Raw genomic sequence first — 230,686 nt, forward strand, 5'->3', positions numbered from 1 at the left:
TCCTCGACGTCGTCAGCCAGGCCTGTGGGAAAGATCGAAAACCGGGGCAACCGCTTCCAATCCATCGTCCGCCCAACGAAGTGTCCGCCCCTGCCCTGCCCAATTCACAAAGTGGCTGGCACCTTACGAGTTTTACTTCACAAAGTGGCTGGCACCTTACGAGTTTGTTCTTTACGAGTTCCCTTACCCGATGACCTTGGACGTGATCCCACTGACAACACTGTGATTCGCGAGCATTTTGCTCGCTCGACCCTCGGCCTACTGTCGACTAGAGTATGGCCGGAGGACATACCATGAACGTTGACCAAGCAATTTCCGACCTTTCCACACTTCCGGTGGGGGATCGCTTGCGTGTCGTGCATGCGATCTGGGATACGCTGCCTGACGATGTTGACCTTTCGCCGTCTGCGGAGCAGCAAGCCGAAATTGACCGTCGTCTTGCTGCACACGATGCAGATCCATCGACTGCCATATCGCACGACGAAATGATGCGGCGCATCGCGAAGCGGCGGTGATGTGGCATCTTTCGTATCGTCCGGAGATCGAAGATGATGTCTGCGAGGCCGCCGCTTGGTACGACGACAAACGCGCGGGACTCGGCGATGAATTTGTTGCCGAATACGCGTCGGCGATACGCCGAATTCAGGACAACCCACTTTTGTTCGCGATCGCCGAGAGCGGACTGCGCCCGTGCCGACTAAAGCGGTTCCCCTACATCATCCATTTCAGGGTCGAAGGTAGCGATATCCTGGTCGTCGCGCTAATGGGCAGTGGCCGCGATGAATCCTCGTTCATTCACCGCAACAGATAACCATCAAATCGGGATAAGGGCCCGGTTGCCTGGACCCCCTCCCACACCACCTAGCATGCGGGACCGCACGAGGCAGGTCGGCAGGAGTCTTTCGGCATTTGGACTGTTTCGGTAAGCGTCGTTGCTCCCACGTACAACCGGGGCGAACGCCCAAACGGCTCACATGATGATGCCCGATCATTCCTGCCGACCTGCCGAGGAGGTTGAGCACGAGTTTCAAGTCAGCGCGTCGCCGCGATGCCCCAAGCCATTGGACCGACAACTTCGCCGCTAAGAGATTGCCATCCGGCAACGGCTCCTTCGCGAGATGAAGCCGAACCGTGCTTGCTCGTTCCCTTCCGGCCTTCGTCGACCACCGGGGCCGACGACGATGTCCTCTGCTGACTTCTCTCTGCACGGTCATACGTTGCCGCATTCCGCCCCGCCTTTCGGGCAAGCCCTACTCACGGGTACGCATCGAGATCTCCCCGAAAAAGGGACGTCCTTGATCGCTCAAGAACACGTGATCTGTCCCCGCCCAAGTGCTTGATCTACCTCCGCTCAGAACTCCATCAAGGCATCCGCCGGGCTTCCGGTTCGGCTTCTCGGTCAGCAGCCCACTGTGATCCAAGGGATCGCTCCGCGACGGGCCTGGAGACGTCGGCCTCGTATCAAGTTTCTGTACGTCACCTGGCGGGTCTTGGCGAGAAGATGTCCAGCGACGATTCCTTGCTGGCTTACCGATCATCTTCGCAGGCTTCCTCCCCCCGGTTTGTCACCTCCCCGCAGTTGCTCCGGGTTGCTTGGTGAATGGCCTCGGACTGCCTTTCTTCAGAGCTACATTTGGTAGACTGACTCCTCGAAAGAAACCGGAACGAAGTACAGGGGACTTGCACCCCACAAGATCACGCCCATGTCGGGCGTACTGCACACGGAGCGGGGCTTGCCGGCGGATACGAAATGGACAACTCTACTCTCCCCGCCCGGTGACGCCGGTCGTTCGCCGACAGAAGGATGCCTGATTGCCTGCTGTAATTCGAATCGCTGGTGAACGTCACTTGCTCGCCGACGCTGTTGCCGCGAGCGGACTTGCGTTCACCGAATCGGCACAGTCTCGACGCATGCGACGATTGAACGCAGACGCCCACGAGATGGACACGTCATACAACCTGACGGTCTCCGAGGCCGATGGCGATGAAGTGTCGGTGCAAGTTCGTGATGTCGACGAATTCTTGAATGCAAACGAGCAACTGTTTGCTGAACTTTTGCGTTCGATCCCTGACTGTCACTGTACGATCGATTTCTCTTGGGATTTCCCTGCAACGTCTGCCGGACAGTACAATTGCTTCCCTACGGCGTTGCTGAATCGACTTGGTGTGCTCGGTGTAGATCTGAAGGTTTCGGTATATGCGACATCAGAAAATGCGGCGAACCATCCGATGCAACCGAGCGGCGAAGTCGGGCGTATTGAAATGGATGATCAACCGTCGCCGCCGGCTGATCGGTAACGTTTTCCGAATGACAAGGCATCGACTTCGCTGGTCGAGCGGCAGAGACTTACGACACCCAAACGACTCACTCCCGGCCCCGCCATGGCATTCATTCCCTATATCCTTGTTTGGATCGGACTCGGTCTGACTGGCTCTTTCTTGCTTCTCACGAAATCGGCACGCCCGGAGCGTGCATTGTTTGTTGTAATTTTCTCGTTGCCGCATGCAGTTGTATTTGGGCCGCTCTTCTTGCTGTTGAACCTGGCCGGACGAGCTCAGAAAACCTGCCCTTCCTGCCAATCGAGCGTTGATCGTGCGGCTACTGTCTGTGCAAAATGCACAAAAGAGCTACCACAATCGTCGTAAAATCCGAAAGACACCCGTCGAAGTCCTCCAGGAGAAACGCAGGGCAAAGCGACGCAATCCGACAGGCAAACGCATTCGACGCGACGGAACCATTGGGGGCAGTGGGGCTGCTCCGAAGTTTGTGAACGAGAGTTCCCAACCAGATGCACGCCGAATGCAAAGAACGTGTCTGCCGGAGCGGCGCCGAAGCGGCTTGATCCGGCCTACTTGCTGCCTCGAAGTCGACCGTGGTGCGGCAATCGTCCGATCAACGATGAATGGCGATTGGTGGATGGCACCTTCCGGATCCTTAGTGGTCTGTCACGACTTATCCCTGGGGTAGTGGACGAGGCGACGAGTCATGAACTGGCGTGAAATCCAAGGACTCGTGGCCTCGTCCACTACGACCAACCTTATCTTTTAGCTGTGACAGACCACTCGCCTTGCAATCTCAACTCCCTGCCGGACAATGCCGAGCAGCATGGGACGTGATCTGATCTGACACAATGCAAACTCAGCCAGAACGAAGCAGACAGGCCGCGCGCAAACTCGTTTCAAGCGAGTGACATTTCTTCTAACAAACCAAGGACCTGAAGCATGGCGGCACCTCACCATTTCTTTCATGATTCGATGTGGTCAATCCTAGCGATTGCGTTGGCAATGTCGGCCTCGACCGCTTTGGCATGCACACGCATTCTATGGAATACCAATGGCGTCCTCGCCGTCGCGGGACGGACGATGGATTGGGCAGAATCAACGGAACCAAGACTGTATGTTTTTCCGAAAGGCATGCCTCGAGATGGAGGCCGGGTTGGGCCGATTGATTTCGGTGACGAAAATCCACTCACCTGGACGTCTCGCTATGGTTCGGTCGTCGTTTCCGCTTATGGCCTGGCATCGGTCGACGGTTTGAACGAAAAGGGACTTGCAATGCACTTGCTGTTCCTAACCGCCACCGACTATGGGCCGCGAAATCCAGAGAAAGCGGGGCTCCATGCGGGCCTTTGGGGGCAGTACTTGCTCGACAACGCAGCCACGGTCGAAGAAGCCCTGGAGAGAATGAAAGACGTTCAACCAATCATGGTCGAGCACGCCGGCTTCAAGACGTCGCTTCACTTAGCAATCGAAGATGCATCCGGAGATTCCGCCATCATCGAATACGTCGATGGCCAACCAAAAATCTACCATGGATCGGAACATCGAGTGGTGACCAATGATCCACCCTACGATCAACAACTCCTTGAGCTAGAGAAGTGGGATTTCACGAACGCGACACGCCAAACCCCGCTGCCCGGCAACGTCAATCCAATCGATCGCTTTGTACGAGCCAACTATTTCTTGAAGACGCTTCGCAAACCCGAGGGAGAACGAGAAGCAATTGCCACGACATTGTCTCTCGCTCGAAACGCTTCGGTGCCATTCAATGCGCCTTACAAAACGCCTGGAACGATCTACGACACCGAATACCGCACCGTCGTGAACCTGGAGGCCAGACGTTTCTTCTTTGAGCTGACAACGAGCCCCAACGTCATTTGGGTGAATCTGGAGGACTTGGAGCTTTCTCCAGGCTCCCCGGTTCTCACGCTCAACCCAGATGACATTCATCTGTCAGGCAATGTGAACAAAGAATTCACACCAGTGGCTGAACCTCCGTTCTAAGCAGGTCGGCAGGAGTCTTTCGGCATTTGGGCTGTTTCGGTAATCGCCGTTGCTCCCACGTATAACCGGGGCTAACGCCCAAACGGCTCACATGATGATGCCCGATCATTCCTGCTGACCTGCTTAAGAACCATGTGAACAACAAGTGACGTAGCGGAAGGGCGCGAGCCCTCCGGTTCCTCACCGGGCGGCTTGCGCCACGCCGCTAACATCGTCACTTGTTGTTCACGCGTTGCTTAAGCAGGCACGCGGGAAAACTTGTTCCCCAGCAAGGTCTCACAAGCAGATCAGTTCTTCTTGTCGCTGGCTCACGGGAACATCCAAGTTGCGGAGTCGTGAAATGATCTCACCGCAGAGCTCTCGATAGCGAGCGGCGAACTGCCGCCCGTACTTGGCATCGCAATTTGGATGCGGGGTGCTCAGCTCGCGTGGGTCGACAGCCCTGGCCAATTGGGCCGCGTTGGGAATGACCGACTCAAACGGGGTGGGCAACTTCGCGAAAGGATCGGAAACCATCGCGCGGTGAAGTGGCGTCTGCTGGCGATACAACGTCCACAAAGTCCCGAGTGAGTCAACACGAAAACGTTTCAGCCGATCGACCAAATTCGCTGATCCTCGCACCGACAATTGGTCCGGGATGGATGGAATCACGCAACCATCCGCGATCCGCAGAAACATTTTGACTTGCATCGCAATGCTGGGCGGACAATCCACAATCACGAAGTCATACAGTTCGTTGAGCCAGCTCTTCACTCCCGGCATCTGTTTCTTGATTTGAGTGAACAAATCTCGTTCGGTGTCGAACAAACCCGAGCGACGCTTGGAACGAAACGCATTGTTGTAAAAGTCATCGATCCGAAACGAACAAGGGATCACATCCAAGAAGTCATGCACTGTCGCGACGTTCGATGTTTCTTGAGCGATGAACGTTCGCAGGTCATCGACTTCAAAATCGGGGTCGCACATCTCCAAGAAAACGTCGTGCAGCGTGCGTTTCCGTTTCTCACACTGAAGCATCCGCTGTTCGCCCAACAACAATTCCCCCGCCATGCTCTGGTGGTCCGCATCGATCACCAAGGTCTTGTAACCTTCCTCTGCCAGTGTCTCCGCGATGGCGACCGTCGAAGCGGTTTTTCCAACTCCACCTTTGAGATTGATCATCAAGAGAACAGGCATGGGCTTTCGATCGTTTGAGGGGTTCAGAGGCATCTCACAAAACACCACCCCCGAGCGGGGATCGCGTCCACTCAAGAATTCACCACAAACTCACGAACGCTCAATCCGCGCCCTCGAAAAACAGACGAATAGGCTTTTGCTGCCGACAAAAGTCGCCCATTCACGCCAACCATGTTTCGACTCTCATTCCACACAACTGCTGCGATCCCACACTCAACCGTCGTAGACCCGCCTCAAATCTTCAGGCGAAGCTCCTTTTGAAAACTCGCGTTGAATTTGCCAGTTCAGTAGCGTCTGACGAACAACGCCCCGCCTCTGCCAACGCCGAGCATCGACCTGGACAGGCCCCGGCAACAGCGTCGCCGGGCAATGCGCTCGCAGCTTTGCCGACAGCATCACGTCTTCCATCAACGCCACTCGTTCAAATCCACCGACGCGTTCATACAAGTCGCGATGAACGAAGATCGCTTGATCGCCAAACAAATTCGATCGCACACGCCCCCGCCAAGCGTTGCCCCATTCGAGCATTCGGTAACGCCAAGCCGGATGATCGATTCGTTGATAGAAACCGCCCCAAGCTGGCCAATCCGCTTCCCGCAACTGCGCCCACCAATTCAGAGGCAGTCGATTGTCGGCGTGCAAGAAAAGCAGCATTTCCCCGGTTGCCAGTTCCGCTCCGGTGGCAAGTTGCTCGCCGCGTCCCGGAAGCGACTGGATCACTCGCACACGAACGTCCTGCATCGCTTCCACGAGCATCACGGTGCTGTCTCGGCTGCCACCATCGGCGACGATGACCTCAGCCACCCTGCCTTCGGCCTCGCCCGTCTCAGAGACGCTCCGCCCTGATTCGCCGCCCGAGAGGATGGACGCAAGACACGGTTCAATGTTGTCCGCTTCGTTCCACGTGGGGACGACGACGCTGACCTTCATCAAACCGTCTGAACGTGACGCAGTCGGGAATACGCCAGAGGCCCAATGATCAGCAGGGGAATCCAAGCGGCGATGCCGGGCGTGACCAGACTCGTGCTTCCGCCCAACGTGCTCGCGATGGTTTTGAGCGCGAAAAATCCGATGATCAGACCCACCGCCGATCCGATCAACACGAACAACTTGCGTCCTCGTCGATTGACGACCATCGGCAGCACCAACAGAATCAAAGCAAAATCCAGCGGGGCCCGCACGATCCGTTCATGAGTGGTTGTTCGCAGCGCCTTGCTGGTATGCACCGAAGGATTGCGAACTCGACCGGCAAGTTCCATCACGGATGCCAGGCGTGTCGCGGTGTCTTGGGTTTGCAACATATTCGGATGAATGCTGGTGACGACAAAGCACTCGGTCGGTTGCAGCCAAGGCTGGTCCGCGGGGGTCAAAATCACCAAGTCTTCTCGAGACTCCAGTCCGACCGACGGCACATCACGCAGGTCTTCAGGACGCCGCACGCCACGCAGCAGGTAGCCGGTGCTTTCGGGCATTCCGCTTCGTCCCGCCAAGTCCGTCCAACTGGTTCGTCTGCCTTCCGTGTCGGACACGGCGGCGTGGAGGGATGCCAATTGCGCGGAAGCGGTTTCTGCGGGCCCACTTTCTGCCAATTCGGCGTCAGGCAACCCTTGGTCGTCTCGCCATTCCGCCATCGCCTGTGGGTCCCACCAAATCGCTTCGCGTGCCAACAAGACATCACCAAACCCGGCGTATTCGCTGTACAACCGGAAGTTGGGTCGTGTGATGACACGTCCCAGCGTCCGCAGTTTATCGCCTTCGATCAGAATCCCCGACGATTGGTCATAGGTCGGCATGACAGCCTGTTCGACGTCGCCGGACAGATTTTTCGCCTTCATCGTCAGCGAATCGCGAAAACGCGGGATCACCCATTCTCGATTCATCAGCTGAACGGAGACAATTGCCAAAGAGGCGATCACCATCGGCCGAAGGATCCGCCCGTGGGAAATTCCCGCGGACAGGGTTGCGGTCAGCTCCCCGGTTCGCCGCAGCCAGCCCGCCGTGAACAAGAACGCCATCAGAGTGATGATCGTCCCGGTCATATCGAAGAGCAGCAGCAAATACGGCCCGTAGAAGCGGCCCAGCACCAATGGCAAGGGCTCGCCGGCTTTGGATTGAGCGATCAAGTCGTCCATCGCCGTGAAGGCGTGAAACACAATGAAGATGCCCGCCAACGACAAAAAACACACGCACACCGTGCGAATGAAGAGGATCAGGACGTAGCGATCAATCTGAGTCACGATGCGGCGGACGACGACTTCAAAGGAATGGATGGATACCGGACAGGGAATTTCTCCCGTCCCTGCTCACCATCGCAGCCAACCCGTCGACGCCTCAAGACCAATCGCTGGAGCCCTCAGGCGTTGATTGGCACCAGAGCAGAACAATTGTCCCGAATTGTTCCGTCACCCAGCATTCAGACGTCGGTCAGCTTCTTCCCCAGTCCACCCCTGACACCGTTTGTGTCAGGACCGGAAACGATCCGAACACGGACAGTCGAACAGTTGATTCAACGGTTCGACATCGTGAACAGCTCGGTGGGGCCTCCACCGAGACATGTTCTTTGACGACAGCTTCAACGAGGCTGACTGAGGCGACGGACTCATCAGTCGACCAGTTGAGCACCGGGTGGCAATGGATCGGCGTGAATGATCATGTCACCTTGTGAGTCCACGCGATTCGATTGGTAGGCACGAGGGGCGAACGAGTCGCCTTGGATCGAACCGTTGTAGGAATCGACGGGATAGCCGCCACCAGGAACGATCGTTTCGCCGTAACCAAGCGTGCCGCTTCCCAGGTAGGGATCAACAGCGCCTTCGTAGTAGCCGGGCATTCCGACGGCATACTCACTGCCGCATCCGTCGCCCACGTAGGTTTGGGGTGCCGGGCAAGTGTTGCAGGTACCAGCCGATGCATACGGTGCGTAGGCAGGGGCCGGTGCGTAGACAGGCTGTTGCGGAATCATTGGAGGTGCGGCCACGGCCGGACCGCGGTTGAACAAATTGCAGGATCCAGTGTTGCAACCACCCGCGGTGGCTGCAGGCGGAGGAGCCAACGGATTGACGGCACGGCCAATGGCGCCGACGCGATTGCAAAGACCACAGCTGGCGCCGCGGCCGAAAAAGAAGTTTCTCATTCCTGAGCAGCCGGTCGAAGTCACCGTGACCGTCACGAGCATCAGGAGCGTTAGAGTTCGGATTGTCATCAGAGTTTCCTTGACTGGCAAAGCAGGCGGATCGGGCAAGGTGAACCCAAAGGGAAAACCGAGCCTAAACGTTGGCCTTGGCACCAAGACCACTCAAAAGTAGGACGCTCTGAGCGTTGTGCAAACGCAACACGCTAATTTTGGGCAACAATTTGTTGACAAAACGCCACATCCCACCTTCAGAAGGGCTGTGGTAGCTTGGATGCCCCGCACGATTCATACGACCCGTTTGATTGTTCGCATGATGCAGCTCGCTCACCCACACGACCACAAGTCGCTGATGTCCACCGTCGTCATCGGCCGATCATCCGGTTTCTCGATTCGCCTCCTGGGCAAACGAGTTTTGCTTCCGGAGGCGATCGCGCCGGTGATGCTGTGCATCGCCATGTGCTCTGCGTTCGCGATCAACGCCGACTCCCTCCGCGCCGGGCAGCCGCTCGCCTTCGATTCAGCGGTTTTCTCCCAGCCGTTGTCTCTGTCCTCTGCCAGCGAGTGGACTTCCACGGAAACGATCGCTGCCGAAGAGGCCGCAGAACTCAATCGAGTCGAAGCGATCGAGATTCAAGCCGAGAACGAACTGGATCTTTCGGACTCACTGACATCCATTCATTCCGCTTCTGTCACGCGACCTCATCCCAACCTGATCCCATCGGGATCGTTCATGGTTCCGGCACCGTCCAGTCTGCAACAGGATTTGACGAGTGACCGTTACTGGTTGATCAGCACGCGGCACATCACCAGCACCGCTTGTCGCGCCAACTTGCAGAACCCGAACCTGCACATCTCGCGATTGAATCGTTGCGGTCAATCCAGCCCGTCCAGCCTCGACGAATACATCGCGACGTTTGACCCGAGCCGACCGCGTGTCATTTACGTTCACGGCAACCGCCGCTCCGCTCCCTTGGCTATTCAACGGGGGATGGACGTGGCTCGTGAGTTGGAAGCCAACCGCTGCGACCGCACCCCGATGGACTTTGTCATCTGGAGCTGGCAAAGCGATCGCGAAACGTTTGCCATCACCGACGCTCGAATCAAAGCGGAACGAACCGACGCCCAGGGTTTGTACTTGGCTTGGTTGCTGCATCGTCACGTCGAAGCCGCCCAGCCCACCGCGTTGATCGGATTCAGCTTCGGCGGCCGGATCGTGACAGGCAGCCTGCACGCGTTGGCCGGCGGCAGCATCGGACGTCGAAGCTTGAGCGAAGCGCCCGTGATGGCGGCCAACCTGGACGTTGGTTTACTCGCACCGGCAATCCAAAGCGATTGGCTGATGCCTCACGGCTACCACCGCCTCGCGACTCAGAACATGAATCGCCTGGTCCTGCTGTACAACCAACGCGACGCAATCCTCAAGAACTACTGGCTGCTGACGCGAATTCGCGGCACACGTGCATTGGGCTACACCGGTCCAACCCGATTCGCGCCTCGTTACGACGGCTCGCCGTTGCCCGTCCGTTCGCGTGACTGTTCGCCCACAGTCGGCAAGGCTCACTCGGAAGAGGAGTATTACAAGCGATCGTGTTACGCGGGCCGCGAAATGGCCAGCCTGTTGTCCAGCAGTTTGAAAAACGACTGAGCAACGCCCTACCAACGGCGGCCGTGGTGGACGAGGCAACGAGTCCGGTTCGTCGTGACAACCGTGAACCATCGTTCATCGGCTGATGGTTGAACTCACCGCAAACCGAACAGTTTGACTGAACCGGGGAGTTTGCCTGTTGGTTGCGACGCGCGAAAGTCAGAGCGTGTTGTACCGGACTGATCGATCCTGACGATCCGATGGTTGTCGCGACGGATACGCGACGCTTTGCCCGTTCGGTTTCGCAGGATGCAGTGCCGCCAGTCATATGAATCTCAAAACACTTCAAGCGTCGGTTCCCGTTTTGTTGGTTGCGATGTTGGCGAATGGGGCCAGCAACGAATGCCGAGCGGATTGGCCGTTTCCACTGCTACGTCCCGACGGAGCCCAACGGGTGGACGTGATCGGCCCGGTGGGAAGCCGTTTGCCAGAATCCTACCGGCGTCAATACAACCGTCCGACTTACGTGGGTGGTAAAACCGCGGCGATCATCGCCCCGTCCAGCCAAGAAGCTCGTGCCTGGCAACGAGCCGACGCACTCGGGCTGTACGACGACAACGGCATCAAGGGCGCAGTCCACGGCAAACACTGCCCGCCGAAACGCGTGGAACAACACTACTTCTATCCCAAACCGTGGGAAGTCCTGACCGTCGGTCCGCGCCGCTCGGTCGCCGTCGAACCGAACGACGTTGATCGCTACCAGGAACCCGTGTTGATGAAAGAAGTCGCGGAGGAACTGGAGAAAGCCGAAACGCTGCATCGCCCTTCGCCAGATGACTTGGAACCGATCGAATCAGCGATTCCTGCCCCGGTGCAAGACCCAGCAACGGATGCACTGGACCTGAATGATCAATCGTCGATCCCCAACACGATTCGCGAGCCCGTCTTTGTGGCTCCCGTCAGTGGCCTGATTCATCGCTAGGCTGGGTGGGCAGGAATGAACGGACGAAACCGCGTAAGCCGTTTGGTCGTTCGCCTGGACTGTTTTCATCCTGGTAGGGATGTCAGATGGTAGCCGTCGGCAAGCAATAGCGCCACCGACGGACATGCCAGTTCAGTCGAGATGTTGCCAACCAACCGCGGAGCGGTGACATTCGATAGCGTCGGGTTTCAACCCGACGTCTTGGGTGCCCGCACCTCAATTCAAAGCCGCCGAGCGGCGACAGATCGTTCCAAACTCGTTGCCAAATGCCGTCCCTCCGCGACTGATCGGTCGAGATGTTGGCCAACCAACTGTGTGGGACGTTCGATTGACAGCTTGCGGAACTTCCCTGTGGCGTTGGCTTCCAGCCTGTGTTCTATCCTTCACAGACTGGAAGCCGATGCTGCATTTCTGAGGAATTCTCGTGGCAGCGTTGCTTGACCGAAACGGCAGTCGCCATTATCCTTCCTTTAAGCGGGGATCACCCCCGCTCCCGCCTGCCACCCCCCACACGGCTACCGAATCGATTCATCCCCGGGATTGATTCGGATCGGCGATGATTTTTCGTCCCCATGCATTCGCTTGGAAGGAAATCGTCGTGACAGATATTTCGTTGATCATGTTGTCCATTCGGTCACCGCGATCCCCATTACCCCACCTAGCCGTTGTGGGACTTTTCTTTTTCTCTGCCCTCGGTGCCCCACCGAGTTCGGCAGAGGACGAACCCACCCCCGCCGAAGTCCCCACTTCGGCCGCGGGTTTGGGCGTTGGAACCGTCAGCTATCACCGCGACGTTCTACCGGTCCTGCGAGCGAACTGCTTCGGATGCCACCAAGCCGCGAAGCAACGCGGCGAATACGTGATGACCGACTTCGACGCGTTGCTCCGCGGCGGTGAAAGCGGCGAGGCGGCGGTCGTTCCCGGTGATGCCGACGCCAGCTCGCTGGTCTCGCTGATCACGGCACACGACGGCATTGCCGAAATGCCCAAGGCCCCACGCAAACCACTGCACGAAACAGAAGTGGCGACGATCCAGCGCTGGATCCAACAAGGGGCGATCAACGACTCGCCCCAGCCCAGTGGCCCGCGAATCGATGCCAACCATCCGCCGGTCTACGCAGGGCCACCGACGTTGCCCTCGATCGACCTCTCGCCCGATGGCCAAGTGCTCGCCGTCGCGGGCTACCACGAGATTTGCTTGCTGGATCCCCAAACCGGTGAGATGCAAACACGTTTGGTCGGCATGTCGCCGCGGATCAACTCGGTTTGCTTTTCACCCGATGGTTCACGCATCGCCGCAGCGGGCGGCACGCCCGGCGAACTGGGTGAACTGCAAATTTGGAACGCATCGACTGGCGAGCAAGAACTTTCCCAACAGATCACGTTCGACACCCTCACCGGTTTGTCTTGGTCACCAGACGGATCGAAGATCGCGATCGGAGCCAATGACAACACGGTGCGTGCACTCGATGCGACCTCGGGCGAACAAGTCCTGTTCCAAGGGGCCCACGAGGATTGGATTCGCGACACGGTGTTCAGCAGCGATGGCAAACACCTCGTTTCCGTTGCCCGCGACATGACCTGCAAATTGACGGAAGTTGAAACCGAACGCTTCATCGACAACGTCACCTCGATCACCCCCGGTGCTTTGTCGGGCGGGCTGTCCAGCGTTGCTATGCATCCGACTCGCAATGAGATCGTTGTCGGTGGTGCCGATGGCGTGGTCAAGGTCTACCGTGTCTTCCGACAAACCAAGCGTCAGATCGGTGACGACGCCAACTTGTTTCGAAACCTGCCTCGTCTGAACGGACGCATCCGGCAAGTCGTCGTGAACTCCACTGGCACGCACCTGGCCGCCGTCGCCACGATCGACGGCCATTCCGAATTGCGAGTTTGGAAGTACGACTTCACCGGTGAGTTGACTGATCTGCTGAAATCGATCCTCAGCAAACGAGTCGCCAATCGCTCCGCGAACGGGCAGAAACTCGTCGAAGAAACGATCAACGAACCCGTCACACAGACGCTCCTCTTCGAACTTCCCAACGCCGCCGCTTACGCGATGGATTTGACCGATGACGGGAGCGTGTTTGTCGCGGCCAACGATGGACTCATCCGCCACCTCGACCCGACCGGAAAACTGGTTCGCTCATTTCCGGCGGTGCCGCAAAGCGATGCGACGTCCGAAGAAGCGTCCCATGCTTCCGCCCCCGAGCTCAACTTCACAAGCGATGCAGCTTCCAACCAAGACGCGTCACCTGAATCGCCGATCACCGCCTCGGAATTGGTTGAACTGTCCGTTGTCCCGAAAACAATTTCGCTGACATCGCCCTACGACTACGTGCAACTGATCGCGATTGGAACGCTGGCCGATGGTTCCACCATCGATGTGACGCGACAAATCAAGATCACGCAATCCGAAGACTACCTCGCGTCGCCCAGCGGATTGATTCGCCCCCAACGAAATGCGATCAACGAAGTCACCATCACGCTCGGATCGCATCAACAAACACTCCCGATCGAGATCACCGGGCAAGCCAACTTCGACGTCGACTTCATTCGAGACGTCAATCCTGTGCTGTCTCGACTGGGATGCAACCAAGGCACCTGCCATGGAGCCCAGAAGGGCAAGAACGGGTTCCGTCTGTCTTTGCGAGGCTACGATCCCATCTTCGACATCCGCGCCCTGACCGACGACTTGGCCGCGCGGCGAATCAATCCGGCGGCCCCCAATGATTCGATGATGCTCCGCAAACCTCTGGGCATCACGCCTCACGAAGGCGGCACATTGATGAAAGAGGGCGATCCCTATCACGCGGTCCTGCATCGCTGGATTGCCGATGGATCCAAACTGGACCTGAAAACTCCCCGCGTCGCATCGTTGGAAGTCTTCCCGAAGAACCCGGTCGTTCAATCCACCGACGCTCGCCAGCAGGTTCGCATCGTTGCGACCTATGCCAACGGCGACTCACGCGATGTGACGCAAGAAGCATTCGTCAGCTCCGGCAACACCGAAGTCGCCACCGCCGAAGCCGGTGGGATGCTCCGTGCCGTTCGTCGCGGGGAAGCACCCGTGCTGGCTCGATTCGAAGGGGCCTACGCCGCCACCACGCTGACCGTGATGGGCGATCGCACGGGATACGAACAAGCCAACTCGGATACCTGGGGACGCATCGACGAATTGGTCGCTCAAAAGTGGGACCGAATGAAGATCGTACCCAGCGAAGTCGCCGACGACGCCACCTTCCTCCGCCGCGTGCACTTGGACCTGACCGGGCTGCCTCCCACCAGCCAAATGGTTCGCGAGTTTTTGGCCGATGAAACGCCTCGCAAATTGAAGCGTCAGGCCATCATCGATCGCTTGATCGGCAACGAAGACTTCGTCGAATACTGGACCAACAAGTGGGCCGACCTGCTGCAAGTCAATCGAAAATTCCTCGGCGTCGAGGGCACCAAACTCTATCGCGATTGGATTCGCAAAGCGGTCGAGGAAAATCGTCCCTACGACGAATTCGCCTACCAGATCTTGACCGCATCGGGTTCCAACCAAACCAACCCGGCCGCCTCGTACTACAAAGTCCTCCGGACCCCCGAGGACACGATGGAAAACACGACGCATCTGTTTCTGGGCATTCGTTTCAATTGCAACAAATGCCACGATCACCCGTTCGAACGTTGGACCCAAGACCAGTACTTCGAACTGGCCGCCTACTTCGCGAAAGTCGACCGAAAGAAAGATCCCAATTCAGGCGACAAAAAGATCGGTGGCACCGCCGTCGAAGGTGCAACACCCCTGTTTGAGATCATTGCCGACACGGCCGATTCAGAGGTCCAGCACGGCCGGACGGGCGAGAACGTTGAGCCGTCGTTCCCTTACGAATTGGCCGGCAAAGCTGCCGATCAACCCGCTCAACAACAATCACAGACCGCTGCACCCAATGGGCAAACGCTGGTCTCTCATTCCAACGATCCACTCACGCGACGCGAAGAACTTGCCAAGTGGATGACGGATCCCAGCAACCCGTACTTCGCTCGTTCCTACGTCAACCGAATCTGGGGATACATGACGGGCGTCGGCTTGATCGAACCGATTGACGACATCCGAGCTGGCAACCCACCGTCCAACCCCCAATTGCTGGACTACCTGACGAACGAATTCATCGGTTCCAACTTCGACACGCGGCATCTGATGCGGTTGATCGTTCGCTCGCGGACCTATCAGTTGTCGGTCCAGTCCAACGAATGGAATGCCGACGATCACCTGAACTACTCCCACGCGACACCGCGACGATTGCCCGCCGAAGTCATCTTCGACGCCGTGCACTCGCTGACGGGAGCGACCAGTCACATCCCTGGCATGCCTGCCGGGACCCGTGCGGCCGCCGCAACGGACTCGGGCGTCTCGCTCACCGACGGCTTCCTCGCCAACCTCGGACGTCCTGTCCGCGAAACAGCCTGTGAATGCGAACGGGGAACTGACCTGCAACTCGGCCCGGTGATGGCGTTGATCAGTGGCCCCACCATTGGCACCGCGATCAGCGACCCCAAGAACCAACTCGAAAAGATCGTCGCGGAAAACTCCACCGACGAAGCCGTGACGGAAGAGATCTTCTTGCGAGCGCTGGGCCGCCTCCCGTCTGACAAGGAACGCGCCGCTTTCGCAACGATTCACGGCCAAATCCAAAGCGACCACGAAACGCTCGTCGAACGTTTGGCCGCTGCCGAGACCGCTTGGTCCGAGCGATTCCCGCAGTTGGAGGCCGGCCGTCAAGCGATGCTGACGAAGCTCGCCGATGACATCGCCACTCGCCGCACCGAGAGTGCGGATGAACGAGCGAAGATGCAGGCCGAGCGTCAGACCAAGATCGACGCCGCCGCAAAGAAGCTCGCTGACCAAGAAGCAAAACTGCCCGAATTGGTGACAGCGTTTCTGACAGAGAAAAAGGCGGACACCGAATGGCATCCGCTGATCCCCAACTCGTTGTCCGCAACCAACCAAGCGACCTTGACCATCCAACCCGATCGCAGTGTTCTGGCCAGTGGCAAACAAGGCAATGGCTCTTACATCGTCGAGTTTGAGACCGATCTGTCCGGAATCACCGGCTTTCGAGTCGAGGCACTCACCGATCCAAGCCTCCCGCAAAACGGTCCTGGTCGCGCCGGCAACTTTGTGGTCACCGAGATCACCGTCCGAGCTGGATCGGATCTCCAAGCCAAGCCCAAAGATCTACCTGCCGTCAAAATCGCTCGTGCTTCGGCCGACTTCTTGCAGAACGGGTTCAAAATCGAAAGCACCTTCGATGGCAACGCTGGCAATCAAAACGCTTGGGCGGTCTCGGGAGCCAATGGTCACGAGCACTGGGCCACGTTCCAGTTCGCTCAACCGATCGCCTCGGAAGGCAAAACACGCCTGAGATTTGAATTGGCTCAAAACCACAACGCCAAGGAACATCAACTTGGTCGCTTCCGAATCAGTGTGACCACGGCGGAGGGCGACATTCCGCTGGGATTGTCCGAAACGTTTGCCGCCGTGGAACGAACACCCGCGGAACAACGCGGTGAGGCTCTCGCGAAGGCAATCGATCAGTACGTGTCGACGATCAATCCCGAGTTGAAAGCGGCTCGTGATGCACTCAATCAAGCCAAACGGCCGCTGCCCGAAGACAGCCGAATCGTCGAACTGCAAACACGCCGCAAACGCTTTGAACCAGAAACACCGATTGATCCGGCCTTGGTTGAATTGCGTGCGAACGTCGAACGATCCAAGACCCAACTGGCGAATTCCCGTTTGACCGCGGCAGAAGACCTGGTCTGGGCTCTCGTCAATTCGCCGGCGTTCTTGTTCAACCACTGATTCACATTGGAACCATTCGGAAACAACTTCGGGATTCAAAAGTAGCGGAAGGGCGCGAGCCCTCCGGTGACACACCGTGCGGCTCACGCCGCTCCGCTACAGCCGAACTTGATTCCGAACGATTCCTTCGCCTCTCAACAACCCAACCACGGAGTCAACGATGTTGTCTTTCAAAGGGCCTCGCGCCAAAGATCTCTGCGACCCTCACTTGGGTGAAACCCGGCGTGCGTTCTTGCGTGTCGGGAGCGCATCGTTGTTCGGATTGTCGCTGCCTCAGATTCTGAAACTGCAATCGCATCAAGCCCAAGCGGCCGAAGCCAGCGGTTCAGCGGACTCGAATCACAGCGGTGGTCCGGGCTGGGGCAAGGCCAAGTCCATCATCATGGTCTACTTGCAAGGCGGGCCGAGCCAATTGGATTTGTGGGACCCGAAAGAAAGCGTTCCCGACAACGTCAAAAGTCAATTCAAACCGATCTCAACCAAGATTCCTGGGATCCAATTCACCGAGAACCTGCCGCGACTGTCCCAGATCAACGACAAGTTCACCATGATCCGGTCGATGTCGTACACGCCCAATGGTCTGTTCAACCACACCGCGGCGATCTACCAAATGATGACGGGCTACACGACCGACAAGGTCAGCCCGTCGGGACAACTTGAGCCGCCCTCGCCGAAGGACTTCCCCAATTTTGGCAGCAACATCGTCAAGATGAAACCGATGGAAGAACCGATGCTTCCATTCGTGATGCTGCCCCGTCCATTGCAAGAATCCAACGTGGTTGGCAAAGGCGGGACCGCCGGTTTCCTGGGCAAAGCTTACGATCCGTACACGCTGTACCCGCCCGGCGACGACATGGACATGGAAAAAATGCAACGCATCCGGACCGACGACCTGTCGCTTCGCGATGAAGTGTTCGACGTGCGATTGCAACGCCGCGCCAACTTGCGTCAGGCCCTCAACGAGCAGATGCCCGTCATCAACGAAGCGGTCGAAAAGTTCCAGTTGGACCAAAACTACGACCGAGCCCTCTCGCTGATCCTCTCTGGCCGAGCACGCGACGCATTTCAATTGTCGGCCGAAGACGATGTTCTTCGAGACGCCTACGGACGTAATTCCTTCGGGCAAAGTTGCTTGTTGGCCCGTCGCTTGGTGGAAGCCGGGACACGAGTCGTGGAAGTGATTTGGCCCAAGGTCGCCAACAGCGACAATCATTCCTGGGACCATCACTCTGGCCTTTCCAAGCGAATGAAGGAGCAGTCCGCTCCGATGCTCGACAACGGCTTGTCCACTCTGCTCGAGGACCTCGACCAACGCGGTCTGCTGGAAGAAACCTTGGTCGTGGCCGTCGGCGAATTCGGGCGGAGTCCGCAGCGAGGCGTCAGCACATCGGGCAACAACAACTCCGACGATGGCCGTGATCACTGGCCGTACTGCTACACCGCCGTCGTCGCTGGTGCCGGCATGAAACGAGGCTTCGTCTACGGCAAGAGCGACAAGACCGCCTCCGCTCCCGTCGACAACCCGCTGCACCCCGCCGAGCTTCTCGCCACGATCTACCACAGCTTTGGGATCGACCCAGAAACGCTCGTCTACAACCACCTCAACCAACCCCGCGAGTTGGTCAAAGGCCACGCCGTCACCGCACTGATGAGCTGAATGAAAGCTGCGAGGTTCCGTCGCCGGATTCGCCAGCATTCGGACTCCGCCAGAGCAGAACCGTTGTCCTCAACTGCTTGGAGGTCAAGCAGTTTTCTGGTGCGGCATTTTGGCGGGTTTTCACGCGGCGCACCTCTCCTGAAACGCAGTTTGGGGAGAGGTCGAGCGACGCCGTTCAGGCGTACGCGAGGGTGAGGGCCGAGCATGGGAAGCGGCGCGGATGGCCCTCCCCCGGAAATCTCGCTGAACGCTCGCTTTCCGCCCCCTCCCGCTGCGCGGGCGGGGTTCTCAAGGCGCTGCCGGCACAGCATTGAAAGCTGCACGACCTCTTTGCGTGCGTGGTCGCCGACCTCGAAACGCTCAGCGCGAATGGGGTGCAACTTCAACTCGAGTCATCACGTCAATTCGGCTACCGACAAGGCACGACAGGGAATGACGCACGACGGAACAATTGGGGACAATTGTTCTACTCTGTCCTCCACCGTTCGCGTGCGAGGTTGTCGACGTGAAGACGCTCAGCGTGAGTTCAAAACAGTTTCGACGCGGAGGCGGAGAGACGCGGAGCACCGGACGGTTCTCAAAACGCAAGCTGAACATTCGAAGCAATCGCGTTCCGCTGATTCTCTCGCTCCGCTCGAGCGATCCCATGCGTCTCTGCGCCCTCGCGTCTCTGCGCCCTCGCGTCTCTGCGTCAACAACTCGTCGCCGATCAGCGATCGACGGAAGGCGTCGTTCCCACGCACTGCACCCTCCGAATTCTTGGCGAATCCGGCTACCTGGATGGTCTACAATCATCCAACCAACCCCGCGAGTTGGTCAAAGGCCACGCCGTCACCGCACTGATGAGCTGAATGAAAGCTGCGAGGTTCCGTCGCCGGATTCGCCAGCATTCGGACTCCGCCCAGAGCAGAACCGTTGTCCTCAACTGCTTGGAGGTCAAGCAGTTTTCTGGTGCTGCATGTTGGCGGGTTTTCATGCGGCGCACCTCTCCTGAAACGCAGTTTGGGGAGAGTTCGAGCGACGCCGTTCAGGCGTACGCGAGGGTGAGGGCCAAGCATGGGAAGTGGCGCGGATGGCCCTCCCCCGGTAATCTCGCTGAACGCTCGCTTTCCGACCCCTCCCGCTGCACGGGCGGGGTTCTCAAGGCGCTGCCGGCACAGCATTTAGAACTGCACGACCTCTTTGCGTGCGAGGTTGGCGAAGTCGAGACGCTCAGCGCGAATGGGGTGCAACTTCAACTTGAATCAACACGTCAATTCGGCTAGCAACCAGACACGACCGAGAGCGATGCCCGACGGAACAATTGGGCACAATTGTTCTACTCTCGTAGGGACCGAATTCTTGACGAATTCGGCTACGGGAGACCGGAACCATCCGAATTCTTGGCGAATCCGGCTACGGGAGAACGGTTCAAATTCTTGACGAATGGCGAATCCGGCTACTGGTTTTGGCCCCATTCTTCGTCGTACAAACGCACGAGGATTTGATCATTCAATCGGTTGGGCGGGACGTCGCGGGGCTGTTGATCGGCGGGTAAATCGAACAACCCTGCCATCGTCGAGGGAGTCAGGTATCGCAAGCCAGTCACCTCGGCCGACAACTCCGGCGGCAAACGCCAATTGGCTTCCGATTCCGGATCCTGGGCAATCCTCGCGAGCGCAAAGCCCCAGATTCCAAACGTCGGCACGGGTGCGTGGTAAGGCGTGACGTCAAACCCCGAGGCCTGCATCGTCCGCAAGATGCACCAATAAGACTTGGGCGCCACCAGCGGCGAGGTGCACTGGATCGCCAACCCGGCCTCCTCGGTCATCCGACCTCGAAGCAGGTCGTAGAAACGGGAGGAATACAGTTTGCCGATCGAGTAATTGCCTGGATCGGGAAAGTCGATCACAACCGCATCGAATTGCTCGTCCCCTTCTCCCACCCACAGAAACGCGTCTCGATGGACGACCGTGACACGGTCCATCTCCAACGATCGCCCATTGAGTTCCGCCAGCGGTTCGAACTGGGTTGCCAACCGCGTCATCGCCGGGTCCAAATCCACCAGAGTGACCGACTCAACATGGTCATAACGCAAAATTTCGCGAACCGCCAACCCATCCCCGCCGCCCAGCACCAGCACCCGACGTGCGTCCTTGCAGACCGACATCACTGGATGCACCAATGCTTCGTGGTAGCGGTATTCATCAACGCTGTTGAATTGCAGGTGCCCGTTGAGAAACAACTGGAACCCTTTGTCATTGCGGGTCACTGCGATGCGTTGAAAGGGCGACGTGTCGGCGTACACAATGCGGCCGCCAAGCGTGCTCTCTTCCGCAATGCTGGTGATCGAGTCGGCTTTGATGAATCCCGCGATCAGCAATCCGATCACCAAGAACGCTCGCCCACGAAGACCATCCAACCCCTTCTTTTCCAGCAACGGACGCAACAGATACGTCCCCCACAGCCCGACCAACGCGTTGAGCAATCCAAACACAATTGCGGTGCGATTCAGCCCCAATTTGGGCACCAAAAAGATCGGAAACAACAGCGAGGCGAACAGGGCACCGAGGTAGTCAAACGCGAGCACGCGAGAGATGAGTTCTTCAAACTCGAGGTGCTCTTTCAGAATCCGCATCAACAGCGGCAGCTCCAACCCAACCAACGTTCCGATCACGATCACGCTGCTGAAGAGCAACCACTGGAACCACTCGATCATCGGGAACGCGAGAAACAGCAGCGGCGTCGAGAACCCGCCCAACAGGGCGAGTGCCAACTCGACCTCAATGAACACGCGAGCGAGCTTGGTCGTCACGTACTGGGACAACCAAGCCCCAAACCCCAACGCGGAGAGGTAAACGCCGATGATCAGCGAGAACTGGGTGACGGAATCACCCAGCAAGTAACTCGCCAGCGTCCCCGCCAACAACTCGTAAACCAATCCGCACGTCGCGATGACGAGCACGTTGAGATACAGCAGATGCAGCGGGGCACGATGGATCATTTACGAAACGCTCAACCGCGAAGGTTTCGCAGAACCGTCGGCAGGATGCCGCCGTTTTGGTAGTACTGCAATTCAACCGGCGTGTCGATGCGGACGCGGCATTCGAACTCGGTCTTGGTGCCGTCGGCTGCGGTCGCGACCACGGTGATCAAGGAACGAGGTTCGATGTCGTTGGACAACCCATCGATGTCAAACGTTTCTTCGCCGGTCAACCCAAGCGACTGCCAAGAACCACCCTCGGCGAATTCCAATGGCAACACGCCCATGCCGACCAAGTTGCTGCGGTGAATGCGTTCGAAGCTGGTCGTGATGACAGCTTTGACGCCCAACATCATCGTGCCCTTGGCGGCCCAGTCACGGCTGCTGCCTGTTCCGTATTCTTTGCCAGCCAACACGACCAACGGCACGTTGTCGGATTGATACTTCATGGCCGCATCGTAGATGCTCATCGTTTCGCCGGTTGGCAAGTAACGAGTCACGCCGCCTTCGGTGCCTGGTGCCAGTTGGTTGCGGATGCGAATGTTGGCGAACGTTCCACGCACCATCACGCGGTCATTCCCGCGACGCGAACCGAACGAGTTGAATTCGCGAATCGGCACACCGTTTTCTTGCAGGTAACGTCCGGCAGGCCCGTCGGTGGCGATGGCCCCCGCCGGTGAAATGTGGTCGGTCGTGACCGAATCACCGAGCAATGCCAACACCTTGGCACCCTTGATCGGAGCGATGTCTGGCACGGCTTCCGCGGTGACACTGTCCAAGAACGGTGGGTGATGGATGTAGGTGCTCTTTTCGTCCCACGGGTACAACGCTCCTCCGGCCGCTTCGATCGCGTTCCACAATTCGTTGCCAGCCACGGCCGCTTCGTATTCGTCGGTGAACATCTCGGGTTGGATGCACGACGCAATGGTTTCGCGAATTTCTTCCGCCGATGGCCACACGTCCTTCAAGAACACGTCTTCGCCGTTGGTGTCTTTGCCAAGTGGTTCCGTGACCAGATCAATGTCGGTCGTACCGGCCAAAGCGTAAGCGACCACCAACGGTGGGCTGGCCAAGTAGTTGGCTTTCGTCAGCGGGTTGACCCGACCTTCAAAGTTTCGGTTGCCCGACAGAACCGCCGAAGCGATCAAGTCGCCATCTTGAATGGCCTTGGCAACAGGTTCTGGCAGAGGTCCCGAGTTGCCGATGCAGGTTGTGCAGCCATAGCCAACGGTGTTGAAACCAAGCTTGTCGAGCGACTCGGACAAACCGGCTTTGTTCAAGTAATCGGTCACGACGCGTGAACCGGGAGCCAGGGATGTCTTCACGTGTGCCGGCACTGTCAAACCGCGTTCGGCAGCCCGCTTGGCCAACAATCCGGCACCCACCATCACCGATGGGTTGGACGTGTTCGTGCAGGACGTGATGGCAGCGATGACGACCGCACCGTGAGTGATGTCCGAGCTGGCACCGTTGTTGGAAACATGTCCGGTTCGTTTCAGGTCTTCCGGAGCCAACCCGAATCCGGAGGCACCCACAGGAGCCGTCAACGATTCGTTGAACGCCTTCTTCATCGATGCCAACGGCACACGGTCTTGAGGACGTTTGGGGCCCGCCAAGCTGGGTTCCACCGTCGACAAATCGAGCGAAACCGTCTTCGTGTAATTCAGTTCGGGACCATCGTCCAAACGGAACAGACCTTGTTCTTTGCAGTAACGCTCGACCAGCTCGACGTTTTCTTTGGTGCGGCCGGTTTGACGCATGTAATGCAACGTCAAATCATCCACGGGGAAGAATCCCATCGTGGCACCGTACTCCGGAGCCATGTTGGCGATGGTGGCTCGGTCAGCAACGCTCATGGTGTTCATGCCGGTGCCGAAGAACTCGACAAACTTGCCGACCACGCCTTCAGCGCGGAGGATCTCGACGACCCGCAGCACCATGTCCGTCGCGGTCGCACCGGATGGCAACGCACCGGTCAGTTCGAAGCCAATGACTTCGGGCATTAACATGTACAGCGGCTGGCCGAGCATGTTGGCTTCGGCTTCGATGCCGCCCACGCCCCAGCCCAACACGCCCAAACCATTGATCATGGTCGTGTGTGAGTCAGTCCCGACCAGCGTGTCGGGCATCGCCACGGGGCCCTGCTCGTCTTTGCCCATCGCGACAACGCGGGCGAGGTATTCCAAGTTGACTTGGTGAACGATCCCGACGTTGGGTGGAACGACGCCGAAGTTGTCGAACGCCTGTTGGCCCCAGCGAAGGAACTCATAACGTTCTTTGTTGCGTTCGAATTCACGCTCGACGTTTTGAACAAGTGCGCCGTCGCTGCCGAAGAAATCGACTTGGACCGAGTGATCGATGACCAGGTCAACGGGAATCAGCGGGTTGATCTTGTTCGGGTCGCCCCCGATTCGCTCCATCGCCGAACGCATTGCCGCCAAATCGACGACCGCGGGCACGCCCGTGAAGTCTTGCAAGACCACGCGGTAAGGCTTGAACGGCACCTCGTGAGGAGCCACCGCTTTGGCGTCCCAACCGGCAAGGTTTTTGACGTCGTCTTCACTGATCTGAAAACCGTCGCAATTTCGCAGCACGGCTTCCAACAGCACGCGAATGGAAAACGGCAAGCGGTCAATCTGACCCAAGCCTCGTTTCTGGAGCGCCTCCAAGCGATACATCGCTGCAGAGCCGGATCCGGTTTCAAACTGTTCGCGTGCGCCGAAAATATCCGCAGTCACTGCATGGGTTCCTGTTGTCGAATTGTCGAGAAATGCTGAGTGGCCAACAGTTTAGCAATGCGTCTGGCAAAACCGTAGTGGTGGAATCATACCATCCGCATCCGTTGCCATTTGCCTTGCAAAAAGCGTCCGGCCATGACGATTGCGAGGGTGCAGATCCAACCGGTGATCACCCACCACCACCAATCCAGCGCCAACAATGCCCCAGCTTGCCCATCCGGATCCTGGAACCGTACCGCGACAGGTTGCCACACTGTTCCCACAATCACTGCCACGAACGACAACACCAATCCCGCCAACAACACAAACCAAGTGTCACCCGCCCCGCGGAGAGCGCCCGCCAAGATCAACTGCGTCGCGTCCATGATCACGTAAATCGCCACAAAACCGAGCAATTTCTCGGCGATTTCGAACGCAATCTCGCTGTCCACGCCCGTCGGCGACAGCGAATACAACGCGATCAAACCGCCCGGCGCGAAAATGTACGCGATCGCCCAAGCCACCGAATAGGCCCAGCCCACACACAGAGCCGCGATCACACAACGAATTGCCGGCCCAGGCCCAGTTCGGATCAAATGCTGGCCCACCAAAACCGACGCCGCGATCGACATCCCCACCAAAGGAATGAACGCAATCATGTTGAAATTGATCGCCATCGTTGTCGCTTGCAGTGGCACGTCCCCAAGTCGCCCGATCTGCAACACGATGACGGTGAAGCCACCTGCCTCGGTGACGTACATCAATCCAGCCGGCAAACCAAAGTAAATCAACCGCTTCATCATGCGTCGGTTCAGCCGGATCCCACGCAAAATGCCGTATTTCTCGCGTTCACTAGGCTTCATCAGCAACACCGCGTAACAGACGCCTTTGAACCAAAACGACAGCGAACTGGCAATCGCCGCTCCCACAATTCCCAGCTCCAAGAATCGCAAACCAGTCTCCGGATCGGGCGAACCGACACCAAAGATCAAAAACACGTCGAGAACCAAGTTCAACACGCCCGACGCCAACGACACCAACATGATCGTGCGAGTCCGATGCGTGCCGCTGTAGAAACCCGACAGTGCCGTCTGCAACACCTCTCCCGCACCACCCCACATCAAAATGCGAAAGTAGGCCGCCTGCATTGGAATCAAGTGCTCCGGTTGGTCCGTCAGTCGAAACAAGGACTCGCCGAGGCCTCCGACCAGCAGGAAAAACGGCAGCGTCGCCAGAGCGAACCAAGTCGCCTGCCACAGAAGTTGCCCCACACGCTTGGGTTGATCCGCTCCGATGTACTGGCTGATGATCGCACTGGTCATCGACGCGATGCCAACGAACACGCACACGCACACCCAGAACAGATTCCCTGCCGCCATCGCCGCCCCCATCTGAGACGGTTCGTGCCACAGCAGCAGCGTCCGGTCGACGAACAGAACCAGCGAAAACATGCCCGTGCTGACCATCAACGGAACTGCGACGCGGAGAACTTCCTTGAGGGCGGGAATCATGAAGGGGACGATGGAGTGAGGGTTGATTTTCGTCAGGAAGCGGCGTCAGCGTAGAACCGTTGCCTCCAACGGTCCCGCGGAATGTAGCCGGATTCGCCAAGAATTCGGAAGAGGCGGCACCCAGATCCGTTCCCAATCGCAGGCCTGTCCAAATCCAAGCGAATCAGACCTCGCTTGCTTGGAGTGAGGTGATGCGGGCTCATCGCATTCATCCGCCGGCAGGTTAAGCTGATCGGCATGAAACACTTCGCTTTGATATCGCTGGTCGCGTTCATCATCCTGATGGGGACATGTTGGGTGACGAATCGGTTCGCTCCTCATTGGGTGCCCGATTCACCGAGCTACACCGAGTACTCGTTCGAATCTGCCGAAGCGATCGCCACCCAGATCCGAACGCCGGGCTACCCGGTCCTGGTACGATTCACAAAGGCACTGGCAAATTCCGGTGCGGATCAAGCGTTTTGGGCAAACCAGACTTTGGTGATTCTTCACATTGCTCTGCAAGCCATCGCGGTTGGCCTGTTGGCAGTCGAATTGGCAGGCTGGAACTTCTCGCGGCAAACGATTGTGATCGCAGCATGCGTTTTCGCGATCGGCTGCACGTTCTGGGACCACGTCAACACGATCGCAACGGACGCCCCGGCCATGTCGCTGGCGGCGATGATCGGAATCGGCGTGCTGCGAATCTGGCGAACCGGGCTGACACCCCGCCTGTGCATCACCCTCGGCATCCTCACGACCCTGGTCATTGCTCTCCGCCCCGCGTATTTGTTTTTGATTCCCTGGTTGATGCTCAGCGTTTTCGTGCGTCCGGGCGTCACCTTTTCGCGACGCTGGGCCCCTGCGATCGCTGTCGGTGCGTTGCCCTTGATCGCGTTGATGGCGTGGTGCACGTTTCGCTTGATCACGGTCGATGACTTGGGTGTCCTGCCCTTCGGTCATCAGAACATGGCCGCCGTGACGACTCAGTTGCTCGACGCGGATGAACTCGAGGCGTTGCCAGGCCGACTGGGCGAACTCGGAAAAGAGATCGCCGATCGTCGCATTGAAATGGCAGCGGGTGCCCAAGTTGCCGCCGATGGGCTGGACCTTCGCCCGCGTGCTGACGCGGCCCCGCGAGCGGACTCGTACACAACCATCGAAAATCGCTGGGACGCGATGACGTACATGATCGTGATCCCCGCGGCGGAAGCTGTCGCCAGCCGAACGTCAACAAAACTCGCCCCGTCGCCTGGTCTGCAACGAGTCCACCAGCACCAGATGTTGGCAGAACTCGACCGCACGATCGTCCGCAGCTATCCCGTTCGGTACCTGCGTTGGATCATGCTCGCGATCCGCCGCGGCGTCTGGGGATCGGTGGCGGACATGTTGATGCACCCGATCTTTTTCGTCGTCACCATGGGGCTGGCCGTCGCCGCCTGCATTGCGTCGATCCGTTTCCGGCCAACGCAGACCGCCGAACCATTTCGCGAGCACGCATCCACCCAAACTGGGCTGGCCGCGTTGACTTGGTTGGCACTCAGCTACTGGCTGTTCAAGATCGCGTTTGTGTCGCTGACCAGCCCGCCGATCGGACGCTTCTCCGACGCCGCCGCCGTGTGGTTGCCCGTATGGATCGCAGTCGTGCTCGTCAGTCGATGCTGTCCAAAACCACACACCACCCCGTAGGCCAGGTTCCACCTGGCAAGGTGAAACGCGTGGTCACACAGGACTCGCGGAACGCTTCAAAACACCCGCGTCATGTGTCTCGACAACAGACACCACCCACGCAAACACTGGGGACAAATGTTCGACTCTGGCAAAGCAATCCCGTAGGCCAGGTTCCACCTGGCAAGGTGAAACGCGTGGTCACACAGAACTCGCGGAACGCTTCAAAACGCCCGCGTCATGTGGCTCGACAACAGACACCTCGCACGCAAACATTTGGGGAAAAAGGTTCTACTCTGGCAAAGCAATCCCGTAGGCCAGGTTCCACCTGGCGAGGTGAAACGCGTGGTCACACAGGACTCGCGGAACGCTTCAAAACGACCGCGTCACGTGCCTCGACAACAGACACCGCCCACGCAAACATTTGGGGACAAATGTTCTACTCTGGCAAAGCAATCCCGTAGGCCAGGTTCCACCTGGCGAGGTGAAACGCGTGGTCACACAGAACTCGCGGAACGCTTCAAAACGACCGCGTCATGTGGCTCGACAACAGACACGACCCACGCAAACATTTGGGGACAAATGTTCTACTCTGGCAAAGCAATCCGTAGGCCAGGTTCCACCTGGCGAGGTGAAACGCGTGGTCACACAGAACTCGCGGAACGCTTCAAAACACCCGCGTCATTTGTCTCGACAACAGACACGACCCACGCAAACATTGGAGGACAAATGTTCTACTCTGGCCAAGCACCCCGTAGGCCAGGTTCCACCTGGCAAGGTGAAACGCGTGATCACACAGGACTCGCGGAACGCTTCACAACGACCGTGTCATGTGGCTCGACAACAGACACCCCCCTCGCAAACATTGGGGGACAAATGTTCGACTCTGGCAAAGCAATCCCGTAGGCCAGGTTCCACCTTTCAAGGTGAAACGCGTGGTCACACCGGACTCGCGGAACGCTTCACAACGACCGTGTCATGTGGCTCGACAACAGACACCACCCTCGCAAACATTGGGGGACAAAGGTTCGACTCTGGCAAAGCAATCGGTAGGCCAGGTTCCACCTGGCGAGGCAAAACGCGTGGTCACACAGGACTCGCGGAACGCTTCACAACGACCGCGTCATGTGGCCTGACAACAGACACCACCCACGCAAACATTGGGGGACAAAGGTTCGACTCTGTCGAACCCTTTGCGCGACTACGAATCGTTTTCGATTTCGCTCAGCAACGCTTCCAGCTCTTCGGGCGACAAATCCGAGGCTTCGATGTCGGACTGGATGTCGCCGGCCGCGTCTTGTTCTGGACCACCGGCCAACGTCTCCGCCAAATAAGCGGCCAAGCGTGATGAAGTGGGGTAGTTGAACGCCAACACGGGAGTCAACTCGATCCCCAACCAATCTTCCAGTTCGCTGCTCAATTCGACAGCCGTCAACGAATCCATGCCGGTCTCTGCAAACGGCGTTTCTGGCGTCAGCGAAGCGTTGCGGACCGGGCGTTCGCCGTCCTCGTGGATCTGCTCACCACTGTGGGCGGACAACCAGGCCAGCAACCAAACGGTGATCTGTTCGGTGGCCTCTGGAACCTCTTCGCGAGTCACCCGGGTCGGCAACTCGGGCAAGGCCACGGATTCGGAATCGTCGATGAAACGGTTGCGATTCCATTGATAACGAGCCGCCAATTCGCCAGCTTCGATCATTGCTCGGCACTGCTGCCGCTGGACTTTTCCGCTGGTCGTCAACGGAATTCCACCGGGACGGGTGATCAAGACTTGGCGAGCATCGACCTCGTGATCGTCAATGATCGCTCGACGAATATGACGCACGATGTCCGGCAATTCTTCGGAATCGACATGTCGCGAAACTTCCGCAGCGATGGTCAGGGCATCGCCCGTTCGTCCGGTTGTGGCGACGGCGGCACACTGCAACACGTTGGCTTGCAACAAACCTTTGACCGTGGCCTCAATGTCTTGAGGGAACAGGTTTCGCCCACGCAAGATCACCAGGTCTTTGCGACGACCCGACACGTAGACTTCTCCATCGTGAACAAACCCCAGGTCACCTGTTCGCAAGAACGTTTCCGCTGGATCCCCGTCGGCGAGCGTCGCACCAAAGACTTCTGCGGTGACCTCTTCGCGTTTCCAGTAACCCGATGCAACGGAAGGCCCCGCCAACCAAATTTCGCCAATCTCGCCGTCCGGTTGCACGCGGCGTGCGTCCGGCTCGACCACCAACACCGTCATCGTGTGAGCCGCACGACCGGAACTGACCAGTCGCCGCACCGCCCCATCACCAGAAACGCTGGCTTGCGAAGCCTCTGGAACCGTTTCACCAAGCGATGATTGACGCACGATGATCCCGCGGCCGTGCGCGAGTTCGTCTTTGTCGACATCCAATAAACGAGGGGCCTGCCCTGAGCGGCAACTTGCCGCCATCAAGGTCGCTTCGGCTAACCCATAGCACGGACAGAACGTTTCGCCACGAAAACCAGCGTTGAAAAATCGATCGGTGAATTGCTGCAACGTGTCGGCATTGATCGGCTCCGCACCGCAGAAGGCCAACTCCCAACCGCTCAAATCCAGTGAATCCGCTTGGGCGGCATCAATCCGGTCAACGCACAACTGATAAGCAAAGTTGGGAGCGCCACTGATGGTGGCTTTGTAGTCCGAGATCGCTCGCAACCACCGCATCGGCCGAGCCAAGAACGATCGGGGCGACATCAAAATCGCATGCCCGCCGACGTACAACGGTTCCAAAATGCCGCCAATCAATCCCATGTCATGGAACGGAGGCAACCAGAACAAACCGCGTTCGTAATCGTCGCTGTCGTCGCCGGACCATTCGATCCCGAACGCCTGTCGAATCGATTCCAGATTGCTCAGCAAATTGGCATGCGAAACCATCACGCCTTTGGGATCACTGGTCGAACCACTGGTGTATTGCAGCAGCGCCAAATCGGTCGATTCAATCTCGCCGAGCGGCAATTCGTCGTCGAGCGAGTCAGGTCTGGCCAGATCCTCTTGAATCGATGCGTCCGTCGCGACCATCGGCAAGGCAGCCGTTTCGGCGGACAATCGATTCGAGTCGATTCCAGCAATCGTCTCTTGATCGCTGATCAAGACCGAGGGCTGGCAATCCGCGACGGAGGTGTCCAGTCGCGGCATCGCGCGACCAGGTTTGGGATAGCTGGTCGGGACCGGGATCAAACGCGCCATCTCGCAGGCCATGAACCCAATCATGAATTCCAGCCCCGGCGGGAACAACAACATCGCTCGGTCGCCTGGAACCGCACCGGTTTCTCGCACCAAACGCAACGCCACGGCACGGACTCGGCGGTGCAGCTCCGCGTAGGTCAGCGCCTGCTCGGCTTCCGCCCCATCCATCGAATCATCGGGCAAAAACGTCAGTGCCGGACGATCGGGATGCCGCGCAGCACGATCGACGAGCAAATGAGCGAGCGATTTCCATCGCGTCTCATGGGGCTCATGCGTCGTGGAATCAGCAATTTCTGATTTGCGTAACATACGGTCTCGGGCGGATGGCCGATCAGGTGGGCACTTCGAAGTTTCTGGTCTCGCCGGGGCAGGATAGTGACTCTGGGATATCTTTCGTCCTAGCATATAACTCTGCTAGGTGGATGGAAAGCGTGATGGCGTTTCTTTGACGACACGTCCAAATTCGTGGGGGGGGCCTCCTTGCGTGCCGCACAATCGTCAGGAAAGGCGACCGTTCAAAACTTCTCAAGGTCCCCTATCGTTACAGGTTGCCAAGCGAGATCGAACCCCCCTCCCACGGTTGACGCGAAAAGGAATTGCAATTGCCGGGACTCCGTTGCCGCGTTTGCCAGCAAATCGCGGCAGCAAACGCTGGGGCGACACAAAGTGAGCAGCACGAAAGATTCCTTTTGCTTGGATTTGCGCCCCACCGAGCACGCATCGTCAGCTCGACCAGCCGAATCGGCCCGCTCCAGCCGAGCCGTCAAACTGGTGATTCTCATGCTGCGATCGCGCCTCCAGCGAACCTTCTGTGGTTCGTTTCACTTAGGCTAGGCACTCGCAGCAGCCCGCCGCATCTCGATGAGCCCCCTGCTTCTAACGAGACCGACCGCGGCCCCACCTGACACTTTCCCACCCCGTCTGCCGAGAACCAGCCGTGTCAAAGATTCTTCGCCAGTCCTCGTCGCCTCGTGTTTGGTCCGGGACACTGCTTTTGTTGCTCGCCGCTTGCCACCCAGCTCACTCGCAAGATTCTGCCGCCAAGGACGCAGCTCCCAAGTTTGACCTCGCGATTTTGAACGGGCATGTCGTCGATGGCACGGGAGCCCCTTGGTACGAAGCCGACATCGGGATCGCCAATGGCAAGATCACACGGATCGGTCGGATCGACCCGACCTCGGCTCGAGACACGATCGATGCGAGTGGATTGATCGTCGCTCCGGGCTTCATCGACATGATGGGCCAAACCGCCACACCGATGCTGCGGAATCCCTCGTCGGCAATGAACTTGCTGACACAAGGCATCACAACGATCAACGCAGGCGAAGGTTCGTCGGCCGCGCCGCTGTCGCCACAGGATGCGAAATCAGCGGGCTGGCAAAACATGTCCGAGTACTTCCAGTTGCTCGACTTGAAAGGAATGCCCGTCAACTCGGTGCAAACCGTCGGGCACACCCAGGTCCGTCGCCTCGTGATGGGCGAAGACAACCGGCGTCCCAGCGACGATGAACTGGAGGCAATGAAGGAACACGTTCGCGAAGCCATGCGTGCGGGTGCGATCGGAGTCTCCACCGCGTTGATCTATCCTCCCGCCGTTTATGCAACGACCGAAGAAATCGGTGCCTTGGCCGGAGTCGCTGGCGAACACGGCGGACGCTACTACACCCACATGCGAAACGAAGGCGACCAGCTTCTGGAGGCGATCGACGAAGCCTTGGAAATTGGCCGCATCGGCAACACGCCTGTTCACATCTTTCACTTGAAAGCCGCCGGTCGTCAGAACTGGGGCAAAATGCAATTGGCAATCGCGCGGATCAAGGCCGCTCGCAGCGAAGGTCACCAGGTCACCGCGGACATCTATCCCTACATCAACAACGGGTTGGGAATCGATGCTCTGATTCACCCGCGGCACTTCGGCGAAGGACGTGCCAAGTTCCTCCATCGGCTCGCGGACGACCAAGACCTGCGTGCCGAAGTTCGCGAGGAAATCGAATCCACCAGCGGCTGGGAAAACTGGTATCGCCACGCGGGCTCGGATTGGAATCGCATCATCATCGGACAAACCACCGCTCCGCGTTACCGCGAGTACGCAGGTCAGTCCGTCGCCGCGATTGCCAAAGCAACTGGCGAAGACGCCTGGGACACGTTCTTCGGACTCTGCAATGCGTCCACGTTCGCTTTGCCCGAAACCATGAGCGACGCGAACAAGATCTTGGCGATGCAACAAGAGTTCGTTTCCTTCTGCACCGACGTCGGTCCGGCCAGCGGCAATCGAAGCGCCTCACACCCACGTTCCTACGGTGCGTTCCCACGGATGTTGTCGCGTTATGTCCGCGACTTGGGGGCGATCTCAATGGAACAAGCGATCTCACAAGCCAGTGCCGCCGCAGCCAACGCTGTGATGATTTACGACCGTGGCCGCATCGCCGAAGGCTTGGCCGCCGACGTGATCGTGTTCGATTTCGACGAACTCGCCGATCGAGCGGACTTCGAAAACCCGCACGCTGAGTCGGTTGGCATGAAGCATGTGGTCGTCAACGGAATTCCCGTGCTCGCCGACGGCAAGTTCACCGGCAAACGTCCCGGCAAAGTCCTCCGCGGCCCGGGCTTTGATCCCGCAACCGCGTCGCATGCCATCGTCACCGGAAACGACCAACCAGCGTTTCGCGAAGTCGACAAGGTGATGCAATCATTCCTTCGCGAGCACCGCATCCCAGGTGCGTCGTTGGCCATCACCGACCAAAGCAACGTCGTCTACGCGAGAGGGTTTGGCTACGCCGACGTCGGCCAGCGTGACCCCGTGACGCCCGAGAGTCTGTTTCGGATCGCCAGCATTTCCAAACCGATCACCGCGGTTGCGATCTTGCAATTGATCGATCAAGGCAAACTGTCGCTTGACGACAAAGTCTTCGAAATCCTCGACCATGAGCCTCATGTGGAAGAAGGTTCCAAAATCGACGAGCGACAAAACGAAATCACGATCCAGCACTTGTTGCAACATCGAGGTGGATGGGACCGAGACCAATCATTCGACGCGATGTTCCGCTCAACTCAATTCGCCAAGGCACTCGGTGCGGAACACCCCGCCACTCCTGACACCATCATCCGTGTCATGCGAGGCAAACCGCTCGACTTCGATCCGGGTGAGCGGTACGCGTATTCCAACTACGGATATTGCTTGCTCGGACGAGTCATCGAGAAAATCACCGACGAGGCTTACGAAGACTATGTCCAACAACATGTCCTGCAACCGATCGGCGTGACAACGATGTCTGTCGGCGCGACTCGTTTGGAAGGCCGCAAACCAAACGAGGTCCGCTACTACGATCCGCACCAAGGTGACTCCGTCTTCGCCGAGGACTTGAATTCGCGGGTGCCGCAAACCTATGGAGCTTGGCACCTGGAGGCGATGGATTCCCACGGAGCGTGGATTGCATCGGCCAGCGACCTGGCACGGTTCGCCAGTGCATTCGACGATCCCGAGAACAGCCCGCTGTTGTCGTCGGCCAGAATCACCGCCATGTTTGCTCGGCCGGAAGGATTGGCAGGACACAAAGAGAATGGTGACCTCAAGCCCAGGCACTACGGCCAAGGTTGGTCAGTGGTCACCGATGACTCTGGCGAATTGACCGCCTCCCACGGCGGTTCGCTTCCCGGCACCAACACGATTCTCGTTCGTCGTTCCGACGGAAAGAACGTCGCCTTGCTGTTCAACGCACGGGTCACCGCTCGTCTTTCACGAGTGACCGGAGCCGTCCTTCCCCAAGTCATGAAGGCGATTGACCAAATCGAAGATTGGCCGGAACCAAGCCAGGACGGAACTCGGTAACGTTCTCGACTGGGCAACGTTGTCTTCGAAACGATCCAATTTGTGTTCGCCGGGGTTGGATTTGGTAGAATCAAAAGCGGCCGTTTGAAGTAGACGGTTCCTGCCTGTGTTCCTCCCCCAACCCGCATGAGTTTTCCGATGAACGTCAATCGCCCCGATGGCCAACGCGTTGCCCGAAGAGACTTCGTCAAACTTGGAGGAGCCCTCGCCGCCGGTGTCGCGACGACCAACCTCTTCGACGCCCGTTTTGCTCATGCCGCAGGAGCCCCCACCGCTTCCGCAGAAACCTACGTGGGGGAACTGTACGCTTCCTTGTCCGACAAACAGAAAACGGCCGTCTGGCGACCGTTCGATCACGCCGACCGCCTGAAGATCAACCCCAACTGGCACGTCAGCAAAACGACCATCGGCGACGACTTGTTCTCGAAAAAGCAGAAGACGCTGGTCGATCAAATCGTTCGCAACATCACCTCCAAAGACGGATACGATCGTCTGCTCGAGCAGATGGAATACGATGACGGCGGATTGGAAAGCTACAGTTTCGCGTTGTTCGGAGAACCCGGCTCGGACCAGTTCCAATTCGAATTGACCGGTCGCCACGTGACGATGCGAGCCGACGGAAATCGACTCGACAAAATCGGCTTTGGCGGCCCGGTGGTTTACGGTCACGGCGAGGAATACCTCCCCGACAGCCCGTTCTTTCAACAGACATTGCAAGCTAACAAAGTTTTCCAGGCGCTGGATGCCGACCAAGCCAAACTGGCGTTGCAAAAGAAAGCTCCCAGTGAAACCGCGGTGCAGTTGAAAGGCGAGAGCGGTCACTTCCCTGGGATTGGCGTCGACCAACTTTCCAGCGATCAAAAGGAACTGGTCGAATCAACACTCAAGATGTTGCTGGCCCCGTATCGTGAAAACGATTCGAAGGAAGTGATGGAAATCCTGAACAGCAGCGGCGGACTCGACCAACTGCACATGGCCTTCTATCAACAAGAAGACATCGACAACGACCGCGTCTGGGACATCTGGCGAGTCGAAGGCCCATCGATGGTCTGGCACTTCCGCGGCGCCCCCCACGTTCATGCCTACCTCAACATCGGCATGAAGTCGTAAGCGGTGGCATAGGCTTCTATGCCTGTGATCGAACCTACACAGTGGCATTGGCTTCCAGCCTGTGATTTACAAAGAGCAAACGCAGTTTCAATCACAGGCTGGAAGCGATGCCACATTGCCGACAGCCCCTTCGGACAAAAACATGCCGCTTCGCCTCGACTACATCCATGCGTTCCCTCACCGGCTTTGCTCAACGTCGGTCCTACTGATCGCAACCCTGCTTTTGATTGCAGCCTCCACCAAGACATTCGCGGCCGAACCACCAACGCTGATCGTGCCCCAGTGCGACGACTTCGAGGTCACGGGGAAAGGCGACGCCAAAGCCTGGGAATCGTGCGACTGGGTTTCGCTGAACCGACGGGGCAACGGGCCACTTGATTACCAATCGCGGTTCAAGATGCTGTACTCGGACAAAGGCGTCTATGTCTTGTTCGACGGCGCCGATGAAACGTTGACTGCCACGATGCAGGAAGACTTCTTGGACTTGTGGAACGAAGATGTTTTCGAGTGTTTCTTTTGGACCAACGAAAAAGACCCTGTCTATTTCGAATACGAAATCTCGCCGCTGGGCTTTGAGCTACCAATCCTCGTCCCCAACCTGGATGGCAAGTTCCTTGGTTGGCGTCCATGGCACTACGAGGGTGCCAAGAAGATCCAGAAGAAGGTCTCCGCAACGGGCGGCGCGAACGAATCGATGGCCACCGTCACCGGCTGGCGGGCTGAAGTCTTCCTTCCCTACGCGGTCTTGGAACCGCTTCGGAACGTCCCGCCAAAAACGGGAACTCAGTGGCGAGCGAACTTCTACCGAGTCGACTACGACCAAAAGAAAACCACCGGTTGGGACTGGGCACGGGTTGGCCCGAGTTTCCACGACATCGAAAACTTCGGCACACTGGTCTTCGGCAAGGTCGTCGAAGCGGAAACGCCCCAAGAAGATATCCGCGACTTAAAACTCGCCGATTGGCAACCGAAGTCGATGCTGAAAACCAAGGTGACTCGCGTCAACACGCCGTCGTATCCAGTCATCGATGTTCACAACCATCTCGGTGGCGGTGCCAACGTGCTGACCGAAGAACGCGTCAAGCGTTACCTGCAGGTGATGGACGAAGCCAACGTTCAAACGGTTATCAACCTGGACGGAGGCTGGGATGACAAATTGAAGGAAACCGTCGCGGCCTTGGACACCGCTCACCCCGATCGGTTCCTCACCTTCGCCCTGATCAACCTGCGTGACTTTGAAACCGAGGGCTGGTCCGAGCGAGAAACCGCACGGCTGCGAAAAAGCTTTGAGGCCGGTGCGAAGGGGCTCAAGTTCCATAAATCCTTGGGACTGTCCTACCGCAACCAAGCCGGCAACCTGCTGACGATCGATGATGAACGTTTGGATCCGATCTGGGCGTTGTGCGGGGAGATGAATCGCCCGGTGATGATTCATACCGCGGATCCTGCCGCCTTCTTCACGCCGTTGGATCAGTTCAATGAACGCTGGCACGAACTCAATGCGCACCCAGGCTGGGTGTTCCATGGCGACCGCTTCCCGTCTCGCGAAGAACTGCTGGAACAGCGCAACCGAGCGATTGCAAAGCACCCCAACACGACCTTCATCGGGGCCCACTTTGGCAACAATCCGGAAGACCTGGAAACGGTCGGGCAATGGCTCGATCAATATCCAAACTTCTACATCGACATCGACGCTCGGATCTCCGAACTGGGCCGGCAACCGTACAGCAGCCGCAAGTTCTTTCTCAAGTACCAGGACCGAATCCTATTCGGCACCGACACGACTCCTGATCCCAACGCCTACCGGTTGTACTATCGCTTCCTGGAAACCGACGACGAATACTTCGACACCGCCGAATCGCACCACCGGCAAGGATTCTGGAACATCTACGGGATCTTCTTGCCCGATGCTGTGTTGGAAAAGGTCTACCGTGGCAACGCAGCCCGAATCCTGGGCTTGAAGCACGCGGTCAACTCCACCAGCAAAAACTGAAAGGCAGTGACGTGCAACGATTCGCTTGGTCACTCCTCTTGCTCGTCTCCGCCGCATCCCTTGATGCTGGCGAACCGATCCCTTCGACGACGCACGAACTTCGTGAATCGACGCCCGCGCCGCTGACCGAAGGGGGTATCGTGTTGACCTTCGACGATCGCAACTTCGATGGTTGGATGCAAGCATTGCCACTGCTGGATGAATTCGGAGCCAAAGCCACCTTCTTCATCAGTGGAAAGATCGACGCCGTGGCGATCGATGCGATTCAGAAACTGCAAGCGTATGGGCATGCGATCGGATCTCACAGCGTCAACCATCTGAAAGCGGTGGAGTACTTCGAAGAAAACTCAGCCGAAACGTTCATGAGACGTGAGATCACCCCACAGCTGAGCGAGTTCCAGGCCGCCAACGTCACCGCAGTCTCATTTGCCTACCCGATGAGTCGTAACAATGCCGCGACAGATGAGGCGTTGTCAAAGGTGTTCCGGCATTTACGGACGGGCAAAAGCATTGCGGCCAACGAACGACTCTGCGAACAAGACGCCTTCTTCGTGCCAGCGGCCAAGATCGGCGATCACGGGTGTTTGCATGGCAAAGGAATCGACTTCGCCCCCACCCGGCCCGACCGAACGTATGAACAGATTGACGGAGCATTCGATCGCGCCGCCAAAAACAACGAGATCATCGTGCTGTATGCCCATCGAATTGCCGAATCCGGGAACGGCAATTTCATCACCCCCGAAGCCCTCACCCGCATTCTCCAAAGTGCCCAGCAACGAGGCCTCCGGTTCTACACCTTCAACGACCTGCCCTAACAAGTGGCATCGGCTTCCAGCCTGTGATGGAACCTGAACGTCGCCCTTCGTATTCACAGGCTAAGCAGGTCGGCAGGAGTCTTTCGGCATTTGGGCTGTTTCGGTAATCGCCGTTGCTCCCACGTATAACCGGGGCTAACGCCCAAACGGCTCACATGATGATGCCCGATCATTCCTGCTGACCTGCTTAGTGGTCTGTCAGGACTTGTTTTTAGGGCAGTGGACGAGGCCACGAGTCCTGAACTGGCGTAAAATCCAAGGACTCGTGGCCTCGTCCACTACGATCAACCCTCACTTTTAGCTGTGACAGACCACTAGAAGCCTATGCCACCTTTTGCCACCAGACCTCCTGCTCCGACCACTGCAAGCAGGACGATTCCGGCGCAGCCAATGGATCGATTGTCGGCCATTTGTCGAGGGTGTGATTTCTCAAGCTCTTCGATGAGCGCTTCGACTTGGGTCTTGGACTCCTGAAGCGATGCGTCGGTGGCTTCGCGGTAAAGCTTGATCGCCTTGAGCTTTTTGCCTTCCAGGATATGAGCCCGGATTTGGTCCAATGCTTCTTCGGGAATCTCTTGCATGGATCTCTTTCAACGCACAATCGGTGGAGGGGGAAAAGTGCCAGTCTATCGCAAATGCACATCCACGATGGCAAGCGAGGTTGCCCTTTCTATCGCTTGAGACGCTTCCCTGGAAACCGATCAGTTCCGAAGGTCGGCAAGCTCTTTCAGCTCGGCTTCCGAGAGGGCTCGATCAAACACGCTGACGCCGCCGATCCATCCGGTGAAGCCGACAGTGCGACTGCTGTGAATCACCCGCCCAATCGTGAACGGCCCGCCTTGTTCTGCATCCGGCGGTGAATAAATGCCGTGCGGGTACCACCACGGGTTCAATCGCAAGCCGACGAGATCTCGGTCAGCCTCAACCCATTCGCCATTTTCTTCTTTCTCCAGCGTCATGACGACTTCGGTGTAGCGGTAGCGGCGGCGTTCAACACGTTGGTTCTCGTCCTCACGCAAGACTTCCGTCTTCGATGCTTCCTCTTCCGGCGGGTTGTAGTACTGGGCCTCTGGAAACTCGCCGTCTTCGCCGTCCTGCATCCCAGGCGTTCGAGCATAATGCCCCTGCATGTAGGCGTTGTGGGCATACGACAGCAAGTTGTTCGACTTGGGGTTCTTGAGCCAGCGTTCACCGGACTCTCCATTCAGCCAACCTGTGATTTCGTTTTTCTCGTCGTCAAACGTCATCGCAAAGCACTGCCAGGAGGCAGCGAGTTTTTCCGGCGGCGAATCGGCTGAAACGGCGGGCGACTGCCCCAGCGAATTGCATTTGTGAAGGGCGTACTTGTTGAGGAACGAACTGGCTCCATTCTCCGACACATGACCACACGCGCTGCCGGCTTTATTCAGCCCGGCGAACAAGGCGTATTGTCGTTGACCACGTTCGACCTTCTTGATCGAAGCAGTGGACGATTGCTTGAGGTCCGTGCCTTCGTGCCAGATTCCCGCCAGCGCGTGATTGCCACTTTCCCGAATGGCCCACACAACAACGGTCACCGATTTCCCTTCGCCTTTGATATCCAACGGTGTGTCATGCAGACGCGACCGAGGAATGAACAGAAAGGGTCGGAAGTTGGGATCAGATTCTTGACGAATCCGAATCGCTTGACCAAACGGCCCCTCGTTCAACAACGGAAAATCAGCGTAGGAGGCTTGCCTGCCTTCACCCCAGTAATCACGCACGTAGTTCGCGGCGTCCAAGGGATAATCGCTCGGTGATCCGGGCGGCACGTGCGCAGTGAATCGCTCCTTCCCAGAAGCTTCACGCTGGGCGAAATCCCAGAATGCGACCAATCCCGGTGTGTTTCGAACAACTTCCCGATTGGCCGGCGGATCAAATGCCCAGAGGGTTCCCCCGGGAACCGTCAAAGCGATGACTGTGAGGAAGACAAAGAAGGGACGCTGCATGGTCAGTTCCGGTATGTGAATCAAGCGACTACGTCGTGAGGAAGGTTGTGTGAACGAGGACTTGTGCCTGAGGTATCGGGGCACGGAAAGCTCAGGCGTTCGGAACGAAACGAACGTCCATGAATGCCCCGGTCGCGTTGGCGTTGGTGACGAACTGGGGAATGCCGTTGACAACATCAACCGACTGGCGATGCGTGTGCCCCGCAAAGACTCCCAGCAACTGGTTGGAATCCGACTGGAAGACCTCGCGATGGAAATCGAACGTGGCCTGCGTGTGCCCCGAGGCTGGCCATTTGGGCCGGCGTTCAATTTTGAAGTTTCGATCGGTCTCCGCGCCCCACTCCGGATGCCCGCAACCGAACCCCATGGGACGCCCCGGAATGTACAACGGGATATGAACCAGCAGCACCAAAGGCATCCCACTGCGAAGTTGTTCGCGAAAGAACTCCAATTGCTCGGGCAGAACTTCGTAGTTCGAGTTGTCGATGGCCAAGAAACGAATGCCGTGAATGTCGTACGCGGCCATCAAAGGATCGTTGCCTTGGTACAACTTTTTCAAACGTTGTTCGATCCAATCTGAACGCAGGTCCTGCAACGAACCCTCCATGCCTTCGTAGTGCCAGTCATGGTTGCCCGCCACGTACAACCAAGGCATCGTCACGCCGTCGAGTTGCTCGGAAACCCAATCGATCGCCGCTTCCGAGGGGAAACTGAAGATGTCACCCACCAAGGCCAACAGATCCACCTTTTGGGAGTTCGCTCGCTCGACAACGGCTTGAAAACTCTGCTCCGGCGTTGTGGGCTGGCGAGTTTTGAAATGCGTCGTCTGGTTGTATGCCTTTGCCATCCGCCCGCTGAATTCGCGATACGGTTCGCCACGTTGATCGTCTGTGAACAGATGCGTGTCAGCAACCACCATCGCATTGACCGGACGAGTCACCGCATCGGTGCGAAAGGTGACCACGTTGTCATCGATCGCGAAAGCATCGCTGAATGAGGTGGTGAAACCAGCGTTACCCTCGGCGAGCGGTGCCGCGTTCGCAAGAGACGAGTTGCCAACCGCACCCGCGGCCGATACAGCCACGGCCGACTGAAGGAAGGAGCGACGTTTCATGGCGGGTCCTAGAAGCGAGTGAATCAAAGGATGCGAAAGTATAAACAATCCGCCTCTCGCTTGCTCTCTCTCGCTGTTCGCAATCACCCCGTCGAAATCATTCGGACGTCTGCTTTTGAAAGTCCCTTCGCAGAATGATTGGTGTTGCAGGCGATTCTATTTCGTCGATTCATTCAATTGGCTGATGACGACCACGCCAGCTTTTGCACGAACATTGTCAGGGGCCAGCAACAAGGCCGTCTCGAAATGCATGGATGCTTGGCTCGTTTGATTCAGACGCAGCAACGTGTATCCAAGGTTGAGGTGAGTCTCGACGTCATCCGGGAACTCATCCAAAACTCGCTCGTACAATTCGACGGCAACCTCAGACTTTCCGATACCGGCACTGGCCTCGGCGAGTGCGAACATCACATCCAAGTCATCAGGTGCATGTTCGTGACATCGCAGCAATTCACGGTGAGCGGCTTCAAAGTCGCTGGCGCCCAAATGGGCGATCGAAAGTTGAAAGCGGGCCCCCCAATGCCGCGGGTCGGACTCCGGCCATCCAATCGTGGCGATGCTGAACATCTCACGCGCGGCATCATTGTCGCCCATTTCGAGCAAGAGCTGCCCGTAGCGTTGGACCCCCCGACAGTAAACCGGATAATCCTTGACGCCGCGTTCAAACTCGATCACCGCTTCGTCAATTTGCCCGGTCCACCGAAGGCAATCTGCGAGAATGAACTGACTTTCGGCATCCCCGTTCAACATCTTGATCGCATCCCGAGCGCGTGGCGCGGCGACCTCGAACTTGCCCGCCCAGTGCATGACCTTGGCCAAGTTGCGCATCGCAATCCCCTGCGTCCTGCGATCAATGCGGCCGAGAACCGTTTGATCCACCCTGTCAACCGACTCGCGTGACAACTCGTTCCATGCAATGGAATCAGCAGTCAACCAACCCGCGTCTCGCAATTCAGAGACCAACCATTGCGACAACCGACGATGAGCGTCAATGGTCGGGTGAACGTGGTCGAGAAAATACTCTTCGCCCAAGATGTCATGCCCGTGTTCATCCAGGCAAACGTCGCGAAGAGCAGATTCGAAATCGAGCACGCGAACATCATCGGATTCGGGAAGCTCGCGAATGAACTGAGCAAAATCACTCGGCGCACGAAGCGGGCAAATGTCACGATCGATTGCGGACTGAAACGCCGAGTGGGCAAGATCAAAATCGCCAGCGTCGAATGCTTGTCGCGCACTTTCGAACGAGTCATCTTCTGGATCCGGCTTGAAAGGACTGCAGTCCTTTTCATTGGAAGCAGGAACGACGAACAAGATTTTTGCGTTCGCTGATCGAGCGATGGTGATCATTCGCTGAATGTTGAACCGAAAGTGTTCGCCTACCTTGTCGCTCCATTCCTCATCGCGAATGTAGTCCGACGGTCCCACCGTGTGGTTGAGGCGTTCGTCGACCTCGGCGGCCAATGTGATTGACTCGGTAGCATGTTTCGGCTGGTCGTTCTTTCGAATGATGGAATCAATCGCCGCGTACATTCGCGTCTGGGACAGCAACCCCGTCAACCAAAGCTGCGTCTTTGATTGCTCAAAGAAATCGGCGTAGGTTCGCCGCTCCAAAAACTCGTTTTGCCCGGTGTAGACGATGAAGAGATCTGGATCATGATCCGCCAGTTCTTCCATCACGGCCGCGACACGGTAGCTGGCGTAACTGACCCCACCCGCGTTGAAGACCTCATGGTGCGAACTTGCATCCACGTGCCGCAACCATTCTCGCAACCACCCCGCGAAGGATGTGTTGTCGTCGTAAGGCCGCCCAAAGGTCGTGGAACCTCCCAGACAAAAGATCCGCTGCGTGTTCGCGGGTTTGGTCAGCGGAAAGCGTTGATCATTGAACCAAACCAGCTTGTTTTCCGCGGTTCGCATCCACACCTTGCCGTCTTCATCGGTGAAGCGTTCCAACAAGGGGACTTGCTTGGAGAACCCCATCATTGGGTCGCCTTGAGCATTCGACCGCCCCACACCGATCAAGGCCAGAACCAATTCGATGGCCAGCAAACCAAACACGGTCGTCACGAGACCAAAGCAAGCCTTTTTGGTTCGGCCAAGAGCCCTGGGATTTTGCAGCCGAGATGCATGGACCGAAAAAGTCGTGTCGGAGTTCGTGCTCATAGCCCTGTGGCGGATTGTTCGCACCAAGCGTGCAATTGCGGCAGGAAGGGTTTGTAAATGGGATCGGAAGCCACGTTCCGCGTCGCACCGGGATCATTGTCGAAATCGATCAAGACAATGTCTTCGAGCTCACCAGTCTTCGACGAGACATACTCCGTGTAACGGAAGCGTTCCGTCCGGATGCTGGTCCCAAGCAAGGGTCCAACGCCTGCCTTTGATTTCTTGTATTGGCTGAAGGCGGCCGGACGAACGGAAAACTCGGAATCACGAACCACGCCCGCAATGCTTTTGCCTTGGCAATGTTCCGGGATCGGCAATCCAGTCAGCTCGCACAACGTTGGAAACACATCCACCAGTTCCACCAATGATTTCGTTTTCCCCGGGCGAACGCCAGGCACGGACACGATCAAGGGGACTCGTGTTGCGATTTCATAGTTGGTGTGTTTGCACCAATCACCAAAGTCGCCGACGTACCAACCATGGTCCCCCCACAACACGACGATCGTGTTCTCGCGTTGCCCGTTGGCTTCGAGAGCGTTCAAGACCTTGCCAACTTGTGCATCCATGTAGCTGACCGCGGCTCGATACCCGTGGATCAACTCGCGGGTCTTCTCGTCGTCCAACATGTTCGTTTTCGCAGGAATGTCGGTGTAGTTTTTCAGTTCGCCCCAACTGGAACGAGCGTACGGCAAGCCATCGACGACATCTTCGCGGGATGGAATTTCAATGGCGGCGCGATCGTAGAGGTCCCAGTACTTGCCCGGTGCATTGAACGGCAGGTGGGGTTTCAAGAATCCGACTGCCAAGAAAAACGGTTTGTCTTGCGTTGAAAACCGCTCCAGCATGGCGACGGCTCGATCTGCGTTGTGGCCATCGGCGTAAGCACTGTCTGGAACATCGCCCCCATTTTCGATGGAGGGCCCGGGCTTCTCGCTCGAGTTGGCCGGGTTGCGTTTCCGAGGCAGTTCCTGAACGTAGCCTTTCCCCTTGCTGCGATCTCGCGGCGCCCATTCGTTGGCATCAACGGTCCAAGCCTCCGCGTCGTCGCTGGGACTGTGGTAGATCTTGCCCAAAAAGCCAGTGTCGTAGCCATTGCGAGAAAGATGCTGGGGGAGCGTCAACACATCGGGCATTTGCGAACGCAATAGAGTTTTGAAGTTCCAGCACTGGGTGGTCTCCGGACGGCAGCCACTCATCAGGCTCGCGCGGGAAGCACCGCACACGGCGACCTGGCAATACGCTCGATCGAATCGCATGCCCGACGCGGCCAAACGATCAATGTTGGGGGAGTGGATGTAGGATTGGCCATAGCATCTCAGTTCTGGTCGCAAGTCATCGACTGCGATCATCAACACATTGAGTGGTTTCGATGGCGGGGAGTCTTGAGCCACCGCGGACGTCGACATCGAACAGACGAAGCAGACCAAGCCGAGAAACAAATGGTGGGGTTGGAGCGCGTGCATGGTGAGAATGGGGATGGGGGATGAATCTTTGTGGGGGTTCTCGTTATAGCTGAATCGGCAGCAGGTTGTGGGGGAGTGGGTGGATGCGCAGGGTGGGGGTCGGCGTGGTGACGTGGTTTGCTCACAGGCTGGAAGCCCACACCACTTGGGTGGTCTCACCTGACGACTGCTCATGTGCTTTGCTACAAAGCGTCCCAGGCGGTGACTCCCCTGGACTGCAAACTTGACACGCTCGTTGAAATGAATGCTTGATGACGTCGAATGACGCCCTTTGTCGAATCAGTCCCCCTTCGATGTCGAAGACACACCTGTTGTGGGTGCCGCATGCTGGTGGTGCGACCGCTCCGCTGTTCAAACATTTTCGCGGTCTGTCAACGTCGCGAAACGCACCGAATTCAGTCAGCCTGTGGGCCGTTCGGATGGCCGGGCGTGAGTCTCGGTTTTCGGAGCCATTGGAAACCGACATGGACTCGTTGGTCGAATCGATCGCAACCGAGACGGAACAAACGTTTGATGCTGATGACACGTTGGTGCTGGCGGGACACAGCCTTGGTGCCTTGATCGCGTACCGTTTGACGATTCGTTTGTTAGAAAAATCGTCCGGTCCATCCCGCGTGAAAGGGCTGATCGTGATGGGAGCCTCGCCACCCAACCAATGGACGCAAAACCGCGATTGGTTGGACTGGGACGACGACGCGTTCGCAGACGAACTGGATCGTCGCTATGGCGGATTGCCAGCGGGTTTGAAACAGCATCCCGACGCGCTCGCGATGTTCTTGCCCATCGTGCGTGCGGATTTGAAACTGGCACGAGGAGTCGCGACTGTGGAGCACCCGACCATCCCCGTGCCCATTCGGGCTCTCGCCGGGGCAGAAGACCATGTTGCCAACCGAGCCAAAATGCAGGGTTGGCAAGCACTCACGTCGGCCGGGTTCTCTCTGCGAGTGTTGCCCGGCGATCATTTCTTTCCCGTGGCGAATCTCAGCAAGGTGTTGCTGACCGCGGAGACGCTGAGCGGGGACGGCGGTTGAGAACCAAGATCGACGGTCTTGGAAGACCATCTTACGTAGGTAGCGGTCTCGACGGTCTTGGAAGACCATCGTACAGAGATTGCTGCCTCGACGGTCTTGGAAAGACCATCGTACGCCGTCAGTTGAATTTCCAGCGTGGTGGTTCGTCTCGTTGCAGTGGTTCTTGTTTCAAAACCTGACGCAGCATCGCGATGGGCAACATCCCGGCTTCCATGATCGAATCGTGGAATTCACGTTCCGTCATCTCGCCCGACAAAACCATCTCGCGGTGCAATTGGCGGATCTGCAAAGCGCCGAGCATGTACGCGGCTTGGTACAGCGGCGGGTAACTTGGGCCGATACTGCGGCGAACTTCCGCGGTGGCGTTGCGTCGTTCGAACCCAACGTTGTCGACCAGAAAATCGACGCACTGATCCGGCGAAAAACGTCCCAAGTGGAAGTTCAACGAAAAGATGATTCGTGCACACCGGTGGGCTCGCCAAACCAGCATTCCCATGCGTTCCTCGGGAGTGCGAGCGAAACCGTCGTCGTACAGTTTCAGTTCCCAATAAACGGCGAGCCCTTCCAACCAAAACGGCGTGCTCATCGTCCGACGGTGAGGCTGGTGCCGTTCGTTGCTGTACATCTGCAAGTGGTGGCCGGGGATCAACTCGTGATGCACCGTCGCGCGAGCATAACCGATGTTGTTTCCTCGCAGACTCTGACGTTTGTCACTGGGCGACATTTCCGAAGTGGGGAACGAAACGCTGATCACTTCCCCCCCCGTGAAGAACGGATTCACCTTTTGTCGCTCGGGAGTCATCATGATCATCCGCCAGCAGTAATCCGCAAACGACGGGACCGTGATCCAGTCACGCTTGCGCAACCAATCGACCGATTCGTCGGCCATTTCGCCAATCAGAACGGGCTGTTGCCCCGGTGCCACGTGATGATTCTTCATCCGTTCCACGGCGGCTTTCCAGTCGTCTCCCAGCCCCATGTCTTGGGCCACCCGAACCATCTCGGATCGCACGATCGCGTACTCACGCTCGGCCAATTCGATCAACTCTTCGGGCGAATGATCGATGAACTGACGACGCAGTTCCAACTCAATTCGCGCGCGTCCAACCGGTGTTCCGGACAAATCCTTTTCAACCGATGAGGTGGCTGGAGGAAGCTTTTCGCCGGAGTCCTCGATTCGCTTGCGTTCGATTCGAGTTTGCACTTCCGCCGTTAACAAGTGCCAATCAACTTGATCGTCGAGCGACCATTCCTCGAATGGTTTGCCCTCCAATTCCAACACGGCCAGTTCTTCTTTCCACTGAGGCAACCGAGCAGCATTCTTCTCACGATCGCGACCGCGGCGTGTGAAGCGACGGACAATGGATGGCATCCAAGTCGCCTCACGCTGCGACCATTCTTGGATGGGCGGGTAGGTTTCTCCAAATGCAAACTCCGCGGCCGGTTCTGGCAGTTGGAGGGTACCACCAGCAGCCAATTCGGAGTGTTCCTGTGTCAACGTTTCGTCGACCGTCAGAGTCTCTTTCCACAACCGTAGTTTGTCGCCCGTTGCCTTTGCCAGGTCGAGCACCCACCAATTGAAATCAGGGTGATAGCCTTCGTAAAAGGTTTGCCAAGACTGATACGAGCGGATCAAGTCTTCCGCGGCGTCCAGCACCGGCTGACTGACCGCAACGGAACTCGGTTCCGTTCCTTCGATTGACAGCTGGATCGACTCGGTCAGTTGCTCCATCTCCGCCGCCATCGCTTGTCCATTCAACGTTTTCACTCGATTGGAAAGATCCGTCAGCGTGATCAATTGCGAGGTGAAGGGAGCCAACTCTCGAAGCTTTTCGGATGAGGCCACGAGTGTTTTCAAATCAGACTTTTCCTCGTCCACTGAAGCCATCAGCTCTTGAGCGATTTCCGCATCTGCGTCGGTCAGCGTGTCTTCTCCTTCGCTAGCAATCGCGACCTTCAGTTGGCTTTCCCAGGCATTCAAAAACGCAGCGGTTTGCGTGAGACGCTCTTCTGCCACACGAACTGGCAAACGACGCTTGAGCGTTTCGAGGTCGGTTTGATAGTGGTTCTGAATGTCTTTCCATGCCGTCTGCGGTTGCAGTTTTTCCACATCGATCAAGGCAGTGGCGACTTCCTCTGTGGTCCCGCCTAACTCGGAGGTTGGCTGTTCGCTGGAACTCCCGGGTTGTAGTTTCTCGATGAAGAAATCCAGCGTGCGACGTTTGCCGTACGCTCCGCCGTCACTGTGGCCAACGCCGGGCATGACCAGCAAGTCAAAGTCCTTGTCAGCTTTGATCAACGCGTCCGCGAAACGCAGAGTGGATTCCGGTGGCACGTTCGTGTCGACTTCGCCAACGATTAAAAAGAGATCTCCGGTCAGGTTCGCAGCGTTGTCGATGTTGCTGCACTCGGAATAGTGGTCGCCGACGGGATAGCCCATCCACTGTTCATTCCAAGAGGCTTTGTCCATTCGGTTGTCGTGGCAACCGCAGGCTGCGACACCCGCATCATAAAAATCGCCGTGGAACAACAACGCGGACCCCGTGTTTTGGCCACCGGCCGAGGTCCCGAAGATTCCAACCCGCTCCAGATCCATCGCGGGATGCTCCTTCGACAGAGCTTTCATCCAGGCGATACGATCAGGAAAACCAGCGTCTTTGAGGTTGTGCCAACACACATCGTGAAAAGCCTTGGATCGGTTGGCCGTTCCCATGCCATCGATCTGCACGACGATGAAGCCAGCGTTCAAGTAGTCACGGTGCCAAGGTGCGGATCGGAACGACTTCGGCACATGTGAATCATGAGGTCCAGCGTAGATGTACTCCACCACGGGATACTTTTTATCAGCGGCGGGATCATAGTCCTCAGGGAAACACGCCAGACCCCAGATGTCGGTCTCGCCGTCCCGGCCCTTGGCGGAAAAGACCTGCGGCAGATTCAACTTGGCGTCTTCAGGCGTGAGCGTCGCTTTGGCCAACGTTTGAATCAATTTTCCATCGGCGGAGCGAAGCTCGTGAACCGGCAACGAATCGACGCGAGAATGAGTGACGACGAAACGGCTTCTGTCCGGTGAGAAGGTGGCGGTGTGAGTGCCATCGCCATCGGTCATCAGCGTGAAGTTCTCTCCACTGAAATCAACGCGGGCGTAGTGTTTGAGATACGGGTCTTGACCTTCGTGCACACCACTGACGACTAAATCGAGCACGCGATTTTCTTCATCGATGTTTTCGATCGCTCGCACAACGAACTCGCCCTGCGTGATCGGCTGAATCTCGTTTTCACCCGATAGATCGACCAGATAAAGATGTTGATAGCCGTCCTTTTCGCTGACCCAAATGACTTCGTCGCTGCCTTCGAGGTAGCTCCAACGTGGCAAGTCCGTTTTATGGGTGGTCCAAATGAAGGTTTCCGATTGCTCATCGATCACCGTGGTGACTTCGCCAGAGGAAAGGTCGACATCGAACAAACGGAACCGTTGATGCCCCCGTTCAGTGACCGCCAACAGGACTCGGTGAGGCCCCACGAATCGCAGATTCCAGAACCGTTGGGACATCCATGGCAAATCCAGTTCCACGGACTCGCCAGTTTCCGTGTTGAACGCCAACAATCGAGTCTCATCAACAGGATCGCCTGGCAACAAATACGGTCGCGATTTGAGCACCGCGCGACCGCCTTCTTTAGGCGACGATTCGACCAAGTGAACCGGTTGGGTTTCGTAGGGAACCACGGCTCGCACCACCAACGCGGTCCCGTCAGGCGACCATTGTGGCGATTCCAGTTTCAAAGGCTCAGCGGATTCGCTCGCGCGATCGCCATAAGATTCCAACAACTGCGATTGTTCGATCAATGTCTTCCACTCGGTCGACTCCTCATCGGCATTTGCATCTTGCAACTGCAAGCGACCTTCTGTCAGTCGAGCGATCACCTTGTCGTTGTTCGGGGCAGGAACCCCGGCGGTCCAATCGCCGTCGCGTCGAGAATCGCGACGTCGGCGTCCACGGCGTTCCGGTTCAGCCTGAGTCGCTTGGGCAGGCTTGGCGACTTCCAATCGCGTCGGTTCGATGTCCGCGACGAAGTATCCAAATTTGGTTTTGTCTTTGCCAATGACTTCCCAGACATGACCGGCGAAGGTCGTGCGAACAAAGGTTTCGCCCGCTGGGATCGATTCGTATTGGACACGTTTGCCACCGCTGTCCACCCAGAACAATTGCAACGCTTGATCGGTTTGGTTGACAAACGTGATTTCAGTGTGGGCCTCGGACGACCCACCCGACCGCGGCGTGCGGCCGCCTTTCAGCGTCACCTCACGAACATTGGATTTGTCGCCCGGTTCGACTTCCGTCATCTCACCGGTTGAGGCATCCACACGAATGCCAGTGAACGATCCATCCGCGTTCTGACGTCGGAACCAGAACGAATCGTCATTGGTCCAATGAGGCGTCAATGTCTGTTGAATGACGCGTGGACGCTGCGTCGTTGAATCCTGTGCGTTCGCTTTCGATGCAACCGCAACGAAGACGCCCACCAGCAACAATGTGGCAATGGAAAGGGCAGCGTTCGCGGGCAGTCGCTCGACCAAAATTCCGCGCATCCAATTGTGAAACGGCAATTTCATGTTTATATGTTCTGTGGAATCGTGCGTGTCAGTGGGCGACGTCCCCGCCATTCAGGCTCTTCATTGCCCCCACCCCATTGAGCCTTTGAAATCCATTGATCTCGCAGGATTGCGATCCACTTTAGTCAAGCAGATGACGGCAATGCGGCTTGTCGATTGATTCACCGCACAATGGCGAAATCTTGCACCTACTCTCTTTGATTCGGGAACGATGATGCTGCCTTCACGTGTAAAGGTGTTGGATTCTCACACCGGTGGGGAACCGACGCGGATGGTGATTGACCTGGAAGACACGCTTGCCGGGCCGACGATGGCGGACCGTCGTCTGCACCTCCGGCAGAAATTTGCGAGGCTGGGGGCCCCAATCGTCAACGAGCCTCGCGGCAACGACATCATTGTCGGCGCGTGGATCTGCCAACCGGTCGACCCGAGTTGTTTCGCGGGGGTGGTGTTCTTCAACAATGTGGGTGTGTTGCAGATGTGCGGCCACGCAACGATTGGAGTGATCGCGACGCTGGCGTGGCAAGGCAAACTGACGCCGGGCATTCATCGGATGGAAACTCCCGTGGGCATCATCGAAGTCGAACTGCACTCGGACGGCAAAACGGTTTCGTTCGAAAACGTTCCAAGCAGACGCTATCAAGCGGCCGTTCGCGTCAAGGTTTCAAGCTCAACGTCGCTCGCCAACGACTTTGTGACGGGCGACATCGCCTACGGAGGCAACTGGTTCTACTTGGTCGATGATCACGGATTGGATCTCGAACTCTGCAACGTCGATCAATTGATGGCAGCCACGCTGAGCATCAAAGCCGCGTTGCGAGAACAAGGAATCACGGGCGAGGGCGGGGCAGAGATTGACCACGTCGAATTGGTCGGCCCCTCCGCTCATGCGGATGCGAAGAACTTTGTGCTGTGCCCTGGCAACGCATACGACCGATCGCCATGCGGCACCGGGACCAGTGCCAAGGTGGCTTGTTTAGCAGCAGCCGGCAAACTGAATGTCGGCCAAACGTTTCGCCAGGAATCGATCACGGGCAGTTGCTTTGATGCCAGCTATCGATTGGACGAGTCCGGTGACGTGATCGCTCGCCTGACCGGTTCCGCCGAAGTCATCGCCGAAACAACACTGCTGTTTGAGTTTGAATGAAGAGACTCGTTGGGCCCCGCCCAAACAACCGTACGATGGGCTTCCAAGCCCGTCGGGTAAAAACGTCAGTACGGTGGGCTTCCAAGCCCGTCGGGTAAACCAACCGCTTCGTCGGGCTTGGAAGCCCAACGTACTGGTAGCGCCCCCCCAAATCACTGATTGCCTTCGTTGCCTTTTCGGCGATCTTCCAATTGCTTGGTCGCACCTCGCAATGAGTCGAGCAAACGTGGGACTTGTCCAGCAGCCAAGAACACGCGCGCACTGACGGCAGATTGAGGGAAGAAGCTGGTCAAGAAATCCAACCCAAACTCCGTCGCGCCGTGACCGATCATGACCCCATTGGCATAGGTTCCACTGAGCACTTCGTCGGGCAGCTTCAAGTCATCATAGATTTCTTGCGGCGTTGGTCGACGTTGTTCCGCATTCGGATTGGGCGTCGGTGTTGGCATCACGGGATCGCCAAACCGGCCTTTGTACAGATCGAGGTTTTTCTGCAACGCATCAACAAACTGCGGCATCACCGCGTGCGGGATGACCACGCGAACGGCGACCCGGTGTGGACGACCGACGGTTTGCAAAAAGTCGACGATGAACTCACTGGGGCCCGTCATCACGATCGCACCCGTGCTGAAACAACCGCCCGCCACGTGATCGGGAACCCGAGCCCGTACGGCAGGGTTCTCAGCAGCTGGGTTCTCGGAAGGGTTGTTCGCCGGATTGGGAGATCCCGGTTGACCTTCCTCGGGTCGGTCACCGGCAGGTTGGCCGCCATTGGGCAGCCCATCGCCCCATTGCCCGCCGCCAGGCTGACCTTCGCCGGGTGGTTTTCCCCCGGACCCGTTTTCGTCGTCGGGAGGACCGTCAAAAGGTGGTTCGGAAGGCGTATCAGAATTCATCGGGACCGCTATTGCAGAGAAGTGAAACGAGACAACCACCCCCATTCTATCGGGCGAGGGATCTTCTGTCGTCGGGACTGGACGCATCCAATGCCCCTGCCGCGGGGGAACAGACGATTCCCGCCCAAGTTCGAAGTCCAGGGTTTGTTTGCACTTGCGATCACTTCATGCCATCTTAAGATGGACATTTCATTCCCCCTTTCCCGCATCCCCGTTTGAGGTCCCCCCGCCGTGTTAACTGAAGCCACCATCGAACGAATGTTTCGTGAACTCGTCAACGACCCCAAAAAGTGCACGGAAGACACCTTTGAGCAAGCAGAAGAACTGCTCGAACGCGAACTGCGTGACGAGAGCCCTCTGCGTCACCGCTTGACGGTCGAACTGGAAGAACTTCGCACTCTGGCTGCCAAGTAATTCGGCTGAGTCGAGCGGACGCTCCACGGATCGATGACGCTCGACTCCTTTTCTCTGACTCGCCCGAGCCTCCTGGCGAACGACCACCAACCTTCTACCCAGGTTGGCGTCTGACAATCAAAATGAAATGAATGGCGCGGTTGACAACAACCGCCCCTTTCTTCTTTCCCGGTCTCATTTCCCGGGACCCCAGGTCACCAAGTTCCGCAGCGTCGTCCCCTGAACGCAATCGCTCGGTGACAATCCCCCCCGGCTCACAACGAGTTGCTTTCTTTGGCGTGGATTCAATGCCCGCTCACACGCTTTCTCTTGCCGAGCGCCGATGCTGCCGACGTCACTGCGGCCTTGGATTCCGATTTCATCGCGTCTCGCTTGCGATCCACAGGCGAAGAACTCTCGCCCAACAATCGCAAACAGTCATGAAGCGTCATTGACATCGGATCCATTTCACGAGGATCAGCGGTTTCGAACAAGCATTCTTGAAACGCATTTTTTAACAAACGCAACATCACTCGCCTCTTTCAACGAAGTGTTTCAGAAACCGCTTTGAAACGGTCAACGCCAGCGGAATGCCAGCGTCTGAAAGAAGCATCGTGCCGTCGGGTAAGAGAGACCTGAAGCCAATCTAAACTTCAGTTCATCGAGCAGGATTCCTCGATCGACACAGGCTGCGACCTTGGCAGACGCAGTGTGAAGCAGCTTCCGCTCCCCAAAGTGCTCACACATTCCAAATTGCCACCCAGCGTCGTTGCGATTCGGCTGGCGATCGCCAAACCCAATCCGGTGCCGGCAATGCCGCGACGACGAGCCTCACTGGATCGGAAAAATGGATCAAACAACTTCGAGACTTCGTCAGCACTGATCCCGGTACCTGAATCAACCACTTGAATCAGTGTTTCGTCGTTTTCCTGCAACGCTCGAACGATGATCGGCGTTCCCGGCTGGCTGTACTTGACCGCGTTGCCTACCAGATTGTCGACCACGCGGGCCAGCAACGCCGGCGTCGCGCGAACCGAGGCATGATCCGGCAATGCGATTTCCAACTGAACGTCGTCGCCGCGTGCCTCGACCGGCCACATCGCCCGTTGAGATTCCAACCAGGGCTGAAGCTCAAAACAACGCAGCGCCGGCGTCGAGGAATCGCGATCACTGCGAGCGAGAAACAACAGCGATTCGACGATCTCTTGCAAGGTGTGCGTTTTGCTTCGCAAGATCGACAACGTGGACTGATACTCGGTGTCGCTCCGCGGCCGACGCAGGGTCACGTCGATTTGGCCCAGCAACACAGTCAGCGGAGTACGCAACTCGTGAGCGGCCTCCCCGGCGAAACGACGCTGCTGGTCGAACGCCTCTTGTTGGCGACCAAGCAATCGATTGAAAGCCGTGGCCAACTCAGCCAGCTCGTCCCCCGAGTGCGTGTGCGTCAGACGCGAATCGAAGTCGGTTCCGGAGATCGCCTGCGCCTGATCCGCCATCGCCGCCACAGGACGCAGTGCTGTTCGAACCATCCACTGCCCCAGCAAAGCGGCAATCGACCAAGCCAGCAATGGCAAGAGCGTGACCAACAACATCAACCGAAACAGGATGGCATCGCGCGGGACCGTCGACCGCCCCACCACGACCTTCAACTGATCAAATTCATCCAACTCACGCAGCAAGCGAACCGGTCGTGGTGCAGACACTTGTCGGCTCATCATCGCCCAGCCATCGGACACCGTCGCCTCCGCAGCAACGTCGGTTTCCACATCCGGACCAGGCGGAATCGACGTGAACGAGGTCAAGCCAGCGACCCGCAACATGAACTCCTGATCAATCGCTCGCGAGCGTTCGACGATCACGCCATCGTCGCCGATCACCGCCCAGTGGACTGCACCAAATTCATCGTGCACGCCAAAGTCGATCGAGTGTTCCAAAGGCTGCCACTTGACTTCTGTTTCTTCGACCTCGGCGGCGGCGATCAGTGACTTCAGCACGCCGCTCAATTCATCGTCAAAACGTGAACGAACGTGCTCGCTGGTGATCGAATAGAAAACCAGCGAATAAATCGCCAAGATGATTCCCAAGGCAGCCAGGAAGAATAGGCAAACGCGATTGGTAAGACTCATGCGTTCACGACGATGATTCCAAGATGTATCCCTGCCCGCGTCGCGTCTGGATGACTCGCGGACCGACCTTTTCCAACTTGCGACGAAGGTCCTTCACGTGCACTTCCAGCGTGTTGGACAGCCCATCAAAGTTTTCGTCCCAAACGGTCTCATAGATACGAGTGCGTGACAACACACGACCTGGATTCCGCACAAACATCGTCAGCAACGACAATTCCTTGGCTGTCAATTCCAGCGGAACCTCGCTTCGGGTAGCGCGTTGCTGAGCCAAGTCGATTCGAATGTCCTGATATTCCATGTGCAGGGAATCGGATTGGCCTTGGCGTCGAAGAAGTGATCGCACGCGAGCCAGCAATTCTTCGAAGGCGAACGGCTTGGTCAGGTAGTCATCCGCGCCCGCATCCAACCCCGTGACCCGCTCGCTAACGCCATCGCGTGCGGTCAAAAACAAGACCGGAGTCGAGCGGTTCTTCTGACGAAACCGACGCAGGATCTGCAGCCCATCCTCGCCTGGCAACCACCAGTCCAGGATGACCAAATCCCAGGTCTCGGACTGCAGTCGCAACCAAGCGTGACCGCCGTCCTCGCAATGGACAACGGAATAGCCCTCTTCGGTCAGACCTCGAACGAGAAAATCCGCTATCCCCGGCTCATCCTCGACCACCAGCACCCGCACGCTCATTCGATTGCTCGCTGCATTTCAACTTGTCGCATTTCAATTCAAAAGCCCAAACGATGCGTCCCGAGAAACACTCCCGACAGACAACCATTCCAGTCTGCGTCATCCGGATAAGCCGGTCATGAACTGAAAATGAAGATTTCTTTATCCACGCCGCCAATCAACGTACGGTCGAATGATGTCGTAGCGGATGAGGCAGCGAGTCCCGTCCTCAGCAACTCGCTACGCCATCTGGTACGACAGCCTGCCGTTGATTGATCGAACGTCGCCACGCAACGCGTGAACAACAAGTGACGTAGCGGAAGGGCGCGAGCCCTCCGGTTCCTCACCGGGCGGCTTGCGCCACACCGCTAACATCGTCACTTGTTGTTCACGCGTTGCGATGCAGCTGCCCAACTCGATCCACAACAAGTTTTTGCTCCACCTAAAGCCCAATTTAGATTCGCTTCAGCAAGAATTCTGGGTCCCCGGCGATATTGAAATGGACCTTCAATCGTCATCCATTTGCGGGAGCAACCATGACCAGCCTCATCTTCGTCGTCCAGTCCACTGCCATCCTCACTTCGATCATTTTACTGGCGGTCGGAGTGACCGGATACTTCAAATGAAAGGAAGCAAGTCAGCAGGAATGATCGGGCAAAACGATGTGGGCCGTTTGGACGTTGGCCCCGTTGAAAGTGATAGCAACAACGCTCATCAATGCAGTCCAAATGCCGAAAGACTCCGGCCGACCTGCTGATCGAATTCTGCCATCCAACGAGCCAACAGGGAGACTCGTTCCAATCCGAATCGGCACCCAACATCCCGGCATGGGTCGAATCTGGTAGATTCGATCCAAGGCACTGGGAACCGGGTCCAGCCCAACCGCAGGCACGTAGAGCAGCGACAAAATCCGACGCTCGATCGATCCGTGTCCTCACTCATCTCCGACTTGATTGGACCTCAACTTAAACGAGAGACTTCCTTTGATGTACGACATGAAAAAGATGAAACAGCTCAACAATTTCGCCGAACTCACGCCAGACGCATGGGAGGCGTTTGTTGCGTTTGACAAAGCCGCGTTGGCCGACGGAAAGGTGCCCGCCAAAACCAAGGAACTGATCGCAGTTGCAGTTGCGTTGACGACTCAATGCGCCTACTGCATCGAGATTCACACCAAACGGGCGAAACAGGCTGGCAATACAGATGAAGAAATTGCCGAGACCGTGATGGTCGCTGCCGCACTGCGTGCTGGCGGCGCGGTAACGCACGGCACTCACTGTATCGAAAAATAGATCCGGTTTGACTCAGACCATACCAACCCGCCCCAATGCGAGATCCCAATCAGCGTTGGGCTTCTCGTGGGTGGGGCAGGCTGCGGATCTGAGTTCTGCGTGGCGGGTTCCGCATGGGGCAGACGCGAATTTTAGGAAATCGAATCGGCAACGACCGCCCGCTCGTCTGACCGGCAAGTCAACTCCAGGAACGGATTGGAATCAGAGTTCTGGGCCAATGATTTTTGGCAATTGCCGGTAGAGAAATCTTGGCATCACAGCCAAGAAACCGTCTGAGACCGGATCGTGTTCGATCGCCAAACCCACACCAACCAAGCGAGCGGATTCGTGAATACGGTGCAGCACGTCGTCGCGCCGAGGCCCCAGTGGCTCACTTCGAACGACAACCGGCAGTCGGTCATACGTGGCCGAGGTTCCGACCCACCAATGCGATGAATCGACCTCTCGGATTTGCAATCCCATCGGATCCAGCGTCCGATTGAGCATCTTTCCCGCGGTGACTTCGTTGCCAGGCTCGCCCACGTAAGCCATCACCAACTGCCCCGGTGACAAACGACGCCGTTGAGCATCCGTCCAATTGATGATGCAGGTCGCACCATTGACACGAGCGGTTCGTCGCAACAAGCCCGACATCGCAATCGCGGTGTCCAACTGCGAACCTGGTTTGCCTTCGACGAGTTCCGGCCAAGCGGGCGGCAGCCCATCGTCGACCAGAGTCTCAGTCGGTTGGTGAACATAGGCCGCCGTCCAGCGAGACATCACATCGTCGTTCAGCATCGTCTCCTGTTGTCGCATTCGGCGCAGTGACTCCGTCGTCAAACAACGCAGGTGCAACGCGTCCCGAGGTTCCAGCTCCACGGCGGAGGTGAGTCGATCCAACAGAGACTCCGCCGAACCGCGTTCGTCGCCGAAGTCGTCCAGCTCGGTCAGTTGTTTCGTTTTTGCTTGCAACGCTTCGATCGGCAATGACAGGTCCAACCGATCCTCTTCCACTTCGATCTTCAAACCAGCGGACCGCACCGCATCCCCGAGCAACTGGCCCATCGTCGTCCAACCCTTCGCATTCGTCGCAACCGGTTGCCTCAGATCCGTGCCTGCCAAATCCATCGACACCCAATCCAACTGGATCGGAATCAACGTGGCCTCGCCGATGAACAGGATCAAATCCGACAACGGGTATCCCTTGGTGCTGATCGCCAACCGCATTTTCAGCGCCGTCTCGATGTCGACTTCTTCCGGCGGAGTCGCGATCAACATCGGATCGACAAATTCATTCGCGGCCGTGTCCAACACAACGTCTTCCAGCACCGGAGCCTCTGACATCGGCGGCGCGTCAGGTGCTTGCCCCGGCATCTCCAACAACAACTGAAACTGAGCAAACTCCGGCGGCAATTCCATCACCGGATCGGGTTCAGATTCTTTCTCGGACGGCTGCGCAACTGGCCCGGTCGATGGCTGGTCACGACCAAGAACTGCTGGTGGTCCGTCGAGCGGGCTGCGTGGCATCAAATCATTCGGAACACTCGTTGAGGGTTCGTTGTCCGAACCTGTTCCTCCAGACTCCGCTGGGTCACCCTTCGCCAAAGCGGTCTCGGCTGGGGAATCCAACTCGTCTTCGCCAGACATTGCGCCGGAAGGGGACGAAGCATTGCCTTCCACACCTGATTGTGAATTCACCTCCGTTCCTGGGCCGGCCATATCGTTGTCCGGGTTTTCCCGAGCAGGATCACTCGTCGGGTCCGCGAGAGCGTCTGGAATGGTCGCCCCCAAACCCGCCGTTGAATCCGGTTGACGTAGCCACAAAAACAGCCCCGCCATGAGCGTGACGCTGAGCAGCGATCCCACAATCCACACCGCAACGGACTTGGATGTGCCACGACGACGTGCCTCGTACAACTCGTTGGGATCGACGCCAATCGATGATTGACTGGCGGTCTCCCCGGTTGCAGCGGTCCCCCGACTTGGTTCATCCTCCCCGAGGGAAGGTTGACCGGCCTCGGTCCGGGGAGGGCTGGTGCGGAGCTCAGGCGATTCGCCTGGCTCGCCCCTCATCCTAGGAGGCAGCGGATTGGAAACTCGAGAGTCTCCTGTCGCATCATCAAGAAATTCGCTTGGCAAATCACCGACAGACATGCCGGCTTCCGTCATCGCTTCGCTCCCGATGGACTCATCCCCGAGAGTGACTTGCGGAACAGTCTCTCGCGGTGGCGTTGGGGCAGACGGCGTCGAAACTGGCGGTGGAGCGGGCGGTGCCTTGGCAATTCGCTCGGGATCGGGCGAATCAATTTGCACAAACGAATTGCACTTGGGGCAATTCACAATCGTGCCAATCAGCGCAGGGTTGCTGACCTTCAATCGAGATTGGCAACTGACGCACTGAACTGCGAAAGGTCGGAAATCGCCCTCGGAGGATGCCGCGTCAACCAACGATCACTTCCCACCCGCTTCCGCGATCATGCTGGACACTTCCACCGAGACCAACGAAGAAGGCAGCGCGTAGCTGACCACTCGACCGGCGCGGGCGATGTTGATTCCGATGACCTGGCCATCACTGTTGAGCAACGGTCCGCCACACTGGTCGGGGTTCAAAACCGTGTCGTGCTGCAAGACCTCTTCGAACCCAGACAACCGAATGTTGCGAGCACCATTCACGCGAGCGTCGTTTTCCGATTCCGTAACAATCGACGCTTCTCGCATCTTGGCCGACAATTCCTTCGTGTCACCATCGCGAACAATGGTCAATTGAACGATCTCACCCGGGAACATTCTTCGCAACGTCGACATCACCGCGTCTTTGTTGGTTTGCATTTGCCCATTGATCGCAATGATCCGGTCGCCCGATTCCAAACCGGCTTCTGACGCGCTGCTGTTGGGAAGGATCTGTTCCACCTGCGCACCCGCGGTGGAGGCATTGGGATTCAACTGCACCCCCAACATTCCACGGTGTTCAACACGGCGTGGTCCTGCCCCCATGACACCCAACCCGATGACTCGGTTGGTTCGGTCCGGGCTGATCAAAAAACTGCCGACGACAGGAACAGACGAAGTCAACGTCACTGGGAGAAGCATTGGCAACGTGCCCGTGTTGTCGCGTTCAATCACCAGCAACGCCAAGTCACTGCGACGCCGTACCGCGGCCACTCGCGCGGGGAACATTCGGCCGTCACGGAGCCGGACACGAATTGGATCGTTGGACAATTCACTGCGTTTGGTGATCACGTACGCATCGGAGGTTGCCACCGCCGCCCCGCCCATCAAGCTGGATTTAGCAACCACGGTTCCAAGCGAAACGGGACGTCCACCGCAGATCACGCCGACCACGCCATCCGCCGCTCGGTCAGCGATCGGACGCACCAATTGCATCATCTCGCCATTGTCACGGCGGTGCATGACTCGTTCGACCAAGCGTTCCTGCAACCAAGCTGGCACGGACGCTTCTTCTTGTCCGGACGCAGGTCCAGCGATCGACGCGGCAACAATCGCCACCGACGCCCAAGACGTGAACGTTCGCTTCCGTGACGTTCGAGCTCTCTTCTGCATGTCAATCTCCACGGCCAATCTCCACAATCACTTTGACAGGTTGGCCATCACGTCGCAGCCAAATTTTCACTCGTTCGCCGGGCATCGTGTCGGACACCGCGGACTTCAATGATTCAAAATCGGTGATGTCCACGTCACCAAACGTCACCACTTGGTCACCCTCGCGAATGCCACCCTGATCCGCGGGTGATCCCGGACCGACTCGCACCACGTTGGCGATTCCGCCTTCGCTGTTGCCCCGGATCCCCAGCACCGGACGAAAGCCCGGCAAGAATCCCCAAGCATTGCCACCCTGCATCTTGTCCCAGTGCTCATTGTAGTGGTCCACGGGAACGTGCAAGTTGTCGGCGACATCGTTTCCGATCCGACTGTGCACCGCAATCAGCTTGCCCGACAAATCGAACAGCGGCCCGCCAGAGTCTCCTCCGATCAACGCACAATCGGTCACCAACCGGTCGGGATAGACGGCCAAGATTCGGCCCACCCGAGTCACCATGCCTCGGTCGGCTTCGTACCCGCCGGGATGCCCCGTTGCGATGCACCACATCCCAGACTTTAGATTCTCGCTGGTTCCCAACGAGGCGTGCGGCCAACCGATTTCACGGCCAGCCGAATCGCGAGCATTCTGGCCGGGATCGATCTTCATCAGTCCCGCATCGACACTGCGGTTCATCCCCAATGTTTTCGCAGTGACCGTTCGGCCGTCGTTGAGCGTCAGCATGGCGGACTTGCCAGGACGCATCGCCACGTGTGCTGCCGTCAAGACATAACCCGTGGAAGTGATGATCACGCCACAACCTTGAGCGGGTCCAATTTGAACACTGACGGTGCAAGCTTCCGCCGCCGCGGCGACGCGTTGTTGTTGCCGCTGCAACAAACGCAATTGTCCCAAGGACGCCGGGACGCCCCCTGTGGCCACCAGCTGTTCCAATTCAAACGGTGGCTCAATGAAGGTGCCGCCCGATTGATCCGCCAAAGCTCCGGAACCAGAATCTTGAGCGAACGCGTTTTGCGTGACGGGACCTGACGGGACCACTCGGGGGAGGGCTTGTGCCGGCGGCACCAAAATCGCCCCAGGCGGCAGAGGCGGCGCGCCGCCAAACGTCGAGGGCACTCCCGAAACAATCTGCGCAGAACTCACCGAGTGAGGCATCGCCAGAGCGAACAAAAAGCAACTGGCAAACAGCCTCAGTCCGAGCGTGTCGTGAAATGGCATCGCGTGATTCAGCAGGGGGAAAGACGGACGGTTCTCATTGTACCCCAACAACCAGGACTTGGTTCAAGGTCTCGCCAGTCGCGACAACGTCGTTCAGTCGAGAAAGTGACGTTGCGACGCATTCCATCCGGACAACACGCAGAATCGTTGCAATGAGACTTGGGAAGAATGGCGTGACAAGGATTGTTCCTCCATCGCTTCTCCTGGCGTTCGATGACCTTGGATGCCGGGGCCAAGCGAAACGTTCACCCCCGATACCGTTTCGTTGCGGTTTTGTCCGGAACCCGCCGATTTCAAGCGGGATTTCGTACGGTGCACCTCTCTCGAAACGAAGTTTTTGGGGAGTTCGAGCGACGCCGTTCAGGCGTACGCGAGGGTGAGGGCCGAGCATGGGGAGCGGCGCGGATTGCCACTCCCCCGGAAATCTCACTGAACGCTCGCTTTCCCGCCCGCTCCCGCTGTGGAGGTCGTGCAGTTTTGAAGTACCGTGTTGCCAAGCGTTTATGATCACCCTCCCTTGGGACGTTCGAAAAATAAATGGTGGCGGGCGTCTGGGTATCGCCCCGGATGGGGCCGTCATGCTTCGCTCGGGGCGGAAGCCCCGAGAGACCGATGCCGGAAAACAAACGGTCGCCCCGGATGGGGCCGTCGTGGGAGTTGGGGGGGGGCCCTCGCTCACGCTTCGGGTTGTGATGGGTGGTTGCTGCAGAAACCCGCCAAAACCCAGCACCAAAAAACTGCACGACCTCCGCAGCGGGAGGGGTCGGGAAGCGAGCGTGCAGTGAGATTTCCGGGGGAGGGCAGGACACGCCCCTTCCCATGCTCGGGCCCAATACCGCTCCATTGGTAGCAGGCACACGGGAGTGTGCCTGCCGTCCGGTTTCAGTGAGCTGGTGGGAGTTCACTCCGCTTCGCTGAGGGGCGTTTCTTTCTTGCCGTCGCGAAGGAAGGGCTCGCGGGTTTGTTCGCCCGAGGCCGATTGAAACTCTCGCACCCACATGTTGCGGAACCGGACAGGGTTGCTGTGATCCTGCAATGAGATTGGGCCTTTGGGGCCGTGCGCTGAGTACGCCGGTGGTCGGTTGTAAGGCGTGTCACCTTTCAATTCAAAGTGATTCAGAATCAGCACGCCGTTGTGAACCGCGGTGATGTAGGCGGGGCTTTCCAGTTCACCCGATTCGGTGAAGCGAGGGGCCGTCCAGAAAATGTCGTAGGTGTTCCATTCGCCTGGCGGACGCATGGCGTTGGCAGCCGGCGGGGTTTGCTTGTAGATCGCGCCAGCCTGGCCGTCGTGGTAGGTTTGGTTCTCGTAGGAATCCAACACCTGAATCTCGTAGCGACCCATCAAGAAAATGCCGCTGTTGCCGCGACCTTGGCCGTTGCCCTTGGCTGGGACCGGAGCCGACCACTCCACGTGGAGTTGGCAATCGCCAAACTCTTCCTTGGAAGTGACCGTGCCTTTTCCGGTGACCAGAACATCGCCATCGGTTGTCCAGCCCTGGATGTTTTTCCAGTTCTGCACGTCCTCGGCACCGCCGAACAAAACCGTTGCGTCGGAGGGTGGGTCAGCGGCCGTGGCACCCGGGGTGATGATCGGTGGCGTCTGCCAAGTGATCCCGTTGAGGTACTCCTCGCCAAAGCTGGGTGAGCAAAGCGTGGGCAGGGACAAAGCGGCGAGCGAGAGAGCAAGCGTGGTGAAACGGCGGTGAAGCATGGCGTTGGGTTCAGGGGGGGGAAAGAGGAGGGAAACAGGACGCGTCCATTCTAGCTGAACGATTTCGGTTGGGGTCACGATTGGAAAGACGGGATTCAGACGCTCAGCGACGAGCTTTCTGGTGTCGCCTGGGTTATTGGGGCCGAGGAACAGGCCGGATCATTGGCATCTTCGTTTCAATGGTTTGACCGGTTGGGATCAATCGCGCCGGAGGCGGCAAAGATCGCCTGAACCCGTCTTGCGGGATCGAGGAGGCTTCGACATAATTCGCGTCTCGATGGAGCCAGGCACGTCTTCCTTGTGGAGACATCCCCCCGCGAAACTATCTTCGTGTGGTCGCCAGCGGCCTCATCGACATTTTCAGAAGAAGCCGAAGTGGCGGAATTGGCAGACGCGCTGGATTCAAAATCCAGTTGGAGCAATCCAGTGAGGGTTCGAGTCCCTCCTTCGGTACTTCTTCGAACATCGCCCGGACCAACAGGCCCGGGCTTTTTTTATGCGCCGACCCAAAGTAGGCCGGACCAAGCGGAGTGCTGTTCCGGCAGCCAGCAGACGCAGCGCGACCAGCGGGCAATAGGACGCAGCGTTTGTTCCGGCAGGGGTGAGTTGGACGTGGTGGCCGCATCGGCGTGGTTGCCGTGGCTGCGTCCCTTCGGTCCTTGATACGGCCTCCTTGGCGGGGGCACCGGTTGATTGCTCATCATTCAATCATTCTTCACTTCTCAAGGACCAAGCATGACCAGCCTCAAACAACAAACTGACGCCCAGATTGAAAGGACTCGGCAAGCGAAACCGGAATTCATGCAGTCGGTCGATGAGCTCTTGGCACAGGCCAAGGGGTTTCAGGACGGTGGCAACGCGATCGCCGTCGGTGAGCAGGCTCCCGGATTCGAATTGCCAAACGCGAAAGGCGCGACGGTGTCGCTTGCCAAGTTGCTCGATCGCGGTCCCGTGGTCGTGACGTTCTATCGTGGTGGCTGGTGCCCGTACTGCAACTTGCAACTGCGCGCGATGCAGGAACGCTTGCCTGAGATTCACAACCTCGGTGCGGAGTTGGTGGCGATCAGTCCCCAAGTGCCAGACGAGTCACTGTCGCAAACCGAACGTGACGAACTTCAATTTGTGGTCTTGTCCGACCAGGACGCGCGCGTCGCGGAGCAATACGGCGTGGCTTGGAAGGTCCCGGCTGTATTGACCGATCACATGAAGCAGGACCGCGGGCTCGAGCTGAGCAAAATCAACAACGGAAACGGAGATGTGCTGCCGATTCCGGGCACGTTTGTGCTGACCAATGACGGCGTGGTTGCGTGGCGCTACGTCAACGTCGACTATCGAACCCGAGCCGAACCGGATGACATCATCGCGGCCCTGCAAAAACTTTCGGTTCCCACACCGAAGTGAACGGGATGGCGAGAGTCGCACCGAGGTGCTTTGCCGTGTTCACCGGCGGTCGCGTGCCGGAGCAGGACAGCCGATCGCTCGGTTCAAGCGGTGGCTTCGCATTCCGTTGGCCATGGAAGCAACCTGCGTCCAGATGATTCCAACGAGCGTTCGCAAGTGTGCCGAGACAGTGTCATCGACCTTTCCCATGTCTGCGATTCTCAAAGCCCTTTGCTGAGCGTCGCCAGTAGCGTCCTCGCTCGGCTGGTTCGGCCGTTGAGCATCGTGGCCGGCAAAGAGTCAACCTGGAAGGTGGTGGCGCCTTCCATCAGCTGCGGATCCACGTCATCGAGCTTTCGAAAGGCCATCGACCAATCATCGAAACTTCGGGTTTTGATGTTTCCTTGGTACATGACGTCGACCGAGGTGTGGCGATCATCGACGGTGATGACTTGCATCAGTTGTTCGATGGTGTCTTGCTCGCCTTCGATCAACTGAATGAACTCCCGGGTTTGGTCGCTGTAGAGCAGAATGCCAGTCACGCTCAAACGAGCGTTCTTTTGGCGCGACTGGTCGAGCAAACTTTTCAGGCCCTCCGCGGACATGTCGCGCGTTGCAACACTGCAATAAACAAGTTCCGTCAACATGATGTTCCCTTGGTCAGACTCGGTGGTGCTGGAAGCTTTTCCAGGATCGAGAGTGATGGTTTGGAGCGAGCTCGCGAGCCCGTACACGAGGCTCTGCACGAGGCCCTGCTCGAGTAACCTACTCTTGGTCGGATGGATTGTCTTGCAGGTCCAGTGAAGTGGGCAGGTCACTGGGGGGGAGTTGGGAAACCGTCATCGCTTGTTCGAGTGGATCCAAACCAAGTGCGATCTGCATTTGAGCCAATGCGGCGAACCAGTTTTGCTGGGCCTCGATCAGTTTGATTTCGGTCTCGTTGGCTTTCGTTTCGAGCAGGTTCAGGTAGATCAGATCGATCTTGCCTCGTTCGAACGCGAATCGATAGCGACCCAGCGTGTCGATGCTGGCCCGCAATGACGCTTCGGATTGCTCGACGATTTGGCCGGACAACGAGAGGGCATTGTAGGCGGTTTGCAGTTCGACGCCGATCTTGTCGCGAACGAAACGCAGTTTCTGATTCGTTTGAGCGATTTTCGCCGTGGTCGATTGAACTTTGCCACGCGCCTTGCGTCGTTGGATCGGGACTTCGCTGGTGAAGCCGATTACCAATTCGAATTCACCCTTGTCGTCGGACTTGGTCGCCGGTTCACCCATGTCTTGCGAAGCTTCGGCAACGAAGTCCAAACGCGGCAGCATTTCGTTGCAGGCGAGTTGACGATCGAGTTGGATGCCGCGAATTTGGTACTGCAGAATCTGAGGCTCGGGGCGTCGGGACAGGGCGGCGGCGAGATCGGCCTGGAAGTCACCCGGTGGTGGTGGCTGGATGGCGGGGAATTTCTGCGGGATCCATTGGTCATCGGGAACGATCGGGCGGCCCCCGTCGTCTCGTAGGAACAGTCCCAGCTTGAAGGCGGTCTCGCGATACTTGCGTTCGGTTTCCAGGACCTTGGTGGCGCGTTCCGCGATCAGTTGTTGGTTGAGGATCAAATCAATCTCGGGGAACTTGCCGGCTTCGACACCCGCTTCGTATTGCTTGCCGCGTTCCTCGGCCAATTTCAGGAGCTCCTGTTGGGCCTGCAAAGCCGAGCCGGCGGCGACCCATTGCCAGTAATTCGTGGTGGCGTCCAGCGAGACACTCAGCAACGTTTGTTGAACCGTCGGCCCAACGGCTTGTCGTGCCAAAGAGGCTTGGAAGACCGCAACGCGTTGCGGGTCAATCGCCCGGCCTTGCAACAGCGGCTGGATGAGCGAGGTTTTGAATTCGCCCGCGTCATCGGTTTGGCGTTCTTTGTACCAAGGTTGGTAGTAACCGCGTCCGATCCGGTACCCGGCTTCGACGTAGCCGCCCCACCAGGTTTGCCGAGCGAGTTTCAATCCGTTGCGATAGTTTTCGTAGTACCCGGTTGGTTCCGCCAACGAGTACGCGTTGAGTTTGACGTCGTACGCCCCGCGCGCGGAAAGCAGTTCCCCGCTGGTCAAGCCGGCTTGCTGGCGAGCCTGCAGGATCTCTGGGTACGAACGATAAACGCTGGCGATGACGTCGGCCAAGACGAGAGCGTCGTCGTTGGTGGCCGCGGCGGTGGACGCGGAGCCATTGGTCGCAGGGATGGGGGCGGCAAGCGGATCCGTGGTTGGTGCGGCTGCAGGCTCCGCTTGTTCACTGTGCGCCACGCTGAGGAACTGCTGGAACGACATCGAATCGGATTCGATCATCGTCCTCGCAGTAGCAGCATCTTGGGCGCGCGCGAGGTTGGGTGTCGCGAGATGCAAGGACGCAAGGGCAGCCACAATCACGAACGTGAGCCGAGTGCGATGTCGGTTCGCGGATGAGCTGGCAGAGTTTGCGGCCCAGGTGGACTTTATGCCTTGGGCAATTTGATCTTGGATGCTTTGTCTTTTGATTCTTCCGGTTCCTCGTTGGCCACGACCGGTGGGAATCCATTGAGTTGACGCCATATCTCTTGTCCCAAGGGAACGCGTTTGAGCAGCACCCAACCATTTGCACGGACGCCTTGTCGGAGATATCGGTCATCTGGCCAACCATTCTCCCGATCAAAATGATTGTCCGGGGTCACCAGCACTCGAAAGTTACCTCGCCCATCGTCGGTCGGGAAAACTCGGTTGACTTTGCCGCCAAACGTGCCGACGGCGACGGACGGCCAACCGACAAATTGGACGGCGGGCCATCCCTCAAATTGAAGGCGGACCTGGGCCCCCTCTTGGATCAGGGGCATGTCATTGCCACTGACTTTCATTTCGACGGCCAGCTCATCGGTGTCGGGAACGATCACGAACAGTTGATCGCCTTCTTTGATCGTGTCGCTGCCTTCGACGCCAAACCAATCTTGGATGCGTCCCGAACGAGGGGCTCGGATTTCGAGTCGGTCCAGTTCGCCACGCTTGTTCCGGATATCCAAGATTTCCTTTTCGATCGTGTTGATCTTTTGCATCGCGTCGAGCACTTTTTGCTCCGCGTCTCGATTTTTGATCGCGATGTCCTGCATTTTGGCTTCGATTTCTTCTTCCTTGGAGATCAGAGCGGCGGACAATTCATGGACTGCGTTCTGAGATTTTTGAACCTTCGCGACCTGCGATTCGACCGCTTGCCGTTTGCTGAACAATTCCTCTCGCGACACCAGGCCCTTGCCCGCGACGTCTTCGGCGATCCGCAGTTGATTGCGTTTGTCTTGCAGTTCCGCCTCCATCGATGTCACCTCATTCTTGGCCTGTTCCCATTTTTGTTTGGACGCCTCGAGGTCTTGTTTCAGTGATTCGGTCAAGCTCCGTCCGCCGCTTTCCTGCAGGGTGACAGCTTGCTTGGCGACTTCGAGTCCGGACAGCGCGGCGGCCTCTTTGGATTCCATCGCGATGATTTGCGTGTCCATCTGCGAGATGCCGTCGACCGAGAAGGGAGACAATCGCAGCAGCAATTCATTTTGTTCCACGTAGCTGCCTTCCCGCAGACCCGCTTTGACGAATTCCACCACGCCCTTGGAAGGGCTGCGAACCGGTTGCGGGCGTTCTTGCGGGTCGATCGCGACGACGGTGCCAATGCCTTTCGCGGTTTGTTGCCAGGGAACAAACACCATCGCGATGATCGACAGCAGCAAGCCTGCAAACGTGAGTTTGCCGACGAAGCGGATCCAATTGCCTGTGCGGACCAGTTGCATCGACGCAAAGTCGTCGGACGAGTGATGGCCGTGAATCATGTGGTTGTATGGGGTGGATGGTTCAGCAATTCAAAACGTCAAAGCAGTCGTCCTTCGATCGCATCGCGTCGCAACGCAACGGCTTAAGCCCTCTGGTGCCGTGAGACCGGAAGGCTGGCGTCCTATCGCTAAAATTGAAATCGGGAAATGGATTCGTGACAGTTTCAAAGGGGGTGAAACGCGATGCAGGCAAAGGCAATCCGCCTCATGGACGGCGAATGAACAAGGTGTGATCGCAGCGTTCGGCGACGTCCTTGCGGTTGGTGAAGACGATCAAGGTCCAGCTGGGAGTTTCGGGTGCGAGGTGTGGCCAGAGCGCGGCACGAACGGATTCGTCCAGATCGTCCAGCAAACCATCGATGACCAGCAGTTTGGGACGCACGGCCAAGGCACGCGCGATCAGCAGGCGGAGAATTTGTTCTTCTGAGAGCGGGTAGCCACCGGTTTGCAGGGTTGTTTGCAGACCGTTTTCGAGTTGTTCGATCGTGGCGGTGAGTCCGACTTGTCCGGTCACTTCACGCACTCGGTGTTGCCCGATGCCTCGACGTCCGAGGTCAATGTTCTCGCGAACACTTCCTCGGAAAATATCGCGGGCGCCCGCGTAGCTGACCAGTTTCCCCATTCCCGAGGTGGCTGCCTGAGCGGCTTCGATGCCAGCGATTTGGATCAGACCTTCCGGGACATCGATCAGCCCGGCGATGGAACGAGCCAAGCATGAGCGTCCACTGATGTCGTCGCCGGTGATCGCAACTCGTTCCCCCGGTTGGATGGTCGCGGCGGGGATCTTCGACGACCAAGCGGTGCCACGAAACGAGAGGTTGGACCAAGTCACCTGGGCAGGTCCCTCATCGACCGGTCCGATTTCGATCCTTTGATCCGCGGGAATGTCCACCAAGTGGCCGACTTTGTCGACGCCGGCCATCAAGTCATAAAACTTCTCCAGTGATTTGCCAGCCTTGGCAAATGCACCGACAACGACGGTCACGATCAGTTCACTGGCGACCAATTGTCCCAATGTCAGGGCTCCGCCGATCACCAACCATCCGCCCAGCGCCAAGACAGCCGTTGACGCGATGATTTGCACCGTGATTGCGAAACCGACTTGCCGAATCACAACTCGGAATTGTTGTTGGCGGGCGGCGATGTAGTCGGCGGTCAGGCGGTCGGTTCGCTGAATGGCCAACCCCTCGCCACCGCTGGTTTTGAACACGGAGGGTTGCGCGATCACGTCCTGCAACCAATGCGCGACGTGGTACTTGGCAATCGACTCTTCGATCGAGGTGCGGATTCCGCCCCGTCCGAGCACCCAGATGAAGGAGACCATCGCGATGACCAGCACGATGTCAAATCCCAGCAGAAACGGATGGTAGAACGCCAGCACGACCATCCCCAAGACCGTTGTCAGGACGATGGAGACACCATCGAGCAAAAGCACCGCGGTCGCCTTTTGAATCGTCATGATGTCAAAGAAACGGTTCGCGAGTTCGCGAGGGCATTCGCCCCGGAGGTGTTCTTGATTGGCTCGAGGAAAGCGGTGGGCGAGGTCGCTGGCGATGCGAACAAATTGCCGCCGCTGGATGATTTCCACGACCACGGTTTGCAGCAAGCGGAGCACCCCGGCGATTGCCAGGCATGTCAGCAGCATCAACCCCAAGACAATCAATGGTTGGAACTGGGTGCCCCAGCTGACCACGTTGACCAACGATTCGACGGCGAGCGGCGTGGCCAAGGACAGCACGCCGGCGACAAGAGCAAACAGCACCACCATCCAAACATCACGGCGATCCAGGTTCAACAACGCGATGAACCGGCGCATCGGTGTGGGCGACGCATGATCGCCGGCATGGCCATGGGAGGTGGCGGAGACAGAGTCACATTCAAATTGCTTGCGAGCGATCAGCATCCGGGGCGCGGGCGACGTCGTGAACAGTTGCCCAAGTTTGTAACGGCTGATCACCTTGGAATTGACTTGGTCGTTCGTGGTGAACATTTCGACCGATCGCCAGTTCGCCTTTTCCAGGACTCGCAGGGACCCATCGTTGTAGGCCAGGACGATCGGGTTGCCTTCGCTGAGAAAGCCAAAGGCTTCGGCGCCCGAGTCCACATGGGTTTCGTCCAGGACGATGCCGGCCTGCATGGCGCTGGTTTGCAGCACCCACAGTGGATCTTCGTCCTCTGGCATCGATTCGTTGGACAGGACGTCGGCCAAATCGATCGGCAGCCCAAGGCTTTGCCCAATCCGAGTCAAGGATCGCAAAATGGACTGGTCGTCCGGAGCAATCGCGTCAGAAAATGAAGAGGAATCCATGCGAATCAAAAAGGTGCAAACGAATGTCGGGCCGCGAACGTCGCGTCACGCTTCATCGTGGGAGGAATCACCATCATCAATGACCAAGCAGTGAGAACCGAGAAGAAAAAAGTGGCCCACGGCAGGGGGGATCGCGAAACACAACAGGTGTGAATCTGCAACGGAAGTTCATTCAACCGACCCCACGAGCTGCCATGATTTCTCACGCTGAGAGGTGAAGGAGGCTGTGTTGGTCTGCAGTTGAACCCAAGATCCATTTGGTTGGTAGCGGTACTTTTGATCGTTTTCGATGGCGACCAAGTGCACCCAGCCGTTTTGCAACAAATTGCGTACCGTGGTGTGAGCGGCGATCACTCGATCGATTGCCTCTCGGTTGGCAACCACAACGGTTTGGAGTCGCAACGGTATGTGTTCGATGTGTTCACCATTTCGGAGGGATTGTTCCGGCAGACCGGCCTGAAGATCACCCCCATTGCCGGAGAAGATTCCAAATTGGCCGACCACGTTGTGGACGGTTTTGCATCCGCTTCCAAAATGATGCGAATCCACGGTCGAGGCGTAGTACTGCATGTTGATCCAGTGTGCGACGACCATGGGGGCGGTCATGATGGATTCCAAGACGCGACCGCTGGGGTCGGACTGTGCATGGTAGCTGTGTAGGAAGGCACGGCCGTCCAAGGCAATTTCTCGCGTCAAGCTTCGGGGGCCAATCAGCATGCTGGCGTTGCCCGCCAGTCCCCATTCGGGACGCGTTTGCGACCAGTCCGCGGCTCGGGCAGCCAGCGATTCAGACGAGCTTTCGTCCAACAATGGCAGGCGTTCGCATCGAGTCAATTCGCTGCCCTCGTTCCCAATGCTTTGCAACTGCGAGACTCGAGATTGATGCGATGGAGGAATGGATTCGGTGTCCAGCCATTCGATCTGATCGGTGGTGGTGTTGTGCCACGCCGCCAAGAAGTGAGTGTCCGCTCCAATCTCAATGCCTCGCTCGGCCAATCGCGTTTGAATCCGTCGATCATTCAATAGAGTGGCGGCCAACCGAGCGTTGGGGGCACCCGAGTGTCCGCCGCAGGCGCCGCAGTCCAGTCCAGCGGACATCGCGTTGTTGTCGGTTTGGCTGGCGTGCCCGCACAAAACAACGAGCGGGGCGAAGTGGTTGGTCAGTCCCATCGTGGTCAGCAGGCCTTCGGCCAGGTCCGTTTGTTGGTCCAGATCGATGCCTTGTTGCAACAGTCCATCCAGATCCAGTGAGAGCGTTCGCCCCTCCGCGGTCACTCCAGGTTGGTTGTCGGGACCAGACTGACGAAGGTTCTTTCCCAGCAACCGACCGACCAACTCGATGCCATCGAGCAGCCCCATGGTTTCCACGAACGAAAAGCAGCCAACGGCGGAAGTTTGGAATTGCTTCCACCGTTTTTTCCACGTGCTGATTTCTGTTCGGCGTGCCGCCTCAGTGGTCGTGGGGGTGGAACTGTGCGGGACGAGAGGATGTTGGCCGGAGCAAGCGGAGACGCAGTCGGATGCCTTTTCCTGCAGTGAAAAACTCGATTTCAGCAAGACCGGGGCGTGGACATCGCCAGAGGCTTGGCCCAGCGGAATGTACTCGAATGGCAGTCCAAAGAACCCTGCCACACCAATTGTTTCGATGTCAGCGGAGACGCTTTCCAGATGCCTCCGCAATCGCTCGGATCGAACGTCAATGCAAAACGCCATCTGGGCGATCGGACGCGACGCCGGTTGATCGAGATTGGCGGCCGATTCGGACGCATCGGGGGCAGGTGATGGCAGCGAGTCCAGCAGTTGGTCTCGATAGGCAATTTCCGACGCTCGCAGAAGGATCTTTCGAAACTCTTTGCAGGAGTCGTCGGAGGAAGCTGCGTTCAGCTTTTGAGCATTCAACCGCGATGTCCAGTCGACTTCAAACGCGAAGGCTTCGGAGATCGCGACGTCGTAGGCCAATGACATCGCCAGGAAGCCACGGAAGTCGTCGTGTTGGAATTTGCCGGATCCGAGCGGGTCGGTTTGCAAACCTTGGTACTTGGTCCAACCGCTCCAACCGGGCATCGAAAAGACATGTGCCAACAGAAACGTTTCCCAGAGCGATCGTGGAAGATTCATTCGTTGCAGCAAATGAACGATTGTCGCTTCGGCCGTGTGAGGCAGGTCGTTCACAAACTTTCGAAAGCCCGGCAATCCGAGGATTTCGATTCCGCGATCACACCGCGCGGTGTTTCGCCAGGCTTGATACAGAGGCAGGTTCTGCCAGGGGTTCCCCCACTTCGATTGGCCTTCGTCGTAGTGAGCCGAGCAATGCTTGCCGATCTCTTGGTGAACCATTTCAGTCCAGTCCACCGGTCCGTGGGCCGTCAGTCGTGAAGCAATCGTCGCGATCGGTGGAAGCGGTTTCGCCTTCGCCGAAGAGCAATCTTTCGATGCCGCAGCCGACGAAGCCTTGGTCAATGCTTCCAGCACCTCATCCACAACAGACAATGCCTGGTCAGCTCCATGATTCTGAACTGCCGTGGCGGTCTCGTTCACCGCGGCTTCAATGTGGGGCCGCTGCAGTGCTCCGGATCGAAACTGCGAGGCAAAGTGTTCCATCGTCGGCAGCAGTTCACACTGCGAGAAGACTTGCAGGTGGTCTCGGGATTCGAAGAAGGAACGTTCTGTGAAACCGGCGTACGGATTGACTGCGACCCAATCTTTGAGCGGCCAAACTGGAGAGACCGCTTCACAGACTTGATCCAGTAATTCCTCGAGCTGTCGATAGACATGTGGGTCTTCGTACGCGGCGGGCACAAACACGCTGAGTGATGGGTCATTGGATTTGTGATTGGACGTGGACGTGGACTTCGATGAGTGATGGATGGTCTTCATGGCATGTCTGTCTGGGTTGGCTGGTGTGAATTCAGGATGCGTTTGAAACTCAAAACGGTGGTCAGGGCCTCGCTCAGGAGGTGGCGAGCAACCGGAACACGCGACGAATCCCGTGTTCGATGTAAAATCCGTTGGTCGCGTGAACTTGCATCGCGTGAACCCAGGGAAGCTGAGTGGCGGAAGCGAAACGGGTTTGCAAGAAGTACAAGCCGACAAATCCGAGCACGACCAGGGTTCCCACGACGCGGCTGTTCAGAAGTGAAGCGGACGATGGAAGGCTGGTTGAAATCAAAGCGTCGGCTGCGAGAAACCCGGTGACGTAGAGAAAGCAAATCAACGCCGCCGTGGCCATCGACTGCAGCACCAAGCGTCGGGATCCTGAACGCATGGCATCGGCGATCCAGTGAGTCAAAGCCAGACACAGAACGCTGCCTAGGATCCAACCGCCGGGTTTCTCGATTGGCGAGAGACCGAACAGCATCCATGTGACGGCAAACAGTGAGCAGCTGACCGTGAATGCGAATCCCGTTTCGTACCAAGTGAGCGCTCGGTTCCATTGGCTTGCACCGGCAATCGCTTTCTGATCGCTGATGACGCTGCCCGAGCGTAAGAAGGCGTTGGATTTGTACAACGAGTGCGCCACGAGATGGATGGTCGCTGGGACGAAGGCTCCCAAACCACACTGCAGCATCATGAATCCCATCTGTGCGATGGTGGAATGGGCCAGTGACTTCTTGACGCTGGTCTGGGTCATCAGGACGATCACAGCGACCAGCGTGGTGATCAGTCCCACCATCGCCATCGTGTTCATCGACAGCGGTGACAACCCGAATACATTTGCGAACCGAATCACCAGGTACCCGCCCGCGTTGACGATTCCCGCATGCATCAGGGCGGAGACTGGGGTGGGCGAACCAAGCGTTTCAGGGAGCCAAGAGTGAAATGGGAATTGCACGGATTGGCTGGCCGCGGCAACGAACAGCAGGAAGCAGGCGGCCACTAAGATTTGCGGTGGCGATCCAGCATCCAGTTGCATCTTCTTGGCGGAGTCAAAGATGTCGGCCAGCACGAGCGAGTCAAACTCGAGAGAGAGCAGACCGAAGGCTGCGAACAAGGCCAGATCGCCAATCCGGTTGATTGCGAACTTGGTCCAGGCGGCGCGACTTGCACCGGGTTGCTCTGGTTTTAGCAACAGCAAAGAGTGCAGGCCCAAGTTCATGGCCACCCAGGCGAACGCGAATCCGATCAAGTTGCCCGAGGCGATCATCCAACTGACCGCTCCGATCGCGACCGCACTGAATCGAAAGTAGCGGGTCTGATTGAATTCCCCATCAAGATATTGAATCGAGTACTGGCACGTGGCCCAGCCGATGAAGCTGACGAGAACCAGCATCAGACCCGAGAGACCGTCGTACAGAACCCAGTTGGTCGGATGGAACACACCGAGGATTTCCGTCTCCGCGATCGGGCGAGGAACTCGCATGATCAAGTGCACCAACAGCGTGGCGACGCATACCAAGCACTGGGTTGCGACGATGAAAGTGATCCCCTGCCGCCAACGGAAGCCAGTCCGGCGACCAAGCACATTGGGAACCAACGCCGCAAACAGGAGGAACGTCGGAAGGATCACCGGCAGCAATTTCAACCAATCAGGCATCTCTCAATTCTCCTTAAAGCGGAAATGGAATACGCGAACACTAAAGCACGACAAGGATATCGTCAATTATGTTTCGTCAAATCCGTGGCGGAGGATGAGGTGGAATGGTCGAGGATCGGCGGCGGTTTTGTCCTGGAACGGTTGAAATGCAAGGGTTGGTCAGGTTTTTTAAGTCGCGAATAAATTTTCGTATTTCGATGGTACAATTCGCCTTTGCGAGGCACGCCGTGGCGTGCTTGGCTTTTCACCACCGATTTCGAAGGGAACCGCGGCCCAGGCGGAATGGATCCATGGCAGCGAAAAAAGTCACTCGTGGCAGTCGAGCAACACGGTCGCCGAAACCCGACGCCAAATCCAACGTGGCGAAGAAGGCGATCTCGCTGAAGCAGAACACAGCGGAAACACGCCCCGCCGCACGGTGGACGTTTCTGACCAATCACGCGCACGTGTTGATCGTCTTGCACGCCCAACCCGATCAGGTTCTTCGCGAGGTCGCGGTTCAGGTGGGGATCACGGAACGAGCGGTTCAGCGAATCGTTCAGGATTTAGAAGACGAGGGCTTCATTCGTCGAGAGAAGGTTGGCCGCAAGAATCACTACGAGGTGCTGACTGACCAAGCGTTGCGGCATCCGATCGAAGCCCATCGTCACATTGGTGACCTTCTCAAATTGATCACGGGATGATCGAAATGGGAGCGTTCGAAAGGCGGCGTGGTGGAGGATCACGCTGCGATGATTGACGTTGCAACGGTTTGGACCCACGCGGCGGTTGTCGTCAAGCAGCGTCGCATGAAGACGTGTCGAGCAAATCTTGTTTGTTGGCGATCAGGCAGACGACTTGGATGAACGAATCGACATGCATCTTTCGCAGAATATTGGCGCGATGAGCTTCCACTGTTTTGACTGAGATATCAAGTTGGGATGCGATTTGTTTGGACAGCTTTCCATCCATCACCAAAGTCAAGATTTCGCGTTCCCGTGGGCTCAATGAATCAACGCGTTTCAGAAGACTCTGATCGGTTTGCCATCTCAGACGCCGCTGTTGATCTTGCTTCATTGCCTCGCGAACACGAGCAATGAACAACCCACCATCCAGTGGCGTGTCAAAGAAGTCTTGGGCGCCGCTTCGCATTGCCCGAGCTAAGTCGCAGGTTCGAGGTTCGCCACCCACGATGATGTAGGGTGGGCAGTAACCTTTCTCGCTAATCTGTTCTGCGAGTGTGATGCCTGCGACCAAAGAATCGCTCAGGTCCAACACCATGCATCCGGGGATGTCAGGGTTGTAAGTCTCGTAGAACTGGCTGGGGTGGTCGAACGAAACAACTGCCATACCATTCGATCGCAACAAAGTTGAAACCGAGTCCCCACGCGAGGGAGATTCTCGAATCAGAAAAACAGTGGACTTGTTCACGTGAGTGCCCCTGATCAGTGAAGTGCGTAACGGATTTTCCGCACCGAGATGATTGTTGTCGCCGTTGCGTTTCAAGTGGGGGCATTCACTTGAAACGCATGTTCTCAAAGGACTGTTGTCGATTCGATACACGGGTCGCAGTAGTGGCCTTATCGGCACCGCCCTCGAGAGGCGAGATTAAAAATGCACCTATTGAAAGAAAAGGAAGTCGTCTGGTGGTCCCAAAGTCGCATGCGGGGGACGAGGCGGATTGGGGGGCGTGCCATTTGTGATTTTGCGCTAAGACGCATGTTGTCGGCACTCAAATGGGAGTTGGATGCTCGCTGCGACGCACTGCCGCGAACAAGAATCTCTGCGCCGATAATTCGAGGCTCAGCGAAGGAAACGCAAATGCGAAGTTCTTGTCGGAACCAACTTCGCATTTGCGGAGCGTGTTTGCGCAGGACCGCAAGTGGCTCACGGTCACATGTCGCTCCAAGCGGGAAATGGCTGCGGAGCGTTCCCCTCCTTTGTCATTCAGTGCAACCGTTATTCATGTGAGTTGACAAAGAACCGTTGGGCGGCGGACATCTTTCGAAACGCTGCAGCAGAGGGGACCGCTATCCACCCCCTTGAGGATGCGAGGATGCCGCCGTTCTCAAACGGCCCAGGCCAAGTGGCTTGAGTGACATCTCAACTTCCAAATCGTTTCCACTGGATCTTCTGTCCGTGGGAGAGGCGGCAAACTCACACGAGAGAGGGGGGCTGCGCAATGGGGTGCAGGCGTCCGTTATGAGTTGAGAATGAAGGCGTCATGCCGTGTAGGGAGAACTACCAGGGGGTTTCCCTATGGGTAAATTGAGCCGCGAAAGGCGTCGTGTGAGGGGGGAAGGTTCTAGGGTTGTTAGCCAACGAATGGAGTCGCCGGCTATCACGCCCTACCTATGAGTGATGCGATTGAAATGATTTCACCGCGTCCTGAATGAACAGTGACAACATGGAAACCTGGATCCTGCACGAATGCGATGACAAAGCGAATGCCCTTCAAAAGGGGATTCGAGACCTCGGATTGCAATGTCCACCCGAGCGATCGGTGGAACTCTGCCCAGAAAGCGATGCGACCGTTGACCCGTTCAGCGGTGAACGTCTTGTCTTCCTCGTTGTGAATCAAATTCAGACGGAACACTTCACGGTGCTGCATGCTTTGAAGCATGCCGGCGATTGCAAAGTCGTTGTAGTAGCGACGGAGGTGAATCCCGATTCGATCTTGGAGTTGTTTCGTGCCGGAGCGACCGATTTTGTTCGCTGGGGCGAATCCTTGATTGATGAGGTTGGCAAGGTCATTTCGCGATTGCGATCGGAAACGGTTCACAAGCGATGTGACGGCAAGATGCTGGCGGTCATCCCGACGGCGTCCATCAGCGATTCCAATCTTTTGTCCTGCAACTTGGCAGCCACCATTGCTGGTCAGTTGGGCGAATGTTCGCTGATTGATATGCGGGTCGGCGGGGGCGACTTGGCCGCGATGTTGAAGTTGGAACCGGAGCACACGCTGCGATCGCTTTTGAACCAAGATGATGGCGTGGATCAATCGATGGTGGAACAAGCCATGGCGTGTCATCCCTCCGGCATCAAGCTGTTGGCCAGCCCACCGATCTGCAGTCGGATGAGTGAGTTGAAGTCAGAGTGGTGCGAGACCATTCTCAACATGGTTTCGGCGGGCCACACCTGCTCGGTCGTGCATTTGGACGATCCGATTCAAGCCGAAGACCTCGGAGTGTTGGAATCGTTTGACGCCATTGTGCTGGCCACTCGACTCGACATTGTTTCGTTGCTGAGGACGAAAGAGTACCTGCGGTTTCTAAAGTCGAAGCAGAAGTCCGACGCTTCGATTCATGTGATTGCGATGGGGACGGGACACGCCGGCGAGCTCCCGGTCAAGTCCGTTGAAAAGCTTTTGAAACTCAACGCAATTCACACGATTCCGGACGATCCCGTTGCGGTGACGATGTCGTTGAACATGGGCAACCCGATCGTCTTGGAGTCATCTTCGTCACCCATTGCAAAAGCGATCCGGGAGGCGACATGGACCATTCCGACGATTCGTGATTTGGTACGACCCGACAACCTGTGCCCGCCTCCGCGACCGAAGGGGTTGCTCAACAGCATTGGACTTTCCTTGGTGTCCGGGCTGATGCCGCAGACGCACTAGATCTGTCCGAGCCAGTCTGCGGAGAAGCGGTCCGTCTGCTTTCACTGGCTCGAACAAATCGGGTGCGCAGTCACTTTCCTTTCGCCGACCACCATTTCATTTCGTTGCGACGGACCGCTTCCAACTCCAAAGGAGAACCATGATGATTCGATCAGCAACGATTGATCCCGAAGCCCGTGAGAATCGGTTTCAACAATTGAAAGCCGAGATTCACGAAAAGCTAATCAGCGGGATCGACATGGCCGTTTCACGGTCAGTCAAAGAAGACCGTCTGCGAGAAGAATTGCGGCGTGGTGCCGAGCATTTGTCTCGCATGCACTCCGATCTGCTATCGCAAGCGGAACGTCAGCGACTGATTGATGAATTGGTGGACGAAACGATGGGGTTGGGACCTCTGGAACCGTTGATGAGAGACCCCACGATCTCAGACATCCTGGTCAATGGACCGGATTGTGTTTACGTCGAACGAGGCGGCGTGTTGGAGCCAACGCCGATCAAGTTTCGCGACAACGATCACTTGGTCGACATTGTGCGGAAAATCGCGGGCCGCGTGGGACGAAGAATTGACGAGTCCAGCCCAATGGTGGACGCACGATTGTTGGACGGCAGTCGATTGAACGCGGTGATTCCACCGTTGGCGTTGGACGGTGCGTTGGTTTCGATTCGTCGATTTTCGGCCAAACCGATCACGGCCAAGTCGTTGATTGAATCGAACTCGGCCACGCCGCTGATGTTGGAGTTTCTAGCCGCCTGCGTTCAAGCCCGAATGAACATCTTGATCTCGGGAGGGACGGGCAGCGGCAAGACGACTCTCTTGAATTTGCTGTCAGCGTTTGTGCCCAAGGAAGAACGGATTGCCACGATCGAAGACGCGGCGGAATTGCGTCTGCAACAACCTCATGTTGCCCGGATGGAAACTCGCGCATCCAACTTGGAAGGCCGAGGGCAAGTGACGTCTCGGGATCTGTTGTGCAACGCACTTCGAATGCGACCCGATCGCATCATCATGGGTGAGTGCCGAGGTGCCGAGGCATTTGACATGTTGCAAGCAATGAACACGGGACACGACGGTGGAATGTCGACCATCCACTCGAACGATGCTCGGGAAGCGATTCATCGATTGGAGATGTTGGTCAGCATGGCGGCGACGGATTTGCCCATGTGGTTCATCCATCGGCAAATCGCTTCGGCGATTCACATCGTTGTCCACGTCACGCGGATGCCGGGCGGTGAACGCAAAATCGTTCAGATATCAGAAGTCACCGGTGTGAACGGAGAAACGGTCAACATGCATGACTTGTTTGTCTATCGGCAGGCGGGAGTGGATGACGAAGGTCGGACCCAGGGGCGTTTTGAGGCGAAGGGGATCATTCCCCAATGCCTGGATCGCTTGGGACGCGCCGGTCGGAAATTTGCCCCGTCCAGTTTTCGGGAAACGATCACTGCCGATGAACGAGTCAACGGTTTGCGGAGGTCACGATGATCACTTGGTTGATATTCATTGGCATCTTCTTCATCGTCGCGATCATGGTCTTCGGGGCCAGCACGGTGTTGTATCAACAGGTGCTGCGATACCAATTTGGAATTCACGAGCGATTGGCAACACTCAGCCGTGAGTTGGATGAAACTGACTCGGCATCGTTGTTCAAAGAGTGGTCGCAATCCGGTTCGAACAGCATGTTTCAGGGATTGTTCCGAGGCTCCTCGTTACCAACTCTGTTGAACCAAGCGGGGATTCCGTGGACCGTGAAGCGATGGTGGATCACCGTTTCGGTGCTGGCGTTGGTGAGTGCGATGTTGGGGGCGTACTGGGACATCCGTCTGGGAATCGCGACGGGATTGATTGGGATGATGTTGCCGTTCGTGTTTCTATTCGCCAAGCAAAACGCAAGGAACCAGCAACTCAGTCGGCAATTGCCGGAAGTCTTCCAGTTGATCAGTCGCGCCGTTCGGTCGGGGCAGACAGTGACCTCGGCGTTGCAAATGATCGCCGAAGATTGTCCCTCACCCATTCGAGAAGAGTTCGCTCTTTGTTACGAGCAGCAAGAACTGGGAATGTGGCGTGAGCTCGCGTTTCGAAAGCTTGCCGAGCGAAACCAGGTGATGGAGCTTCGGATCTTTGTTGTCGCTTTGTTGGTGCAGAATCGATCGGGAGGTGACTTGGTCGAGTTGCTCGACAACCTGTCCAAGATGGTGACCAAGCGTTTGCGACTGCGAGATCGGATCAAGGCGTTGACGGCAGAAGGCCGGATGCAGGCCTTGGTTCTGATGGTGCTGCCATTTGTTGCTTTGGGAGCCATCGTTTTGTTTTCGCCTGAATACGCGGAAACGCTTTTGGAACGTCCTCGGTTGCTTGTTGCGACCGGTGTGTCGCAAGGCATTGGTGCGTTGTTGATCCGTCGAATCGTCCACTTTGAGTATTGAATATGTTTGGTTTTTTGATGGGGACGCAGTGGATTGCGATCGGTGGCATCTTTGCGACCGTGTCGGTTCTGATCTACCTGGCATTTTTGCTGTGGGATCCGTATTGGCGGATCGTGGATGGCCGTGTCGCCGAAATGGCTCGCGAGGATGAGTTGGAAGACGTCGGTCCCGGAGACTCATCGGACTTCGGAGCCTCCAAAGAAGCGGCCAAGAGTGGGGCGTCTTGGTTCAGTGGCCAAAACAGCCTGAACCTTGAGAGTCAGCTGATCAACGCAGGGATTCATCATCGCGGTATGCATCGCAAGCTGTCGGTGCTGCGTTGGTTGTTGCTGTTGGTGCCACCGCTCGTTCTGGGATCGCTTTGGTTCCGAGGGGACCTGCCGCTGAACTGGGCGGTGCTGGCGAGTTCGCTGTTCATGTTGCTGGCGTACTCCTTGCCAGTCATGTGGCTGAACCGAGCCGTCAAAAAGTATCACCAAATGCTACGAGCGGCGTTGCCCGATTTCCTGGACCTGATGGTGGTCTGCTTGGACGCTGGGTTGAGTCTTCAAGAGAGTGTTAAACAGGTGGGAGAAGAGTTGCGTTGGATTCATCCCGGGTTCACTCACGAAATCGATTTGGTCCAACACGACATTGATCTTGGTTCACCGGTCGACAAAGCGATCCGTCGGTTCGCGGATCGATCGGGCTACGATGCACTTCGCACCCTGAGTTCTTTGATCCGTGAGGGCCAGCGTTTCGGGACGAACGTTTCTGAATCGTTGAGCGGGCACGCTGACATGTTGCGATTTCAACGTGAACAAGCCGCCGAAGAGAACGCACAGAAGGCGTCGGTGAAGATCATTTTGCCGACAATGCTGTTCATCTTTCCGGCGATCTTCATCGTGTTGGTCAGTCCGGCGGCATTCAAGATCCAGGAGGCGTTTGCGGGGCAATGAAAGTTCTGGAAATGAGGTGGATCCATCGCCGCAGGGGAAAAATCGGCGACGCACCAGGCCAACGTGCCGGCGCAACCGCGACCGAATTTGCGATCGTGTTGCCGATGTTCTTGTTGCTCGTGTTCGCCTGTTGCGATTTCGCGAGAGTCATTCAGTTTCGGCAATTGGTCGCCAACGCAGCTCGCGTCGGAGCGACGCGAGCTGCGTTGAATCGGTTCACCGAGGCAACCGAAGCCGATTGGCGAAGCGATGTGGTGGATGTGATGCGAGAAGAACTGAGCAATCTTGCCTCGGTCGATCCGGCGGATTCCGTGATCGGCGTTTCTTTTCGTGAGCTACCCAGTGGCGTCCGGGTGGTGGAAACAGAAGTGACGGTGCCGTTTCGAACCGTGGTTCAGTGGCCGGCACTTCCCAAGGAAATCCAAGTTCATCACCACGCCGAATTTCACCAGTTTCGATAGGGATGTGGCATGATTGTTTCAAAGCAACGACGGTCGATTCATGCGTTGGGAAACCGACGACGCGGAGCGAGCATGGTGGAAGCCGTGTTCACATTGCCGATCTTCTTGTGGGGATTGTTTGCGATGCTCGATCTCGGCATTGCGGCGCTGCGAATGAATGCGTTGTCGGATGCGGCTCGTCGTGCTGGCCGGAGTGCGGTCATTCATGGATCGATGGTTCCCGAACGCAGTGGAAGTTGGGGGCCAGCGGCTTACAGCGGTGCGGTCGTTGACGCGTCCGAAATGGTGGCCTCGTTGCAACACTCGATTCCAACGATGGAACCGGAAGACGTCAGCGTGCAAATGACTTGGTTGGATGGCGACAATCGGCCAGGAGACCGAGTTCGAGTTCAGCTGGAATATCGACACACGTCGATTGTTCCCGGCATTTTGCCATGGGGCCCGTTTGACTTGGAAGGCTCGTCGACCATGACGATTGTCAACTAGGTCGACCGTGCTTTCGTTTTGAATCTCCCTTGTCGAAAGTCTTGCCGATTTTCGCTACCAGCCACTCCAACTTGACCAGGTCGTTCCATGTGCCATTTGAAAGCTGCCAATCCTTGTGATCACGACGCTGTTTCATTCAACAAGTCGGCTGGGATGCGTTGCAAACGCGAGGGGAAGATCTTGGTGTCGTTGGCGATTCTGTTGCCAACTCTGTTTGCATTCACCGGTCTGGTCTTCGATGGCGGGTTGATCGCAACGGATCAGTGGGTGCAGCAGCACGCGACCGATTCGGCCGCCACCGCCGCCGCACTGAACCTGCTAGCGGGACGGGCTGATCAGATGTCGGCCGTTGCCGCCGATGTGGTTGCGAATGGTCATGCACTTGGGGCGGCCAACGTGGTGGTTCATCGGCCGCCTTCGGAAGGTGCCTACCAAGGAGATTCAAACTACGTTGAGGTCGTCACCTCGGACACGTATGGTTCGCGATTCATCAACTTGTTCGGCGGTTTGCGAGAGCATCCGATGGTAACGCGATCGGTTGCGGGAGTGGACTCGGTCAACCCCGGGGCCGCGATTGTGATTTTGGATCCCGACCCGGCACCCCTCTCGATCGCCGATTTGCCAACGTTGTTGCAGAACCTGGGGCGTCTCGAACTGCAAAGTTTGGCTGTCAATCAATTTGAATTGGGGCCGATCCTTTCGACGGTCCCGTTGCTGTCGGGCGTGGTCAATGGCCTGCTGCAGAACGAATTGCTGCAGGGCGTGATGGAGGCGACGGCGGAGATCCTCGACGAAGTTGTTTCCAATGCCTTGTCGCTGCATTTGCCAGCACTCACAGCAGGACTTGAGATTGAAGGGCTGGGATGCTTGGAGGTCGATGGATCCGTGCATGTCAACAACACTTGGGGAGGCGTCAACGAACGTGGCAAGTGCGTTGGGATTGATTTTGGTTACCCACACGGAATCGCCTGCATGCCGTTGTTGTCGACCACACGCTTGAAGGCCGAGCACATTCGGGTGGTTGGCGGAGTGGATCGCGAGTGGTGTTATTTGCCGTTCGAGACGGGTGAAAGTTCACCGCTGCAAGCCAATCGTTCCCCTGTGCCCAATCCACTGGAAGGTTTGCCGTCGCCGTTGTTGAGTGGTGGGGTGGGCGGCGTGTCAGCTCCGGACACGGACATTGTCAGCGTCACGTTGTCCGCGAGCGGCGCGGAGGTGGTGCTGGACGAAGTGTTAGGAGGATTGTCGTTCTTGTTGCAGCCTTTGTTCGACACGGTGCGGGATCCCATTGAACATGTCCTGTGCAACACAACCTTCTCGCCGGGCGTGTATCGATCGATGACCGTGATCGCTCCCACAGGTGGCGTCACGTTTGAACCCGGTGTGTATGTGATTTGTGGAAAGAACCCCGTCACGGAGATTTCGCTGTGCTTGCTAGGGCCGATCCAGGCAGAGGGCGTGATGTTCTACATCACCGATGCGGCCGCCTTCGATTCTGCGGGCAACTTTGTTGACGAGGCAAGTGGGGACGGCGACCCGCCGGCTCACGGGACCACCGACATCGTGCCGAGCGTCGTGATCGCGCCTTTGTTGCCAGGCGGAAAGTTGACGGGCGTGAATCTGCCGGGCAGTCCGTTGGACGAAATGTTGATCTTTCAACATCCAACGGATCGGAGGCCTATCGTGATGGAGTGCCAGCAGCTGATCGGCAACAACGATCTGGCGGGCACAATCTATGCGAAGTGGGGGCACGTCCTATTGGTTGGAGCCGCTGCGGAATACGACCTCAAGATTGCAGCGGGAACCGCTCGAGTGGTCACGCTGGGAACCACCCGGCTGGCTCCGAAGAACTTGTTCTCAGCGGCCCAGGATGTCTTCTTGGTTGAGTGATCCGGTGGGGCAGAAGCTCCAGTTGCAATCGTTTGGGCTGCGAATCATTGGAGGTGTCGATCGAGCCAAACACTACTCGGGTCGGCGAGAGTGTCGGTAGTAGCTTTCCAGGCACAGCGTTGCCATCGAGGTGGTGTAAACGGTGCCGCCGTAGCCGCCCCACAGGGATTGATCGGACCAGGACCCGTCGGGCAACTGCGTGGAAAGCAGACGTTGCTTGAGAGCTGCATTCCAGGTTTCCCAGGCGTCGTCCTGCAGTTGGTGCAGCGCCATCGTGGCGTAGTACCAGTAGTAATAGTTGTCGGGGCCTTGGCCGGGCAAGTTGGCCAGCAAGACCGATTCGGCTTCGCGGATCGTGGCGTCGGGAAGTTTTTGCCCGATCAACAAACGAGTTGCCAGGGCCTCCGCCGTCATCGTTGGAGATGTGGGTTCGCCCGGACGATAGCAAGCTTGCCCGCCGGCATGACCACGTCGAACGGAATCCAAGAAGCGGGCGATGCCGTCGGACATGCGACGATTGAGAGGGGCGGCACCCGAACGATCTGCCGAGTCGATCAGGAGGGCTTGCCATCCAAGTTGGCTGAGGTCGCCGGCGTCGCCACGGTTGTACCGCCATCCACCGGTGACAGGATGTTGCATCGAACGGGTGTAGGCAACCGCGCGGCGAGCGGCTTCCATGGCGGAAGGATCGGCGGTCATGGCAGCGGTTTCGGCAAGAGACAGACCTGCCATCGCGTGGCTGTAGTGTGCCGCGTAGACGGATGCATTGCTGGCCAGGGATCCATCGGCGCGTTGCCGTGACAACAGGAATGCGAGGCCACGGTAAACCGTGTCGCGATGCTCGCCTTCTTGATGGGTGTGGCCAGAGCCCAGCATGGACAGCAAGGCCAGCCCCGTGATCGCGGTCTCGGCATTGCGACCCGCGCCGCCGCGATGCAATCCCAGGGGCGCACGCTCTTGACCGGCACCGGTTGTTTTGGGGTCCCAGGCTCCGTCGCTGCGTTGCTGCGATGCCAAGTACTTCAGTGCCGCTTCAACAGCGGCCTCTGTGTCGGCGTCGCCACCATTTTGAATCAGGGCATGTGCTTTGGCCGCTCCGGATCGTGAGGCGAAGTCTTCATCGATCGTTCCGGCGGAAGGTTGCTTGGGCAGGGAGGTCGCTGGACGAACCGAGGCGATCTTGGCGATGGCATCGGTCTCGGTGGAGCGAATGGTGTTGGATTCGCCAGCCTCGGATGGCGGGGCAGCCATTTCTGGTGCAGATGGTTGAGTGGGTTCCTGATCGGGTTCCGCGATGGGATCTGCCAAGGCCGTTTGCAACCAATCGTCGATGTTGGCATCGAGAACGTCGGCCGGGACGGTTTCACTTGACTCGGTCGGCGCGGGTTGCGTGGGGATCGCGGCGGAAGCAAGGACGGCGGGCATCGATGGCAACGGGATCTCCGTGGGCGGCGGAGTGGGATCGGATTCCGGTTCGGAGGCGACCTCGTCAGCCGCGAGTGACTCGGACGATTCCGCTTCGATCTCGCGTTCCGGGATCAATGGCTCGGGCAATTTGAGCGCTGCCAGCGGCGATGGTTCGGCGGGTGCTTCCGAGGAATCCTGCAGCGTTTCCAACATCTCGGGATCGAACATCGACACGGCAATGTCAGCCGCACCAGCGTTGGCGTCGGAATCAGACGCCGGGCCGCCACCGGACCAAAACACAGACAGTTTGGGCACGTAGAGGATCAACACGCCGTGCAAGACAACGGACGAGATCAAACAAACGATCGCCGCACCCCGACCGCTGGCTTTGCGGCGGCGGAACAGAACGATCGTGATGATCAAGAAGGTCACCGCGATAAGGGCGACCACCCGCACGATGTTGGGGTCGGCCCAGAGGGTTTCCAAGTTGTCCCACGAAGCGACCGGCGGCGCTTCGGATGCGTCGGCGACCGGGATCATCGGTGTGGAGGAAACGGTTGGCATAAGCGGATCAAAAACGGGTTAGCGTCGTTCGCTGACGCCCATCTTTTGCACGCCGGCGAGTTCAATTTGACGCATGACTTTCACGACGTGGTGAAGCGAACTGTCGCTGTCGCCACGCACCGAAACTTGCAGGCCGGGATAGACCGAACGTTGTTGCTTCAAAGTTTCTGTCAATTGTTCGGACGACATCGGAGTGCCGTCCAACATTAGCGAACCGTCGTTGCGAACTTCGACAATCCGTTGATCGGGTGTGCGGGCCATCGACTGCATGTCGGCAGAAGCCACATTGACTTGCACGCCACTGTCGCTCGCGTCCATCTTGCTGCTGACCATGAAAAAGATCACCAGCAGGAACACCACATCGATCATCGGTGTCAGGTTGATCGTGGCCTCTTCGGTTCCGCGATTGCGTTTCATCAGGCGGCCCGTCGTTTACGAGGAGCCTTGGCCGTGCCTGCGTTTTCAAGTCCTTCGGCGGAAATGCAATCGATCACTCGTTGGCAGAGTTTGTCGATTTCGCCGAGGTAGCCATCCGATTTGGCCCCGAAGTACATGTAAGCCAAGTACGCAGGAATCGCGACGCTGAGTCCGCCGGCGGTGGTCATGAGCGCGGTACTGATTCCCGAGGCCAGCAAATCGCTTTCGCCCGCACTGGGGTCAGCAATGGTTTCGAAGGCTTGGATCATTCCCAGGACGGTGCCGAGCAATCCGATCAGCGGTGTCACGTTGCTGATCGCATGAAAGACTCGCAGGAAACGACGCAGTGAATCGCCCACGCGATCGCCCGCATCGATCACAGCTTGTTCGATTTCCATCATCGGTCGGCCCCATCGACGGACCGCGGCATGAAAGACTTCTGCCACCGGGCAATCGAATTCGTCACAGATCGAAGTGGCTTCTTCATAGCTGAGTTGGCCGTCTTCGACGCATTCGGTGAATCGACGAACGAATGGTTTGGGGATCACGCGACTGCGACGCAGTGCGATCATGCGTTCCATCGACAGACCCAAGACAATCAGTGAGCAGACCGCCAATGGGATCATCAGCATGCCGCCTTCAGCGATCTTGCTGATGAATGCGGGTGGTTCCCAACTGGCTTCGGATCCATCGGCAGCTTCGCCTTCTCCCGCAAGTTGATCCGTCGCGGGGGCTTCTGGGATCGACATGCCACCCGCGTTGCCGCCGGGGGTGTTCGATGCGATTTGGGCGACCGGTTGGGAGGCACCAAATTGCCCCCCGCCAAAGGAGTTTTGAGTTCCGCCGGAGTTGTACGGGGTGTTGTAGTTGTTGCCGAACCCGTTGTTGCTTCGCGGTTGGTTGAAACCTTGGTTGCCGTAGTTTTGAGCGATGACGGCGCCATGCCAGTTCGACCAAATCGACAACCCAATCGTCAGCACGACGACCGGTAAAAATCGCGACGCGACCGCGAGCGTTGGACGCACCCGGTTGGCGTTGGGACGAGTCTCGTTTCGATGTGAATTCATCGTCGAAGTGGGGATTCAGAGGAGGCGTCCGGTGACAACGCGGCCAATCGGCGGCGGGCTCCGGTCGCATGTTGGCTGTTCGCAAAGCGACGCACCAAAGTGGAATAGCAGACGGCGGCTTCGCGTGTCCGCCCCAATTGTTCAAAGGATTTGCCGGCTTGCACCAGGGCCGCGGCGGTCCATTGGCCTTCGCCACCGATGCCTTCGACCAATCGGTAGGCATCGATCGCTTCGCCAAAACGTTCTTGCATGTAGTAGGTTTCGCCAATCATCCATTGAGCTCGGCCGCGAGCGTCTTCGTCGGCTGACCCGAGTCTCACGACGCTTTCGAGCAGCGAACGCCCGCGGTCAAAATTCAATTGGCGAATTTCCACGTCAGCGGCCAGCAAGTTCACCAAGGCCGACTGAGGCGAGGTGGGGGAGATGGCTGCACGAGCGGCGGCGAGTCGCTGGGCGGCTTCGGTGATCGACCCGGATGAGGAGGCGGTTTCGGCCAGGCGAAGCAGGGTGGGGAAGTCCTCCGCCCCACCTTCGTCGACGATGCGTTGCCACCATTTCAGCGACGACTTGGCATCGCCGGTTTGCAACAGGGCTTCTGCGAAGAGACGTTCGACGTGCAAGTTGCGTCCGCGAAGTTGGGACGTTTGTTCGTTTCCATCCAAGTACGCTTCTTCGTCTTTGGCGGCCATCGCGAGAATGGACCAGTTCGAGCTTCGGCCCGCCCAGCGGCAAGCCGATTCGCGAACACCGGCCGTGATGACGGCTTCGGCGTCTTGGTCCGATTGCGGGCTGCTGGCGGCGACGGGTGAGATCCAACGCACTGCGATTCGTTGCGCGGCTGCATCTTGGTCGTTGCGAGTCAGGTGTTCGAGGATCGCGGCGGTCGTGTCGCCCGATTCGTCGCGGGTCGCGATCGCATTGGCAAACGCTTGCTCCGCATCGGCGTGCACTTGTTCGGCGGACACCAACAACCCAATGGCGGAAGGTTTCAGCATCGATGTGAATTGGGGCGAGGCAACGAGTCGATCAGCGTGCTGGATCAAATGCTCTGCCAGTGGACCGTCGCACGGTTCCAGTGGATGGTTGTTGCAGTGCGAGACAATGGCTTGCAGGCAGGCCCCCGAATCCGGATGTTGAGAGAGCAATTGCTGCAGTGTTTGATCCGCTGCGTCGGATTTTCCGGTCCGAAATTGACAGGACATCTTCATCAGCAACGCGGATGGCACATCCGCGTGGTCCGCATGGTGCTGCAAGAACTGGTCGATGGCAGTCAAGGCAGCCAGGTCGTCTTCGCCCGACATGGCGGTGCACCAAGCCAGTCCCAATCGGGCGGTGGCCAGTTGAGGGCTGTCGCCGCTTTCGATGACCATTTGATAGGTCGATTGTGCTTGGTCGAGATGGCCTTCGTCCAGCAATCCCGAGGCGACGGTCATGCAGGTCCCCGTCCATTCCGGGGTGGTCACGCCGAACTGGTGGACTTCGTTGAGCCAGCGGTGTGCGTCCATGTGCCGGCTGGAACGAGACAGGCCGTTGGCGGCGCTCAGCAACAAATTGGCGGCTTGATCCGCGGTCAGCGCATCAGGGTCGTTTTCTTTCAGACGCATCACGGCGTAGGCGGCCATGTCGTGCACGTCCGCTGCACTTTCGACTTGGTTGCCGGTGGCGTCCAAGCGGCGAGCCAATTGAACCAACGCGGCGATGGATCGAATCGAGGAACTCTCGTTGGCGGCGATGGTGCGCGCCGTGGAAAGCGCTTCTTCCCAATCGGCACCGTGCGTTTGTTGCAAAAGCAGGCCTGTGGCGGAGGCCAGTTTGGACTCATCAGCGAGGGCGAACGAGGGCACCAACAACGCGCTCAAGATCACCAACGCACCCAGCCGTTTCCAGCGAGACGCCCTTGGAAAGGGACGTGACGTGTTTCGGAGGAAGAGAAGGTTCGACTGATTGTGAGTCACAGTCATGGCTGAATCGAAAGATCGAGAGGAGGGATTCAGAGAGCCGTCTTGGATGAAGATCGGGCGAGGCTCCAGAAGTCCGGTGACTTTGGAGACTCGCCCGTTCAGAGATTCTGCTTCGTTCAAGCCGCGGCGCGGTTGGCTTGTTGGAAGTACGACGCCACCGACTCGACAACGCGAATTTGTTCCGCTTCGGTCAACGATGGGAAGATCGGCAGGTTCAGCACTTCCGCGCTGGCCGCTTCGGTGTGTTTCAATCCGTCGTGGCGGAAAGGGACGTCTTGGAAGCATTCTTGGTGATGCATCGGCACCGGATAGTAGATCTCGGATCCGATACTGCGCTCCGATAAATGAGCTCGCAAAGCATCTCGACGGCCGCCGGGAACTCGCAGGGTGTACTGGTTCCAAACGTGGCGAGCGTGGGGGTCGTGGTAGGGCGTGACCAACTGGTCATCGCTCACCAAACCGGCTTCCGTTAGCAAACGGGTGTAGCGATTGGCGTTGATTGTGCGGGCTTCCACGGCGGCATCGAGATGACGCAGTTTGACGCGAAGGACGGCGGCTTGGAACGTGTCCAAGCGGCTGTTGATGCCGACGACTTGGTGGTAATAACGCGGACGCATGCCGTGACCTGCGAACAATCGCAGACGATCGGCAAACCCGGCGTCCGTTGCGGTCAGAATTCCGCCGTCACCCATCCCGCCAAGGTTTTTGGTGGGGTAGAAGCTGAAGCAACCAACGGTCCCCCAGTTGCCGGCAGGCCGGTCCTTGTAGGCGGCACCGATGGCTTGAGCGGCATCTTCCACGACGGGAATCTTGTGCTCGGCCGCGATTTCGCAGATCCGATCGATTTGGGCACACTGACCGAACAAGTGAACCGGAATAATCGCGGCTGTTTTTTCGGTGATCAACGACGCGATTGATTCTGGATCGACGTTGTAGGTATCGGGTAGAATGTCAGCAAAGACCGGCGTCGCACCCAGTCGGGTGATGCAGCTGACCGACGCGAAAAACGTGAAGCTGGGCACGATGACTTCGTCGCCCGGTTGAATGTCCAGGGCCATCAACGCCAGCAATAAAGCGTCGCTTCCGGAGGCACATCCGACCGCGTTGGGCGTTTGAGTGTAAGCTGCCACTTCGTTTTCCAACTCGGTGACATCCGGGCCAAACAGGAAACGGCCGCTGTCGAGCACTTCGGTCAACGCTTCGAGAAACTCGTCGCGGAGCGGGGCGTTGTCGCGATTGACATCCAGCAGAGGGACGCCGGGGGTACCAGCAGTCATGGCGAGACTCTTCCGTGAAATTGATGCGGGATAGTCGAAAGTCCATTTTCGACCGTGTCGACGCACTGACGCGTTGAAACACTTCTGCTTCAATACGGTGCTCCCACATCAAACGTCAAGACCGACCCACCGACGACGCACTCCAAGAATCTCCCCACAATTTCACGAAAACCACATGGCGAAGAACAAAAAAGCCAGAATCCCACACAAATTTCTGCCCTGGATAACAATCCGGAAACAATACAGTTTGACGCACGCCGAGGTCCAAATGGCTCGGGAATTGGGGCTGGAACCACGCCGATTTCCTAGCTACTCGAATATCAAGGACCAGCCTTGGAAAAAGCCCCTGAAGGAATTCATCGCCGAGTTGTATTTGAAGCAAACCGGCCGGGAGCAACCTGAAACGGTGCATTCGATGGAGGACTTGGCCGCTCAGCATGTCGCGCGTCGATTGGCCAAAAAACAAGAGAAACAAGAGCGATTGGCCGCGGAAAAGTTCGCGGGCGACGATTCCGAATCGGTTTGGCCGAGCTCGGAACCCGAAGCAACCATTCAGGCCGCAGGCGAGCCGGGTCCGGCTCCCGTGGCCGAAACCAACCCCGATCCGGTGGGCGAACCGGTTGCCGAAGTTTCACCTTGGGAGGCGAAGCCAGAGCTTTCTGTGTTCGATCCTGAGTCGGAAGCAGTATCCGAGCCCGAGGCGCCCGTCGTGGAAGCGGCGACCCCTGAAGCTGAGCGAGAAGCTCAACCGGTCGCTGAAGTGCCGGTTGCTGAAGTGCCGGTTGCTGAAGTGCCGGTTGCTGAAGTGCCGGCAGATGTGCTTCCAGCCGCCCCGGAACCGCCGGCCGTGCCGGAACCCGCATCCGTGCCGGAACCCGCATCCGAGCCGGCACCTGCAGTCGAGCCCGAACCAGCCGCTGAGCCTGAATCCGCAATCGAGCCCGAGTCGCCCGCTGCACCCGCACCGGCGGAGGAAGTCCCTGCGGCTCCACTCAGCCCTTGGGAGGCCGCGCGAGCCCGAATGAAAGCCAAATCGGCGGCGAAACCCAGCGATCCGGATTTGACATCGGGCCCCCCCACGACTTAGCTTGAACGTTCGCAAACTGCGTCCATTCGCCGCTCGACGATTTTCGGCGGCGATCCGTTTCCTTTGATTGGAAAGAGTCAAACGATGGCTAAACGTTGGATCTCAGCTCTGGCTGTCCTGTTGGTCGCCGCCACCACCGTGGTCGCCGCCGATGTTGCCGAGAAAGCGGTGGACCTGAAAGACGTCAAATGCGTCGTCGCACCTCGCGACGCCCAGGCCAGCAAATCGGCGGAGTACAAAGAAGGCAAGGTGTTCTTCTGTTGCAACGGCTGTGCAGGCAAGTTCGCCAAGACGCCCGAGACGTTTTCAACTCAGGCCAACCGTCAACTGGTGCAAACCAAGCAGTACGAACAGAAAGCCTGCCCCTTCAGTGGCGGCGACCTGAACGCCGAAACACTCATCACGGTTGACGGTGCCAAAGTCGCTTTCTGCTGCAACAATTGCAAAGGCAAAGTCGAAAGCACCGAAGACAAGAAGCAAGCTGAGTTGGTTTTCAACGACAAAGCGTTCAGCAAAGGTTTCCAAAAGAAAGCCGAAAAGACCGACGATTGATACAACGTCGCATCAATCCAAACAACGAAACCCAGTTGGAATTCCCAACTGGGTTTTTTCGTAGCGACGGTTCTTTCCTGTCACCTGCTCCGCAAATGCGGTTTCGCCGACTGATCCGAATCGCGAGAGAGGGTGCGTGTATTGGCGGATTCAACATGTTGGAAGATTGAAGTTGAGTTCTGGACAACGGGTGAGTCTCAGCGTTCCCGCGTCTCACCGCCTCTGCGTCAAAACCAAATCGCCTCCGCGCCGTCCCTCTGGACCCGCCCGCATTCCCCGCCAACCGTTGAGGGTGCCGGGAGCATACGCCCACCTTCGAGGCTTCATGCCTTCGGCAAAGGCTGACCTTGGGGTGAAACCCCAAGGCTTTCGGCTGCCGTCGCTCCGTGACTGGTTGTGCGTGTTGGGGTGGGAGCCAACAACCGCGGAGCGGCGGCAGACGTGAATCTTCAGAAGGTGCCTGGCACCTTTCGGAGCTGTGGGAACTCCCGAGAGCCTGGACTGCGGTCGCTGCTGCGCGTTGCCGGTTGACAGCAGGACGCCCACCTTTGAAAGACGCACCCGTCGCAGATGCGCCACAAGCCCAACGGGCGGATCCTACTCTAGCCCAGGGCAACGCCTGGGCTGATAAAAATGTTGGCAGGATGGTAAGTGTGCGAACCGAATGCAACTCATTGAAAAAGTTAAATTGACAATTGAAAAATGCAAATTGATGCGATTTTATCCACGCATTCCGGCATTTTACAATTGTCAATTTGCACTTTAACTTTTTCAATAGCGACAAACGCCGTATGAATACCATTCGTCGGAAACCGCCCAAACCGCCTGGTTGATTTCATCTTCATCAGCCCAGGGCAACGCCCTGGTTTTATGCCGCCTTCTGCAAGCTGCAGGGAAGTCGCGATCAAGGCGTGGATTCGGCAGGGATGCCGGTTCGGTTAGCGCGTGGGCTTCACGGCATCCTTCGGCAACCATTTCGCCAGCTCGTCCTTGACGATTTGGAGCTCCGGTTTGCCAGCCAAATTCTCGTACTCGTACGGGTCGTTTTGGCTGTCGTACAGTTCCTCGTCCCCGTTGGCGTATCGGATGTAGCGATACCGTTCGCTTCGCACCGCGTGATTCTCGTACCCGTGCGTCGTGATCGCGGGAACATTCCACTCGGAGGTCGGGTTCTCCAGCAACGATGTGATCTCACGACCTTCCACGTGATCCGGGATGGGAAGGCCTGCCAATTGGCACAGCGTTGGATAGACCGACATCAAATCGACGGTTCGTTCGCAAAGCGTTCCGGGAGACGTCATTCCAGGCACGACCCAGATCATCGGGGTTCGCGTTGGTTCTTCCCACAGAGCGAACTTGCGCCAGTGTTGTTTTTCGCCGAGCGACCAACCGTGGTCGGTCCACAGGACCAGGATCGTGTTGTCCTTTTGCGGGCTGCTTTCATACGCATCAAGCAACCGGCCTAGGTTCATGTCGGTGTAGGCACAGGTCGCAAGGTAGGACTGGATCGCAGCCTTCCAGCGGCCAGATTCCAAGAATTTCTTATGGTCTTTGTCGGCACCAGCCATCCGCAGACCGGCTGGGGGCAAATCATCCAGGTCGTTTTCGCGGTGGGGCGGCAGCTGAATCGAATCCAGAGGAAACGCGTCGTAGTACTTTCTGGGAGCAACAAAGGGTAAATGGGGTTTGTACAAACCGCAGGCGATGAAGAATGGTTGGTCGGATCCCTCATTCAATCGATCAATGCAATAGTTCGTGGTGTGCCAATCGATCAGGTCCTCATCCTGCAGGTCGGGATGGACTTTGTCATTGTGAAATCCATCCATCTTTTGAACACCGGGACCGTTCGAAGACAAACCTTTTTTGGACATGTAAGCGGTCCATTCGGAGGGATGGTAGTCCATCGAATGATAAATCTTACCCGCACCAAAAACGTTGTATCCCGCTTTCAGGAATTGAGCGGACAGGCCATCGCCCGCGGGTTGGTACGTCTTCCACTGGTCGCCATTCTTGTAGCAACCGGTTGTCCAAGGGCGACGCCCACCCATCAACGCACATCGAGATGGTTCACAAGCGGGAACGGCACAGTAGGCGTTGGTGAACGCCACGCCCATCTTGGCCAGTCGATCAAAGTTGGGCGTTTGAGCTTGAGGATTCCGCCCCATGAACGTCAACCAATGATTGAGGTCATCGACGGCGACCATCAAGACATTGGGGGGCTTCTTCGTCTCGTTCTGGGCAGAGACGGCGCTGCTTGCTTGCCAAACAAGCAGAAAAACCAGAGTTGGAAGGACACGAGACATTGGAAGACCTCTCCTCGGATGGGGATTTTGACGGGTGGAATGTGATCCCGGAAGTCGTCGGTTTGATGAGTGACTCATATGAGCGTGCTCGTCTACGTAGGCCGGATGAAGGAGGCTTTGCGACGCCCATCCGGCAATGACTTGCCTGGCAACGCCCGCTCATCTGCCGGAGCAGCGCCGAAGCGGCTTGATCCGGCCTACTTGGGAAATCGATCCCTCGTGAAATCGATTTCCTAAGGAAAGCCTCGCAAATACGACGTCTGTTGACTCTCTGTTTTCAGCGGCTCAGCAAAAGCCGCCCTGGGAGGAACCGAAAGGCTCGCGCCCTTCCGCGACCTCATTCGTTGTTCAAGCGACGCTAAACCAACACTTCGGCGCGAATCTTGGTGAGCAGTTCGATTGCGTCTCCGATCTCTGCCTTTTGACGCGTGGGGTCCTCCGGAATTTCGCGTTCGATCGTCAGGGGGCCGGCGTATCCAATTTCTCGAAGCGTCTGCAGGTAGGTTTCCATGCCGACGTCGCCTTGTCCCAGGGGGACTTCGCGTCCAAACGTGACGCCAGGCTGATCGCTCCACAGGCCGTCTTTGCAGTGAACGCTGCGGACATGGGAGCCCACTTTTCGAAGGGCTTCGATGGGGTCGCCGGATCCGTACAGAATCATGTTGGCGGGATCGAAGTTGATTTTCAGGTTGTCGCGTTCGACCGAGTCGATGAACGTCAGCAGTCCGTCCGCGGTTTCCTGACCGGTTTCCAGGTGCAGAAACTGTTCGTTGGATCGGCAGTGGTCGCACAGTTGCTGGGTGACTTCGACGATGCCTTCGTAGTCTTCATCGGATGGATCATGCGGAACAAATCCCACATGCAACGCCACGCAGTCAACGCCCAGCAAGCGAGCGAAGTCGCTGATTTCCATCATCTCTTTCAAGCGTGATTGGCGTGTCGCGGGTGGAACCAGACCGACGGTTTTGATCACGGTTGGAATGTCGGCGTAGCTTTCGCCCTCGAACCCACCGAAGACGGCGGTGCACTGGACGCCGTATTCATCCAACTGGGCTTTGAATTGTTGAGCGGCTTCGGCGGTTCGGTTGCCAGCGTGTGGGGCGTGCAGCTGAATCGTTGGCACTCCCAGTTCACGAATGACTGGCCAAGCGACTCCCAGTCCCGCGTCGATGGAAGCAAATACACCAAGGGGCCATGAAGACATAAAACGGTCCTTTCAGAGAGTAGGTCGAAGAAGTGTGAGGCGGGACGCGGAAGGGACTGCGTCTGCCGAGCCGTTCTCAGCCGAGCAGCACGCGAGCGACGTTGATGTAGATCACGATGCCTAAGATATCAACTATTCCGGCCACAAAGGGGTTGCTCATCAGAGCGGGGTCCAAACCCATTCGTTTGAATAAGATTGGCAGCGTGACACCGCACATGCAGCCGCAGAAGATGACTGACAACAGCGTGCAGGGAATCACGAGGGCTGCCCAGGCGGTCGGGGCAATTGCCAGAGCAACCAAAAAGCCGATCAGCGAGAGGAAGCTGCCCAGGAGCAACGAAACAACGAATTCCCGCGAAAGCACTCGCGGTAGATCGCTGTTCTTGACTTCGCCACCGGTCATCGCGGTGATGACCAAGGTTGCCGATTGGCTGCCCGAGTTGCCACCGGCGCTGATGATCAGCGGGATGAACCAAACCAGCCACGCGAAGGAATTCAGTTCATCCTCGTAGGCCCGCAGGGCAAATGCGGTCAGCAACGCGGCGAAGAATAGGATCGTCAACCAAATGCCGCGTTTGTACGACAGCTTGATCAACCCGATTCGCAGGAAGTCATCTTCCAGCGGTGCGACAGCGGCGATGCGCTGGGCATCTTCGGTCAATTCTTCTCGCACAACATCGATGACATCGTCGTGAGTGATGATGCCCAGCAACTGACGTCCCGAATCAACCACGGGAATGGCCAGCAAGTTGAACCGTTCGACTTTATTCGCCACGGACTCTTGGTCTTCGCCGACGAGCGCGACGACGACGTCGGTTTCCATCAAATCGCCCAGCGTTTTGGTGGTGTTGCTGATCGCGGAAACCAGTTGCCGAGCCGACACGATGCCGCGCAGCAAGTTGTTGTCGTCGACGACGTACAGGTAGTAAATCGTTTCCAAGTCGCTGGCTTGGCGACTGAGTTCTTCGAGCGCTTCGCGAGCGGTGAAGCGTTCGGCCAACTTGGCCACGTCGGTCGTCATCAACGAGCCAGCGGTGCCCTCGACATACGAACGCAATCGTTCGATGTCACGGCGATCGATCACCGGCAACAGCGGCAGGATCTTTTCGACCGTTGCCGTTGGCAAAGCGTGAATCAGGTCGACGCGGTCATCGGGTGGAATTTCCTCGATCAACTCGGCGGCTTGATCGGCCGGCTCCCGAGTCAACATGTTCAGCTTTCGGTCCTCTTCGAAGTAACCGAAAATCTCGGCTCGCCGGTAGGGTTCGGCGTGTTGCAACACCGCCCAGACCTCGGCGTCTTCCAGCCCTTCCATGAACTCGGCCGTGCGGCCAGGGTTCAGAGTCACGCAGAACTCCCGCAGGTCAGTCTCCTGACCGAGTTGCAGCATTTCGCGAAGTTCGGGCAGGAAGAGCGTGTTGACCATCTGGACCTCGAGAGACTGAATTCATCGAATCCGGTTGCGTCGGAACTGTTCCGAGCGTTGATTCCTCCCAGCAACCACGTTGCCGAATGAGGGGTCGTCAGTTGTTGACGCGTTCGACGTATTCGTTGTTGATGGTGTTGATCTTGATCACGTTGCCTTCTTTGATAAATCCAGGCACGTTGAACTCAGCACCGGTTTCGACGAGCGCGGGCTTGGTGACGTTGGTGGCCGTGTCGCCCTTGGTTCCGGGGCCACACTCAGTGACTTCCAGGTGCACGTGCTGAGGAGGCTCGACCACGATCGCGGCGCCGTTGTAAAGCGTCATCGAGCACTCGGTGCCGTCCTTGAGGTACTTCCAAATGTCGCCGGCGACGTCGTTGGGGACTTCGTATTGCTCAAAGGTGGTGCCGTCCATGAACACGTAGTCTTGGCCTTGGCGATACAAAAATTGCACCGTGGTTGTTTCCACGTCGGCGGCTTCGAGCGAGTCGCCGCCTTTGTACGTCCGGTCCAGCGAGGTGCCGCGAATCAAGTTTTTCATCTTGCACTTGTACATCGCGTTGCCCTTGCCGGGTTTGACGAAGTTCATTTCGGTTATCAAATAAGGTTCGCCGTCGATTTGAACCTTCAGTCCTTTGCGAAAATCGCTGGTGTTGTACGTTGCCACGGTGGGCTCCACTATCAATCGGAAAAGCCAAACGGAAAATAATCAGTGAACCGAGTCCTGGGAGGAAACGTTCGTGGGGGCAGTTTAGCGGCCAAAACCGAATTTGTCCCGGTGGGGGAACCGCCTCAAAACCAAGGTTCCGACGATGTTTCTGTGCAAAAAAGCGATGAGTTGAAACGAGAGTCCTTGCAAACCAAAGCACAACCCGAAACCGCGAATTGGCGTGGCTCGATGAAGCGGGCCCTTCGCTCGGTGGGGGAATTGCGCCAACACCTGAATTTGGACCCTCCAGCGGGTGTTCTCGACAACTCGCAGGTCGCCGAAGACCACGGTTTTCCCGTGTTTGTGCCGCTGGAATTTGCTTCGCGAATGAAGCCCGGCGACCCCAACGACCCGCTGTTGCGGCAAGTGTTGCCTGTGCCCAAGGAAGCCGTCTCGCCCGAGGGTTTCAGCAGTGATCCGGTGGGCGATTTGCACGCCGCCGTTGCACCGGGGTTGCTGCACAAATACCACGGTCGTGCACTCGCGATCACAACGGGCGCCTGCGGCATTCACTGTCGATATTGCTTTCGTCGCGAATTTCCGTACAGCGAAAACAGCAGTCGCGGCGACCACCTCGAGTTGGCCCTGAAATACCTGCGGGAGCAGGATTCGATCGAAGAGGTTCTGCTCAGCGGGGGCGATCCGCTAACGCTGACCGATGATTCGGTGGCCGATTTGATGCAGCAAATCGAGGCGATTCCGCACGTCCGCCGGTTGCGCTGGCACACGCGGATGCCGATTGTGATCCCGTCCCGAGTGACGAATGCATGGATCGAACGAATGCGATCCTCTCGATTGACTTCGTGGGTGGTCGTTCATTGCAATCATCCGGCCGAACTGGATGCCGAAACAGGCGCGGCGCTGATGCGATTGGTCGACGCGGGGGTTCCGGTTTTGAACCAAGCCGTCTTGTTGCGAGGCGTCAACGACGACGCGGAGGTGCTGGAATCGTTGTGCCGGAGGCTGATTGATTTGCGAGTGATGCCGTATTACTTGCACCAACTGGACAAAGTTCGTGGGGCGGCTCACTTCGAAGTCGACCAGGATCGTGGTCGCGCGCTGATCCGTGAGTTAGAATCGCGTCTGCCCGGTTTCGCCGTTCCCCGATTTGTGTGCGAGCAAGCCGGTCAAGCATCCAAGACACGGCTTTGATGGGAGTTCGTTCCGGTGAGGCAAAGCCAGGACGTGCCATTCGTGTTTCTGGGTTGATCGCCACTCATCGAGAATTGCATTGAACAAGCCGATCGCTGATTCGCCGATTTCCTCTGCCGCGACCTCCGGCAGTGTTTCCAATCCGGTGTCAGCATGGCTGCAAGCGTCGTTTGCGTCGGTCGTCAACGCCTTGCATTTCAATCCCGTCGCAGCGTTCCGTAACAACCCGGTCCTGCAACGAGAGTTGCTGGTCAATTTGCGAACGAACCGATCGTTCCTGCTGTTGCTGGTTTACCAAGTGGTGTTGGCCGCGGTCACCTTGGTGGCTTGGCCTGACGACGAGCGATTGGATCTCAGCCAGGACCCGCCCTCGGCGCGTCGTTTGGTCGATTTGTTTTTCCTTGGCCAATACGTGATTGCATCGTTGATGGCCCCCAGTTTCGCGGCGGGGACCATTTCCGGTGAGAAGGAACGGCAAACCTATGAGATGTTGCTGGCCAGCCCATTGAAGCCGAGTGCGATCGTGCTGGGCAAATTGGTCGCCGCACTGACCCATTTGGCGCTGCTGATTGTCGCGTCGCTGCCCATCATCGTGCTGTTCTTGCCGCTCGGTGGAGTCAGCGTCTACGAGGTCGCGGCGGCCTATCTGGGGCTGTTCATCTCGGTGGTGCTGTTTGGCGCGATCGGGGTGTTTTGCAGCAGCTACTTTTCACGGACCAGCAATTCGTTGGTGGTCAGCTACTTGCTGATTCTGCCGTTGGTGATCGGTGGCGTGTTGATGTGGCAGATGCTGGCCGGGGATGGTTTGTTGCGGCTCAAAGTGGTCGTGTTGGTGGTGCCCGCGTTTGCCCTGGCGGCCGTTACGCTGATGTGTGCCGCGGCGGCTTCCCGGATGCTGTATCCGCCGGACGTGGGCAGCGAAGGCAAGGAGGTCGTGGACCTGGAACAAGAAGCGGCGGAAGCCGTTGGGTTGGTGATTCAGCCCGATCAATTCCCCGATCGGTTGTTCGCACCGCCACGACGAGAAACGTTGATGGCCGATGGTGCCAACCCGGTTTATGACAAAGAGATTCACGGTGAGATCTTCAGCCAGGGCACGTTGATGCTGCGGTTGGTGATTCAGATCAGCATCTTGCTCGCGATCCCGTTGATGGGAGCACTGTTGTTTTGGCAAACCCCGCACGCCCCATGGTTCGCGGTCTATGTGATCGTGTTCAACATGTTGGTTGGTCCGGTGTTTCTGGCCGGGACGATGACCAGCGAACGTGAGCGGCAGACGTTGGATCTGTTGATCACAACCACGTTGTCGCCTTGGAAGATCTTTTGGGGCAAGTTCATCGTCGGCTTTCGGGTCGCGTTTGTACTGACCAGTTTCCTGGTTTGGCCGATGCTGCTGGGCGTGGGGCTGAACACGGATTTTTATTCCAGTTGGCCGTTGATCGTTGGTATGTTTGCGATCCCCGTTGTGGTCAGCATCGTCAACGCAGTGATCGCGATGACCGCCTCGCTGTATCAAGAACGCACGTCGATGGCCTTGATGACCACCTACCTGGCCTTGATCGTGTTGTACGTGGTTCCGCCGGGCGCTCGGGTGTTGGCGTCGACGCTGGGGCTGTCATCAACTGTTCAGCAGTGGATTGAATGGACGGGGGTGGCCAGTCCCTTCTCCGCTTTGTTTTCGCTGCCGATCGGACCGCTCTTGATGCGTGGAGATTCGTCTTACGCGGGGCAACCGGTGTTGGTGATCGGGTACTTCGTCTGCAGTTTGCTGATCATTGCGTTGGCGGCCTGCCTGATCGCCTGGAAGCTGCGCCCGAAGCATTAAGCAGGTCGGCTGGAATGATCGGGCACAACCATGTGAGCCATTTGGGCGTTGGCCCCGGTTGCGAAATGTTTGCTATTAACGATCTGATAGCGAATGCAATTTTTCTTCCGGCTTCTATCTTTCTTCATCCCGGTAGGAATTTCAGATGGTAGCCGGGGGTCGCTGCGTGGGACGTTCGAAAAACAAATGGTGGCTGGCGTCTGGGTTTCGCCCCGGATGGGGCCGTCGTGGGAGTTGGGGGCGTCCCTCGCTCACGCTTCGGGTTGTGATGGGTGGTCTTGGCCGACTCGGACGGCAAGAGTGCCCGTCCTACATTCGTTGAAACGTCGTTGGCGACTGAGTCGACAAGCCGTCAACATTTGACGCTCTGATAGCGGATGCAAATTTTCTTCCGGCTACCATCTGTCATCCCGGTAGGGATGAAAACTTGCGCAAACGAACACGCTCCACAACACCGAATATTTAGCAGTCCAGCGTTAGCCCCGGTTGCGCGTGAAAACCGTGGCTAACGCCAACGGCTCACATACCCGACGACACCTGCGTACCTGTTTAGGAAGGGGACAGAGCCACAGGGAAGCGGGGACGCGGGTGAGGTTCGAAAACGCTTGTCTCGGATCGGTGTCGGACCTTGCGGCCAGCCCGCGAAAATGACAGTCTACCGGGCCCGCGATTTGCGATTGAAATCCGTCTCCCTTCACCTGTTGCAGCGATTTATGAGCCTCGTCACGACTCCATTCGGCCAAACCAAGGACGGGAAACCAGTCCAGAAAATCACGCTGACCAATTCACACGGCCATCGTGTCTCGGTGATGAACTGGGGAGCATCGTTGCTCGAAGTGGAAGTGCCCGATCGCGATGGCAAGTTGGCGAACGTCAACATGGTGTTTGACTCGCTCGACCGATACCTGGATTCACATCCCGGTTTCGGAAGTTCGATCGGTCGGTTTTGCAATCGCATAGGCTTCGGCAAATTTGACATCGACGGCGAGGCTTACCAGGTCACCGTCAATCACGGCCAGCACTGCTTGCATGGCGGCGAAGTCAATTTTTCACACAAGTGGTGGGATGCTGATCTGGTTTCCGGAAAAGACGCCCATGGCAATCCGGAGGTTGGTGTTCGGTACAGCTTGGTCAGCCCCGATGGCGACGAAGGTTTTCCTGGGGAGGTGACCGTGACGGCGGAGTATCGCTGGAACGACGCCAGCGAACTGACGATCGAGTTCACCGCGACGACGACCAAGCCAACGCATGTGAATTTGACCAACCACAGCTACTGGAATTTGGCTGGGATCTCACCTGGCGACGGTGGAGCCAGCTCCGTGCGTGACTACCTGATGTTGTTGCACTGCAACGAGACATTGGATGTCGATGACGATTTGATCCCGACCGGATCGACGTCCCCGGTCGAGGGCACACCCTTTGATTTCTTGCATCCCGAAACGATCGGCAAACGAATCGAGCAGTTGCCTGCGACGAAGGGTTATGACCATTGCTATGTTGTCGCGGGAGAGCCTGGCACGCTACGACCGGCAGCTCGCGTGGTTGATCCCAAGAGCGGACGAACGTTTGAGATTGAAACAACTCAACCAGGCATGCAGCTTTACACCGCCAACCACTTGGGCGGCAACGCCTCGTCGGCCGGGCACAAGTCCCACGAAGCGTTCTGCTTGGAAACCCAACACGCGCCCGACGCATGCAATCGCCCCGAATTCAAAAGCACGCTGCTGCGTCCCGGTGACACGCTGAAAGAAACGACGGTGCACCGATTTGGTGTGGAAGCTGGTTGATTGGTTTTGGGCATTGAAAAAGCTAAATTGAAAATTGTAAATTTGAAATTTGCTTTGTAGCCGGGGGTTGCTGCGTCGCAGCGCACCCCCGGAAACGAAAAGCTCACCCCGACCCTGGAAGGGTCGCAGAGTCTTCGACCCTCTCAGGGTCGGGGATTGTCGGGTGCTTGAATCCGGTGGTGTTCACTGCGTTCAAACCACCGGCTACCGTCTGCAATCCCTTCGGGATGAAACTTTCGCAAACCGACATCCTCTGAAACGCCCAAACGTTTCGCAATTCAGCATTGGCCTGGGCTGTGTTTGGGAACTGTGGCGACCGCCAAGCGGCTCACATACCCGAAGACTCCTTCGTGCGTGTTAACCGGGCCTAACGGCCGTCGGCTCACGTGGTCGGTGCGGTAGTCGAAACCTACGACGGCCATTTTTCAATTTGCAATTGTCAATTTTACTTTTGCAATGACTGCCGCAGGTATACCGACGTGGTGCTTACGCCGATCGCAATGTTCTTTTGCCACTGCATCGCCGGCTTGAACGAGTGCGTGTTAACCGGGCCTAACGGCCGTCGGCTCACATGGGCGATCTACTTCAGATGCTGCAGGATGAAATGGGTCATCATCGTCCGCAGGTGGTAGCGAGTGCCTTCGCCCTCGCTGACCGAGTGGGTTCGTCCGGGATACGCCATCATCTCGAACTGTTTGTTCTCCGCGATCAGGCGATTGATCAGGCGGGCTGACGAGGCGTAGTGCACGTTGTCATCAGCGGTCCCGTGAATCAGTAACAACGGGTCGGACAAACCGCTGGCATGTGTGATCGGTGACCCCTCCACGAACGCATCGCGGTTCTCGGTGACCAATCCCATGTAGCGTTCTTGGTAGATCGTGTCGTAATCCAGTTGGTCTGGCACGGGCGCAATCGCGATGCCCATCGAGTACAGTTCCGGGAATTGGAACAAACCGTTCAGTGTCGATGAACCACCACCACTCCATCCCCACAGACCCACGCGATCGGGATCTAGAGCTGGGAAGTGTTTCAGCATCGCTTGGGTGGCATGGGCTTGGTCTGAGATGGAAAGACGCCCGATCTTTTTGTAGATCGATTGCCGGAATGATTTCCCGCGAGGCGCGTTGGCGCCGCGGTTGTCGACACTCGCAACAGCGATTCCATGTTGTGTCAGCAGGCGATGCCACAGGTAAGTGGTGCCGCCGTATTGGTCCAAGACAGTCTGTCCCGCGGGCTCGCCGTAGACATGAACCAGCAGCGGCGTGCTCTTCGGGTCCAGGGTCTCGGTTGTTCCATCGTTGCCAACCGGCATCATGATCCACACATCCAGTTCCACCTCCTTGGAGGCCGGGTCATCGGTGAATTCACCGATGGGCAGTCGCACAAATTCCGTGTGAACCGGAGCGAGCTTCTCAAGGGCGTCTTCCAGCTTCTCGTTGTCGGAAATGGCTTTCAGTGGCTTGTAGGGATCGAGCTGAACGAGTCTTTGCACCGGGGCGGAGTTGAAGTCCGACCAAGACTCGACGGCGTATTGAGCGGTGGGGCTGAATGAATAGGAGTACGTGCCGCCTTCTTCCGGCGAGACGCGTTGCGGGGTCGTCTTGGGTTGGCCGGCCAGTCCTTGCTCGAGCGACACGCGGTACAGGGCCCGTTGAGAGGGCTGTTCAGGTGATGCGATGAAGTCGATTCGGCTGCCGTCTTTGGCCACAGCGGCGAGGGAAATCACATCCCAAGAGCCGCCGGTGACCGGCGTGATTCGCGATGGCAGGTTGGATTCTTCTTCCAGCGATTCTGGGACAGGGATTTCGATGGCTTCGATGTGTTGCCATCCCGAACGTTCCGATAGCCACAGCAGTCGCGGCGACGGATCGCTCGAGGCGCCGCTTTCAAAGACGGAACTGGGCAGCCAGTGCAGTTCTCTTAGGTGCCGCACCCAAGCGTCGCTGACTTCGGTGTGAATGTTGACGCAGTGTCCTGTTTCAACATCGCAGAGGAAGACGTGGTTTTGATTTTGTTTTCGGTTGAGTTGCTGGATCAGCAGACGCTTGTTCGCATGTTTGAATTCGCTGGGCAGCCAGTCCACCGCGGCGATGTAGTGCTCGCGAGGATCGCCGGGCAGGTCCAGCCACATCGTTTTTTGGGACGCTTTGTCCCACACTCCGACCCGGGCGGCAGAGTTGGTTTGTCCGACCTTGGGGTAGGCGAATTCAATCGCTTGGGCATAACGCTCGGACGTGTTGTCGATCATGGTTTGAATCGGAACATCGTTGCTGTCCAGTTCCCAGAATGCCAGTTTTTGAGCGTTGGGGCTGAACCGGAATCCATTTCGCAAGCCGAGTTCTTCTTCGTAGACCCAGTCAAATGTTCCGTGGATGAGTTTGGGATCGTCCGAGCCCGCAATCATTTGAACGTCACCTGACTGGCAATCTTCCAAGTACAGATCGTTGTCGCGAACGAAGGCGATGGATTTTCCATCGGGAGCGAACGTCGCAAACATGGTTTGAGCTTCGGGAGCGTCTTCGCCACCGACTTTTCGCCAGGCTGTGTCTGCCGCATCATCGCTCACGTCTCGCAGCCAGTAGTCACCACGGGTGTGCTGTCGCCAGACTCGCCGGGTGTTGTTGTAGACGAGCAAGTAACGTCCGTCGTCCGAAAGCGTCCACTGGCTGATTTCGATCGGTTTGGGTTCGCTGGGGGACGCGTCATCCTCGTTGGATTCTGGATCGGCTGGCTCGGCAGGCAGCAAAAACGTTTCGCGAGGAACGGCGGTGGTCGCTTCCAAATCGGGAATGGAGAGCTGGTTCAGTGCCGGCCCTTCTTTGCCGGGCTGGCGTTCCCACAGGATGTCTTCGGTGTTGTCCCAGGTCAGCGTGCGCGATTTGGATCGGAAGTCGGATGTCTTGAAAAGCCGACGGAGCGAAAGGACCGCTGGATCTTTCTTGGGCGGTGCTGGAGGGGCCTGAGTTTGCTCGGTCGAATCCGCCATCGCAGGCGAGATTGTGTTGGGGAGATGACCGAAGAAGCCGGCGGTCAGAGCAAGCGTGGCGGTCAGGACAATACGTCGGCGGACGAGCATGCAACACCTTTGTGGTCGGGAGAGAAGGCATTCAGTTTGCCTTGTCCCACTCGCCGTTTCCAGTGTTTGCAAAAGAAACCGAAGCAGCGGAAGAAACCAAGCCAGCAATCGCCCCCGAAGGTTGGACGCATGAAGCCTCGTATTGCTTTGCAACGCGGAAGGCCTGCAAAGAACGCCAAAGGAATCACAGAGCGCACAGAGCAACCTTCGAGCCTGCCAACATTCATCGATCAAGTTCGATGCTTGTTTTGTGAGTTCTGTGTCTCGGTGGCAAACTCCGCCGACGTTCGTGGACGACTAAGCAGGTACGCAGGTGTCATCGGGTATGTGAGCCGTTGGCGTTCGCCACGGTTTTCACTCGCAACCGGGGCGAATGCCCAATCGGCTCGCAGAGTGAACCCCAATCATTCCTGCCCACCTGCTTCAGAGCGGGGCGATTGCAAATTGGCAATTGGTGGTGACGTGTTTGGCACCACCTGTGGTCCTGTGGCCCTGTGGTCCTGAGCCACTTTCTCACTTCCGATCACTTCCGTTTTGGTTTGTAGATCTCGGTGGCGGTTCCAAAGTGGACTTCACCGGCGTTCATCAACGTTTCGCTGAGCGTTGGGTGGGGGTGAACGGTCTCGGTGATGTCAGTGACTTCGCAGCCCATTTCGATGGCCAGCACGGCTTCGGCGATCAGTTCGCCGGCTCCGGTGCCGACGATGCCGCAGCCCAGCACGCGATGGGTTTCCGGGTCGACCAACCACTTGGTCAAGCCGTTGGTCACGCCAATGGCTTGAGCACGACCGCTGGCGGCCCAAGGGTAAACCTCGACGTCGACCTTGCGGCCGGCGGCTTTGGCTTCGCCTTCGGTCAGGCCGGCCCAAGCGATTTCGGGATCGGTGAACACGACGGCTGGGATGGCCGCCTTGTCGAAGGCGACGTTCTTGCCAGCCAGCACTTCTGCGGCGACGCGGCCTTCATGGGTGGCTTTGTGGGCCAGCATGGGGTCACCGGCGACATCGCCAATGGCCATGATGTTGGGGTCAGCGGTGCGTTGTTGTTCATCGCAAACGATGAAGCCACGTTCGTTGACTTCGACTTGCGTGTTTTCCAAACCGAGCCCGCGGGTGACGGGACGACGTCCGATGCTGATCAGGACTCGGTCGTAGGATTCGGTGCCGAACTTGCTGGGACCTTCGAAGCTGACCACAACCTTGTCACCGTCTTCGGCCAGCGATCCGACCTTGGTGTTCAGGAACACGCGGCCGTCGCACATCTTGTCGATCTTCTTCGCCAGCGGTTTGACCAGGTCGCGGTCGGCACCGGGAAGCAGCGATTCGCCCAGTTCAACGACGCTGACCTTGGAACCCAGGTGAGCGTAGACGGTGCCCATTTCGAGGCCGATGTAACCGCCACCGACGACCAGCAGGTTTTCAGGGATGTCTTTGAGTGCCAGTGCACCGGTGCTGTCCATGACTCGGTCGCTGCCGATGTCAAAGGCGGGGGGCATGGCGGGAACACTGCCCGTGGCAATGATGCACTTGTCGAAGGTCAGGCGTCCGCCTTCGGGGATCGATTTGTGATCACCTTCGAGTTGCAGTTCGTTGGAGCTGACGAACGAACCGCGAGCTTGGATGACGGTGACGTTGCGGCGTTTGGCCAGCCCGCCGAGTCCGCCGGTCAGGTTGTCGATGACTTTGTCTTTGCGAGCCCGGACGACATCGACGTCGATCTTGGGTGCGCCGGAGTACTCGATGCCCCACTCGGCTTTCAGGTCTTCGACTTCACTGATGACCTTGGCCACGTGAAGCAATGCTTTGCTGGGGATGCAGCCCCGGATCAGGCAGGTGCCGCCGAGGCGAGGTTCCGCTTCGACGATTGTGACTTCCATTCCTTCGTCAGCAGCCAAGAAAGCCGCCGCGTATCCACCGGGGCCACCACCGAGAACGACAACCGGAGCGTGCATGATTGAAACCAGAGCAAAAAAGAGACGAGTGCGGGAAAGGAAACGGCCGCGTGAAGAACACGCGGCCGATGAGTAGCAATCCGTTGTTGACCCGCGTTAGCGAGACAAGAATTCGACGACGCTGTTAGCGTCGACGGGCAGGCTGATGTCAACCGCGCCTGGCAGAGACAGGACAGTCGCTCGCAGCGTTTCGCTGTCGAACGAGACCCAGTCCAGTCCGTCTGGTGGCGAGTTGGCGATCACGCCACGGTACAGATTCTTCAGGTTTTCGCGACCGCGAACTTCGATCAAGTCGCCAGCGCGAAGCATGTAGCCGGGCTTGGTGACCTTCACGCCGTTGACGCAGAAGTGACCGTGTGTGATGCCCTGACGAGCTTGGGGGCGAGTCTTGGTGAAACCGACGCGACGGACAACGTTGTCCAAGCGACGCTCGCACATGAGCAACAACAATTCCCCGGTGTTGCCCGATTTACGGCCAACGTTCTCAAAGTAACGACGGAGTTGGCGTTCGCCCAATCCGTAGTAGTGTTTGATCTTTTGCTTTTCCATCAAAGCCGCACCGTAGTTACTCGGGCGACGACCGCGAGTGTGCATGCCTGGTGGCTGCGGGCGACGGTCCATCGCACGGGCTGCGCCGGCTGTTTCGTAAAGCATCGTGCCGAGGCGGCGGTTGATGCGGGCTTTTGGTCCTGTGTAACGTGCCATCGTGACTTTCACAGTTGTGCCGGACGTCGCGACTGATCGCGACATGCAGCGGGGAATTGCGGCGTGTTCCTTCGTGATGTCCGCCTATGGACTCACGTGTTCACGCCAGAATTTTGAAAACGGGGCCGCAAGTGTCGTCGTTGGGCCTGGTTTTGACAAGAGGAATGAAAGTCAATCGATCGCAGAATCGACCGGATTTCAGCTCGCCGCGTGGGTTTCGGCTGAAAATCCTGCTCGCGACTTGCGACTCATCAGCCCGTTGGCTTGCTCGTCGTCGATAAATCGCTCGGCTTTCGGGTCCCATTTCAATTCACGGCCCAACATCAACGCAAGGTTGCACAGGTGACAGGACGTCATTGTGCGGTGGTGCGACCACACGTCTGAGATCGGCTGACCGCCGTCCTCAATGCAGGCAAAAAAGTTGGCCATGTGGCTCATTGCCTTTTTCCCTTTGCGTAGCTCTGCGATTTTTGCGTCCAGTTTCGCGTTGTCTTCCTCGGTCAGGCTGTCGACTGGAGCACCCGTCAGTTTGCCACGGTTGACGAAGATCCGTCCCTTGTCGCCTTCGAACAGGATTCCGTTGGGGAAATCGATGTTCTCCTCTTCGCGTTGGTAGTGGTTGGTAACCACCATCTTGGATCCGCTTTCAAACGTCAGTTCGATGTTGAAACTCGTGGCCGTGTTGTAGCCGTTGGGCAGCGAGGCTTCGCCGTCGAAAAACGAGTTCCAGTTGAAGTCCGCGGGAACGGTTTTGGGGAATTCACCGGTGCCGTTGATCGTGGTGGGGCCGTCCTCGCCAGGAGCCAATGCCCACTGAGCGATATCGATGTGGTGAGCGCCCCAGTCCGTCATTTTGCCGCCGGAATACTCGAAGAACCAACGGAAGTACTTGCGGCGTTCTTCGCAATAATCAGCCTTTGCCGCGGGGCCGACCCACAGGTTCCAGTCCAGGTCCTCGGGGGCCTGTGTGGTTTCAAAAGGCCCGTCACCGGGGGCGCCGCCGATGGCGATGTAGGCGTTGACGTTGTCGCCCACGTAGCCCGACTGGACCATCGCGATGGCTTTTTGGAACAAGTCGCCTGAGCTGCGCTGCTGGGTTCCGACTTGGAACACACGGCCGGTTTCTTCGACGACTTTGCGGATTTGTTTGCCTTCATCGATGGTCAAGGTCAGCGGTTTTTCGCAGTACACATCCGCGCCACTTCGCAGGCAGGCAATCGCAATCGGCACATGCCAGTGGTCCGGGGTTCCGATCGTGACGACGTCGGGTTTTTCCTTTTCCAACATCTCGCGGTAGTCGCGGTACTTGTTCAGTTTGCCGTCGAAATCTTGATTGAACTCCTCGGTGTGCAAATCGTCGACATCGCAGACCGCCACCATGGTCGCGAATTTGGCAGCTCCGCGAGCGATCGATCCACCTCGGTTGTAACGCCCGCGACTGCCCCCAACTCCGATCGCTGCCAAGCGAAGTTTCTTGGTCTCTTCCGCCGCAATCAGCTTGGAAGTGGCGGTCATGGTTGAACCAGCGACGGCGCCTGCCAAGGCGCTGGTTTTCAAGAATCCACGGCGTGAAGGTTGCATCGAATGGGGCTCCGGGGAAAGGTGGGGGCGAAGTGCGACGGGATCGTGATTGGCATTGAAGCTGCCGCTCACTGACGCTTGCAGGGGGAATGATAACCCAAGGGAGCGGGCGACGGGAATCGTCTGCAGACGTGGGAGGGTGGGATACGCCAGGGCTGATTGCAAATTGCAAGGTGAACCTTGCAGTTCGAATTTGGGTGGGTCGGCTGGATTGATTGGAGGCAACGATGTGAGCCGTTGGCGTTAGCCTCGGTTGCTAAATCTTTGCTATTGGCGCTCTGATAGCGGACGCAAATTTTCTTCCGGCTTCTGTCATCCATCCCGGTAGGGATGTCAGATGGTAGCCGGGGGGCGCTGCGTAGCAGCACACCCCCGGAAATCGTGCCTGCCAAAACACTCTCCATCCCGCCGTGGGGTTTGCATGTCCAGCGGTGGCGCTATCGCTTACCGACGGCTACCATCTTGCATCCCTACCGGGATGAAAACTTGCGCAAGCGACAATACTCTCCAACCCCAAATGTTCAGCAGTCCAGCGTTAGCCTCGGTTGCGCGCAGTAACCGTGGCTAACGCCAGCGGCTCAGGTTCGGTGCAATAACCGTGGCTCACGTTCGGTGTGACAACCGTGGCTCAGTTTCAGTGCACCGCCTCTGGCACGCCTTCGGGGTTTTGCTGTCCTGAGAACATGTCCATTTCCGGGGCCTGACGACCCCGGCAATGGCTATGTCGGCCCATCCGGGCCTGGTGCGTGACGTAACCATGGCTAACGCCAGCGGCTCAGGTTCAGTGTAATAACCGTGGCTAACGCCAGCGGCTCACATATTCGAAGGTGGCCGTGGAGGCAGGGCAGCCGATTTGCAATTTGCCATGAAGGGTCAAATCTGCAGGCCAGGTCTCAACTGAGCAACCGTATTCAATGCTTTGGGGGGAGGGGAGCATTGTGTGAGGTCCACGGGCCTCGCGAGCCCATCGTTGATCGGCCGTTGACCAACGCCAGTTGTGACCTGCCCTGCAGCGTTGTCGTGGATCGCTCCGTCGATCCAACGCTGGGGGAAAATTGAGTTGGACCGGGTGGTGGTCCAGCTCAATCAGTCCAGCTCGACCATTTCAACGGGCATGATCACGTCGTCAGCGTCGAGCAGTTGAAAGTTGCTGCAACGAGACAAGTGAAATTGGCGTGGTTCTTCGCGGCACAGGCACAGGCCGAGAAAACGGTCCGCGGCACCGAAGCGGATCGGGCTGACGGTTCGACGAGTTCGCTTGCCTTTGGAGTCAACGTAATCCAGTTGCACGACAAATCGATCGCTGTCCGCCATCGCGGTCCGCAAGACTTTCGCGGGGCTCCACTTCGTGTTGGCTCGTTGGCAGACTCGGCCGTGGGCACGGGCGAACGTTTCGCTGGCGGGGGCGAAAGATGCGGTCGATGCGGCGGGGGAAAGCGTTGCAACTGACATGGAGGGTGGTCCGATGGAACTTGGCGGCGGTGAATCAAACTTCGATGTTGGTATCATCGCCACCGCCGTGACACGTTAGGTCACGAGCGAGCACGGAGCGGGAAGACCCCAGCGTGAATCAAGAAAACAGCGTGAATCAAGCGACCAGATGGTTCCCCGTCGGCCGCCATCAAGGCTTTCGCTGCTTCACGTATTCAACGGCGGTCGTGCCGAGGTCAGGATCCAGCAATCCGATTTGCTTGCCCTCCAGCAACGCGTTTTCGACCGCTTGTCGGCCGTCCAGGACACGGTGAGCGATCCAGACGGCGCCCACGCGATTGGCGGACGCGCAGTGCAGGAGGATTTGGGCATCGTGCCGAGCGGTTTTGAGCAATTCGCGGATTCGGTCGATCTTTTGATCCGTCATTTGTTGGTGCCCACCGAATCGAATCGCATGGAATTCCAGGCCCGCTTCTTTCACGAGCGCTTCGTCGTCAAAGTCCAGTTCGCGTTCGCTGCGAAGTGTGATCACTCGAGTCACGCCCGCTTTTTTGGCGGCAGCCAGGCCTTGTGCATCGGGTTGTCCGGCCAGCCAAATTGGGCCGGCGCGGTGGACGTTTCGGGTGCCGGGGAGTTCCGCTTTTTCCAGTTTGTGATTGGCGTCCCGCTTGCCAGCGTTTTTCCATCCGCCTTGCGGCACAATCTTTTCCGCGTTGTCAGGGATCTCGACTGAGTCATCCGGTTTGGCCGTCGGTGCCAGGCGTTTGACGAAGAAATTGCGATAGCGAATTTCCATCGGCGGACCGACGTGAACCTGCACCCCAATGCGTCCCGAGAGGGATCGGCCCTTCGGGTCCATGTCAAAATGATCGGCAGTCAGCTGGCCATCGATCCAGTGTTGGTGATGGTTGCCGACCACGCGGACTTTGTAGCGGTGCCAGGTTTCAGGGGCGAACTGGGGTGGTTCCGACGATTTCACGACCCAGCCTTGTCCATTGGCATCGGTGACGACCTTTTCACCGGTGTGACACAGGATTCGTCGGCCGCGTTCCTCGTACAGCATGCCGTTGTACTTGGGGTTGGCCGCGACCACATCACACTGGTAGCCGACCATGACATTCGGGCCGAGGTCTTCGCGGACCTCGCTGCGGTACTGGATTCCGCTGTTGCCGCGGGGGCTGACCCACACGTCAACTTCCAGTTCAAAGTCTTCGGCCGGGGGGAATTTTGACGTGATGAAGCGATTGACCTTCACCGATCCATCCGTCGTGCCGGTCAAAACGCCGTCTTTCAGCGTCCAGTCGTCGAGACTGCCTTCCCAGGCATCTGCGAGCGGGCCGTCGAGCAGCGATTCGGATCCAGCCGGAGTTTCGCGAGGTGTTCCGGCAGCCGGATCGGCCGCGGATGCCGGTGAGAGTTGTGATGCCGTGAGCAAAATGGTGGCCAACAGGGCGAGCGCCATTGGCCGCGGCTTCGATGATGGGGGACCGGAGGGCTCGCGCCCAGCCGCTAAAATCGTTGGCAGAATCCGGCTAATTGATAGCGGAAGGGCGCGAGCCCTCCGGTGTATCCGTCGGCTTCGATCGAAAGGAGTCTGGCACAAGCGACTCATGCGGGGGAACTCGTCGAAAGGTGGGGAGATCGGGGTGAGGAGGACTGAACGCCAATGATAGCCCGTGATTCCGCCGATTGACCCCTTTCGCATTGACCACCGAGCGCGATAATGCCCGATTCGCCTGGCGGTCCGGGCGGGTGGTCCCTTATTTCGGGACCCTTCTGGACCGTATTTCTGAATCAACACTCATCACAACGGAAGCAATCCTCATGGCAGGAACCGAACGTCGTCGCGAAATTTCACGTCTGCGAGCCCGTCGCAAGAAAACCATCAACCTGTTGCAACGCGTGAAAGCCGGCACGATGGAAAAAACCGAAGCCGCTCGCAAGCTTCGTAAGTTGACCCCCGGTGCGGACGTCATTATCAAACGCGAAGGCCTTGCCTGATCGTTGTTTCGCCCGCGGTTTGAAGTTGCGAGCGTTCAAAAGTTGCGAACCGAACGCGACCTTGCCGCGTAGCAATCGCTCTTGAACCATTTCTTCCACGATAGAAGACGGGTACGACACTGATGGCAACAGCCACAACGGCGGACACGACGACCTCCCCCGAATCCACTGCGGGCGGTCGAAAACCCATGATCGAAGCGGTGGGGCTGAGTAAATTTTATGGCCCCTTCGCGGCCGCGCGCGATGTCACCTTCAATGTCGGTGAGGGTGAACTGGTGGCCTTTCTGGGCCCCAACGGTGCCGGGAAAAGCACGACGATGAAGATGTTGACCGGCTACATCGCTCCCAGCGAAGGCTTTGCTCGGATCGCCGGTCACAACATGATGGACGATCGCATCGCGGGCAGTCGTCGGCTGGGATACTTGCCCGAAAACGGGCCCCTGTATCCCGAGATGACGCCCAAAGGGATGCTGGAATTCTTCGCCGATGCTCGCGGTTTGTCACCTCGCATCAAACGCGATCGGATCGACGCGGTGGTCGACATCTGTGACCTGTCGTCGGTGATGTACAAACCGATCAGCAAACTGTCCAAGGGTTTCAAGCAACGGGTCGGGATGAGCCAAGCTCTGCTGCACGAACCCGATGTGTTGATCATGGACGAACCCACCGCCGGTTTGGACCCCAACCAAATTCGCGGCGTCCGGAAAACGATGCGACGACTCAGCGAGACCAAAACGATCTTGCTCAGCACGCACATTCTGCAAGAAGTCGAGGCGATGGCCGATCGAGTTGTGATGATCAACGAAGGTCGCATGGTCTACGACGGTTCGGTCGAAGGTTTGCGAACGACCGGCAAAGGCGACCTGGACGAAGCGTTCCATCACTTGACCGGACAATCCGAATCCGAGCCTGACGAAAAGGCTTGAGTCTCGCACTCCGATTTGAGTTTGAAACCGAGTTCGACCTGAATTCGGTTTTGGCTCGGAACAGTGACGGCACCGAACATTCGATTCGCAGCCTGTTCTGATGCCGAGCAACGACACATTCTGACATTGATCTTCCGCGATCGAATGAGCGGCGAAAGCGTGAGGGGCCCGTCCCATCCTGTTTTCACCCGAGGCGTTTTCTTCGCGTCTCCGCTACGTTCGTTCCTGAACCCACACTCCAACCCCTGTTTTCCAGTACCACCATGGCGCTCAACAACGTCTCGATGGCCTTGATCAGCTTGCTCACGAAAGATGCAATCTTTCTGTTGATCTTGTTGATGATCGTTTCTGCATTGGCTCGCACCAAACAAGCCGCCTTCGCGGTGATGAAGCGAAACTTCATTGGCTATTTCAGCAACCCGACCGGATACGTCTTCCTCTGTATCTTCGTGTTCCTGACCTCGGTTGCCGCGTTCTGGCCTTACGAGTTCTTCAACTCGAACTTGGCCACGTTGGATCAGCTGAACTACTGGTTCCCCGTGATCATGCTGGTCTTCATCCCCGCGATCACGATGAGCATCTGGGCCGAAGAAAAACGGCAGGGCACTGACGAGTTGTTGCTGACATTGCCCGCCGATGACTTTGACATCGTGATCGGGAAGTACATGTCGGCCGCGGCAATTTTCACCTCCTCGCTGTTGTTCAGCCAACTCAGCACGTTCACCACGCTGGCGATCCTCACCGAAGGCAGTCTCGACACGGGACTGATCTTCACGACTTACTTGGGGTATTGGTTCGTCGGATTGGCAATGATCGCGATCGGCATGATCGCCTCGTTCTTGACCGGTAACCTGACGGTGGGCTTCATCCTCGGTGCGTTGTTCAATGCTCCGCTGGCATTCGCTTCGCTAGCCGACTCGGTCAGCCCCAGCCAACGTGTGGCGGAATGGGTTCGTGACAGCGGCATCGCTCGTCCGTTTGATGACTTCGGCCGCGGCGTGATCAGTTCTTCGTCGATCATCTACTTCATTCTGGTCGCTGCGGTGGCTTTGTACGTCTGCATGGTTTTGATCGGACGTCGTCACTGGACCGGTGGCAAAGACGGCAACTCGATGGCCTGGCACTATGTCGCTCGTTCATTGGCGCTCGTGTTGTTCACCGTTGGTGCGGTGATGCTGTTCCGCAGCAAAGACGTTGTGCGGGCGGACATGACCGAGGGCAAGGTCAGCTCCTTGGCCGATGCCACCAAGACTCTGATTCGTGAGCTCGACGACGATCGGCCGATCGTGATCGACGCGTTCATCAGCAAAGAGGTCCCTGAACTGTATGCCAAGACTCGTTATGAGCTGGTCAATCTGCTGAAGGAATTTCGCAGTGAGGCGGCCAAGAACGGACGCACCATCGAAGTCAATTTGTACGACGGCATCGACTTGTTCAGTGAAGACGCGGCCCTGGCCGCAGATCGCTTTGGGATCGAACCGGTCACACGGATGTTCCGTGAGAAAGGGGCTTACACTCAAAAGCAATTGATCCTTGGTGCCGCGTTCCGTTCGGGGCTCGAGAAAGTCACCGTGCCGATCTTTGAATACGGCATCCCGGTGGAATACGAACTCGTTCGCAGTATCAACACCGTTGCTCGTGGCACTCGGAAACGACTGGGGATTGTCGCCACCGACGCTCGCTTGATGGGTGGCACGGTCATGAATGGCATGTCCATGCAGCGGATTGAAAAGCACCCGTTGATCGACGAACTTGCCAAGCAATACGACGTCGAAGAAGTCGACCTGTCCGGTCCGATCACGCCCGGCGTGTACGACGCCTTGGTGGCGGTTCAGCCTTCGTCGCTGGCACCCCAACAATTCGATCGTCTGACTGCCGCCATTCAAGCCGGTGTTCCCACAGCGATCTTCGAAGACCCGCGTCCCATTGGCGCTCAGTACGTTACTGCAACCGGTGATGCCAAACAGGCACAGGGCGGCATGTTCGGTGGCGGTGGTGCTTCGCCCAAGGGTGACATCCGTCAATTGTGGGATGTGTTGGAACTCAATGTTCCTGGCCAACCTGGCATGCAAGGTCTGTTCAGCCCCGAGTTGGTTTGGCAGCAGCACAATCCCTACCCCAACCTCGACACGGCCAACGAACTTTGGTTGTTCATCGATGAGCAAGCGCGTGGGGTTCAGCCCGGCGAAGCGCTCAGTGACGACAGCCCGATCACCAGTGGTTTGCGTCAGGTGCTGGCCATTCTCGGCGGTGCGGTCTACGCCAAGAAAGACGCGACGCTCAAGCACACCGCGTTGCTTTCAACCGGACCTCTGTCAGGAACATTGCCATCGCAAGTGGTGGGGCAAGTCATGACGGGGCAAACGACGCTCGCGCAAGAGATTCAAGGCGTCAATCCAAACGTGCCGATCGCGATGGCGATTGAAGCGAACAAGTCAGCAGAAGGCAGTGACTCCGAAGCCGCTGGCATCAAGGCCGTTTACGTGGCTGACATGGACATCATCCTGCCGGAGTTCTTGCTCATTCGGGCGGATCCCGACCAAATCTCGGACATGCGGTTCCAATTCCAAAACGTGACGTTCGCACTGAACGTGATCGATTGGTTGACCGGTGACACGAGCTTCATCGATGTTCGAAATCACGAGCCCATCTACGCCAGCTTGCGAATGATTGACTCGGTCAAAGAAGAAGCGGCCAGCCTGGTACGCAAACGAAGCCGTGAATTCCAGACGCAGTACGATGAAACGATTCGTGAGGCTCAGGAAAAGAGTGACCAAGAAGTGCAAGCGTTGCGTGAGGAGATCGAGAAGCTGCAAGAGGATCGTGAGACCGGTTCCGTTCCGCAGAGTGTTCTGCGTGAAAAGCTGACCGCGTTCCAGATCAAGCAAGCGAACCAGCAACGGATCTTGGATGTTCAGCAAGCTAAATTGCAGAACGAACGAGAGCAAAAGATCCAAGACGTTCGTCGCGAAGCGGAGCAAGAAGTCACCGCGATTCAGAATCAAGTCAAAACGGCTGCAGTGATTCTGCCCTGCATCCCGCCGTTGATCGTCGGCATCATGGTGTTCGCCTCACGTCGTTTGCGTGAACGCGAAAACATCAGCAAAAGCCGCCTGAAATAACTTCTCAATCAATCAAACAATTTCATAGAGACTGCAATCGTGAACGAAGGAAAGAAGACCGGAGCGTTTTGGGCTGCCGCGGCTGTCATGCTCGCCGTGGGATTGTTTGTGGCCTGGCCCACATCCACTCAAACGGAATCGCCTTACTCACCTGGGAAACCGCTCTTTGAAAAGTTCAAGGATCCGTTGACCGCCTCGAACTTGAAGATTGTCACGTTCGATGAGGAGCAGGGGCAATTGGGAACCTTCGAGGTTCGCCGCGATGCTGAATCAGGCGTTTGGACGATTCCCTCCCGCAAAGGCTATCCGGCCGATGCCGTGGAGCAGATGCGAGATGCTGCCAATGCTTTGGTGGGGTTGAATATCCTCGATGTTCAAACCGAGAACCAAGGCGACCATGCGGCGCTCGGCGTGGTCGAACCCAAGTTGGAAGACTTGCAAGTCGGCGACACCGGTGTGGGACGGTTGGTGACATTCAAAGACGAATCTCAGCAGACGCTTGCCTCGTTGATCATCGGGAACCCGGTCAAGAACGAAGAAGGCAAGATCTACGTTCGCAAGCCGGGGCAAGATCCGGTGTACGTCGTCAAAATGGACGACTCGGTTTTGTCGACCAAATTCCAAGACTGGATCGAAGACGACTTGCTGCAGATGAGCAGCATCGACATCAAAGAAGCGGTCGTCAAAGTTTATTCGGCTTCGATTTCCGGCCGAAGTGTGGCCTTGGAACGCAATTACACCGCGAAATTCGCGATGGACGGTGCCGAGTGGGCATTGAAAGAGTTGCTGGAATACAACTCCGACAACCCGCTGGCGGAACCCAAGTTGGTGGAGCAACCAGCGGACAAGGAGCTCAACACCACCAAGCTGAACGAAATGAAAAATGCACTCGACGATCTGAAGATCGTCGATGTCGTTCGCAAACCAGAAGGCATGAGTGCGAATCTTCGCGCTGACAAGGATTTGATTTCGGACAACGAAGCCGTTCAGTCGCTGTACACCCGCGGGTTCTTTCCTGTGGGATCCGGTGCTGAAGGTGAGTTTGAAGTCTTGTCCGCAAACGGTGAGTTGAACGTCACGGTGGATGAAGGGGTCGAATACGTGCTCCGATTCGGCGACGTCCAAGGTTTGTCTGATGACACCGAAGGCGAAGAAGAAGGAGACGCAGGCGGTGTGAATCGTTACTTGCTGGTCACCGCTCGAGTCAACGAAGACCAATTCCCCGCTCCTGACTTGCAGCCCGTTCCTCAGACGATCGAAGAGCTTGCCGCCATGTTGGGCGTCGGGGAAGAAGAAGCCGAGGAAGCCGCTGAAGAGCCTGCTGCCGCCGAAGTCGAAATGAAAGAAGAACCAGCCGAGGCTCCTGCGGAAGAAGCAGCCGAGGAGGCTGCCGTTGGGGAAGATCAGCCCGAAGCGGCCGAAGAAGAGATGAAAGAAGTCGAAACCGAATCAGCGGAAACGGAAGAGACGTCCGCTGAACCGACCGAGGAAGCGGAACCCGCCGCCGATGAGGCCGACGCGACGGAAGAAGTGGAGGTTTCGGGTGAGGGCGAAGCATCCGGCGAAGGCCAAGGTGCAATCGCACAAGACGAAGATGATTCCACCGACGAGCCTTCCGCTGAATCCGACTCGCAAACCGAACAAGCAGCCTCCGCGGAAGAAGCGACTGAGGAAGCGGGTGCCGACGAAGAAATGGCTCTCCAGCCCGCTGGTGACGATGCTGCCGAGGCACCGGTTGTTGAAGCACCGGAAGAAGAGCAAAGCGACGAGTTGACGTTTGCTGAGCTGACCGACGAAGAGAAGCAAGAACGCTTGGAAGCGGAGCAAGAGAAGATCTTGAAAGCCAACACTCGTTTGTTGGATGAACGAAAAGATCGTCTGAACGCTGCCAAACGTCGTGTCGCCGACTTGAACGCTCGTTTCGCGGATTGGTACTACATCATTCCAGAAGCGACCTATCGTCAGTTGCGAATCAACCGCGACGAATTGTTCGTCGAGCCAGGGGCGAACGAGGCGGCTCCTGCTGGACCTCCCGGGGGCTTGCCACCGGGAATGCAATTGCCAGCCGGATTTGGCAACTGAGCGAGGGTTCGCGGCATGAACTGCAGCACGGCGGTCCCCGCCGTGATTCGAGGCTGTGTCGTTTTACTTCCCCCTCCCTTTTTTGAGGGCGTGCCGTTTTTGAATGCTGTGTCAGCAGCGTCTTGAGAACCCCGCCCGACGAAGAAGGTCGTGCAGTTTTATTTCACCCTCCTTTTGGGAGGGTCGGCCCGCTTCGGGCCGGGGAGGGTGACGCGCTGGATCCAATGCTGAGCCCTCCCCTCACTCGACCCTCCCAGGAGGAGGGTGATGATAGACTTCTGGCAATACAAGACTCAAAAACTGCACGACCTCCAAAGTTGGGAGGTGTCGGAACGCGAGCGTTCAGCGAGCTTTCCGGGGAGGGTAAGTGCGAGCCGCTTCCCATGCCCGGCCCCCTCCCTCGCGTGTACCTGAACGGCGTCGCTCGACCTCCCCCAAAACGTTGTTTCGGGGGAGAGGTTCTTAAATGCAGAAGCCCGCCAAAACGCGGCACCAGAAAACTGCACGGGCTCATTCTCGGTGGGGGACCATCGAGCTACAGGATCTCGGTTGGATCGAAGATCACGTGTTTGATCTTCTTGCGTTTCCAGGTGTAGGTGATGTGCAGTTTGCCGTCTTCGGCTTGGATGATCGCGGGGTAGCTGAATTCGCCTTTGGATTCATTTTCCAAGACTGCTACCTCGCGATAGTTCTCCCCATCGGTGCTGACGGAAAGCGTGAGCTGACTGCGTCCGCCCCAGCCGTTTTCTTTGGATGGCAGTGGGTTGCTGATCAGCCAGTGCCGGCCGTCTTTTGCCGTGACCACATCGATGCCTGAGTTTGGGTTGGGCATGCCCGTTGACACAGGCTTGGTCCAAGTCCGTCCGTTGTCGTCCGAGTCCGCTTGAACGATCACGCTTTGCATCGTTCGGCAGAGAGCCCGCAAGTTGCCGTTGGGCAACCGCAGGATCGTCGGCTGAATCGCGGCGAATTCCTTGCCGTCGTGAATGGCTTCTTCACGGTCCCAGTGCGATTGCGAAACGGCCTCTGGGTTGACGTTGCCATTCAGCGTCAAGCGTTCGAAGTGGACTCGCCATCCGTCGTGTTCGGTGGAGCTGCCACACAGCAGCGTTTTGCCGTCATCGACCAATTCAGGTTTGCATCGGATGGGACCGAGCACGCCTTCCGGAAGTCGCGTGCGATCACGGAAGGTCTTGCCACCGTCATCGCTGAACAGAACTTCCCCCCACCAATCCTTTGGGCTGGGGCCAACCTTGATGAACAACCAAGTGACACCGGATGGGGCTTGGAAAAGAACCGGGTTCCAACATGGCTGACGTGAACCATCCGTCTGAACACCGTCGGCTACTTTTCGCGGGGCGGACCAAGACATGCCATCGTGATCGCTGACCCAGATCGAAACGTCCTTGGCCCCTTCTCGTTCCCCACCGAACCAAGCCGCCACCAATCCATCGGGCGTTTGGCAGATGGTCGACGCATGGCACGATGGAAACGGTGCTTCGTCGTAGATGAATTGTTGTCGCACAACGCCTGGGGGCAGGTCTTGGTTGGGCGTGGTGTCTTGGGCAGAGGCGGTCATCGTCACGCACGTTGCGAGAGCAAATGGCTGAAACCAGCGTAAGAATTTCATGGGGCGATCCGGTGGGAGAGTTGAGGTGGGAATTCGAATCGCAATTTTATAGCTGAACCAGCTTTGTCAGGTTGGCTCTTGGGCGTTGTCTTGGCACTGGAGGAGGGGGCTGTGGTAGTTTGTGAGGACCTTTGAAGACACCTGTTCAGTAATTCAGCCCTGGAACTGTCTGATGGTTCTGAATCCTTACGCCCCAACAACTGACTCGCCTGAACGCTGTGTTCCGGTTGCAACGCCGCCACGGTCCAGGTGGTTGCAAGGGTGGTCGATTTGGCATTTGACGCTGATTGCTGTGTCCGTCGCTGGAGCGGAATATGACATCGAATCGATCTTGGTCTCCGGCGGCGTTTTTGCATTGTCCGGAATTGCTTTGGCGGTGATTGCCTTTCGTCGCGGCAATCTGGTGGCCATCTTCTTCGGACTTTCATCGCTCGCGTTTGCGATTTCGGTGGTGGTGTTGATCAACGTGATGGCTTGGAATCCCGCGGACGCTGATCGCCCAGTGTGCCTGCTGATATGGGGGTATGCGTTGGGCTCGGTCGCATTGGCTTGGGCGGGCATCCGACAGGAAAACAATCAAGCCAAGGTGGTTCTTGCGAACAACGAATGACTCGAGTCGATGCCGTTTTGGGTGGCCGGTTGGCATCCCGATTGCTCGGCCCTCGGCGATGAAGTTGTGTCTCGGATGACTTGGCCCCCTGACGTTCTGTGACCTTGGTTGCAAATGAGTGAAAGGGGGCTTCATAAGGCAACCAATGTCGGTTGCAATGTTGTCTGACAATCGACGGACGTTTGGGGTGGCTGCTCGGTTGCAGTCATCTGCTTTCGTCGTCGGCAAGATTTTCCCACCTCCATTGAATGAGCTTCTGGAATGCTTTCTCACCTCCGATTCGCCCGTCCCTGTTTCGTTGCCGATTTGCCCGGTCGGGTGGTCGCAACGCTGATCTGTGTTGGGCTGATGTCCGTCTCAGCGATGGCGGAAACGAATGTCCAAACGGTGCTGCGTGGATTGGTCAATCCATCCAGCGTGAGCTTCAGTGCCGAAGGCGAGTTGACGGTTTGTGATGCTCGCGGATTGGTCGTGGTTTTGAAGGACGACCAACCTGTGAACTACGTCACTGGATTCGACACCGAACACTGGAAGTCCAACGACGAGGGCAAGAAGTGGTATGCCGTTGGACCACTGTCCGCAATCTGGTCTGGTTCGACGTTGGTCGTGACCGATGCCGGTAAAGTCGATGGCGAAGAAACATTGTTGTTCTTCGATGGAAAAGGCAAAGCCGACGATGGTGTGAAGACCAACTCGGTGCCAGCCACCACGGACGATGCGGCCGACAAAGGCGAAGGCAACTTGACCGGCATGAGTTTGAGCCCAGACGGTTCGACCGTTTACGTTTGCGGGCAAGGCTTCGACGGAAAATCGTGGGTGCTGGCGGGCGACATTGCATCGAAGCAATTGAAGCCGTTGTTGTCGGCCGACGACAATGGCATCGAAACCAATTCGCCAATGCAGACGGTGGTTGGGGATGACAACACGTTGTACGTGCTGTATTCCGGTGCTGGTGGAAAGGCGGATGGTTTGATTGTCCGTTGGGATTTGGCCACCAAGAAACCAAGCGGCCAATGGACGTTGCCCGGCGTCATCAACCCGATGGGAATGGCTCTCGTCGAAGGCGACAAGTTCGCCGTGGTCGAGAACAATTGGTCGCTCGATCAAACCAACGAAGGTCGAGTCTTAATGGCAACGTTGGGAGAACCCGGCGAAGCGGCAATCGAAGAGACGGGTGTTTCGCTCAACGGCCCCGTCGCATGTGGGTTCGGGCCAGACAACCGTTTGTACGTGTCGCAATTGGGCGAAGAGTTTGACAAACCCGTCGGTTCGGTCGTCGCGATCAGCGGTTTGAAGGACTGAGGGCTGAGTCACTCCGGCCAAGCGTCTTGAGCCTCGACGACGAGGTAACGCCGATCGACCGTTAGTTGTTCGAGCGTTTGACGTTCGCCGTTTGGCCAGGTGATCTGCACGTCCACGGGATCACTGATCCCGGCCAGTCCCAAGTGCACGACGGGTTCGTTGCGACAAGCGAACCCGTTACCCGTGTTGAGGCTCGCGACCGCTGGCTTGTCGGCACCGATGATTTCGACGCGAGTTCCGATCGCTGATCGTTCACTGCTTGTCGCCACCAATGAGAGCTGAACCCAGTGATGGTCGTTTTCGGTTTGGTTCTCAAGCAAAGCCAGTGGATCATGCAGGTCTGACAGCAACGCATCCAGGCGGCCGTCGCGGTTGTGATCGCAGCGGGTCAAGCTACGCCCGATGTGAGGCGTGTCCCAGTATCCGCCCAGCGTCGACTTCATGTCAGCTTGTTCAAAGTGGTCGCCCAAGTTGACCAGGACCTGGGTTTCCATTTGAAGGGGCAACTGTTGATGCGTCAGGTCTTCGATGTGGCCGTTGCCGATGACCAGATCGACCCAACCATTGTTGTCGTAATCGATGCCTTGTATTCCAAAGCCAACCTGGTGGTCGCTGAATCGATCCAGCCCAAACGCGATCGCCACATCACGGTACATTCCCGGACGAACTTGTTGATACAGGTTCAGCCATTCGTCGTACCAGTTCGCGACGACCATGTCTTGCGTTCCGTTGCGGTCGAAGTCCGCGGCGCCGACGCCCATGCAAGCGGTTGTTTTGCCTTGGGAACTGGTCGCCAGTCCGATTGTTTCAGCGTATTGCAACAACTTCACCTTCGACCCAGTCCGACTGATCTTCCAGAACTGGTTGGGGCGAGAATCGTTGGCAACAAAGCACTCCAGTCCCGGTTGCCCGTCCAGTTCGCCAGCGATCAGGCCGAGGCCAGGAAAGGCGTCATCGCCCAATTTGGGAAGCAGGTTCTTCGGTGTATGGGCATGGGTACCAGAAGCCTTGGGTGGGACTGGGGTGTTCGGTGAGTTCTGCTCGGGAGCCTCGCGATTCAGATCAACGATGGCGTCTCGCCGGAGGATCACCTGCCGAGCCAGACCTAGGGAATCGCTGAGCCAAAGTTGATCGTTTGCTGCATGGAAATGGTTGGGACCGGGCAGGTTGGTGGGAAGACCGAGTGAATTGACTTCGACCGGTTCAAAAACACGTGGGTCGTCGGCGTAGTTGATTTCGATCAAATCGGGCGAACCGTTGCCGTCCATGTCCGCCATCGCCAGCGACGCGGTGAATTTTTCGGAGCTCCATCCAACCCGATCCGTCGCGTCGACGAACGTTCCGTCACCTTGGTTGAGGAACAATCGGTTCTGGCCCACGTTCGCGATGGCCAGATCCTCCCATCCATCTTGGTTCCAATCGCCCGCCGTCAATCCAACGCCGTATCCACGGTCATCCGCTGCTGCCGACGACGTCACGTCGGCGTAGACCGGTGATCCGTTGTCGCGGGCCGTTCCACGAAACAAGTGATTCGGGCGAGTCCCAGAGGACAGGGGCGGGTCGCCAGAGGCCTGGTTGATGTAAAAGTCAATTTGCCCATCGCGGTCGTAGTCCAAGGCAGCGGTGCCTGGCCCCAGTGATTCGTGCAACCGCATGAGTTTCAGAACACGTTCGGGGCGATTGTAAAAGACCGCGTTGAGTCCAACCGACGCGGCCACATCGACCAAACGCGGCGGCGTGAATGGGGGATCAGTGAACGGCGTCGTTTGCGGCTTGGTGGTGGAAGAGATGGCTTTCGGTGTCGATCGCAACCAAGCCAAATCGGGTTTGGAATAGCGGTCGACAGAGATGCCAGCCAGCTGACGTTTGAGGCGATCTTCCTTGGCCAGCGATTTCCACTCGGCACAGTCCTGTTTGACTTCGTCAGCACTCCCCCACTGTCCGGGATGCCGTTTGGCAATGGCCTTTCGCCATTCGCAGGCTTGATCCATTTCGCCCAGACGAAGCAAGTCCTCCACCAGAAACTTGCCCGCCCGCAGGTCATCGGGTTGTCCGGCACCGACCGCCACATAGGCTTCGCGAGGTCCAGCCAGCAGGTACCGGCGTTCGTCGACCGCTTCCGCGGCGTTGACTCGGCCGGCTTGCAACAATGCCGCAGCCAACAGTTCGTGAGCACGATCCGATGTGGGGTCCAGACGCATCGCTTCCACGAAAGCACCGATGGCGTCGTCGGTGGATTGCTCAAACAAAGCTTGGGCACCCACCGCCATCCAAAACGACGGGAAGTCGCGGAGATTGCCTGGCAGTGAAGAATTGGAATTCGCGTCACCGATCGTCGCTCGCATTTGTGGGAACGATTGCAAATCGGCGTAGGCATAGGCGAGCAAGGCATGGGCCTGCATGCTCGGTTGTTGCTTGATCACCGACTGCAGCGTTTCGATCGCTTCTCGTGTGCGTCGTTCGATCAACGACGTCCAGGCTGAGTTGAGGTCTGAGCTGGCCGGTGCATCCGGTGAGTCGACGGCCACGCCTTGCGTTCGCAGTCGTTCGCGTTCGACCTCCGCGGCGAATTCCTCACGCGTCTTGGGAGGTCGAGTGATGTAGAGAAGTTGCCTCAATTGGTCTTCGGTGGCTGCAGACTGCTTCACCAGGATTCGCAGTTGTTCACCTGCTTCGATTCGACGACCGACGTGTTGCAAATCAGCCGCCAATTGAGAGCGGATCTGGTTGGCAAATGGATCGTTGGCCACGCTGGGTTTGGCCAACAACGCCTGCCAGACTTGGATCGCTTCTTGATTTCGCCCGACCTGACGCAAAAACTCGCCCCGTTGGCCCAAGGCCGCGATTCCAAATTTCGCGTCGTTGTCTGGGACATTGGCAAGCATCTCGATCGCGGAGTCCAGGTTGCCTGTTTCTGCCTGCACGCGTGCCATCAAAAACAAACCCGCCGGGTGATCGGGTTTGGCAACCAACAGATCTTTCAAGAATCGATTGGCGTCGGACCAATTCCTCAGCGTCACCGCCTTTTCCGCTGACACAAGCAATTCGCGTGCGTCGGGGGCCTGGGCATTGGAGGCTTCAACCGAGGTTTCCATTTTCGGCACAATGCGCGCCGGTTCCTTTTCGCGGCAGCCACACGTTCCACCGAGCAGCAAACCGGACAGGAGAATGCCGGTGTGCAAACGGCGGGCGGCAATTGCCTCTTGAAAGAATGGTTTGGATTGCAAGGTGAGTCCGCTTAGAAGTTGTTACAAGGTTCGGGCGTCCATCATAGTGAAATCAGCAGGGCAACGACTGGATGAGGCGGGCTGAAAATTGCTACGTGTTGGAGAAGGCGACGTCGACCAAGCGACGCTTAAGCAGGTCGGCAGGTGTCATCGGGTATGTGAGCCGCTTGGCGTTAGCCACGGTTCCCACGCACAACCGGGGCTAACGCCCAAACGGCTCACTGATTTAGACCCAATCATTTCTGCGTACCTGCTTAGAAGGCAAATGCGTTCTCGATCGTTCGAGACGCACGATGGCTCAGTGAAAGTCGCGTCGGGGGACCCGCAGCCCGGTGGCCTTTTCGCTGAGGTCTTCTACTCGGCCGACGATGACGTGAATGATGCCCTTTTTGTTTTCCAGTTTGCCATCGACGATCCAGGCATCGCTGGCTCGCGCGATCTTGAAGAATCGCTTCCAAACCTGAGCGAACAAGACCAAGTTCATCGATCCGGTCTCGTCTTCCAGCGTCACAAACGTGATGCCCTTGGCGGTGCCCGGTCGTTGACGCATCAAGACGAGGCCGGCGACGCGAACGTGCACGCCGTCTCGGAGTTTGGGTAAGTCCGAGGCACGCTTGCAACGCAGCGCATCCAGGTCATCCCGCCAAAATGAGACCGGGTGGGCTTTCAGGCTCAAACCCGTTGTCGCGTAGTCGTTCTTGACCTCCTCGGCCGGTGACATGGGGATCAATTCTTCTGGGACGCTGCAATCCGGATCCAGATCGGCCAGCAGCGGCATCGAGTCGCCCGAGTCATCTTGAGCGAGCGATTGCCAAACCGCGGCCCGGCGGTCTTGCGCGATCGAGGCGAGCGCATCGGCATCCGCCAGTGTCGCGATGTTTGATCGGGATAAATTGGCTCGCGTGGTCAAGTCGTGCAGGTTCTCAAACGGTCCACCCGCATCCCGGGCACCCAAGATCTTGTCCGCGACAGCTGAGGGAAGCCCACGAATCATTTGCAGGCCCAGCCGGATTTTGGGCTGAGATCGGTTGAGATCAGGAATCAGCTTTGTGCGAAGGTCGCTGTCGTTGACGTCCACGGGCAGGACTTGCACACCGTGTTGCTGGGCATCGCGAATGAGCTGAGCCGGGGCGTAAAAACCCATCGGTTGGCTGTCCAGCAACGCCGCACAAAACGCAGCCGGGTAGTGTCGCTTCAAGTAGCACGAGGCGTAAACCAACAGTGCAAACGATGCGGCGTGTGATTCAGGGAACCCGTATTCGCCAAAGCCGCGGATTTGGCGGAACACGTTCTCCGCGAATTCACCATTGAGCCCATTCGCGTTCATTCCTTCGAGCAGCTTGGTGCGGAAACGGTCGATCACACCGGGGCGTCGCCATGCCGCCATGGCTCGCCGCAATTGATCGGCTTCCCCGGGAGTGAAACCAGCGGCAACAACGGCCAACTTCATCGCTTGTTCTTGAAAGATCGGAACGCCAAGCGTTTTCTCGAGCACCTTGCGAATCGCATCGTTGGGATACTTCGCCTCCGCCGGATTTTCGCGAGCCGCCAAGAACGGATGGACCATGTTGCCTTGGATCGGGCCCGGCCGAACGATCGCGACTTCGATCACCAGGTCGTAGTAGCAACGCGGTTTGAGTCGCGGAAGCATGCTCATCTGAGCCCGGCTTTCGATTTGGAACACACCCATCGTGTCGGCGGCACAAATCATGTCGTAAGTCGGTTTGTCATCCGGTGGGATCGTCGACAGTGACAGCTCACGGTCGTGATGATCCTTGACCAGTTCAAAGCAACGCCGGATGGCGGAGAGCATCCCGAGCGCCAAAATGTCGACTTTCAAAATGCCAATGTCATCCAAATCATCTTTGTTCCACTGGATCACGCTGCGACCTGGCATCGCTGCGTTTTCGGTCACGCACAGCTCGCATAAACTGCCCGCCGTCATCACCATCCCGCCGACATGTTGGGACAGGTGTCGCGGGAATCCAATCAGAGTTTCCGTGAGATACAGAAATCGCCGACCCAGCGGTGTGTCAGGGTCCAATCCCGCGTCGCGACAGCGTTCGGGCAGTTCCGGGTTGCGTCCATAGCTGCCCGCCAACTTGGCAACCGCATCGATGATGTCGGGAGAAATGGACAGAGCCTTTCCGACTTCACGAATCGCACTTTTGGCGCGGTAACACGTGACGACGGCGGTCATCCCGGCTCGATCGCGACCGTATTTTTCGTACAGGTACTGCAACACCTCTTCGCGACGTTGGTGTTCGAAGTCCACGTCGATGTCAGGGGCCTCTCCACGTTCACGGCTGATGAAACGCTCAAACAAGAGATCCGTGTGCGTCGGATCGACCGCGGTGATCCCGAGGCAGTAACACACGACCGAATTCGCGGCTGACCCGCGGCCTTGGCAGAGGATTTCTTGGGAGCGTGCAAACCGGACCAGGTCCCAGACGGTCAAGAAGTAGGCTTCGTAGTTCAGTTCCTCGATCAGGGTGACTTCATGCCGAAGCGTCTCAATGATTTTCTCCGGCACACCGCCTGGCCATCGACCGCGGGCGCCTTCCCAGGTCAGGCGTTTGAGATGCTCGATCGGCGTCATCCCCTGCGGTGCGAGTTCCACCGGGTATTCGTATTTCAATTGGTCGAGTGTGAACGTGCATCGCCCAGCAACCTCCACGGTCCGCGTTACCGCGTCAGGGACGTCGCGGTAGAGTTCGGCGATCTCGTCGAGCGAACGCAGGTGGTGCTGGCTGTTGACGAGTCGTTCGGATTGAATTTGTTCGACCGATTTGCCTTTCGAAATGGCGACCACGCAGTCATGCAGCGCCATGCGTTCGGCGGTGTGGTAACGCACGTCACCGCAGGCCAGCAGCGGCACGTCGGTGGCCAGCGAAAGGTCTCGCAGCCAGGTGGCTTTGGCCGCGTCGTCGACTCCCCGGTGAAACGACACCAGCAGGTGACCACGGTCATCGAATACATCGCGAAACGGACCACGAAGGAATTGCCGGGAATCGTTGACGTGCGCGTGATGGTCTTCGATCGATCTTGATTCGTCGGTGCCGATGACGCCGGCAAGGATTCCCTGCGAGTGTTCCGCGATGTCGGCAAACGACAATTCGCAGCGGCCTTTTTCGCATCGCATGCGGCCCTTGGAAAGCATCCGGCACATCCGTCCGTACGCATTTCGGTCGCTTGGCCACAGCACCATTGGCGGCGCGTCGGTCGGGTGGACTTGCGTGCCGACGATGTACTGCAGCCCCAGTTCTTGGGCCGGAGAAAAGCCGCGGACGACGCCGGCGATCGATTCTCGGTCGGTGATCGCCAGCCCTTCGTAGCCCAGTTCGGCGGCACGTTGGACCAATTCGTCCGGGTGAGACGCCCCGTCCAGAAAACTGAAGTTGCTCCGGCAGTGAAGTTCGACGTAACGCATAGCGGGGCAATTGTCGCGGATGCGGCATGATTTGCCCACTGGCAAGAGTCGCGGACGAAGCCGACCGATTTCCCATCGTCGATTTTGGTTTTGGGGGCTAAACTGCTCGCATGAATTCTCCAGCCTCTGAATCGACCGTTTGCAGCGAAACGCCTGCCGAAGCCAACTCGACCGTTCCGTATGATTGGAATGAGCTGTCGCTGGGGAATGTGCGAATTGGCTTCCCCGTCGTCCAGGCGGCGCTGTCTGGGTACAGCGATTTGCCGATGCGCGTGATCGCCAGGCGGCACAGCGCCAGCTACACGATTTGCGAAGTGATGCTGGATCAGTTCCTGCTGTCGCTGACCAAACGCGAAAAGACGCGGCACTTCCTGGACATTGCGGATGAGGAACATCCGGTCGGCGGGCAATTGATGGGGGCCGAACCCGAGCAGTTTTCCGCGGGAGCGTTGAAGTTGGTCGAGGCCGGTTTTGACGTCATCGATGTGAACTTCGGATGCCCTGTCAAAAAGGTGCTGGGCCGTTGCCGTGGTGGATTCCATCTGTCGCAGCCCGCCGTCGCGATCGAGATTCTGCGTCGGACTCGGGACGTGGTGCCGGATCACATTCCTGTGACGGTCAAAATGCGACGTGGCATGGATGACACGTCGGAATCACGCGAGCAGTTTTTTGAGATTCTAGACGGAGCGATCGACGCTGGGTTGGCTGGCGTGACCGTGCATGGCCGAACGGTGGTTCAACGTTACGTTGGTCCCAGTCGCTGGGCGTTTCTGAAGGAAGTCAAGCAGCACGTGGGGGACCGCTTGAAGGTGCTCGGCAGTGGCGACCTGTTTGCTGCCAAAGATGGCTTGGAAATGATGCGTCAAACGGGGATCGACGGTGTCACGATCGCTCGTGGAGCCATTGGCAACCCGTGGATCTTTCAACAATCGCGAGCCTTGGCCGCTGGTGAGCCGTTGCCCGCGCCGCCCACCATCGCGGAACAAGCTGCTGTGATGCGAGAGCATTTCGCGTTGTGCGAGGAGACTTACACGCTCCAGCGAGCACCGTTGTTGATGCGGAAATTCTGCATCAAGTATTCGCAGAGTCATCCGAATTATCGGGACGTCCGGATGGCGTTCATCCGTTTGCGATCACGGGAAGAATTCGAAGCCGCGCTGGAACAGCACTATTCCACCGATGGCCCCGGCCAATATGTCCCTCGAGAACTGCACGGTTCGCAAGAGGAGTGCTGAATCGTCGCCAATCCGTAAGTACCACGTGAACCACAAGTGACGTAGCGGAAGGGCGCGAGCCCTCCGGTTCCTCACCGGGCGGCTTGCGCCGCACCGCTAAGCAGGTCGGCAGGAATGATCGGGCATCATCATGTGAGCCGTTTGGGCGTTAGCCCCGGTTGTACGTGGGAGCAACGACGCTTACCGAAACAGTCCAAATGCCGAAAGACTCCTGCCGACCTGCTTAACTTCCACGAATGAGCCAGCCATCCCAAACGAGGTGAACTTCCGCATCATTGCTTAACGCGTTGGAAGACCGTTGGTTTGAACCTGGAAAATGGTTCGGCAGAGAACGCTGCCTGACGGAACAATGGGGGACAATGGTTCGACTCTGGGGAAGCGGCGTTCAGCCCTGTTTGCGTTTGCGATACTGCGTCGGCGACATGTTCATGATGCGTTGAAAGCTACGGCTGAAATGCGCGTGGTCATAGAAGCCGCAACTCTGTGCGATCGCAGTCACACGCTCATCCGATTCTCGCAACTCACGCGCCGCGTTCTCAATTCGAACGCGAATCAAATACTGGCGTGGCGAGGCACCAAACGCCAATCGAAACCGCCGCTCAAAGTGACTTGCTGACAACCCCGCCATCTCGGCCAAGTGCCCGGTCGGAATGTCTTCACGGTAGTGAGCGTGGATGTACTGCATCACCTTTGCCAACGAGTCCGCGCTGCCTGATTGCATCCGCTCGACTTGTCGCGAAAAACCGGCCACACCGATCACGCGCCCACGACGATCCTTCAGTGGAATCTTGCTGGTCGTGACCAACCGGGGCGAACCAGCTTCTTCGGGCGCACTTTCGATTCGGTTGACGATCGCTTCCTTTGACTCCATCACCTGCAAATCATCTTCCCGGTACTCGTCCGCCCGCGTCTTGGGAAAGAAGTCGTGATCGGTCTTCCCGATCGCCTCCGACTCGGACAGCACCCCGCAGTATTCACAGCCACGACGATTCAGAGCCATGAACCTGCCCTCGCGATCTTTGACGAAGAACGACACGTCGGGCATCCAATCGAACAGCTTCAGAATCTCCTGACCGGGAGCCAATCGATCGAAAAACCCTTGTCTATGGAGTGTCTTTTTCATGCTGTTTTTTTACACAAGAATAATCGCTCAATGCAAGACAACCAAGTGTTTTGCAGCCAAACTGGTCTCCGAATCAAGCATCCTCCCCCACAGCTGCTCACCCACCATGTTCGTTTCTTTTCGCAACCTGATCCCTTTGCTTTTCGTTTGGCCTGCGGTGACCTGCGTCATCGTCCACGCGAACGACGACATTGATTTCAATCGCGACATCCGGCCGATTCTTTCGGACCGGTGTTACTTCTGCCACGGTCCCGATGAAGCCACCCGGGAAGCGGACCTGCGATTGGATGTTCGCGAAGATGCCGCGTACGTCTTGGAATCAGACGAGTTGCTGGACCGCATTCAAAGCGACGATCCCGATCTGCTGATGCCACCACCGCACGCGAATCTGGAGCTGACCGACGAGCAGAAAGAGATGCTCAAGCGTTGGATCGACGAAGGAGCTCCTTACGCAGCGCATTGGTCGTTTGAAAAACTGCCTCTGACGGTCGAAACGCCCTCGGTCAAACAGGCCGACTGGCCCCAACAAACCATCGATCCATTTGTTCTGGCCAAAATCGAAGCGGCCGGGCAACAGCCCAACCCTGAAGCGGATCCGTTGCGCTGGTTGCGACGAGTCACGTTGGACTTGACCGGGTTGCCACCATCAGCGGAAACCATTCAGAGCTTTGAACAAGCCGTCCAGAAAGATCGCGAACGAGCGTATGAAGCGGCGGTCGATGAGCTGCTGAAGTCCTCCGCGTTCGGCGAACACATGTCGATCGCCTGGCTCGACGTCGCTCGCTACGCCGATTCTTACGGCTACCAAAGCGACAAACTCAACACGCAGTGGCCCTACCGAGACTGGGTCGTTCGTGCTCTGAACCAGAATCTTCCTTACGACGATTTCTTGACCTGGCAAATCGCCGGTGACTTGCTGGAAGACCCCACGCCAGACCAACGGCTGGCCACCGCTTTCAATCGCATTCACCGTCTCAACAACGAAGGCGGTGCGGTCTTTGAAGAGTGGCGAATCGAAAACGCTGCTGATCGCGTCCACACCTTCAGCACTGCCGTGATGGGACTGACATTGGAGTGCGCCCGATGCCACGATCACAAGTACGACCCGATCACCGCTCGTGACTTCTATTCGCTCTCGGCGTTCTTCAACTCGATCGACGAAAGCGGCGTCTACGATCGAACCGAAAAAGTGCCCTGCCCGTCAATGCTGCTTCCAACCGAAGAAGAATCCGCGGCACTCGAACAAGCTCGCACACAACTGGCCGCTTCAGAACAACACTACCAAGCGGTTCTTGCAGATGCGAAGGAACGTTTCAAGACCAGCGAAGCGACTTCCATCACCGCCGACGACATCCCCGACCTCCGCCTCGCCTTGGCGCTGGACCAAGGATTCGACAACGCCGTCAAACCCGTTTATCACCCGTCCGAGTCCGACCGGTCTTGGGCGAGGATGTGTGATTTGGTCCCCGTCGAGAATTGCGAGATCGCTCGGCTGAATCCAACGCTGGCCGATGACGAAAAAGCTCGCTCAGCAGCCAAGGACGATTCCAAAGCACCATCAACCGATCAAGCCAACGGTCCAATCGAACGAATGGCATTGCAGCTCGATGGCGAACGCGGCGTGACTGCTCACGAGATTGAACCGCTGGATCGCTGGACGTCTTTCACCGTCGTTGTCACGCTCAACGATCCCGAACGATCACCGGAACGCAGCCTGATCGTCCACCACACTCGCGGCACCGACTGCGGCTACAACGGGTACGACCTGACGATCCAAGACGGCCACCTCGAATCTCGTTTGGCTCGGGTTTGGCCTGGCAACGCGATCAGCGTCAAAACGGTGGAATCGATCCCAGCCAAACAATGGCATCAAGTCGCGGCAACCTACGACGGGTCCTCCCAGGCGTCGGGGCTGAAACTTTTCCTCAACGGTCGGGAACTGGAAACGGTGACGCTGCGTGACGAAGTCAAAAAGTCATGCAATGTCGTCGTCGACCATGGCGGAGACTTCGTGATCGGCCAACGTTTCCGAGCTCGTGGCTTCGCCGGCGGCTTGATCGATGACGTCCGACTGTACGAACGCAACCTGACGCCACTTGAACTGCAAGTCCTCGCAACCGGCGAGGCTCAACCTGCCGACGAAGTGACGTTCGCGTCCGCCATCGATCAAGTCACTCGCGATGCGGTTGCTCAACTTCGCCAGGCTCGACATCAATATGTGATGGCCGAAGAAGTCATCCAAGAAGTCCCCATCATGCGTGAAATGGAGCAACCTCGCGAAACGCACCTGTTGCTCCGCGGGGAATACGATGCCAAGACCGACGAAACCACACGCGTGGAACGAACGGTCCTGAAAGCCATCCCGATTCCGTTCCCTGAGGACGCTCCGAAAGACCGCTTGGGCCTGGCTCAATGGATCACGCACCCAGAACACCCACTGACCGCTCGTGTAGCCGTCAACCGACTGTGGGGCAACTTCTTCGCCGATCCATTGGTCCGCACGCCCGAGAACTTTGGTTTGCAAGGCGACCTGCCAACGCATCCCGAATTGCTGGACTGGTTGGCTCGCGATTTCGTCGATCACGACTGGGACATCCAACGCATGTGCCGGAACATCGTGCTGTCAGCGACTTATCGGCAAGACTCCCGCTGCACCCAGGAAAAATTTGAGAGCGACCCGACGAACCAATTGCTCGCCCGGGGCCCGTCCTACCGACTCGCAGCCGAACAAATTCGCGATCTCGCACTGGCCGCCTCTGGGTTGCTGAACCCCGAGATGGGCGGCCCACCAGTGTCGCCGTATCAACCGGGCCAAGACCTGTGGCGAGAATCCAACGGGATGTCGCCTGCGTATCAACAATCAGTCGGCAAGTCGCTCTACCGACGTTCGCTGTATTCCGTTTGGAAACGCACCTCGCCGCTTCCCAACATGATGGTCTTCGATGCCTCGACGCGGGAAGTCTGCACCGTCAAACGCTCGCGAACCAACACGCCGTTGCAAGCACTCGTGCTGCTCAACGACGAACAGTTCATCGAAGCGACCCGGGTGTTGGCGACCCACTTGGTGAGCGACCAAGCCCCTGAACAGAGAATTGAAAATGCGTTCCTGAAGCTGGCCGGACGACGTCCCGATGCAACCGAACGGGAAGAACTTGTCACGCTTTATCAACGCGAACTGGACTTCTTTGAGGAAGACGTCGAGTCCGCCCAAAGCTACCTGTCCATCGGTGAGCGAGAACTGCCCCGCGAAGTTTCCCTTCCCGAACTCGCCGCAATGACCTCGTTGTGCCAAGTCATTCTGAACTTGGACGCCACGATTTGGAAACGCTAGCAGGCAGACGAGCCCGCGTTGGTACATCGCCGCCATTTTTAACGCATGCAGATTGGGAACTCTTGCCGGTCAGAGTTGTCGATGTCGGCCAAGAGTGGCCAACCTACATCAGAATCACAACCCGACGCATGAGTGAGGGACCACATCGAATCCCTCGCTTGCGCATTCGGGTTGTCAAAGATGCTTCGCCGCGTCGGCCCAAGTCTCGAACGAGTTCATCCGCAAACATTCCTGCCTGTTTCGAACCGTCCATCCGAAGTCTGCTTCCCACCCTTCCAAGTCCTCCCCCAACTCGCCTTCTTCCTTGCGAGGGAAACCATCATGACTCCTGACTTTTCACTGCAATCCAAACGCCGTGTCTTCCTTAAACAAGCCACCTCCACCGTCGGTGCCGCCGCACTCGCGCACTTGCTCGGGCGCGACATGGCATCGGCTGCGACACCCACGCCAGACCTCGGCGGGATGCACTTTGCTCCCAAAGCAAAACGCATCATCTACTTGTTCCAATCGGGCGGACCGGCCCAGCAAGACTTGTTTGATCACAAGCCGATGCTGGAACAAATGCACGGACGCGAATTGCCACCTGAGGTCCGCGGTGAACAACGTTTGACCGGCATGTCGGTGAACCAAAGCTCGCTGCCGGTGGCGGCCTCCAAGTTCAAGTTTGCTCAACACGGGCAATCTGGTGCCTGGCTGAGCGAACTGCTGCCCTATCACCGCGACATCGTCGACGACGTGTGCTTCATCAAATCGATGCACACCGAAGCGATCAACCACGACCCCGCGATCACGTTTTTTCAAACCGGGTCGCAGATCGCGGGCCGGCCATCGCTCGGTTCCTGGATCTCCTACGGGCTGGGCAGCGAAAACGATGACCTTCCCGCCTTTGTGGTGCTGGTCACCAAAGGCCAAGGCGGCCAACCGCTGTACTCGCGTTTGTGGGGCAACGGATTCCTCGACTCCAAGTACCAAGGTGTCCAGTTCCGTGGCGGTGAAGATCCGGTGTTGTATTTGTCCAACCCCGACGGCATCTCGCGTGATCATCGACGTCACCAACTCGATTCGATCAACCGTTTGAACTCGCATCAATTCCAACGTGAGTTTGATCCGGAGATCCAGTCACGCATCGCTCAGTACGAGATGGCGTTCAAGATGCAAACCAGTGTGCCTGACGCAACGGATTTTTCCGACGAACCGGAGTCCACGTTTGAACTGTACGGTGAAGACGCCAAGCAACCGGGGACCTTCGCCGCCAACTGTTTGTTGGCGAGGCGTTTGGCCCAACGCGACGTGCGGTTCATTCAGCTCTACCACCAAGGATGGGACCAACACTCCAATTTGCCCAAGGGAATCACCGGCCAAGCCAAGGAAACCGACCAAGCATCCGCGGCGCTCGTCAAAGACCTCAAGCGTCTGGGGATGTTGGATGACACCTTGGTCATCTGGGGCGGTGAGTTTGGACGCACGTCGTACTCACAAGGCACCCTGACGCCGGGCAACTACGGGCGAGATCACCATCCGCGTTGCTTCACGACCTGGATGGCAGGCGGCGGAACCCGGCCCGGCATGAGCTACGGAACGACGGACGAATTCAGCTACAACGTGGCTGAAAACGGGGTCCACGTGCACGATTTCAATGCCACGATCCTGAATCTGATGGGCATCGATCACGAGCGACTGACCTACAAGTACCAAGGCCGCCGGTTCCGCCTGACCGATGTGCACGGGCATGTTGTCCGCGACATTCTGGCTTGATCTTCAGGTGATCACGTTGTGCCCGATGCTTGCCTGCACATGACATTCAGGTGCATATCGATCGGGACAAATTCGCGACAGTCCACCGCGTGTGACGCTTCGCCACAGGTTTCACCACCCTCCGTGCCGCAATAATTTAGACTGACGTTTGCGTGCTGGCCTTCGTGACACCTCTCGTTTTGTCAGTCGTCATTCGCTGTGATGGATCCGCTACGGCATCAACCCCAAGATCATTCCCATGATGGACGTTGAGATACTCAGTCGGTTGCAGTTCGCGGGAACGATCATGTTCCACTACCTGTTCCCGCCATTGTCGATCGGGTTGGGTCTGCAGTTGTTCTTGTGCGAACTCGCATCCTATCGGACTCGCGATCCTGCTTGGGAAGCCGCGGCCCGGTTTTGGACTCGGGTTTTCGCAGTCAATTTCGCGATGGGCGTGTCCACCGGCATCGTGATGGAATTTGAGTTCGGCACCAACTGGGCCGCCTACTCACGCTTCGTTGGTGACGTGTTTGGATCGGCGCTCGCCGCGGAAGGCATCTTCGCCTTCTTCTTAGAAAGTGGGTTCTTGGCCGTGCTGGTGTTTGGCTGGGACCGGGTTGGTCCGACCATGCACTTGTTCAGCACGTTGATGGTGTCTCTTGGGTCGATATTCAGTGCGGTTTGGATCGTGGTCGCCAACAGTTGGCAACAAACACCAGCGGGATACCACATCGTGTGGCACGACGTGCAAGGTGAATCCATGCCGCGAGCGGAGGTCACCGATTTCTGGGCCATGGTTTTCAATCCCTCCTCGGTGGACCGACTGACTCACACCTTGATCGGTGCGTTTGTCTTGGGAGCCTTCTTTGCCGCGTCCGTTTGCGCCTACTACTTGCTCAAAGGGCGACATGAAGAGTTCGCTCGTCGCTGCTTGTCGATCGCTCTGCCCACCTCGTTGTTGTTCACGATCCTTGCGGCTGCGACCGGACATGACTCGGCTCAAAAGCTGGTCGAAACACAACCTGCCAAACTCGCTGCGATGGAGGCTCACTTCGAAACAACTGACCAACCCACCGGGCTCTACCTTTTCGGTTGGCCCGATGCAGAAGACGAGACCGTTCACTTCGGTGTCCAAATCCCCTACCTGTTGAGCCTGATGGTTCACAACGATCCCATGGAACCCGTTCTGGCAATGGATCAGATCCCGGCTGATGAACGCCCGCCGGTGTGGCTGCCCTTCCAAACCTTTCACCTGATGGTCGGCTTGGGAACGATGATGATCGGGGTGGCGGGACTGGCCTGTTGGTTCTGGTTTCGTGATTCCTTGTCGCAGCGACGTTGGTTGCTGTGGACCATTGTGTTCATGCCCGTTGCCGCGATGACCGCCAATCAAGCGGGATGGGTCACCGCCGAAGTGGGGCGGCAACCGTGGATCGTTTACCCCTCCGTTCAAGACGGTGTGGAGATGATGGGTTTGAAGACCGCCGATGGACTCAGTGAATCCGTGACCGCCGAACAAGTCCTCAGTTCGATCATTCTATTTGGCATCATCTACTCGATGCTTTTCGCGGTCTGGGTGTTTGTGCTGAATCATAAAATCCAACATGGCCCCGAGAGTGTCGAGGCTCTGCTGGAACACAAACGAACCACGCGAGCGGATTCCATGTCCGAGCAATTTGAACGCAGCGGCAAATCGCACGGCGGTGACTTTCTCGAGGAGGACTCGCAATGAGCTACGAAACCGTGACGTTTGTCTGGTTCGTGTTGCTGGGCGTGCTGTTGTGCGGCTACGCGATCCTGGATGGCTTTGATCTCGGGGTCGGAATCCTTCATCCGTTCCTCGCGAAAACCGATCAAGAACGCCGACTGGTGATGAACTCCATCGGGCCGCTCTGGGACGGCAATGAAGTCTGGCTGGTCACCTTTGGTGGAGCCTTGTTTGCTGCGTTCCCCGTCGCTTACGCCACCGTGTTCAGCAGTTTCTACCTGGCTTTCTATCTGCTCCTGACCTGCTTGATCGGACGCGCCGTCAGTCTTGAGTTCCGTTCCAAAGTCCATTCACCCACCTGGCGACGACTGTGGGACTTTGGCTTCTTTCTGTCCTCCACTTCCGCGGCGATGCTGCTGGGCGTCGCCGGGGGAAACGTCATGCAGGGAATGGAACTTGGTCCCAAGTATCACTACGAAGGCAGCCTGCTCAGCCAACTGGGGTGGTACCCGTTGATGATCGGGATGTTGACCGTGTCCCTGTTTGCACTGCACGGTGCGATCTACTTGTATCTCAAAACCGAGCATGAACTGCAGAGCCGAGTTCGATCCGCGATCACGCCGCTGTTCTACGTGTTCGCGGGAATGTACTCACTGGCAACCCTCGCGACGTGGTGGCATGTGCCTCACGCCACCGAGAACATCGCCAATTACCCTCTCCTTTGGATCGTCCCGATCCTCAATGCGTTGGCCGTGCTGAACATCCCCAGGGCCATGCACCTGGGCAAACCAGCGTACGCCTTCTTTTCATCGGCGATGGTGATCCTGGCTCTGGCATCGTTGTTCAGCGTCGCGATCTACCCGAACTTCATGCTGTCGACGATCGACCCCGCCTACAGCATCACACTGGACAACGCTCGCAGCAGTGAAGGCACCCTGAACATCATGTTGATCATTGCCGGACTGGGCATGCCCTGTGTGCTCAGCTACACCCTTGTCATCTACTGGATCTTCCGTGGGAAGGTACGTATCGACACCAACAGCTACTGAACGTGCCTGGAACACGACGGTTGCTCAAGCGTTTCGGTCGAACAGCAATCCGTTGAGTGAACGCCCCCGCGAGGTCGAGACACCCAAGAGTGATTGCAGATTGACCAGAGTCTCCTTGGTCACGTTGTAGGCATCCAGTGCGTCTGAATTTTGGCTGTCGTACTTGCCGCCGGAAGCCAATTGAAACAGATCCACCAACGCGGTTTGCGTTGCTTCCAAAGCGGTCCCCGTCAAAGAGGACACCTGAGACCCACGGTAAGACTCCGCCGCCGCTCCATTGGCCGTGATGGTGAAGTTATCAAAACTCCCGCGAAAACCTTCAGCGATTTGGAACCCGATTCGAACGCCATCCTGTTCGAATTCATACCGGCCATTGACCTTGTCCACTTCTTGACCATTGATTGCAAACTGTTCGCTCTTTGCCGAGGAGTGATAGGTGCTTGGGGTTCCTGTGCGACGCTTGGCGGTGACCTCCGAATCAATTTCAAAGGCGTCGATGGCTCCGACAAACTTGTCGACGAACTCGAGGTCGATCGAACTTTCCCCGACGGAAACCTCAAAGGTGCTGGTCGCCGAAGTGTACGTTTCACCGTTGATGGTCGCTTGCCCGTCTTGCCCATTCGCGTTGCCGTTGCCGTCACCACCTGTGACGGAAAACTCGTCCTCCTCCGAGCGCAACGTGATGGGATCGATCGCCCCCAGGAACCCTGTCTCGACGTCAAAGCTCATCACCGCGGAATCAACGGTGATCTCAAATTCATTGCCATCCGCAACGAAGGATTGGCCATTGATCGTGGCCTCGGCGTCCACCCCATAGGCAGTCCCGGTTTCGTCTCCGCCGGTGAGATCGAAATCGCCGTCCGAAGTGGTCACCTCGATGGGGTCGAACGCTCCCGTGAACCCAGACTGCACGTCAAAGGAATACGATCCCAGTGAATCGGTGTAGTCCATCTGATTCCCATCGGCGGTGACCGATTCACCATTGATGGTGAGCTGGGCGTCCGTGCCCGTGGCGTTTCCATTGCCGTCACCGCCATCCGTGCTGAAGGATCCCGATGTCACGTCCACTTCGACCTTGCCTTTGGTTCCTTCGTTTTGGCTTTCCAATGTCAGTGTGCTACCCGACAACGTCGCGACCACTCCTGTGTCACCAGTCTGATCGTTGATGTCATCCCGAAGCGAACTGAGCGATTGAAACGTCGACACATCAATTTCCACGGTTCCCAATTCACCGGTGAGATTGAAGGTGGCTCTGCTGGTGGCGGCCCCCCAAAAACCATCATAAGTCAGCTGCCCTCGGGTGGCCGTTTGGTCCACGGTACCACTGAGAATGTTGGTCGAACGAGGCTCCGAAGAGTTCACTGTGAACCCTTGAATCTGACTCGCGTTGACTCCCTCGACGTCGACATACTGCGTGATGTCGTCCAATGTCACCTGGATGCTTTCCGACGACCCAACGGTCTGCCCACGGAACTGAAGTGTGTCGCCATCGACAGTCGCAACCACTCCTGTCGATTCCGTCTCCGCATTGATTCGATCGCGAACATCCGTCAGAGCTTCCCCTTGAGCGATCGCGATTTGCTCGCTGCCTGAGTTGCCCGACAGAGTGAACACAGCCGTGTCGACGACGTTGCCACCGCTGCCTTGGTATTGCAACTTGGCGGCGTCAGCGGCGGTGGTGATGGTCCCGGACAGATTGACCTCAGCCCCGTCTGCGATGCTCTGCAAATCAAATCGGGGAATCTGTGCCGCGTTGACGCCTTCGATCGTGGGGCGGAATTGGCGAACAACATTGGACAGACGAACTTCCGCGTCGTCGCCACGCAACTGCGACACAAGTCGAAGCTCGTTGCCATTGACTTCCGCCTTGACCCCCGTGAACGCCGACACATTGTTGATCTTCTCGGCAAACGAAATCAATGATTCACCACGAGTGGTTTCCACATTGGCGCTGCCAAGGTCTCCGGTCAAATCAAAGTTGGCCGAACCCGAGACCAACCCACCGGCGCTGCCTTGATAGGTCAGTCTCGCAACCGTCGCCACCGAGTCGACTTGCCCCTGGATGGTTTGCGAGACGCCGTTCGACAACCGGCTCATGTCCACACGATCCACCTGTGACTCGTTGACTCCAAAAAGCTGGTTCTCGCCCTCGTTCCGTCCTGTTCGGATCGGACGCACCGTCGCTTCCAGGCTTTGCGAGGTCCGCGATGTCAAACGCAGTTTTCCATCCACTTCAATCGCTTTGACACCAACGTTCTTCGAGTTGATTTGTTGAGCCATCCCGGAAATCGAACGTCCCGGTTGAAACTGAATCCGTCGTTCCGAGTCGCCGACCTTCAGATCGAGGGTGCCGCCGCCCTGCAAACGCCCCGCGTCGGTGATCAGGATCTCGGCGTTGCCAGCCTGCTGGGTGATACCACCAGAGAAACGAGCCGATGCATTGGGTGGCAGCGAGAGGATTTCCAAGTCTTTGATCTGACTGGAATCGAGACCACGCACGACGGAATTCTCGGATCCGCCCAACGTCAACGATTGCCCCAAGAGTTCGCTGATTTCAGTCAGAGCCGTGTCGATACTGCCCTGAAAACTCGTGAATGAACTCCCAACTCGTGCAGCATCCAAGAGCTTTTCGCTGATCCCGGCAACCAATGAATTGATCCGGTCAGACGTGGTGTCCACGCGACGAAGAAGCGTTTCGGGTTCAGCCTGACTGGACGCACGGGCGCTCAGTTGAAAATTCTCGACAAGGAGAGACTGACTGGCGAAACTCGTTGATGTACTGGAGCTGATTGTCATCGTAGGGGGTACTTGGTTTGGAACAGCTGACTGCCCATGTCACCTAAGAAGGAACCCCCCGGCTCCCGAACTGCCCTCGGATGAGGCAGCACCTGAACTCTAGGTCACGATCGCAGCTGAAGCCTCATAAATATGCGAATTTCACCACCTGCCAAGATCAGATCACGCAATCACCCAGCAGTATTCACTGCTGTTCTGGACGCCAAGCCTTGTTTCGGTCACCGGCTCGACCTGTTGGGGCAGCGATCCTCGACAGGTTAAAGTACCGGCCTCCCACGTCGTCGTGGCTCAGACGAGCGGTTGCCACACGACCAGTCCCACCGCCAAACCACAAGATTTCGTCATGGAAAAAGTGCTGATCGTCATCGGCGATGCCACCGAGTTGCTGGACACGATGTACCCGTATTACCGGCTGCAAGAAGCCGGGTTCGAACCGATCGTGACCGCACCCGAGAAACGGCTCTACCAACTGGTGCTGCACGAAGTGAAACCAGGTTGGACGATCACCAAGGAATGGGAAGGTTACACGCTCGATTGCGACGTCCCCTTCGCCGAGGTGAAAGAAGACGACTACGCGGGCATCTTCTTCTCCGGCGGCCGAGCACCGGAGTACATTCGCTACGACAAAGACTTGGTGCGGATCACGCAACACTTCTTTGACACCAACAAACCCATCGCCAGCGTTTGTCACGGGGTCGAGATTCCCGCCTACGCCGATCGCGTTCGAGGACGCCGAATGGCCACCGTTGCCAAGTGCCAATTCGACTTAGAAGTTTGCGGCGGAATCTTCGTTGACGAACCCTGCGTCATCGACGGCAACCTCGTCAGCGGACGCACCTACCGCGACAACGGTTTCTACATCGCACCCTGGATCAACCAACTCGAAGCCGCTCGCGATTCCAAGGGCTAAGCAGGTGGAAAGCAATCATCGGAAATCATCATGTGAGCCGTTTGGGCGTTAGCCCCGGTTGTACGCGGAAGCAACAACGCTTGCCCAAACGGTTCTAATACCGAAAGACTCCTGCCGACCTGCCTGGCATCCCGGATGAGACACCATCCGAAACATGTCATGCGAAGTCAAACAAGCGTCCAACGAGGAGAGCCCAAATCCTCTTGGCAACCGCACCAACGCGAATCCCGTGTGCACCGCTTGGCTAATTGACCTCCGTCCCCTTTTTATTGGGTCGGCCGAATGGGTTCTTTCAACTCACTGGCCGATGCGGTGGAAGTACCACACCTGACTGGACCAATCCGCAGGTGGATGCAAACGAACCTCGGGGCCTGGCACATCGTCGCCGGCTGAGTTCTGACCCTGAGCCTCGCGGGTCAGAACGCCGTCCTCGGGTGCCCATCCGTTGACCAATCGGAAGCCACCGTTTCCAGCCGGAATGAAGAACCATTGCTGGCTCGTCCAAGTTTCATCGAGCGACTGCATCCCCACCGTGCTGCCCGGCAAGACATCCTCTGGATCGTCGCTGACCGCTGGCTGTCGCGTCAGGTAGTCCGCCCCATCGCCCCACAAATTGCGAATGCGATAGGCACTGGGGCCAATGCGTTCCAGTTCCCACTTCAAACTCGACCAAGACTCCGATTGCTCGTCCAAACGCTCGGCGTAGACTTCCGAGCTCGGGACAAATTGGCCTTCCGAGGCGGGTTGCCCAAAGCGTGCCAGGTACGACGTTTGCCAATCCCAACCGCTGGTCACTCGATAGGTGTCGAACGGTCGATTCAACAGCGTCGCCTGCATCTGCACATAAGCCAACTTGGGCGAGATCGGAACCACGCCATCGCCGCCTGCGATCGGCGTTGCGAACATCGATGTCCCCGGTGGCACCACCGTGTCCGAGTATCCCGGGCGACGATCGGCCAACGTCAGTGTGAAGTCCGTGTCCTGCAACCATGAGGTCTGATCGGTGTAATCCCACATCAAGAACGACTTGCACGCGGGTTGCTCGAGCGCGATCTGCAACAGGTTCGAAAACACGCGAGCTTGTCGCTGAAGTTGTTCCTGCGACGGCGGACTGCCCGTCGGATCTTGCGTGTGCACGGCCGCTACATCGCACTCGGTGATGAAGACCTGAAAACCCTCATTGGCAAACCGCTGAAAGTTTTCACGGATGCTGTCGTAGTTGGGTTCGTAGCGAAGGTCGAGCCAGTGGTTTTGGAAACCAACGCCGTCGATCGGAACCCCTTGATCGCGCAGTCGCTTGCACAACGCCAACAACCGATCTGACTTGTCGTTCACGGTTTCGGCGGAGTACTCATTGAGAATCAGCAACGCGTTTGGATCGGCTTCGTGAGCCCACTCAAACGCTTTCGCGATGTAGTCCGGCCCCATCGCCGCGTACTCTTTGTAAGGCACGAAGTTCTCGCCACTACCGAGCCCCATCCGAAGCCCATCGGCATCCATCACATCGCCGTTGTCACCGAGGACTTCGTTGACAACGTCCCACACCCAAACACCACCCGAAACACTGCCCGCCATCGTGGACGTGTACTGCTGCAACACCTGCTCAACGTCTTCATTGGGCAATTGCTGAAACCATGGCAAGCGAACATTCTCGGTCGGGTAGACCAACACGTGAGCATGCACCTGCATCCCATTCTGAACCGCCCACGCAACATTTCGCGTCAGTCCCGACGTGTCGATCGGCTGCGTCGGATCAGTCCAAGGGCCAAACGGCATGAATGCCTTTGCAGTCACCGCATTGAACTCCGAGCGAGCCAGATCCAGGACCGGTGTGTCGAGTGAATCGGTGTCGTACCCGCCCATCACCCCGCCAATCGCAAAGTTCGGCGGCACGAGCTCCCTCAGGCGATCGCCAGGGAAAGCTTCCTGTCCCGAAGCATCGGGCAGCCATCCGGACGCAAGACCAAGCAGAACCACACAAACCGTGTGAAAAGAAGCACTTCTTGAGGAAAACATGCACACGACCAGTGGAATCATCTGAAGGAACGGGGATCCCAAGAGACCCCCCTTCGCACAGATTGTAGCCCGGTCAAACCCCGAAGCTTCCGTTTTCGGAGTTGTTCAGAATTTCCAACTGGCCTCGACGAACACCGCATCGTGCAAATCGAATTCAATCGCATCCTGCTCGTACTCCAGCGATCGGTTGAAGACGTAGCCGACCTCCATTCCCCATCCCCGATTGCCCGTCACAAGCGTTTCGTAGCCACCGAAGACCCGAAGGCCATTCACGGTCAATTCATCGCTTTGGCCGTCTCTGACGCCGCCTTCGCGGGTCACCGCCCATGTATTGCCACCGATTGAACCACCGAAAAACGCCCAGCCTTCTGCCTGGCCCGGATCGACCCACAATCGGCGATTGAGTTGCGGACGGGGCATCATCAGATCAATCTTCCACTCCGGCGAAGGCGTCCATGTCAGGCCAATCGCTGGCAACACACCCAGGTCGCTGCGATCGAAGTAAACCGCCCCCAGCGAAAGGCTCAGATCATCTCGGCATTGCCAATTCACGAGCCCCAGTCCAAACAAGCGAAACGCGTTGTCACTGGTGGTGAAATCGCTGCGAACGGACGGCGTTGCAATCACGATCGTTGAGATTCGCTCATTCCACTTCTTGCGGTGAAACAACGTCACGCCGGTGCTGTACAGCGTCTCGGGAGCATCAATGCCCGATAGACCGCTGAGATGGTCCGCACGAAAGAACGGACGCACACCTAGCAGGTTGTCGAGGTTTCCCAAAGGAATGCCCGTGCTCAGCCGAACCTCCCAAAACGCCCCATCAAGCCCGCCAGTGGTCCCGGGGCCGACGGGAGAGCCACTGCCATCGGTGAGATAACCACCCAGCAGTTCGCCACCTTGGAAAACACCCCGCCGGAAATTCTCGAGTTCCATCTCCGGCGGACTCGCGACGGCCCATTGCTGGGGCGCATTGATTTGCACCGGCAGTTCGGCCGCTGAAAACTGAGCGACCGACGGTTGAGTTGGTTGCCCTTGAGCGACAGCGGTTCCAGCGGTGAACCACAAAAAGAAACCACCCAGAACGAACGAACGTGCACGATCCAATGTGCGACGTCGAAACCGTGTGCCCTCGTCCATGAGGTCTCACTCGTTCAGATGGGATAGGGCTGACAGGAATCGAACCTGCACTCCCGAAGGAACTAGATCCTAAATCTAGCGCGTCTGCCAGTTCCGCCACAGCCCCGTGGCGACCAGACTCAGGCCTGGTCGGTCAATCAAAAGCACCGAAGCGAGCATTCGACGGTGAAGTCGAACATCGTTGCATCGTCACTTTGGCTTTTCGTCGTTGCTGGTTGCAACGATGAAAAATTCGCAGTCCCGATCAGCTGGCGCCGGGTTCGCCGCCTTCGGCGGCCACCGTTGGAACGACCCAAACCTTCAGGCTGGCGTCGACTTCGCTGTGCAGGTGAATCTTCACCGTGTACAGACCCAACTCTTTCAAAGGACCTTCCAAGCGGATCTGGTCTTGAGCCAAGGTGATCCCGCTGGCCTTGAGGGCATCCACGATTTCGTGAGGGCCGACACTGCCGTACAAGTGACCTTCGTCGTTGGCGTTGGCTTCGATCGTGATCGACTGCTTGGCCAATTCGTCGGCTTGTTCGCGATAGCTTTTCAGCTTTTCCAACTCGATGGCACGCAATTTTTCGCGGTGCTTTTCGACCATTCGTTTGTGGTGATCGGTCGCGATCGTTGCCAAGCCTTGTGGCAACAAGTAGTTCAACGCGTAGCCGGATTTGACTTCGACCAAGTCACCTTGGCGTCCGAGGTGCTCCACGTTGTGGATCAACAGCAGTTCAATGCCGCCGTTCTGTCCTTTTGGAAGACGTTTGAAGTGGCTATTCGCACGCCGAGTCGCTGATTTTGACATGGTTCAGGGGTCGAAGAAAAAAGGGTTCTGATTCGGGATGAACGGAGGTGACGTGAACGTCAGGCGGCAGTTTGGAAGCTAGAACGGGATATCTGGCTCGTCGTAACCTGGGCCGTCTCCGGTCGGTTGTGAATCATGCGAGGAAGGAGTATTGGAATTGACGTAATTGGAAGGTTGCGAGTCGACTCGAGACGCTTCCGAGCTGGGTCGTGAGGCTGCGGGTCGTCCGCCTCCACCACCACCGCCACCGGATTCACCTCGGCCGCCGATCATCTGCATGCGTTCGCCGATCACTTTGACCTTGGAACGCTTCTGACCGTCTTTTTCCCACGTGTCCTGTTTCAGACGGCCTTCGACGAAGATCGGAGAACCTTTGGAAAGGTACTCACTGGCAACTTCTGCGGTGCGTCCAAAAAGCGTGATTTCGAAGAACGAAACATCTTCGACCCACTGTCCATCGGACGCTTTGCGTTTTTCGTTGACTGCGATCGAAAACTCCGCGACGGCCATCCCACTCGGCAAATAACGCAGTTCAATGTCACGGGTTAAATTCCCCATCAACATCACGCGGTTAAAACTTGCCATGGTTGAGTCCTCCCGGAATTCAAATCAGTCGTGATCAAGCATCAGCGGTTTCAGCAACCGCTTCGCCGGAGTTTTCGGTTGACTCTTCGTCGGCACCTTCCGCACCAGCGGGTCCGGTGAACTGTTCACCGCGAGCGTTGGCCAGGATGGGCTCGACCAAACGTGGGTCCAACCGGATGGTCAGCTCCCGAATGACGGGCTCTGCCAAGGCAAAACCGCGAGCCAACTTGGTCAAGTTGGGACCTTCCATGCTGAAATAGATCAGGTAGTAGGTGCCTTTTTGGTGCTTGTCGATTGGATAAGCAAGCTTTTGCTCCATCCACATCCGACTGACTTGCACTTCACCACCGTTCTCGGCGATCAGCTCTTCGAGCTGCTTCGCGACGCCACCGGGGTCGCGTGCGTAGTGGTTGCTATCGAGGATGAAAAGCGTTTCGTAAGTGTTGACTTTTGCCACGGGACAGATCGCGGGAGGTGCGGGAACGGGAAAAAAAGTGACTAAGCGCCGCTGGCGGCATTGTAACGGTTCATGGCTTCCGTCACCCCCTTGGCCACCCAACAAGCGGTGGCGTCGCAGGAATGCACGATGGCATGTTCCATTTCTTCTAATTCAGTTTTGTCAAACTTGCCCAAAACATAATCCGACACCTGCCATTTTGCTGGCGGACGTCCAATTCCGATCTTTAGTCTCGCCCATTGATCGCTGCCGAGGTGACGAATGATGTCGACCAGGCCTTTTTGACCACCTGCGGAACCCGATCGTCGCAATCGAACGCGACCGGTTTCGAGGTTCAAGTCATCACAAATGACGAGGATGTCTTCCGGGGAAAGTTTGTAATAATCAATTGCCTTGCGGACACTTTGCCCACTGGCGTTCATGTAGGTATGCGGGCAAAGCACCAAAACCTTTTCGTTTTCGATGCGACACTCGCTGATTTCTCCCTCAAATTTGGTCGTCGGGGGAGAACCGACAAACCGACGCACCAAAGCGTCAGCGACCATGAATCCAATGTTGTGGCGAGTCTGATCGTACTTACGACCAGGGTTCCCCAAGCCGACGACTAACTTCACTCGTCTGCGTCGCCAGAGCCTTTGCTGATCACCTCAGGTTCCGCCAAGGAGTCGCCTGCTTCGGCGATTTCTTCATCGCGTTGGGCTTCGATGTGAGCGATCACGACGTCGCCGTCGGTGATCAATTCCACACCCTCAGGCAAGGTCAGGTCGCTAGCCAGTTTGTGCTGGCCGACACCCAATTCGGCGATTTCCAGAACCAGGTGGTCAGGAATCGAACCTGCCGAACAACGAATTTCAACTTCGAAAACGTTTTCGAGCAACATGCCGCCTTCGCGAACACCAACGGCTTCGCCGTGATGCACGATCGGCACGCCCAACTCAACCTTTTCCTTCAGGTTGACCCGAATCAGGTCCATGTGCAGCACTTCGATTCCCAAGGGATCCCACTGCATGTCGCTGACCAAGGCGGTCTCATCGACATCGCCAGCCAGTTGAACCGTCTTGCTGTGGTGACGCAGCAAACCTTTGACTTGCGCCGAAGGGACCGCCAAGTGCTCGTTGGCTTCGCCGTGACCGTACAAGACTGCGGGAACATGACCGTCGCGACGCAAACGGCGAGTGGCGGCCGTGCCGGTGGATTCACGTTTGGTGACTTGAATGACGTCCGTCATAACGGGGACCGACCTGGGCAATAAAAGTGGAGATGGAAGGGGAAAACCGCGGTGAAATCTTGTTCGCAGCCATCATCGTTGAACCAAAACCGGCACTTTGGAAAGTGTGATTCCGAACACGGGGCGCGGGATTCCTGGCGGAGCAATTTTTCGAAGCACGGCAGTATGCCGATTTCCTGCCTGTCTGCAAGGCCAAAACTACCTGTTTTGCGTCCTCGATCCAGTTGCACTGGCAATGGCATCGTTGATCGCATCCAACATCCGGCCCAATGAAGCTTCGTCCAACCCTCGATTTCCCAGGTGTTCTCGCAACGCGGGAGTCCAAGGAATCGACGTTTTTCCCGGCAATTTCTGCAGCGCAAAGGCTCGATCACTGGGGATGGTCCAGGAGATTTCGTTTCCATCGACATGAATCGCACGATCCTCCACCGTATCAGCCGGAATGAGATGAATCGGCATCGCCGATTCGATCGCCCACTGCCTTGCCCCCGGCGGCGTGAGCTCTTCGTTGAGCAGCCAGACCGCCATCGCCGTCCGCCCCGTCTGGGGGTGCGTCCAAATCAAATGCCGCATCCGGCGATCGACATGTTGAGCGTTGATGGACATCACGGCGGTGACATCGAAGACAATCAACGAAGTGGTCTGGATCACGACGATCGGCGGATCCATCATCGCTTCGTTCTTGGCCAACACGCGACTGGCGATCATCCCCAGGTCCGCGCCCAGCGATTCCGCTTTCTCTGAATTGACAATCGTTGGTCGCTTGCCAATCAAGTAGGAATGCCCCAGCCCCACTTCGCGAAGCTGGTACTCACCGTCCTCTTGAACCACCGTCGCCATAATCGCCAACCCGAACAGACTGCTGTTCTGACGCACCAGATCGGTGACGTCGCCGACATCGCCATGGGTCAACTTGGGTGTCCCCAAAAACAACAATTGGTTGAATCGATCTCGCGGCATCGACTGGGCCACCAACCCTGGCGGCAATCGAACGACTCCGGAATTGACTCCCCAGGTGGCTTTGGCGATTGGCTGCTGGGCAAAGACCGAATGGGGTCCCCACGCCGACGACAGCACCAAAGTGGCGGAGATCCAACCAGACCAAACGGCAATCGCCAAACCAACCTGGAACAGGCGGGTTTGGCGATGCGAGTCAGATTCCATCGAATGGATTCGTTTCATCGGCGATTCAAAGTGCTCAAGCACTCTTAGTCGTTGGCATTTTGAACAAGTCTTGCTTCCCGGTCACGATCGCTTCGTCAATCGTGTAGACCTTGCCGTCTTCTTGTTCTGGTAGGTCGTACATGATGTCCAGCATCACATCTTCCATGATGCCTCGCAAACCACGAGCCCCGACGCCCTTGTCGACAGCTTTTTCAGCAATCGCATGCAAGGCTTCTTCGGTGAACTCAAGCTCGCAATTTTCCATCGCAAACAACGCTTGGTACTGCTTGACCAACGAGTTCTTCGGTTCGGTCAGGACTTGAATCAACCCTTCCAAGTCAAGTGGCTGCAGGTAGCTGATGACCGGCATCCGTCCGACGAGCTCAGGGATCAAACCGAACTTCAAAATGTCTTCGGTTTGAACTTGAGCGACCAATTCACCCGGGGTTTGTTCATTGCGAAGGTTGGCACCTTCGCCGAATCCGAGCGTGCGATGTCCCAGACGACGGCGAATGATCTCTTCGATTCCAACGAACGTTCCGCCACAGATGAACAGAATGTTGCTGGTGTCCAGCTGAATGTACTGCTGCTCGGGATGCTTGCGTCCGCCCTGAGGTGGAACGTTGGCAACGGTTCCTTCCAGCATTTTCAGCAAGCTTTGCTGAACGCCTTCGCCGGAAACGTCACGAGTGATCGAGACATTGCCGTTCGTGCTTCCGATCTTGTCGACTTCGTCGATGTACAGAATCCCACGCTGAGCGGCTTCGACGTCGAAGTCGGCTGCGTGCAGCAATTTCAGCAACAAGTTCTCGACGTCTTCGCCAACGTAACCCGCTTCGGTCAGCGTGGTCGCGTCACCGATTGCGAACGGCACGTTCAACATGCGAGCGAGTGAGCGAGCCAGCAACGTTTTCCCGCTCCCGGTTGGCCCGGCCAACAGGATGTTGCTCTTCTCGATCTCGACCTCTCCATTGCTGCCGTCGGCACCACTGCTGAGTCGTTTGTAGTGGTTGTGAACCGCCACCGCCAAAACACGTTTGGCTGAGCCTTGACCGATGACATAGTTGTCCAGGTGCTCGACGATCGACCGCGGTGACGGGATATCGCTGAACAGTGACTTGGACGGGCCACGTCGACGTTGCTCCTGGTCCAGAATGGATTGACACAGGTCAATGCACTCGGCACAGATGTAGACGTCGCCGGGGCCTTCGACGAGGGGACCGACGTCACGGTAACTCTTACGACAGAAGCTGCAAAACGCATTCTTCTTCGTCGCTGCGCTGCCGCGGCGAGAGTTCGAAGTTTCCTTGGTGGGCATACACGACTCCTTACTTTTATGAGTCCAACATTGCGGGCTCGTCCCTCGGCGTCGGCGGATGACGATCAATGAGGTTTTCGCGGGCAATCGAGCATCACACCGAAGTCGGTGCTCACGCTTTATTGTACGCAATTCCTCGCATCCACCGAACATTGAAGGCGCGTTCTCGCAAAAGAACTCGACACATCGAACGGATCGGCCACGACTCGAATGCTTTTCAACACATTGCGACCCGGATTTGCATCCGAATCAACAACCCGCGCCGAAGGAACATCCTTGTCCTCGAAGCTCGAGCCACTCGTGGTTTGGTAATGGGTTTCATCGGTTGCCAATGATTGGTATGCCCATGAATTGGGAGGGCGAATCATCGACGGCTTTCTTGGGTGACAACAAGATCGGTAGTTTTCGACAACTCACCGTTTCTCCGGTGCCTTGATCGTTCAGGTTCTCGATTCATTCTCGCCCTCCTCGTCGGAACGAGGCGAAGGAAAAGAACCGAGACCGGAATCGGCCTGGGAGGCTGTGGGAACCGGAGGATCAGTCGTCGAAGCGGAAGTTGACCGCGTTGCTGCTTGTATAGTTCGGAATTCCTCCTCGTTGATGTCACCTTTGCGTCGCATTTCTTCCAGGTTTACGAACACTTCTGGGGTGTCTAGCTGGTCGTCAGTGTTGTAGTCGCGCAACCTTGCCAACACCCAAAATGCGAGTGCAATCAAGATGGCTAGAACCACTAGAGCAATGCCAGCCTGCACGGCCGGTTTTGCTATCACATCTGTCACAACCGAGACTTCGTTCATAGGAGCTGACTTGGAAGTTCGACACCGCCTCGAACTCGCAGAGGAGTCCTTGCCGGTGCTCTTTGATCATAGGAGTGTCCTGGTGGGCCGGTCCACTTGCAATTGTCACAAAAACCAGGGCTTTCAAGTTTCACAACTTCTTTTCACAGCGGCCAGAGGTTCACTCCGCCAAGGCGAGCTCAATCCACCGTTGGCACGCTCTCGCACGCCTGACGCCACCACCGACACTGCAACAGATGCTGCATTCCTAGACGCGGAATCCGCAATCCTTGTTCGCAGTGTCCCTCGACCCGAACCACCACGGGTCCGCCGAAGTCCATTTTCCCCAGGGTTTCGGTGACCCGGCGAAGTGTCAGTTCCCCCGTTCCGATCGGGGTGTCGTCGCGACCGACGGTCCCGGGCGGCAATTCGCGAGGCGGTTGCCCCGGCCAACGGTGATCGCAGAGATACACGAGCTTCAATCGCTCGGCGTTCCGCTGCAGCCGTGGCCCCAACGGCATCTCCCCCGCCGAAACCATTTCTCCTAAGTCCGCCGCCAGCCCCAAGTCCAAGCTCGCGGGCAACCACTGGCAGATCCGCTCAAATTCCGCGACGCTTGAAATCGCGTGCCCCATCGCCGGTCGGAGTGCTATCGAGACGCCCCGACGCCCCGCATACCGTGCCAGTGACTCAAGCCGATCGGCCAATCGCTCCAGATCCAACTCGCTCAACCCGGACGAAAACTCGTCCCGCGGCCAAACTCCCGCCCCCAAGGTCAACACCGTTCCCGGACGCCGTTCAGCCATCCGAATCCAGTGCTCGCACCAACCGACTGTTGCCTGGACCAAAGACTCGTCCGGATCCGCCAACGACGGCAGCGCCGCCTTTTCGCGGTCCAGCACAAACGAGGATTCCGTGTCGATCACCACCTGACAACGATGCAAACGAGCCTCATCAAGAAAACGACCCCAGGAATCCTGCTCCGCTCCGCTCGCTGCAATCGAAGAAAACAGACCGCCGGCCAGCCCCTGTTCCCAGGCCAAAATCCCTCGCCGCGGCCGAACGGCAACGCAGCGGTATCCCATCGACGCCAACGACTCGATCACCGAGATCGGATCGTGCAACAGCAACCCACCCGCGTGGTAGCCCGGTGTCATCGACATGATGGTAACCTTGCGTCTGCAATCATCTCTCGCTTTCGGTGGCTGCCAATCGGATTCATCTGGAAGTGAACGAACAAAACTCGAAGAATGGGCAAGTGGCCCCCTTTCTCTCAGGAACCACTCCGCTCGGTCGCCCCGTCTCTGCTCCACTCGCTTTCCACTGTAGCTGAATCTCCATGTCAGATTCTCCCACCGCGTTCCCAAAAGATGGGCCGATTGATTCGCTCAGTCACCCCTCGTTCCTCGGTTTCATCGCAACCCAGTTCTTCGGTGCCTTCAACGACAACCTGTTCAAACAGTTGTTGCTGCTCCTGGCCATTCCCACGGCGGTCGTGGCGACCGTTGCCGATGGCAGCGTCAACGAGGGATCCCCCGCCATCGAAGTCGCAGGTGAGCTGACCGATGCTCCGGCGACCAAACCCGCTGGCGGAGGTGACTTGCAGGGGATCGCCACGGTGGTGTTCGGATTGCCATTCGTTGTCTTCGGCGGCTTGGCGGGATACCTGGCGGATCGCTACAGCAAACGCACGATCATCGTGACCAGCAAAGTCGCCGAAATCGCAATCATGGGACTCGGTCTGCTCGCGTTCCTGGCCACGCCCATGATTGGATTCGCGGGACTTTGGATCGTGCTGTTCTTGATGGGACTGCAAAGCACGTTCTTTGGGCCCGGCAAATACGGCATCATGCCAGAGATGTTGTCAGGCAACCAACTCAACCGCGGCAACGGCTTGGTCCTGATGACCACGTTCATCGCGATCATCATCGGCACCGCTGTCGCTGGACCACTGAAGGATTCGATCGTTCCGGCGGGAGTCCCACAGATGGAAGCCGCTTCCGGTTTATGGATCGGTTCGCTGGTGTGTGTCGGCATCGCCATCGTGGGAACCATCACCAGCCTCTTGATCATCCGCCTGCCGGCCGCCGATCCGACCCTGAAACTCAAGGCCGAGTACTTGGCCGTCCCGCGACCGATGCGAACGCTGTTGAAAACCGACACACCCTTGTTGCTCGCTCTGTTGGCGTCGTGCGTGTTTTGGTTGATCGCGGGGCTGACGATCCAAGCCGTCAATTCCCTCGGCAAAACCCAGCTTGAGATCTCTGACACAAAAACCAGCTTGATGGTGTCATTGATCAGCGTCGGAATCGCCTTTGGCGGTGCCGCCGCGGGTGCCTTGAGCCGAAAGTTATCTGACAAAGTCGTCATTCAAATCGGCATGTGGGGCGTCGTTGCCTTCTGCGCCGTGCTCGCGATTTCGCTGCCCGGCGGTCGACACTTGCTGGGCTTTGGCGGGTCGATCCCAGTCCTGATGCTGCTGGGGGCCTCCGCCGCGTTCTTCGCGATTCCAATTCAGGTGTTCCTGCAAGCCCGTCCGCCCGAGGAACTCAAAGGCCGCATGATCGCGGTCATGAACCAAGCCAACTTTTTCGCGATCGTGATGTCAGGCGTGCTGTACCAAATCCTCAACACGGTTTTGACCTCCGCTGATCTGCCGCGAAGCACCGTGTTCGGCGCGATGGCGGTGCTGTTCCTGCCCGTGGCAATCTTCTATCGCCCCTCGCTCGAACGAACCGTTTCACCGACGGCCGCTGCACCGACCACGCCCGCCAACTGAGTTGAAAGTCAGTATCGCGGTTGGTCACGTTCACCGCGGAGCAGGGACGTTCACAAGTTTCACCCGACCAGCAACGCCATCGCGGCGAGTCGCTGCAGATTGGACGTCATCTTGGCAGTCACCAAGACCCGCAAGCTCTCTTCCCCGGTGACGACTTGGTCTCCTTCGACGAGACCGCCATTGGCCATCGAGTAAGCGACCATCCTCTCAACCAAACCCGCGTGATCCGTTTCTCCATCGCAGCAACGAATCAAGTGCGCCGTCGTGTCGTCCAACCGAATGGGTTGGTGACGAAGATTCGTGACTGTATCTCCTCGCAAAACTTGCTCTCGAGCCAGAGGCAAGGCTCGTGGGTGCGACGACACTTCTCGGCGAACTTCCGTGGGGGATGCACTGACGGACACCAATCCCACGCAAACGAGGTTGAACAGGTCCGTCTGCAAGGTGGCCAACGAACGGGGCTCTTCGGTCTCTACCACCTCGCACAATTCCTGGTAACTCATCGAAGCGGGATACTCAGCGACCAAACACTCCATCGCTTGCCGTGTCGTGGGATCTTCCACCGTCCCGCTCAGCCCATTCGAACCGGTGATCTGATCACCCTGCAGACTCGATGAGGTCACAAAGTGCATCGACGCCATGTCGGCCGATTGCAGCTGCTCACTGACCGCAACGGATTCATGACACACCAACGTTTGCCGAAACGTGCGTCGTCGAAAGAAGTCCAGCGTTTGCCCGCGGCGAATCTTCGGCAGCGAAGCCAGTGCCGAGGCCACATCGGGACGGACCTGTTCGTAGGTGGAGTCCCCCCAATCCGCTTCGGCGATGACCTGCAAGCATTGGGCCCCCGCTTCCGCCGCAAACTCATGGAAGTAGCACGGCCGGTTGGTGTCTTCGAATTGCTCATGAGAGATGTACGCTTCGTTGGCTTGGTCGAGTGCTTTGAGTTCCTCCTCCAAAGCCACGCGGTACGCCGACCCTTGTGGGACATTCTGCGCGACGGAGCTCAACAGGGCTTTGCCATGCCTCAGTCGTTTGTGCGGGTCCTCGATCCCATCGGCGTGATAACGCATCATGTCACGAGCCATCTGGCGTTGGTGCCAACCCGGGTACGTGTTGTAACTGATCAGAGCGATTCCATTGGCCGACAATCGCATCTGACAAATCGCCAGGATCGATTGCCGGACCTCTTCCGGCACCCAGGAATAAACCCCATGAGCGATGATGTAATCAAATCGGTCCTGCTCGCTCTCCGGATGCGTCACCCAGTCCTCGATCTTGGCGTGATGCAACTGGATGTTGGTGAGCCCAAGTTTGCCGATCATCGCGTTGCCGGTCTTCACGTGGCCAGCGGCGAAGTCGACTCCTTCAAAGTGACTGCTGGGAAGCAACGTCGCCAGCGAAATCAAGTTGCCGCCGGGCCCACAGGCAAGTTCCAAGACGCGACACGATTCCGGCGGTGGTGCATTCACTCCATGCAGTCGAGCAATCGCGGCCATGTTGCCCGGATGCGTGGCCGGGTGAATGAAATCGGGATACGGGACTTCGTCGTAGTTGGTCATCAACGTTGCAATCGGAGAGAGTGACAGGGCGGTCTCTGAATCTTTCGCCCCTTGGACCAGCTTTCTTGATGATATGATCGGCGGCGAAGTTTATCACGGTCGACGTTGATCGCAGACCACGCTTTCTGATTCAGGGGCCACAGTTGAACGAGATCCTTCCAAGATTGGTGTGCGGTCTGGGCATCGTGGTGTTCGTGACACTGGCGTGGTCGATCAGCACCGATCGTCGGCGTTTTCCCTGGCGGATTGTGATCGGCGGCCTGCTGCTGCAATTCACGCTGGCCGTGTTGGTGTTGCAAACCCACCTGGGCCGCAAAACATTCAAACACGTCGGCGATGGCTTCCAAACACTGATGCGCACCGTCGATGCTGGTTCCGGTTTTCTGTTTGCCACCGGCCCCGACAATCCACTGGGCGATTCCTTGCTGGCAACCTTTGCGTTTGGAGTGTTGCCGACCGTGATTTTCTTTTCGTCTCTGATGAGCGTTCTGTATCACCTGGGTGTGATGCAACGAATCGTTTGGACGATGGCCTGGGTGATGAAGTTCTCTTTGAAAACGAGCGGCCCGGAAACGTTGGCTGCAGCGGCAAACGTATTCGTCGGTCATACCGAGGCTCCCTTGGTCGTCCGCCCGTACCTGGCAAAGATGAGTCGTAGCGAACTGTGTGCGATGATGACCGGCGGATTCGCAACTGTGACGGGAGGCTTGCTGGGCGCCTACGCAAAAATGGGTGTGGACATCAGCCACCTTCTGACCGCATCGATCATCAGTGCTCCCGCAGCGCTCTTGATCGCGAAAGTCATGGTGCCGGACACGCCCAATGAACTGGATGCCAAGCGATCGGCTCGCAACCGAAACCTCGCTGACGACACGATGACACTGAAAATCGAACGGACTCACGTCAACGCGATCGCAGCCGCGGTCGAAGGTGCCAGCGATGGTTTGAAGCTGGCACTCAACGTGGGCGCAATGCTGATCGCGTTCCTGGCACTGATTGCCTTGATCGATTTGCTGCTCGGCGGCATCTGCACGACCTTCGGCTGGATCGACTCGAACAATGCTCCCCAAATCACGTTGGGCGTGATCCTGGGCTACGCCTGTTGGCCGCTAGCCTGGTTGCTGGGGATCCCGGCATCGGAATGCCGAGCGGCCGGGGAACTGATTGGACTGAAGACTGTCGCCAACGAATTCATCGCCTATCAACAACTGGGGCAACTGGTTCAGTCCGACGAACCGCCCATCAGCGAGCGGACCGCCACCGTGCTGACCTACGCGTTGGCCGGTTTCAGCAATTTCGCAGCGATTGGAATCCAAGTCGGTGGGATCGGCGGATTGGTCCCGGAACGAAAATCGGACCTGGCTTCCCTGGGTCTCCGAGCGATGTTCGGTGGGCTGCTGGCCTGCTGCATGACCGGTGCCATCGCCGGCATGATGCTCTGAACAATCGACGGTTCAGACCGGACGACGCTGAAACGGACGGTGAGTTATACTGAGGGTTCCTACCTTTCGCCCCTCCCGCACGCCGAGTGAACACCTTGAACGTCCGTCGTTTGCATCTCGTCCCTGCCCTGATCCTGCTGTTCAGCGCCGCTGCGATCGCTCCCCCGACCAGCCTGGCAGAAACTCAAAAACTCGTCTTGGTCGCCGGCAAACCCTCCCACCCACCTCGAATGCACGAATTCAATGCGGGTGTGCAACTGCTAGCTGATTCCCTGAAAGACGTCGAGGACCTGGACGTGGAAGTGGTCCTGAATGGATGGCCCCAAGACGAAACCATCTTTGAAAACGCCGATGCCGTTGTCTTTTACATGGACGGTGGCGGACGCCATGAAATCGTCCAAGAAGAAGGCCGTCGACTCAAGATGATCGACGAGTGGGTCAAAAACGGCGTGGGACTCGGTTTCATGCACTACGGCGTGGAAGTCGTGACCGATCAAGCCGGCCAGGAAATGACTCGCTGGATCGGCGGTCACTACGAAAATCAGTTCTCATGCAACCCAATCTGGGAACCCACCTTCGCGGTCTTCCCCGATCACCCTGTCACCAACGGCGTTCAACCGTTCCAAGCCAACGACGAGTGGTACTTCAACATGCGATTCTTGTCCGGGATGGCTGGCAACGAGGCGAAGGAAATCGATGGCCTGCAATTCCAGCCGATCTTGTTGGCCAAACCATCCGACGATGTTCGCGATGGCCCCTACGTTTACCCCCAAGGTCCCTACGCTCACATCCAAGCATCAGGCGGTCGCGCAGAGGCCATGATGTGGGTGGTCGAACGTTCCGATGGTGGTCGAGGATTTGGATTCACCGGCGGTCACTTCCATGACAACTGGGGCATCGACGACTATCGCAAGGTCGTGCTCAACGCGTTGGTCTGGACCGCCAAAGGGCAAATTCCCGAGGACGGCATCCAATCCACCGTGAACGAAGAACAGTTGGATCAGAACTTGGATCCCAAGAAACCTCGCAAAAAGAAGTAAGCAGGCAGCCCAGGAATGATTGGGTTTCATCTCCTAGCCGCTTGGGCGCTCGCCCCGCTTCGAAGTCGTGCAGTTTTCGAGTGCTGCGTTTTGGCGGGCTTCTGCATTTGAGAATCTCTCCTGAAACGAAGTTTGGGGAGAGCGACGCCGTTCAGGCGTACGCGAGGGTGAGGGCCGGGCATGGGGAGCGGTGCGCACTCCCCTCCCCCGGAAATATCGCTGAACGCTCGCTTTCCGACCCCTCCCAACTTCGTCGGGCAGGGTTCTTAAGGCGTTCCTGACACGGCACTAAAAAATGGCACGACCGCTTCACGGGGAGCGGGGAGACTTGTTGTTTTGCCGGAGCAGCCCTCAAGCTATTCCGGCTTTCTTCGTGCCTGGATGACTTCCTGCTGTCACGTCAGAACATCCCAGCGGCCACTCAGAACAAAACCGGTTTGCCGCTTTCGCGACGAACGGGAACGATCTGACCGGCGTGCATCATCGGGTGCATCCCGATCAGGATCATCATGTCACCCACGGTCGGGCAAAACGCTCGCATCTGTTCCGGTGCCGGGTCATCGAGCTTGGACTCGTCCATCGCTTCGAGAGCCGCCAAGGTGTTGGCTCGAACCTTGGTCATCAGCTCCAAGTACTCAGCGAGCGTGTTGAACTGAGACGCGTCTTCGCAGCTCGCGTTGTCTTTCCCGTGGACTTCTTCAAAGCCTTCCGGCAGTTCGGTTGTGTAGTCGGGGAACATGCCGCCGAGCATGTTGACTTCCGCCACGACCAAGTGCCCGACTTGCCAAGCCAAGTGATTGCACCCCGGCCCCGGCCGACGCATCAGATCGGCGTCCTCCAGGTCGCCAAGGTAACCACGAAAGACCATGTCGCTCAAGTTCATCGTCGACCGAATCGCATCTTTGACCTGCACCGCAATCTCCTGCACATGAAAGGGAGTGGGCTCTCCGAACTGGACGAAGCTGAATTCAATCCGAGGAAGATCCAGCGAGCCTGCGAGGTGAGTCTAACGCATCAAGCGTGTCTCGATACCGCGGCTCAAGCCAAGCAACTCGCCCCGAACTCAACGAAGAACGAATCCACCAAAGCGGGTGCGAGAATGCTTGATGAAGTTCCCATGTACTCTTCATGATGCCTGTCATCGTGCACCGTCTCGTCGTCATGATCGTCGTCATGCGAGTGATCGTGATCAGACAACCGAACGGACACCAAGGCCGGCACAAATCCATTCAGTTCCAAGCCACCAGTAGTCTGCGAGTCAGCCTGACTGGCATTCGCTTCGCCTGAGCTCGCGTCCCCTGCTGCGAACGCGACCTCTGATGAAGTCGCCAAATCAGACTCCGCATTCGCGGTGGACGAACTCGACAAGGAGTTGATGACTCGAAGTGCGTCCAGTGACGTCACCTTCCCGTCACCGGTGACGTCGTAGTAATTCCCCTGTTCCAACACCTCGTCACCGACGTTGATTTCGGATACCCCGGCCGCATTCAAAGCATTGATCACCCGCAACGCGTCCAATGCCGAGACTTCGCCATCGCCCGTCACATCCGCTGGTTGCAAAAGATTGGTGGGGCTATCGTTGCTGATGCTCGGAAAGCCAGCGGTCGAAGCGATTTGATACTGCTCCGCGGCCGACCGCGATTCGAAGCGCAACACGTAATTCTGATTGGCAGACAGCGTCACCGACAAATCGCCGCTGCCGCTGTACTCCCCAATTGGCTGCAAGTTTTCATCGAGCACAAAGAACGCTTCCGATGATGCCGTCGATCCAACCTTGGTCACTCGCAGCGTCGTGTTCGCGGACGCGCGAAACAGGTAGGCAACCGGTTGGTTGTTTCCAGGCACCGAGATCGGCGTGCTACTGAAATCAGCCGAGTTCAATTGTGTTTGGGCGACCGGTGATCCATCGTCGTCGAGGATTGTGATCAACGCTTCAATGTCGGCGCCCAGTTTGGCGACACTCGAATCAGCCAACCGAATCGTCAACGCTTCCACGCCTTCGTTGGTGGTGTTGTCGACCACGTTCACGGTCATCGTCGCAGTGCGTTGGCCCGCTGCAAAGTTGAACGCCGCCGGACTGGCCGTGTAGTCCGAACTCGCCAATGCCGTTCCCGAGATCACCACCGGCACCGAAATGCTCTGGGATGGTGCGGCGGACAGCGTCGCAACGATCGCCACCGTGCCTGCCGATTCCGGAACGGTTTGCTCCGTTGTTGTGACCTGAACGGTTGGCCTGGTGTCGGGTGTGAGTTCCCAACCGATGTCATCCAAGATCGCGTAGTCGAGATCACTCAGCATGCCGTCGAAATGATTGGTCATCGTCGTCGGCACCACGTCGCGAACGGAACTGGCCAAGTGGCTGCTGCCATTCATAGGAATATTCGCGGAACCCGGGTAAATCGCATTCGCCTTGGGGCCCGCAAATTGGCCGCCGGAAACATAGCGATTGAAAGAAGGTGCCGTTCCAAAACCCAACACGTGAGCGAACTCATGCGCCACCACCGCACGGAAGTCCGATTGACCGGATTCGCCAGTATCAACGGCTCCAAAATTCCAATCCACTTCGCTCCGCGTGTCGATCGTGATCGCACCCACCACCGGTGCGAAGTCACTGGGCGTCGTTGCCGCCGCACCGGTCTCGCCTCGAGTGGTCAGGTTGCTGATGAACGCGTTGGCCTGATTGACGCAGGCTTGGTCGGGACAGTTGTAACCAACCCCAAAGGAGTTGTAGCCGCCCAAGCCGCGAGTCAGCCCGGTCAGGTTGTTCCCGCGAACGTAGACGACAATTTCATTGGCCGCCGCTCGAAACGATTGCGGCAAAGAGGTCAGTGCCCCCGTCCGCGGATCGAGAACCGCCGGTTGCCACTGAATCTGAGATCGACTCGGTGGATTGACCGCGGCCAACGTGTCGTTGAATCGATCGACCACTTGGTTCACAACTTCCTGCATCACCGCTTTGGCTTGCGGGTACCGAGTCGTGAAAAAGTTGCTGCTGTCCAACGAGAAATCCAATCGGACTTGGAGGACACTTTCGCCTTCCGCTTCGCGGCCTGAAATCTCTCGGGTGGAATCTCCCTCCCCTGCTATCGGATCGAGCTCCACCGATACTTCGCCCCAAGCATCGGGGTGCTGCGGACCGATCATGGAATCGGCGGCCAACAGGCGTCGATGTTCGAGGTTTTCAACGCGAAGGCGTCGGGAGGAGTTCTGCATGCATCCGGCTCGATTAGAAAAGCAGCGTGTCGGTCCTGTCTTGGTCCGTCACGCAGAAGCATTCTACGAGCCGGCAAACTCGAAGCGAGACGCGCAAAACGAATTGAGTGGAATCACGGACGCAGATCCCAGTCCTTCATCTCGCCTAGCAGATCCTCCCGCGTCAAGTTGAAACACAGGGGGGTCAGCGTCACATACCCCTCGCGAAGCTGGGTCACGTCGGTCATTTCCGCAGGCGGTTTGTTGGGCTGCGTCCACAATGCCCAATAATAGTCGCGTCCACCGGGATCCTGACGTTTTTCGTAACGACGTCCATATTGAGCCAATCCCATCGGCACCACCTTCACTTCGCTGGCCGATTCCGTCGCCGCAGTGGGCACATTCAAATTGAACAGCCCGCCTTGAGATTCTTTGTGCCGAACGATTTCGCCGATGACATTGCGAGCAATCACCGCCGCGGCGTCGAAGTCGTTGTCGTCGGAATTCTCCAGCGACACGGCGACACTGGTCACGCCAAAGAACGCACCTTCAATCGCAGCCGCAACGGTGCCGGAGTACAAAACATTGATGCCCGCATTCAACCCGTTGTTGATGCCGCTGACCACCAAATCGATGGGCTCTTCAGCAAACAATTCGGCAAGCGAAAGCTTCACACAATCGGCTGGTGAACCTTCCACCGCCCACGCCCAATGGACGCCATCGCGGTGAATGGATTTTGGAACCAACGGTGTCAGATAAGTGATTGAATGGCCGACACCGCTTTGTTCGGTTGCCGGAGCCACCGTGATGACTTCGCCCAAGTGACGCAGTTGTTGGCGAAGCGCCGCCAAACCTGGGGCATGAACGCCATCATCATTCGTTAACAGAATTCGCATGAGAAGTATTGTCCATCGATGTGCGTGGCTCGAACCAATCCAGAGACTCGGGGCAGCAAAAAGAGGAAGGCATCACCGTAGCGAAAGTCGTCAAGACTTTCGGGATGACGCCAAGCAAGTCGAAACTCTTGACGAGTTTCGCTACCCGATCAATTCGCTGTCACAGAGCACTAGGTTATGAACTGCACGACAGCATCGAACAACCCGGACGGTGTCGCGCCCACTCGGGTCGCTTCTCGGCGAAGCGTTCTTTCCCCGGTTGATCGTCGTACGGACGGCGGAGCACTTCCAACAACTCCGTCACCAACGAATCATCGCCCTTGTCACAGGCATCAATCGCCAACTGAGCCAAGTAGTTTCGCAAAACGTACTTCGGATTGACCGCGTTCATCCGCTGACGCCGCTGCGAGTCGTCCGCCGGAAAACCGCCGTCCGACAAGACTCGCTTTTGATAGGATCGAATCCAATCCATCATCGCCTGTTGATACTCATCGGTGATCTCGTCGGCAACGTAGTGAGCCTCCGAAAGATGACGGAGCACGGCAGCAAGCTCCAGTGCCCTTGGTGCCTCGGGCGTTCCCAATTCAATGTCCGCTAACCGACGATAGAAAATGGTCATGTCCGTTTCGGCCAATTGCAACAACGTCAGCAACGAGTCCACCAACTCGTCATCGGTCTCACTCTCGTACTTCGACAGCCCCAACTTGCCGGCCATCATTGAGTGCCAACTTCGCTGGAACTCTTCGACATAAACGGCGATCCCACGCTGCAGCGGTTCCGCTTCCTTGACCAACGGGACCAAGGCGTTGGCCAGAGCGACCAAGTTCCACTGGGCGATCTGAGGCTGATGCGCGTACCGATACCTTCGCCCTTGCGCGTCGGTGGTGTTCGGCGTCCAATCAGGATCGTAGTCCTCCAGCCAACCGTACGGGCCGTAGTCAATCGTCAGCCCAAGAATCGACATGTTGTCGGTGTTCATGACACCGTGGACAAAGCCGACTCGCATCCAGTGCACCACCATCTCAGCAGTCGTCCGGCAAACTTCCTCGAACATCGCCGCGATCACGTCGGGGCCAATCTCGGCATCTGGCTCGGACTTGGACAGCAAGTGAGGGAACTCCGAACGAATCGTGTGTTCCACCAACACTCGCAATGTCTCGGTGTCTTCCCGCGAGGCGAATATTTCGAAGTTGCCAAACCGAATGAACGAGGGTGCCACTCGGCACACAACCGCGCCCAGTTCATGTTCCGGATGCCCGTCGTAGAACATGTCACGAAGCACCTTCTCGCCCGTCAGCACCAAACTCAGCGCCCGAGTGGTTGGAACTCCCAAGTGATGCATCGCTTCGCTGCAAAGAAATTCGCGAACACTCGATCGCAAGACCGCCAAACCGTCCGCGGTCCGAGAATACGGCGTCAGTCCGGCCCCTTTGAGTTGCAGCGTCCAGTGCTTCTCGTCTGCGGTGACAACCTCGCCGAGATTGATCGCGCGGCCGTCGCCCAGTTGTCCGGCCCAGTTTCCGAACTGGTGCCCACCGTAGCACATCGCAAAGGGATCCATGCCCTCGGCGAGCGCGTTGCCCACCAACACTTCGGTCAGCTCGGCCGATCCCAACCACTTGGGATCCAAGCCGATCAGGTCCGCGACCTCTTTTGAACCCGCCACCCACTTCGGAGCCGAAACCGGCGTCGGCTTCAGACGCGAAAAACCCGCCTGATGGACTTGGCGAGTGAAATTTCGCGGCTCCGAATCCGCGGGCAAATCTCGCGTGAATCGATTGTCAAACGTCAGATCAAATGTCACGCGAACAACTCATGGAAGTTCTCGCCGTAGCGAAAGTCATCAAGACTTTCGGGGTCTCGTCGAGCAAGTCGAAACTCTTGACGAGTTTCGCTACCCGAACAACTCGCTGTCACAGACAACGAGCGAGATCCGGCTGAGGGAGTGATGCAGAAAAACTTACTCAGACGTGCTTACACGAGTCCGGTCAGCGATCCGTCCCCGCAGAAGTCGGGGTTCCCGAAGCTCTTCTGGGCGAAGCCCATTTGCTCGGCAATCGTCATCAGGAATCGGTTGTGGGACACCTTGCCGTAATCCTTGGCGTGTCCCGTTCGCAGTCCCAAACCGCCGCCAACACACACAAACGGAATGTCGTTCCGGGTGTGCGAGTTGCCTTTGCCAAGCTCGTTGGTCCAGATGATCGTGGTGTTGTCCAGCATCGATCCACTGCCACCGGGCTCGGGCGTGTCCTGCAAACGTTTGGCCAAGTGAGCGATTTGCTCGCAGTACCACGTGTTGATCCGAATCAGTTTCTCGTACGCGTCCTCGTTCGAATCGGGCTCGTGTGACAACCCGTGGTGCCCTTCATCAATGTCCAACCAACGCATCCGCGGCTGGCCGACACTGTTGGTGATTTGGAACGTTGCGACGCGAGCGAAGTCGGCCGCCATCGAGCTGACCAACAACTCCATTTGCATTCGAGTGATCTCGGGCATGTTGTCGTTCTGGACTTCGACGTTGGGTGTCAACTCTGGAACCGCATGCCCCACCGTTTTGGTGCTCGCTTCCAATTCGATCTTCAGGTCCTTCTCGACCTTGCGAACCAATTCCACGTGCTGCTGCAACAGGTGCCGATCTTCCATGCTGACCATCGATTCAATCTTCTTGAAATCGTCGGTCAAATCATCCAAAACACTTGCCAGCAACTCACGGTTCTTGGCTTGCCCGTACAACTTGTCGAACATCTTGTACGGGTCGTCGATCGGCGCGACCGGTTGGTTGGCTCCCGCGTAAGACATGCGAGTCCAAGTGTCAGCGCGATCGGGAACCATCACACCGAATTCCAACGAACCAAAACGAGTTCGCGTCGATGGATCGGCTTGCAGTTGGTTCTTGAGGAATTGATCGATGCTGATCCCCATCGACCAACCCGCGGGCGTGTCGCTGCCGCCTTGGATGTCACCGGGGAACAACTCGATCCCGGTCAACAAACATCCCATCCCGCGCATGTGACCGTCACCGTCGCCTTGGATTTGGTTGCACAAACCCTTGATCGTCAGCGTTTGGTCCGCGAACGGTTCCAGAGGCTTCAGAATGCGTTTGAATTCCAACTTCTCTTCGTCACCCTTCGGCCAGAAGTGATCTGGGATCACGCCGTTGGGGCTGAAGACGATGATCAACCGTTGACGTGGCGTCGCGTCAGCCGCCAAAGCCAAGCTGGGCAAGTTCATCGTGAAGTTCAACGCCGCGGCACTGATGCCAGTGCGTTGCAAGAACCGACGACGCGAAAGACGTTTCGATGGTTTGCGTGGTGCGATGGGTTCCATATTCATTTCAAGCTCCCGCCGTTTGGTTGTTCTTGGGTTGTTTCTTCTTCTGCCCTGAATCGGGCAACGCATCACTCGCCGCGATCACGGCAATTTCGACCAACAGCTTTCGAACGTTGTAGTCCGATTGCCGAAAGGACTCGGTCAATTGATCCAAGCGATCGGCACCGTACGACGCCACCGGTTGCTTGACGAAGTACTGGAACATCCGAGTCACAAAGGCTCGATGTGTGTCCGGATTCGCGACGGCCACTTCGGCCAATCCACGAGCCCCTTCGAATTCGATTCGTTTGTCATCGCGAGTCAGGTAACTGCCCGCCGCATTGACGTTTTTGTTCATATCCTTTTCGCGAAACCTGCCCACCGCATCGAATTGCTCAAGAGCAAACCCGAGCGGGTTGATTCGTGAATGGCAAATCTGGCAACTCTCAGGACTCGTTTGCAACGCCACGCGTTCACGGGTCGTCAAATCAGGATGCAAATCAGGGCTGAGTGGCGAGAACGCTTCGTTGGGTGGTCGCAGGGTTCGTCCCATCACATGCCGAATCAGAAACACGCCCCGGTGAATTGGCGACGTCGCCGCGTGGTAAGACAGACGAGCCATCACCAACGGATGCGTCAGCACACCCACATGAATGTTCGGGTCGCGAACAGATCGGGTCCATTTGTCAGATCCGTCTTTCTGATCCACGTTTTCTTCGTTTGATTCGGCTGGCTTCCAGGCGTCCCCATAAAAATCCGTCAACCGAGGATTGGTGAACGCCCAATCAGCCGCCAACAGCTGACGGAAATCACTGGTTTCACTCCACACCGTTTCATCCAGGAAGCGATCCAACGAGGTCCGCAGATCCGCGATCAACTCTTCGCTGAAACCGGGGTACTTCTCATCATCCTTGCGGAGATCGTCCTCAGGACCCAGCTCCATCCAGTGATAAAGCATTTGCTTCAGCTTCACGCGAGTCCGAGCGTCATCGACCATCCGCTCCGCAGCCTGACGAATCGCACCTTCGTCCTGCAAGTGATCCTTGTCGATTCGGACCTGCAACCAACCGTCCGCCGGGAGCGAGTCGTGCAAGACCAGAGCCAATCGATTGGCCACTTGCTGCGAAACCGTTCGATCCGCATCGAGACTCGGGTACAGGAAGCGAGGTGACTTCAGTGTCATCAACACGACGGACTTGATGATGTCGGTTTCGTCTTCAAACGCCTCGATGGCAGGCACCACGATGCGTTCGGGCTGGACTTCCTCTTCGCTTCCCCGGTGAGCAACGGTGACAAAGTTTGTCAGGAAGCTCTTCAGCTTTTCTTCCCGTGATCCTTTGTCCTTGCGGTGTTTCTGGAGATAGTCGCTCCACAACTGGTCTCGCATCGCGCCTGCGAACTCAATCGCCCCCGCGGTGACGGCGGAATCCCAAGCCACATCGACCGAGATCCCTCGCTCGAACCCATAACTGCTGTCATCGGGCGGCATCGTGGTGGACAGTTGAAATGCGGGCGGATTCCAACCGGGCACCAAAGCCGAGGCTGGAATGATCTGCTCCACTCCGCCGGGCGGGACCCAAGACAACGAAATGCTCGCTGGTGGTGTCTCGCCTTTTCGTTTACGTTGATTGAAATCGATCTTCAATGGATAGATGCGACCACCCGTCAACATCAGCGGGCGACGAAACTCATCGCGACCTTCCGACTGAACATGGTTGTCAATCAATTGTTTGGAATCGTGACCAAAGTCCATCGTGAAGGAAGTCTTGCTGCGGACAACGATCTCATAGCGACCGGTTTGCTCGACACGCAATCCACCATCCCAGTGAGCATGAAACTCGTCCCATGCCACACCATCGCCAGGTCCTTCCTTGCCAAATTCGAAATCGACGACCGGGTCCGTGCGTTCAATCTTTCGGTCTTCTTTCTTCCAACCCTTGCCCGCGTAAATCGCGACCGACAGCCCGCGTTCCGACTGGTGCCTTTTCCAAGTCGTTTCTTGCAAACCCGCGAATTGGGCGTACAAATCCGACAGGCTTTGACGGAACTGAGTCCCGGTCAAACGCTGCAACGATTGACGTGGCGGACGATTTCGAATCTGGGCTGCTTCGCTGTAGAACGCATGATGGATGTAAGCCGCCACGGCGGCAGCGTCATCGCCAACACAAAGGTCGGGATCTTCTTCCGGCATCGTGTCGACAATGATTGCGGTCAACTCACCGATCGAACCATCGCCCATCAACGGGTCCGGGTAGTAATCCTCTGTCCCGACGCCTTGTTCGCCGTGACACTGCAAACACTGTTCGGCATAGATCTTTTGCCCCGCAGACAAAATCGGATTGTCCGCGATCGCTGAATCGAACGAGGCGCTCTCAGCGGCCGAAATCGGCAACGCCATGAAAGCAACGATTGCGAACGAGGCAGCCACACCCATCCAACGTCTTCTCCCCAGTCCAGCCAAGGTGCCAGTGCAAGAGAAGCCAGAGCAGGAGAAGTCGGAGGCGCGTACCAATTTTGGAATGCGTCGCATGATTTCAGTGGGTAGGGAAAGGACGGGAACCCGGGGTGGGTGTCAGAAAACTGACGTTGGATTCACCAAGGCAGGACTTTGCATTTTAGGCGACTTAGGCGGACGAAACACCCCGAAAAGCTGCATTTTGCGGGTGTCGCCCCCCAATTCGTCTCGAAACAGCACGTTTCCGCTTCTCGCTGATGCTGAAAACACTGTTTTTCGGCCTTTCAACCGCATGGTTCATTCAGATAGGCTCGGCGAATCGGATTCCCCAGATCCAGTCGGTCCCCGTCCAATTGGACGGGCCATCCGATTGACCCGATGGTCCGCCTCCCTATTTGATACGAGCGTCAAGGATGATGCGTTTGAATTTCTCGGTGTTTTGCCGTCCGTTCTCCACACGTGCAGCGTTCCTCGCAGTTTTGATGGGCGTTGCTGGCTTCGTGGTCACAGCGGCCCCCCCAGCGATGGGACAAGGCCGAGCTGCCGCACCCGCTCAGCCACCGCAAAACGCGGCACAAGAACAGCCCAACGCGGCTCCTTTCCCACCGCTCAGCGCCGCGGAACAACAACGCCTCGATCAAATCCTGGCCGCTTGGGAACAACAAAGCAAAGGCACCAAGACACTTGAGTGTGACTTCAAACGTTGGCACTTTGATCTGTTTGCCGCACCCGCAGGCATTTACGCGAACAAAGCGGAAGGCGTCATCAAATACGCCAACCCGGACAAAGGATTGTTCCAAGTCAAAGCGGTCGTCAGCTACGACGGCAAAGACGAGAACGGGAAGCCCAAGTACTCGGCCAAACAAGGTCTGCACGGCGAACACTGGGTTTGCACCGGCACCGAACTGAAAGAGTTCGATCATGCCACCAAGCAGTGCAAGATCCAACAGTTGCCGCCTCACATGCAGGGGCAACACATCATCGAAAGCCCACTGCCGTTTGTGTTCAACGCGGACGCCAAACAAATCAAGCAACGGTACTGGGTCCAACCGATGCAGTCACCGAAACCGGAATTGATCCTGATCGCGGCGTACCCGAAACACCAAGCCGATCGCGCTCAATACAAAGTCGTTCAGATCGCTTTGGATGCGAAAACGTTTTTGCCACAAGCCTTGATCATGTACGCTCCCAACTTCAACCAAAAGACGCAACCGAAGTGGGACCACTACGAGTTCACCAACGTCAAACGCAACTCGATCAAAGCCAGCTTCGGAATGTTCTTGCAGAACTTCATTGATCAAGAACCACCGTCGGACTGGAAAGTCTTCCGGGACAACTACAACGGGCCACCTCAAATGGCCGAAGGCGAAAACGAAGCTCGCCGTCAGTAGAGCCGAGCAAGCTCGTATGCATCGTTCAGTTCAGGTAGCGAAACTCGTCAAGAGTTTCGATTTGCTTGACGAAATCCCGAAAGTCTTGACGACTTTCGCTACTAAGGAACGCGTGAACAACAAGTGACGTAGCGGAAGGGCGCGAGCCCTCCGGTGACACACGGCGTTCCTTCGCGACCGCCGTGCTCACCGAATTCTGGCGAATCCGGCTACGAATTGTTGCTAAGCGATCGGCCAATCTTGATTGGCCGCTGACAGCTCATCGTGCCATCGCTGGACCTCGTTGGCTTCTCGGCACGGACGTCCGTTGCCAAACGAATCCACGTAGCGACACGCCGCGTGTTGCCTCCGCGCTTGGTCGTATTGCTTCACCCAAGCCTGCCGCTCCGGCAATCTTCCCGGCTCGATCGGCCACACGCCCGGACGCGGCTTCAGGTGTTCGCTCATCCCAACTCGCCATGGCTTCGGCGACACTCGAGCGCGGAAGCAATTTTGGTTGAAGCACATCCGCACATAAACCGGATCGGCTTTGATCCGATCAAAGAAGTCCAGTGCTTCCGCCCCTCGTGGATCAAACGTGGCGTGGGTGACCAACACCCGAAAACCCATGGGTGTCTCGTAGAGGCGTAACTTCCACTGGGGATGCGATTTCGCAAAGGCGGCGATGCGTTTGCGTGCCATCGTGTGAGGCGTGCCGCTGATCCGGCGGCGAACCGTTTCGATCAGGCTGCCAAAGATCGCTGCCGACAACATCGACAAGAACAGCACCAAAAAAATGGGGTTGGTGATGTCCAATTGAAAAGCCACGACGGACAGCGCCACCACGCTGACGACGTACGCGACCACGTAGGTCATGCAGCCGCTCGATTCTGGCACATCCACATCGGCGAACAAAACATCGGGCGTGTTCAAACACAAGGCGCCGTAAGCGTTGCGAGTCAGGACGGCGTCACCGCGGCGATCAATGATCTCCTCGCGAATCGGCAATCCGTCGGCGCCGTTGTAGGCCACCTTGGGCTCGGTGAACGGCAACATCTCGCCGCGTTTGATTTCGGCGATGGCATCCGCAACTCGCTGATTCGCGTGCTGCTGTGCCTCTTCCACGCTGACATCCGACCAACCGAACCGCTTCACTAACCGCTTGGTTTTTGCCCCCTCAATGCGATCACTCGCTTCCGCCCAATGCTCCGGAACAATCATCGATCAGTTGAGCACCGGCAATTGAGAATCGGGCTGTCCCGCCGATGACTTCGGCGGCTGTTGATCCGGATCGCGATACTGGCTCTCTTGGTAATGTTTGCCGTACGTTCCAAAGTCGTTGAACGCGTACTTCTTTGCCCAACGATAAACGAAGCTTCGTTCAGGAATCTCGTCACCCGGTTGATACTGACTGCGTCGCGGTTCGACGTTGCGAAGTTCCTCCATCACCTTGCCGCGAGCCGTCGTGTCACGGGCCCCGTGCTTGTCAGCCAATTCAAGCAACAGATCAGGGCGTTCCATGATCACACACCCGCGAGTGTTCTGGGCCGTCAATTCGCGGAAGTCACGCAGGAAGCCCGACTCATTGAACGTTTCTTTCAGCGGTTTGCTGTCGTGAATCGATTCGGTTGCGAGCTGGATCACGGGACACGGTTCGATGTCGCCCCAAGGTCCCACGTGATGCGTGAACCCAGTGACCGCCGGACACAACGCGTTGCCCGCGTCGTCGTGGTAAGCATCGATGACGATGATCGGTTTGGTCGCTCGCGTGTCGACAACGAACTGACGCACACGACGTTGCTCTTCGCTGGACAGTGCCAGCTGCGGATTGGGTTCGGGACCGACCGGCCGGTAGATGTGGAACCAGGTGTACATCACTCCCATCTCGATCAATCGATCGACCCATTTGTCGCGGACCAGATCGTCGATGTTGGATTTACAAACGCTGGTGCAAACACCGACCAACAACTTGTTCCGAACAGCGGCTTCAATGCCGGCGATGGTTTGATTCAAAACCCCATCGCGGCCCCGCCGAGTGTCGCTGATGATCTCCGATCCTTCGACGCTGATCAGCGGCGTGACGTTGCCACACTTACGAAGACGCGCCGCGACTTCGTCGGTGATGAAGTGACCATTGGTGAAGACCTGGAAATAGACATCCGGATGAGCTTCAAACAAATCCAGAAGTTCTTTGTGCATGAAGGGCTCTCCACCCAAGATGCCGAAGAAGCTGTTGCCCATCGCCTTGGCTTGTTCGATCGTTCGATTGGCAGCATCCAATTCAATCTTGTGCTGCTTCGCCCCGACATCGACCCAGCAGCCCTGGCAACGCAAATTGCAACTGTTGATCACCGACAAATACAAAAACGGCGGGAAGAACTCGCCGCGTTTGAGTCGTTGTTTGTGCTTGTGAACACTTCTCAACCCTTTCACGCCAAGTGCCCAGACGGCTTTGGCGAGCAACCGTTTGTCGGTTTCTATCGCGAATCGTTTGGCCATTCGGAGGTACATCGGTATCTCAATCAATTGGGGCGTTGAATCTTCGGTGCCTTTCAGGCGACCAAATTCGTTGTCAAAAGTCCAGGCGTTTTGCGCGAGTCCCACTCGCAACTCGGCGATTTCAGCTAGCAGACCGTTGATTGAATCAGCCGGAACGCGATCGCGTCCGGTTCGTCGTTGGTGTCCGTGGGCGATCGCCCATCGGCTGATCGCTTAATTTTCGAAACGTATTCAATCAACAGCCTGCTAAGCAGGTACGCAGGTGTCATCGGGTATGTGAGCCGTTTGGCGTTAGCCACGGTTCCCACGCGAAACCGGGGCTAACGCCCAAACGGCTCACAAGGTGAAACCCAATTATTCCTGCGCACCTGCTAGGTGTGTCGGTGCCGTCTCATCTTAATGGCGAAGCAATCCTGGCTCACGCCGCCGACGCGAAACCAGTCCTCCAGTGGGTCCCGAGTGGGAAAATGAGCCCTTTTTGCGGCGTCCATTGCCGGTGTAGGAATTCACCTTGACTCGATTTTGGTCGACTCATTCGAGTATACTGCACGAATCGATTTCACGAAGAAGCGGCGTCTGCCGAGGCAACGATCCGCCTCATCGACCGCCAGCGGCGACCATCTCGCCTTTCTTGCCAGCCCCCTTTCCTCCTTTGAGGCTCCCCCCTTGAACCAGCATCGACCCAAACCTGAAACCGCTCCCACCAATCGTCGAACGGTTTTGAAAGCGGCCGCCGGCGCCGTGGCCATGACGCCCTACTTCGCCTGGTCACCTCGGTCGTTGGCCGACGAAATCGCCGACGACAAGATCAACATCGGCCTCATCGGTGCCGGCGGCATGGGGCGTGGCAACCTGAACTCCGCCAAACAATGGCTGAACTTGGTCGCCATCGCGGACGCTGATTCCAGCCGCGCTCAACAAGCCAACGACCAATTCAGTGGTGGCAAAGCCGCCATGCACTCGGATTACCGAAAGGTGCTGGAACGGGATGACATCAAAGTCGTTCACATCGCGACCCCAGATCACTGGCACACCAAACCCTTGATCGAAGCCCTCTACGCCGGCAAAGACGTCTACTGCGAAAAACCGCTGACGTTGACGATCGACGAAGGCAAATTGATTCGCAAGGTGCAGAAAGAGACGGGGCGAATCGTTCAAGTCGGCACGCAACAGCGCAGCACGTTCGATAAGTTCACAAAAGCCATGGCGATCGTGAACGAAGGACGCCTCGGCAAAATTCATCGCGTGCAAGCCGCCATCGGTGGAGCTCCCACCAGCGGAGCGTTGCCAGTCGCGGCGCCACCCGAAGCGTTGGATTGGGATCTCTGGCTTGGCCCAGCACCCAAGGTCGACTACCGTCGCTCAGAAAACGGCAAGCAATCCAACGGGCATTACGAATTCCGTTGGTGGTACGAATACTCCGGCGGCAAACTGACCGACTGGGGCGCTCACCACGTCGACATCTGCAACTGGGCACTGAAGCTCAACGGCCAAACCGAAGGCCCCGTGTCGATCGGTGGAACCTCCGAGCACCCCGTCGAATACAAAGACGGCAAGCCGGCTCAAATCGATCGCTACAACACCGCGACTGCGTTTCAATTCAAGGTCGCCTACCCTGGCGGCACCGAAATGATCATTCGCAATGACACTCGCAACGGCGTGTTGATCGAAGGCGAAAAGGGTCGCATCTTTGTCAGTCGTGGCAACTTGTCCGGCAAACCGGTCGAAGACTTGGCCGACAACCCGCTGCCCGAAGACGCCATCTCCAAGGTCTACAAAGGCCTCCCGATCGAGCACAACGAACGTCGTGCCCATTGGTTCAACTTCTTGCACTGCCATCGCGAAGGACTGGAGCCCATCTCCGACGTGCACACGCACATGGAAATGCTCAACGTTTGTCACTTGGCTGGCATCTCGGCTCGCTTGGACCGCGAACTGAAATGGGACAACGCGACCGAGCAAATCGTGGGCGACGAGCAAGCCAACTCAATGTTGGCTCGTCCGTATCGCGAAGGTTACGAAATCGAAATGGGCTAAGGATTGGCTGCCGCGGATTCCAAGTGGTCGCAGAGCAATCCGACGTTCTTCACGAACGTCGCTGATTGAATGACACCCTCTTTCGGCGTCACCTTGCGACCTTCGGGATCTCGCACGAACCCCGGTTCCCGCCAACCACCATCCGCATGCTGAGCCGCCAAGATTCCCGCGATTCGATTCGCGGGAATCGAGGCGGCTTTTTTCGTTTTGCCCTCACGGATTCTTTGGCAGCGACGCTCCAACGAATCCAAGCAAGAAGCCCCAACAAACGCGTAGTGATCCGGCATCTCGGAATCATCGTTGGTCAGCTCGTAGTCCGAATTGAAATACAACGGCAGGTTGGTCTTCAACTCGGAATACCGTGGCAATTTGCCATCGGGTCGCAAACAGGTTTTCAAGTACGCGATGGCAGGTTCGATCGGTTTCAAGAACCTGGCGTCCTGGGTGGCTTCATACAAATCCATCAAGACTTCGATCGCAGTCTGTGATTCAGCCCCGGCAATCGCTGGCGGTTCAAACTTGCGGTCCCAAACCGGGTGCATCTGTCGGTCATATTGCTGAGCCCACGCGGGTTGCGGTTCAGGCATCTGCGCACGCAGCAAGAACTCGCCGCCCCGGATCGCGTTGTCTCGAAAGTGATCGTCACCGGTGACTCGCCAGGCCAACAACATCGTGCGAATCATGTTCTGCGTGATGTTGTCGTTGAGCATGTAACATCCCTCGTAATCTTTGGTCCACGTTCGCGACCACTCATCGGGATAACTCGCCTGCAAGATCGGGTAGTGCGAAACGCTTGGCGACTGGCTTGGCAGACGGTCGTAGTGATGGCTCCAGGCACCGATCGGATACTGCGACAAACGAGTGGAATCCAAGGCAGCATTGATCGCCCGAGCCAACGTCGGCGAGGCGGGCTGGTTGGATTCCCGCATGATTTCCTGAAGATGCAACAGGAAAGACAGGGCTGCTGAGGTCGTGTCGTCATCGAGCACGGTTCGGTTGTGCTTCCATTTTCGGGCTCGCCAGATCTCCCACCCACCTGGTTCTGGCGTGTGAGCCATCTTTTCGGCATCGGCCCGGACACCGGTTCGATAAGGAATCTGGGCGCGTTGCTCGGCACTGTAATCGATGGAGTACCCCCATCCGCCCGAAGCCAGTTGACCGTCGAACAGTGCATTGGCGACCTCGAAGGCAGCGAGCAGATGCACCGAGTCTCCGGTTTGAACAAACGACCGCAGGAAGGCATCTCCAACCGCCGGTGTGCCAGGTGGTTGGACCCAGACACGGTCTTGGTCGCAGGGACCTTCCCCGTGACTCAGTTTTCCATCCACGCTGCTGACCCACGCGTACCCACCATGATCGGCAACGGTGGTCGACATGTACTTGGTCGCTCGGGCGAGTGAGGCTGCCACCCTTTCATGCGAAGGAGTTTCCTCGGCCACACAGCTCCGCGTCCCAAGATTTCCCAAGCCCAACCAGCCCAGGGCAACCACGACACAAACCAACGATTGACGACAGACGCATCGCATGGGGGAGTCCTTGAACGAGAGCTCAGGCAGGTGGGGTGAGAGAGTGCCCATTCTACCGGAGGCTGCCTGGCCCCGCTTTGTCAGCCAAACGTCCGTTTTGCGAGGCAAATGCAAGCCACCGGAGCCCGTGTTCTGGGCGGAACTGCACCGCCCGCTATATCCGCCGTTGGTTCAGACGTTTATCCTACGACCATGAGCGAATTCCTCCTCTATTACCGACGCCCTGACCCGACGACGTGGGTGTACTTGTCGTCGTTTTTGACGATTGGACTGTTCTTCGTCTTCCGTCGGTTCTGGAGCATCCGCAACCTCGACATCGTGCTGTTGATCTTGCTGGCTCCTGGATTGTTGATGGTCAACGAAGGCTACCGCCGGCAAACACGCCTGGCTCGATTGGCTTCGGCAGAAATCAGTGCCGCCGCCAGCTCCATTCCGGTGGAAGCGGAAGGCGAGGACGCTGCGCCCACCGAATTGTCACCGGACAACGAAGCCGTCCCCCAAGCACCGGCCGAACCCGAATCGCCGCCGGCACTGCGTGAACTGACCTCGGAAGAATTGACAACGCTGCAGGGATCCGATGCCTACCAGCGGGCTGCGCAATTGCAGCGGACCGGTTTCATCACGTTGTTTTGCATCCAGTTCCTGGTGCTGGTGCGAATGTTGCTGGATCCGTTGATGGTGCGACGACCGCTCCTGGATCCCAATCTCACGACCGGCGGATTGAACTTTCTGGGAATCTCGCTGTTCATCTTCATGATGGCCAATGTCGTTGCCAGCACCCCCGAGATCCAACAGGAACAAGGTCCCAAATTGGGGCCCGGGTACGCGCTGATCAATATGTTGCCAGCCATTCCCACGCGGCCGATCAGCGAAGCGATCGCCGGTGCGGAGCCTCCCACGATGGCCGAGTTGACCGCCGCCGAACAACGCCGAACCATGGTCGCCAAGATCATTGCCATCTTGGCCCAGTCCGCTGTTTTGATCGGAATCTTATTGATCGGAAACCGACACTTCGGGAACCTCCGCGCCGGTGCCGGGTGTGCGACGCTGTATCTGCTGATGCCCTACACCGCTCAGATGACCGGCCGAGTCGATCACGTGGTCCCCGCAGCCCTGATTCTCTGGGCTGTGCTGATGTATCGCAAACCTCTGATCGCGGGACTGTTCATTGGTGCCGCGGCAGGGTTGTTGTACTACCCGCTGTTCCTGTTGCCACTGTGGTGCAGTTTCTATTGGCAACGTGGTGTCGGGCGATTCGCGGGCGCCGTGTTGGTCGCGTTGACGGTGCTGATGGCGTTGCTTGCATTCGCCGGTGGAGAACCCTTCCTGACACATGTCCAGCGGATGTTTGGGGTGCTCAATCCCAACAAAGGCCCCAATGAACTGACCGGGATTTGGGAACTCGGTTGGAACCCGATTTGGCGTTTGCCAGTGATCGTCGGCTACGTGATCTTGAGCTTCTTTTTCGCGGTTTGGCCCGGACAAAAGAACCTCGGCATTTTGATCAGTTGCTCCGCCGCCCTGATGGTCGCGGCTCAGTTCTGGCACGGCTACGGCGGTGGACTTTACATGGCTTGGTTCTTGCCGCTGCTGTTGCTGACCATTTTTCGACCCAACCTTCAAGACCGCGTGGCGACGAAAGTCATTGATGGACGTTCCCGTCCTTCACGCCGGTCCTCCACCGCTTTGGATGCAGCCTGATACGGATGTCCGATTACGCTTCCCAGATCGAGACCATCGATCACGATTTGAAGGACCTTGAAGCTTCCGACTCACGGTTTGCCATTTGGCGAATGGTGTTCTTCGTCGGTTTGGTTTTGGGCATTGGTTTTTCACTTGCGACCCAACACGTGATCTGGATCGGTGTGGCCGCTGGCTCTTTGATCGCATTTCTCGTGACCGTCGTTCGCAACGAAACCGTTCGTGAACGAATGGAAATGCTTCGCAACCACTCGCGAACCTTGCATCGATTGCAAGCTCGTCAAAATCGCGATTGGAACTCACTGGCCCGAGACAGTGTCGGCATCCGTGCATCGGAGATTCAACTCACGCCCGAGCAACAAGCCCTGGCGGGTGACCTGGACTTGATCGGTGACGCGTCGCTGTTCCAGTTGACCTCCATGGCCGCCACCACGCCGGGCGTTCGCACGCTGGCCAATTGGTTGTGCAGTCCCGTCGACCCGCCGCTGGCGAAAGATCGACACGCCTCGGTCAAACATCTGGCAGACCAACCTGAAAACCGATTGCGGTTTTATGTGCTCGCCCGCGACATCGGCGGCAGCACCGGTGACCCGGTGTCGTTCGTCGAGTGGGCGAAGGAACCCAATTGGTTGCCACCGCATCGATGGTTGATCCCCTGGGGCAACTTCACTGCGGTTGTTGCCATCGCAATCTTTGTTGGCATGATCTTGGGTGCGATCACGGACCAAGGCGATTGGGTCCGAATGGGGATGTACGGGCTGATCGGGATCGCGGTGCTGAACCTCGCCATCGGCTCGTTCTTGCTGGGCCCTGTCGCGGCAATCTTTCAAATCGCGATGGCATCCCGGCGCAGCGTCAACGACTACGCCGAACTGTTCGACGCGGCGAGTTGGTTGCCGGAATCACCCCCGGATCCCGCCGGACCGACCGCTCACATTCGCCGGACGTTGCTCAGTGACGACGAGCATTCCCAATCGGCTTCTCAGGGCATGCGTGAGTTGGCCCAGATCGCTCGCATGGGCGGCCTGAAGCAAGCCGCGTCCACGTTCCTGCTGTATCTGCCACTGCAAGCGTTCTGGTTGTGGGACGTGCGCGTGTTGCGTCGATTGGAAGGTTGGAAGTCGCGTTACGCCAGTCAGATCCCCGAGTGGTTTGATGCGCTCGGCGAACTCGAAGCCTTGATGTCGATCGCTGCACTGCAACACGATTCTCCGGACTGGTCTTCCCCGGAATGGCTCGAAGGTGAATCCACCATCACGCTGCAAGGACTGGGACACCCGCTGTTGCCCGAAGAGGCCCGCGTCACCAACGACGTCACGATTGGCCCGACCGGAACCTTGTTGCTCGTCACCGGCAGCAACATGTCCGGCAAGAGCACGATGCTGCGGAGCGCTGGCCTGAACGTGGCCCTCGCCATGGCCGGCGGACCAGTCTGTTGTCGACACATGAGTTTGCCGCCCCTGGAAATGGGAACCAGCATCCGAGTCAGCGATGACCTCAGCCAAGGCGTCTCTTACTACATGGCGGAACTGAATCGCCTGTCTGCTGTGGTCACGCACGCTCGCAAGCTGGCTGAGCAACGCGCTAGCAACTCGACGAAGCGAATTCAGTTCTTCTTGCTCGATGAGATCCTGCAGGGAACCAACAGCCGCGAACGTCAGATCGCAGTCGCTCGCGTGTTGCGGTTCTTGGTCGACGCGGGTGCGATCGGAGCCATCACGACGCACGACTTGGAACTCGCCGATGATCCCGAACTGATGAAGCTCGCCCACACCGTTCACTTCCGCGAAACGATCACGCCGGACGCCAGCGGTGATGAACGGATGACGTTCGATTACAAGATGCGCGATGGCGTGTCCCCCACCACCAACGCCCTGCGACTGCTCGAGATCGTCGGCTTGGGCGAGAAGTGACCTGACGACCACTCGTTGGCCAACGGCCTTTTTCAACTCTTCGTGTCAGATTGATCATGGCCGTTGGCCAAACCGATGGGTGACGTCTCTTCCTTCTACAACAACAACCTCTCCCGAAACGAAGTTTGGGGAGAGGTCGAGCGACGCCGTTCAGGCGTACGCGAGGGTGAGGGCCGGGCATGAGAAGCGGTGTGCAATGCCCTCCCATCGAACAGCACGCTTGATTTCGAGTTATGATCGAGCCCCCACCAGGCTCCCTCAACACTCCCCACCTTCCGAGTGATCGATCATGCAACGACGACACTTTCTCGCCGCCACCGCAGCGGCCAGCCTCGCAACACCCGCTCTCGCCCAAGCGAACTCAGACACACTGAAAGCGGTCGCGATCGGCCACACGGGCCGCGGCGACTTTGGCCATGGACTCGACAGCATCTGGCAACGATTGCCGGAAACCCAATTGGTTGCCATCGCGGATGCCAATCCGGACGGGCTGAAGAAAGCCCAAAAACGATTGAACGTTGAGCGTGGCTTCGCGGACTATCGCGAAATGCTCGATGAGATTCGTCCCGACATCGTGGCTGTTTGCCCCCGCCATGCCGACCAACATCACGACATGGCGCTGGCGGCGATCCAGTCCGGTGCCCGTGGTGTTTACCTCGAGAAGCCATTTGTCCCCACGCCCGCAGAAGCTGACTCACTGATCGCGGCCTGCCAGCAACACAATGCAAAGATCGCGATTGCTCATCGGAACCGATACCATCCGACGTTGCCAATTGTTCGTGAGTTGATCGAGGCCGGTGAAATCGGTCGTCTTCTCGAAATTCGCGGTCGAGGCAAAAGCGATCATCGCGGTGGTGTCGAAGACCTGTGGGTGTTGGGAACCCATGTTTTGAACCTGACGCATTTCTTGGCCGGCGACCCGGTCTCATGCTCCGCATCCCTGATGCAAGACGGCCGCTTGGTCGAACCATCTGACGTCCGGGAAGGTCGCGAGGGCTTGGGTCTGATGGCTGGCAACGCCGTGCATGCTCGCTATCAGATGAACAACGGCATCGTCGCGACGTTTGATTCCATTGCCAGCGATGGCACTGAAAACGCTGGCTTTGGCTTGCGATTGATTGGAAGCAAGGGCACGATTGCGATTCACATCGACAAGAGTCCGCTGGCGTATCTGCTGCCCGGCAATCCCTTTCGAACACCCACCGAACCAGGTGCCTGGATCCCAATCACCGCCGCGGGAATCGGCCAACCCGAACCACGAGAGGATCTGCGGCAAATGGTCGAACACCATGGCTTCCCCGCTCGCGATTTAGTTGCCGCGATTCGGGAAGATCGCGAACCGCTCTGCAATGCGAGTCAGGGACGAACGACCGTCGAGATGGTTTGTGCTGCTCTCGAATCGCACCGTCAAAACGGCGCCGTGGTACAGCTGCCATTGAAGCACCGCGACAACCCGCTTTCGCGGTTTTGAAAAGCTATTCCGGAATCACCTCCCGGTTGCTTTCGTAGCGGAAGGGCGCGAGCCCTCCGGTATCGTGGCACCGGGCGGCTTGCGACGCTCCGCTAAAAAAGAAGGCTCTTTCGGGGCAGTTTCTAAGTCAAACGCTGGTCGGTGGTGACATCCACAGCACGGTCGCGTCGCCGGATTGCAATTGCACTGGGCCGCACGCGGCCGGCAGCAACACGCTCTCGCCGGTGGCCAGTTTGGTGGTGGTGTTTTCGCCGGACAGAATCGCCTCCCCCGAGATCACCGTGACCAAGTGACAACGGTCATCACCGCCGATCGTTTGATCGGTGTCGTGCACCCGTCGCAGAACGAACTTGTCGCACTCGACCAACGTTTCGGATCCACTCTGAATCGGTTTGCGAATCGGGTCGACGGGCCCACGTTCGTAGTCGGAAACCTCCAATGACGATTCGATGTGCAGCGGTCTGGATTTGCCCGAAGCATCCACACGGTTCCAATCAAACAACCGAAATGTCGTGTTGCTGGATTGTTGAATCTCCGCGACGACCAACCCGCCGCCCAAAGCGTGCACGGTTCCCGCGGGAATGAAGACGCAGTCACCCGCCTCAGGATGATACGCGTGCAGCGCACGATCGGTTTCACCGGCCAACATCATCTCTCGCAAGGATTCGCGATCGACGCCTGCTTTCAATCCTGAATAGATCACGCTGTCAGGTTCGCTGTGCAGGATCACCCAAGCCTCGGTCTTGCCCAGATCCGGCGGATGCATCGTGGCACCGTAAGCATCGTCCGGGTGAACCTGCACCGACAACACACGGTTGCAGTCCAGAAACTTCAGAAGCAACGGAAAGGTCTTTGCATCGGGGTTGGCTTCCACCCAGTCCTTGCCCATCAACCACTGGCGACGGTTGGCAAACAGTTCCCCCAAGGATTGACCGGCCAGTTCGCCATCGGTGACGACACTTTGGTCGTCACCATGATCGACGATCTCCCAGCTCTCGGCGTAGTCGTCCGCGTCACCGATCGGCTTGTGAAGCATCTCGCCCAATCGGCGTCCACCCCAAATGGTCTGCTTCAGCAGAGGACGAAATCGCAGTGGTGTGGATGTCATAGAAGTGTCCGGATTTCCAGTGAAGTGATTTTCGAGCGTGACAATGGCTCAAGTCTTAACGCCTACACCGAGCTTACCGCTCGCGTGTGATTTTCAGTTCTTTATCATCGGTTGAGGCGATCCGATCTGCGACATGCGATCATCACTGCCGATCGCAGAAAAACTTAAAATCATCACTGCAGCTCATCTCGGATGCGTTGCAAAACATCAGAGGATCAGCATCTCCAGTGGCACGCGGGACACCGTACACGTTGCTCGAATATGATCCGACAAGCATGTACGAGATGTTGGACTCGTTCAACGCGGTGACGACCTTCGCGACTGCTTCATTGCCGTCCGATACTGTCACGACGCATCCGCGACAGCAGAGTTTTGGGAAGTGTTTTGGCGATAGAAGCGTTTAGAGTCCCGATCACGCAGGACGCCACGCCGTCGTGCTATCTCAACATCAATCTCGCACATGCTCCATCCCGGGTGCAATCCACGAAGCAGGTCGCGCGTCCGCGCAAGTTGCTCGGCATGCAATCGAGCACCGGCAGCAAGACGATCGTCAAGAGACATCTGCCTCGCTCGCTCGACTTTGTCCTGTCGAATGGCTTGTTGAAGTGGTTGTTGGTCCATGCTCCTATTGTCCCAGTTCCAAACCAGTTCTGCAACGAGCCAGGGATTGGGCAATAGGCAGAACAAATTGCGTGATAGTCGCCGCGTTCACTGAGACGATGTTTTGTGGCTCACTGTCTTCGGCAAGCGATACCACTCGAGCCCAATGAAAGTTGGATGTTTGACGACCAACCAATGCACCAACAAAAGATTGCATACGATCCAGCCCGCTCCCACCAAAAAAGTGATCCAGAAATCAGGTTCCGTCCAGTTCCCAATCCAAGCAATCGCTGCCAACACCAACCATGCGAGATAAAACGCCGTCCAGACAATGCGACGGCGGAGAACGCTCCAATGACGAGCCATCGAGACCCAAGATGGCAGTAGAACCACCCACCAACCCATGAACCCCACGCTCAGGCACACTGTCAAAACCACGAAGAACGCGAAACCAGGTCCCAAGAAACCGGTATTCGGTTCGAAAATCCATTTGTGTTGCAATCGATAAACCGTGATGTGGATCGCAACGGCGGCAGTCAACAACATCAGATCGATCAACGAAACCTTCGCCGGTGTGACTGGGTCACCGGTCACACGATCGCGCAAGCGGATACGAAACAGCTTCCATCCGCCAACCAAAAACATGGTTGCTAGAAGCGAGATGGTCGTCCCAAACGAGACCCCAGAAATCACCGTCCAGTGATCCACCCAGCTCGACAAGCGTGTCGTGCGTCCCTGAAACCACAGATTCAACAAGTGCCCTGCGGTCAGGACCAAGAGAACTCCGTGGGACAAAGACCAGGCCTTTAAAAAGCTCGTCCAAATCCGACCAGAACAAAGAACACTTTGAATACTGGCCCAGGTGATGAACCAGGTGAAACCGGTCGTCATGAAACAGAGAGAAACGGTTTGCGGGACTTGATTCGGGACAACCGCTTGGACAATCGTCCCAATCGCAATCACCGCCCAGGCCAGCCACTGCAATCGCGTGATACGTTGGGTTGGTGCCATGCGGTCCTCGTCGTCTGGGACAGCTCATTGTTCGGGTAGCGGAATTCGTCAAGAGCCTTCGACTTGCTTGTCGAAATCCCGAAAGTCTTGACGACTTTCCCTACGGTGATGAACCTGAAATTAAGCTGTCAAAGACCGCGTCGGTCTCAATTGCAAATCGAGTTGACTCTGAATACGAGATCACTCGTATTCGCGGACTTGGCGTGCGATCGCGGCGGCCAGTGCGTCGCGAACGCTTTCGATCGTGATCCGGTCGAAGATCTGCTGGAAGAACCCACTGACGATCATGCGAGTGGCTTCCTTCTGAGTGAAGCCGCGGCAACGAGCGTAGAAGATTTGCTCTTCATCGACCTTGGCCGTTGTGCTGCCGTGGGTGCAACGCACGTCATCGGCTTCGATCTCCAGTCCAGGAATCGAATCGGCTCGCGAATGATGCGACAGAACCAAGTTGTCGTTGCGTTGGTAACCGTCGGTCTTCTGAGCGATCTTGTCGACCTTGATCATCCCACGCCACACCGTGCGGCTCTTGTCCTGTTGAGCGGACTTGTACAAGAAGTCGCTGTGGCAGTTCGGGGCCCGGTGATATTGTTGGGTGTGGTAGGCCAAGTGCTGGCGGCCTTCTGTGAACATCACGCCGTTGACTTGGCAATTGGCTCCCGCGCCCACCATGTCGACCGATTGGTTGACCTTGGACAACCCGGAACCCATCGCGGCGATGGTCCACTGGAGCTGCGAATCGCGATCGATCGTGGCTTGTTGGTGCGCGAAGTGATACGTCTTGTGGCCCCATTCTTGGACGTTGACGTATCGCAGATGCGAACCAGGTTTCTGAATCAACTCGACCGCACCCATGTGCAAACCGGCGGCTTCTGAATTGACGCTGTTGCACTCGTGCAGAACCGTTGCTTCGGCCCCGTCTTCCAACACGATCAATGTGTGAGCCGTGTCTGTTCCGCCGTCGCTCAACGTCGAACCGAGGTAAATCGGTTTTTCGATCACAACGCCGCGAGGCACATACAGGAACTGACCACCGGACCAGAACGCAGCGTGCAGTGCAGCGAACTTGTCGTGGTCGGGATCAACGACTGTGTATAGGAACGGGCGAACCTTCTCAGGTTGCTCCCGACAAAGACGCTCCAAACTGCCGAAGATGACGCCTTTGGCGGCCAGTTCTTCGTCGAGCGATTCGGAAATCACTTGGCTATCAAACGTTTCCAGAACGCCGCCCGGGTCCACTCCATCACGAAGTTGGTGAACCGAGGGGACTTCGCCAGCGGGAACTTCCACGGGCGGAGCGAATTTTTTGATCTGGAACGTTCGAATGTCCGTGCGGATCCATTCTTCGCTACGACGAGCGGGCCAATCCATCGCATCGGCATGCGAAAACGATTCTCGGCGCAGATCGGTCAACCATTGCGGTTCATCTTTCCGCGATGCGAGAAAGGCTTCGAAGCCTGCGGCATCGAAAGTGAGGGTCGAGGTGGTGGTCATGAAGAAAAAATGAAAAGAGTGTTTTGCGGTAGCTGAAAAACGGAATGTCGCTCGGTGAAAACGCTCTTGATAGGGCACCGCCGAGCAACAGGTTGTGTGGTGTACAACAAATCGTCTTAGCGGAGCGGCGCAAGCCGCCCGGTGCGTCACCGGAGGGCTCGCGCCCTTCCGCTATCAATGCGCCGTTTTCAAGTGCGACCAAGTAAAGTCGCGAGCGGCGAGTGTTGGCGGGTCGGCGATGAATCAGCCGACACTGCCTTCCATTTGCAGTTGAATCAATCGGTTCATCTCAACGGCGTATTCCATCGGCAGCTCTTTCACGAGCGGCTCAATGAAGCCGTTGACGATCATGGTGCTGGCTTCCGATTCGGTCAGACCACGGCTGAGCAGATAGAACATTTGCTCTTCGCCAATTCGCGAAACGCTGGCTTCGTGACCGATTTGGACATCTTGCTCCGCAACTTCGATGTACGGGTACGTGTCGCTGCGGCTTTCGGGATCCAGGATCAACGCGTCACAGACAACGCTGTTCTTGCTGTTGTGAGCCCCGGGTTCGACGCGAACCAAACCGCGGTAGCTGCTGCGCCCGCCGTTCTTGCTGATCGATTTGCTGATGATTTGGCCCGTCGTGTTCGGAGCCGCATGCACCAACTTGGCACCTGCATCTTGGTGTTGACCGGCCGATGAGAAGGCGATCGAAAGGATCTCACCACGAGCACCGGGTTCCATCATGTGAACGGCGGGGTACTTCATCGTCAGCTTGCTGCCGAGGTTCCCGTCGACCCACTCCATCGTCGCGTCCTGGTACGCATAAGCGCGTTTGGTCACGAGGTTGTAGATGTTGTTGGCCCAGTTTTGGATCGTCGTGTAGCGACAACGAGCGTCCTTTTTGACAATCACTTCCACGACCGCGCTGTGCAACGATTCGGTGGTGTACATCGGAGCGGTGCAGCCCTCGACGTAGTGAATGCTGGCGCCTTCGTCGACAATGATCAGCGTTCGTTCGAACTGGCCCATGCTTTCCGCATTGATACGGAAGTACGCTTGCAAGGGGAATTCAATGTGCACGCCGGGCGGCACATAGATGAACGATCCACCGGACCAAACCGCGCTGTTCAGGGCAGCGAATTTGTTGTCCGTCGGCGGAATGATCTTGCCGAAGTACTCTCGCAACAACTCGGGGTGTTCGCGAACCGCAGCGTCGGTGTCAGTGAACAACACGCCTTGCTTGGCCAGGTCTTCTTGCAGCGAACCATAGACCACTTCGCTTTCGAACTGAGCCTTCACACCGGCCAAGAATTTCTTCTCGGCTTCCGGGATGCCCAGCTTGTCAAACGTGTCTTTGATCTCTTGAGGAACATCGTCCCAAGACTTCTCGGACTGGCCGGTCGGTTTGAGATAGTAGTAGATGTCTTGGAAATCCAAATCGAGTGCCCCACCCCATTTGGGCATCGGGCGCGATTCAAACTCGGCCAGAGACTTCAAGCGGAATTCCCGCATCCAGTCTGGTTCGTTCTTGATGTCCGAAATTTGATTGACAACGTCCGCGTTCAGGCCCTTTTGGGCCTTGAAGACACCGGTGGTTTCGGTGCGGAAGTTGTACTTATTGATTTCGCCGATTTGGTCGTTTTCAGTGACGTCGGTCGCCATGGTAAAAGCTCAGTGGGCGTGGTGTGGAATCTGTCTTGGTAGGAATCGTCGCGGGCAATCAGACCGCGGTTTCTTCGGCCAACATTTCTTGATTGACGGCTTCGGCTTCGGGGTACGACTTGCGGATGCGGTCGTAACCATGCTCGTGCAATTCCACGGCCAATTCTTTGCCGCCAGTTTCAACCAGGCGGCCACCGAGCATCACGTGCGTGTACTCCGGTGGGTTGTGCACCAACAACTTGTCGTGGTGCGTGATGATCAACAGTCCCATCTTTTCGCGACCAATGTCCGCGATCGATTCGCTGGCCAAACGCACCGCGTCGGCATCCAAGCCTGAGTCGGTTTCGTCGAGGACTGCGAATTTGGGTTGCAGCATGGCGAGTTGAAGGATCTCAGCTCGTTTCATTTCGCCGCCAGAAAAACCATCGTTGACATAGCGGCGGGCGAACTCGACATCCATTCGCAGGTGAGCCATTTTTTCCTTCAGTTCCTTGCGGAACTCTCGCATCGGAATCAGCTCTTCGCCTTCCTTGCGGTCTGGGTTGCGAACGTTGGTCGTCGCGTGACGAAGGAAGTCGGCCATCTTCACGCCGGGAATCGCCATCGGACGCTGGAACGCCATGAAGATGCCAGCCCGAGCACGCTCGTCAGGTGCCATCGCCAAGACATCTTCGCCGTCCAACGTGATGCTGCCGTCGGTCACCGTGTAACCGGGGTGACCCATGATCGCCAAACCCAGCGTGCTTTTGCCGCTGCCGTTGGGGCCCATCAAGGCGTGTGTCTCGCCGTGATTGATCGTCAGGTTCACGCCACGCAGAATCGGTTTGTCGCCGACGGAAACGTGCAGGTTTTCGATTTTCAGGATGTGATTCATGGCAAGAGAAGCCTTCAAGAGAAAAACAGTTGGTCGTATAGCGAGATCGGTGAGATACGTGCTCTCAACCCGATTCGGAATTGGAGGTTGGATTGGTGTCGCTGTCAGATTTGGTCGAGAACTGGCAACACGAGTCGCCATCCATCCGGCAGCTGCTCAGATGAACGTCTTCGCCCAAAGCTTCAGACAACATTTGTTCTTCGAGTCGGCACATCGACCGGTCGCCCGCCGCAGCGGTCAAACTCGGATACGGACATGCCTCGATGTCCAAAACAGGGAGGACACCGTCGGGTTGAGACGTCACCTCGATCAGGGAGGCCGAAATCTCCTTCGTTTGCAGCATCGACGTCAATCGCTGCATTCGTTCCTGGAACGAATCTTCGCCCCCGCCGATTTGCTGACAGGAACACGCCGCTTTGTTTTCGTCATGAACCGCCACACCATCGACATCGCCCTGCAATGCCGCGGCAAATTGACGCCCCAATCGAGAAGCGATCGCAGAAATCAATTTTTCGCGAGTGTCCTCATCGGAAATTGCAACGATCTCCGCCCACATGGCCTCAGCCAATTCGGTCGCATCTGCACCCGCCCGGCGGTAACCAGCGGGCGTCAACACGTAGTGGTACGTCGGCCGACCACGACCAGCGACGACTTTCTCTCGGGCGATCAACCCAACCTCGAGCAACCGTTCGACACGTTGTCGAACCGCCGTCGCGGTCACGCCCAATTGCTTCGTCAAATCACCAATCGCCTTCGGTTCACCACTGCGAAGACACAGCAACAACTCCCGATCCACGCTCCGAACCGCTGCCGCATTGACCGCCGTTTGCGCCCGCGATGTCACCACCGAAACAGGACGCTCGCCCGACGGGTCGGAAGTCGAATCAGAGGTGGAAGAAGACGTTGCCATACACCCAGTATTCCAATCCTTTGATTTTTGACAACCGTTGTTGTCAAAAATAGATCGAGAACCCCCTCACAGGAAATTCGCCGTCTCGTTACGATCTGGGCGGTTTGTGGACAATTTCGTCTTCGAAACCCGATATGGGGTCGGAACCGACCTCCGATTTTTCTTCGACACCCCCAGATGAGTGGTATTTTTGATGAAAGCCGTCGCGGTCAGGCCAGGAACTCCCAACAGTGTTCACATGCAAGAGATCGCTCGCCCATCGGTCGACCAAGTCGCCGACGGCCTGGGTGTGCTGGTCAAAGTCTTGAAGGTTGGCGTCGACGCGACGGACCGAGAAATCAATGACGCGTTGTACGGCAACGCTCCCGAAGGCGACGACTACTTGGTCATCGGCCACGAGTGCTTTGGCGTCGTCGAAGCCGTTGGCGAGAACGTCAAACGAGTCAAACCGGGCGACTTCGTGACCGCCACGGTTCGCCGTCCTGGGAATTCGATCTATGACTTGATCGGCACCAACGACATGACCAGCGAAGAAACCTACTACGAACGTGGGATCAACCTGCGTCATGGTTTCTTGACCGAGTACTTCGTCGACGAAGAGGAGTACATCGTCCGCGTGCCACAGGGTCTGCAACACCTGCACGTGTTGCAAGAACCGATGAGCTGCGCGGCCAAAGCAGTTCACCAAGCGTACGAAGCTCAACGCCGAATGAAAGTCTGGAACCCGAAGGTCGCCTACGTTTTGGGCGCCGGACAAATCGGCTTGCTGACGACGTTGGTGCTGAAGCTTCGCGGACTGGAAGTCTTCACGCTCGCCCGCGGTGAGGCTCCCAACCTGAAAGCTGAAATTGTCGAAGGAATGGAATCGACCTACGTCAGCACCGCGCAAACGTCCATGTCGGAGTTGGTCGCCAAGACCGGTCGCCCCGATTTGATCGTCGATGCAACTGGCTTCAGCCCGCTGGCGTTTGAAGCGATGGAACACATCGGTCACAACGGCGTTGTGGTTTGGACAGGCATCACCGGCGGCGAACGCAAGACCGAAGTTCCCTCGGACAAGATCAACATCGAATGGGTGCTCGGCAACAAGCTTCTGCTGGGCAGCGTCAACGCCAACCGCGGCCACTTCGAAATGGGCATCCGTGACTTGGCACTCGGCGACATGATGTTCCCGGGTGTGCTGGAAAAGATCCTGACCAACCCGGTCGACGGCCTGGACAACTTCCAAGAGATGATGCGTTTGTTGGTCGAAGACAAAGATGCCTTGAAGGTGTTCGTCAATGTCGCATCCGCGTGAACGATTGCCGGCCAATGAGATTGACTCGGTTCGCCGAGTCGTCTTGTGCTACCCCGCCCTCCCGCGACACATCGAGCAACTCGAAGCAACGCTCGCGGAATTGAAGGCGGACCCGAACTGCCCACTGAACCACGACGTCGAAGTCGTGGACGCAGGCCAGGAACGCATCGACGAATTGCTTCCCACCGCGGACATTTTCATCGGGCATGCCAAGGTCCCGGTCGATTGGGATCGCGTCTTGGCAGCGGGCCGACTGGGGTGGATTCAATCCAGCGCCGCTGGACTGGATCACTGCCTCGTGCCCGGCGTGATCGCGAATCCGAACATCATGGTCAGCAGTGCCTCGGGTCTGTTTGCACCTCAAGTCGCGGAGCAAACGTTTGCGTTGTTGTTCGGCGTTTTACGTCGCATTGGGCTGTTTGAACGAGCCCGTCCGAAACGCGAATTCATTCGACTTCCCACCGAGGACCTGCGTGGCAAAACCGTCGGCATCGTTGGATTGGGCGGCAACGGGCGGGCCATCGCGGCCAAACTTGCACCCTGGGACGTTCGCCTGATCGCGACAGATTACTACCCCGAGGATTGCCCGCCCGAAGTGGAAACGCTGTGGCCCGCCGAGCGCGTCAACGATCTGTTCGCGGCCAGCGACATTGTGATCCTGACGCTGCCGCTGAACTCATCGACTCGCAAGTGGATCGGCGCCGAACAGATTGCCGCGATGAAACCAGGCGGCTACCTGATCAACGTCGCTCGCGGTCAAGTGCTCGACGAAGAAGCCTTGGTGGACGCGCTGAAAAGCGGCCACTTGGCGGGTGCGGGTGTCGATGTGACCTACACCGAACCGTTGCCTGAAAACAGCCCGTTGTGGGACCACCCCAACGTGTTGATCACACCACACGTTGGTGCACAATCCGCTCGCCGAGTGGATGACTCCAACGAACTGGCTTGCGTCAATCTGCGACGATACTTTCACGGCGAAACGATCATCAACCGAGTCGATAAAAACCTCGGCTTCCCTCATCCCCATGACTCGCACGCAGCCTGGGTTCGATCGCAATCATGAGCAGTGGACGAGAGACTCTTCCCGGCGATGCGATCCTCTACCAAGGCGACCATGCCGAGGGTCCCTTGCTGATGCCGCCAACGCATCGCGAATCGTTTGTGGAAGAGTTCAATCGCACTTACCGATCGATCAATCTTTCGATCACGATCCGTGAACGGGATCCAAGTGATCAGCCGGAAGACGCGACATCCACTCTGCAAATCCAGCAGGCCCAGTCGAGTCAGCAGTGATCAGACGGGAGCAGCCATTCGACTTCCCAGTAGCCGGATTCGGCAGAATTCGGTTGTTGTCAGGGAGAGAGACGCTTGATCGTCCATTCGCTTGAGTCCGCACGTTCACGTTGGTAGACCAAGCGATCATGCAGCCGGCTCGGCCGTCCTTGCCAGAACTCAAAGGACATCGGGGTCACCGCGTAGCCGCCCCAGTTCTCAGGCAACGGGATCTTGCTGCCCTCCGGATAGCGAGCCTTCAGTTCCGCCAATGAGGCTTCCAGTGCTTCGCGAGATTCGATGGTCGCGGACTGCTGACTCACGTGAGCGCCGAGCTGGCTGTCACGAGGACGGGAATGAAAGTACTTCTCCGACATGTCTCGCGAAACCTTGTCCACCAACCCTTGAATTCGGACCTGACGCTGGCAGTGGGGCCAGAACAGGCACAGCGAAACTCGCGGGTTGGCTCGCATTTGGGAGCCCTTGGTCGAGTCGTAATTGGTGTAGAAGAGGAACTTTTTCTCCTCCACGCCCTTCAAAAGAACGATCCGGCTGGTGATTTCGCCGCCTGAATCACTCGTCGACAAAGTCATCGCGTTGGGTTCGAACCAGCTCGGCACATCCTCCAAAGCCTCTTCGAACCAGCAATGAAACTGAACCAAGGGGTCACGTTTGGCGTCTTTTTCATGCAGCCCCCCCAAGGAATAGTTTTTTCGCATCTGGTCCATCGCGGGTGGGATGAAATCGCTCATAACTGTTTGAGACCGGAAATCAGGGGCTTTTAGAGAACTCAGGCGGCGAAGAAATCGCGTTTGGCGCGCCGCTTGCCTATTTGCTTAGCAGTCTTCACGGGTGACTGTCTTTTTGGCAACCACCCTCTTCCCTGTCCAATCGGAATTCAAATGCAAAACGTGCAAACGGGTGATTTGCTGGTCAGCTCGACATTGGTCGATGGCACCGCGCTCAACCAAGCGGTTTGCCTGTTGGTCCATGAAGATGTGGAACACGCCATCGGGTTGATGCTCAACCGCCCCATGCAAGCGATGGCGGGTGCCATCGCGGTCCAAGCCAAAGCCAGTGAAACACCGAAAATTCCGCGGTGGAAATCGGAAGAGGACGACGAGAGTCTCGACCTGGATGAGGCCGCCAGTCAGTCGTCCGATTCACCCGAAAACGCCGTTTCAGAGGCTTCCACGGTGATGATCACAGGCGACCAAAAGGACCAACTGACCCAGCAACTCATCGCGGGAAAGCTCTCCAACGGATCGCCGCTGCACTTTGGCGGCCCGCTCTCTGGGCCCATCGTCGCGGTGCACTCCACCCGTGAATTGGCAGAAGCCGAAACGGGTGAGGGGATCTTCGTTGCCGCGCAACGAGAGAACTTGGAGGCGTTGATGAAGTCCGATCAACTTCCCTACCGCTTGATCGTGGGGCACCTGGGATGGACCGCAGAACAACTCGAAAACGAGATTGAGGAAGGCATTTGGCACCGAATTCCCGCCACTTCGGACGTGCTGAATGCGGACGACGCGACAATGTGGCCCCGCATGATCCGTCGTGCCACGGCAAATTCAGTCGCTCGTTGGCTGGATACGACTGACGTTCCTGGATCGGCCGAGTTAAACTGATCTTATGAACCGACCTCGAACAGACCACTCCGACGACACTGAAAAGCCGTTTCGCATCCAGAAACGCCGCTTGGGACGAATCAAAGTCATCAAGCCTGAGGGCGAATATGGCTTCATCGATTCCGACGACTTCCGTGAAGATGTCTTCTTTCACTTCAAAGCGTGGGAAGCCTCCAACGGCGAAACCTTCGACGTCGACTCCTACGTCGAATTCGAACTGGACGATGACCAATTCGACGACACCAAACGCCTGCGAGCCAAGGTCTTCCGACCAACGGATCGTCCGGACGGCAAAAAACTGTCCGCCCGCGACGCGACGTTCGATCTGGTGTTTCACCACCCCAAGGCTCGACGGCGACGCCCCACTTGGCGTGACAACCAGTCCTGATCAGCGACGAAACAACTCGCTGGTCACGATGGATTCGATCAGCTGAGCGGCTGGATAGCCCTCGTCTTCGAGCGGCTTCAACATCGCGTCGACCGCGGCTCGGTCCGATGGTTCGATCCGCCTTCCTAAGGCGTGCATCAGCAAGCGTTCCGTCACCGTCCGGGCGATGAAGTCTTGCCGCTTGATCAGTTGCTGCTTCAAACCTTCGACCCCCTCAAACTTGGCTCCTCCGGGCAGTTCACCCGAGGTGTCGATCGGTCGCCGCGGCTTGGTGTCGTAAACCTTCCGTGACTGACCAATCGCATCGAAGCCTTCCATCGCAAATCCAAGCGGGTCGATCTTGCGGTGACACTGAAAGCACGTCGCATTCTCGCGGTGCTTCAACAGTTGATCACGGATCGTCTTGGCACCTCGCGTGTCGGGCTCGATCGTTGGCACGTCATCCGGCGGTGGTGGAGTTGGCGTTCCAAGAATGTTTTCCAGCAACCACACTCCTCGCGTCACGGGCGATGTTTCAATCCCATTGGCCGAGACCGTCAGAATGCTGGCTTGGCCCAACAAACCACCTCGCCCCAGCCGTCTTTGGCCAGGTGAGTTCTCAAAGTCAAAACGCCGAAACTCCGTCGCCCGGTCCTCAGAAAACTCTTCGGCGACACCGTACAGTTTCGCGAGATCACGGTTGAGAAACGAGTGTGACGCGGCGAGCAATTCGGTCAACGAATCGTCTCGGTCGATCAAGTCACGGAAGAACATCTGCGTCTCACGCTTCATGTCGACTTGCAGATCCCCGGCGTAGAAAAACGCGAACTCACGTGGGTCAGGCGGCATGGATCCAAGCGAGCGAAGGTCCAACCAGTTGTCCAGGAAGTCGGCGACAAACGCATCGGATTCCTCGGAGTCCAACAGCCGTCGCGTTTGTTGACGGAGCGTTTCTGGATCGTGCAGTTTGCCCTCGTCCGCCAATCGACGAAGCGTTGCATCGGGCATGCTCGACGTCAGGAAGTACGCCAACCGTTCCGCCAACGCATGCTCAGACAATTGCCCGCTCTCGGCGTCCGGTGTTTGAAAGTACAAGAACGCGGCGCTGCACAAGATCGCTTTGACGGTGTCCGCGTAAGCCAACCGAGAGGATTGTCCCAACGCCCGGCGTGAATCGTAGAACGCCACCAATTCCGCGATCTCGGTTTCCGTGACCGGACGTCGGTAGGCTCGCGTTGCAAACCGTACGATCTGATCTCGAACCGTCGCTTCATCCCATGGCTCTTCCCCGGATGCACCGCGGCCGAACAATGCCTGCTGGCTCGCCGTCGGCCAAGCGTGGGCGATCGGTCCGCGAACTTTCACCTCTTCGATGCGCAGGTGCGGGATCTTTCCCTCGCTGATCAGCGCGATGCGCTGCAGAAAGATACCGGCTGTTTTGCGAATCTTCTCTGGCAACAAATCTCGATGCATCCGGTAGATCCGAGCGTAGGACCCACGCACATCATGCATGCCATTTTCAAAGGTGAAGCGTGCCACAAACCCTCGATCGAGCGGGACTTCGAATCGGATCCACTCAAACTCATCGTCGGGCACCATCGATTCGGCTAGCAAGGGCTGAATCGGCTGGCGGTGAGGCAGGTCACCAATTCGCGTGTCGCCCGGTCGGATGCCCAGGCGAAATGGTTCCTCCAAATCAATCTTGACCGATTGTTCACTGTACGGCGTGTCGCGATGCATCGCTTTGACACGCACTAAAATCTCATAGGTGCCATCGACCGGAACGCCCTTGGAAAATGACTCGATGTGGCCGTAAGCACCCTCGGTTTTGTCGTTGAACGGATGATCGTAAAGGCACAAGAAGCGATCGTTGAAAGCGCGACGATGTGCGGTCCGCAACTCCGCTTGCTGCGGGAACTTCCCGCGAAACGACCATTCGCTCATCGCGGGACGCTCGCTGGGTCCCATCGCTTTGGTGACGCACCGGTCCGCCGCATCGAGGTACCGCTCCAACAGATGCCCCGACATCACCAACGTGTCACCCACGTTGTCAAAGTGCTGGGACAAATTGTCCGCTGGGAACTCCAAGGTCGGATCAAACATGGTCATATCGATGTTCAAAAGATCCGACATCGTCTCGCGGTACTCCCGTCGAGTGAGCCTTCGCAAGACCGTGCGGCCGTTGGTGCTGGTCGCCTCTTGCCTCATCTGAGTCAAACGCTGCGTCAGCGCATCGACCGCTGCCAAGCGATCTTCTTCCGAGGGTTGGTCCCCATCCTCAGGCGGCATCGAACGAAGCGTCAGCTCATCGATCGCTTCCTGCAACAACTGAGTGTCGAAACCTGATTCGCCAAGGTTCAACGATTCCAGGTCTCGTTCGCCGGCCGGGTCGTCCGAAGTGTGGCAATCAATGCAGTAGCTTTCCAGGAATCCAACCGGATCCATCTGCTGGGGTTCCTCCGCCTGCACCCCACACCACGCAGGAAACAGAACGCCAACAATCAACCATCGAAACCGGTGCGGCAGCAACATCACGCCCAACCTCGGAGCGTCCCCGTGCTGGTCCCGAACGAATCCGTTTCGACACCGAAATCTTGCAACAGGGAAACGTACAGATTGGTCAGCGGTGGACGATCATTCGCCTGTTCATCGAACGCGAGCCACCGCCCCTGCTTTGCACCACCGCCCGCGACGACGAGCGGCAAATTGCTGTTGGTGTGAGAGTTGGCATTGCCCATCCCGCTTCCAAACAGAACCGACGTTTGATCGAGCAACGGCCCATGTTCATCATTGGTGCTGGCAAGTTTATCGATGAAGCGAGTGAATTGCTCGACTTGATAACGTTCGATTGCAATCAGTTTGTCGATGTTCTCTTGGCGTTGACCATGATGCGACAAAGCGTGGTAGCCACCTTTGATCCCCAAGTCATTGGGATTGAAATCACCACCAATTTCAAGCGTCGCGATGCGTGTGGAATCGGTTTGCAAAGCCAACACGATCAGGTCGTACAGCAGTGGCAAATCTTCCACCAAGTTGCGATTTCGCGGTGCATCAAACGGAGCCTCTGGTTTGGGAACATCGAACCAGTTCCTTCGCAGAGCGAGTCGTTGCTCCACGTCGCGAACTGAGGTCAGGTATTCGTCGAGCTTCTGCTGATCCTGCCGGTCGAGTTGCTTCTCGAGCTCCTTGGCACTTCCGTGAACCAAGTCCAGAATCGAATTTTGAAGTCCAATGCGTTCGGCGGCAGCTTGCTTTTTCTTTGGGTCGGTCCCCACAAACAGCGTTTCGAACAATTGTTGTGGGCCGGGGATCGGCGGCACTCGCGTTCCGCTTCGGGTCCATGAAAGCTGACATCCACCGTGAATCCCTGTTTCGCTTCCAATCGTCAGCGTCGGGAATCGTGTTTGACCTGAGATGGATTGGGCCGCAAATTGATCGACCGTGATGTTGGCCAACGGCATCGTGTGCGCATCGATCTGGCGAACGCCTGACAAGAACGCGTGGATCGCGAAGTGGCCGCCTTTGAGACCGTGGTCCAACCCCGAGATCACGGTCAACTGATCTTCGATTTCGGCGAGCGACTGGCTGGATTCACCAAACCGCATTTGCCGGTGTTCGATCAAACCGTTGCTCAATCGCTCGCTGGATGAGGACGCCTTCTCAGCCGGTTGCTGGGGCCAAAATGCGTCGGGATAGAACCCCAGCATGTTGCCAATGCAGACCATCCGTCGCTTGGCCTGCGTCGAACGGGCCCCTGCCAATTCGCCCTGGACCTCTTGCCCAGAAGTCCTTGTGGCGGGCAAGGATGCAAACGCGGGCAAGCCCACTGAAACACCCGCGGCACGCAAAACATTTCGTCGAGAAAACGAACTCATCGCTCTTTCCAAGGGATACCAATCTCAAAACCAATCGCCAGTCTACCAGCGATGACGCAAGGCAATGGAAAAACGTGCGGCTCGTTCCAATGCCGCCCACCACCGAGTCCGCCCCGCCAACCGGGAAGCCAGCCTCTCCCAGTGAGTTGGCGTCAAGCAAACAAATGCGGCTGGTTTTCCCCAAGCGGATTCGCTTGCATCGCCATAGCGATTCGGACAAACTGAACACAACCCAACGGGGGGAGACGCCGCTGAGAACAAGTTCCCGTTCGCTGAGAACAAGTCTCCGTGAAGCCCAAACACTCGACTTGTTCTCACCGACAAACCGGCAAAAACACCCCCAAAATCCATATTCCAGTCGGTCCAACGACTGAGAAACAAGTTATCCGATCAAGAGAATTACTGTGTTCCGGCTGTTTCTGCTCGCTTTGATCGCTGCGTCGCCCGTAACGACGAATGGGAGTGATGGCAACGCAATTGAGATTGCGGACGAGATGGAACGCATTTTGACGCTCTCGCAGCCTGATGCTGACCGAAATGAAGCTGTTCCATTTTCAGACGTGACGGTCGAATGCCTTCCGTACGACGAGCAACTCTCGTTCGCTCGCGTGGTCGAGCCATTTGTTATTGAGCTAAAGCGGACCGCCGCGCAAAGGCGTTTTAGTATGAATGCGATTGAACTTGCATCTGCTAGGGCAGACCTCCATCGTCTCAAATTTTACATTGATGAGGGAATCGCCAAACGCGATGCAGAGCTGATTGCGGAATCAATGGCAGCCAATCCATTCGTTGATCCGAGAGTGTTGCGTTTCGAGTACAGAGATGCGGACACGGTTGTGGTAACAACCGGCGTCGTCCAAGGTCCGCTGTCGGGTGGCGGCTCTATTTACATCGCAAGACGCGAGAACGGTTCTTGGATGGTGAGGCATTCCTCACACTGGGTGTCCTGACGTAGTGCGCGCGGATAACAATTGCGTGCACACTGAGCGGTGGTGGCGACCTGCTTCGCTTTCCAATCACATTGGTTTCCACCGCCAGGTGACGCTGACCGTTATTCGAATGAGACCCATTTGCTTCACTGCCTTCAACGGTTTTTCAAGCTGACATGTCTCGCAGTTCCATATTTAAGGCTTCGCTGTGTGCACTGGCTATTTCGATTTCAGTCCTTGCATGGGTTTGGGCGATTGACCAGCGTGACCAGCCGGATTTCTCGCAGCAATTGCAAAATTCTTATTCGCGGATGATCTCTTACCAAGAACTAATGCTTGAGTGCGATCCATCAAGCCAAGACTACTCCCGTTTCCAACGAGAGGTATCGGTCGCGGCAAATGAGAAGATGCGGCTTAAAGCCAACTTGTTGTTGCGTACCCTGATCCGCCTTGTTTGTGCTACTGTGATTGTCCTCGCTGGGATGGTCGCAGTTCGATTCCGTCCGTCACCTGGTCGGATAACTAAGCTGTGAACCGGAGAACGTCTTGCAGGGTTTTACAAATGGAAAGTCCACTGTCCGTTCCCGGTTACGGCAAGCGTTCCCCGATTGAACCTAATGTGGTCATGCGAAAAGTCGAATCGACAATGATTTCACGCCTCGAAAAGGGCGTGTCTGCCGAGGAATTGGGCGAGATACTGGATCACGCTTCGTCCAATGGTTTTGCGCCAGTGCTTGAATGCGCAATCAGTTCTGGATTGCTGACTGAATCGGATGAGATCATTTACAAGTTACTCCGCAACGCCAGTAAGTTCGGACATGACCATCCCAAAACTGTTCGACTGCTCTTGGATTTGGGTGTCGACCCAAACGATGGGATTGTGATGGAATACAGCGGTGTCCAGTCACTCGCTGTGCTCGCGGAATATGGCGGTAACATCGAGGGCAACCGACACAACTCACTGCATGTCTCGATTAAAGAGAGACGCAAAGACGACAAGGCACTTGCGTTGATTGACCTTGGCGTTGATGTCAACTTTGCCGACCCCGCTGGCCGCACACCGCTAATGTATGCGTCGGCCTTCGGTCGAAAAGCGACCTTTGACGCATTGATCGCGGCTGGTGCCGATCCGCTGCGCGTCGATCATACCGGTCGCAGCGCATTGCGTTACGCCTTAGAGTCGCTCTGCCGAAACATCCCGTCCTTCGATGGCCGTCGGGCCCATCTTCTTCAGAATCAGGCAGGTGCAAAGAGCATTGCGCGTACGCTGCGCGACTATCTTCCCGCGCAACCTGAGGACTATGTCATCGTCGATGCGGTCCTCAATGACCGAAAAGCCCTGAAGCAGAAACTGGAGTCGGGGCTTGATCCAAACACATTGTTCCGGGGCGCTATCGGCGATCTCGATGTGATGTGGGATCTAGTGCTGCGTGATGCGCCTTCGTCCGACCGGAAGGCCAGGATGCAACAACTCGTTGATGACGCGAACGATTTTCGTCGCCAAGTGAAAAACGCGGAGACTCTCTCGAAGGAATTCGGCCAGTCGACGATCTTGATGTGGGCGGTCCTCGCTGAATAAATTTCGGTCATTAAACTACTGCTGGATTACAATGCGGACCCGGATCTCGAAACTGAGAATGGCTTGTCTGCATGCAAGCTCGTAGCGAAACTTCCACTCAAAGAACAGATCAGGGATCTCATCCACGGCTCCTAATTCACAACGGCGGCTAACGATGCGATAATGACGAAGCGGCGGTGGTCGCCGGTCTGAAGCGATGCTCAAAGGGGACGGAGGTCATTTAACCATCTCCATACCCCGGAGCGTTTCGATCGCATTCTCGCTACCGGATCGGTTGAGCCGGTTCCGGGCTCCATCGCTCGGCTCGACAAGGCCCGAAGGGTCGACACATCCATTGCCGGGGTCGTCAGGCCCCGGAACGATGAACCGCCCAAACAGTCGCCACGACGGCCCCGTCCGGGGCGACCTGCTGGGTTCCGTCATCGGTCTCGGGGCTTCCGCCCCGAGCTACCGACGATCGCCCCATCCGGGGCGAGCCCCATAAAGGGGACGGAGGTAGTTTAACCATCTTCCTGCCCCGGAGAACTTCGACAGCATTTTCGTTACCGGATCGGCGGAGCCGGTGCCAGGAACCATCGCTCACCTCAACAAGGCCCGAAGGGTCGACAGAGCCATTGCCGGGGTCGTCAGGCCCCGGAAGAGAATGCACAAAAAAACAAAACCCCGACGTGGTGACAGAGACGATTGCGCTCCGTCGCCCGCCGGGCTTGGGATGATCGTGGGTGTGGAAACTCAGGTCGAAAGTGCAAAGGGGATAAGCCCAAATCCAGCCAGGCTGATTCCGCCAGCGTTCCCAGGATGCGGAACCGTCTTGGACGACCAAGGTTCGTATCTGGTAGACTCAATCTCGCGACCGGGGGGCGTCCCGGTCGCTTGGTTGCTCACCTCCCATTGCTGCGACAAAATTTCAAGGCAATATCGTTCCGCCAGCCAGGCCGTCAAGCTCAACCGCAACGTTGGCTTTTCAACGCATGACCAGCGGATCGTTCGCAATTCGTTATCTGCACTAATCATTGACCGGATCAGTAGGACATCGATGCCTCATCTACAGTCAGTTCGAATTCAGCGTTTCAAACGCATCGAAGATGCGGTTTTTGATTTACAACCGTTGAACGTGCTTGTTGGCGCGAACAACTCCGGAAAGAGTTCCGTTATTCAGGCATTGCATTTCACGGTGGGCGTAATCCAAACGCTACGCCTGACGGAAAGCCGCCGATCTGCATCGACTCTCAATCCCTCCCAACTGATCTACTCCCCCACCGAGAGCGTCTACCCCCTCGGGGCGGGTGGACGCTTGTTGGAAGATCGCGATCAAGCAATCTCTGTCAAGCTCGAATTAGACACTGGTGAGTATTGTACGGTCTCTATTCGGAAAGGCCGGAATCGCAACATCAACGTTACGGTTGATCACCCAAGTGTCGCTGAATCGATTTCTGACCTGAGCAAACCATTTACAATATTTTCCCCTGGTTTGGCAGGTATTTCAAAAAACGAGCAATATGTATCCGACGGCGTTCTGTTGCGGACGCTAGCTCGTGGTGATGCAAACCTTGTGTTACGTAATATCTTGTTGAGACTGTGGGGAAAGCCGGAATGGCATACTTTCATTCACGATCTCAGGGAGGTGTTTCCTGATTGCGATATTCAAGTAAAGTGGGAAGACAACACGGATGAGTTCATTGATGTTTCGTACGTCAACGAAGGTAAATCGGTCCCAATTGAACTGGCAGGAACTGGCGCCTTGCAGGCGATGCAAATTCTGTCCTACATTCACCGGTTCGGCCCGAGTCTGATTGTGTTGGATGAGCCTGACTCGCATCTTCATCCGAACAACCAAAGACTTCTCTGCGGTCTACTGCGAACGATTGCGGAGGAACGTGACACGCAGGTAGTGCTGACGACCCATTCACGCCACGTTGTAGATGCACTTTCCGGCGCCGTTCGATTTCTATGGGTTCGGAACGGAACAGTTGAGGTTGCCAGTGAAGATGACGAGGTCGGTGTTTTGCTCGATATCGGCGCATTGGACGTTCGAGAGCGAGTGAACAGCATTGATGCAAGAGCTATTGTCCTCACAGAGGACACCAATCACCGCCTCTTGGAAATATTATTAAAAGCGAATTGTTTTGACACTGATCACACATTGGTCTTGCCCTACCACGGCGTAACCGCAATTCGCAACCTTCGCCCGTTACTTCAAGTGATCCGATCGTCAAACGCCGAAGCGACAATCGTTGTTCATCGAGATCGCGATTTCCTCGATGAGGATGAGGCCCGGGGCTGGGAAGAATCAGTTCGACGGATCCGCGTTGAGCCAATGTTGACACACGGCACGGATGTTGAATCCCATTTCTTAAATCCAGACTATCTCGCCGCCAACAATCCAGATCTTTCCAGCGACGAATTCGACGAACTCCTTTGCAATCTTCGCCGGGACAATCGTAGCGAGTTGATTCAAACCTACGTGAACGGAAAGCTAGATATCGCTCGTAGCAATGGCACATTCGGCAGAACAAACATTGGCCAATTGGCGGCAGAAGCAGCTGAAAGCATCGACCGAAATCCGAAGAAATTGGCACACGGAAAAACGTTGCTAAGACGACTACGTGAGTCGTTTCGAATCACACATGGCAAGAACCTTGTTCTGGCTGATGGGGACCAAAATCTTTTGCATGACGAGTTCCAAGTGATTGCTCGAAAGGCATTCCCAGTACGTACATAACGAAATCGTGAGAAGCATAAAAGGGGGCAAGCTTCTTAGATGCGTGAGTGCCCTAAAATGATGCCTGCCCGCGTTGTTTCTCGTAGTGTAGTTTTCACGATTGGCACGTGAAAACTGCAATGGGAAGGAGACCAGATCTAGCCCGCCTGCCTCAGTCACCGCTGCCTGAATCCTGAATTGTCCCAGACCACCGAGAGTCGTATCTGGTAGACTCGTTCTCTAGCGACCGCGCGGCGTCCCGGTCGCTTGGTTGCTCGCGTGCCAGTGCGGCGACAAAATTCAACGCACAATCGATGCGACAACCAGGCGACCAAACTCAACCGCAACGTTAGCTTCTTTCACGCCAGACCAACGCTTAGATCGCAATTCGTTGCATTTCGCTTTTGAGCTAGCTACTTTGAAACCAGTCCTCGCCTCTGATGACCGGCCGAACCACTACCAACCTTTCATAGCAGACAAATGCCATTCCCTGGAGGCTCAAAAGCCAGAGTAGACCGCGCAGGGCAAGCCGTTCGCGACGGAAACGCGAGTGACCAAGACTACCGCGCAATTGACGATTGGCGTGCCGCCCATCGAAATGTGCTGAACACGTTTCAGTCGATTCTGCGAGGTCGCACACGAACCCTTCCAATCACAGTTGCTCAACGCCACAAGCGACGAAATACCATTCTTGAGAAGTTAGAACGGTATCCGAGAATGCGTTTGTCCCAGATGGATGACGTGGCCGGGTGCCGGTTAATCTTTCAGTCAATCAAAACCCTTCACGAATTTCGCGACAATTTTTTGAATGCAAAGTTTGATCATTCCATCAGAAATAGCAAAGGGAAATACGACTATATTGCAAAACCAAAGCAGACAGGATACCGTGGAATTCACGATGTCTACTCTTATGATGTCAATTCAGCTGTTGGCCGCGAGTTGACAGGGCTGTTAGTCGAGATTCAGTATCGCACGCTCTTGCAGCACTCTTGGGCAACCGCTGTTGAGGTAATCGCATACGTATCTGAGAGCCAGCCGAAATTTGAGAAAGGTGACACCAGATATCGGGATGCAATGGCATTTGCCAGCGAACTTCTTGCCCGCCATTTTGAAGACATGACCGGCCCGCTACCAGAGCTTTCGAGTCAGCAAGTTGTTTCTGAGTTTGACAAGCTCGACCGCGAACTGAAGCTTCGTCAACGGCTTAGTAATCTTCAATCGATTGACTCGGTGATTACGACAAAAAAGAACACAATTCTCTTGATCAGCTCTGGTGGTGCCCTAGAAGTAAAGTCGTATCGTCACGCAACGACCGCAATTCAGACATTGTTTGACTTGGAGGAGGAGCGTCCTGACTCAGACGTCGTTTTGGTTCGCGGTGACAGCACTGATGATATCAGACTCGCATTTAAGAACTATTTTTCTGACGCGACAGATTTCATTTCGCTCATCAATGATGCGGTAAATGCCCTTCGCCCAAAACGTCAACGCGCAACGGGGAGATAACGTTACTCGACTAGGGGGAACACCCGCAAAGGGGACGGAGGTCATTTAACCATCTCCATACCCCGGAGCGTTTCGATCGCATTCTCGCTACCGGATCGGTTGAGCCGGTTCCGGGCTCCATCGCTCGGCTCGACAAGGCCCGAAGGGCCGGCACATCCATTGCCGGGGTCGTCAGCCCCGGGACGATGAACCGCCCAAACAGCCCCCACGACGGCCCCGTCCGGGGCGACCTGCTGGGTTCCGTCATCGGTCTCGGGGCTTCCGCCCCGAGCTAAGGACGATTGCCCCATCCGGGGCGAAAGTGGGGAAGCCCGGTGAAGATGGCCCCCTGTCCAGTGCGTCCGTTGGGTGCCATCCACCAAACTTTCCCCATCTGAACCGCGGAGCGGTGACATTCGACAGCCTCGGGTTTCAACCCGAGGCCCCAGGTGAACCCGTACCGGTTCCAAGCCGCGGAGCGGCGACAGGTGGGGACGCACTTTCTGCCAACTGCCGTCGCCCCGCGACTGGGGCCCGTGATTTGAACCGAATGGACCTTGGGTTGAAACCCAAGGCTGTTCAAATGCCGTCGCCCCGCGACTCGGAGCGGTGGGGTGCGAGTGAAGCGTTCAAAGGGGACGGAGGTAGATTAACCCTCTCGGTGCACCGGAGCGCTTCGTGAGCGTTCTTGCCACTGGATCGTCGGAGCTGGTGCCAAGCATCATCGTTCGAGCCTCCATGTGGTAACCTACCAAGCCTTGCCATCGGCCCATACGGCAACGAACCAATCCCAGCCTCAGGCAGGCGGGATGATCACGGCCGGCAGTTCGACCGGCGCCACATCCACTTTGACTGAGAGCGTGGTTTCACCGCCGCCGAGCACGATGCCCCGCATCGGACTGATGTCGTCGTAGTCGCGGCCCACGCACACCGGGATGTGATCGACGCCGATCTGGCACGCATTGGTTGGATCAAAATCAATCCACCCCAACGTTTCCCCCGCGTAAACACTGATCCAAGCATGCGATTCATCGTTGCCGATCAATCGCGGTTTCCCTGGAGGCGGCAGCGTCCGCAAGTACCCGCTGACGTACCGAGCGGGCAAACCCAAACTTCGCAGACAAGCAATCTGAACGTGCGAGAAGTCCTGGCAAACTCCCGCCTTCAACTCAAACGCCGCTTCGGTTGTGGTGGCAACGTCTGTCGCGGTCGAATCGTATCGAAAATCCTGATGGATGTGCTTGGTCAAATTCAACACGGCATCCAACACGGACGCGTCCTCATTCATGACCGCTTTCGCGTACTCGGCGAAGTGTTCCGCCAAGGGAACACGTACTGAAGCGAAGACATACTCCTTGGCGAGGAGATCCGACTGTGTTTGTCCCGTGCGAACCGCGTTGGTCAGTTGGGCAACGGTTGGAATGTTCTGCGATTCGAAGGGGTTGATCGCAGTGACCTGCACTTGGCTGTTGACCTTGACCACCAGCGATTCATGGGGCGATTCAATGGCAAACGAATCAACGACATTGCCAAAGTAGTCCGGATGCATGTCAATTTTGGCCGGCATCGGTTCGATCGTGACCGAACACTGGTTGCAGACCACCGACGGTGGCCGAGTCTGCGGGCGCATACGAAGTTGATTCAGACAAACCGCAACCGGTTCGCTGTATTTGTACTTCGTTTCATGGACAATGTCGTAAGTGACCGACCGTGGCATTGGATTCACCTTGGAGACGTTTCAGAGGGCATCAGCGAATCATCCAGCGTTTGTTCGCGATCTCCGGTCAGAGTCTGCTCGGGAGCGGTGTGAATGAGGTAACGTCCTGCGATTGCGTTGGCCAGCTGTGGGATTTTCGATTGCACTAATTCCAGCAATCGCTCCAGTTCCACCCGGGTTCCGGCTGAGTTGACCTCGGTCAGCGTCGCAACGTCCGCGATCAGCAACGGGTGCTGAAGTTCACGGGCCAAACGCTCATCTGCCCCCAGCGCCACACGCCCTGGTTCAGTCGGCAGATCACTCAGCAGTTGCTGAATGTCATTGAGCTGAAAACGCAGTGATCGCGGGTTGGTTTCATCCGTGACCATCAAATCGATTGCCGGCGCGGGACGGACCAATGACAAGTACCGCGAACGATAGGTCATCAAACTGTCGGTTGCATCCAGAATGCTCTCACAGAGCCCGACTTCATCGGCGATCGGACGCGTCATCGTTGCCAGCAACAACTCCGCCGTTTGGTCCGCCCGTTCCAAGCGTCGTCCGAGCAAAACGAACCGCCAACCATGTGTTCGGGTCAGGCTTTCCGCGGTCAAACCACTGAAGGCCATCAAGTGAGTGATCAAACGATTGAGTCGCTCCATGGCACGCGACACGTTGGGTGCCACCGATCGTTTCGTACCGGAGATATCCGAATGCATGCTTTGGAAGATGCGATAGGCGTCCAGTGAAATTCGGTCGCGCACAGCGGTCGCGTTGTGCAGAGCACTGGCCACCGAAATCTGCAGGGCTCTCGGATTGGCCGTGTCAAAGACACTGGAAGGCAGCACACTGTCCAGTTGCGGCATGGCGCCGTCGAGACCTTCGATCACGTAGTCCGGTTCGAGCTGACCAACCGCGGCCAACGCCGCGACCAACCTCGACATCTCAGGCAGGTCGCTCAGTTCATCTTCGCCAACCAAACGCGCCAAGGTTGTTCGAAGCAAACGGGCAATCGATTCACAACGTTCGACGTAACGTCCCAACCAAAATAAATGCTCGGCCACACGACTGGGCAATTCCGCCCCGCTGCGTCGCAGCACAATGGTGCTTTCGTCGTGGGACAACAACGTCGTTTCATGGTCCACCGGTTTGTCGCTGACAATCCAGCAATCTTGTGTCAACTGACCCTGCGTCGGTGAGTTGCTAAGCAAATCTTCTTTCGGACTGACGCGTGCCAACGCACCCGGCAAGACTTCGATGTTGGTCTTCGTCTGGAGAACAAACGTGCGGAGCGACACATGCCAGGGCTCGAAACGTTCTCGTTGCCACACCGGAGTGATGCTGTGTGAAAAACGATGTTGCCCGACGAATCGATTGGGTTGTGCCTTGATGCGACGAACCAAGGCTTCCTTCTCTTCCGCACTGCAACGGATCGGCATCACCGGCCGAGTGTCGCTGACCGCAAACGCATCCCGGATGACCAATTCATCCAGATGCTCCAGCACATAGCGACGTTCCTTTTCTGCCCCGCACCAGTACGTTGCGACGCTAGGAAGCTGAAGCGTTTCCCCCAACAACAACTTCGCAGCAGCTGGCAAAAACGGAATCAAGGCAGGCATCTCCGCGATCACGCTTCCGATCGAGTTGACGACCGCCAATTGCCCACCGCGTTTGCATCGCAACAATCCTGTCACCCCTTCGGTGGAATGCGGATCCAATTCCAACGGATCACATTTCCGATCCGAGACATGGCGCCATAGGACTTCGATGGGAAGCAAGCCACCCAACGTCTTCAAGTGCAGACGTTCGCCACGAACCGCCAAGTCACGACCTTGGACCAACGTGTACCCCAAGTAGCGAGCGAGGTAGGCATCTTCGAAATCGCGATAGCTGCCATGGCCCGGCGTCAGCAAGGCGACTCGTGGGTTGCCGTCTTGGCGTGGAGCCAGCGACCGAAAATGACGCCGCATCGATCCAAAAAACGATGCCAACCGACGCACATTCGCGGCGCGACTCAAATGCGGGAACACACGTCCGTGAACAATGCGATTCTCAAGCAGATACCCCAATCCACTGGGGGCCCGAGTGCGATCGCCGGTGACCCACCATCCACCATCACTGGCACGAGCCACATCGAAACCAACCAAATGCAATCGATGCCCCGCCGAAACGGGCAAGTTGTGATAAACACGCAGGAACCGAGGGTTGTCCCACAACAACTCCGGTGGCAAAACTCGCTCGCGAATCAGACGCTGAGGTCCGAGCAAGTCCGCCAAAATGGCTTCCAGAACTCGGGTCCGTTGCGTCAATCCAACGACCAACCGATTCCAATCTTGATCAGCGATGGCCATCGGCACCGTCGCCAATTGCCAAGGACGGGTCTGGGTGCCTTCACCGGTGTCAATTTGAAACGTCGAACCGTTTTCGCGAATCAGCTGTTCAATTTGCGATTCACGATCATTCAGTCCTGACGAGCCAAGTGCCAAGACTTCATCGGCAATGCTCTTCCAACACGGCCGCAAAGCACCATCAGGCAGACGGCACTCGTCAAAGCGTTCCGCGATCGAAGCGTAATTTGCCAACGACAGCCCAAGTGGGGATCCCGATGGCAAATCATTGGACGGAGCTGTCGCGGTGGGAGTCGGCACGTTCACCTGTGATTCGATCGGGGTTGGCAACAGGATCGACCCGAGGATGTTCCAACGGGGTCAAACTTCTTCGTCGCGGTTGAGCACTGAAACCATTGTAACCGAGCCCATGGATTCGACGAATGACCAGATCAGCAAATGCACTTCACCTTTTCCGCCCACCTCTCCCTCCGAGGTCGTGGCGTTTTGAAGTGCCGCTCCAGCAGTGACTTGCAGACCCCCACCCGTGAAACGGGAGGGGTCGGAAAACGAGCGTTCAGCGAGATTTCCGGGGGAGGCCATCACACGCCGTTTCCCATGCCCGGGCCCCCTCCCCGGGCTGGGTTCGCGAGGACATCCTAACTGCGTCGCAAATCCATCGTGACCGGGAACGGCTCGAACCCAGTTCGCGCTGGCAACCCAGGCATCACGATTTCGCCACCAGTCAGCGTGAAGGGACGGAACCGCGACGCGCGTCGTGATTCTGCTTCCTTCGGATTGACCGGGAACCGTTCATGACTGAGTCCGCCTGGGTGCACCGTGTGATAGGTGCAACCCCCGATAGAACGACACGCCGAACGATTCACCAAATCAAATCGCAACGGCGTGTGAACACCGATCGTGGGATGCAAACAGCGAGGCGGCTGCCACGCTCGATAGCGGATGCCAGCGACGTATTGCCCAGCGACTCCGGTGGCATGCAGCGGAACTTCACGTCCCGCCACAATCAACGCATGGCGATCTGGTTCCAAACCTTCCACCAACACCTGCAATCGTTCCAGCGACGAATCAACAAATCGAGTCGTCCCACTCGAGCCAGGTTCTTCACCCATCACGTACCACGGTTCGATGGCGCTGCGGAGCTCCACTCGCATTCCGTCCAGGACCATCTCGCCAATCAACGGGAATCGGAACTCGTGATGCACCGCGAACCAATCCGCTGACATCGGAGATCCCTTGGCATTGAGTTCTCCGATCAATTGCGTGATGTCCTGCCACGCAAAGTGCGGCAGCAAGAACTGATCGTGAAGACGCGTTCCCCAGTGTTGAATCGGACGGTCGTAGGGTTGCTGCCAAAATGCGGCGACACAGGACCGGATCAACAACAGCTGAGCCAGACTCATTTGTTCGTGCGGTGGCATTTCAAAACCACGCAGCTCAAGCAGCCCCAAACGTCCAGTCGAACTATCGGGCGAATACAGTTTGTCGACGCAGATTTCAGCGCGGTGTGTGTTGCCTGTCAAATCGACCATCAAGTCGCGGAACAGTCGATCAACCAACCACGGCGGAACATCTGTCTCCGTTGGCGGCAACTGACTCAGTGCAATGTCCATTTCGTAGGACGCGTCTTGTCTCGCCTCATCCATCCGAGGTGCTTGGCTGGTCGGGCCAATGAACCGGCTGCTGAACATGTAGGACAGCGAGGGGTGGTTGTTCCAAAAACGAATGAAACTGGCCAACAAATCCGGTCGACGCAAGAACGGGCTTTCGTTGGTGGAGCGTCCACCCAAGACAATGTGATTCCCGCCACCCGTCCCGGTGTGATAACCATCCAGGTCGAACTTCTCCGTTCCCAACCGCGACTTGCGGGCTTCGTGATACAGCGATTCGGTCAATTCAACCAAAGCGTCCCATGAGGCCGTGGGTTGCGTGTTGACTTCGATCACGCCGGGATCCGGAGTGACTTTGAACAATTCAATTCGATCATCGGATGGCGGCAAATAGCCCTCGATGATGACGGGCAATTGCGTCGACACACAGGTTTGCTCGATCGCCCTGATCAAATCCAAGTAGTCTTCGATCCGCTGCGTCGGGGGCATGAAAACATACAAACGCCCATACCTGCATTCCACACAAAGCGCCGTTTGCACCACGTCTTCGCTGGTCGGCAAATTGTCATCGTCTTCTTCATCCAAGACCTGAGGATGAATCCGTGTCCGACCTTCTTCTCGAGAATCTTCACGGTGTTGGCCGCGTGGATCCTGTTCGTTGCCCCGCGGCATGCTCGAGGTTGGCAAAGGCCCATGGGGAGCAGTGGGATCCATGGGTGTGGTGTAGAACGGGGCTTCCGATGCCGAGGAAACTGGCAATCGATCCAGTGGCAATCGCAAACCAATGGGCGAATCACCAGGGATCAAATACACCTGCTCGCTGCGAACGGGCCATCGGCCACTGATCCAACCCGGACGAGCTTGCCACCAAGCTCGTCGAACAGGCAAAACAAATCCAACCGGTGATCCTAGACCCGCGTTGAACGTCCGCATCATCATGGCACGTTCGTTGGGGTCCTCCAGTTTCGGATCCGAAGGATCCACATCGATCGGCAGCCGATTTTCTTTCCACAAGTAGTGAAAGACATCCTCGTGGACCGGGAATGCCATCCGTGCATTGACATTCAGCTCTCGAGCGAGCGATTTGACAAAGCGTTCCGCGTCCTGATGAGTGTGCCCGTAGTCCTTCCCTTCATCACCGATCCATTGATCGTCGTGCCAGATCGATTGCCCATCGCGACGCCACAAACAGGTCAACGCCCAACGTGGCAATGACTCACCGGGATACCATTTGCCTTGCCCGTAGTGCAGCAAACTGCCCGGTGCCCAGCGTTCACGAAGCCGAGTCAGCAAGACGTTGCTGAGCACACGCTTCTCTTCACCGACCGCGTCGGTGTTCCACTGCGGATCATCCATGTTGTCGATCGAGACAAACGTGGGTTCGCCGCCCATTGTCAGTCGCACATCGGCGGCTTCCAGTTGTTCATCAATCTCTCGACCGGCCTGCAGGATCTCCTTCCAAGTGGAGTCTGCATACGGTTTTGTCACACGTGGGTCTTCATGGACCCGAGTGACGGTCATCTCGTGTTCGAACTCCACCTCACACGGTTCATGCCCGCCGATAATCGGTGCAGCATCTGTGAACGAGGGGGTGCATGCCAACGGGATGTGACCTTCGCCGGCCATCAAACCACTGGTTGGATCCAATCCGACCCATCCAGCGCCAGGCAGATAGACCTCGGTCCAAGCGTGCAAATCACAGAAATCTTCGGTGGGACCATTGGGACCATCCAACGATTCTTGATCGGCGGTCAGCTGAATCAGGTAACCCGACACAAACCGCGATGCCATGCCCATGTGACGAAATGCATTGACCAACAACCATGCCGAATCGCGGCAGGATCCGCTGCACAACGTCAAGGTTTCCTCGGGCGATTGAACGCCCGGTTCCATTCGGATTTTGTAGTCGATTTTTTCTTGGGCGGCTCGATTGACATCCACCAGGAAGTCAATGATTCGCTCGGACTTCTTAGGAAGCGTCTCCAACCACTTCGCGAACTTGGGAGTCATCTCGACGGGTGCGAGATAACTGGCCAATTGCCGCTTGGCTTGCGCGTCGTATTCGAACGGCCATCCTTGGGCCGAATCGTCCACGAAGAACTCAAACGGATTGATGACCGTCATGTCGGCGACCAAGTCCACACAAACCGTCAAATGATCCGTCGGCTTTTCGAACACCAACCGCGCAACAGGGTTCGCGAACGGATCCTGCTGCCAATTGCAAAAATGGTCCTCGGGCGAGATCGCCAAATTGTACGACACGATCGGGGTCCGACCGTGATAGGCCGGACGCAATCGAACCTGCTGAGGTCCGACCATGATCGGCCGTTCGTAGTGGTACGAAGTCTTGTGATGGAGCGCGACGCGGATCGTCATGAATTTACCGAGATTTGAAAATAGTCTTGACCAAGAGCCTCACCGATGCGATTCACCTCGGTTTGCACGGAATCAATGAATTGATGCATGCCGCCCGCCAGAGCCTCTTCGACCTGAGTGTGAGCCAAGCGGTGTTGCAGAGCGTCGAGGATGGGGCCGGCTGTTCGGGGGATGTTGCTGGAGGACTCTTCTTCAATTTCCCCGAGGGACCAGTTCGCGGAGGCGATGCAGTGGTGGATCGATCTTGGAAAACTGCGATTGAACAGGAAAAAATCAACCACCTTCTCAATCTCAATCTGATGATGATCGCGACGGTACGCTTCGATTCCGCTGATCGCCTGCAACAACGCTGACCACTGCAAATCGTCCACGGCGGTGCCGACGTCCGCCAGGTTGGGTAGCAGGTTGAAGTACTTCACGTCCAAGATGCGAGAAGTCTTGTCGGCGCGTTCGAGCATTCGTCCTAAGTTTGCAAAGTGCCAACCAATGTCCTGGTCCATGGTGCTGGCAAACACGCCACTCCACAGCAGTGTCTGCTTCCGAACCGCATCAAAGAACTGACTGGTCGGGTCGGTCGCCGCGGCGGGCGAGGCTTCGCCGACGAAAAGATAAAACTGATTGAGCTGTTCAAATGCCTCGGACGACAACGTTTCGCGAACGCCCCTCGCATTTTCTCGCGCGGCACCCAGGCAAGAAACCATGCTGTTCGGATACTCGTCGTCAAAGGCGAGGAACTGAACCACATTGCGACTGTCTGGTTTGCCGTACTTCGCCTCGAACCACTCTTCGTCCCCCGTGACTTGCACCAACGGGCTCCAAGGATCAACCAAGTTCTCGGGTTGATCCAAAATCAAGTTCAGAGTGACCTCCAAGAAACGTGCGATGTTTTCTGCACGTTCGACTTGGCGACTCATCCAGTAGACGGATTCAGCAACGCGTGAAAGCATATCAGTGGGTCAGCGAAGAAAAGTAAAAGCGACGGTGGGATTGCGACGGAAGCGACGACAGAGAATACAGACGAAGGCGGCGGAGCCATCGTGCGGATGGAACCCGGCCACCAATATGCGTTACGGCCGAGCGACCGTTTCACCAGCTTGGGCCACCACCCAAGTGTCTTTGCTGCCGCCACCTTGGGATGAGTTCACAACGAGACAGCCCTTCTTGAGCGCCACACGTGTCAAGCCGCCAGGCAGAACCCACACGTCATCGGGACCATCACAAAGAATGTAAGGCCGCAAATCGACGTGGCGTCCTTCCAAATGATCGTCCACCATGGTCGGAACCCGAGACAGGCTCAGCGTTGGTTGAGCGATGTAGTTGCGTGGATTCTCGAGGATTTTCGCAGCGAATTCTTGGCGTTCTTCTGGCGTGGCGTGCGGTCCAATCAAGATGCCGTAGCCGCCCGATTCACCAGCGGCTTTGACCACCAACTCGTCCAAGTGATCCAGCACGTACGCGCGATCCTCGTCACGGTCACACAAATAGGTCGGCACGTTCGACAGGATCGGTTCTTCGCCCAAGTAATACCGAATCATCTCCGGCACATAAGCGTAGACGACCTTGTCATCGGCCACGCCGGTCCCAGGCGCGTTGGCCAGAGCCACATTGCCGGCCCGATAAGCCGACATCAACCCAGGGACGCCCAGCATCGACTTCGGATTGAACACTTCGGGGTCCAAGAAAGTGTCGTCGACGCGTCGATAGATCACGTCCACGGCTTGCAGACCATCGGTCGTTCGCATGTAAACGCGATCATCCTCGACCAACAAATCGCGTCCTTCGACCAACTCGACTCCCATTTGGTGAGCCAGATAGGAATGCTCGTAGTAAGCGCTGTTGTAGACGCCTGGTGTCAACACAACGACGTTTGGATCGGCAACATTGCTTGGCGCCATTCGGCGAAGCATCTGGTACAGCCGCGCCGGGTAATCACTGACCGGCCGAACCATCGACGCCGCGAAAGCTTGTGGGAAGTTTCGTTTCATCACCGAACGGTTTTGCAACACGTACGAAACGCCTGAAGGACACCGCAGGTTGTCTTCCAGGACAAACACGTTGCCGTCGTCGTCACGGACCAAGTCGGTCCCGGTGATATGGCACCAAACATCGTGCGGCGGACGCAAGCCCTTGCACTCAGGCAAATAGGCCGGGCAGGAATCGACGATCGATGCGGGAATGATCCCGTCGTCGATGATTTTCCGCTCGTTGTAGATGTCCGACAAGAAACGATTCAACGCGCGAATACGCTGTTTCAATCCGCTGTCGATGTGCCTCCAAACATCCGGTGCAATGATGCGTGGAACAATGTCGAACGGCATGATCTTTTCGGTGCCAGCGGAATCGCTGTAAACCGTGAACGTGATGCCCATCTGATACAGCGAACGCTCAATCGCCAACTGACGACGGTTCAGTTCGCCTGGCGGCAAGCGGTTGATCAATTCCACCAATGCGACCGAATCAGGCCGAGCACAAGCGTTTTCATCGACGACTTCGTCGAAGAACGACTCGGTCTGGTAACCGTCTAGATACGGCACCTGTCCCGACTGCGATTGCGACTGCACTGGCCCGTTTTGAGATTGACCGGCCTGAGCCTGAGCCATCTGCGACTGAGTTTGTTGCGGCTGATTTTGCATGGAGCGATCTACCAGTCCGCGTTCACGAAACCGGTTAACAGAGTAAACACGACGACACACATCCCTCTCAACCACCGTCGAAATGGTTGGGGTTCACGGTCAGCCCGCCTCTGACTGATACGCTGCAGTGTATCGCAATGGGGGACGCCAATGACACCAATTGCCGGCGGCCTTTGTCAAAGAAGGCAAGTTTTCCTCCGCGGTGCATTAGCAGTGCAGTGAATGCCATAAACCCGTCTTTCGACACTCAAACACCGCCTGAAACCGACAAAACCACGGGCTCAAATTTCACATGTTTGACCGCTGCGCCACCGTTGTAGAAGTCGATCCCAGCGACATGGACACCGCGGAGACATCGATGGGTGTGTCCAAAGACCACTCGTTGCACGTCATGGTGCAACCAAGTCGGCTGCTGCCGCGCCCAATGCAGCAAACGCAGGCACGTCGAGCGGCGTCGATGAGCAACGCCCGCGGCCGCCAAATGCAATCGCGCGGACACCGCCGCATCGTAAAAACCATTCTTTAAATTGGCAGGTGACTTGTCCGATTCGTGTGCCCAACGGTTTCGATAATGGGCCAAGCCGGCGGCATGGCCGCCTCCCTCAATCACGTCCCCATGAACCATCAACAAATCCGCCAATCGAACCGCGTCCCAGTCCACATGGACGGCACCAGGCTGCAATCGCAATCGAACACGCGCCGCGGCCTCCGTCGAATCCGATCCCAAACCGCCGGGATCGGAGACCGATGGGGGATCGCTCTCTTGCTGATACGGCAGCGCCCATTCCCGAAGTGATTGGCGAAACGAGGCTTGCGCGTCGTGATTCCCATTGAGGTAAATGAAAACCTTGTCCGGAAATTCGGCTCGCCAGGCTTCCAACCATTCAATCGCAGCATTTCGCGAGACATCCCCATCGCCGAGCCGACTCCAGCAGAAGTCGAACAGGTCGCCTCCCCAAACACAGACGTTGGAGGCCTCGATGGCCCGCCGAATCGTGGCCTCGTGGCGTTCGATGTGGCAACGCGAGCTGAACAGGTGTAAATCGGAGATGAAGGCCAGCTGAACGGGATCCGCGAGATCGGGATCGGGAACTAATTCCGCCAACCTGGGCGACGTGTTACCGTGCTCTGACAACTGTTTTTTTCTACGTTTCAACATTTCTCTCTCGCATGGGTTGGTCAACCATGACCGTTCCTCCCCCCGATCCAACGACTGACGAATCGGCCTCTCCAGGGTACGAGACCGCGAATGCCGTGCCCACCGACGCGGGCAGGGTGATCCGCCACAGTTCGAAAGCCTTGGTGGCTCTGATCGCGGGGGCGATTGTGATTGGACTGATTCAATCGCGAGCCCCCGAAACCGATTATCAAAAAGCGTTGCTGCAAAGTTTGGCAGCCGGTGGGATCACTTTGTTGGTCGTTTTTTACCAGTTGCAACGTGCCAGTTTGGCGGCGGGGAAAGCATGGTGGGTGCCGGCCGGTTGCCTAGCCCTGATCCTCTCGGCGGTCACTCTCCTTCGATTCGAAAGCTTTTCGGGCGAAATGGTCCCCCGCTTCTCTTGGCGATTCAAAAACTCGGACACTCCCGCCCTCAAAACGACACCCTTGGCCGATGCCAATCCCACTGACGCGTTGGTGGCATCCGTTCCGTCTGAATCGCAAGGATCGTGGCGAGAGTTTTTGGGCAACAACCGAACGGGTGTTCTGGAGGAGCGTGCCTTCGCCATTTCCACTTCCGCCGATCAAGTGACCCGCCGATGGGACATTGGTATCGGCGAAGGCTGGTCCTCGTTTGCGGTCGCTGATGGCATCGCGGTGACACTCGAACAACGCGGTGAGATGGAATGTGTCACGGCCTATCGTCTTTCGGATGGCCAATTGCTGTGGTTGGTTGAACACGAAGCGAATCACTTTCAAGCGCTCGGTGGAGGCGGCCCGCGATCCACCCCCACCATCACCCCTGCCACCGAATTTTCTCCGGGAAAAGTCTACGCCCAAGGTGCCACAGGAACCGTTTGGTGCTTGAACCTCTCCGACGGCAAAATCCTCTGGCAACGTGACTTGTTGGAAATCACGAGTTGGAACCAAGAGGATTCGGAAGCAGCCATCTCTTGGGGCCGGTCAGGATCGCCACTGATGGTCGACAATCTCTGCGTGCTTCCACTTGGCGGCCCCGATTCAGAATCAGATGCCGGACGGTCGCTGATTGCCCTGGATGCTGCCACGGGGGAAACACGCTGGCGAGCCGGCGAACAACAAATCAGCTACGCATCTCCGATGGTCATGACCCTTGGCGGCCAACGTCAGATCGTCGCGGTCAACGAAGCGGACATCACGGGGCACGATATTGCCTCAGGCGAAGTGCTTTGGTCGTTCCCCTGGGAAGGCAAATCGAACTCCGGTGCGAACTGTGCCGCCGCGATTCCTGCAGGCGAGGATCAGTTCCTGATCGGCAAAGGCTACGGCGGTGGCAGTTCGCTGATCGAAGTCACGCGAACCGATACCCCATCCGCATCGGACACAGCCTCTTCCGAAACGTCCGATTTCGTGGTGAATGAAATCTGGCATTCATCGCGTATCCTAAAAACCAAATTCAACCATGCGTTGGTCCAAGACGGCATCGCCTATGCCTTGAGCAACGGTGCCTTGCAAGCGGTTGAAATCGAATCCGGCAAACGACTGTGGGAACAATCCCGTCGCGATCGCTTTGGACAAGGACAAGCGATCTTGGTCGAGGACGTTCTGGTTGTGCAAGCTGAAGAGGGCGAAGTCGTGTTGGTCGCCGCTGAGCCTGATGATTATCGCGAGTTGCTTCGCATCCCCGCCCTGCAACACAAGACCTGGAACATTCCCACCGTGGTCGGCAACCTGATCCTGGTTCGAAACGCACACCAAGCCATCGCACTGGAGCTGCCTCAATGACATCCCTTTCTTCCTCCGTGTTCCCAAATTCAGACCCCTACCCCGATTTCGAGAAAATCGAACCACTCGATTTTCTCGTGGTTGCTCCTCACCCCGATGATGCGGAACTGGGCATGGGCGGGACGATCATGCGAATGATCGATGAAGGCATGCGTGTCGGCGTGTTGGACCTGACCAGCGGCGAACCCACCCCGCACGGCAGCCTCGAAATTCGCAGCCGCGAAACCGCTCGAGCGTCGGAAATCATGAAGCTGACTTGGCGGGGCAACGCTGGGTTAACCAACCGCGCGGTCGAAGCCACCCTGCCCGCTCGCGAACACATCGCCTCCTTCATTCGATGTTTGCGACCACGATGGTTGTTCGCACCCTACTTCCATGACGCACACCCCGACCACGTTGCCGCGACTCAGTTGGTTGAAGCCGCTCGCTTTCATGCGAAGCTGAGCAAAACGCCGATGCCCGGTCCGCGACACCATCCTGAACGCCTCTACTACTACTTCTGCATTCATCTTCGTTTGGCGGTGCAACCCAGCTGGATCGTGGACATTTCCGAACAATGGGACCGCAAACTGGAATCCATTCGCGCCTACGAGAGCCAATTCATCATCGGTCGAGACCCGGGACCGCCCAGCCTGACCGATCGCTTCCGGGACGATGCCGCTCACTGGGGCCGCCTGATCGATCGGCAATATGGAGAACCGTTTGCAACAAAAGAACCGCTTGCAATGGCCAGTTTGCGAGATTTGCTCTGAGCAGAAACCCAACTCACAAATTGCATTTGGCCGGGGCCGAAGTAGCCTATTTTCTCGAGCGTTTTGCTCCCTCTTCTTTGATGCATCGGTTTTCGACATGCCCGCTCAGGACGCCGCCAAGCCGCTGTTTCCATTGCCGCTGACGCCACTGGAAACGTTCTTCGTCTTGGACGAACGGCAATCGTGTCCCATCGTCAGCTACATCGAGATGCAATTTTCAACGCCTTTGCAACTGCCAGTCCTTCAGACCGCACTGGAGGAGACGGCCCAGGATCACCCACTGTTGTCCTGCAAATTGGTTCGCGAAGGTGCGCGGTTGTTCTGGAACTTCGATCCTGATCTCACACCGCGAGTGCTGACCAACGATGACCTGCCATTGACCACCGGGCCGGCCGACAATCCCAGGCCCCAACCCTTCGATCTGTTTCAGGAACCAGGTTGTCGATTCTGGTATGTCCCCGAAGAAGCAGGCAGCCGTTTGTATGTTCAGGTGCATCATGCGTGCAGTGACGGCGTCGGAGTTCGACAGGTGATATTGGGCACGTTCACTCGCTATGCGCGTGCAACGGGTGACCCTGACTGCGGGAAAACGTCTCGGAAATCATCGCGATCCGCACCCAATGCAGAGCGTCTTCGTGACAGGTACGATTTTACCGAACTGCTTTCCAAGCCACCCAAACGTCCGTTGACGACCTGGGATCGAATTCGGAATGCCTATTACTTTCACTTCCAACGCCCCGCCGTTCTCTCCAAGCCCCCCATCGCCGTCAAGGAACGGGACGGTGTCTCAAACGAGGCTTCCTCGGGCGAACCCTTGCGACACATCCTGTTCAGCAAGGACGAATCCACCACCATTGAAAAAGCTTGCAGCGACGCATCGATCCGAGTCAACGACCTCGCCATCGCGATGCTGTTCCAAACCTTTGAGCAATGGGAACAGACGCATGGCGATGGAAAAGCGGTCCGCTACCGAGTGATGATGCCAGTGGATTTGCGATCGCGAAAGGACCTGGATTTGCCAGCCACCAATCGGCTCAGTTTTGCGTTCTTGGGTCGCCGCAAGGACCAATGCGATGATGCGAATGGGTTGGTTCAAGGTGTCGCCGATGAAATCCTGGCGATCAAAGATTCCCGCGTGCACATGGATTTCCTGGACGGCATGAGCGCTGCCATCCAGCATCCTCGGTTCATGCGTTGGGTCATCGATCACAGCCGACAGATGACGACCAGTGTCGTCACCTACACCGGCGATCTTTCACGCGGGATGAGAAAGTTCTTTCCAGAGGTCGATGGGCAGCTCCAGATCGGTGACGCAACTCTTCGCAACGCGCTCGGATCGCCCCCAGCTCGGGAGGGTACGAATGTCTCGTTAGGAATTTGCATCAACTGGGGCCAAATCTGCATCTCCGCCTCCTGGAACCGCGAAGCCTGGGACGCAGCCACCACCGACCAATTCTTGGAAGCCTACACGAACAACTGGCGTCGTTGGTTGCAACAGCGAGAAGACATTTCAAGTTCTTCCCACGAAAAAACCCGCCCGAGCGAGCTGCTCGGACGGGTGACGTGAATCAGTGCCCAGGGTTGTCTGATTGGATCACTTCTTCGGCTGCGTGATGCCTGGCCAATCATCGGTTCGGAACGGCGTCACTGGCAGACCTTCCAGACTTTGCACGTTGCAGACTGGGTTGTCGGCCCACGCGTAGCGAACAGAAACCGGGGTTTCGACCGAGTCGGCTGACACTTCGATCGTGTCTTTGCCAACGATCTTGGCCTGGGCGTGAACAAACTTTTGATCTTCACCCGCGATGGTGAAACCGATCAATTCGCGAACATCGAATGTGTCCAATCCACCGCCGACGTGATCAAACTTGACGATCGCTTTGTTGCCGTCAAACTTCACTTCACGATAGGTTGGGCTGCGGTAAGGAATGTCATAGCCGTAGTCTTTGACCAGTGCCCATCGAGCCAATCGCTTGGCCACGTCTTGTTTGTTCTTGGGGTGAATGTCAGCCGATTCGCCCAAGTTCAAAATCACCGCTTCGCCCGTGTTTGGCAATCGCGACATCGTCATCGTTTGTGCTTCGCGAAGTTCGGCCCAACTGCTGTCGGTCGGCTCTTCGACTTCCGAGCGGAAGTCAGCCAATTGCACCCAGTAGAACGGGAAGTCGCCTTGGCCCCATTTGTCACGCCAGGTTTGAATCATCAACGGGAAGAGGTCCCGGTACTCGTAGGCTCGTCCGGCATTTGATTCGCCTTGGTACCAGATGGCACCTCGAATCGTGTAGCCGATCGTTGGCAACAAGACGCCGTTGTAGATGTTGGCAGGACGTTGATTGCCGGCAGAGTCATCGCGTGGTCGTCGAGGTGCGTTGCCTTGGCGGCCGTCTGCAACCCACTTGTCATTTTTCTCTTTCCACGATTTCAACAGCGCGTCGTAGTCGTAGTTTTTCATTCGCTTGTCCCAGCCTGCGAGCAAGGACTCGTACTTGTCTTCGGCTTCCAGCACATCGCGAGGAACCCAAGCCTCAGCCGCGGAACCACCCCAAGCGTTGTCGATCAATCCGACTGGCACGTCCAAGGTTTCGTGCAGTTGGCGGCCAAAGAAGTAACCGACCGCGGAAAAGCCTTTGACGGTTTCCGGTGTCGCAGCGGTCCAGCTGCCTTTGAAATCTCGCTGAGGTTCTTGCGTGCCCACGGTTGGCACGGAGATCAAACGAATTTGCGGGTAGTTGGCCGTCAGGGATTCCAGATCGCCATCGTTGGCACTTTGCACGGCCCAAGCCATGTTGGATTGCCCTGAGCAGATCCAGACTTCGCCGACCAGCACATCGGTGAAGGTCTTGGTCTCGTCGGCTTTGACAGTCAAATCATAGGGTCCACCAGCAGGAAGGGCTGGGACCGAGACATCAAATCGTCCTTCGTCGTTGGCTTTGCCTTTGGCGGCACGATCGCCCAGTTGAACGCTGACTTCTTGGCCGGGTTTGGTCCAGCCCCAGATATGAACGGGTTCGTTTCGCTGCACGACCATCGAGTCGCCAAAGATCGCTGGCATCATCAATTCCGCCTGTGCGGTCGAGCCCATCAGGCTCGTCAGACAACTCGCGATCGCGATTCCGGCGAGTAAAAACCGGTTGGGAAGGGGTGTTTTCATGGTGGAAATTTCTCCATGGGAGGGATGGGAGGTGGGATTGTCAGCAGCAGCATAATCGCTGGACCGCCCCGGTTGGGATCGCGACGATTTTCACAAATCTTCGAACATTCCGAGTAAAACGAAACGTGCTCTCAACATTACTTGGTGGAGACCCAATGGTTTGACTCGTTCGTGCAAGGCATTTGAAGACCTGCTTCAGCAGGCCCAACGTCCTGTGCTTGGTCATTTGATCAGGCTGACCGGATCGATCCACGCTGCGCAGGACGTGCTGCAATCAGCGAATGTCACGGCAATGGAAAAACAATATGCGTTTGAAGAAGGAACGAACTTCGTCGCCTGGCTGAGTCAGATCGCCTGCAACCATCATCGCAATCAGGCCCGCAAACTTGCCACGTCCTCCTCCGTGGTACTCGTCGACGATCAATTGCACGACGTCATTGAACGACGTCATCGCGAACGGGTCGAACAGAATCGCCAACGCAACAATTGGCAACGGCTGAGCCACTGCTTGGATCAACTCCCAGATCACCAACGCGAATTGGTCCAGCGGTTTTACTTGGACGGCCAGACATTGAATGAATTAGCTGAAATGAGCGGTCGCAAAGCCAATGCGATCGGGCAAGCCCTTCATCGAGCTCGTCAACGCTTGGTTCGCTGCGTCCAACAAACAGGCGATTCCACAGACGCCGAGTTTCTCTCCGATCATCCCCTTTCTCAACCAACGGCGGAAACCCCATGAGTTCCCGGGAACGAATCGATCAACTGCTGGCCGCTCACTCAGCGAACGAACTGACGGCGGAAGAAGCCAACGAACTGCGAGAGATTTTGATGTCCGACAGCAAGGCCCTGGACCATTACCTCGATCTGTGTGAACTGGACGAGGCATTGGTTTCGCAGACAGCGGCCGGCACGCCCGCATTGAACAAGCCATTCGCAGCTTCGCCGATCACGTCTCAACACTCGAGCATGCGACCCTTTCTCACCTGGTGCGCCGCCGCGTCCGCGTTGGTCGTTGGCAACATGATTTGGTTGCAGACATGGACGGCATCCAATCATTCCCCCGTGGCGATGGTCAACGAAACCGTGACCTCATCACCCGAGGTGGATCGCACGACAACACGGACCACCAACCCTGTCGACGCGAAACACTCCGCCAATCGACGTCCCCCCAATCCGTGGAAGGTCATCAACTCGTCCGGTTCGATGAACCACCCCGCTCTGACCGCCGTCTCGATTCCCGAGCTGGAATCCGCGACCGATCGCAAACTGCAGTTCAATCGTGACATTCGCCCGATCCTCTCGGAAACCTGCTTTCACTGCCACGGTCCAGACGAACAAGGTCGCCGAGCTGACTTGCGACTCGACACGTTGGAAGGCGCCACGGCGGATCTGGGCGGTTACCAACCGATCGTGCCCGGCAACCTCGACGAAAGCGAGGCCTGGAAACGCATCATCAGCGACGATCCCGACATGCTGATGCCGCCACCCGAGTCTCACTTGGCTTTGACGCAGGAGCAAACAACGTTGCTCCAACGTTGGATCGAAGAAGGCGCCGCCTACGAGGGCCACTGGGCTTTCCTTCCGCCAACCATGCCTGAGGTTCCAACCGTTGATTTCACCGAGGAAGAATCCACGCAAAGCTGGGCTCGCAATGAAATTGATTTCTTTGTGGCGGCACGATTGGCCGAATCCGGTCTGGCACCCTCGCCAGAGGCCGAAGCAAGAGCGTTGATCCGTCGACTGAGCTTTGACTTGACCGGTTTGCCGCCCACCCCCGATGAGGTCAACGCATTCGTCCGCGACTATCAACGGCACGGCGAAACCGCTTACCAAGAAACGATCACGCGGTTGCTGAGTTCACCGCATCACGGCGAGCGAATGGCCCTGCCTTGGCTCGATCAAGCTCGCTACGCCGACACCAATGGCTATTCGATCGACGGCGGTCGCCACATGTGGTTGTGGCGAGACTGGGTGATTCAGGCTTACAACGACAACATGCCTTTCGATCAGTTTTTGACCGAACAGCTTGCGGGCGATTTGCTTCCCGATCCGACCGAGTCGCAACGGATCGCAACGGGATTCAACCGCAACCACATGATCACGCACGAAGGTGGCACGATCCCGGAGGAAAACCTCACGAACTATGTCGCCGATCGAGTGAAAACAACCAGTGAGGTGTTCCTCGGTTTGACGATGGGATGTGCTCAGTGCCATGACCACAAGTACGATCCGATCTCGCAGCACGAATACTATCAGTTCTTTGCGTTTTTCAACGAACTGCAAGACCGGGGGTTGGACGGTGACGGAGGCCGCAACGCGGCTCCCAGCATCACCGCGAAAACGGTGCTGCGGACCGATGAACTTCCATCGTTGGAAGCGGAATTGAAACAGCTTCGCGAGCAACTCAACCAGTCCACCGAAGGCTTGGAGTCGTGGTTGGCATCGCAACGTCAGGCAGAAGCATCACGAGGTGACCAGTTTGCGTTGGTGCCCATGGAACTGCTCGATGTGTCCTCTCCCAATCATCGCGGGGCCATTGAATTTGACGCCGATGGCACTGTCAAACTGGGGCAACCCAGTGGTGGCCTGAATGGCATGAGCCATTCACTGCGGTTGTCGACCGGAGACATCGCGGATGGATCGCCGATCATGGGAATTCGCATTTCGTTCCTTCCCCAGCCCGGCCCGGTGAAGCCAGCCTCCGAGCAAGACAAAAACGCTAACGCCCAAACCAACAGTGATCCGCTGATGGTGCTGACCCCCTTCCCAGATGCGGTTCCCAAAGTCGCGACGGTTCTGGTCTCCGCCACCGAACAACCGGCCGACCAAGTGGATTACCACCGGCAATTGGCGTTTCAAAAAATCACTGCCAGCAGTCAAGCCGAAGGGCATGCCACGGGATCGATTCGCGACGAGAGCAACGAACGATGGTGGCAACCCGCCGAAGGTCACTCCGAACAACATCTGACCCTGACATTCGATCAGCCGGTCGATCCCAAGGCGACTCCTTTTCTCAGCGTGTTGGTGGTGTTTGGTCAGCGAAACTCAACGCCGTTCGAGTGGCAGATTCAACCTTTCACAGGCAACGACACCGACAGTCGCTGGGACGCTTCGCTCGCCCAAGTCATTCAAACCTCGCCGAGCGATTGGGATGAACCTACCCGGCACCGTGTGCTGGAGACGTTTCGCGAATTCAGCGACCCACTCCAGCCACTGCGAATTCGAATCAGCAACCTGGAGGAGCGCCGCGAGGCACTGACCGGCACGTTCTCGACCATGGTGATGGACACCGCCGCGAAACCTCGCGAGACGTTTGTGCTGGACCGCGGCCAATATGACTCGCCCACGGACCGGGTTTTCCCTACCACGCCCAAGGTGTTGCCGGAACTCTCTCTCAAGAAGGCCGACCGGTTGGACTTGGCACGTTGGTTGACCAACCCCAAGCATCCTTTGACATCACGCGTGGCGGTCAATCGCATTTGGTCCCTGTTCTTTGGAACGGGATTGGTCGCCACTTCGGCGGACTTTGGATCGCAAGGCGAATACCCCAGTCACCCTGAACTGCTGGATTATCTCGCGACAAGTTTTGTCGAGAACGATTGGAATCAACAACAATTGATGCGTGAAATTGTCAGCAGCGCGACCTATCGCCAGCAGTCCTCCGCCACACCGGAACAGATCGAATTGGATCCCAAGAATCGTTTGCTCGCACGCGGGCCCCGGTTCCGTTTGCCGGCTGAATTCATTCGCGATCAAGCTCTCGCAGTCAGCGATTTGTTGGTGCCTCGGGTTGGCGGTCCAAGTTTGCAACCGTACCAACCACCGGCCCTTTGGAAAGAAGTCAGCCACTTTGGTAGCACACCCGCGACCAAACAAGTCTTCGTGCAAGACCACGGTGAGAAGCTGTATCGACGCAGCCTTTACACGTTTGTCAAACGAACCAGCCCGCATCCGGCGATGGCTGCATTCGATGCACCCAGCCGTGAACTGTGCACGATGGACCGCGGGGTAACGAACACTCCCATCCAAGCCTTGGTGACGCTGAACGACCCCCAGTTCGCCGAAGCCGCTCGTGTGTTGGCCGCTCGTTGGTTGGTCGAGTCGGGGACAGAGGAGCCGGGACGGAGTGAGCCTACGATCACGGACGCGGAACGAATGGATCAGGCTTTCACCATGGTCGTCGGTCGAATGCCCCACGAGGAAGAACGCGAAGCCGTGCTGTCACTGTTGGAAACCGAACGCGAACGCTTCGCTCAATCACCCGAGGATGCTTTGGCGGCTGTCTCAGTGGGCGAGTCACCTCGTTCGGAAACACTGGAACCCGCCGAGCATGCGGCATGGATGCAAGTCGCGACGTTGCTGCTGAACCTCAGCGAAACACTGACTCGACTTTGACCAAGTCGTTCAGGAATTTTTCCCATTCATCGATCCAACACACACCACTTCGAAACGCATCTTCCCATGAACCAATCTTTGATTCACGAACTCGGATTGCGACAATCGCAAATGATGACTCGCCGGTCGCTGTTCGGCGGCTCCGCGGCGGGTCTCGGTGCGATGGCACTCGGAAATCTGTTGGCGTCCGAAGCCAATCCTCAGGCGGCCTCTTCTGGCGGCCAGATTCAATCGAATCTCACCTCCGGGTTGCCTCACTTTGCGCCCAAAGCCAAACGGGTCATCTACCTGTTCCAGTCTGGCGGCCCAAGCCACATTGATTTGTTCGATCACAAAGAGGAACTGGAACAACTGCACGGCACTGATTTGCCGGATTCCATTCGAGGTGGCCAACGACTGACCGGAATGACATCCCGACAGAGCCGTTTCCCAGTCGTCAAACCTTTGTGGGGTGGCAAACGATGCGGCGAGCGTGGGACGTGGGTGGGCAATTTGCTGCCTCATCTGCAAGACATCACCGATGACATCTCGATTGTTCGTTCCATATGGACCGAAGCGATCAACCATGACCCCGCCGTGACCTACATCAACACGGGTTCACAGCAAATGGGGCACGCGTCGATGGGAGCGTGGCTGAGTTATGGGCTGGGATCGGAAAACGAAGACTTCCCTGCGTACATGGTGTTGCTCAGCCAGGGCAGCGGAAAGAACCCCGGCCAACCCCTGTTTTCGAGATTGTGGGGCAGTGGGTACCTGCCCTCCAGCCATCAAGGTGTGATGCTTCGACCGGGTGCGAACCCGGTGCTGTATCTCAAGAACCCCGACGGCGTCTCGCGAGACTCACGTCGGGAACTCTTGAACACGCTCGGACGAATCAACCAACTGCACTCCGAAACCACGGGAGATCCCGAAACGCTGGCACGCATGGAGGCCTATGAAATGGCCTACCGCATGCAGACGTCGGTGCCCGAGCTGACCGACGTTTCGGACGAACCTGAATCCACGTTCGAACTGTATGGGGAAGACGCCAGACGTCCAGGTTCTTACGCCGCGAACTGCTTGCTCGCACGACGCATGGCGGAACGTGGGGTGCGTTTCATTCAACTGTTCCATCGCGGTTGGGATCAACACATCTCGATTCGCAACCAATTGCCGCGGCAATGCAAGGATGTCGATCAAGCCTCCGCGGCGTTGGTCCAGGACCTCAAACGTTTGGGAATGCTCGACGACACCCTGGTGATTTGGGGCGGCGAGTTTGGCCGCACGGTCTACAGCCAGGGCCAACTCGAGAACCCCAGTTCAGGACGCGACCATCACGGTCGCTGCTTCACGACTTGGATGGCCGGCGGCGGCGTGAAAGCTGGTTTCGACTACGGCACGACGGATGAGTTTTCGTACAACATCGTCGAGAACCCGGTCCACATCCGCGATCTCAATGCGACCGTGTTGAACTTGTTGGGAATCGACCACGAACGGTTCACATTCAAATTCCGAGGCCTCAGCCAACGACTCACCGGCGTCGAAGAAGCCCACGTCATTCGAGATCTCATTGCCTGAGATCGCCAGCCAAATGCTCCGGAGTTGCCTGTTCGAGCTGTTCTGATTGGGGCACCTCAACAGACGCCGCAAGCAGCACCAACAACCACAACAACGTCGACGCAAAGGGGAAGGTTTCAAACGCGGTGTCTTCGAACAACCCTGAAACACAAATGTAAGCTGCGATCCCGCGAAACAAGGGATCGACCACCATGAACGCGTGGTACACCGTCCACCCGACCAGCACCGCGACACAGATGCCCGAAAAAATGCCGGCCGAAAAAATCGCGTGCAGCAACAAGTTGTGCGTGTGATGCGAAAAGTCCTCCAGCAACAACGGCGCGCTATTCAGTCCCCATCCGGTCAGTGGTCGTTGTGCAATGTAGCGAATTGCTTCCGTCCAAATCTCGGTTCGTCCCGTTGCCGACGTGAGTTCGTCGACGTCGCCGGTCTTGGTGCCAACG

General features: G+C 57.2%; 155 protein-coding genes and 2 tRNA genes (1 of these 157 cut by a window edge). 69 read left to right on the forward strand and 88 right to left on the reverse strand.

Annotated features, from left to right (window positions below; all coding sequences use genetic code 11):
• From RISK_RS33040 to RISK_RS12235, 5 genes are all read left to right on the forward strand, one after another.
• A partial coding sequence (locus tag RISK_RS33040) for a hypothetical protein (protein WP_047814598.1) occupies positions 1 to 226 on the forward strand: 226 nt, incomplete at its 5' end.
• A gap of 67 nt (positions 227 to 293) precedes the next feature.
• Positions 294 to 515, forward strand: a complete 222-nt coding sequence (locus RISK_RS12220; RefSeq protein WP_047814599.1) for an addiction module protein — start codon at positions 294 to 296, stop codon at positions 513 to 515.
• Positions 515 to 811, forward strand: coding sequence for a type II toxin-antitoxin system RelE/ParE family toxin (locus tag RISK_RS12225; RefSeq protein WP_047814600.1), 297 nt, complete (start codon positions 515 to 517; stop codon positions 809 to 811). Before RISK_RS12220 ends, RISK_RS12225 begins: the two co-directional genes overlap by 1 nt.
• A 1,109-nt stretch (positions 812 to 1,920) precedes the next feature.
• Positions 1,921 to 2,298, forward strand: a complete 378-nt coding sequence (locus tag RISK_RS12230; RefSeq protein WP_150122575.1) for a hypothetical protein — start codon at positions 1,921 to 1,923, stop codon at positions 2,296 to 2,298.
• A 924-nt stretch (positions 2,299 to 3,222) separates the two neighbouring features.
• Positions 3,223 to 4,284, forward strand: a complete 1,062-nt coding sequence (locus RISK_RS12235; protein ID WP_047814601.1) for a linear amide C-N hydrolase — start codon at positions 3,223 to 3,225, stop codon at positions 4,282 to 4,284.
• A 276-nt stretch (positions 4,285 to 4,560) separates the two neighbouring features.
• On the opposite strand, the gene RISK_RS12240 is transcribed toward RISK_RS12235, so the two are convergent.
• From RISK_RS12240 to RISK_RS12260, 4 genes are all read right to left on the reverse strand, one after another.
• A complete protein-coding gene (locus RISK_RS12240; protein WP_047814739.1) occupies positions 4,561 to 5,460 on the reverse strand; it encodes a ParA family protein in 900 nt (299 codons plus the stop codon).
• Between the two features lie 213 nt (positions 5,461 to 5,673).
• A complete protein-coding gene (locus RISK_RS12245; RefSeq protein ID WP_047814602.1) occupies positions 5,674 to 6,390 on the reverse strand; it encodes a TIGR04283 family arsenosugar biosynthesis glycosyltransferase in 717 nt (238 codons plus the stop codon).
• Positions 6,390 to 7,697, reverse strand: a complete 1,308-nt coding sequence (locus RISK_RS12250; RefSeq protein ID WP_083434941.1) for an LptF/LptG family permease — start codon at positions 7,695 to 7,697, stop codon at positions 6,390 to 6,392. The genes RISK_RS12245 and RISK_RS12250 overlap by 1 nt, the downstream gene beginning before the upstream one ends.
• A 365-nt stretch (positions 7,698 to 8,062) precedes the next feature.
• The gene (locus RISK_RS12260; RefSeq protein ID WP_047814741.1) at positions 8,063 to 8,593 is read right to left on the reverse strand and encodes a hypothetical protein; all 531 of its coding nucleotides are present in this window, start codon (positions 8,591 to 8,593) and stop codon (positions 8,063 to 8,065) included.
• Between the two features lie 271 nt (positions 8,594 to 8,864).
• Between RISK_RS12260 and RISK_RS12265 the strand changes: the two genes are divergently transcribed.
• From RISK_RS12265 to RISK_RS12285, 4 genes are all read left to right on the forward strand, one after another.
• The gene (locus tag RISK_RS12265) at positions 8,865 to 10,238 is read left to right on the forward strand and encodes a hypothetical protein (protein ID WP_047814604.1); all 1,374 of its coding nucleotides are present in this window, start codon (positions 8,865 to 8,867) and stop codon (positions 10,236 to 10,238) included.
• Positions 10,239 to 10,506: 268 nt separating this feature from the next.
• Entirely contained in the window at positions 10,507 to 11,160 is a 654-nt protein-coding gene (locus RISK_RS12270; protein WP_047814605.1) for a hypothetical protein, read from the forward strand.
• 556 nt (positions 11,161 to 11,716) lie between these two features.
• Positions 11,717 to 17,011 (forward strand): DUF1549 domain-containing protein, encoded by a 5,295-nt coding sequence (locus RISK_RS12280; protein ID WP_236696243.1) that lies wholly within the window; start codon positions 11,717 to 11,719, stop codon positions 17,009 to 17,011.
• 160 nt (positions 17,012 to 17,171) lie between these two features.
• Positions 17,172 to 18,668 (forward strand): DUF1501 domain-containing protein, encoded by a 1,497-nt coding sequence (locus RISK_RS12285; RefSeq protein WP_047814607.1) that lies wholly within the window; start codon positions 17,172 to 17,174, stop codon positions 18,666 to 18,668.
• Positions 18,669 to 20,106: 1,438 nt separating this feature from the next.
• On the opposite strand, the gene RISK_RS12295 is transcribed toward RISK_RS12285, so the two are convergent.
• From RISK_RS12295 to RISK_RS12305, 3 genes are all read right to left on the reverse strand, one after another.
• A complete protein-coding gene (locus tag RISK_RS12295; protein ID WP_047814609.1) occupies positions 20,107 to 21,651 on the reverse strand; it encodes a polyamine aminopropyltransferase in 1,545 nt (514 codons plus the stop codon).
• An 11-nt stretch (positions 21,652 to 21,662) separates the two neighbouring features.
• A complete protein-coding gene (acnA, locus tag RISK_RS12300; protein ID WP_047814610.1) occupies positions 21,663 to 24,368 on the reverse strand; it encodes an aconitate hydratase AcnA in 2,706 nt (901 codons plus the stop codon).
• An 86-nt stretch (positions 24,369 to 24,454) separates the two neighbouring features.
• Entirely contained in the window at positions 24,455 to 25,858 is a 1,404-nt protein-coding gene (locus tag RISK_RS12305; protein ID WP_047814611.1) for an MATE family efflux transporter, read from the reverse strand.
• A 237-nt stretch (positions 25,859 to 26,095) separates the two neighbouring features.
• Between RISK_RS12305 and RISK_RS12310 the strand changes: the two genes are divergently transcribed.
• Entirely contained in the window at positions 26,096 to 27,526 is a 1,431-nt protein-coding gene (locus RISK_RS12310) for a hypothetical protein (protein WP_047814612.1), read from the forward strand.
• A gap of 1,180 nt (positions 27,527 to 28,706) precedes the next feature.
• Here RISK_RS12310 and RISK_RS12315 read toward each other — a convergent pair.
• A complete protein-coding gene (locus tag RISK_RS12315) occupies positions 28,707 to 31,028 on the reverse strand; it encodes an AMP-binding protein (RefSeq protein ID WP_047814613.1) in 2,322 nt (773 codons plus the stop codon).
• A gap of 685 nt (positions 31,029 to 31,713) precedes the next feature.
• On the opposite strand from RISK_RS12315, the gene RISK_RS12325 reads away from it, so the two are divergent.
• The 4 genes from RISK_RS12325 to RISK_RS12340 all read left to right on the forward strand — a co-directional run bounded on the left by RISK_RS12325 (position 31,714) and on the right by RISK_RS12340 (position 38,466).
• Positions 31,714 to 34,548, forward strand: coding sequence for a serine hydrolase (locus RISK_RS12325; RefSeq protein WP_047814615.1), 2,835 nt, complete (start codon positions 31,714 to 31,716; stop codon positions 34,546 to 34,548).
• 126 nt (positions 34,549 to 34,674) lie between these two features.
• The gene (locus tag RISK_RS12330) at positions 34,675 to 35,658 is read left to right on the forward strand and encodes a DUF3500 domain-containing protein (protein ID WP_047814616.1); all 984 of its coding nucleotides are present in this window, start codon (positions 34,675 to 34,677) and stop codon (positions 35,656 to 35,658) included.
• A 142-nt stretch (positions 35,659 to 35,800) separates the two neighbouring features.
• Positions 35,801 to 37,651, forward strand: a complete 1,851-nt coding sequence (locus RISK_RS12335; RefSeq protein WP_047814743.1) for a carbohydrate-binding family 9-like protein — start codon at positions 35,801 to 35,803, stop codon at positions 37,649 to 37,651.
• Positions 37,652 to 37,662: 11 nt separating this feature from the next.
• A complete protein-coding gene (locus tag RISK_RS12340) occupies positions 37,663 to 38,466 on the forward strand; it encodes a polysaccharide deacetylase family protein (protein WP_047814617.1) in 804 nt (267 codons plus the stop codon).
• A 314-nt stretch (positions 38,467 to 38,780) separates the two neighbouring features.
• On the opposite strand, the gene RISK_RS12345 is transcribed toward RISK_RS12340, so the two are convergent.
• From RISK_RS12345 to RISK_RS12365, 5 genes are all read right to left on the reverse strand, one after another.
• Positions 38,781 to 39,047, reverse strand: a complete 267-nt coding sequence (locus RISK_RS12345; RefSeq protein WP_047814618.1) for a hypothetical protein — start codon at positions 39,045 to 39,047, stop codon at positions 38,781 to 38,783.
• Positions 39,048 to 39,167: 120 nt separating this feature from the next.
• Positions 39,168 to 40,433, reverse strand: coding sequence for a LamG domain-containing protein (locus RISK_RS12350; protein ID WP_047814619.1), 1,266 nt, complete (start codon positions 40,431 to 40,433; stop codon positions 39,168 to 39,170).
• Positions 40,434 to 40,524: 91 nt separating this feature from the next.
• On the reverse strand, positions 40,525 to 41,547 hold the full coding sequence (locus RISK_RS12355) for a metallophosphoesterase family protein (RefSeq protein WP_047814620.1): 1,023 nt from the start codon (positions 41,545 to 41,547) through the stop codon (positions 40,525 to 40,527).
• A 156-nt stretch (positions 41,548 to 41,703) separates the two neighbouring features.
• Positions 41,704 to 43,617: a tetratricopeptide repeat protein gene (locus tag RISK_RS12360; RefSeq protein ID WP_047814744.1), complete on the reverse strand. Its 1,914-nt coding sequence runs from the start codon at positions 43,615 to 43,617 to the stop codon at positions 41,704 to 41,706.
• A gap of 92 nt (positions 43,618 to 43,709) precedes the next feature.
• Positions 43,710 to 45,119, reverse strand: a complete 1,410-nt coding sequence (locus tag RISK_RS12365; protein WP_173442654.1) for a sulfatase — start codon at positions 45,117 to 45,119, stop codon at positions 43,710 to 43,712.
• 350 nt (positions 45,120 to 45,469) lie between these two features.
• Here RISK_RS12365 and RISK_RS12370 point away from each other — a divergent pair, with 350 nt between their 5' ends.
• Positions 45,470 to 46,207, forward strand: a complete 738-nt coding sequence (locus RISK_RS12370; protein WP_236696247.1) for an alpha/beta fold hydrolase — start codon at positions 45,470 to 45,472, stop codon at positions 46,205 to 46,207.
• A gap of 118 nt (positions 46,208 to 46,325) precedes the next feature.
• Here RISK_RS12370 and RISK_RS12375 read toward each other — a convergent pair whose 3' ends face one another.
• The gene (locus RISK_RS12375) at positions 46,326 to 50,822 is read right to left on the reverse strand and encodes a DUF885 family protein (RefSeq protein WP_047814623.1); all 4,497 of its coding nucleotides are present in this window, start codon (positions 50,820 to 50,822) and stop codon (positions 46,326 to 46,328) included.
• 211 nt (positions 50,823 to 51,033) lie between these two features.
• Here RISK_RS12375 and RISK_RS12380 point away from each other — a divergent pair, with 211 nt between their 5' ends.
• Positions 51,034 to 51,969 (forward strand): proline racemase family protein, encoded by a 936-nt coding sequence (locus tag RISK_RS12380; protein ID WP_083434944.1) that lies wholly within the window; start codon positions 51,034 to 51,036, stop codon positions 51,967 to 51,969.
• Between the two features lie 152 nt (positions 51,970 to 52,121).
• Here the strand turns inward: RISK_RS12380 and RISK_RS12385 are convergent, their stop codons facing one another.
• A complete protein-coding gene (locus RISK_RS12385; RefSeq protein WP_236696248.1) occupies positions 52,122 to 52,865 on the reverse strand; it encodes a DUF3467 domain-containing protein in 744 nt (247 codons plus the stop codon).
• Positions 52,866 to 53,096: 231 nt separating this feature from the next.
• Here RISK_RS12385 and RISK_RS12390 point away from each other — a divergent pair, with 231 nt between their 5' ends.
• A complete protein-coding gene (locus tag RISK_RS12390; protein ID WP_047814625.1) occupies positions 53,097 to 53,279 on the forward strand; it encodes a hypothetical protein in 183 nt (60 codons plus the stop codon).
• Positions 53,280 to 53,563: 284 nt separating this feature from the next.
• Here RISK_RS12390 and RISK_RS32225 read toward each other — a convergent pair whose 3' ends face one another.
• The 3 genes from RISK_RS32225 to RISK_RS12405 all read right to left on the reverse strand — a co-directional run bounded on the left by RISK_RS32225 (position 53,564) and on the right by RISK_RS12405 (position 56,066).
• Entirely contained in the window at positions 53,564 to 53,710 is a 147-nt protein-coding gene (locus tag RISK_RS32225; protein WP_160311442.1) for a hypothetical protein, read from the reverse strand.
• Positions 53,711 to 53,911: 201 nt separating this feature from the next.
• Positions 53,912 to 55,384, reverse strand: coding sequence for an ATP-binding protein (locus tag RISK_RS12400; protein ID WP_083434945.1), 1,473 nt, complete (start codon positions 55,382 to 55,384; stop codon positions 53,912 to 53,914).
• 4 nt (positions 55,385 to 55,388) lie between these two features.
• Positions 55,389 to 56,066, reverse strand: coding sequence for a response regulator transcription factor (locus RISK_RS12405; protein ID WP_053061174.1), 678 nt, complete (start codon positions 56,064 to 56,066; stop codon positions 55,389 to 55,391).
• Between the two features lie 974 nt (positions 56,067 to 57,040).
• On the opposite strand from RISK_RS12405, the gene RISK_RS12420 reads away from it, so the two are divergent.
• Positions 57,041 to 57,337, forward strand: a complete 297-nt coding sequence (locus RISK_RS12420) for a carboxymuconolactone decarboxylase family protein (RefSeq protein WP_201778949.1) — start codon at positions 57,041 to 57,043, stop codon at positions 57,335 to 57,337.
• A gap of 201 nt (positions 57,338 to 57,538) precedes the next feature.
• Here RISK_RS12420 and RISK_RS12425 read toward each other — a convergent pair whose 3' ends face one another.
• The 4 genes from RISK_RS12425 to RISK_RS12450 all read right to left on the reverse strand — a co-directional run bounded on the left by RISK_RS12425 (position 57,539) and on the right by RISK_RS12450 (position 63,807).
• Entirely contained in the window at positions 57,539 to 59,764 is a 2,226-nt protein-coding gene (locus RISK_RS12425; RefSeq protein WP_047814630.1) for a hypothetical protein, read from the reverse strand.
• Between the two features lie 3 nt (positions 59,765 to 59,767).
• The gene (locus RISK_RS12430; RefSeq protein ID WP_102017578.1) at positions 59,768 to 60,877 is read right to left on the reverse strand and encodes a PDZ domain-containing protein; all 1,110 of its coding nucleotides are present in this window, start codon (positions 60,875 to 60,877) and stop codon (positions 59,768 to 59,770) included.
• A gap of 1 nt (position 60,878) precedes the next feature.
• Entirely contained in the window at positions 60,879 to 62,105 is a 1,227-nt protein-coding gene (locus RISK_RS12435; protein WP_047814748.1) for a S1C family serine protease, read from the reverse strand.
• A gap of 889 nt (positions 62,106 to 62,994) precedes the next feature.
• Positions 62,995 to 63,807, reverse strand: coding sequence for a 3-keto-disaccharide hydrolase (locus RISK_RS12450; RefSeq protein WP_047814634.1), 813 nt, complete (start codon positions 63,805 to 63,807; stop codon positions 62,995 to 62,997).
• 369 nt (positions 63,808 to 64,176) lie between these two features.
• Between RISK_RS12450 and RISK_RS12455 the strand changes: the two genes are divergently transcribed.
• Both RISK_RS12455 and RISK_RS12460 read left to right on the forward strand, forming a co-directional pair.
• Positions 64,177 to 64,260, forward strand: a tRNA-Leu gene (locus RISK_RS12455).
• Between the two features lie 282 nt (positions 64,261 to 64,542).
• The gene (locus RISK_RS12460) at positions 64,543 to 65,208 is read left to right on the forward strand and encodes a peroxiredoxin-like family protein (RefSeq protein WP_047814635.1); all 666 of its coding nucleotides are present in this window, start codon (positions 64,543 to 64,545) and stop codon (positions 65,206 to 65,208) included.
• Between the two features lie 200 nt (positions 65,209 to 65,408).
• Here RISK_RS12460 and RISK_RS12465 read toward each other — a convergent pair whose 3' ends face one another.
• The 6 genes from RISK_RS12465 to RISK_RS12490 all read right to left on the reverse strand — a co-directional run bounded on the left by RISK_RS12465 (position 65,409) and on the right by RISK_RS12490 (position 75,862).
• The gene (locus RISK_RS12465; protein WP_047814749.1) at positions 65,409 to 65,834 is read right to left on the reverse strand and encodes a BLUF domain-containing protein; all 426 of its coding nucleotides are present in this window, start codon (positions 65,832 to 65,834) and stop codon (positions 65,409 to 65,411) included.
• Between the two features lie 118 nt (positions 65,835 to 65,952).
• Positions 65,953 to 67,524, reverse strand: coding sequence for a TolC family protein (locus RISK_RS12470; RefSeq protein ID WP_083434957.1), 1,572 nt, complete (start codon positions 67,522 to 67,524; stop codon positions 65,953 to 65,955).
• 146 nt (positions 67,525 to 67,670) lie between these two features.
• Positions 67,671 to 69,020, reverse strand: coding sequence for an HlyD family secretion protein (locus tag RISK_RS12475; RefSeq protein ID WP_047814637.1), 1,350 nt, complete (start codon positions 69,018 to 69,020; stop codon positions 67,671 to 67,673).
• A 205-nt stretch (positions 69,021 to 69,225) separates the two neighbouring features.
• Positions 69,226 to 71,328, reverse strand: a complete 2,103-nt coding sequence (locus RISK_RS12480; RefSeq protein ID WP_047814638.1) for a peptidase domain-containing ABC transporter — start codon at positions 71,326 to 71,328, stop codon at positions 69,226 to 69,228.
• Between the two features lie 168 nt (positions 71,329 to 71,496).
• Positions 71,497 to 74,205 (reverse strand): YbcC family protein, encoded by a 2,709-nt coding sequence (locus RISK_RS12485; RefSeq protein ID WP_047814639.1) that lies wholly within the window; start codon positions 74,203 to 74,205, stop codon positions 71,497 to 71,499.
• 73 nt (positions 74,206 to 74,278) lie between these two features.
• Positions 74,279 to 75,862: a proton-conducting transporter transmembrane domain-containing protein gene (locus tag RISK_RS12490; RefSeq protein WP_047814640.1), complete on the reverse strand. Its 1,584-nt coding sequence runs from the start codon at positions 75,860 to 75,862 to the stop codon at positions 74,279 to 74,281.
• Between the two features lie 290 nt (positions 75,863 to 76,152).
• On the opposite strand from RISK_RS12490, the gene RISK_RS12495 reads away from it, so the two are divergent.
• Positions 76,153 to 76,545, forward strand: a complete 393-nt coding sequence (locus RISK_RS12495; protein WP_047814641.1) for a helix-turn-helix transcriptional regulator — start codon at positions 76,153 to 76,155, stop codon at positions 76,543 to 76,545.
• Between the two features lie 91 nt (positions 76,546 to 76,636).
• Here RISK_RS12495 and RISK_RS12500 read toward each other — a convergent pair whose 3' ends face one another.
• A complete protein-coding gene (locus RISK_RS12500) occupies positions 76,637 to 77,272 on the reverse strand; it encodes a response regulator transcription factor (RefSeq protein ID WP_047814750.1) in 636 nt (211 codons plus the stop codon).
• Positions 77,273 to 78,248: 976 nt separating this feature from the next.
• On the opposite strand from RISK_RS12500, the gene RISK_RS12510 reads away from it, so the two are divergent.
• The 7 genes from RISK_RS12510 to RISK_RS12540 all read left to right on the forward strand — a co-directional run bounded on the left by RISK_RS12510 (position 78,249) and on the right by RISK_RS12540 (position 85,662).
• Positions 78,249 to 79,463 (forward strand): AAA family ATPase, encoded by a 1,215-nt coding sequence (locus tag RISK_RS12510; RefSeq protein ID WP_047814751.1) that lies wholly within the window; start codon positions 78,249 to 78,251, stop codon positions 79,461 to 79,463.
• Positions 79,464 to 79,605: 142 nt separating this feature from the next.
• Positions 79,606 to 80,946, forward strand: a complete 1,341-nt coding sequence (locus RISK_RS12515) for a CpaF family protein (protein WP_102017582.1) — start codon at positions 79,606 to 79,608, stop codon at positions 80,944 to 80,946.
• On the forward strand, positions 80,943 to 81,887 hold the full coding sequence (locus RISK_RS12520) for a type II secretion system F family protein (protein ID WP_047814644.1): 945 nt from the start codon (positions 80,943 to 80,945) through the stop codon (positions 81,885 to 81,887). Before RISK_RS12515 ends, RISK_RS12520 begins: the two co-directional genes overlap by 4 nt.
• A gap of 2 nt (positions 81,888 to 81,889) precedes the next feature.
• Positions 81,890 to 82,825 carry a type II secretion system F family protein gene (locus RISK_RS12525; protein WP_047814645.1) on the forward strand — a complete coding sequence of 312 codons (936 nt, stop codon included), beginning with the start codon at positions 81,890 to 81,892 and terminating at the stop codon, positions 82,823 to 82,825.
• Complete coding sequence (locus RISK_RS12530; RefSeq protein WP_083434946.1) at positions 82,822 to 83,286, forward strand: TadE/TadG family type IV pilus assembly protein; 465 nt, start codon at positions 82,822 to 82,824, stop codon at positions 83,284 to 83,286. Before RISK_RS12525 ends, RISK_RS12530 begins: the two co-directional genes overlap by 4 nt.
• A gap of 9 nt (positions 83,287 to 83,295) precedes the next feature.
• A complete protein-coding gene (locus RISK_RS12535) occupies positions 83,296 to 83,772 on the forward strand; it encodes a TadE/TadG family type IV pilus assembly protein (RefSeq protein WP_047814646.1) in 477 nt (158 codons plus the stop codon).
• Positions 83,773 to 83,925: 153 nt separating this feature from the next.
• The gene (locus RISK_RS12540; protein ID WP_236696251.1) at positions 83,926 to 85,662 is read left to right on the forward strand and encodes a pilus assembly protein TadG-related protein; all 1,737 of its coding nucleotides are present in this window, start codon (positions 83,926 to 83,928) and stop codon (positions 85,660 to 85,662) included.
• A 72-nt stretch (positions 85,663 to 85,734) separates the two neighbouring features.
• On the opposite strand, the gene RISK_RS12545 is transcribed toward RISK_RS12540, so the two are convergent.
• The 5 genes from RISK_RS12545 to RISK_RS12565 all read right to left on the reverse strand — a co-directional run bounded on the left by RISK_RS12545 (position 85,735) and on the right by RISK_RS12565 (position 92,355).
• On the reverse strand, positions 85,735 to 87,633 hold the full coding sequence (locus RISK_RS12545) for a prenyltransferase/squalene oxidase repeat-containing protein (RefSeq protein ID WP_047814647.1): 1,899 nt from the start codon (positions 87,631 to 87,633) through the stop codon (positions 85,735 to 85,737).
• Positions 87,634 to 87,651: 18 nt separating this feature from the next.
• On the reverse strand, positions 87,652 to 88,050 hold the full coding sequence (locus tag RISK_RS12550) for an ExbD/TolR family protein (RefSeq protein ID WP_047814648.1): 399 nt from the start codon (positions 88,048 to 88,050) through the stop codon (positions 87,652 to 87,654).
• The gene (locus RISK_RS12555) at positions 88,050 to 89,117 is read right to left on the reverse strand and encodes a MotA/TolQ/ExbB proton channel family protein (RefSeq protein ID WP_047814649.1); all 1,068 of its coding nucleotides are present in this window, start codon (positions 89,115 to 89,117) and stop codon (positions 88,050 to 88,052) included. Before RISK_RS12555 ends, RISK_RS12550 begins: the two co-directional genes overlap by 1 nt.
• A complete protein-coding gene (locus RISK_RS12560) occupies positions 89,114 to 91,078 on the reverse strand; it encodes a tetratricopeptide repeat protein (protein ID WP_047814754.1) in 1,965 nt (654 codons plus the stop codon). Before RISK_RS12560 ends, RISK_RS12555 begins: the two co-directional genes overlap by 4 nt.
• A gap of 116 nt (positions 91,079 to 91,194) precedes the next feature.
• On the reverse strand, positions 91,195 to 92,355 hold the full coding sequence (locus RISK_RS12565) for a DegT/DnrJ/EryC1/StrS family aminotransferase (protein ID WP_173442655.1): 1,161 nt from the start codon (positions 92,353 to 92,355) through the stop codon (positions 91,195 to 91,197).
• A 175-nt stretch (positions 92,356 to 92,530) separates the two neighbouring features.
• Between RISK_RS12565 and RISK_RS12570 the strand changes: the two genes are divergently transcribed.
• Positions 92,531 to 93,442, forward strand: coding sequence for a hypothetical protein (locus tag RISK_RS12570; RefSeq protein ID WP_047814651.1), 912 nt, complete (start codon positions 92,531 to 92,533; stop codon positions 93,440 to 93,442).
• Between the two features lie 84 nt (positions 93,443 to 93,526).
• Entirely contained in the window at positions 93,527 to 93,994 is a 468-nt protein-coding gene (locus tag RISK_RS12575; protein WP_047814755.1) for a hypothetical protein, read from the forward strand.
• A 938-nt stretch (positions 93,995 to 94,932) separates the two neighbouring features.
• Here the strand turns inward: RISK_RS12575 and RISK_RS12580 are convergent.
• The 4 genes from RISK_RS12580 to efp all read right to left on the reverse strand — a co-directional run bounded on the left by RISK_RS12580 (position 94,933) and on the right by efp (position 99,594).
• Positions 94,933 to 96,297, reverse strand: coding sequence for a sulfatase (locus RISK_RS12580; protein ID WP_047814652.1), 1,365 nt, complete (start codon positions 96,295 to 96,297; stop codon positions 94,933 to 94,935).
• Positions 96,298 to 96,655: 358 nt separating this feature from the next.
• Positions 96,656 to 97,501 carry a sugar phosphate isomerase/epimerase family protein gene (locus tag RISK_RS12585; protein WP_047814653.1) on the reverse strand — a complete coding sequence of 282 codons (846 nt, stop codon included), beginning with the start codon at positions 97,499 to 97,501 and terminating at the stop codon, positions 96,656 to 96,658.
• 76 nt (positions 97,502 to 97,577) lie between these two features.
• Complete coding sequence (gene mgtE, locus RISK_RS12590; protein ID WP_047814654.1) at positions 97,578 to 98,927, reverse strand: magnesium transporter; 1,350 nt, start codon at positions 98,925 to 98,927, stop codon at positions 97,578 to 97,580.
• 97 nt (positions 98,928 to 99,024) lie between these two features.
• Positions 99,025 to 99,594 carry an elongation factor P gene (gene efp / locus RISK_RS12595; protein ID WP_236696252.1) on the reverse strand — a complete coding sequence of 190 codons (570 nt, stop codon included), beginning with the start codon at positions 99,592 to 99,594 and terminating at the stop codon, positions 99,025 to 99,027.
• 45 nt (positions 99,595 to 99,639) lie between these two features.
• Between efp and epmB the strand changes: the two genes are divergently transcribed.
• From epmB to RISK_RS12610, 3 genes are all read left to right on the forward strand, one after another.
• A complete protein-coding gene (gene epmB / locus RISK_RS12600) occupies positions 99,640 to 100,788 on the forward strand; it encodes an EF-P beta-lysylation protein EpmB (RefSeq protein ID WP_047814656.1) in 1,149 nt (382 codons plus the stop codon).
• A gap of 79 nt (positions 100,789 to 100,867) precedes the next feature.
• On the forward strand, positions 100,868 to 102,613 hold the full coding sequence (locus RISK_RS12605) for an ABC transporter permease (protein WP_047814657.1): 1,746 nt from the start codon (positions 100,868 to 100,870) through the stop codon (positions 102,611 to 102,613).
• Positions 102,614 to 103,326: 713 nt separating this feature from the next.
• The gene (locus tag RISK_RS12610; RefSeq protein ID WP_047814658.1) at positions 103,327 to 104,400 is read left to right on the forward strand and encodes an aldose epimerase family protein; all 1,074 of its coding nucleotides are present in this window, start codon (positions 103,327 to 103,329) and stop codon (positions 104,398 to 104,400) included.
• A gap of 580 nt (positions 104,401 to 104,980) precedes the next feature.
• Here the strand turns inward: RISK_RS12610 and RISK_RS12615 are convergent.
• From RISK_RS12615 to RISK_RS12645, 6 genes are all read right to left on the reverse strand, one after another.
• Entirely contained in the window at positions 104,981 to 107,476 is a 2,496-nt protein-coding gene (locus tag RISK_RS12615; protein ID WP_047814659.1) for a S9 family peptidase, read from the reverse strand.
• Between the two features lie 523 nt (positions 107,477 to 107,999).
• On the reverse strand, positions 108,000 to 109,427 hold the full coding sequence (lpdA, locus tag RISK_RS12625; protein ID WP_047814661.1) for a dihydrolipoyl dehydrogenase: 1,428 nt from the start codon (positions 109,425 to 109,427) through the stop codon (positions 108,000 to 108,002).
• A gap of 96 nt (positions 109,428 to 109,523) precedes the next feature.
• Positions 109,524 to 110,132 (reverse strand): 30S ribosomal protein S4, encoded by a 609-nt coding sequence (gene rpsD / locus RISK_RS12630; protein ID WP_063838440.1) that lies wholly within the window; start codon positions 110,130 to 110,132, stop codon positions 109,524 to 109,526.
• 198 nt (positions 110,133 to 110,330) lie between these two features.
• Positions 110,331 to 111,713, reverse strand: coding sequence for a Gfo/Idh/MocA family protein (locus RISK_RS12635; RefSeq protein ID WP_047814757.1), 1,383 nt, complete (start codon positions 111,711 to 111,713; stop codon positions 110,331 to 110,333).
• Between the two features lie 1,086 nt (positions 111,714 to 112,799).
• The gene (locus RISK_RS12640) at positions 112,800 to 113,165 is read right to left on the reverse strand and encodes a transcriptional regulator (protein ID WP_236696253.1); all 366 of its coding nucleotides are present in this window, start codon (positions 113,163 to 113,165) and stop codon (positions 112,800 to 112,802) included.
• A 169-nt stretch (positions 113,166 to 113,334) separates the two neighbouring features.
• A complete protein-coding gene (locus RISK_RS12645; protein WP_173442656.1) occupies positions 113,335 to 114,606 on the reverse strand; it encodes a family 16 glycoside hydrolase in 1,272 nt (423 codons plus the stop codon).
• Between the two features lie 362 nt (positions 114,607 to 114,968).
• Between RISK_RS12645 and RISK_RS32595 the strand changes: the two genes are divergently transcribed.
• The 4 genes from RISK_RS32595 to RISK_RS12665 all read left to right on the forward strand — a co-directional run bounded on the left by RISK_RS32595 (position 114,969) and on the right by RISK_RS12665 (position 121,275).
• On the forward strand, positions 114,969 to 115,145 hold the full coding sequence (locus RISK_RS32595; RefSeq protein WP_173442657.1) for a DUF6800 family protein: 177 nt from the start codon (positions 114,969 to 114,971) through the stop codon (positions 115,143 to 115,145).
• Between the two features lie 122 nt (positions 115,146 to 115,267).
• The gene (locus RISK_RS12655; RefSeq protein WP_047814663.1) at positions 115,268 to 116,071 is read left to right on the forward strand and encodes an ABC transporter ATP-binding protein; all 804 of its coding nucleotides are present in this window, start codon (positions 115,268 to 115,270) and stop codon (positions 116,069 to 116,071) included.
• A gap of 263 nt (positions 116,072 to 116,334) precedes the next feature.
• Positions 116,335 to 119,193: a Gldg family protein gene (locus tag RISK_RS12660; protein ID WP_047814664.1), complete on the forward strand. Its 2,859-nt coding sequence runs from the start codon at positions 116,335 to 116,337 to the stop codon at positions 119,191 to 119,193.
• A gap of 39 nt (positions 119,194 to 119,232) precedes the next feature.
• Positions 119,233 to 121,275, forward strand: coding sequence for a DUF4340 domain-containing protein (locus RISK_RS12665; protein WP_047814665.1), 2,043 nt, complete (start codon positions 119,233 to 119,235; stop codon positions 121,273 to 121,275).
• A gap of 535 nt (positions 121,276 to 121,810) precedes the next feature.
• On the opposite strand, the gene RISK_RS12670 is transcribed toward RISK_RS12665, so the two are convergent.
• The gene (locus RISK_RS12670; protein WP_047814666.1) at positions 121,811 to 122,905 is read right to left on the reverse strand and encodes a sialidase family protein; all 1,095 of its coding nucleotides are present in this window, start codon (positions 122,903 to 122,905) and stop codon (positions 121,811 to 121,813) included.
• A 172-nt stretch (positions 122,906 to 123,077) separates the two neighbouring features.
• Here RISK_RS12670 and RISK_RS12675 point away from each other — a divergent pair, with 172 nt between their 5' ends.
• On the forward strand, positions 123,078 to 123,515 hold the full coding sequence (locus RISK_RS12675) for a hypothetical protein (RefSeq protein ID WP_150122578.1): 438 nt from the start codon (positions 123,078 to 123,080) through the stop codon (positions 123,513 to 123,515).
• 261 nt (positions 123,516 to 123,776) lie between these two features.
• The gene (locus tag RISK_RS12680) at positions 123,777 to 124,817 is read left to right on the forward strand and encodes a hypothetical protein (protein WP_047814668.1); all 1,041 of its coding nucleotides are present in this window, start codon (positions 123,777 to 123,779) and stop codon (positions 124,815 to 124,817) included.
• A gap of 8 nt (positions 124,818 to 124,825) precedes the next feature.
• Here the strand turns inward: RISK_RS12680 and RISK_RS12685 are convergent, their stop codons facing one another.
• Positions 124,826 to 128,044 carry an FG-GAP-like repeat-containing protein gene (locus RISK_RS12685; protein ID WP_047814669.1) on the reverse strand — a complete coding sequence of 1,073 codons (3,219 nt, stop codon included), beginning with the start codon at positions 128,042 to 128,044 and terminating at the stop codon, positions 124,826 to 124,828.
• A 298-nt stretch (positions 128,045 to 128,342) separates the two neighbouring features.
• Positions 128,343 to 131,474 carry an error-prone DNA polymerase gene (locus RISK_RS12690; protein WP_390173931.1) on the reverse strand — a complete coding sequence of 1,044 codons (3,132 nt, stop codon included), beginning with the start codon at positions 131,472 to 131,474 and terminating at the stop codon, positions 128,343 to 128,345.
• A gap of 110 nt (positions 131,475 to 131,584) precedes the next feature.
• On the opposite strand from RISK_RS12690, the gene RISK_RS12695 reads away from it, so the two are divergent.
• A complete protein-coding gene (locus tag RISK_RS12695; RefSeq protein WP_047814671.1) occupies positions 131,585 to 132,709 on the forward strand; it encodes a tRNA dihydrouridine synthase in 1,125 nt (374 codons plus the stop codon).
• Between the two features lie 385 nt (positions 132,710 to 133,094).
• On the opposite strand, the gene RISK_RS12700 is transcribed toward RISK_RS12695, so the two are convergent.
• Positions 133,095 to 133,832: an AraC family transcriptional regulator gene (locus tag RISK_RS12700; protein WP_047814672.1), complete on the reverse strand. Its 738-nt coding sequence runs from the start codon at positions 133,830 to 133,832 to the stop codon at positions 133,095 to 133,097.
• A 106-nt stretch (positions 133,833 to 133,938) separates the two neighbouring features.
• On the opposite strand from RISK_RS12700, the gene RISK_RS12705 reads away from it, so the two are divergent.
• The 4 genes from RISK_RS12705 to cydB all read left to right on the forward strand — a co-directional run bounded on the left by RISK_RS12705 (position 133,939) and on the right by cydB (position 141,657).
• Positions 133,939 to 137,163: a DUF1553 domain-containing protein gene (locus RISK_RS12705; RefSeq protein WP_047814673.1), complete on the forward strand. Its 3,225-nt coding sequence runs from the start codon at positions 133,939 to 133,941 to the stop codon at positions 137,161 to 137,163.
• A gap of 321 nt (positions 137,164 to 137,484) precedes the next feature.
• Positions 137,485 to 138,918: a DUF1501 domain-containing protein gene (locus RISK_RS12710; protein WP_047814674.1), complete on the forward strand. Its 1,434-nt coding sequence runs from the start codon at positions 137,485 to 137,487 to the stop codon at positions 138,916 to 138,918.
• Between the two features lie 238 nt (positions 138,919 to 139,156).
• Positions 139,157 to 140,632, forward strand: coding sequence for a cytochrome ubiquinol oxidase subunit I (locus RISK_RS12715; RefSeq protein ID WP_047814675.1), 1,476 nt, complete (start codon positions 139,157 to 139,159; stop codon positions 140,630 to 140,632).
• Positions 140,629 to 141,657: a cytochrome d ubiquinol oxidase subunit II gene (gene cydB, locus RISK_RS12720; protein WP_047814676.1), complete on the forward strand. Its 1,029-nt coding sequence runs from the start codon at positions 140,629 to 140,631 to the stop codon at positions 141,655 to 141,657. The genes RISK_RS12715 and cydB overlap by 4 nt, the downstream gene beginning before the upstream one ends.
• A 24-nt stretch (positions 141,658 to 141,681) precedes the next feature.
• Here the strand turns inward: cydB and RISK_RS12725 are convergent, their stop codons facing one another.
• On the reverse strand, positions 141,682 to 144,336 hold the full coding sequence (locus RISK_RS12725) for a flagellin hook IN motif-containing protein (protein WP_236696254.1): 2,655 nt from the start codon (positions 144,334 to 144,336) through the stop codon (positions 141,682 to 141,684).
• Between the two features lie 400 nt (positions 144,337 to 144,736).
• Here RISK_RS12725 and RISK_RS12730 point away from each other — a divergent pair, with 400 nt between their 5' ends.
• On the forward strand, positions 144,737 to 145,363 hold the full coding sequence (locus RISK_RS12730) for a DJ-1/PfpI family protein (RefSeq protein ID WP_047814678.1): 627 nt from the start codon (positions 144,737 to 144,739) through the stop codon (positions 145,361 to 145,363).
• Positions 145,364 to 145,660: 297 nt separating this feature from the next.
• On the opposite strand, the gene RISK_RS12735 is transcribed toward RISK_RS12730, so the two are convergent.
• The 12 genes from RISK_RS12735 to RISK_RS12795 all read right to left on the reverse strand — a co-directional run bounded on the left by RISK_RS12735 (position 145,661) and on the right by RISK_RS12795 (position 155,997).
• On the reverse strand, positions 145,661 to 147,256 hold the full coding sequence (locus RISK_RS12735) for an endo-1,4-beta-xylanase (RefSeq protein WP_236696255.1): 1,596 nt from the start codon (positions 147,254 to 147,256) through the stop codon (positions 145,661 to 145,663).
• Between the two features lie 228 nt (positions 147,257 to 147,484).
• The gene (locus RISK_RS12740; protein WP_047814679.1) at positions 147,485 to 148,516 is read right to left on the reverse strand and encodes a DUF6268 family outer membrane beta-barrel protein; all 1,032 of its coding nucleotides are present in this window, start codon (positions 148,514 to 148,516) and stop codon (positions 147,485 to 147,487) included.
• A 24-nt stretch (positions 148,517 to 148,540) separates the two neighbouring features.
• Positions 148,541 to 148,622: transfer RNA gene (locus tag RISK_RS12745), tRNA-Leu, on the reverse strand.
• A gap of 138 nt (positions 148,623 to 148,760) precedes the next feature.
• Positions 148,761 to 149,306, reverse strand: a complete 546-nt coding sequence (gene rplI / locus RISK_RS12750; protein WP_047814680.1) for a 50S ribosomal protein L9 — start codon at positions 149,304 to 149,306, stop codon at positions 148,761 to 148,763.
• A 78-nt stretch (positions 149,307 to 149,384) separates the two neighbouring features.
• Positions 149,385 to 149,891 carry a single-stranded DNA-binding protein gene (locus RISK_RS12755; RefSeq protein ID WP_047814681.1) on the reverse strand — a complete coding sequence of 169 codons (507 nt, stop codon included), beginning with the start codon at positions 149,889 to 149,891 and terminating at the stop codon, positions 149,385 to 149,387.
• Positions 149,892 to 149,925: 34 nt separating this feature from the next.
• Positions 149,926 to 150,348 carry a 30S ribosomal protein S6 gene (gene rpsF, locus RISK_RS12760; protein WP_047814682.1) on the reverse strand — a complete coding sequence of 141 codons (423 nt, stop codon included), beginning with the start codon at positions 150,346 to 150,348 and terminating at the stop codon, positions 149,926 to 149,928.
• A 41-nt stretch (positions 150,349 to 150,389) separates the two neighbouring features.
• The gene (gene pth, locus RISK_RS12765) at positions 150,390 to 150,962 is read right to left on the reverse strand and encodes an aminoacyl-tRNA hydrolase (protein ID WP_047814683.1); all 573 of its coding nucleotides are present in this window, start codon (positions 150,960 to 150,962) and stop codon (positions 150,390 to 150,392) included.
• A complete protein-coding gene (locus RISK_RS12770) occupies positions 150,959 to 151,576 on the reverse strand; it encodes a 50S ribosomal protein L25 (RefSeq protein ID WP_047814684.1) in 618 nt (205 codons plus the stop codon). The genes pth and RISK_RS12770 overlap by 4 nt, the downstream gene beginning before the upstream one ends.
• Positions 151,577 to 151,774: 198 nt before the next feature.
• Complete coding sequence (locus tag RISK_RS12775) at positions 151,775 to 152,758, reverse strand: hypothetical protein (RefSeq protein ID WP_047814685.1); 984 nt, start codon at positions 152,756 to 152,758, stop codon at positions 151,775 to 151,777.
• A 16-nt stretch (positions 152,759 to 152,774) separates the two neighbouring features.
• Positions 152,775 to 154,058: an ATP-dependent Clp protease ATP-binding subunit ClpX gene (clpX, locus tag RISK_RS12780; RefSeq protein ID WP_047814686.1), complete on the reverse strand. Its 1,284-nt coding sequence runs from the start codon at positions 154,056 to 154,058 to the stop codon at positions 152,775 to 152,777.
• Between the two features lie 440 nt (positions 154,059 to 154,498).
• Positions 154,499 to 154,855, reverse strand: a complete 357-nt coding sequence (locus RISK_RS12790) for a hypothetical protein (RefSeq protein ID WP_047814688.1) — start codon at positions 154,853 to 154,855, stop codon at positions 154,499 to 154,501.
• 179 nt (positions 154,856 to 155,034) lie between these two features.
• Positions 155,035 to 155,997 (reverse strand): sugar phosphate isomerase/epimerase family protein, encoded by a 963-nt coding sequence (locus tag RISK_RS12795; protein WP_047814689.1) that lies wholly within the window; start codon positions 155,995 to 155,997, stop codon positions 155,035 to 155,037.
• 176 nt (positions 155,998 to 156,173) lie between these two features.
• On the opposite strand from RISK_RS12795, the gene RISK_RS12800 reads away from it, so the two are divergent.
• On the forward strand, positions 156,174 to 157,613 hold the full coding sequence (locus RISK_RS12800) for an MFS transporter (RefSeq protein ID WP_236696256.1): 1,440 nt from the start codon (positions 156,174 to 156,176) through the stop codon (positions 157,611 to 157,613).
• 59 nt (positions 157,614 to 157,672) lie between these two features.
• Here RISK_RS12800 and RISK_RS12805 read toward each other — a convergent pair whose 3' ends face one another.
• Positions 157,673 to 159,175: a methyltransferase regulatory domain-containing protein gene (locus tag RISK_RS12805; RefSeq protein ID WP_102017580.1), complete on the reverse strand. Its 1,503-nt coding sequence runs from the start codon at positions 159,173 to 159,175 to the stop codon at positions 157,673 to 157,675.
• Between the two features lie 143 nt (positions 159,176 to 159,318).
• Between RISK_RS12805 and RISK_RS12810 the strand changes: the two genes are divergently transcribed.
• Both RISK_RS12810 and RISK_RS12815 read left to right on the forward strand, forming a co-directional pair.
• On the forward strand, positions 159,319 to 160,617 hold the full coding sequence (locus tag RISK_RS12810) for a NupC/NupG family nucleoside CNT transporter (protein ID WP_236696257.1): 1,299 nt from the start codon (positions 159,319 to 159,321) through the stop codon (positions 160,615 to 160,617).
• Positions 160,618 to 160,703: 86 nt separating this feature from the next.
• Positions 160,704 to 161,657, forward strand: coding sequence for a ThuA domain-containing protein (locus RISK_RS12815; protein WP_047814692.1), 954 nt, complete (start codon positions 160,704 to 160,706; stop codon positions 161,655 to 161,657).
• A 421-nt stretch (positions 161,658 to 162,078) separates the two neighbouring features.
• Here the strand turns inward: RISK_RS12815 and RISK_RS12820 are convergent, their stop codons facing one another.
• From RISK_RS12820 to RISK_RS12845, 6 genes are all read right to left on the reverse strand, one after another.
• Positions 162,079 to 162,540, reverse strand: coding sequence for a DinB family protein (locus RISK_RS12820; protein ID WP_047814762.1), 462 nt, complete (start codon positions 162,538 to 162,540; stop codon positions 162,079 to 162,081).
• Between the two features lie 155 nt (positions 162,541 to 162,695).
• Positions 162,696 to 164,870 (reverse strand): dockerin type I domain-containing protein, encoded by a 2,175-nt coding sequence (locus tag RISK_RS12825; RefSeq protein WP_047814693.1) that lies wholly within the window; start codon positions 164,868 to 164,870, stop codon positions 162,696 to 162,698.
• Positions 164,871 to 164,983: 113 nt separating this feature from the next.
• Positions 164,984 to 165,745, reverse strand: a complete 762-nt coding sequence (gene surE / locus RISK_RS12830) for a 5'/3'-nucleotidase SurE (RefSeq protein WP_047814694.1) — start codon at positions 165,743 to 165,745, stop codon at positions 164,984 to 164,986.
• Between the two features lie 175 nt (positions 165,746 to 165,920).
• The gene (locus tag RISK_RS12835; protein WP_047814695.1) at positions 165,921 to 167,549 is read right to left on the reverse strand and encodes a protein adenylyltransferase SelO; all 1,629 of its coding nucleotides are present in this window, start codon (positions 167,547 to 167,549) and stop codon (positions 165,921 to 165,923) included.
• Positions 167,550 to 167,719: 170 nt separating this feature from the next.
• The gene (locus RISK_RS12840) at positions 167,720 to 169,072 is read right to left on the reverse strand and encodes a DUF1552 domain-containing protein (RefSeq protein ID WP_047814696.1); all 1,353 of its coding nucleotides are present in this window, start codon (positions 169,070 to 169,072) and stop codon (positions 167,720 to 167,722) included.
• Between the two features lie 7 nt (positions 169,073 to 169,079).
• Positions 169,080 to 171,584 carry a PA14 domain-containing protein gene (locus tag RISK_RS12845; protein WP_047814697.1) on the reverse strand — a complete coding sequence of 835 codons (2,505 nt, stop codon included), beginning with the start codon at positions 171,582 to 171,584 and terminating at the stop codon, positions 169,080 to 169,082.
• A gap of 338 nt (positions 171,585 to 171,922) precedes the next feature.
• Between RISK_RS12845 and RISK_RS12850 the strand changes: the two genes are divergently transcribed.
• Positions 171,923 to 172,900: a TIGR03009 domain-containing protein gene (locus tag RISK_RS12850; protein WP_047814698.1), complete on the forward strand. Its 978-nt coding sequence runs from the start codon at positions 171,923 to 171,925 to the stop codon at positions 172,898 to 172,900.
• A 222-nt stretch (positions 172,901 to 173,122) separates the two neighbouring features.
• On the opposite strand, the gene RISK_RS12855 is transcribed toward RISK_RS12850, so the two are convergent.
• Together RISK_RS12855 and RISK_RS12860 are read right to left on the reverse strand one after the other, a co-directional pair.
• Positions 173,123 to 174,100, reverse strand: coding sequence for a hypothetical protein (locus RISK_RS12855; RefSeq protein WP_047814699.1), 978 nt, complete (start codon positions 174,098 to 174,100; stop codon positions 173,123 to 173,125).
• Positions 174,101 to 174,103: 3 nt separating this feature from the next.
• Positions 174,104 to 175,378, reverse strand: a complete 1,275-nt coding sequence (locus tag RISK_RS12860; RefSeq protein ID WP_047814763.1) for a radical SAM protein — start codon at positions 175,376 to 175,378, stop codon at positions 174,104 to 174,106.
• Positions 175,379 to 176,044: 666 nt separating this feature from the next.
• Here RISK_RS12860 and RISK_RS12870 point away from each other — a divergent pair.
• Complete coding sequence (locus RISK_RS12870) at positions 176,045 to 177,415, forward strand: Gfo/Idh/MocA family protein (protein WP_047814701.1); 1,371 nt, start codon at positions 176,045 to 176,047, stop codon at positions 177,413 to 177,415.
• On the opposite strand, the gene RISK_RS12875 is transcribed toward RISK_RS12870, so the two are convergent.
• Positions 177,412 to 178,824, reverse strand: a complete 1,413-nt coding sequence (locus tag RISK_RS12875; protein WP_236696259.1) for a pectate lyase — start codon at positions 178,822 to 178,824, stop codon at positions 177,412 to 177,414. The genes RISK_RS12870 and RISK_RS12875 overlap by 4 nt on opposite strands.
• Positions 178,825 to 179,133: 309 nt before the next feature.
• Here RISK_RS12875 and RISK_RS12880 point away from each other — a divergent pair, with 309 nt between their 5' ends.
• From RISK_RS12880 to RISK_RS12890, 3 genes are all read left to right on the forward strand, one after another.
• Positions 179,134 to 180,642, forward strand: coding sequence for a hypothetical protein (locus RISK_RS12880; protein ID WP_047814702.1), 1,509 nt, complete (start codon positions 179,134 to 179,136; stop codon positions 180,640 to 180,642).
• Positions 180,643 to 180,647: 5 nt separating this feature from the next.
• Complete coding sequence (locus RISK_RS12885) at positions 180,648 to 182,555, forward strand: MutS family DNA mismatch repair protein (RefSeq protein ID WP_047814703.1); 1,908 nt, start codon at positions 180,648 to 180,650, stop codon at positions 182,553 to 182,555.
• Positions 182,556 to 182,844: 289 nt separating this feature from the next.
• The gene (locus tag RISK_RS12890; RefSeq protein WP_047814704.1) at positions 182,845 to 184,026 is read left to right on the forward strand and encodes a Gfo/Idh/MocA family protein; all 1,182 of its coding nucleotides are present in this window, start codon (positions 182,845 to 182,847) and stop codon (positions 184,024 to 184,026) included.
• A 127-nt stretch (positions 184,027 to 184,153) separates the two neighbouring features.
• On the opposite strand, the gene RISK_RS12895 is transcribed toward RISK_RS12890, so the two are convergent.
• The 6 genes from RISK_RS12895 to RISK_RS12930 form a co-directional block, all read right to left on the reverse strand.
• Positions 184,154 to 185,134, reverse strand: coding sequence for a type I phosphomannose isomerase catalytic subunit (locus RISK_RS12895; protein ID WP_047814705.1), 981 nt, complete (start codon positions 185,132 to 185,134; stop codon positions 184,154 to 184,156).
• Positions 185,135 to 185,842: 708 nt separating this feature from the next.
• Positions 185,843 to 186,745 carry a hypothetical protein gene (locus RISK_RS12910; RefSeq protein ID WP_047814708.1) on the reverse strand — a complete coding sequence of 301 codons (903 nt, stop codon included), beginning with the start codon at positions 186,743 to 186,745 and terminating at the stop codon, positions 185,843 to 185,845.
• 180 nt (positions 186,746 to 186,925) lie between these two features.
• A complete protein-coding gene (gene sufD / locus RISK_RS12915; RefSeq protein WP_047814709.1) occupies positions 186,926 to 188,236 on the reverse strand; it encodes a Fe-S cluster assembly protein SufD in 1,311 nt (436 codons plus the stop codon).
• Positions 188,237 to 188,479: 243 nt separating this feature from the next.
• Positions 188,480 to 189,886, reverse strand: a complete 1,407-nt coding sequence (gene sufB, locus RISK_RS12920) for a Fe-S cluster assembly protein SufB (RefSeq protein ID WP_047814710.1) — start codon at positions 189,884 to 189,886, stop codon at positions 188,480 to 188,482.
• Between the two features lie 58 nt (positions 189,887 to 189,944).
• Positions 189,945 to 190,760 (reverse strand): Fe-S cluster assembly ATPase SufC, encoded by an 816-nt coding sequence (sufC, locus tag RISK_RS12925; RefSeq protein WP_047814711.1) that lies wholly within the window; start codon positions 190,758 to 190,760, stop codon positions 189,945 to 189,947.
• A gap of 64 nt (positions 190,761 to 190,824) precedes the next feature.
• Positions 190,825 to 191,670 (reverse strand): helix-turn-helix transcriptional regulator, encoded by an 846-nt coding sequence (locus RISK_RS12930; protein ID WP_047814712.1) that lies wholly within the window; start codon positions 191,668 to 191,670, stop codon positions 190,825 to 190,827.
• Positions 191,671 to 191,851: 181 nt separating this feature from the next.
• Here RISK_RS12930 and RISK_RS12935 point away from each other — a divergent pair, with 181 nt between their 5' ends.
• The 3 genes from RISK_RS12935 to RISK_RS12945 are packed head-to-tail and all read left to right on the forward strand — an operon-like array spanning position 191,852 to position 194,260.
• Complete coding sequence (locus tag RISK_RS12935; protein ID WP_083434952.1) at positions 191,852 to 192,967, forward strand: glucose 1-dehydrogenase; 1,116 nt, start codon at positions 191,852 to 191,854, stop codon at positions 192,965 to 192,967.
• The gene (locus RISK_RS12940; RefSeq protein WP_047814714.1) at positions 192,951 to 194,030 is read left to right on the forward strand and encodes a D-2-hydroxyacid dehydrogenase; all 1,080 of its coding nucleotides are present in this window, start codon (positions 192,951 to 192,953) and stop codon (positions 194,028 to 194,030) included. Before RISK_RS12935 ends, RISK_RS12940 begins: the two co-directional genes overlap by 17 nt.
• Entirely contained in the window at positions 194,027 to 194,260 is a 234-nt protein-coding gene (locus RISK_RS12945; protein WP_047814715.1) for a hypothetical protein, read from the forward strand. The genes RISK_RS12940 and RISK_RS12945 overlap by 4 nt, the downstream gene beginning before the upstream one ends.
• 59 nt (positions 194,261 to 194,319) lie before the next feature.
• Here RISK_RS12945 and pdxH read toward each other — a convergent pair whose 3' ends face one another.
• Positions 194,320 to 194,991: a pyridoxamine 5'-phosphate oxidase gene (pdxH, locus tag RISK_RS12950; RefSeq protein ID WP_047814716.1), complete on the reverse strand. Its 672-nt coding sequence runs from the start codon at positions 194,989 to 194,991 to the stop codon at positions 194,320 to 194,322.
• Between the two features lie 150 nt (positions 194,992 to 195,141).
• On the opposite strand from pdxH, the gene RISK_RS12955 reads away from it, so the two are divergent.
• Together RISK_RS12955 and RISK_RS12960 are read left to right on the forward strand one after the other, a co-directional pair.
• The gene (locus RISK_RS12955) at positions 195,142 to 195,867 is read left to right on the forward strand and encodes a YqgE/AlgH family protein (protein WP_047814717.1); all 726 of its coding nucleotides are present in this window, start codon (positions 195,142 to 195,144) and stop codon (positions 195,865 to 195,867) included.
• A gap of 4 nt (positions 195,868 to 195,871) precedes the next feature.
• The gene (locus RISK_RS12960) at positions 195,872 to 196,255 is read left to right on the forward strand and encodes a cold shock domain-containing protein (RefSeq protein ID WP_047814718.1); all 384 of its coding nucleotides are present in this window, start codon (positions 195,872 to 195,874) and stop codon (positions 196,253 to 196,255) included.
• Here RISK_RS12960 and RISK_RS12965 read toward each other — a convergent pair whose 3' ends face one another.
• Together RISK_RS12965 and RISK_RS12970 are read right to left on the reverse strand one after the other, a co-directional pair.
• Positions 196,256 to 198,766, reverse strand: a complete 2,511-nt coding sequence (locus RISK_RS12965) for a DUF1592 domain-containing protein (RefSeq protein ID WP_047814765.1) — start codon at positions 198,764 to 198,766, stop codon at positions 196,256 to 196,258. It lies immediately after the preceding gene.
• Positions 198,766 to 200,109, reverse strand: a complete 1,344-nt coding sequence (locus RISK_RS12970; protein WP_047814719.1) for a DUF1552 domain-containing protein — start codon at positions 200,107 to 200,109, stop codon at positions 198,766 to 198,768. The genes RISK_RS12965 and RISK_RS12970 overlap by 1 nt, the downstream gene beginning before the upstream one ends.
• Before the next feature lie 404 nt (positions 200,110 to 200,513).
• On the opposite strand from RISK_RS12970, the gene RISK_RS12975 reads away from it, so the two are divergent.
• From RISK_RS12975 to RISK_RS13000, 5 genes are all read left to right on the forward strand, one after another.
• Positions 200,514 to 201,059, forward strand: coding sequence for a hypothetical protein (locus RISK_RS12975; RefSeq protein ID WP_150122580.1), 546 nt, complete (start codon positions 200,514 to 200,516; stop codon positions 201,057 to 201,059).
• A 155-nt stretch (positions 201,060 to 201,214) separates the two neighbouring features.
• Entirely contained in the window at positions 201,215 to 201,571 is a 357-nt protein-coding gene (locus RISK_RS12980; protein WP_047814721.1) for a hypothetical protein, read from the forward strand.
• Positions 201,572 to 201,663: 92 nt separating this feature from the next.
• Positions 201,664 to 202,617: an ankyrin repeat domain-containing protein gene (locus tag RISK_RS12985; RefSeq protein ID WP_236696260.1), complete on the forward strand. Its 954-nt coding sequence runs from the start codon at positions 201,664 to 201,666 to the stop codon at positions 202,615 to 202,617.
• A gap of 643 nt (positions 202,618 to 203,260) precedes the next feature.
• Positions 203,261 to 205,339, forward strand: a complete 2,079-nt coding sequence (locus RISK_RS12995; RefSeq protein WP_150122581.1) for an AAA family ATPase — start codon at positions 203,261 to 203,263, stop codon at positions 205,337 to 205,339.
• Between the two features lie 459 nt (positions 205,340 to 205,798).
• Positions 205,799 to 206,824, forward strand: coding sequence for a RelA/SpoT domain-containing protein (locus tag RISK_RS13000; protein ID WP_083434954.1), 1,026 nt, complete (start codon positions 205,799 to 205,801; stop codon positions 206,822 to 206,824).
• Positions 206,825 to 207,599: 775 nt separating this feature from the next.
• Here RISK_RS13000 and RISK_RS13010 read toward each other — a convergent pair.
• From RISK_RS13010 to RISK_RS13040, 6 genes are all read right to left on the reverse strand, one after another.
• Entirely contained in the window at positions 207,600 to 208,520 is a 921-nt protein-coding gene (locus tag RISK_RS13010) for a transglutaminase family protein (protein ID WP_047814768.1), read from the reverse strand.
• Between the two features lie 5 nt (positions 208,521 to 208,525).
• A complete protein-coding gene (locus tag RISK_RS13015) occupies positions 208,526 to 211,183 on the reverse strand; it encodes a circularly permuted type 2 ATP-grasp protein (RefSeq protein WP_047814725.1) in 2,658 nt (885 codons plus the stop codon).
• A gap of 302 nt (positions 211,184 to 211,485) precedes the next feature.
• Positions 211,486 to 214,833 (reverse strand): transglutaminase family protein, encoded by a 3,348-nt coding sequence (locus tag RISK_RS13025; RefSeq protein WP_047814727.1) that lies wholly within the window; start codon positions 214,831 to 214,833, stop codon positions 211,486 to 211,488.
• A complete protein-coding gene (locus tag RISK_RS13030; protein WP_047814728.1) occupies positions 214,830 to 215,780 on the reverse strand; it encodes an alpha-E domain-containing protein in 951 nt (316 codons plus the stop codon). Before RISK_RS13030 ends, RISK_RS13025 begins: the two co-directional genes overlap by 4 nt.
• Positions 215,781 to 215,900: 120 nt before the next feature.
• Positions 215,901 to 217,466 (reverse strand): circularly permuted type 2 ATP-grasp protein, encoded by a 1,566-nt coding sequence (locus RISK_RS13035; protein WP_047814729.1) that lies wholly within the window; start codon positions 217,464 to 217,466, stop codon positions 215,901 to 215,903.
• Between the two features lie 247 nt (positions 217,467 to 217,713).
• The gene (locus RISK_RS13040; protein WP_236696261.1) at positions 217,714 to 218,625 is read right to left on the reverse strand and encodes a metallophosphoesterase; all 912 of its coding nucleotides are present in this window, start codon (positions 218,623 to 218,625) and stop codon (positions 217,714 to 217,716) included.
• A 26-nt stretch (positions 218,626 to 218,651) separates the two neighbouring features.
• On the opposite strand from RISK_RS13040, the gene RISK_RS13045 reads away from it, so the two are divergent.
• The 3 genes from RISK_RS13045 (at position 218,652) to RISK_RS13055 (ending at position 222,707) form a co-directional block, all read left to right on the forward strand.
• Complete coding sequence (locus RISK_RS13045; protein WP_083434958.1) at positions 218,652 to 220,388, forward strand: outer membrane protein assembly factor BamB family protein; 1,737 nt, start codon at positions 218,652 to 218,654, stop codon at positions 220,386 to 220,388.
• Positions 220,385 to 221,140, forward strand: a complete 756-nt coding sequence (gene bshB1, locus RISK_RS13050; protein WP_047814730.1) for a bacillithiol biosynthesis deacetylase BshB1 — start codon at positions 220,385 to 220,387, stop codon at positions 221,138 to 221,140. The genes RISK_RS13045 and bshB1 overlap by 4 nt, the downstream gene beginning before the upstream one ends.
• 97 nt (positions 221,141 to 221,237) lie before the next feature.
• Entirely contained in the window at positions 221,238 to 222,707 is a 1,470-nt protein-coding gene (locus RISK_RS13055) for a hypothetical protein (RefSeq protein ID WP_047814731.1), read from the forward strand.
• A gap of 27 nt (positions 222,708 to 222,734) precedes the next feature.
• Here RISK_RS13055 and RISK_RS13060 read toward each other — a convergent pair whose 3' ends face one another.
• Positions 222,735 to 224,291, reverse strand: a complete 1,557-nt coding sequence (locus RISK_RS13060) for a sialate O-acetylesterase (protein WP_047814732.1) — start codon at positions 224,289 to 224,291, stop codon at positions 222,735 to 222,737.
• 160 nt (positions 224,292 to 224,451) lie between these two features.
• Here RISK_RS13060 and RISK_RS13065 point away from each other — a divergent pair, with 160 nt between their 5' ends.
• The 3 genes from RISK_RS13065 to RISK_RS13075 all read left to right on the forward strand — a co-directional run bounded on the left by RISK_RS13065 (position 224,452) and on the right by RISK_RS13075 (position 230,243).
• Positions 224,452 to 225,030: a sigma-70 family RNA polymerase sigma factor gene (locus tag RISK_RS13065; protein ID WP_047814733.1), complete on the forward strand. Its 579-nt coding sequence runs from the start codon at positions 224,452 to 224,454 to the stop codon at positions 225,028 to 225,030.
• Positions 225,027 to 228,686, forward strand: coding sequence for a PSD1 and planctomycete cytochrome C domain-containing protein (locus RISK_RS13070; protein ID WP_047814734.1), 3,660 nt, complete (start codon positions 225,027 to 225,029; stop codon positions 228,684 to 228,686). Before RISK_RS13065 ends, RISK_RS13070 begins: the two co-directional genes overlap by 4 nt.
• A gap of 66 nt (positions 228,687 to 228,752) precedes the next feature.
• A complete protein-coding gene (locus RISK_RS13075) occupies positions 228,753 to 230,243 on the forward strand; it encodes a DUF1501 domain-containing protein (protein ID WP_047814735.1) in 1,491 nt (496 codons plus the stop codon).
• On the opposite strand, the gene RISK_RS13080 is transcribed toward RISK_RS13075, so the two are convergent.
• On the reverse strand, positions 230,233 to 230,686 hold the 3' end of the coding sequence (locus tag RISK_RS13080) for an O-antigen ligase family protein (RefSeq protein WP_236696262.1). It continues 938 nt past the right edge of the window; 454 of the gene's 1,392 nt are visible here — the last part of the coding sequence; its start codon lies off the right edge, out of view — the gene reads right to left on this strand; the stop codon is at positions 230,233 to 230,235. The genes RISK_RS13075 and RISK_RS13080 overlap by 11 nt on opposite strands.

Origin of the sequence: Rhodopirellula islandica (assembly GCF_001027925.1) — a bacterium.
GTDB lineage: Bacteria > Planctomycetota > Planctomycetia > Pirellulales > Pirellulaceae > Rhodopirellula > Rhodopirellula islandica.

What these genes read in the sequence shown, in the direction of transcription:
- RISK_RS12460 (WP_047814635.1), top strand. Translation starts at nt 64,543, where the DNA reads ATGACCAGCCTCAAACAACAAACTGACGCCCAGATTGAAAGGACTCGG.
- RISK_RS12345 (WP_047814618.1), bottom strand. Translation starts at nt 39,047, where the DNA reads ATGCAAGAGATTCCCGAAGAAGCATTGGACCAAATCCGGGCTCATATC.
- RISK_RS13040 (WP_236696261.1), bottom strand. Translation starts at nt 218,625, where the DNA reads ATGTTGAAACGTAGAAAAAAACAGTTGTCAGAGCACGGTAACACGTCG.
- RISK_RS12660 (WP_047814664.1), top strand. Translation starts at nt 116,335, where the DNA reads ATGGCGCTCAACAACGTCTCGATGGCCTTGATCAGCTTGCTCACGAAA.
- RISK_RS12305 (WP_047814611.1), bottom strand. Translation starts at nt 25,858, where the DNA reads ATGATTCCCGCCCTCAAGGAAGTTCTCCGCGTCGCAGTTCCGTTGATG.
- surE (WP_047814694.1), bottom strand. Translation starts at nt 165,745, where the DNA reads ATGCGAATTCTGTTAACGAATGATGATGGCGTTCATGCCCCAGGTTTG.
- RISK_RS12430 (WP_102017578.1), bottom strand. Translation starts at nt 60,877, where the DNA reads ATGCAGAAGAGAGCTCGAACGTCACGGAAGCGAACGTTCACGTCTTGG.
- RISK_RS12270 (WP_047814605.1), top strand. Translation starts at nt 10,507, where the DNA reads ATGAATCTCAAAACACTTCAAGCGTCGGTTCCCGTTTTGTTGGTTGCG.
- RISK_RS12375 (WP_047814623.1), bottom strand. Translation starts at nt 50,822, where the DNA reads ATGAAATTGCCGTTTCACAATTGGATGCGCGGAATTTTGGTCGAGCGA.
- sufD (WP_047814709.1), bottom strand. Translation starts at nt 188,236, where the DNA reads ATGACCACCACCTCGACCCTCACTTTCGATGCCGCAGGCTTCGAAGCC.
- RISK_RS12315 (WP_047814613.1), bottom strand. Translation starts at nt 31,028, where the DNA reads ATGTTACGCAAATCAGAAATTGCTGATTCCACGACGCATGAGCCCCAT.
- sufB (WP_047814710.1), bottom strand. Translation starts at nt 189,886, where the DNA reads ATGGCGACCGACGTCACTGAAAACGACCAAATCGGCGAAATCAATAAG.
- RISK_RS12475 (WP_047814637.1), bottom strand. Translation starts at nt 69,020, where the DNA reads ATGATTCACGGCCATCACTCGTCCGACGACTTTGCGTCGATGCAACTG.
- RISK_RS12550 (WP_047814648.1), bottom strand. Translation starts at nt 88,050, where the DNA reads ATGAAACGCAATCGCGGAACCGAAGAGGCCACGATCAACCTGACACCG.
- RISK_RS12985 (WP_236696260.1), top strand. Translation starts at nt 201,664, where the DNA reads ATGCGAAAAGTCGAATCGACAATGATTTCACGCCTCGAAAAGGGCGTG.
- RISK_RS12880 (WP_047814702.1), top strand. Translation starts at nt 179,134, where the DNA reads ATGAGCGAATTCCTCCTCTATTACCGACGCCCTGACCCGACGACGTGG.
- RISK_RS12855 (WP_047814699.1), bottom strand. Translation starts at nt 174,100, where the DNA reads ATGATTGTTCCGGAGCATTGGGCGGAAGCGAGTGATCGCATTGAGGGG.
- RISK_RS12470 (WP_083434957.1), bottom strand. Translation starts at nt 67,524, where the DNA reads ATGATCGAATCCGATTCGATGTCGTTCCAGCAGTTCCTCAGCGTGGCG.
- RISK_RS12225 (WP_047814600.1), top strand. Translation starts at nt 515, where the DNA reads ATGTGGCATCTTTCGTATCGTCCGGAGATCGAAGATGATGTCTGCGAG.
- RISK_RS12695 (WP_047814671.1), top strand. Translation starts at nt 131,585, where the DNA reads ATGAATTCTCCAGCCTCTGAATCGACCGTTTGCAGCGAAACGCCTGCC.
- RISK_RS12450 (WP_047814634.1), bottom strand. Translation starts at nt 63,807, where the DNA reads ATGCTTCACCGCCGTTTCACCACGCTTGCTCTCTCGCTCGCCGCTTTG.
- RISK_RS13030 (WP_047814728.1), bottom strand. Translation starts at nt 215,780, where the DNA reads ATGCTTTCACGCGTTGCTGAATCCGTCTACTGGATGAGTCGCCAAGTC.
- RISK_RS12705 (WP_047814673.1), top strand. Translation starts at nt 133,939, where the DNA reads ATGTTCGTTTCTTTTCGCAACCTGATCCCTTTGCTTTTCGTTTGGCCT.
- RISK_RS12960 (WP_047814718.1), top strand. Translation starts at nt 195,872, where the DNA reads ATGAACCGACCTCGAACAGACCACTCCGACGACACTGAAAAGCCGTTT.
- RISK_RS32595 (WP_173442657.1), top strand. Translation starts at nt 114,969, where the DNA reads ATGGCAGGAACCGAACGTCGTCGCGAAATTTCACGTCTGCGAGCCCGT.
- RISK_RS13060 (WP_047814732.1), bottom strand. Translation starts at nt 224,291, where the DNA reads ATGAAAACACCCCTTCCCAACCGGTTTTTACTCGCCGGAATCGCGATC.
- RISK_RS12895 (WP_047814705.1), bottom strand. Translation starts at nt 185,134, where the DNA reads ATGACATCCACACCACTGCGATTTCGTCCTCTGCTGAAGCAGACCATT.
- RISK_RS12560 (WP_047814754.1), bottom strand. Translation starts at nt 91,078, where the DNA reads ATGACTGTGACTCACAATCAGTCGAACCTTCTCTTCCTCCGAAACACG.
- RISK_RS12965 (WP_047814765.1), bottom strand. Translation starts at nt 198,766, where the DNA reads ATGTTGCTGCCGCACCGGTTTCGATGGTTGATTGTTGGCGTTCTGTTT.
- RISK_RS13075 (WP_047814735.1), top strand. Translation starts at nt 228,753, where the DNA reads ATGAACCAATCTTTGATTCACGAACTCGGATTGCGACAATCGCAAATG.
- RISK_RS12580 (WP_047814652.1), bottom strand. Translation starts at nt 96,297, where the DNA reads ATGTCTCGTGTCCTTCCAACTCTGGTTTTTCTGCTTGTTTGGCAAGCA.
- RISK_RS12910 (WP_047814708.1), bottom strand. Translation starts at nt 186,745, where the DNA reads ATGGCACCAACCCAACGTATCACGCGATTGCAGTGGCTGGCCTGGGCG.
- RISK_RS12710 (WP_047814674.1), top strand. Translation starts at nt 137,485, where the DNA reads ATGACTCCTGACTTTTCACTGCAATCCAAACGCCGTGTCTTCCTTAAA.
- RISK_RS12405 (WP_053061174.1), bottom strand. Translation starts at nt 56,066, where the DNA reads ATGAGCGTGCGGGTGCTGGTGGTCGAGGATGAGCCGGGGATAGCGGAT.
- RISK_RS12485 (WP_047814639.1), bottom strand. Translation starts at nt 74,205, where the DNA reads ATGAAGACCATCCATCACTCATCGAAGTCCACGTCCACGTCCAATCAC.
- RISK_RS12930 (WP_047814712.1), bottom strand. Translation starts at nt 191,670, where the DNA reads ATGGCAACGTCTTCTTCCACCTCTGATTCGACTTCCGACCCGTCGGGC.
- RISK_RS12285 (WP_047814607.1), top strand. Translation starts at nt 17,172, where the DNA reads ATGTTGTCTTTCAAAGGGCCTCGCGCCAAAGATCTCTGCGACCCTCAC.
- RISK_RS12260 (WP_047814741.1), bottom strand. Translation starts at nt 8,593, where the DNA reads ATGAGAAACTTCTTTTTCGGCCGCGGCGCCAGCTGTGGTCTTTGCAAT.
- RISK_RS12400 (WP_083434945.1), bottom strand. Translation starts at nt 55,384, where the DNA reads ATGAGTCTTACCAATCGCGTTTGCCTATTCTTCCTGGCTGCCTTGGGA.
- bshB1 (WP_047814730.1), top strand. Translation starts at nt 220,385, where the DNA reads ATGACATCCCTTTCTTCCTCCGTGTTCCCAAATTCAGACCCCTACCCC.
- RISK_RS13055 (WP_047814731.1), top strand. Translation starts at nt 221,238, where the DNA reads ATGCCCGCTCAGGACGCCGCCAAGCCGCTGTTTCCATTGCCGCTGACG.
- RISK_RS12825 (WP_047814693.1), bottom strand. Translation starts at nt 164,870, where the DNA reads ATGCAGAACTCCTCCCGACGCCTTCGCGTTGAAAACCTCGAACATCGA.
- RISK_RS13025 (WP_047814727.1), bottom strand. Translation starts at nt 214,833, where the DNA reads ATGACGATCCGCGTCGCGCTCCATCACAAGACTTCGTACCACTACGAA.
- RISK_RS12350 (WP_047814619.1), bottom strand. Translation starts at nt 40,433, where the DNA reads ATGCAGCGTCCCTTCTTTGTCTTCCTCACAGTCATCGCTTTGACGGTT.
- RISK_RS13010 (WP_047814768.1), bottom strand. Translation starts at nt 208,520, where the DNA reads ATGCCACGGTCGGTCACTTACGACATTGTCCATGAAACGAAGTACAAA.
- RISK_RS12635 (WP_047814757.1), bottom strand. Translation starts at nt 111,713, where the DNA reads ATGCAACCTTCACGCCGTGGATTCTTGAAAACCAGCGCCTTGGCAGGC.
- RISK_RS12940 (WP_047814714.1), top strand. Translation starts at nt 192,951, where the DNA reads ATGTCGCATCCGCGTGAACGATTGCCGGCCAATGAGATTGACTCGGTT.
- RISK_RS12850 (WP_047814698.1), top strand. Translation starts at nt 171,923, where the DNA reads ATGATGCGTTTGAATTTCTCGGTGTTTTGCCGTCCGTTCTCCACACGT.
- RISK_RS12790 (WP_047814688.1), bottom strand. Translation starts at nt 154,855, where the DNA reads ATGAACGAAGTCTCGGTTGTGACAGATGTGATAGCAAAACCGGCCGTG.
- RISK_RS13070 (WP_047814734.1), top strand. Translation starts at nt 225,027, where the DNA reads ATGAGTTCCCGGGAACGAATCGATCAACTGCTGGCCGCTCACTCAGCG.
- clpX (WP_047814686.1), bottom strand. Translation starts at nt 154,058, where the DNA reads ATGCCCACCAAGGAAACTTCGAACTCTCGCCGCGGCAGCGCAGCGACG.
- lpdA (WP_047814661.1), bottom strand. Translation starts at nt 109,427, where the DNA reads ATGCACGCTCCGGTTGTCGTTCTCGGTGGTGGCCCCGGTGGATACGCG.
- RISK_RS12820 (WP_047814762.1), bottom strand. Translation starts at nt 162,540, where the DNA reads ATGAACTTGAGCGACATGGTCTTTCGTGGTTACCTTGGCGACCTGGAG.
- RISK_RS12585 (WP_047814653.1), bottom strand. Translation starts at nt 97,501, where the DNA reads ATGTCTTCATGGCCCCTTGGTGTATTTGCTTCCATCGACGCGGGACTG.
- RISK_RS12525 (WP_047814645.1), top strand. Translation starts at nt 81,890, where the DNA reads ATGTTTGGTTTTTTGATGGGGACGCAGTGGATTGCGATCGGTGGCATC.
- cydB (WP_047814676.1), top strand. Translation starts at nt 140,629, where the DNA reads ATGAGCTACGAAACCGTGACGTTTGTCTGGTTCGTGTTGCTGGGCGTG.
- RISK_RS12980 (WP_047814721.1), top strand. Translation starts at nt 201,215, where the DNA reads ATGTCTCGCAGTTCCATATTTAAGGCTTCGCTGTGTGCACTGGCTATT.
- RISK_RS12370 (WP_236696247.1), top strand. Translation starts at nt 45,470, where the DNA reads ATGTCGAAGACACACCTGTTGTGGGTGCCGCATGCTGGTGGTGCGACC.
- RISK_RS12670 (WP_047814666.1), bottom strand. Translation starts at nt 122,905, where the DNA reads ATGAAATTCTTACGCTGGTTTCAGCCATTTGCTCTCGCAACGTGCGTG.
- rplI (WP_047814680.1), bottom strand. Translation starts at nt 149,306, where the DNA reads ATGTCAAAATCAGCGACTCGGCGTGCGAATAGCCACTTCAAACGTCTT.
- RISK_RS12795 (WP_047814689.1), bottom strand. Translation starts at nt 155,997, where the DNA reads ATGTCGATGACACCGGGCTACCACGCGGGTGGGTTGCTGTTGCACGAT.
- RISK_RS12995 (WP_150122581.1), top strand. Translation starts at nt 203,261, where the DNA reads ATGCACAAAAAAACAAAACCCCGACGTGGTGACAGAGACGATTGCGCT.
- RISK_RS12295 (WP_047814609.1), bottom strand. Translation starts at nt 21,651, where the DNA reads ATGATCCATCGTGCCCCGCTGCATCTGCTGTATCTCAACGTGCTCGTC.
- RISK_RS32225 (WP_160311442.1), bottom strand. Translation starts at nt 53,710, where the DNA reads ATGACGCTTCATGACTGTTTGCGATTGTTGGGCGAGAGTTCTTCGCCT.
- RISK_RS12420 (WP_201778949.1), top strand. Translation starts at nt 57,041, where the DNA reads ATGAAAAAGATGAAACAGCTCAACAATTTCGCCGAACTCACGCCAGAC.
- RISK_RS12770 (WP_047814684.1), bottom strand. Translation starts at nt 151,576, where the DNA reads ATGACGGACGTCATTCAAGTCACCAAACGTGAATCCACCGGCACGGCC.
- RISK_RS12220 (WP_047814599.1), top strand. Translation starts at nt 294, where the DNA reads ATGAACGTTGACCAAGCAATTTCCGACCTTTCCACACTTCCGGTGGGG.
- RISK_RS12545 (WP_047814647.1), bottom strand. Translation starts at nt 87,633, where the DNA reads ATGCCAACCGTTTCCTCCACACCGATGATCCCGGTCGCCGACGCATCC.
- RISK_RS12885 (WP_047814703.1), top strand. Translation starts at nt 180,648, where the DNA reads ATGTCCGATTACGCTTCCCAGATCGAGACCATCGATCACGATTTGAAG.
- RISK_RS12800 (WP_236696256.1), top strand. Translation starts at nt 156,174, where the DNA reads ATGTCAGATTCTCCCACCGCGTTCCCAAAAGATGGGCCGATTGATTCG.
- RISK_RS12610 (WP_047814658.1), top strand. Translation starts at nt 103,327, where the DNA reads ATGAGCCTCGTCACGACTCCATTCGGCCAAACCAAGGACGGGAAACCA.
- pdxH (WP_047814716.1), bottom strand. Translation starts at nt 194,991, where the DNA reads ATGAGCGATTTCATCCCACCCGCGATGGACCAGATGCGAAAAAACTAT.
- RISK_RS12860 (WP_047814763.1), bottom strand. Translation starts at nt 175,378, where the DNA reads ATGGCCAAACGATTCGCGATAGAAACCGACAAACGGTTGCTCGCCAAA.
- RISK_RS12640 (WP_236696253.1), bottom strand. Translation starts at nt 113,165, where the DNA reads ATGTCAGTTGCAACGCTTTCCCCCGCCGCATCGACCGCATCTTTCGCC.
- RISK_RS12235 (WP_047814601.1), top strand. Translation starts at nt 3,223, where the DNA reads ATGGCGGCACCTCACCATTTCTTTCATGATTCGATGTGGTCAATCCTA.
- RISK_RS12365 (WP_173442654.1), bottom strand. Translation starts at nt 45,119, where the DNA reads ATGTCGACGTCCGCGGTGGCTCAAGACTCCCCGCCATCGAAACCACTC.
- RISK_RS12565 (WP_173442655.1), bottom strand. Translation starts at nt 92,355, where the DNA reads ATGACTGCTGGTACCCCCGGCGTCCCTCTGCTGGATGTCAATCGCGAC.
- RISK_RS12280 (WP_236696243.1), top strand. Translation starts at nt 11,717, where the DNA reads ATGATTTTTCGTCCCCATGCATTCGCTTGGAAGGAAATCGTCGTGACA.
- RISK_RS12480 (WP_047814638.1), bottom strand. Translation starts at nt 71,328, where the DNA reads ATGGATTCCTCTTCATTTTCTGACGCGATTGCTCCGGACGACCAGTCC.
- RISK_RS12680 (WP_047814668.1), top strand. Translation starts at nt 123,777, where the DNA reads ATGCTTTCTCACCTCCGATTCGCCCGTCCCTGTTTCGTTGCCGATTTG.
- RISK_RS12335 (WP_047814743.1), top strand. Translation starts at nt 35,801, where the DNA reads ATGCCGCTTCGCCTCGACTACATCCATGCGTTCCCTCACCGGCTTTGC.
- RISK_RS12840 (WP_047814696.1), bottom strand. Translation starts at nt 169,072, where the DNA reads ATGGAACCCATCGCACCACGCAAACCATCGAAACGTCTTTCGCGTCGT.
- RISK_RS13035 (WP_047814729.1), bottom strand. Translation starts at nt 217,466, where the DNA reads ATGCAAAATCAGCCGCAACAAACTCAGTCGCAGATGGCTCAGGCTCAG.
- RISK_RS12490 (WP_047814640.1), bottom strand. Translation starts at nt 75,862, where the DNA reads ATGCCTGATTGGTTGAAATTGCTGCCGGTGATCCTTCCGACGTTCCTC.
- RISK_RS12265 (WP_047814604.1), top strand. Translation starts at nt 8,865, where the DNA reads ATGCCCCGCACGATTCATACGACCCGTTTGATTGTTCGCATGATGCAG.
- RISK_RS12515 (WP_102017582.1), top strand. Translation starts at nt 79,606, where the DNA reads ATGATTCGATCAGCAACGATTGATCCCGAAGCCCGTGAGAATCGGTTT.
- RISK_RS12845 (WP_047814697.1), bottom strand. Translation starts at nt 171,584, where the DNA reads ATGCGACGCATTCCAAAATTGGTACGCGCCTCCGACTTCTCCTGCTCT.
- RISK_RS12890 (WP_047814704.1), top strand. Translation starts at nt 182,845, where the DNA reads ATGCAACGACGACACTTTCTCGCCGCCACCGCAGCGGCCAGCCTCGCA.
- RISK_RS12510 (WP_047814751.1), top strand. Translation starts at nt 78,249, where the DNA reads ATGGAAACCTGGATCCTGCACGAATGCGATGACAAAGCGAATGCCCTT.
- RISK_RS12690 (WP_390173931.1), bottom strand. Translation starts at nt 131,474, where the DNA reads ATGCGTTACGTCGAACTTCACTGCCGGAGCAACTTCAGTTTTCTGGAC.
- RISK_RS12495 (WP_047814641.1), top strand. Translation starts at nt 76,153, where the DNA reads ATGGCAGCGAAAAAAGTCACTCGTGGCAGTCGAGCAACACGGTCGCCG.
- RISK_RS12555 (WP_047814649.1), bottom strand. Translation starts at nt 89,117, where the DNA reads ATGAATTCACATCGAAACGAGACTCGTCCCAACGCCAACCGGGTGCGT.
- RISK_RS12530 (WP_083434946.1), top strand. Translation starts at nt 82,822, where the DNA reads ATGAAAGTTCTGGAAATGAGGTGGATCCATCGCCGCAGGGGAAAAATC.
- RISK_RS12645 (WP_173442656.1), bottom strand. Translation starts at nt 114,606, where the DNA reads ATGGCGCTCGCCCTGTTGGCCACCATTTTGCTCACGGCATCACAACTC.
- RISK_RS12655 (WP_047814663.1), top strand. Translation starts at nt 115,268, where the DNA reads ATGGCAACAGCCACAACGGCGGACACGACGACCTCCCCCGAATCCACT.
- RISK_RS12355 (WP_047814620.1), bottom strand. Translation starts at nt 41,547, where the DNA reads ATGAAACGTCGCTCCTTCCTTCAGTCGGCCGTGGCTGTATCGGCCGCG.
- RISK_RS12715 (WP_047814675.1), top strand. Translation starts at nt 139,157, where the DNA reads ATGATGGACGTTGAGATACTCAGTCGGTTGCAGTTCGCGGGAACGATC.
- sufC (WP_047814711.1), bottom strand. Translation starts at nt 190,760, where the DNA reads ATGAATCACATCCTGAAAATCGAAAACCTGCACGTTTCCGTCGGCGAC.
- RISK_RS12575 (WP_047814755.1), top strand. Translation starts at nt 93,527, where the DNA reads ATGGCTAAACGTTGGATCTCAGCTCTGGCTGTCCTGTTGGTCGCCGCC.
- RISK_RS12775 (WP_047814685.1), bottom strand. Translation starts at nt 152,758, where the DNA reads ATGAAACGAATCCATTCGATGGAATCTGACTCGCATCGCCAAACCCGC.
- RISK_RS12465 (WP_047814749.1), bottom strand. Translation starts at nt 65,834, where the DNA reads ATGTTGACGGAACTTGTTTATTGCAGTGTTGCAACGCGCGACATGTCC.
- RISK_RS12380 (WP_083434944.1), top strand. Translation starts at nt 51,034, where the DNA reads ATGATGCTGCCTTCACGTGTAAAGGTGTTGGATTCTCACACCGGTGGG.
- mgtE (WP_047814654.1), bottom strand. Translation starts at nt 98,927, where the DNA reads ATGGTCAACACGCTCTTCCTGCCCGAACTTCGCGAAATGCTGCAACTC.
- RISK_RS12740 (WP_047814679.1), bottom strand. Translation starts at nt 148,516, where the DNA reads ATGGACGAGGGCACACGGTTTCGACGTCGCACATTGGATCGTGCACGT.
- RISK_RS12520 (WP_047814644.1), top strand. Translation starts at nt 80,943, where the DNA reads ATGATCACTTGGTTGATATTCATTGGCATCTTCTTCATCGTCGCGATC.
- RISK_RS12615 (WP_047814659.1), bottom strand. Translation starts at nt 107,476, where the DNA reads ATGCTCGTCCGCCGACGTATTGTCCTGACCGCCACGCTTGCTCTGACC.
- RISK_RS12535 (WP_047814646.1), top strand. Translation starts at nt 83,296, where the DNA reads ATGATTGTTTCAAAGCAACGACGGTCGATTCATGCGTTGGGAAACCGA.
- RISK_RS12385 (WP_236696248.1), bottom strand. Translation starts at nt 52,865, where the DNA reads ATGAATTCTGATACGCCTTCCGAACCACCTTTTGACGGTCCTCCCGAC.
- RISK_RS13000 (WP_083434954.1), top strand. Translation starts at nt 205,799, where the DNA reads ATGCCATTCCCTGGAGGCTCAAAAGCCAGAGTAGACCGCGCAGGGCAA.
- RISK_RS12240 (WP_047814739.1), bottom strand. Translation starts at nt 5,460, where the DNA reads ATGCCTGTTCTCTTGATGATCAATCTCAAAGGTGGAGTTGGAAAAACC.
- RISK_RS12805 (WP_102017580.1), bottom strand. Translation starts at nt 159,175, where the DNA reads ATGACCAACTACGACGAAGTCCCGTATCCCGATTTCATTCACCCGGCC.
- rpsD (WP_063838440.1), bottom strand. Translation starts at nt 110,132, where the DNA reads ATGGCACGTTACACAGGACCAAAAGCCCGCATCAACCGCCGCCTCGGC.
- RISK_RS12540 (WP_236696251.1), top strand. Translation starts at nt 83,926, where the DNA reads ATGCGTTGCAAACGCGAGGGGAAGATCTTGGTGTCGTTGGCGATTCTG.
- RISK_RS12945 (WP_047814715.1), top strand. Translation starts at nt 194,027, where the DNA reads ATGAGCAGTGGACGAGAGACTCTTCCCGGCGATGCGATCCTCTACCAA.
- RISK_RS12970 (WP_047814719.1), bottom strand. Translation starts at nt 200,109, where the DNA reads ATGAGTTCGTTTTCTCGACGAAATGTTTTGCGTGCCGCGGGTGTTTCA.
- RISK_RS12330 (WP_047814616.1), top strand. Translation starts at nt 34,675, where the DNA reads ATGAGTTTTCCGATGAACGTCAATCGCCCCGATGGCCAACGCGTTGCC.
- RISK_RS12675 (WP_150122578.1), top strand. Translation starts at nt 123,078, where the DNA reads ATGGTTCTGAATCCTTACGCCCCAACAACTGACTCGCCTGAACGCTGT.
- RISK_RS12310 (WP_047814612.1), top strand. Translation starts at nt 26,096, where the DNA reads ATGAAACACTTCGCTTTGATATCGCTGGTCGCGTTCATCATCCTGATG.
- RISK_RS12570 (WP_047814651.1), top strand. Translation starts at nt 92,531, where the DNA reads ATGGCGAAGAACAAAAAAGCCAGAATCCCACACAAATTTCTGCCCTGG.
- RISK_RS13045 (WP_083434958.1), top strand. Translation starts at nt 218,652, where the DNA reads ATGACCGTTCCTCCCCCCGATCCAACGACTGACGAATCGGCCTCTCCA.
- RISK_RS12755 (WP_047814681.1), bottom strand. Translation starts at nt 149,891, where the DNA reads ATGGCAAGTTTTAACCGCGTGATGTTGATGGGGAATTTAACCCGTGAC.
- RISK_RS12245 (WP_047814602.1), bottom strand. Translation starts at nt 6,390, where the DNA reads ATGAAGGTCAGCGTCGTCGTCCCCACGTGGAACGAAGCGGACAACATT.
- RISK_RS12700 (WP_047814672.1), bottom strand. Translation starts at nt 133,832, where the DNA reads ATGAAAAAGACACTCCATAGACAAGGGTTTTTCGATCGATTGGCTCCC.
- RISK_RS12955 (WP_047814717.1), top strand. Translation starts at nt 195,142, where the DNA reads ATGCAAAACGTGCAAACGGGTGATTTGCTGGTCAGCTCGACATTGGTC.